The 230,686-nt window shown below is 61.9% G+C and carries 199 protein-coding genes, 1 tRNA gene and 5 pseudogenes (2 of these 205 running past the window's edge); 129 read left to right on the top strand and 76 right to left on the bottom strand.

Annotated features, from left to right (window positions below):
* Both NIBR502773_RS06960 and rmuC read left to right on the top strand, forming a co-directional pair.
* Positions 1–45 carry the end of a hypothetical protein gene (locus tag NIBR502773_RS06960; RefSeq protein WP_043293316.1) on the top strand. 279 nt of this gene lie to the left of the window's left edge, so only the last 45 of its 324 coding nucleotides appear in the window; its start codon lies off the left edge, out of view; the stop codon is at positions 43–45.
* A 175-nt stretch (positions 46–220) separates the two neighbouring features.
* Entirely contained in the window at positions 221–1,585 is a 1,365-nt protein-coding gene (rmuC, locus tag NIBR502773_RS06955; RefSeq protein ID WP_177414168.1) for a DNA recombination protein RmuC, read from the top strand.
* Positions 1,586–1,647: 62 nt separating this feature from the next.
* Here the strand turns inward: rmuC and NIBR502773_RS06950 are convergent, their stop codons facing one another.
* From NIBR502773_RS06950 to NIBR502773_RS06940, 3 genes are all read right to left on the bottom strand, one after another.
* The gene (locus NIBR502773_RS06950) at positions 1,648–5,118 is read right to left on the bottom strand and encodes a PAS domain-containing hybrid sensor histidine kinase/response regulator (protein ID WP_065940583.1); all 3,471 of its coding nucleotides are present in this window, start codon (positions 5,116–5,118) and stop codon (positions 1,648–1,650) included.
* 119 nt (positions 5,119–5,237) lie between these two features.
* Positions 5,238–5,621, bottom strand: coding sequence for a YbaN family protein (locus NIBR502773_RS06945; RefSeq protein ID WP_027603821.1), 384 nt, complete (start codon positions 5,619–5,621; stop codon positions 5,238–5,240).
* Positions 5,622–5,641: 20 nt separating this feature from the next.
* A complete protein-coding gene (locus NIBR502773_RS06940; protein WP_027603822.1) occupies positions 5,642–6,229 on the bottom strand; it encodes a YecA family protein in 588 nt (195 codons plus the stop codon).
* Between the two features lie 279 nt (positions 6,230–6,508).
* On the opposite strand from NIBR502773_RS06940, the gene recQ reads away from it, so the two are divergent.
* Positions 6,509–8,635 (top strand): DNA helicase RecQ, encoded by a 2,127-nt coding sequence (gene recQ / locus NIBR502773_RS06935; RefSeq protein WP_065946836.1) that lies wholly within the window; start codon positions 6,509–6,511, stop codon positions 8,633–8,635.
* A gap of 121 nt (positions 8,636–8,756) precedes the next feature.
* Positions 8,757–9,191: a MarR family transcriptional regulator gene (locus NIBR502773_RS06930; protein ID WP_027603824.1), complete on the top strand. Its 435-nt coding sequence runs from the start codon at positions 8,757–8,759 to the stop codon at positions 9,189–9,191.
* Positions 9,192–9,214: 23 nt separating this feature from the next.
* Here the strand turns inward: NIBR502773_RS06930 and NIBR502773_RS06925 are convergent, their stop codons facing one another.
* Positions 9,215–11,404 carry a patatin-like phospholipase family protein gene (locus NIBR502773_RS06925; protein ID WP_141155708.1) on the bottom strand — a complete coding sequence of 730 codons (2,190 nt, stop codon included), beginning with the start codon at positions 11,402–11,404 and terminating at the stop codon, positions 9,215–9,217.
* 84 nt (positions 11,405–11,488) lie between these two features.
* On the opposite strand from NIBR502773_RS06925, the gene NIBR502773_RS06920 reads away from it, so the two are divergent.
* A complete protein-coding gene (locus NIBR502773_RS06920) occupies positions 11,489–11,776 on the top strand; it encodes a SelT/SelW/SelH family protein (protein ID WP_065940580.1) in 288 nt (95 codons plus the stop codon).
* A 41-nt stretch (positions 11,777–11,817) separates the two neighbouring features.
* Here the strand turns inward: NIBR502773_RS06920 and NIBR502773_RS06915 are convergent, their stop codons facing one another.
* The 3 genes from NIBR502773_RS06915 to NIBR502773_RS06905 all read right to left on the bottom strand — a co-directional run bounded on the left by NIBR502773_RS06915 (position 11,818) and on the right by NIBR502773_RS06905 (position 13,964).
* Positions 11,818–12,099: a hypothetical protein gene (locus tag NIBR502773_RS06915; protein ID WP_115486749.1), complete on the bottom strand. Its 282-nt coding sequence runs from the start codon at positions 12,097–12,099 to the stop codon at positions 11,818–11,820.
* 131 nt (positions 12,100–12,230) lie between these two features.
* On the bottom strand, positions 12,231–13,115 hold the full coding sequence (locus NIBR502773_RS06910) for a DMT family transporter (RefSeq protein ID WP_115486750.1): 885 nt from the start codon (positions 13,113–13,115) through the stop codon (positions 12,231–12,233).
* Between the two features lie 99 nt (positions 13,116–13,214).
* On the bottom strand, positions 13,215–13,964 hold the full coding sequence (locus NIBR502773_RS06905) for an AraC family transcriptional regulator (RefSeq protein WP_141155707.1): 750 nt from the start codon (positions 13,962–13,964) through the stop codon (positions 13,215–13,217).
* 137 nt (positions 13,965–14,101) lie between these two features.
* On the opposite strand from NIBR502773_RS06905, the gene NIBR502773_RS06900 reads away from it, so the two are divergent.
* Complete coding sequence (locus tag NIBR502773_RS06900) at positions 14,102–14,911, top strand: UDP-2,3-diacylglucosamine diphosphatase (protein ID WP_027603830.1); 810 nt, start codon at positions 14,102–14,104, stop codon at positions 14,909–14,911.
* Positions 14,912–14,976: 65 nt separating this feature from the next.
* Here the strand turns inward: NIBR502773_RS06900 and NIBR502773_RS06895 are convergent, their stop codons facing one another.
* From NIBR502773_RS06895 to phhA, 3 genes are all read right to left on the bottom strand, one after another.
* Positions 14,977–16,170 (bottom strand): amino acid aminotransferase, encoded by a 1,194-nt coding sequence (locus tag NIBR502773_RS06895; protein ID WP_141155706.1) that lies wholly within the window; start codon positions 16,168–16,170, stop codon positions 14,977–14,979.
* Positions 16,170–16,526, bottom strand: a complete 357-nt coding sequence (locus NIBR502773_RS06890; protein ID WP_010208721.1) for a 4a-hydroxytetrahydrobiopterin dehydratase — start codon at positions 16,524–16,526, stop codon at positions 16,170–16,172. Before NIBR502773_RS06890 ends, NIBR502773_RS06895 begins: the two co-directional genes overlap by 1 nt.
* A 105-nt stretch (positions 16,527–16,631) precedes the next feature.
* Entirely contained in the window at positions 16,632–17,423 is a 792-nt protein-coding gene (gene phhA, locus NIBR502773_RS06885; protein WP_141155705.1) for a phenylalanine 4-monooxygenase, read from the bottom strand.
* Between the two features lie 257 nt (positions 17,424–17,680).
* Here phhA and NIBR502773_RS06880 point away from each other — a divergent pair, with 257 nt between their 5' ends.
* The 59 genes and pseudogenes from NIBR502773_RS06880 (at position 17,681) to yegS (ending at position 82,247) form a co-directional block, all read left to right on the top strand.
* Positions 17,681–19,243 (top strand): sigma-54-dependent transcriptional regulator, encoded by a 1,563-nt coding sequence (locus NIBR502773_RS06880; protein ID WP_065946832.1) that lies wholly within the window; start codon positions 17,681–17,683, stop codon positions 19,241–19,243.
* A 231-nt stretch (positions 19,244–19,474) separates the two neighbouring features.
* On the top strand, positions 19,475–20,215 hold the full coding sequence (locus NIBR502773_RS06875; protein WP_065940574.1) for a flagellar basal body rod protein FlgF: 741 nt from the start codon (positions 19,475–19,477) through the stop codon (positions 20,213–20,215).
* A 71-nt stretch (positions 20,216–20,286) separates the two neighbouring features.
* The gene (gene flgG / locus NIBR502773_RS06870) at positions 20,287–21,072 is read left to right on the top strand and encodes a flagellar basal-body rod protein FlgG (RefSeq protein ID WP_027603835.1); all 786 of its coding nucleotides are present in this window, start codon (positions 20,287–20,289) and stop codon (positions 21,070–21,072) included.
* A 53-nt stretch (positions 21,073–21,125) separates the two neighbouring features.
* Complete coding sequence (flgH, locus tag NIBR502773_RS06865; RefSeq protein WP_141155704.1) at positions 21,126–21,821, top strand: flagellar basal body L-ring protein FlgH; 696 nt, start codon at positions 21,126–21,128, stop codon at positions 21,819–21,821.
* 27 nt (positions 21,822–21,848) lie between these two features.
* Positions 21,849–22,937, top strand: coding sequence for a flagellar basal body P-ring protein FlgI (locus NIBR502773_RS06860; protein WP_033901075.1), 1,089 nt, complete (start codon positions 21,849–21,851; stop codon positions 22,935–22,937).
* 4 nt (positions 22,938–22,941) lie between these two features.
* On the top strand, positions 22,942–24,210 hold the full coding sequence (gene flgJ / locus NIBR502773_RS06855; protein ID WP_027603838.1) for a flagellar assembly peptidoglycan hydrolase FlgJ: 1,269 nt from the start codon (positions 22,942–22,944) through the stop codon (positions 24,208–24,210).
* Between the two features lie 10 nt (positions 24,211–24,220).
* Positions 24,221–26,269, top strand: a complete 2,049-nt coding sequence (gene flgK / locus NIBR502773_RS06850; RefSeq protein ID WP_141155703.1) for a flagellar hook-associated protein FlgK — start codon at positions 24,221–24,223, stop codon at positions 26,267–26,269.
* Between the two features lie 14 nt (positions 26,270–26,283).
* A complete protein-coding gene (locus NIBR502773_RS06845; protein ID WP_141155702.1) occupies positions 26,284–27,885 on the top strand; it encodes a flagellar hook-associated protein 3 in 1,602 nt (533 codons plus the stop codon).
* A gap of 274 nt (positions 27,886–28,159) precedes the next feature.
* Positions 28,160–29,089 carry a ketoacyl-ACP synthase III gene (locus tag NIBR502773_RS06840; RefSeq protein ID WP_141155701.1) on the top strand — a complete coding sequence of 310 codons (930 nt, stop codon included), beginning with the start codon at positions 28,160–28,162 and terminating at the stop codon, positions 29,087–29,089.
* A gap of 274 nt (positions 29,090–29,363) precedes the next feature.
* Complete coding sequence (locus NIBR502773_RS06835; protein ID WP_027603842.1) at positions 29,364–30,788, top strand: flagellin; 1,425 nt, start codon at positions 29,364–29,366, stop codon at positions 30,786–30,788.
* A 74-nt stretch (positions 30,789–30,862) separates the two neighbouring features.
* Positions 30,863–31,216, top strand: coding sequence for a flagellar protein FlaG (locus tag NIBR502773_RS06830; RefSeq protein ID WP_027603843.1), 354 nt, complete (start codon positions 30,863–30,865; stop codon positions 31,214–31,216).
* Positions 31,217–31,296: 80 nt separating this feature from the next.
* Positions 31,297–32,688, top strand: coding sequence for a flagellar filament capping protein FliD (gene fliD / locus NIBR502773_RS06825; protein WP_141155700.1), 1,392 nt, complete (start codon positions 31,297–31,299; stop codon positions 32,686–32,688).
* A 141-nt stretch (positions 32,689–32,829) separates the two neighbouring features.
* Positions 32,830–33,234: a flagellar export chaperone FliS gene (fliS, locus tag NIBR502773_RS06820; protein WP_065924954.1), complete on the top strand. Its 405-nt coding sequence runs from the start codon at positions 32,830–32,832 to the stop codon at positions 33,232–33,234.
* Between the two features lie 41 nt (positions 33,235–33,275).
* Positions 33,276–33,572, top strand: coding sequence for a flagellar protein FliT (gene fliT / locus NIBR502773_RS06815; protein ID WP_027603846.1), 297 nt, complete (start codon positions 33,276–33,278; stop codon positions 33,570–33,572).
* Positions 33,573–33,740: 168 nt separating this feature from the next.
* Positions 33,741–35,216 carry a sigma-54 dependent transcriptional regulator gene (locus NIBR502773_RS06810; RefSeq protein ID WP_065940566.1) on the top strand — a complete coding sequence of 492 codons (1,476 nt, stop codon included), beginning with the start codon at positions 33,741–33,743 and terminating at the stop codon, positions 35,214–35,216.
* Between the two features lie 110 nt (positions 35,217–35,326).
* A complete protein-coding gene (locus NIBR502773_RS06805; protein ID WP_141155699.1) occupies positions 35,327–36,538 on the top strand; it encodes a PAS domain-containing sensor histidine kinase in 1,212 nt (403 codons plus the stop codon).
* A gap of 4 nt (positions 36,539–36,542) precedes the next feature.
* Positions 36,543–37,919, top strand: coding sequence for a sigma-54 dependent transcriptional regulator (locus NIBR502773_RS06800; protein WP_141155698.1), 1,377 nt, complete (start codon positions 36,543–36,545; stop codon positions 37,917–37,919).
* Between the two features lie 128 nt (positions 37,920–38,047).
* Positions 38,048–38,377 carry a flagellar hook-basal body complex protein FliE gene (gene fliE, locus NIBR502773_RS06795; RefSeq protein ID WP_010208741.1) on the top strand — a complete coding sequence of 110 codons (330 nt, stop codon included), beginning with the start codon at positions 38,048–38,050 and terminating at the stop codon, positions 38,375–38,377.
* A 16-nt stretch (positions 38,378–38,393) separates the two neighbouring features.
* Positions 38,394–40,172, top strand: a complete 1,779-nt coding sequence (gene fliF, locus NIBR502773_RS06790; RefSeq protein WP_027603850.1) for a flagellar basal-body MS-ring/collar protein FliF — start codon at positions 38,394–38,396, stop codon at positions 40,170–40,172.
* Positions 40,165–41,181 carry a flagellar motor switch protein FliG gene (gene fliG, locus NIBR502773_RS06785; protein WP_017527617.1) on the top strand — a complete coding sequence of 339 codons (1,017 nt, stop codon included), beginning with the start codon at positions 40,165–40,167 and terminating at the stop codon, positions 41,179–41,181. Before fliF ends, fliG begins: the two co-directional genes overlap by 8 nt.
* Positions 41,182–41,191: 10 nt before the next feature.
* Positions 41,192–41,956 carry a flagellar assembly protein FliH gene (fliH, locus tag NIBR502773_RS06780; RefSeq protein WP_115486758.1) on the top strand — a complete coding sequence of 255 codons (765 nt, stop codon included), beginning with the start codon at positions 41,192–41,194 and terminating at the stop codon, positions 41,954–41,956.
* Entirely contained in the window at positions 41,946–43,304 is a 1,359-nt protein-coding gene (gene fliI, locus NIBR502773_RS06775) for a flagellar protein export ATPase FliI (RefSeq protein ID WP_027603852.1), read from the top strand. The genes fliH and fliI overlap by 11 nt, the downstream gene beginning before the upstream one ends.
* Positions 43,305–43,307: 3 nt before the next feature.
* Positions 43,308–43,757, top strand: a complete 450-nt coding sequence (gene fliJ / locus NIBR502773_RS06770) for a flagellar export protein FliJ (protein WP_115486759.1) — start codon at positions 43,308–43,310, stop codon at positions 43,755–43,757.
* A 95-nt stretch (positions 43,758–43,852) separates the two neighbouring features.
* Positions 43,853–44,158 (top strand): STAS domain-containing protein, encoded by a 306-nt coding sequence (locus NIBR502773_RS06765; RefSeq protein ID WP_141155697.1) that lies wholly within the window; start codon positions 43,853–43,855, stop codon positions 44,156–44,158.
* Complete coding sequence (locus NIBR502773_RS06760) at positions 44,155–45,873, top strand: fused response regulator/phosphatase (RefSeq protein ID WP_092355184.1); 1,719 nt, start codon at positions 44,155–44,157, stop codon at positions 45,871–45,873. Before NIBR502773_RS06765 ends, NIBR502773_RS06760 begins: the two co-directional genes overlap by 4 nt.
* A 30-nt stretch (positions 45,874–45,903) precedes the next feature.
* Positions 45,904–46,248 carry an Hpt domain-containing protein gene (locus NIBR502773_RS06755; RefSeq protein WP_065940558.1) on the top strand — a complete coding sequence of 115 codons (345 nt, stop codon included), beginning with the start codon at positions 45,904–45,906 and terminating at the stop codon, positions 46,246–46,248.
* 86 nt (positions 46,249–46,334) lie between these two features.
* Positions 46,335–47,671: pseudogene (locus NIBR502773_RS06750) on the top strand (flagellar hook-length control protein FliK).
* Positions 47,672–47,927: 256 nt separating this feature from the next.
* Positions 47,928–48,440, top strand: a complete 513-nt coding sequence (fliL, locus tag NIBR502773_RS06745) for a flagellar basal body-associated protein FliL (RefSeq protein ID WP_141155696.1) — start codon at positions 47,928–47,930, stop codon at positions 48,438–48,440.
* Between the two features lie 9 nt (positions 48,441–48,449).
* Positions 48,450–49,418, top strand: a complete 969-nt coding sequence (gene fliM, locus NIBR502773_RS06740; protein WP_027603859.1) for a flagellar motor switch protein FliM — start codon at positions 48,450–48,452, stop codon at positions 49,416–49,418.
* Between the two features lie 38 nt (positions 49,419–49,456).
* Complete coding sequence (gene fliN, locus NIBR502773_RS06735) at positions 49,457–49,924, top strand: flagellar motor switch protein FliN (RefSeq protein ID WP_098478955.1); 468 nt, start codon at positions 49,457–49,459, stop codon at positions 49,922–49,924.
* 1 nt (position 49,925) lies between these two features.
* Complete coding sequence (gene fliO, locus NIBR502773_RS06730; RefSeq protein WP_141155695.1) at positions 49,926–50,360, top strand: flagellar biosynthetic protein FliO; 435 nt, start codon at positions 49,926–49,928, stop codon at positions 50,358–50,360.
* A complete protein-coding gene (gene fliP / locus NIBR502773_RS06725; protein ID WP_141155694.1) occupies positions 50,360–51,103 on the top strand; it encodes a flagellar type III secretion system pore protein FliP in 744 nt (247 codons plus the stop codon). Before fliO ends, fliP begins: the two co-directional genes overlap by 1 nt.
* A gap of 18 nt (positions 51,104–51,121) precedes the next feature.
* Positions 51,122–51,391: a flagellar biosynthesis protein FliQ gene (fliQ, locus tag NIBR502773_RS06720; protein WP_027603863.1), complete on the top strand. Its 270-nt coding sequence runs from the start codon at positions 51,122–51,124 to the stop codon at positions 51,389–51,391.
* A 4-nt stretch (positions 51,392–51,395) separates the two neighbouring features.
* Complete coding sequence (fliR, locus tag NIBR502773_RS06715; RefSeq protein WP_027603864.1) at positions 51,396–52,181, top strand: flagellar biosynthetic protein FliR; 786 nt, start codon at positions 51,396–51,398, stop codon at positions 52,179–52,181.
* 3 nt (positions 52,182–52,184) lie between these two features.
* Positions 52,185–53,321: a flagellar biosynthesis protein FlhB gene (flhB, locus tag NIBR502773_RS06710; RefSeq protein WP_141155693.1), complete on the top strand. Its 1,137-nt coding sequence runs from the start codon at positions 52,185–52,187 to the stop codon at positions 53,319–53,321.
* Between the two features lie 127 nt (positions 53,322–53,448).
* Positions 53,449–54,765, top strand: a complete 1,317-nt coding sequence (locus NIBR502773_RS06705; protein ID WP_141155692.1) for a YncE family protein — start codon at positions 53,449–53,451, stop codon at positions 54,763–54,765.
* Positions 54,766–54,914: 149 nt separating this feature from the next.
* Positions 54,915–55,118 (top strand): cold-shock protein, encoded by a 204-nt coding sequence (locus tag NIBR502773_RS06700; RefSeq protein WP_227451384.1) that lies wholly within the window; start codon positions 54,915–54,917, stop codon positions 55,116–55,118.
* 42 nt (positions 55,119–55,160) lie between these two features.
* Complete coding sequence (locus NIBR502773_RS06695) at positions 55,161–55,364, top strand: cold-shock protein (RefSeq protein WP_115486762.1); 204 nt, start codon at positions 55,161–55,163, stop codon at positions 55,362–55,364.
* A 224-nt stretch (positions 55,365–55,588) separates the two neighbouring features.
* Complete coding sequence (gene flhA / locus NIBR502773_RS06690; RefSeq protein ID WP_373682386.1) at positions 55,589–57,703, top strand: flagellar biosynthesis protein FlhA; 2,115 nt, start codon at positions 55,589–55,591, stop codon at positions 57,701–57,703.
* A gap of 12 nt (positions 57,704–57,715) precedes the next feature.
* On the top strand, positions 57,716–59,032 hold the full coding sequence (gene flhF / locus NIBR502773_RS06685) for a flagellar biosynthesis protein FlhF (protein ID WP_065940552.1): 1,317 nt from the start codon (positions 57,716–57,718) through the stop codon (positions 59,030–59,032).
* Between the two features lie 105 nt (positions 59,033–59,137).
* Positions 59,138–59,971, top strand: a complete 834-nt coding sequence (gene fleN / locus NIBR502773_RS06680) for a flagellar synthesis regulator FleN (protein ID WP_003192912.1) — start codon at positions 59,138–59,140, stop codon at positions 59,969–59,971.
* Positions 59,968–60,708: an RNA polymerase sigma factor FliA gene (fliA, locus tag NIBR502773_RS06675; protein WP_015885174.1), complete on the top strand. Its 741-nt coding sequence runs from the start codon at positions 59,968–59,970 to the stop codon at positions 60,706–60,708. The genes fleN and fliA overlap by 4 nt, the downstream gene beginning before the upstream one ends.
* Before the next feature lie 170 nt (positions 60,709–60,878).
* A complete protein-coding gene (locus NIBR502773_RS06670; RefSeq protein WP_160385018.1) occupies positions 60,879–61,253 on the top strand; it encodes a chemotaxis response regulator CheY in 375 nt (124 codons plus the stop codon).
* Positions 61,254–61,271: 18 nt separating this feature from the next.
* Positions 61,272–62,060: a protein phosphatase CheZ gene (locus tag NIBR502773_RS06665; RefSeq protein WP_027603869.1), complete on the top strand. Its 789-nt coding sequence runs from the start codon at positions 61,272–61,274 to the stop codon at positions 62,058–62,060.
* A gap of 11 nt (positions 62,061–62,071) precedes the next feature.
* On the top strand, positions 62,072–64,294 hold the full coding sequence (locus tag NIBR502773_RS06660) for a chemotaxis protein CheA (protein WP_141155691.1): 2,223 nt from the start codon (positions 62,072–62,074) through the stop codon (positions 64,292–64,294).
* 48 nt (positions 64,295–64,342) lie between these two features.
* On the top strand, positions 64,343–65,476 hold the full coding sequence (locus NIBR502773_RS06655) for a chemotaxis response regulator protein-glutamate methylesterase (RefSeq protein ID WP_074847404.1): 1,134 nt from the start codon (positions 64,343–64,345) through the stop codon (positions 65,474–65,476).
* Positions 65,476–66,216: a flagellar motor protein gene (locus NIBR502773_RS06650; protein ID WP_027603872.1), complete on the top strand. Its 741-nt coding sequence runs from the start codon at positions 65,476–65,478 to the stop codon at positions 66,214–66,216. Before NIBR502773_RS06655 ends, NIBR502773_RS06650 begins: the two co-directional genes overlap by 1 nt.
* Positions 66,217–66,231: 15 nt before the next feature.
* On the top strand, positions 66,232–67,119 hold the full coding sequence (gene motD / locus NIBR502773_RS06645; RefSeq protein WP_141155690.1) for a flagellar motor protein MotD: 888 nt from the start codon (positions 66,232–66,234) through the stop codon (positions 67,117–67,119).
* A 51-nt stretch (positions 67,120–67,170) separates the two neighbouring features.
* The gene (locus NIBR502773_RS06640) at positions 67,171–67,959 is read left to right on the top strand and encodes a ParA family protein (RefSeq protein ID WP_065924144.1); all 789 of its coding nucleotides are present in this window, start codon (positions 67,171–67,173) and stop codon (positions 67,957–67,959) included.
* Between the two features lie 2 nt (positions 67,960–67,961).
* Positions 67,962–68,756, top strand: a complete 795-nt coding sequence (locus tag NIBR502773_RS06635; RefSeq protein WP_141155689.1) for a CheW domain-containing protein — start codon at positions 67,962–67,964, stop codon at positions 68,754–68,756.
* A gap of 81 nt (positions 68,757–68,837) precedes the next feature.
* Positions 68,838–69,320 (top strand): chemotaxis protein CheW, encoded by a 483-nt coding sequence (locus NIBR502773_RS06630; protein WP_005790025.1) that lies wholly within the window; start codon positions 68,838–68,840, stop codon positions 69,318–69,320.
* Positions 69,321–69,713, top strand: a complete 393-nt coding sequence (locus NIBR502773_RS06625; RefSeq protein ID WP_092355175.1) for a DUF2802 domain-containing protein — start codon at positions 69,321–69,323, stop codon at positions 69,711–69,713. It abuts the gene before it with no gap.
* Positions 69,714–69,901: 188 nt separating this feature from the next.
* Positions 69,902–71,647, top strand: coding sequence for a ShlB/FhaC/HecB family hemolysin secretion/activation protein (locus NIBR502773_RS06620; protein WP_257228207.1), 1,746 nt, complete (start codon positions 69,902–69,904; stop codon positions 71,645–71,647).
* A gap of 11 nt (positions 71,648–71,658) precedes the next feature.
* Complete coding sequence (locus NIBR502773_RS06615) at positions 71,659–72,180, top strand: toxin-activating lysine-acyltransferase (RefSeq protein WP_065940548.1); 522 nt, start codon at positions 71,659–71,661, stop codon at positions 72,178–72,180.
* Between the two features lie 24 nt (positions 72,181–72,204).
* Positions 72,205–79,980: a hemagglutinin repeat-containing protein gene (locus NIBR502773_RS06610; protein ID WP_141155688.1), complete on the top strand. Its 7,776-nt coding sequence runs from the start codon at positions 72,205–72,207 to the stop codon at positions 79,978–79,980.
* Positions 79,981–79,991: 11 nt separating this feature from the next.
* Positions 79,992–80,300 (top strand): hypothetical protein, encoded by a 309-nt coding sequence (locus NIBR502773_RS06605; RefSeq protein WP_053133393.1) that lies wholly within the window; start codon positions 79,992–79,994, stop codon positions 80,298–80,300.
* 24 nt (positions 80,301–80,324) lie between these two features.
* Positions 80,325–80,651, top strand: a complete 327-nt coding sequence (locus tag NIBR502773_RS06600) for a hypothetical protein (protein WP_065940546.1) — start codon at positions 80,325–80,327, stop codon at positions 80,649–80,651.
* Positions 80,652–80,684: 33 nt separating this feature from the next.
* Entirely contained in the window at positions 80,685–81,230 is a 546-nt protein-coding gene (locus NIBR502773_RS06595) for a hypothetical protein (RefSeq protein ID WP_141155687.1), read from the top strand.
* A gap of 96 nt (positions 81,231–81,326) precedes the next feature.
* A complete protein-coding gene (yegS, locus tag NIBR502773_RS06590; protein WP_027603880.1) occupies positions 81,327–82,247 on the top strand; it encodes a lipid kinase YegS in 921 nt (306 codons plus the stop codon).
* On the opposite strand, the gene NIBR502773_RS06585 is transcribed toward yegS, so the two are convergent.
* The 3 genes from NIBR502773_RS06585 to NIBR502773_RS06575 form a co-directional block, all read right to left on the bottom strand.
* Positions 82,206–82,865 (bottom strand): response regulator transcription factor, encoded by a 660-nt coding sequence (locus tag NIBR502773_RS06585; RefSeq protein WP_065940544.1) that lies wholly within the window; start codon positions 82,863–82,865, stop codon positions 82,206–82,208. The genes yegS and NIBR502773_RS06585 overlap by 42 nt on opposite strands.
* A complete protein-coding gene (locus NIBR502773_RS06580) occupies positions 82,862–83,755 on the bottom strand; it encodes a sensor histidine kinase (RefSeq protein WP_141157829.1) in 894 nt (297 codons plus the stop codon). Before NIBR502773_RS06580 ends, NIBR502773_RS06585 begins: the two co-directional genes overlap by 4 nt.
* 354 nt (positions 83,756–84,109) lie before the next feature.
* On the bottom strand, positions 84,110–84,559 hold the full coding sequence (locus tag NIBR502773_RS06575; RefSeq protein ID WP_174557005.1) for a hypothetical protein: 450 nt from the start codon (positions 84,557–84,559) through the stop codon (positions 84,110–84,112).
* 550 nt (positions 84,560–85,109) lie between these two features.
* On the opposite strand from NIBR502773_RS06575, the gene NIBR502773_RS06570 reads away from it, so the two are divergent.
* Positions 85,110–86,045: a chemotaxis protein CheV gene (locus NIBR502773_RS06570; protein ID WP_027603884.1), complete on the top strand. Its 936-nt coding sequence runs from the start codon at positions 85,110–85,112 to the stop codon at positions 86,043–86,045.
* Positions 86,046–86,084: 39 nt separating this feature from the next.
* Entirely contained in the window at positions 86,085–86,891 is an 807-nt protein-coding gene (locus tag NIBR502773_RS06565) for an MOSC domain-containing protein (protein ID WP_141155686.1), read from the top strand.
* A gap of 63 nt (positions 86,892–86,954) precedes the next feature.
* On the opposite strand, the gene NIBR502773_RS06560 is transcribed toward NIBR502773_RS06565, so the two are convergent.
* The 7 genes from NIBR502773_RS06560 to NIBR502773_RS06530 all read right to left on the bottom strand — a co-directional run bounded on the left by NIBR502773_RS06560 (position 86,955) and on the right by NIBR502773_RS06530 (position 95,272).
* Positions 86,955–87,239, bottom strand: a complete 285-nt coding sequence (locus NIBR502773_RS06560; RefSeq protein ID WP_027603886.1) for a pyrimidine/purine nucleoside phosphorylase — start codon at positions 87,237–87,239, stop codon at positions 86,955–86,957.
* A gap of 64 nt (positions 87,240–87,303) precedes the next feature.
* The gene (locus NIBR502773_RS06555) at positions 87,304–87,846 is read right to left on the bottom strand and encodes an exonuclease domain-containing protein (RefSeq protein ID WP_065940541.1); all 543 of its coding nucleotides are present in this window, start codon (positions 87,844–87,846) and stop codon (positions 87,304–87,306) included.
* Positions 87,847–87,920: 74 nt separating this feature from the next.
* Positions 87,921–89,804: an acetyl/propionyl/methylcrotonyl-CoA carboxylase subunit alpha gene (locus NIBR502773_RS06550; protein ID WP_141155685.1), complete on the bottom strand. Its 1,884-nt coding sequence runs from the start codon at positions 89,802–89,804 to the stop codon at positions 87,921–87,923.
* A 39-nt stretch (positions 89,805–89,843) separates the two neighbouring features.
* Positions 89,844–90,605 (bottom strand): enoyl-CoA hydratase/isomerase family protein, encoded by a 762-nt coding sequence (locus tag NIBR502773_RS06545; protein ID WP_092486482.1) that lies wholly within the window; start codon positions 90,603–90,605, stop codon positions 89,844–89,846.
* Positions 90,602–91,759, bottom strand: coding sequence for a citronellyl-CoA dehydrogenase (atuD, locus tag NIBR502773_RS06540; protein ID WP_141155684.1), 1,158 nt, complete (start codon positions 91,757–91,759; stop codon positions 90,602–90,604). Before atuD ends, NIBR502773_RS06545 begins: the two co-directional genes overlap by 4 nt.
* Positions 91,760–91,775: 16 nt before the next feature.
* Positions 91,776–93,392: an acyl-CoA carboxylase subunit beta gene (locus tag NIBR502773_RS06535; protein ID WP_141155683.1), complete on the bottom strand. Its 1,617-nt coding sequence runs from the start codon at positions 93,390–93,392 to the stop codon at positions 91,776–91,778.
* Positions 93,393–93,493: 101 nt separating this feature from the next.
* On the bottom strand, positions 93,494–95,272 hold the full coding sequence (locus tag NIBR502773_RS06530) for an acyclic terpene utilization AtuA family protein (protein ID WP_141155682.1): 1,779 nt from the start codon (positions 95,270–95,272) through the stop codon (positions 93,494–93,496).
* A gap of 153 nt (positions 95,273–95,425) precedes the next feature.
* Between NIBR502773_RS06530 and NIBR502773_RS06525 the strand changes: the two genes are divergently transcribed.
* Both NIBR502773_RS06525 and NIBR502773_RS06520 read left to right on the top strand, forming a co-directional pair.
* A complete protein-coding gene (locus NIBR502773_RS06525; protein WP_027603893.1) occupies positions 95,426–96,049 on the top strand; it encodes a TetR/AcrR family transcriptional regulator in 624 nt (207 codons plus the stop codon).
* 93 nt (positions 96,050–96,142) lie between these two features.
* Positions 96,143–96,931, top strand: coding sequence for an ABC transporter substrate-binding protein (locus NIBR502773_RS06520; RefSeq protein WP_141155681.1), 789 nt, complete (start codon positions 96,143–96,145; stop codon positions 96,929–96,931).
* A 2-nt stretch (positions 96,932–96,933) separates the two neighbouring features.
* On the opposite strand, the gene NIBR502773_RS06515 is transcribed toward NIBR502773_RS06520, so the two are convergent.
* Positions 96,934–97,485: an RNA polymerase factor sigma-70 gene (locus tag NIBR502773_RS06515; RefSeq protein ID WP_027603895.1), complete on the bottom strand. Its 552-nt coding sequence runs from the start codon at positions 97,483–97,485 to the stop codon at positions 96,934–96,936.
* 302 nt (positions 97,486–97,787) lie between these two features.
* On the opposite strand from NIBR502773_RS06515, the gene NIBR502773_RS06510 reads away from it, so the two are divergent.
* Both NIBR502773_RS06510 and NIBR502773_RS06505 read left to right on the top strand, forming a co-directional pair.
* Positions 97,788–98,540 (top strand): thioesterase II family protein, encoded by a 753-nt coding sequence (locus NIBR502773_RS06510; RefSeq protein ID WP_141155680.1) that lies wholly within the window; start codon positions 97,788–97,790, stop codon positions 98,538–98,540.
* Between the two features lie 51 nt (positions 98,541–98,591).
* Complete coding sequence (locus NIBR502773_RS06505) at positions 98,592–111,488, top strand: non-ribosomal peptide synthetase (protein WP_141155679.1); 12,897 nt, start codon at positions 98,592–98,594, stop codon at positions 111,486–111,488.
* 62 nt (positions 111,489–111,550) lie between these two features.
* Here the strand turns inward: NIBR502773_RS06505 and dsbG are convergent, their stop codons facing one another.
* From dsbG to dsbD, 3 genes are read right to left on the bottom strand one after another with little or no spacing between them, the layout of a single operon-like run.
* Entirely contained in the window at positions 111,551–112,312 is a 762-nt protein-coding gene (dsbG, locus tag NIBR502773_RS06500) for a thiol:disulfide interchange protein DsbG (protein ID WP_065940531.1), read from the bottom strand.
* Entirely contained in the window at positions 112,288–113,139 is an 852-nt protein-coding gene (locus NIBR502773_RS06495; RefSeq protein WP_131700349.1) for a TlpA disulfide reductase family protein, read from the bottom strand. Before NIBR502773_RS06495 ends, dsbG begins: the two co-directional genes overlap by 25 nt.
* Complete coding sequence (dsbD, locus tag NIBR502773_RS06490; protein ID WP_141155678.1) at positions 113,139–114,866, bottom strand: protein-disulfide reductase DsbD; 1,728 nt, start codon at positions 114,864–114,866, stop codon at positions 113,139–113,141. The genes NIBR502773_RS06495 and dsbD overlap by 1 nt, the downstream gene beginning before the upstream one ends.
* Before the next feature lie 176 nt (positions 114,867–115,042).
* Between dsbD and NIBR502773_RS06485 the strand changes: the two genes are divergently transcribed.
* From NIBR502773_RS06485 to NIBR502773_RS06465, 5 genes and pseudogenes are all read left to right on the top strand, one after another.
* Positions 115,043–115,723 carry a response regulator gene (locus NIBR502773_RS06485; protein WP_065927228.1) on the top strand — a complete coding sequence of 227 codons (681 nt, stop codon included), beginning with the start codon at positions 115,043–115,045 and terminating at the stop codon, positions 115,721–115,723.
* Positions 115,720–117,042: an ATP-binding protein gene (locus NIBR502773_RS06480; protein WP_065940528.1), complete on the top strand. Its 1,323-nt coding sequence runs from the start codon at positions 115,720–115,722 to the stop codon at positions 117,040–117,042. Before NIBR502773_RS06485 ends, NIBR502773_RS06480 begins: the two co-directional genes overlap by 4 nt.
* A gap of 123 nt (positions 117,043–117,165) precedes the next feature.
* Positions 117,166–117,932 (top strand): annotated as a pseudogene (locus NIBR502773_RS06475) (N-acetylmuramoyl-L-alanine amidase).
* A 149-nt stretch (positions 117,933–118,081) separates the two neighbouring features.
* On the top strand, positions 118,082–119,476 hold the full coding sequence (locus NIBR502773_RS06470) for an aspartate aminotransferase family protein (protein WP_141155677.1): 1,395 nt from the start codon (positions 118,082–118,084) through the stop codon (positions 119,474–119,476).
* An 82-nt stretch (positions 119,477–119,558) separates the two neighbouring features.
* Entirely contained in the window at positions 119,559–119,780 is a 222-nt protein-coding gene (locus NIBR502773_RS06465; protein ID WP_027603905.1) for an MbtH family protein, read from the top strand.
* Positions 119,781–120,057: 277 nt separating this feature from the next.
* Here the strand turns inward: NIBR502773_RS06465 and NIBR502773_RS06460 are convergent, their stop codons facing one another.
* The 7 genes from NIBR502773_RS06460 to minC form a co-directional block, all read right to left on the bottom strand.
* Entirely contained in the window at positions 120,058–122,223 is a 2,166-nt protein-coding gene (locus NIBR502773_RS06460) for a mechanosensitive ion channel family protein (RefSeq protein ID WP_141155676.1), read from the bottom strand.
* Between the two features lie 52 nt (positions 122,224–122,275).
* On the bottom strand, positions 122,276–122,443 hold the full coding sequence (locus NIBR502773_RS30615; protein WP_162494268.1) for a hypothetical protein: 168 nt from the start codon (positions 122,441–122,443) through the stop codon (positions 122,276–122,278).
* A gap of 167 nt (positions 122,444–122,610) precedes the next feature.
* Positions 122,611–123,900 carry a M18 family aminopeptidase gene (locus tag NIBR502773_RS06455; protein ID WP_115486786.1) on the bottom strand — a complete coding sequence of 430 codons (1,290 nt, stop codon included), beginning with the start codon at positions 123,898–123,900 and terminating at the stop codon, positions 122,611–122,613.
* 116 nt (positions 123,901–124,016) lie between these two features.
* The gene (locus NIBR502773_RS06450) at positions 124,017–124,652 is read right to left on the bottom strand and encodes an RluA family pseudouridine synthase (protein WP_065940525.1); all 636 of its coding nucleotides are present in this window, start codon (positions 124,650–124,652) and stop codon (positions 124,017–124,019) included.
* A gap of 96 nt (positions 124,653–124,748) precedes the next feature.
* Entirely contained in the window at positions 124,749–125,003 is a 255-nt protein-coding gene (minE, locus tag NIBR502773_RS06445; protein ID WP_003175252.1) for a cell division topological specificity factor MinE, read from the bottom strand.
* Positions 125,004–125,006: 3 nt separating this feature from the next.
* Positions 125,007–125,819 carry a septum site-determining protein MinD gene (gene minD / locus NIBR502773_RS06440; protein WP_003175251.1) on the bottom strand — a complete coding sequence of 271 codons (813 nt, stop codon included), beginning with the start codon at positions 125,817–125,819 and terminating at the stop codon, positions 125,007–125,009.
* A 201-nt stretch (positions 125,820–126,020) separates the two neighbouring features.
* On the bottom strand, positions 126,021–126,758 hold the full coding sequence (minC, locus tag NIBR502773_RS06435; protein WP_027603909.1) for a septum site-determining protein MinC: 738 nt from the start codon (positions 126,756–126,758) through the stop codon (positions 126,021–126,023).
* 119 nt (positions 126,759–126,877) lie between these two features.
* On the opposite strand from minC, the gene NIBR502773_RS06430 reads away from it, so the two are divergent.
* Together NIBR502773_RS06430 and NIBR502773_RS06425 are read left to right on the top strand one after the other, a co-directional pair.
* Complete coding sequence (locus NIBR502773_RS06430; protein WP_141155675.1) at positions 126,878–127,813, top strand: lipid A biosynthesis lauroyl acyltransferase; 936 nt, start codon at positions 126,878–126,880, stop codon at positions 127,811–127,813.
* Between the two features lie 31 nt (positions 127,814–127,844).
* Positions 127,845–128,993, top strand: coding sequence for a patatin-like phospholipase family protein (locus tag NIBR502773_RS06425; RefSeq protein WP_141155674.1), 1,149 nt, complete (start codon positions 127,845–127,847; stop codon positions 128,991–128,993).
* Between the two features lie 46 nt (positions 128,994–129,039).
* Here NIBR502773_RS06425 and NIBR502773_RS06420 read toward each other — a convergent pair whose 3' ends face one another.
* The 7 genes from NIBR502773_RS06420 to puuE form a co-directional block, all read right to left on the bottom strand.
* Positions 129,040–129,825, bottom strand: a complete 786-nt coding sequence (locus NIBR502773_RS06420) for an outer membrane protein OmpK (protein WP_065940522.1) — start codon at positions 129,823–129,825, stop codon at positions 129,040–129,042.
* A 230-nt stretch (positions 129,826–130,055) separates the two neighbouring features.
* Positions 130,056–131,405, bottom strand: a complete 1,350-nt coding sequence (locus NIBR502773_RS06415) for a nucleobase:cation symporter-2 family protein (protein ID WP_092355131.1) — start codon at positions 131,403–131,405, stop codon at positions 130,056–130,058.
* 115 nt (positions 131,406–131,520) lie between these two features.
* A complete protein-coding gene (locus NIBR502773_RS06410) occupies positions 131,521–132,804 on the bottom strand; it encodes a urate hydroxylase PuuD (RefSeq protein ID WP_141155673.1) in 1,284 nt (427 codons plus the stop codon).
* A 51-nt stretch (positions 132,805–132,855) separates the two neighbouring features.
* Positions 132,856–133,359: an ureidoglycolate lyase gene (locus NIBR502773_RS06405; protein WP_027603915.1), complete on the bottom strand. Its 504-nt coding sequence runs from the start codon at positions 133,357–133,359 to the stop codon at positions 132,856–132,858.
* A gap of 237 nt (positions 133,360–133,596) precedes the next feature.
* Complete coding sequence (gene alc / locus NIBR502773_RS06400) at positions 133,597–134,592, bottom strand: allantoicase (protein WP_115486790.1); 996 nt, start codon at positions 134,590–134,592, stop codon at positions 133,597–133,599.
* Positions 134,593–134,633: 41 nt separating this feature from the next.
* Positions 134,634–135,149: a 2-oxo-4-hydroxy-4-carboxy-5-ureidoimidazoline decarboxylase gene (gene uraD, locus NIBR502773_RS06395; RefSeq protein ID WP_115486791.1), complete on the bottom strand. Its 516-nt coding sequence runs from the start codon at positions 135,147–135,149 to the stop codon at positions 134,634–134,636.
* On the bottom strand, positions 135,146–136,072 hold the full coding sequence (puuE, locus tag NIBR502773_RS06390) for an allantoinase PuuE (RefSeq protein ID WP_141155672.1): 927 nt from the start codon (positions 136,070–136,072) through the stop codon (positions 135,146–135,148). The genes uraD and puuE overlap by 4 nt, the downstream gene beginning before the upstream one ends.
* Before the next feature lie 379 nt (positions 136,073–136,451).
* On the opposite strand from puuE, the gene uraH reads away from it, so the two are divergent.
* Both uraH and NIBR502773_RS06375 read left to right on the top strand, forming a co-directional pair.
* Positions 136,452–136,805, top strand: a complete 354-nt coding sequence (uraH, locus tag NIBR502773_RS06380; protein WP_065927242.1) for a hydroxyisourate hydrolase — start codon at positions 136,452–136,454, stop codon at positions 136,803–136,805.
* A gap of 152 nt (positions 136,806–136,957) precedes the next feature.
* Positions 136,958–142,180: a dermonecrotic toxin domain-containing protein gene (locus NIBR502773_RS06375; protein ID WP_141155671.1), complete on the top strand. Its 5,223-nt coding sequence runs from the start codon at positions 136,958–136,960 to the stop codon at positions 142,178–142,180.
* On the opposite strand, the gene NIBR502773_RS06370 is transcribed toward NIBR502773_RS06375, so the two are convergent.
* From NIBR502773_RS06370 to NIBR502773_RS06360, 3 genes are all read right to left on the bottom strand, one after another.
* Complete coding sequence (locus NIBR502773_RS06370; protein WP_141155670.1) at positions 142,155–142,796, bottom strand: LysE family translocator; 642 nt, start codon at positions 142,794–142,796, stop codon at positions 142,155–142,157. The genes NIBR502773_RS06375 and NIBR502773_RS06370 overlap by 26 nt on opposite strands.
* A gap of 14 nt (positions 142,797–142,810) precedes the next feature.
* A complete protein-coding gene (locus tag NIBR502773_RS06365) occupies positions 142,811–144,157 on the bottom strand; it encodes an NCS2 family permease (RefSeq protein WP_065940515.1) in 1,347 nt (448 codons plus the stop codon).
* A gap of 191 nt (positions 144,158–144,348) precedes the next feature.
* The gene (locus tag NIBR502773_RS06360) at positions 144,349–144,783 is read right to left on the bottom strand and encodes a MarR family winged helix-turn-helix transcriptional regulator (protein ID WP_115486795.1); all 435 of its coding nucleotides are present in this window, start codon (positions 144,781–144,783) and stop codon (positions 144,349–144,351) included.
* A gap of 81 nt (positions 144,784–144,864) precedes the next feature.
* Here NIBR502773_RS06360 and NIBR502773_RS06355 point away from each other — a divergent pair, with 81 nt between their 5' ends.
* Together NIBR502773_RS06355 and NIBR502773_RS06350 are read left to right on the top strand one after the other, a co-directional pair.
* The gene (locus tag NIBR502773_RS06355) at positions 144,865–146,031 is read left to right on the top strand and encodes a PLP-dependent aminotransferase family protein (protein WP_141155669.1); all 1,167 of its coding nucleotides are present in this window, start codon (positions 144,865–144,867) and stop codon (positions 146,029–146,031) included.
* Between the two features lie 10 nt (positions 146,032–146,041).
* Positions 146,042–146,644, top strand: a complete 603-nt coding sequence (locus NIBR502773_RS06350; RefSeq protein ID WP_027603925.1) for a glutathione S-transferase family protein — start codon at positions 146,042–146,044, stop codon at positions 146,642–146,644.
* 59 nt (positions 146,645–146,703) lie between these two features.
* Here the strand turns inward: NIBR502773_RS06350 and NIBR502773_RS06345 are convergent, their stop codons facing one another.
* Complete coding sequence (locus NIBR502773_RS06345) at positions 146,704–147,600, bottom strand: LysR family transcriptional regulator (RefSeq protein ID WP_027603926.1); 897 nt, start codon at positions 147,598–147,600, stop codon at positions 146,704–146,706.
* 130 nt (positions 147,601–147,730) lie between these two features.
* On the opposite strand from NIBR502773_RS06345, the gene NIBR502773_RS06340 reads away from it, so the two are divergent.
* Genes NIBR502773_RS06340 through NIBR502773_RS06330 form a run of 3 tightly spaced genes read left to right on the top strand, consistent with a single transcriptional unit; the run spans position 147,731 to position 150,667 of the window.
* Positions 147,731–149,023, top strand: coding sequence for a CitMHS family transporter (locus tag NIBR502773_RS06340; RefSeq protein ID WP_115486798.1), 1,293 nt, complete (start codon positions 147,731–147,733; stop codon positions 149,021–149,023).
* Position 149,024: 1 nt separating this feature from the next.
* Positions 149,025–150,350 (top strand): acyclic terpene utilization AtuA family protein, encoded by a 1,326-nt coding sequence (locus NIBR502773_RS06335; RefSeq protein ID WP_115486799.1) that lies wholly within the window; start codon positions 149,025–149,027, stop codon positions 150,348–150,350.
* Complete coding sequence (locus NIBR502773_RS06330) at positions 150,347–150,667, top strand: hypothetical protein (RefSeq protein ID WP_115486800.1); 321 nt, start codon at positions 150,347–150,349, stop codon at positions 150,665–150,667. The genes NIBR502773_RS06335 and NIBR502773_RS06330 overlap by 4 nt, the downstream gene beginning before the upstream one ends.
* Positions 150,668–150,713: 46 nt before the next feature.
* Here the strand turns inward: NIBR502773_RS06330 and NIBR502773_RS06325 are convergent, their stop codons facing one another.
* Positions 150,714–151,085 carry a glutathione S-transferase N-terminal domain-containing protein gene (locus NIBR502773_RS06325; RefSeq protein WP_027603930.1) on the bottom strand — a complete coding sequence of 124 codons (372 nt, stop codon included), beginning with the start codon at positions 151,083–151,085 and terminating at the stop codon, positions 150,714–150,716.
* Between the two features lie 101 nt (positions 151,086–151,186).
* Positions 151,187–151,732 (bottom strand): GTP cyclohydrolase I FolE, encoded by a 546-nt coding sequence (gene folE / locus NIBR502773_RS06320; protein WP_019826593.1) that lies wholly within the window; start codon positions 151,730–151,732, stop codon positions 151,187–151,189.
* Between the two features lie 143 nt (positions 151,733–151,875).
* On the opposite strand from folE, the pseudogene NIBR502773_RS31240 reads away from it, so the two are divergent.
* Both NIBR502773_RS31240 and NIBR502773_RS06310 read left to right on the top strand, forming a co-directional pair.
* Positions 151,876–152,639: pseudogene (locus NIBR502773_RS31240) on the top strand (zeta toxin family protein).
* Complete coding sequence (locus tag NIBR502773_RS06310) at positions 152,636–152,824, top strand: hypothetical protein (protein WP_065926615.1); 189 nt, start codon at positions 152,636–152,638, stop codon at positions 152,822–152,824. The pseudogene NIBR502773_RS31240 and the gene NIBR502773_RS06310 overlap by 4 nt, the downstream one beginning before the upstream one ends.
* 52 nt (positions 152,825–152,876) lie before the next feature.
* Here NIBR502773_RS06310 and NIBR502773_RS06305 read toward each other — a convergent pair whose 3' ends face one another.
* From NIBR502773_RS06305 to NIBR502773_RS06295, 3 genes are all read right to left on the bottom strand, one after another.
* Positions 152,877–153,434: a Smr/MutS family protein gene (locus tag NIBR502773_RS06305; RefSeq protein WP_016976371.1), complete on the bottom strand. Its 558-nt coding sequence runs from the start codon at positions 153,432–153,434 to the stop codon at positions 152,877–152,879.
* 75 nt (positions 153,435–153,509) lie between these two features.
* The gene (locus tag NIBR502773_RS06300) at positions 153,510–153,830 is read right to left on the bottom strand and encodes a hypothetical protein (RefSeq protein WP_027603931.1); all 321 of its coding nucleotides are present in this window, start codon (positions 153,828–153,830) and stop codon (positions 153,510–153,512) included.
* Between the two features lie 141 nt (positions 153,831–153,971).
* Positions 153,972–154,562, bottom strand: a complete 591-nt coding sequence (locus NIBR502773_RS06295) for a cysteine hydrolase family protein (RefSeq protein ID WP_115486801.1) — start codon at positions 154,560–154,562, stop codon at positions 153,972–153,974.
* A 241-nt stretch (positions 154,563–154,803) separates the two neighbouring features.
* Between NIBR502773_RS06295 and prmB the strand changes: the two genes are divergently transcribed.
* Positions 154,804–155,712, top strand: coding sequence for a 50S ribosomal protein L3 N(5)-glutamine methyltransferase (gene prmB / locus NIBR502773_RS06290; protein WP_065926617.1), 909 nt, complete (start codon positions 154,804–154,806; stop codon positions 155,710–155,712).
* A 68-nt stretch (positions 155,713–155,780) separates the two neighbouring features.
* Here the strand turns inward: prmB and NIBR502773_RS06285 are convergent, their stop codons facing one another.
* Together NIBR502773_RS06285 and NIBR502773_RS06280 are read right to left on the bottom strand one after the other, a co-directional pair.
* On the bottom strand, positions 155,781–156,590 hold the full coding sequence (locus tag NIBR502773_RS06285) for a hypothetical protein (protein WP_065940505.1): 810 nt from the start codon (positions 156,588–156,590) through the stop codon (positions 155,781–155,783).
* Between the two features lie 99 nt (positions 156,591–156,689).
* Positions 156,690–157,652, bottom strand: a complete 963-nt coding sequence (locus NIBR502773_RS06280) for an alpha/beta hydrolase (protein ID WP_115486803.1) — start codon at positions 157,650–157,652, stop codon at positions 156,690–156,692.
* A gap of 143 nt (positions 157,653–157,795) precedes the next feature.
* On the opposite strand from NIBR502773_RS06280, the gene aroC reads away from it, so the two are divergent.
* The 4 genes from aroC to NIBR502773_RS06260 all read left to right on the top strand — a co-directional run bounded on the left by aroC (position 157,796) and on the right by NIBR502773_RS06260 (position 161,065).
* Entirely contained in the window at positions 157,796–158,887 is a 1,092-nt protein-coding gene (aroC, locus tag NIBR502773_RS06275) for a chorismate synthase (RefSeq protein WP_027603936.1), read from the top strand.
* Between the two features lie 10 nt (positions 158,888–158,897).
* Positions 158,898–160,058 (top strand): MFS transporter, encoded by a 1,161-nt coding sequence (locus NIBR502773_RS06270; RefSeq protein WP_141155668.1) that lies wholly within the window; start codon positions 158,898–158,900, stop codon positions 160,056–160,058.
* Positions 160,055–160,585: an acireductone dioxygenase gene (locus NIBR502773_RS06265; protein ID WP_141155667.1), complete on the top strand. Its 531-nt coding sequence runs from the start codon at positions 160,055–160,057 to the stop codon at positions 160,583–160,585. The genes NIBR502773_RS06270 and NIBR502773_RS06265 overlap by 4 nt, the downstream gene beginning before the upstream one ends.
* A gap of 210 nt (positions 160,586–160,795) precedes the next feature.
* Entirely contained in the window at positions 160,796–161,065 is a 270-nt protein-coding gene (locus tag NIBR502773_RS06260) for a response regulator transcription factor (RefSeq protein ID WP_141155666.1), read from the top strand.
* A gap of 309 nt (positions 161,066–161,374) precedes the next feature.
* Here the strand turns inward: NIBR502773_RS06260 and NIBR502773_RS06255 are convergent, their stop codons facing one another.
* Positions 161,375–162,046 carry a glutathione S-transferase family protein gene (locus tag NIBR502773_RS06255; protein WP_141155665.1) on the bottom strand — a complete coding sequence of 224 codons (672 nt, stop codon included), beginning with the start codon at positions 162,044–162,046 and terminating at the stop codon, positions 161,375–161,377.
* Positions 162,047–162,225: 179 nt separating this feature from the next.
* Positions 162,226–162,978: an SDR family oxidoreductase gene (locus NIBR502773_RS06250; RefSeq protein ID WP_141155664.1), complete on the bottom strand. Its 753-nt coding sequence runs from the start codon at positions 162,976–162,978 to the stop codon at positions 162,226–162,228.
* A gap of 127 nt (positions 162,979–163,105) precedes the next feature.
* On the opposite strand from NIBR502773_RS06250, the gene NIBR502773_RS06245 reads away from it, so the two are divergent.
* Positions 163,106–164,014 carry a LysR family transcriptional regulator gene (locus NIBR502773_RS06245; RefSeq protein ID WP_115486808.1) on the top strand — a complete coding sequence of 303 codons (909 nt, stop codon included), beginning with the start codon at positions 163,106–163,108 and terminating at the stop codon, positions 164,012–164,014.
* Between the two features lie 147 nt (positions 164,015–164,161).
* On the opposite strand, the gene NIBR502773_RS06240 is transcribed toward NIBR502773_RS06245, so the two are convergent.
* On the bottom strand, positions 164,162–164,440 hold the full coding sequence (locus NIBR502773_RS06240; protein WP_027603943.1) for a DUF3509 domain-containing protein: 279 nt from the start codon (positions 164,438–164,440) through the stop codon (positions 164,162–164,164).
* A gap of 394 nt (positions 164,441–164,834) precedes the next feature.
* On the opposite strand from NIBR502773_RS06240, the gene NIBR502773_RS06235 reads away from it, so the two are divergent.
* The 5 genes from NIBR502773_RS06235 to NIBR502773_RS06215 all read left to right on the top strand — a co-directional run bounded on the left by NIBR502773_RS06235 (position 164,835) and on the right by NIBR502773_RS06215 (position 170,494).
* Positions 164,835–166,661: a long-chain-acyl-CoA synthetase gene (locus NIBR502773_RS06235; RefSeq protein WP_141155663.1), complete on the top strand. Its 1,827-nt coding sequence runs from the start codon at positions 164,835–164,837 to the stop codon at positions 166,659–166,661.
* A 96-nt stretch (positions 166,662–166,757) separates the two neighbouring features.
* A complete protein-coding gene (locus NIBR502773_RS06230; RefSeq protein ID WP_141155662.1) occupies positions 166,758–167,273 on the top strand; it encodes an ankyrin repeat domain-containing protein in 516 nt (171 codons plus the stop codon).
* A gap of 41 nt (positions 167,274–167,314) precedes the next feature.
* Complete coding sequence (locus tag NIBR502773_RS06225; protein WP_065948604.1) at positions 167,315–167,845, top strand: hypothetical protein; 531 nt, start codon at positions 167,315–167,317, stop codon at positions 167,843–167,845.
* A gap of 67 nt (positions 167,846–167,912) precedes the next feature.
* A complete protein-coding gene (locus NIBR502773_RS06220; RefSeq protein ID WP_003172956.1) occupies positions 167,913–168,104 on the top strand; it encodes a PLDc N-terminal domain-containing protein in 192 nt (63 codons plus the stop codon).
* Between the two features lie 302 nt (positions 168,105–168,406).
* Positions 168,407–170,494 (top strand): LTA synthase family protein, encoded by a 2,088-nt coding sequence (locus NIBR502773_RS06215; RefSeq protein ID WP_065940494.1) that lies wholly within the window; start codon positions 168,407–168,409, stop codon positions 170,492–170,494.
* Positions 170,495–170,563: 69 nt separating this feature from the next.
* Here NIBR502773_RS06215 and NIBR502773_RS06210 read toward each other — a convergent pair whose 3' ends face one another.
* Entirely contained in the window at positions 170,564–170,716 is a 153-nt protein-coding gene (locus NIBR502773_RS06210) for a DUF3309 family protein (protein WP_015885095.1), read from the bottom strand.
* Positions 170,717–171,045: 329 nt separating this feature from the next.
* Here NIBR502773_RS06210 and NIBR502773_RS06205 point away from each other — a divergent pair, with 329 nt between their 5' ends.
* Both NIBR502773_RS06205 and csrA read left to right on the top strand, forming a co-directional pair.
* Positions 171,046–171,861 carry an SDR family oxidoreductase gene (locus NIBR502773_RS06205; RefSeq protein WP_141155661.1) on the top strand — a complete coding sequence of 272 codons (816 nt, stop codon included), beginning with the start codon at positions 171,046–171,048 and terminating at the stop codon, positions 171,859–171,861.
* 127 nt (positions 171,862–171,988) lie between these two features.
* Positions 171,989–172,186 carry a carbon storage regulator CsrA gene (gene csrA, locus NIBR502773_RS06200; protein WP_141155660.1) on the top strand — a complete coding sequence of 66 codons (198 nt, stop codon included), beginning with the start codon at positions 171,989–171,991 and terminating at the stop codon, positions 172,184–172,186.
* Position 172,187: 1 nt separating this feature from the next.
* On the opposite strand, the gene NIBR502773_RS06195 is transcribed toward csrA, so the two are convergent.
* The 4 genes from NIBR502773_RS06195 to NIBR502773_RS06180 all read right to left on the bottom strand — a co-directional run bounded on the left by NIBR502773_RS06195 (position 172,188) and on the right by NIBR502773_RS06180 (position 177,274).
* Positions 172,188–172,415, bottom strand: coding sequence for a YheU family protein (locus NIBR502773_RS06195; protein ID WP_003236706.1), 228 nt, complete (start codon positions 172,413–172,415; stop codon positions 172,188–172,190).
* A gap of 59 nt (positions 172,416–172,474) precedes the next feature.
* Positions 172,475–173,659, bottom strand: a complete 1,185-nt coding sequence (locus NIBR502773_RS06190; protein WP_027603950.1) for an osmoprotectant NAGGN system M42 family peptidase — start codon at positions 173,657–173,659, stop codon at positions 172,475–172,477.
* A 90-nt stretch (positions 173,660–173,749) separates the two neighbouring features.
* A complete protein-coding gene (ngg, locus tag NIBR502773_RS06185) occupies positions 173,750–175,498 on the bottom strand; it encodes an N-acetylglutaminylglutamine synthetase (protein ID WP_141155659.1) in 1,749 nt (582 codons plus the stop codon).
* A gap of 3 nt (positions 175,499–175,501) precedes the next feature.
* Positions 175,502–177,274, bottom strand: a complete 1,773-nt coding sequence (locus NIBR502773_RS06180; protein WP_141155658.1) for an N-acetylglutaminylglutamine amidotransferase — start codon at positions 177,272–177,274, stop codon at positions 175,502–175,504.
* 310 nt (positions 177,275–177,584) lie between these two features.
* On the opposite strand from NIBR502773_RS06180, the gene NIBR502773_RS31235 reads away from it, so the two are divergent.
* Positions 177,585–178,817: a dermonecrotic toxin domain-containing protein gene (locus NIBR502773_RS31235; RefSeq protein ID WP_257228205.1), complete on the top strand. Its 1,233-nt coding sequence runs from the start codon at positions 177,585–177,587 to the stop codon at positions 178,815–178,817.
* A gap of 47 nt (positions 178,818–178,864) precedes the next feature.
* Entirely contained in the window at positions 178,865–182,404 is a 3,540-nt protein-coding gene (locus NIBR502773_RS31130; RefSeq protein WP_373682385.1) for an NEL-type E3 ubiquitin ligase domain-containing protein, read from the top strand.
* Between the two features lie 8 nt (positions 182,405–182,412).
* On the opposite strand, the gene mnmC is transcribed toward NIBR502773_RS31130, so the two are convergent.
* Positions 182,413–184,407 carry a bifunctional tRNA (5-methylaminomethyl-2-thiouridine)(34)-methyltransferase MnmD/FAD-dependent 5-carboxymethylaminomethyl-2-thiouridine(34) oxidoreductase MnmC gene (mnmC, locus tag NIBR502773_RS06170; RefSeq protein WP_141155657.1) on the bottom strand — a complete coding sequence of 665 codons (1,995 nt, stop codon included), beginning with the start codon at positions 184,405–184,407 and terminating at the stop codon, positions 182,413–182,415.
* Positions 184,408–184,548: 141 nt separating this feature from the next.
* On the opposite strand from mnmC, the gene pap reads away from it, so the two are divergent.
* The 3 genes from pap (at position 184,549) to NIBR502773_RS06155 (ending at position 188,685) form a co-directional block, all read left to right on the top strand.
* Positions 184,549–186,063, top strand: coding sequence for a polyphosphate:AMP phosphotransferase (gene pap, locus NIBR502773_RS06165; protein WP_141155656.1), 1,515 nt, complete (start codon positions 184,549–184,551; stop codon positions 186,061–186,063).
* 356 nt (positions 186,064–186,419) lie between these two features.
* Positions 186,420–187,604 (top strand): thiolase family protein, encoded by a 1,185-nt coding sequence (locus NIBR502773_RS06160; protein WP_141155655.1) that lies wholly within the window; start codon positions 186,420–186,422, stop codon positions 187,602–187,604.
* A gap of 124 nt (positions 187,605–187,728) precedes the next feature.
* Positions 187,729–188,685 carry a DMT family transporter gene (locus NIBR502773_RS06155; protein WP_141155654.1) on the top strand — a complete coding sequence of 319 codons (957 nt, stop codon included), beginning with the start codon at positions 187,729–187,731 and terminating at the stop codon, positions 188,683–188,685.
* Here the strand turns inward: NIBR502773_RS06155 and NIBR502773_RS06150 are convergent.
* Entirely contained in the window at positions 188,682–190,064 is a 1,383-nt protein-coding gene (locus NIBR502773_RS06150; protein ID WP_027603957.1) for a class II fumarate hydratase, read from the bottom strand. The two genes, NIBR502773_RS06155 and NIBR502773_RS06150, sit on opposite strands and share 4 nt — an antisense overlap.
* 192 nt (positions 190,065–190,256) lie before the next feature.
* On the opposite strand from NIBR502773_RS06150, the gene NIBR502773_RS06145 reads away from it, so the two are divergent.
* The 7 genes from NIBR502773_RS06145 to NIBR502773_RS06115 all read left to right on the top strand — a co-directional run bounded on the left by NIBR502773_RS06145 (position 190,257) and on the right by NIBR502773_RS06115 (position 197,955).
* The gene (locus tag NIBR502773_RS06145; RefSeq protein ID WP_003236690.1) at positions 190,257–190,775 is read left to right on the top strand and encodes a DUF2059 domain-containing protein; all 519 of its coding nucleotides are present in this window, start codon (positions 190,257–190,259) and stop codon (positions 190,773–190,775) included.
* Between the two features lie 6 nt (positions 190,776–190,781).
* A complete protein-coding gene (locus tag NIBR502773_RS06140; protein WP_065923917.1) occupies positions 190,782–191,078 on the top strand; it encodes a BolA family transcriptional regulator in 297 nt (98 codons plus the stop codon).
* A gap of 118 nt (positions 191,079–191,196) precedes the next feature.
* Positions 191,197–192,138: a rhodanese-related sulfurtransferase gene (locus NIBR502773_RS06135; protein WP_065923916.1), complete on the top strand. Its 942-nt coding sequence runs from the start codon at positions 191,197–191,199 to the stop codon at positions 192,136–192,138.
* 36 nt (positions 192,139–192,174) lie between these two features.
* Positions 192,175–192,777, top strand: a complete 603-nt coding sequence (locus tag NIBR502773_RS06130; protein WP_177414166.1) for a DsbA family protein — start codon at positions 192,175–192,177, stop codon at positions 192,775–192,777.
* Positions 192,770–194,572 (top strand): ABC transporter ATP-binding protein, encoded by a 1,803-nt coding sequence (locus NIBR502773_RS06125; protein ID WP_141155653.1) that lies wholly within the window; start codon positions 192,770–192,772, stop codon positions 194,570–194,572. Before NIBR502773_RS06130 ends, NIBR502773_RS06125 begins: the two co-directional genes overlap by 8 nt.
* A 71-nt stretch (positions 194,573–194,643) precedes the next feature.
* A complete protein-coding gene (locus tag NIBR502773_RS06120; protein WP_141155652.1) occupies positions 194,644–197,106 on the top strand; it encodes an EAL domain-containing protein in 2,463 nt (820 codons plus the stop codon).
* A gap of 78 nt (positions 197,107–197,184) precedes the next feature.
* Positions 197,185–197,955, top strand: a complete 771-nt coding sequence (locus NIBR502773_RS06115; RefSeq protein WP_301294687.1) for a TenA family transcriptional regulator — start codon at positions 197,185–197,187, stop codon at positions 197,953–197,955.
* A 21-nt stretch (positions 197,956–197,976) separates the two neighbouring features.
* On the opposite strand, the gene NIBR502773_RS06110 is transcribed toward NIBR502773_RS06115, so the two are convergent.
* The gene (locus NIBR502773_RS06110) at positions 197,977–198,903 is read right to left on the bottom strand and encodes a GGDEF domain-containing protein (protein WP_115486824.1); all 927 of its coding nucleotides are present in this window, start codon (positions 198,901–198,903) and stop codon (positions 197,977–197,979) included.
* Between the two features lie 281 nt (positions 198,904–199,184).
* Positions 199,185–200,327: an FMN-dependent L-lactate dehydrogenase LldD gene (gene lldD / locus NIBR502773_RS06105; protein WP_141155651.1), complete on the bottom strand. Its 1,143-nt coding sequence runs from the start codon at positions 200,325–200,327 to the stop codon at positions 199,185–199,187.
* Positions 200,328–200,427: 100 nt separating this feature from the next.
* On the opposite strand from lldD, the gene NIBR502773_RS06100 reads away from it, so the two are divergent.
* From NIBR502773_RS06100 to NIBR502773_RS30850, 5 genes and pseudogenes are all read left to right on the top strand, one after another.
* The gene (locus NIBR502773_RS06100) at positions 200,428–201,324 is read left to right on the top strand and encodes a LysR family transcriptional regulator (RefSeq protein ID WP_141155650.1); all 897 of its coding nucleotides are present in this window, start codon (positions 200,428–200,430) and stop codon (positions 201,322–201,324) included.
* Between the two features lie 60 nt (positions 201,325–201,384).
* Positions 201,385–201,460, top strand: a tRNA-Asn gene (locus NIBR502773_RS06095).
* Positions 201,461–201,582: 122 nt separating this feature from the next.
* Positions 201,583–202,050: pseudogene (locus NIBR502773_RS06090) on the top strand (ParA family protein); the annotation flags it as partial.
* Between the two features lie 386 nt (positions 202,051–202,436).
* Complete coding sequence (locus tag NIBR502773_RS30855) at positions 202,437–202,976, top strand: hypothetical protein (RefSeq protein ID WP_257228201.1); 540 nt, start codon at positions 202,437–202,439, stop codon at positions 202,974–202,976.
* A 6-nt stretch (positions 202,977–202,982) separates the two neighbouring features.
* Positions 202,983–203,657: a colicin-like pore-forming protein gene (locus NIBR502773_RS30850; RefSeq protein WP_257228199.1), complete on the top strand. Its 675-nt coding sequence runs from the start codon at positions 202,983–202,985 to the stop codon at positions 203,655–203,657.
* A gap of 48 nt (positions 203,658–203,705) precedes the next feature.
* Here NIBR502773_RS30850 and NIBR502773_RS31230 read toward each other — a convergent pair whose 3' ends face one another.
* Positions 203,706–203,885: a hypothetical protein gene (locus tag NIBR502773_RS31230; RefSeq protein ID WP_373682384.1), complete on the bottom strand. Its 180-nt coding sequence runs from the start codon at positions 203,883–203,885 to the stop codon at positions 203,706–203,708.
* A gap of 415 nt (positions 203,886–204,300) precedes the next feature.
* Between NIBR502773_RS31230 and NIBR502773_RS30845 the strand changes: the two are divergent.
* A pseudogene (locus NIBR502773_RS30845) lies at positions 204,301–204,605 on the top strand (tyrosine-type recombinase/integrase); the annotation flags it as partial.
* A gap of 131 nt (positions 204,606–204,736) precedes the next feature.
* On the opposite strand, the gene NIBR502773_RS06075 reads toward NIBR502773_RS30845, so the two are convergent.
* Positions 204,737–205,636, bottom strand: coding sequence for an alpha/beta fold hydrolase (locus tag NIBR502773_RS06075; protein ID WP_141155648.1), 900 nt, complete (start codon positions 205,634–205,636; stop codon positions 204,737–204,739).
* Between the two features lie 469 nt (positions 205,637–206,105).
* On the opposite strand from NIBR502773_RS06075, the gene NIBR502773_RS06065 reads away from it, so the two are divergent.
* Positions 206,106–206,345 (top strand): ParA family protein, encoded by a 240-nt coding sequence (locus NIBR502773_RS06065; RefSeq protein ID WP_373682379.1) that lies wholly within the window; start codon positions 206,106–206,108, stop codon positions 206,343–206,345.
* 39 nt (positions 206,346–206,384) lie between these two features.
* Here NIBR502773_RS06065 and NIBR502773_RS06060 read toward each other — a convergent pair whose 3' ends face one another.
* The gene (locus NIBR502773_RS06060; RefSeq protein WP_027603978.1) at positions 206,385–207,278 is read right to left on the bottom strand and encodes a LysR family transcriptional regulator; all 894 of its coding nucleotides are present in this window, start codon (positions 207,276–207,278) and stop codon (positions 206,385–206,387) included.
* Positions 207,279–207,372: 94 nt separating this feature from the next.
* Here NIBR502773_RS06060 and NIBR502773_RS06055 point away from each other — a divergent pair, with 94 nt between their 5' ends.
* Entirely contained in the window at positions 207,373–208,539 is a 1,167-nt protein-coding gene (locus NIBR502773_RS06055; protein WP_141155647.1) for an MFS transporter, read from the top strand.
* Positions 208,540–208,836: 297 nt separating this feature from the next.
* On the opposite strand, the gene NIBR502773_RS06050 is transcribed toward NIBR502773_RS06055, so the two are convergent.
* Positions 208,837–209,769 carry a LysR family transcriptional regulator gene (locus NIBR502773_RS06050; protein ID WP_141155646.1) on the bottom strand — a complete coding sequence of 311 codons (933 nt, stop codon included), beginning with the start codon at positions 209,767–209,769 and terminating at the stop codon, positions 208,837–208,839.
* A gap of 190 nt (positions 209,770–209,959) precedes the next feature.
* Between NIBR502773_RS06050 and NIBR502773_RS06045 the strand changes: the two genes are divergently transcribed.
* The 7 genes from NIBR502773_RS06045 (at position 209,960) to NIBR502773_RS06015 (ending at position 215,855) form a co-directional block, all read left to right on the top strand.
* Positions 209,960–210,964 carry a TauD/TfdA family dioxygenase gene (locus tag NIBR502773_RS06045; protein ID WP_257228198.1) on the top strand — a complete coding sequence of 335 codons (1,005 nt, stop codon included), beginning with the start codon at positions 209,960–209,962 and terminating at the stop codon, positions 210,962–210,964.
* A gap of 4 nt (positions 210,965–210,968) precedes the next feature.
* Positions 210,969–211,724 carry a TSUP family transporter gene (locus tag NIBR502773_RS06040; RefSeq protein ID WP_065940466.1) on the top strand — a complete coding sequence of 252 codons (756 nt, stop codon included), beginning with the start codon at positions 210,969–210,971 and terminating at the stop codon, positions 211,722–211,724.
* A 16-nt stretch (positions 211,725–211,740) separates the two neighbouring features.
* Positions 211,741–212,220 (top strand): YbaK/prolyl-tRNA synthetase associated domain-containing protein, encoded by a 480-nt coding sequence (locus NIBR502773_RS06035; protein WP_027603983.1) that lies wholly within the window; start codon positions 211,741–211,743, stop codon positions 212,218–212,220.
* 463 nt (positions 212,221–212,683) lie between these two features.
* Positions 212,684–213,733, top strand: coding sequence for a non-hydrolyzing UDP-N-acetylglucosamine 2-epimerase (gene wecB / locus NIBR502773_RS06030; RefSeq protein WP_141157828.1), 1,050 nt, complete (start codon positions 212,684–212,686; stop codon positions 213,731–213,733).
* Positions 213,730–214,836 carry a glycosyltransferase family 1 protein gene (locus NIBR502773_RS06025; RefSeq protein ID WP_168208997.1) on the top strand — a complete coding sequence of 369 codons (1,107 nt, stop codon included), beginning with the start codon at positions 213,730–213,732 and terminating at the stop codon, positions 214,834–214,836. The genes wecB and NIBR502773_RS06025 overlap by 4 nt, the downstream gene beginning before the upstream one ends.
* Positions 214,814–214,993 (top strand): glycosyltransferase, encoded by a 180-nt coding sequence (locus NIBR502773_RS06020; RefSeq protein WP_141155644.1) that lies wholly within the window; start codon positions 214,814–214,816, stop codon positions 214,991–214,993. Before NIBR502773_RS06025 ends, NIBR502773_RS06020 begins: the two co-directional genes overlap by 23 nt.
* Entirely contained in the window at positions 214,986–215,855 is an 870-nt protein-coding gene (locus NIBR502773_RS06015) for an SDR family oxidoreductase (RefSeq protein WP_141155643.1), read from the top strand. The genes NIBR502773_RS06020 and NIBR502773_RS06015 overlap by 8 nt, the downstream gene beginning before the upstream one ends.
* On the opposite strand, the gene NIBR502773_RS06010 is transcribed toward NIBR502773_RS06015, so the two are convergent.
* From NIBR502773_RS06010 to NIBR502773_RS05980, 7 genes are read right to left on the bottom strand one after another with little or no spacing between them, the layout of a single operon-like run.
* Positions 215,856–217,913 carry a glycosyltransferase gene (locus NIBR502773_RS06010; protein ID WP_141155642.1) on the bottom strand — a complete coding sequence of 686 codons (2,058 nt, stop codon included), beginning with the start codon at positions 217,911–217,913 and terminating at the stop codon, positions 215,856–215,858.
* 16 nt (positions 217,914–217,929) lie between these two features.
* Positions 217,930–218,904 (bottom strand): class I SAM-dependent methyltransferase, encoded by a 975-nt coding sequence (locus NIBR502773_RS06005; protein WP_257228197.1) that lies wholly within the window; start codon positions 218,902–218,904, stop codon positions 217,930–217,932.
* A 19-nt stretch (positions 218,905–218,923) separates the two neighbouring features.
* A complete protein-coding gene (locus tag NIBR502773_RS06000) occupies positions 218,924–221,059 on the bottom strand; it encodes a glycosyltransferase (protein WP_141155641.1) in 2,136 nt (711 codons plus the stop codon).
* An 11-nt stretch (positions 221,060–221,070) separates the two neighbouring features.
* Positions 221,071–221,775 carry a 2OG-Fe(II) oxygenase family protein gene (locus NIBR502773_RS05995; protein WP_141155640.1) on the bottom strand — a complete coding sequence of 235 codons (705 nt, stop codon included), beginning with the start codon at positions 221,773–221,775 and terminating at the stop codon, positions 221,071–221,073.
* Positions 221,768–223,090, bottom strand: coding sequence for a polysaccharide pyruvyl transferase family protein (locus NIBR502773_RS05990; protein ID WP_141155639.1), 1,323 nt, complete (start codon positions 223,088–223,090; stop codon positions 221,768–221,770). Before NIBR502773_RS05990 ends, NIBR502773_RS05995 begins: the two co-directional genes overlap by 8 nt.
* Entirely contained in the window at positions 223,087–224,355 is a 1,269-nt protein-coding gene (locus NIBR502773_RS05985) for an ABC transporter ATP-binding protein (RefSeq protein WP_141155638.1), read from the bottom strand. Before NIBR502773_RS05985 ends, NIBR502773_RS05990 begins: the two co-directional genes overlap by 4 nt.
* Entirely contained in the window at positions 224,345–225,160 is an 816-nt protein-coding gene (locus NIBR502773_RS05980) for an ABC transporter permease (protein ID WP_141155637.1), read from the bottom strand. Before NIBR502773_RS05980 ends, NIBR502773_RS05985 begins: the two co-directional genes overlap by 11 nt.
* Before the next feature lie 256 nt (positions 225,161–225,416).
* Here NIBR502773_RS05980 and NIBR502773_RS05975 point away from each other — a divergent pair, with 256 nt between their 5' ends.
* A complete protein-coding gene (locus NIBR502773_RS05975) occupies positions 225,417–225,875 on the top strand; it encodes an Hsp20 family protein (RefSeq protein WP_027603994.1) in 459 nt (152 codons plus the stop codon).
* A gap of 53 nt (positions 225,876–225,928) precedes the next feature.
* Here the strand turns inward: NIBR502773_RS05975 and NIBR502773_RS05970 are convergent, their stop codons facing one another.
* The 3 genes from NIBR502773_RS05970 to NIBR502773_RS05960 all read right to left on the bottom strand — a co-directional run bounded on the left by NIBR502773_RS05970 (position 225,929) and on the right by NIBR502773_RS05960 (position 229,184).
* Positions 225,929–227,206, bottom strand: coding sequence for a cation:dicarboxylate symporter family transporter (locus NIBR502773_RS05970; protein WP_115486853.1), 1,278 nt, complete (start codon positions 227,204–227,206; stop codon positions 225,929–225,931).
* A gap of 95 nt (positions 227,207–227,301) precedes the next feature.
* Positions 227,302–228,510 (bottom strand): pyridoxal phosphate-dependent aminotransferase, encoded by a 1,209-nt coding sequence (locus NIBR502773_RS05965; protein WP_141155636.1) that lies wholly within the window; start codon positions 228,508–228,510, stop codon positions 227,302–227,304.
* 11 nt (positions 228,511–228,521) lie between these two features.
* Positions 228,522–229,184, bottom strand: a complete 663-nt coding sequence (locus tag NIBR502773_RS05960) for an RraA family protein (RefSeq protein WP_141155635.1) — start codon at positions 229,182–229,184, stop codon at positions 228,522–228,524.
* 122 nt (positions 229,185–229,306) lie between these two features.
* Between NIBR502773_RS05960 and NIBR502773_RS05955 the strand changes: the two genes are divergently transcribed.
* Positions 229,307–230,203, top strand: coding sequence for a LysR family transcriptional regulator (locus NIBR502773_RS05955; RefSeq protein WP_065940451.1), 897 nt, complete (start codon positions 229,307–229,309; stop codon positions 230,201–230,203).
* A gap of 12 nt (positions 230,204–230,215) precedes the next feature.
* On the opposite strand, the gene NIBR502773_RS05950 is transcribed toward NIBR502773_RS05955, so the two are convergent.
* Positions 230,216–230,686, bottom strand: the 3' portion of a protein-coding gene (locus tag NIBR502773_RS05950) for a TetR/AcrR family transcriptional regulator (protein WP_141155634.1). Its footprint extends 183 nt past the window's final position; only the last 471 of its 654 coding nucleotides appear in the window; its start codon lies beyond the right edge, outside the window — the gene reads right to left on this strand; its stop codon occupies positions 230,216–230,218.

Below are 230,686 nucleotides of genomic sequence, written 5' to 3'. Positions count from 1 at the left end.
GGTGACCGCCGCGCCCAACGGGAACTGGGTCAGGTCGAAGACTGAGCTGTCCTCACGCTCTACGCTTGGTTAACCTTGCTCCTTTTCGGTGATGGCAGAAATGGCTATGGTTTTTGACTGGACCAGTGTTGCCCTGGGCCTGGCTGGCGCCGCAGTGCCTTTATTGGCGGTGTGCTGGCAGCTTCAACGGCGGTTGACCGCGCGGACCACCGGCTGGGAACTGCTCGAAGAGCGCCTGGCCACTGCGCAACTGGCCCAGGAAGGCCTCGTCGCTCAATTGGATTCCAGCCGCGATGAAATCAGCGATCTGAGCCAGGCCAACGCCGCCAAGCAAGCTGACCTGGCTGCAGTGCGCCGCGAGGTCGAGCTGTTGCAGATCGACCGCGACAACGCCCGCGACGCCGCCCACGCCTGGAACCTTGACCGCAGCGCCAAGGAAACCGAATTACGCCGCCTCGACGCATTGTCGGCCGCCTTGCGCGCCGAACTGCGCGAACAGCAGGAAAGCCATCAGCAGCGCCTCGCCGACCTGCAGGGCTCGCGGGACGAGTTGCGTGCGCAGTTTGCTGAGCTGGCCGGCAAGATCTTCGATGAGCGCGAGCAGCGCTTTGCCGAGACCAGCCAGGAACGCCTTGGCCAGTTGCTCGATCCCTTGAAGGAACGCATCCAATCCTTCGAAAAACGCGTGGAAGAAAGCTATCAGAACGAGGCCCGCGAGCGCTTTTCCCTGGCCAAGGAGCTTGAACGCCTGCAGCAGTTGAACCTGCGTCTGTCAGACGAAGCCACCAACCTGACCCGCGCCCTCAAGGGCCAGAAAACCCAGGGCAACTGGGGTGAGTTGATCCTCGAGCGCGTGCTGGAACACGCCGGCCTGGAGAAGGGCCGCGAGTACCAGACCCAGGTCAGCCTCAAGGGGCCGGACGGCGAGCGTTTCCAGCCGGATGTGCTGATCATGTTGCCGGGCGACAAGCAGGTGGTGGTGGACTCCAAGGTCAGCCTGACCGCGTACCAGCAGTATGTCGCAGCGGATGATGAGGTGATCGGCCAGGCAGCCTTGAAGCAGCACGTACTGTCGCTGCGCAATCACGTCAAAGGCTTGGCCGGTAAGGATTACAAACGCCTGGAAGGCCTGCACAGCCTGGATTTCGTGTTGTTGTTCGTGCCGATCGAAGCCGCTTTTTCCGCGGCCTTGCAGGCCGAACCGAATCTGTTCCAAGAAGCTTTCGACCGGCATATCGTGATCGTCAGTCCTACGACGCTGCTCGCCACCCTGCGGGTGATCGACAGCCTCTGGAAGCAAGAGCGTCAAAGCCAGAACGCCCGCGAAATCGCCGAACGCGCCGGGTGGCTGTACGACAAGTTCGTGCTGTTTATCCAGGACCTGGACGAAGTGGGCAATCGTCTACAGCAATTGGACAAGGCTTACAGCGCGGCGCGGAACAAGCTGACGGATGGGCGCGGAAACCTGGTCAGTCGCACCGAGCAATTGAGGTTGCTCGGTGCGCGTGCCAGCAAAAGCCTGCCGGCGGATTTGCTGGAGCGGGCGATGACCGACGCCGACGGCGTCGCGCACCTTCCCGAATAAACACAATCCGAAAGGTGGAAGGGGGTAAGTCCCCTCCCCAATTTTGACTGAGTAGGTCCGGTTTACAGCGGTAAGTGTCGACTCAGCAACGCCCGCAGCGCGGCGGGTTTCACCGGTTTGGCGAGGTAATCCAGCCCTGCCGCGTGCACCTCTGCCACCATCTCCGGGCGGCCGTCGGCACTGATGACCACACCGGGAATCGGCTCCGCCATTTGCGCCCGCAGCCAGCCCATGAGCTCGGTGCCGGTCTCGCCGTGGTCGAGGTGGTAATCCACCAGCGCCAGTTGCGGGCGTACGCCTTGCTCCAGCAGCGCCGCACATTGCGCCTGGTCGGTGGCGGTCCACACTTCACAGCCCCAGCGTGTCAGCAGGCTGCGCATACCGATCAGGATGCTCTCTTCGTTATCTACGCAGAGCACTTGCGCGCCGCTTAACGGCAGGCCGTTCTCCTGAGTAGGCTTGGCCTGTGGGCTGGCCTGGTTGCGTGCCAGCGGCACACGCACGCTGAACACGCTGCCCTTGCCCGGCCAGGAGCGTACGCTCAAGCGATGGCCCAGCACCCGGCACAGGCCGTCGGCAATCGCCAGGCCCAGGCCCAGGCCTTTCTCGGCGCGGGTCTGGTGGCTGTCCAGGCGCTTGAACTCTTCGAAGATCACCTTCTGTTTATCCAGCGGGATACCAGGGCCTCGGTCCCAGACTTCCAGGCACAGCTCGCCCTTGCGCCGGCGTACGCCCAGCAGCACCGGGCCGTCGGCATACCGGAAAGCGTTAGTCAGGAAATTCTGCAGGATCCGCCGCAGCAACTTGATGTCACTGTCCACGCGTAAGCGGCTGCCGCGCAGGCGAAAACGCAGGCCTTGTTCCTGGGCCAGGGCCTTGAATTCCGCGCCGAGGGTGTCGAACAGTTCGTTGAGCACAAAGGGCTGGCGCTGCGGGTTGATCTTGCCGTTTTCCAGGCGCGAGATATCCAGCAGGTCGCTGATCAGGTCTTCGGCCGAACGCAGCGAGCTGTCCAGGTGCTGTACCAGTTGCCGGGCTTCGCTGGACAGGCCGTCGTTCTGGTGGGAAAGGGCGGCGGAGAACAGACGGGCAGCGTTCAGCGGTTGCATCAGGTCATGGCTGACGGCCGCGAGGAAGCGGGTCTTTGACTGGCTGGCGGACTCGGCAACGCCCTTGGCATCGGTGAGCGCCACATTGAGCTGCGACAATTCGTGGGTGCGCTCGGTCACCCGTTGTTCGAGGCCTTCGTTGGCCTCGGTGAGTGCCTGCTCGGCCTCGCGGAACGCGGTAATGTCGGTGAAGCTCATGACGAAGCCGCCGCCGGGCATCGGGTTGCCGATCAGCTCGATCACCCGCCCATTCGGAAACAGCCGCTCTGAGGTATGCGCGCGGCCCTGGCGCATCCAGTGCAGGCGGCGCGCCACGTGCACCTCGGCTTCGCCCGGCCCGCACAGGCCGCGCTCGGCATTGTAGCGAATGATGTCGGCAATCGGTCGGCCTACGCTGATCAGCCCGTCCGGGTAATTGAACAATTCGAGATAGCGCCGGTTCCAGGCCACCAGCTTGAGGGACTGGTCCACCACACTGATGCCCTGGGTGATGTTCTCGATGGCGCCTTGCAGCAAGGCACGATTGAATTGCAGCACTTCGGACGCTTCGTCGGCGATGCGTACCACGTCTTCCAGCTGCATTTCCCGCCCTTCGATCGCCGCTTTCACCACGGCCCGAGTCGAGGATGCGCCGAGCACACCGGCCAGCAATCGCTCGGTGTGGGCGATCCAGTCGTTGTCGGCATTCTGGTTGGGGTTGAAGCCTTTGCCCTGGCGATAGGCAAAGCGGATAAAACTCTGCTGGGCCCGTTCTTCGCCGACAAACCGCGCGGCCAGGCTGAGCAGGTCGCTGATCTGTACCGACAGCATCGAGCGGGCATTGGCGCGCTGGCTGATTTCCTGGCCGATAAAGCGCCCGGCTTGCCAGTGTTCCGACACACGTGTGCGCGACAGCATCGACACCCACACGAACAGCGTGAAGTTACCTGCCAGGGAGAACACGGTGCCCAGGGTCAGTGAGGTGACGGACAAACCGAGCGGGTGCGAATGCATCCACGTCAGCCCCGGGAAAATGGCGAGGGACCAACCCAGGCTTTTCGCGGTAACCGGCAGGACCAAGGTGTAGAACCACAGGAACGTACCCGCCGCCAGCCCCGCAAATACACCGCGTCGGTTGGCTTGCTTCCAATACAGTGCGCCAAGCATGGCCGGGGCCAGTTGAGTCACTGCGGCAAACGCGATCTGGCCGATGGTCGCCAGGCTCGCTGTGGAGCCCAGCAGGCGGTAGCTGACATACGCCAGCAGCAGGATGATCACGATGCTGACCCGGCGCACCGACAGCATCCAGTGGCGGAACACTTCGAACGGCCGCTCGGCGCTGGAACGGCGCAGCAGCCAGGGCAGCAGCATGTCGTTGGAGACCATGGTCGACAAGGCGATGCTCGCCACGATCACCATGCCGGTGGCCGCCGACGCACCGCCGATAAACGCCAGCACGGCGAGGGCCGGATGGGCTTCGGCCATGGGCAGGCTGATCACGTAGGAGTCCGGCAGCACCGAGCCGGGCAGCATCATTTTGCCGCCCAAGGCGATCGGCACGACAAACAGCGCGGCGAGGATCAGGTAGGCCGGGAACACCCACTTGGCCAGGCGCAAATCCTGTGGGTCGATGTTCTCCACGACCGTCACATGGAACTGCCGGGGCAAGCAGATGATCGCCATCATGGCGACGCCGGTCTGCACCACCATCGACGGCCAGTTGATGGTTTCCTTCCAGTATTCCTCCAGGCGTGGCGCGAGCATCGCCTGGCTGAACAGGTCGCCGAAACCGTCGTACAGGCCGTAGGTCACAAACGCCCCGACCGCGAGAAAGGCGAACAGCTTCACCAATGATTCAAACGCAATCGCCAGCACCATGCCGCGGTGGTGTTCGGTGGCGTCGAGGTTGCGGGTACCGAACACAATGGTGAACAACGCCAGCACCAGGGACACGATCAAGGCGGTGTCCTGGGCTCGGGTACCGGTGGTATCGGCACCTGCGCCAATCAGCAAGTTGACCCCCAGCACAATGCCTTTGAGTTGCAGGGCGATATAAGGCAGCACGCCCACCAGGCAGATCAGCGCGACCACCACTGCCAGGGACTGGGATTTGCCATAGCGTGCGGCGATGAAGTCGGCGATGGAGGTGATGTTTTCCTGCTTGCTGATCAGGATCATCTTCTGCAGGACCCAGGGTGCCAACACCAGCAACAGTACCGGTCCCAGGTAGATCGGTAGAAACGCCCACAGCTGTTCGGCGGCCTGGCCTACGGCGCCGAAGAAGGTCCAGCTGGTGCAGTAGACGGCCAGCGACAGGCTATAGACCCAGGCACGCATGCGCGGCGGCAGCGGCGCATGGCGGCGGTCACCGTAGAAGGCGATGGCAAACATAATGGCCATATAGGCCAGGGCAACGGCGGCGATCAGCCCGCTGGACAGCGTCATGGTAACTCCGAGCATGAGAACACCCAGGCATTCCAGGCCCGGTTGGACAGTCTCGCATGATGCCTGGGGTTAGTCAGTGTCGACCAAGGTCGTGTGGGATCTAATGTCGCAGTTGGCGCTCAGCGCGGTGGCAGGGTTTTCTGGCGCAGGATGTAGATTGTCACCAGCACGGCGCTGGTCAACATGAAGCCACGCGCCCATGGCAACGGCACCAGGTAACAGGAAAAACCGATGCTCAGCCACATCAGGCCGATGGCGTAGACCTTGCCCTTGAGCGGGATGCCGTTGCCGTCCAGGTAGTCACGAATCCAGGGGCCCAGGCGCGGGTGTTCCACCAGCCACTGGTAGAAACGCGGGGAGCTTCGAGCGAAGCAGGCGGCGGCGAGCAGGAGGAAGGGGGTGGTCGGCAATACCGGCAGGAAAATACCGATCACTCCCAACGCTACGCTCAGCCAGCCGATGGCCAGCAGCACGTAGCGCAGGAGCAGCGAGCGATTGCCCATGGGTGTCACGGGCAAGCGACTCAGTGGTGGCGTGGCTTGAGGATCGCCGGTTTTTCGTCAGGGGCGTTGCACAGCAGGTACAGGGCGGTCAGGGCTTCCGGGATCTGTACGATCATGTCGTCCATCAGGTTGGCGTCGGCGGCGATGTCGGAAAATTCAGCTTCTTCTTCGAACAACCCCGAACCGACCATGATCGGCAAAAGCATTTCGCTGACTTCTTCCTCGGCGGTTTCGAACCAGGCGGCTTCACGCAGGAACACACCTTCCATGAAGCCGATGCACCAGCCGCGCAGGTCGGAGTCGTCCGGCTCTTCGCCCAGGTCCAGCTCGCACGGCAACTCGAACTCTTCATCGGAGGCCAGTTGGCGCGAGATGTGGGCCTTGAGGGCCAGCAGGGTGGATTCGATTTCTTCGCGCTGGGCGGCGTCGGCGTAGTGCGGCTCTTCGGCGAACAGTGCGTCGATCCATTCACGGTCGGGAACGACCTCGGAGCAGATCGACAGGGCGGTCAGGTAGCCGTGGGCGGCCACGTAGTCCAGCGCCTCGTCATGCAGCTCATCGGCGTCGAGGAAGGCTTGCAGGCGGGTTAGTTGCTCAGCGAAGGACATTGAAGGACTACCTTGGGAATAAACGATGCTGAATTCTAGGCTTTCTTGCGCGCCCAAGCCAGTCGGCATGCATATTTGCCAGGTTTTAGAGACGGGCTGCAATTCGTCAGCGGCACCCTTTGCCGGATGACGCTCGGGTATACTGCCGCGTTTTGTGATGCCCCTGCAGGCCAAGCGCCAGGTCGAGAAAACTTCGCTTACGGATTATTTTCCGTGAGCCCGTATTTTTTCGACCAGCCTGTACAGAGGGATTTCGGCACTATTTTGTTGGAGTTATACATGCTCGATCAGGCTCAACGCGTCCTCAAGGACATCTTCGGCTACGACAGTTTTCGTGGCCGCCAGGGTGCGATCATTGAGCGCGTGGCCAAGGGCGGTGATGCCCTGGTCCTGATGCCTACCGGCGGTGGCAAGTCGTTGTGCTTCCAGGTGCCGGCGTTGTTGCGCAACGGGCTGGCAGTGGTGGTGTCACCCCTGATCGCGTTGATGGACGACCAGGTTGCGACCCTGGAAGAACTTGGCGTCGCTGCCGCCGCCTTGAACTCCACCCTCAGTGCCGAGCAGCAACGCGACCTGGCCGCGCGGATCAAGCGCGGTGAAGTGAAGATGCTTTACCTGGCACCTGAGCGCCTGGTGCAGCCGCGCATGCTGGCGTTTTTGCAGAGCCTGGAAATTGCCCTGTTCGCCATCGACGAAGCCCACTGCGTATCGCAATGGGGGCACGATTTCCGCCGCGAATATTTGCAGCTCGGTCAACTGGCGGAGCTGTTCCCGGACGTCCCACGCATCGCCCTGACCGCCACGGCCGACAAGCGCACCCGTGAAGAAATCGTCGAGCGCCTGCACCTGCAGAACGCCGAGCGGTTCCTGTCGAGTTTCGACCGGCCGAATATTTTCTACCGCATCGTGCCCAAGGAGCAGCCGCGCAAGCAGTTGCTGGCGTTCCTCTCCGAGCGGCGCAGCGATGCGGGCATTGTCTATTGCCTGTCGCGCAAGAAGGTCGATGAAGTGGCCGCGTTCCTCTGCGAGCAGGGCTACCCGGCGCTGCCGTACCACGCCGGCCTGCCCAACGAAACGCGCGCTGCCCACCAGAAGCGCTTCCTCAACGAGGAAGGCCTGATCATGGTGGCCACCATCGCGTTCGGCATGGGCATCGACAAATCCAACGTGCGCTTCGTGGCCCATATGGACCTGCCCAAGTCCCTTGAGGCCTATTACCAGGAGACCGGGCGTGCCGGCCGTGATGGCCTGCCGGCGGATGCCTGGATGGTCTACGGCCTGCAGGACGTGGTGATGCTCAAGCAGATGCTGCAGAACTCCGAAGGCGATGAGCGCCACAAGCGCCTGGAGCAGCACAAGCTCGACGCGATGCTCTCGTTGTGTGAAGAGACCCGCTGCCGCCGCCAGACCTTGCTGGCCTACTTCGACGAGGACATGCCGCAACCGTGCGGCCACTGTGATAACTGCATCGATGGTGTACAGACCTGGGACGCCACCGAGCCCGCGCGCCAGGCGCTGTCGACGATCTACCGTACCGGCCAGCGTTATGGCGTCGGTCATCTGGTGGATGTATTGCTGGGCAAGGACAACGAAAAAGTACGCAGCTTCGGCCACGAGAAACTCTCGGTCTACGGCGTCGGCAAGGCCCGTGCCGAGGGCGAGTGGCGTTCGCTGTTCCGGCAGATGGTCGCGCGCGGCCTGGTGGACATCGACATCGAAGGGTATGGCGGCCTGCGTCTGAACGACAGCTGCCGGCCGCTGCTCAAGGGCGAGGTGAGCCTGGAGCTGCGCCGCGACCTCAAGCCGCAAACCACCGCCAAGACCAGCACCAGCCAGGCCAGCCAGCTTGTACGGGGCGAGGAGCGCGAACAGTGGGAAGCCCTGCGTACCCTGCGACGCAAACTGGCCCAGGAACACAGCGTGCCGCCGTACGTTATTTTCCCCGACTCCACCTTGCTGGAAATGCTGCGCGAGCAGCCCACCACCATGGCCGAAATGGCCCGGGTCAGCGGCGTCGGTGCGCGTAAGCTGGAGCGCTACGGCCAGGCATTCCTCGAAGTGCTCGGTGGCCAGGCCGAAGCGCCGAAGGAAATCGCCGATATTCGCCATGAACTGATCAGCCTGGCGCGCGCCGGCATGACCCCGATCCAGATCGCCGGCCAGTTGCAATGCACGGAGAAAAACGTCTACACCTTGCTGGCCGAAGCCATCGGCAAGCAGCAGTTGTCATTGGAGCAGGCCCTTGATTTGCCGGAAGATTTGCTCGGCGAAATCCAGGATGCATTCCTGGACGGAGAAGGCGAATTGCCACCGGTTGCGGAGATTGCACCGCTGTTTACCGGGCGTGTTCCTGAAGGGGTTTTGTACTGCGTGCGGGCCGCTTTGCAGTCTGAATTCGAAATTTAGTGTGCCAATTACGACAATGTAACGAATCAGTACATAGCAAGTCTTGCCTAGTGACATGGCTCATGCTTAGCTGACTAATAATTAGCCATACTTTATTTTCAGTCTAAACCATGAGTTTTTTATGCCGTTAACCGATCAACACCGTTTTGGCATGCAGCTGGCGCAAATGTCCCGAGGTTGGCGCGCCGAGCTCGACCGCCGTTTGGCCGGGCTGGGCCTGTCCCAGGCGCGCTGGCTGGTGCTGCTGCACCTGGCCCGTTTTGAAGAGGCCCCCACCCAGCGTGAGTTGGCGCAAAGCGTCGGCGTAGAAGGGCCGACCCTGGCCCGGTTGCTCGACAGCCTCGAAGGCCAGGGCCTGGTGCAACGCCAGGCCGTGGTGGAGGACCGTCGCGCCAAGCGCATCCTGCTGTGTGACACCGCCAAGCCGTTGATCGAGCAGATCGAGACGATCGCCACGGCGTTGCGTCACGAGCTGTTTGTGGGCATTGACGAAGAAGATATGCGTGTCTGCATGCGGGTGCATGGGCACATCCTGGCGAACCTGGAAAAGTCCTGATCCGAGCCCCGTAGCAAGGGTTATTAGAAGGTTTGCCCGAGGTTCAGGTACACCGCCTTCTGATTATCATCGTTGAACCCATAGCTGAAATTCAGCGGTCCCAGCGGCGTATCAAACCCGAGGAAAATACTCGCGGCGTTGATATAGCCGCTGTCGAATTCATTGTCGTTGTTCCACGCCCGGCCGCGTTCCAGGGACGCGCCCAGGTACAGCGGGAAATCCAGCGGCAGGTAGGAGCGCGGTGTCAGCCGGCGGTAGTACACCGCGCGCATCAGGCTGATGTTCTGCCCGGAAATCGCATCCTGGCGGAAGCCCGACAACTGCCGCGCACCGCCCAGCAGGAAGCTGGAAATCACCACGTCCGAATCATCCAGGGTACGCCCGTAGCGCCCGCCCAGTACCAGCGTGTCCGGACCGTGGCTCATGGCCTTGTCCAGCTTGAACTCCCATTGTCGATAGCGCTGGTCCGAGCCCAACCCAGGTTCGAATTCGCGAAACGCCAGGCCAATGTCCTCGCCGCTGTGGGGGAAGTACACGTTATCCAGGGAGTCGAAGGAATACTTCAGTTCATAGAAGCCTTCGCTGAAGCTCACACTTGGCAGGTCGCGGTCGCCGATGCGCACATCCGCCTTGCCCCAGGCCTCTCCGACACCGAAGCGGATCTCGCCGCTGTTGCCGATCTGCCGCCCCACGTTGAGGCCGAAGCCGTAGCGTTCCAGGCGGTATTCGGAGATGGGGTCGTTGTCCAGGATCAGCTCGACGTTCTGTGCCTGGGCGCTGATATACGGCGCGACAAAGTAGCGCGAACCGGTATCCATCGGCTGGTAGAACTCGCTGTAAAGCTCCTGCCGATCACCGATCTGCACCCGCGTCAGCCACTCGGCGCCCAGGCGATTGATGCCGTTCATGCGGTAGCTGGCGCCGAGGTTGAAGGCGCTGTCGCCGCGCATATCGTCCGACAGGTTCAGGCCCAGGCGCAGGTAGTCGGTGCCGCTGCGTTTGCCGCGCGCGCTGATCACCAGGGTGTTGTCCTGGCCCTTTTTTACCACGCGGTATTGCACCTGCTCGAAGTAATCCAGGCCATACAGGGTGCCCATGTCGGTCTGCAGGCGGCCAAGTTCCAGCGGTTGGCCCAGCGGTTGGCGGATGTAATAGCGGATCACGTCGTCGCTGACCTTCGAGTCGTTCTCCACCTTGATCGCTGTGATCACCGGGGTGCGTTCGCCCGGAGTGCGCGCGGCCACCAGTTGTGGGTCGATCGGCTCGGCGGGGCGCAAATGGGCCAGGCGAACGTCGAGGGCGCGGGTGGCGCGGTAGCCGGCATCGATCATGTCCTTGGCGCGGCCGAAATCCGTCACGCCATAGGCGGCCAGCGGCGGCTGGATCAGGACGTCCCTGGGCTGCAGGGCCTTGAGTTGTTCTTCGGAGTTGCGCCGGGTCATCAGGGTGATGGACTGGTTGAGCACGTCCACCACCGTTGCCAGTTGCTTGCGTGAACGCAACGGGGTGCCGATGTCGACCACGATGGCGATGTCCACGCCCATCTCACGCGCCACATCCAGTGGGATGTTATCGGTCATGCCGCCATCCACCAGCAGGCGGCCATCCAGTTCCACCGGCGCGAACACGGCCGGGATCGACATGCTGGCGCGGATAACCTGGGGCAGGTGGCCCTTGCTGAACACCACTTTCTCGCCGGTGGTGATGTCGGTGGCCACGGCGCGAAAGGGGATCGGCAGCTTGTCGAAATTACGCGTGTTGCTGGTGTGGGCGAACATGCTTTCCAGCAGCAGCGCCAGGTTCTGGCCCTGGATCACGCCAAGGGGCAGGCCGAGGCTGCCGTCATCGCGGAAGCTGAGTTTCTGCTTGACCAGGAAATCCCGGTCATCCTGCTTGCGTCGAAACGGCACGTCTTCCCGTGGCGGTGCGTCGGACAGCGCCTGTTGCCAGTCGATGCCCAGGGCCAGTTTTTCCAGCTCATCGATCTTGTAGCCCGAGGCATACAGCCCGCCAATCACCGCGCCCATGCTGGTGCCGGCAATCGCGTCGATGTGAATACCCTGCTCCTCGAGGGCCTTGAGCACGCCGATATGGGCCAGGCCTCGGGCGGCACCGCCGGACAGCACCAGGCCGATTTTGAGGCGGGGCGTTTCTACGGCGTCGGCAAGAAGCGGGAGCAGGCACAGGAACAGGCAGGACAACAGGCGGCGCATCATGAATCTCGAGGCTGGGCGATAAAGGCCGGTATTATAGCCATCCGATCCGCCGAGCCCGTTACGCCAGGAGCCTCTCAAATTATGTCGTTGAGCAAACCCGAGATTGTCATCACCTATTGCACCCAGTGCCAGTGGCTGCTGCGCGCCGCGTGGCTGGCGCAGGAGTTGTTGAGTACGTTTGCCGATGACCTCGGCCGGGTGGCGCTGGAGCCGGCCACCGGCGGTGCGTTTCGGATCACCTGCGACGGCGTGCAGATCTGGGAGCGCAAGGTGGACGGCGGCTTCCCCGAAGCCAAGGTGCTCAAGCAACGGGTGCGCGACCAGATCGACCCACAACGGGACCTGGGCCACAACGACCGTACGCCATGAAGGTCACCGCCACAGCCGGGCGGTGACCCCTTGGTGCGCCGCTATTTGGCGGCCATCTTGCTTTTGATGAAGCCCACGACCCAGGTCAGCACCAGGCCGCCGACACCGCCGCCGACGATGTTGCTGCCCACCGCCGCCACATCCAGGGCTTCGCCGCCGGAGGTGCCCGTGAGTGCCGCGACAACCTGGCCCAGCACCAGCCCACCGATACCGCCAAGCATGGTATTGAGGCCGGTCCCCAGGCTCTGTTTGGTCATGCCGGCCAAATTGCCACCGACGGCACCGCTGATGATCTGTACCAACAAGCTGATGAACATTTCCATGATGAAACCCCTGCATCGCGTTGATGGAGTGACCACTCGCGTGCAGCAACTTCAGGAAACGCCATGGCTGTCGTCGAGGAGTCTGTATCCGTTGAACGACGGCTGACTGTTGCGGATGTTTAAAGTATAGATCAGGCCGTTGCAGCGGGCTGCTTGGCCTGGCTGGCGCTGCCCATCAGCCCGGAAAGCACGATGGCGACGATGATCAACGCGCCGCCCAGCAGCATGCGCAGGGTCGGGGTTTCGGCAAACAGCAGCCAGGCCACGGTGATGCCGTAGACCGGCTCCATGGCGAACACCACCGAGGCGGTGCGCGCCTTGATCACCGCGAGGCTGGCGACAAACAGGCTGTGGGCCAGGCCGGTGCAGAACACCCCAAGCAGGCCGATCCACAACCAATCCAGCGCACGCACATCCGCCAAACCCGGCGCAGCCACGGGCAGCAGGCACACCGCGACCACCACGTTCTGGCACAGCGCCGCCTGCACGGCGGGGATGCGTCCGGAGCTGGCGCGGTTATTCAGCGACAACAATGAGAACAGCAAACCCGAGACAATCCCCCACAGCAGGCCGCCCGTGGCTTCGCTGGCGAGATTGAAGTCCGGCGTCACCAGCACCAGGCCAACGGTGACCAGGGCCACCAGCACGATTTCATTGGCGCGGATACGCTCGCGGAAGATCAGCCCTTCGAGGATCACGGTAAACGCCGGGAATGCGGTGAACCCCAACGTGGCGACGGCCACGCCGGCGACTTTGACCGCAATGAAGAACGTCACCCAATGTGCCGCCAGCAACACGCCGCTGACCAGCAGGCGGCGCCAGTCCTGCAGCGCCAGGGTTTTCCAGGGGGCGTTGCTGGCGAAGCGCGCAAACACTGCGAGGGCGATCACGGCAAACGCGGCGCGCCCGAACACGATGATGGCCGGGGAGGCGGCCGCCAGCTTACCGAATACGCCGGTGAGGCCAAACATCAGTGCGCCGATATGCAGGGCGCCGAGGGCTGAGCGGGGAGTCATTGCGATCCTTGAACCAACGGGAGTGACAGGTTCGCAGTCTAGAGGGTACAGGTGTGTGCGTCTGTCGTGGGACTCGCGATTTTTAGCGCAAGGCTCGCCCTATAGGGCGCGCCGCAACGCGCCGGGAGAGGCGCCGAATTCACGCAGCATAGCGGCGGCAAAAGCACTTTGTGAGGTGTAGCCCACCCGTTGGGCGATTTCACCGATGGGCAGCGGCGTCTCGCGCAGCAGGTTCAGGGCCAGTTGCAGGCGCCGACTGCGGATGTAATCCATGGGCGTCTGCCCGCATTCGGCGATAAAGCGCGCATGCAGGCGCGCCACCGACAGGCCGGCGATACGCGCCAGGTCGGCGACCTGCAACGGATGGGCAACGTGTCGCTCGATATGTGCATTGAATGCCGCATACGGCAGGCGGCGGCCCGGCAGCTGCGGGGCCTGCGGATGATTGAGGCTGGCCAGCAACAGCACCGCACCCTGTTGGACGATCAGTGGATCATCCACAGGGCTGTGCGCCAGCCATTGCACCAGTTGGTGCTGCCGGGCATCCAGGGCCAGGCGTGCCGGTTGATCGAGCAGACGGCGGCTGGCGTCGGCGTGTTCGCCCAGGGATTGCAGGAGCCAATGCTCCGTGGGCACATCCAGCACCAGGCAGCGGCTGCCATCGCGACTGCCACAGGCGTGGTGGGCGGAGAAGGGCAGCACCATCACGCTGCTTTCGCGCACCTGGCTGCCACGGCCGTCGACTTCCAGGTCCAGGTGGCCGGACAGGCCGAACACCAACTGCGCATGGTCATGGCTGTGGGCGATGGGCGCTTCGAGGTAGTGGCGTAGCGTGAGCGACGGTCTCATCGCGGTCTCCTGGGCGGCAGGCCGCCAGTCTACAACGCTTCGCGGCCGGCGGGCGCTGTCATCGGACTGACGCACGACTGTCATGGGCTATTAATCGCCAGGGCGCAAGCTCGCGAAAACAGCGTCGAGGGATGCCCATGACCAGTGCCGAGTTCACCAAGCCCAGCCGCAAGCAGCGGGTTCGTACCCTGTGGATTTCCGACGTGCACCTGGGCACCCGGGATTGCCAGGCCGAACACCTGTCGCAGTTCCTCAAGGGCTACCACGCCGATAAGGTCTACCTGGTGGGCGATATCATCGACGGCTGGAAAATGCGCGGCGGCATGTATTGGCCCCAGGCCCACACCAACGTGATCCGTCGCCTGCTGACCATGGCCAAGCGCGGGACCGAAGTGATCTACGTGACCGGCAACCACGACGAGTTCCTGCGCCGCTACTCCAAGCTGATCCTGGGCAATATCCAGTTGGTGGATGAGGCGGTGCATGTGACGGCTGACGGTCGTCATCTGCTGGTGATCCACGGCGATCAGTTCGATGTGATCACTCGCTACCACCGTTGGCTGGCGTTCCTGGGCGACTCGGCCTACGAGTTCACCCTCACCTTGAACCGCTGGTTGAACCACTGGCGCGCCCGCTACGGCTATGGCTACTGGTCTTTGTCGGCGTACCTGAAACACAAGGTCAAAACCGCCGTGAGCTTTATCAGCGATTTTGAAGAGGCCATCGCCCACGAAGTGACCCGGCGCGAGTTGCATGGCGTGGTGTGCGGGCATATCCACCATGCGGAGATTCGCAAGGTGGGCGAGGTGGATTACCTCAACTGCGGGGATTGGGTGGAGTCGTGCACGGCGTTGATCGAGCACTGGGATGGGAGCATCGAGTTGTATCGCTTGGCGGATGCCCAGGCGAAAGAAGCGCTGCTGAAAGCCGAGATGGTCGCCAGCTGAGGGGTGTGCTCGGTCAAAATGTGGGAGGGAGTAAGCCCCCTCCCACATTTTCAGTCCTGGTTTCGTCAGTGGGAGACGTCGGCGATGGCTTCGGCCAGAAGCGTCAGGCGTGTCGCATCGATCCCCGCCACGTTAGCCCGTCCCGAACTGACCATGTACACGCTGTGCTTCTCGCGCAGTTGCTTGACCTGCTCGGCACTCAAGCCGGTGTAGGAAAACATCCCGCGTTGCGCCCCGATGTGCGCAAACTGCTCCGCCAGACCATGGGGCGCCAACGCCTCCACCAGTCCGGAACGCAACTGCGCGATTCGCGCACGCATGGCTTCGACTTCCTCGCTCCACTGCTTTTTCAGTTCGGCATCACCGAGGATAGTCGCGACCACCGCCGCACCATGGTCCGGTGGCGTCGACCACAGGTTGCGCGCAGTGTTCGCCAGCTGGCTGCGTACATCCTTCAGCTTCTCGGCGTCCGCCGCACACACGATCAGCGCGCCGACACGGTCGCGGTACAGGCCGAAGTTCTTCGAGCACGAACTGGTGATCAATACTTCCGGCAGTTCAGCCGCCAACAAGCGCACCGCCCAGGCGTCCTGCTCCAGGCCGTCGCCAAAGCCCTGGTAGGCGAAGTCGATCAGCGGCAGCAACTGGCGCTCACGCACGATGTGCAGCACCTGGCGCCAGTCATCCTGGGACAGGTCGAAGCCGGTCGGGTTATGGCAGCAGGCGTGCAGCAAGACCACGTCGCCCTTGGGCACGGTGGAGAGGGTTGCCAGCATCGCCACCACATCCAGGCGGTTGTCCGCGCCCACGTAGGGGTAATGGCTGACCTTGAGCCCGGCCTTGGCAAAGATGGTTTCGTGAATCGGCCAGGTCGGGTCGCTCAGCCACACGCCACGGCCGGGCAGGTTGTGGGCGATAAAGTCGGCGCTCAGGCGCAGGGCCCCGGTGCCGCCTGGGGTTTGAGTGGCGCCGGCACGGTGTTCGCGCAGCAGGGCGGAGTCGGCGCCCAGCACCAGTTCGCTGATCAGGCTGCCGAACGCTGCATCGCCGTGGCCGCCGATATAGGTCTTGGTGGCCTGGTTGTCGACCAGGCGCTGCTCGGCGCGCTTTACCGACTGGGGAATCGGCGTCAGGCCCTGGTCGTCCTTATAGACGCCCACGCCAAGGTCGAACTTGTTCGGGTTGGCGTCCTGGGCATACAGGTCCATCAAGCCGAGGATCGGGTCGCCGGGCACGCGGCCTATGGCATCGAAATGCATTACTTGCGGCCCTCGGCGTCCTTGGCCACTTCGTCGGTGCGCGCGGCCATGATGAAGTCGTTGCGGTGCAGGCCCTTGATGGAGTGGCTCCACCAGGTCACGGTGACCTTGCCCCATTCAGTGAGCAGGCCTGGGTGATGGCCTTCGGCTTCGGAGATTTCACCCATGGCGTTGGTAAAGGCCAGGGCGAACTTGAAGTTCTTGAACAGGAAAACCTTTTCCAGCTGCATCACGCCATCGCGCACTTCGATGTTCCAGTCGGGGATCTGCTTGAGCAGCACCGGCAGTTCTTCATCGCTGACTTGCGGGGCATCGGCGCGGCAGGCTTCGCAGTGGGCTTGGTTCAAGGTGGTCATGTGATGGTGTCCTGAATTCGAGTGTTTAAAAACGGTCGTCAGTGGCGTCACCCTAAAGCAACGCGGGGCCGGGGAACAGACTCACCTGGCCTTAAAAGCCACGGTTCACGCGGCCTTGGTTTTTGGCGGGAATTTCGGCGCATGCAACCCAAGCTGCATGCCGCGCTCGACCATGCCCATGATGTCTTCCTGCGCCACTTCGAACAGGCGCTTGAGGTTGGGCAGCACGAAATACAGCGGTTGCAGGATGTCGATGCGATACGGCGTGCGCATCGCTTCCAGCGGGTCGAAGGCTTGATGTTCAGGCTGGTCGGACAGGCAGTAAACACTTTCCTTGGGCGACGACAAAATCCCGCCACCGTAGATGCGCCGACCGTCGGGGGTGTCCACCAGGCCGAACTCGATGGTCATCCAGTACAGGCGCGCCAGGTACACCCGTTGCTCCTTGCTGGCCGCCAGGCCGAGCTTGCCGTAGGTGTGGGTGAATTCGGCGAACCAGGGGTTGGTCAGCAGCGGGCAATGGCCAAAGATCTCGTGGAAAATATCCGGTTCCTGCAGGTAGTCCAGTTCTTCGCGGGTACGAATAAAGGTCGCCACCGGAAACTGCTTGTTGGCGAGCAATTCGAAGAAGGTCTGGAAGGGGATCAGCGCCGGCACGCGGGCAACTTGCCAGCCGGTGGTCGCGGCCAGCACCTGGTTGATTTCACCCAGCTGCGGGATGCGATCCAGGGGCAGGCCGAGCTTGTCGATGCCGTCCAGGTATTCCTGGCAGGCGCGGCCCTCGATCACTTTCAATTGGCGGGTGATCAGGGTGTTCCACACCGCGTGCTCTTCCGCCGGGTAGTGGATAAAACCTTGCGCATCGGGCTCGCGGGCCACGTAGTGCGTCTGCTTCATACGGCTCTCCTGCTAGGCATTCGTTCTTGTTATGTCCTCGGATGAGCCTATTGATACTCCGTGCGGGGCAAGATTCCATCGGCTTCAAAAGCGCTCATGTAGGAAAATTTACCGATTTTCGTAAAGTATTCGTTACGCTTGCTTGGCTCAATACGGTATTGGGCTGGGAAAAGCCCCTAAGCTGTCACATAATCTTGACGACTATCTGCGCCCAGCGACAAAAAGACGCGGCGCCTACCCACTTTTCGAGCCTTTTCATGCGTATCAAAGTGCACTGCCAGAACCGCATCGGCATCCTGCGGGACATCCTCAACCTGTTGGTGGAGTACGGCGTCAACGTCGCCAAGGGTGAGGTGGGCGGCGAGCATGGCAACGCCATTTACCTGTTCTGTCCGAACCTGGTGAACATGCAATTCCAGGCGCTGCGCCCGCAGTTCGAGGCGATTGCCGGGGTGTTTGGCGTCAAAAGGGTAGGGCTGATGCCCAGTGAGCGTCGGCATATGGAACTCAATGCGCTGCTCGGTGCGCTTGAGTTTCCGGTGTTGTCCATCGACATGGGCGGCTCCATCGTCGCCGCCAACCGTGCGGCCGCGCAGTTGCTCGGGGTGCGGGTGGACGAGGTGCCGGGCATTCCGCTGTCGCGCTACGCCGAGGATTTCGACTTGCCGGAACTGGTGCGCGCGAGTAAATCGCGGATCAATGGCCTGCGGGTGAAGGTCAAGGGTGACGTGTTCCTGGCGGATATAGCACCGCTGCAATCCTCCGAGCATGACGACAGCGAAGCCATGGCCGGTGCCGTGCTGACCCTGCACCGTGCCGACCGCGTGGGCGAGCGTATCTACAATGTGCGCAAACAGGAACTGCGCGGTTTCGACAGTATTTTCCAAAGCTCCAAGGTCATGGCCGCCGTGGTGCGTGAAGCCCGGCGCATGGCGCCGTTGGATGCGCCTCTATTAATAGAAGGCGAAACCGGCACCGGCAAAGAGTTGTTGGCGCGTGCTTGCCATCTGGCCAGCCCGCGCGGGCAATCGCCGTTGATGGCGCTGAACTGCGCCGGGTTGCCCGAGTCGATGGCCGAGACCGAATTGTTCGGCTACGGCCCCGGCGCGTTTGAAGGCGCGCGGGCCGAGGGCAAGCTCGGGCTGCTGGAGCTGACGGCCGGCGGTACGTTGTTTCTCGATGGCGTCGGGGAAATGAGCGCGCGCTTGCAGGTGAAATTGCTGCGCTTCCTGCAGGACGGCTGCTTTCGGCGCGTGGGCAGTGACGAAGAGGTGTACCTGGATGTGCGGGTGATCTGCGCCACCCAGGTGGACCTCTCCGAACTCTGCGCCCGTGGTGAATTCCGCCAGGACCTCTATCACCGCCTCAACGTGCTGTCCTTGCATATCCCGCCCCTGCGCGAATGCCTCGACGGCCTTGCGCCCCTGGTCGAGCACTTTCTCGACCAGGCCAGCCGGCAGATCGGCTGCCCGCTGCCGAGGCTGGCGCCTGCCGCCATGGACAAGCTCAGCCACTACCACTGGCCGGGGAATGTACGGCAGCTGGAAAACGTGCTGTTCCAGGCGGTATCGCTGTGTGACGGCGGGACGGTCAAGGTCGAACACATCCGCCTGCCGGACTACGGCGTGCGCCAACCCCTTGGCGACTTTTCCTTGGAGGGCGGTTTGGAGGCAATCGTCGGGCGCTTCGAGAAGGCGGTGCTGGAGAGCCTGTATGCCGAGCATCCCAGCAGCCGGCAGTTGGGGAAACGCCTGGGGGTGTCGCACACCACCATTGCCAATAAGTTGCGCGATTACGAAATCCTCAAGGCGGACAAATAACCAACTGCGCCCCCGCATTGGTTCTCTGTCACCCGTAAGACGGGTACTTGCCGTAAGCGGCATAAGTCCGCCGTTTTTTCGACTATCTCCTGTCCTTCAAATCCTGCTGCCTGCCCGCAAACCCCCGCCCCGCCTGGGCTTTCCCCTGTTTTTAAAAGTTGGTTCGCAAATTGCTTAAGCCTCATCAGTACAGCGGTGGGCGGCAAGCCTGCGTCAGAAAGAGGAAAGAGCGTGGACAAGTACCTTTATGTGGCAATGACCGGCGCCAGCCAGAATGCACTGGCGCAGAAGGCCCATGCCAACAACTTGGCGAACATTTCCACCAACGGTTTCCAACGGGACCTGGAACAGGCGCGTTCGATGCCGGTGTTCGGTGACAGCTTTCCGGCGCGTGCGTTTGCCATGACCGAACGTCCCGCGACCGACTTCAGCCCTGGCGCGATGATCGAGACCGGTCGCGACCTGGATGTGGCGGTGAACGGCAATGGCTGGATGGCGGTGCAAACCCCCGATGGCGGTGAAGCCTACGTGCGCAGTGCCAGCATGAACGTCGATGCGCTGGGTGTGCTGCGCGCCGGCAACGGCATGCCGATCATGGGCAACGGTGGCCCGATCGCCGTACCGCCGCAGCAGAAAGTCGAAGTGGGCGCCGACGGCACCATCAGCATCCGCGCCATGGGCGAAGGCCCGCGGGTGATGGCTGAAGTGGACCGCATCAAGCTGGTCCAGCCCGATCTCAAGAATATGAATAAAGGCCTGGATGGCACCATCCATACCAAGGATGGCCAGCCGGCCGTGGCCGATGCGAACGTCACGCTGACCTCGGGTTTCCTGCAGGCGAGCAACGTCAACGCGGTTGAAGAAATGACCGCGGTCCTGGCGCTTTCCAAGCAGTTCGAGTTGCACATCAAGATGATGAACAGCGCCAAGGAAGACGACCAGGCCATGACTCGCGTCATGCAGATGAGCTGATAGCCGCGTCACTGACTGAATACTAATTTTGCAGCGCAGCGCCAACAAACAGGCGCACGAAGGAGAACAGCATGCTTCCGGCTCTATGGGTTGCCAAAACAGGCCTGTCCGCCCAGGACACCAACCTGACCACCATTTCCAACAACTTGGCCAACGTGTCGACCACGGGTTTCAAACGTGACCGCGCCGAGTTCCAGGACTTGCTCTATCAGATCAAGCGCCAGCCAGGCGCCCAGTCGACCCAGGACAGCGAATTGCCGTCGGGTCTGCAACTGGGTACCGGTGTGAAGATCGTCGGCACCCAGAAGAACTTCAACGCCGGTAACCTGCAACAGACCGGGCAGCCGCTGGACATGGCCATCAACGGCAAAGGGTTCTTCCAGATCCTGCAGCCGGATGGGACCACTTCCTACACCCGTGACGGTACCTTCCACCTGGACTCCAATGGCCAGATCGTGACAGCCAACGGTTTTGCCCTGGAACCGGCTATCGTCGTGCCGAACAACGCCCAGACCTTCACCGTCGGCAACGACGGCACCGTGTCGATCACCGTGGCCGGTAACCCGGCGTCGCAAGTGATCGGCAACCTGCAAACCGCCGACTTCATCAACCCGGCCGGCCTGCAGGCGATGGGTAATAACCTGTTCCTGGAAACCGCTTCCAGCGGCGCGCCGCAAATCGGCACCCCTGGCCTGAACGGTTTCGGCACCACGCTGCAAAGCACCCTGGAAACCTCCAACGTCAGCACCGTTGAAGAGATGGTCAACATGATCACCACTCAACGCGCCTACGAGATGAACTCCAAGGTGATTTCCACCGCCGACCAGATGCTTTCGTTCGTAACGCAGAATCTGTAATCAAGTCTATGGGGCGCTCCTGAGAGCGCCTGCAACACCGTGAGGTAAGGGTCATGAATCGCTATGTTTCCGTTCTGGCATTGAGTGGGATTACCGTGCTCGCGGGCTGTGTCGCCCCGACGCCAAAACCCAATGACCCGTACTACGCGCCGGTGTTGCCGCGCACGCCGTTGCCGGCGGCGGCCAACAATGGTTCGATCTACCAGGCCGGTTTCGAACAGAACCTGTACAGCGACCGCAAGGCGTTCCGCGTGGGTGACATCATCACCATCACCCTGAATGAGAGAACGACGGCCAGCAAGAACGCCAACTCCCAGGTGGACAAGACCAGCACCAACAGCATTGGGCTGAGCTCGTTGTTTGGTGCCGTACCGAATACCAACAACCCGCTGGGCAGCGGCGACTTGAGCCTCAACGCAGGGTACAGCGGCAACCGTGCCACCAACGGCAAGAGCGCCGCAGGGCAGGGCAATAGCCTCACCGGCTCGATCACCGTGACTGTCGCGGATGTGTTGCCCAACGGCATCATCGCCGTACGCGGTGAAAAGTGGATGACCCTCAATACCGGTGATGAGTTGGTGCGTATTGCCGGGATGGTGCGGGCCGATGACATTGCGACTGACAACACTGTGCCCTCGACGCGCATTGCCGATGCACGCATTACCTACTCGGGTACGGGTTCGTTCGCTGATGCGAGTCAGCCGGGCTGGTTCGACCGTTTCTTCCTTAGCCCGCTGTTCCCTTTCTAGGTGGCCACTTTGAAACTCAAACAGCTGATGGCGGCGGCACTCCTGCTGAGTCTGAGCGCAGTCGCCCAGGCCGAACGCCTGAAAGACATCGCCAGCATCTCTGGCGTGCGTTCCAACCAGTTGATCGGCTACGGTCTGGTGGTGGGGCTCAACGGTACGGGCGACCAGACCACCCAGACCCCGTTCACCCTGCAGACCTTCAACAATATGCTCTCGCAGTTCGGCATCAAGGTGCCGGCGGGTTCGGGCAACGTGCAGTTGAAGAACGTCGCGGCGGTGTCGATCAGTGCCGACTTGCCGGCGTTTTCCAAGCCGGGCCAGGTGGTCGACATCACCGTGTCGTCCATCGGTAACTCCAAAAGCCTGCGGGGCGGCACCCTGCTGATGACGCCGCTGAAAGGGATCGACGGCAACGTCTACGCCATCGCCCAGGGCAACCTGGTGGTGGGCGGGTTTGACGCCGAAGGTCGCGATGGTTCGAAGATCACCGTCAACGTACCGTCGGCCGGGCGTATCCCGGGTGGCGCTACGGTTGAGCGTACGGTGCCGAGCGGTTTCAACCAGGGCAACAGCCTGACCTTGAACCTCAACCGTTCGGACTTCACCACGGCCAAGCGCGTAGTCGACAAGATCAACGACATGCTCGGCCCTGGCGTGGCCCAGGCTATCGACGGCGGCTCGATTCGCGTCACCGCGCCGCTGGATCCCAGCCAGCGTGTGGACTACCTGTCGATCCTGGAAAACCTCGAAGTCGATCCGGGCCAAGCGGTGGCCAAGGTCATCATCAATTCGCGCACCGGTACCATCGTGATCGGCCAGAACGTCAAGGTCTCGCCGGCGGCGGTGACCCACGGCAGCCTGACCGTGACCATCACCGAAGACCCGATCGTCAGCCAGCCTGGGCCGTTGTCCAATGGCCAGACGGCGGTGGTGCCACGCTCGCGAGTGAATGCCCAGCAAGAAGCCAAGCCGATGTTCAAGTTCGGCCCGGGCACGACCCTGGATGAGATTGTACGTGCGGTGAACCAGGTGGGCGCAGCGCCAGGCGACTTGATGGCGATCCTCGAAGCGTTGAAGCAGGCCGGCGCGTTGCAAGCCGACCTGATCGTGATTTAAGGCCATGGCCATGGACATGCGTAACAGCGGCCTGACCAGCACGGCGGATTCGGGTTCGTATTCCGACTTGAATCGCCTGAACCAACTGAAGGTCGGCGACAAGAACAGCGAAGGCAACATGCGCAAGGTGGCGCAGGAATTCGAGTCGCTGTTCTTGAGCGAGATGCTCAAGTCCATGCGCTCGGCCACCGAGGCCCTGGGCAAGGACAACCCGATGAACACCCCGGCCGCCAAGCAGTACCAGGAAATGTACGACCAGCAACTGGCGGTTTCCATGTCCCGCGAAGGCGGCGGCATCGGCCTGGCCGATGTGCTGATGCGCCAGATGCAGAAGAACAAGCCGGTGGACGCCCAGGCGGCCACCTTGCAGGGCCCGGCGGCGGCCGAGGCGGTCAAGAAAGTCGATGTGCCGACGCAAATTGCCGCCGGCACCCAGGCCGAGGGCCCACTGGGGCGTTCCAATGGCCAGCGTCCACTGTGGGCCTATCGCGTGGCGGAGCCCCAGGCGGGCGCTGCAGCGGCCCACAGCAACGACATCGCACTGATGAACCAGCGCCGTATCGCCTTGCCGAGCAAGCTGACCGATCGCCTGCTCGCCGGTATCGTGCCGAGCACCGACACCACCACCGTTGCCCAGGCGGCGCCGCTGCGTAACAGCGCGGCCGCCGACAATGTGGTCAACAGCACCGCGCGCACGTTTGCCGTGCCGAGCGGGCGCATGCAGGTCTACGGCCGCGCCGTGGCCCAGCCGCCATTGGCACCGGTGAAGAAGGCGTTCAGCTCCCAGGATGAGTTTGTCGCGACCATGTTGCCGATGGCCAAGGCGGCCGCCGCGCGTATCGGTGTCGATCCGAAGTACCTGGTGGCCCAGGCCGCCCTGGAAACCGGTTGGGGCAAGTCGGTGATGCGCGCCGAAGATGGCAGCAGCAGCCATAACCTGTTCGGCATCAAGGCCGGCCAGAGCTGGCAGGGCGGCCAGGCCCGTGCGATCACCAGCGAGTTTCGTGATGGGGCGATGGTCAAGGAAACGGCGCAGTTCCGTTCCTACGCCTCCTATCAGGACAGCTTCCATGATCTCGTGACATTGCTGCAAAGCAATGATCGCTATAAAGAAGTTGTGAAATCGGCCGATAACCCCGAACAGTTTGTACGCGAGTTGCAAAAAGCCGGGTACGCCACGGACCCGGCCTACGCCAGCAAGATTTCGCAGATCGCAAAAACCATGAACAGTTACCAGAATTACGCTGCCGCGGGCGCGACCACTCATTTATAAGGTCTGAACCATGAGTTTGCTCAATATCGGGATGTCGGGGCTTAACGCCGCTCAAGGATCGTTGTCGGTCTTGAGTAACAACATCGCCAACGCCAATACCGCGGGCTATTCGCGTCAGCAGACCACCCAGAGCGCAAATGCGTCGAACCAGTATGGCGGCGTGTTCATCGGCAGCGGTACCACCCTGGCCGACGTGCGTCGGGTGTACAACGAATACCTGGACACCGCCTACCAGAACAGCACCTCGCTCAACAGCGATGCCAAGGCTTACCTGGATCAGGTCAGTGCCGTCGACAAGACCTTGTCGGACAAGACCACTGGCATGTCGGCGGTACTCAGTTCGTTCTTCGCTGCTGTGCAGACCGCCTCGGCGAACCCCAACGATACCTCGGCCCGCCAGATCCTGCTCACGAACGCCCAGACGCTGAGCAACCGGTTCAACTCCATTTCCAGCCAGTTGAGCCAGCAGAAAGAGACCATTAACAGCCAGTTGTCCTCGATGAGCGATCAGGTCAACCAACTGACTTCGTCGATTGCCTCTCTCAACAAGCAGATCGCCCAGGTGCAGGGTTCGTCGAACACCACCCCGGCCAACCTGCTGGACTCGCGCGCCGAAGCCGTGCGCTCGCTCAATGAGCTGATCGGTGTGACCGCCACTGAGAAGAACGGTGTGTTCAGCGTCAGCACCGGTAGCGGCCAATCCCTGGTGCTGGGTGATAAGTCCAATACCATTTCCGCCGTACCGAGCAAGAGCGACACCAGCCAGTACACGATCCAGCTCAATGCGGCCGGCGGTACGACGATGGACCTGGGTAACGTGATCAGCGGCGGCAGCATCGGCGGCCTGTTGCGCTATCGCAGCGATGCGTTGATTCCTGCGATCAATGATCTGGGGCGCATCGCGATTGCCACCGCCGATACGGTCAACAGCCAGTTGGGCCAGGGCCTGGACCTCAATGGCGAGTTCGGCGCCTCGATGTTCACCGACATCAACAACGCAGCCTCGGTTGCCCTGCGTAGCCTGGCTGCCCAAGGCAACCTGGGCGACGGCGCCCTGGGCGTGACGATCAAGGACACCACTCAGCTGACCAACTTCGATTACAAGGTCAGCTTCAACGACGGTACCGACCTCAACAAGGTCACGGTACTGCGTTCCGACGGCAAGGCCATGGGTACCTATGACCTCAGTGCCACGCCGCCTCCGGTCATCGATGGGTTCACCCTGGCGGTCAAGAGCGGTGCGGTGCAGGCCGGTGACAGCTTCAAGGTCAGCCCCACCGCCAACGGCGCCAAGGAAATCGGCACGGTCCTCAGCGACCCCAGCAAGATTGCCTTTGCCGCGCCGTTGCAGGGCGAGGCCAGCAAGACCAACCAGGGCACCGGCACCTTCACGCCGCCGACGCTCACCGTGCCCCTGGACATACAGGGTGGTGCCGATACGGCACAACTGCGTACCGGCATCGAATACTCGATGCCGGTGAAGATGGTTTTCGGTAAACCGGCGGCCGATGGCACCCAGCCTTATACGCTGAGTAACGCCCAGGGCGATCCCATCGGTTCCGGCACCATCATTCCGGGACAGGCCAATAAGATCAGCATCAGCGTGCCGATGCGTGATGCCAGCGGTGCCTTGGTGTCGCCAGCCAAGAGCTTCAGTTTCGACACCACGGTGGGCGGTTCGCCGGCCAACGGCGACGGCACCTCGTTCTCGTTCAATGCCACTGGCAAGTCCGACAATCGCAACGCCCAGGCACTGCTCGACCTGCAGACCAAGGCAACCGTGGGCCTGGCGGCCGATGGCAGCGGCGGCACCAGCCTGGTGGGTGCCAACAGCAAGCTGGTCTCCACCGTCGGCGCCAAGGCCGCTTCGGCCGGCACTGACAACACCGCCACCGGTGCGCTGCTGACCGCCAACAAGAACGCGCGCAACTCCGTATCCCAGGTGAACCTGGATGAAGAGGCGGGCGACATGATCAAGTTCCAGCAGTACTACACGGCGTCGTCGCAGATCATCAAGGCTGCGCAAGAAACCTTCAGCACGCTGATCAATAGTCTTTAAGGGAGTCTGGGACGATGCGCATTTCTACACAGCAGTATTACGACACCAGTGCCGTCAAGTATCAGAACAACTATTCCAGCGTTGTGAAGGCCCAGGAACAGGCGAGCTCCGGCGTGCGTGTACAGACCGCTTCGGATGATCCGGTTGCCGCCCAGCGCCTGCTCATGCTGCAACAGCAAAAAGACATGCTGGCCCAGTACAGCGGCAATATCACTAGCATTCAAAATACCCTGACGAACGAAGAAAGCGTGCTGGAGGCGATCAATACCACCATCCAGGCCGGCAGCCAGTTGGCGCTGCGCGCGGGTGGCGTGACCAGTGATGCTGACCGCAAGTCCATCTCGGTCGAGGTGGGCGCGCTGGAAAACCAGTTGCTGGGTTTGCTCAACAGCAAGGATGCGGCGGGCAACTATCTGTTCTCCGGTTCCAAGACCGACACGCCGCCGTACTCGCGCAACAATGATGGTACTTATAGCTATCAAGGCGACGAAAACGAGCTGAGCCTGCAGGTTTCCGAGACGCTGAAGGTGCGCACCAGCGATACGGGCAAGACCATCCTGGAAGGCGCGGTCAACACCAGCCGCACCCAAGCCACCTACACGACGCCTGCAACGGTGGATGACCACAAGGTCGCGATCTCGGCAGGCCTGGTAACGTCGGACATCGATTACACCAAGCAGTTTGCCGACGGCCAGCCCTATAAGGTGACCTTTACCAGTAGCACGCAGTACGTTGTGACCGACAAGGACAACAACGACATTACTTCGCAGCTTCCAGGTAATGGTACGTTCGACTCCACCAAGGAAGGCAGCGCCAGTATCAATGTACGCGGGGTCAAATTCGATATCACCGCGGACCTCACCGGCGTGGCCACCGGGCCGGATGCCGATGCGTTGGTTGCAGGGCGTGAGTTCACCCTGGCCGCCAAGCCGGACGCGTTCAATGTCTCTCGCACCGCAAGCAACACTTCGGCGGCGCAACTGACCAATGCCCGCGTCAGCAGTGCAGCCGACTACTCCAGTACGTTTCCCAACAGCGGCGTACTGATCAAGTTCGACGATGTCGACCCGACTGCTTATAAGGTGTATGCCCAGCCGTATACCCCCGACAGCAAGCCGATTGTCGATAATGGCGTGATCGTCAGCGGTACGCCGCCAGCCAAGGACACGATCACCGCTGCGGGTGTCACCTTCGAGTTGAGCGGTACGCCGAACACCGGCGATCAGTTTTCGGTCGGCAACACCACCCAGAAAACTCAGAATGCCCTCGACACCCTGAGCCAGCTGCGCCAGGCCCTGGAACAGCCGGCGGATGGTATTCCCGGTGCGCGGGTCAAGCTTCAGGATGCCCTGAACGCCGCGGTCAGTAACCTGACCAACTCGGCCGACCAGGTGGACAACGTGCGTGGCTCCATCGGTGCGCGACAGAATGCACTCACGGTGCAGTCCAGTGAAAACACCAGTGTCGGTCTGGCCAACAAGACCACGATGAGTGACCTGGCCAACATTGACATGGGCGAGGCAGCGATCAACCTGACCCTGCAGCAAACCATGCTGGAAGCCTCGCAGCTGGCTTTCGTGAAAGTCTCGCAGTTGAGCCTGTTCAACAAGATGTAAGTGGCGTCAAGTCAAGCGGCCCGCTCTGGAAACAGGGCGGGCCGCTGCCGTTTCTGGGACTTAATTGTTTGAAGGTTTTGCACAAAGCACACACAATTGAGTGACCTGTGAGTCATAAAGCGCATCTTCACTGTATCGTGTGAAAAGGATAAGTCGTCACAGGGTCCTTGCGGGGCGGCTTTCAGCGAGATTTTTATGGGGTTATCCCCTTTATTGTCAGCACTCCAGGCCACGTCTGGGGTGTTCTCCAGCTATTTAGTATTGGGAAGCCACAATGATTGGCATAAAAAGCATCGCCAGTTACGTGCCGGCAAACGGGATCGATAACTACGCCCAGGGTGCCAAGTTCGCCAAGGATGAAGAATTCATCATCGGCAAGATCGGTTCGGCGTTCCTGCCGCGCAAGGAAGCCGCGCAGGAAACCTCCGACCTGTGTGTCGAGGCGGTCAACGCTTTGTTTGCCAACAACCCGGATTTGAAGCGCGAGTCCATCGATGCCCTGATCGTCGTCACCCAGAACGGCGATGAAGAGGGTTTGCCCCACACGGCTGCGATCGTCCAGGACAAACTCGGCCTGCCCACCCACGTGGCGGCGTTTGATATTTCCCTGGGCTGCTCCGGCTACGTCTACGGCATCTACGCGATGAAGGGCTTCATGGAAGCCACCGGCCTGAAAAACGGCCTGTTGGTCACCGCCGACCCGTATTCGAAGATCGTCGACCCGGAAGACCGCAACACCACCATGCTGTTCGGCGATGCCGCCACCGCCACCTGGATGGGCGAAGACGCGCCGTGGTTGCTGGGCAAGTCCAAGTTCGGCACCGACGGTTCCGGCGCACCGCATCTCAAGGTCAGCGATGGCGTGTTCTTCATGAACGGTCGCCAGGTGTTCAACTTCGCCTTGCTCAAGGTGCCCGCGCATTTGCACGAGCTGCTCGACGAGTCGGACCTTGCGGCCGATGACATCGATGCGTTCTGCATTCACCAGGGCAGTGCGGCGATTGTCGACGCCGTGGCCCGTCGTTTCGAAGACGCGCCGGTGGAGAAGTTCATCAAGGACATGGTCGAGACCGGCAACACCGTGTCGTCGAGCATTCCGTTGCTGCTGGAAAAGCATGTGATGGACGCCACCTGGAAGCGCGTGGCAATCAGCGGTTTTGGCGTGGGCCTGTCGTGGGGATCGGCGATTCTCTATCGTCCGTGACGCTTCGATAGACTGCTTTCTGCGTAAAAGCAAACGCCGATGCTCGAAAGAGTATCGGCGTTTTTTATTTGGCGCCAGAAAACCCAATGAAATATGGGTTTTTGGCCGTCGTAAGCCCTTGAATTACAAGGGGTGGCACGGCGCCATTAAAAAAATCAAAAAAAATCCTCAAGCAACCGGCTACCACGACGATAACTATTACGTAGGTTCTCAGGCCACACCCGGCGGTTGCCAGGGCCGGAAGCCGCAGTATCCATCCAACGAGGATTTCGTCATGGCTTTAACAGTAAACACCAACATTGCTTCGATCACTACTCAGGGCAACCTGAACAAAGCCGGCGGCGCCCTGGCCACCTCCATGCAGCGCCTGTCTTCCGGCCTGCGTATCAACAGCGCTAAAGACGACGCAGCCGGCCTGCAGATCGCTAACCGCCTGACCAGCCAAATCAACGGCCTGGGCCAAGCAGTAAAAAACGTGAACGACGGTATCTCCATCGCTCAGACCGCTGAAGGCGCGATGCAGGCTTCGACCGACATCCTGCAAAAAATGCGTACCCTGGCTCTGTCTTCCGCGACTGGCTCCCTCAGCGCTGACGACCGTAAGTCGAACAACGACGAATACCAGGCCCTGACTTCGGAACTGACCCGTATCTCGCAAACCACTACTTTCGGTGGCCAGAAGCTGCTGGACGGTTCGTACGGTACCAAAGCTATCCAGGTTGGCGCTAACGCTAACGAAACCATCAACCTGAGCCTGGAAAACGTCGCAGCCAACAACATTGGTTCGCAGCAGATCAAAACCAAGGCCATCGTGCCTAGCGCAACTGGCCTGGCTGGCGGCGACATCACTGTTACCGGCAACGGTCAGACCAAAACCGTAACTTACGCTGCAGGCGCTTCGGCTAAAGACATCGCTGCGGGCCTGAACGGTTCGATCGGTGGCCTGACCGCTACCGCCAGCACTGAAGTCAAACTGGAAGTAGGCGCTGCCACTCCGTCGAACTTCAAACTGGCTGTAGGTAGCGGTAATGCTGTTGATTTCGTCGGCGTGAAGGACCTGGCCGGCCTGGCTGACCAGCTGAAATCGAACGCTGCCAAACTGGGCATCAGCGTTAACTACGACGAATCCAACAAAACCCTGTCGGTTAAGTCGGATTCCGGCGAAAACCTGTCGTTCTCTGGTGCTGATGCCAACGCCCAGACCAACATCCTGGTTGGCGCTAAAGACGGCGCTGGCGCATTCGCCACCCCGGCTGCTCTGGGTGCTGCTGCAATCGTTGTGACCGGTCAGGTTTCCCTGGATTCGGCTAAAGGCTACTCCCTGAGCGACGCTGGTACTGGTGTATCGGACTTGTTCTCGGCTGCTACCGTTTCGTCGACCAAGACCACTATCTCTAACACCGACGTGACCGACGCTACCAACGCTCAAAACGCGCTGGCTGTTATCGACAAGGCCATCGGCACCATTGACGGCGTTCGTTCGGGCCTGGGTGCTACTCAGAACCGTCTGACTACCACTGCAGACAACCTGCAGAACATTCAGAAGAACTCCACCGCTGCACGTTCCACCGTTCAGGACGTCGACTTCGCTTCCGAAACCGCCGAACTGACCAAGCAACAAACCCTGCAATCGGCCTCCACCGCGATCCTGTCGCAGGCTAACCAGCTGCCATCCGCTGTACTGAAGCTGCTTCAGTAATTCCAGCGCTTGGTAACTAACGGAAGGGCGCGTCTACGTGCCCTTCCGTTTTTTCGGTTTAGAGGAGATTGGACATGGACATGAGTGTAAAGCTGAACCAGTCTTATCCGCCGGTTGCACCTAAAAGCGCGCCTGCACCGATAGCAGCAACTGACAAAAGCGTCACCAAAGTCCAGGAAACGCCGGCCACAGGCAAAGAGCCTGAGCGTGCCGACCTGGAAAAAGCAGTCACTGATATTCGCGAATTCGTACAAGCGGCCCAGCGCAAACTGGACTTTTCCATTGATGACTCCACCCACCGTGTGGTGGTCAAGGTCATCGCCACCGACAGTGGTGAAGTGATTCGCCAGATCCCGTCGGAAACGGCATTGAAGCTGGCACAGAACCTTTCCAGCGCAAGCAACCTGTTGTTTGACGACAAAGTCTGAGCTGGCATGAAACTTGTTGCTGTCGTGGCTTGAGGCGTAATAAGTCAAGATAACGGCAGCCACCGAACAGGAGATAGATGATGGCGGGTTCAACGGTAAGTGGTATCGGTTCGAATATCGATACGCAAGCGATCGTGACATCCTTGGTTAACGCCGAAAAGGTGCCCAAGCAGACGCAGATCAATACCGCGTCCGCGAAAGCGACCACCACGCTGTCTTCGATCGGCAAGGTTCAAGCTGCACTGGATGCGTTTCGTGGTGCCCTGGACTCCATGACCAAGGACAGCAGCTTCACCGGTTTGACCGGTTCGTCCTCGGATGAAAAGACGGCGACCATGACGGCCAGCAATACGGCCTCGAACGGCAGCTTCCGGCTGATCGTCGACCAACTGGCCCAAGCGTCCAAGCTGTCGAGTAAAAACTTCAGCGGTGGCACCTCGACAGTGGTCAACACCACTGATAAGCCGACGACGCTGACCATCAGTCAGTCCGGCAAGGCTTACGATCTCAGCGTTCCAGCCGGCGCGACCCTGCAGCAGGTACGTGACTCGATCAATACCCAGTTTGGTACTTCGGGGCTCAGTGCCAACATCCAGACCGACTCCAATGGCTCTCGATTGATCCTGACGTCGACCAATATGGGGACGGGCTCGGACCTTACGCTGTCTGGCACCTCGGGGCTGGATGTGGGGGCCACGGTCGTTGATCCGCCCAAGGATGCGCTCTACAGCATCGATGGTGTTTCTTCTGTGTCCAAGTCCAACACCATCACTGGTGCTCTTAGTGGCGTGGATATCAAGCTGGTAGCTGCGTCGACTTACAAAACGGGCAGTACGGTTGAAAAGAACGCCACGCTCATCACCGTCAGCACCAACAACACGGCGCTCAAGTCCGGGGTCAAGGGGTTCATTGATAGCTACAACGCCCTGATCACGGCAATGAACGCTGAAACCAAGGTCACCACGAACCTGGACGGCAGCACCACGGCGGCAGCGTTGACGGGTGACTCGACCATGCGTTCGTTGCAGAGCACGATCCGTAACGAGTTCAACGCGCTGTCGGGCACTGGTGCCTTCAAGTCCCTCGCTCAGTTCGGTGTGACCACCAGTTCGAGTACTGGCCTGCTGGCGATTGATGACAAAAAGTGGGATGCGGCAGTTAAAACCAACGCCGCCGACATCAACAGTATGTTTAGTGGCAAAGACGGCATGCTGGCGCGGATGAAAAGCGCCACGGATGACTTCGCCAAGGCAAGCACCGGGATCCTGGCGACGCGCTCTACCTCCTTGTCGAACACGTTGAAGGATCTGACCAAGGATCAAGCCACGCTCGACGAGCGCATGACCCTGCTCACCAGCAGCCTGTCGGCCAAATACAACGCCATGGACACCCTGGTCGCCCAATTGCGTCAGCAAAGCACCAGTGTCATGACCACACTCAATGCGTTGAACAACGTCAAAACCAATTCTTGATCCCCTGCTGATGCAAAAAGGCCAGGCAAACTGCCTGGCCTTTTTTTATCGAAGCCCGACTGGCCCTAAAGCTTTTCGCGAGCCAGTCGACATATTGGTTACTAGAATCCTTTTCGCTGTCGCCTGTCACGAGGTAGAAACATGAATCCCATGAGAGCCCTTCGCCAATACCAGAAGGTCAATTCCCATGCTCAGATCTCCGAAGCCAGCCCTCATCGCCTGGTGCAGATGCTGATGGAGGGCGGGCTGGACCGCATGGCCCAGGCCAAGGGTGCGCTGGCGCGTGGCGACATCGCCCAGAAGGGCCTGATGCTGGGCAAGGCCATCGATATCGTGATTGGCCTGCGCGACGGCCTGAATGCTGAAAAGAGTGACAACCCGGCTTACGTCCAGCAGTTGGAAAGTCTGTATGCGTACATGACCAACCGTCTGATGGAAGCGAACCTGCATAACGATGCCGACATGATCGACGAAGTCGCCCGTTTGCTGATTACCGTGAAAGAAGGCTGGGATGCCATCGCCGCGCCACAGGCTGCAACCGAGTAAGGCGCAGCAGAGAAGGGCCTGAGGGCCTTGAGGAATACGTCATGAGCCAAGCACTGCAACGCATTGATGAAACCCGTGAAGCGCTGATCGGCGCGCTGGCAGACCGTAACTGGGACGCCATTGGCGAGCTGGACATGGGCTGTCGCAACGTGATCGACGAGGTGCTCAGCGAAGCGCCGGTGGATGAGGATGCGTTGCGTGAAAAGCTTGAGAGCCTGTTGGCGGTATACCAGCAGTTGCTTGAGGTGACGACGGGCGAGCGCCAGGCGATTTTTGAAGAGATGTCGCAGATCAACCAAGCGAAAAATGCGTCAAAGGTTTACCATTTGTTCGGCTGAACAGACGCAGTTAATCCGAACGGCGCGTCATAAATTTGACCGTGCCAGCTTTTTTGACTTAACTAGTGCTGTTTTCAGATTTCAGACGTCTATAAAGTAAGAAGTCTTACGGCCGTCTCGATTGCCCTTACACTGGGCAGAGCGTTTTACTAGGGAAGTTGCTATTGCATGTGGCGTGAAACCAAAATTCTGCTGATTGATGACGATAGCGTCCGCCGCCGCGATTTAGCGGTGATTTTGAATTTTCTTGGCGAAGAAAATCTGCCCTGCGGCAGCCATGACTGGCAGCAGGTAGTCAGCTCATTGTCATCGAGCCGTGAAGTCATCTGTGTGCTGATCGGGACGGTAAACGCTCCTGGCGCTGTTTTGGGCTTGTTAAAGACACTGTCTACCTGGGATGAGTTCCTTCCGGTGTTGCTAATTGGTGATATTTCTTCCATCGAGTTGCCGGAAGACCAGCGCCGCCGCGTGCTTTCCAGTCTGGAAATGCCCCCCAGCTACAGCAAATTGCTTGATTCCCTGCACCGTGCCCAGGTCTATCGCGAGATGTACGACCAGGCCCGCGAACGCGGTCGCCACCGCGAGCCCAACCTGTTCCGCAGCCTGGTCGGCACCAGCCGTGCCATCCAGCACGTGCGCCAGATGATGCAGCAGGTGGCCGATACCGACGCCAGCGTGTTGATCCTCGGCGAATCGGGCACCGGCAAGGAAGTGGTCGCGCGCAACCTGCATTACCACTCCAAGCGCCGCGACGGGCCTTTTGTGCCAGTCAACTGCGGCGCGATCCCGGCAGAGCTGCTCGAAAGCGAACTGTTCGGCCACGAGAAGGGCGCCTTTACCGGGGCGATCACCAGCCGTGCCGGGCGTTTCGAGCTGGCCAACGGCGGCACCCTGTTCCTCGACGAAATCGGCGACATGCCGCTGCCGATGCAGGTCAAGCTGCTGCGCGTCTTGCAGGAACGCACCTTCGAGCGCGTGGGCAGCAACAAGACCCAGAGCGTCGACGTGCGCATCATCGCTGCGACCCACAAGAACCTCGAAAGCATGATCGAGGTCGGCAGCTTCCGCGAAGACCTGTACTACCGCCTCAACGTATTCCCGATCGAGATGGCCCCGTTGCGTGAGCGCGTGGAGGACATCCCGCTGCTGATGAACGAACTGATCTCGCGCATGGAGCACGAAAAGCGCGGCTCGATCCGTTTCAACTCGGCCGCGATCATGTCCCTGTGCCGCCACGGCTGGCCCGGTAACGTCCGTGAGCTGGCCAACCTGGTGGAGCGCATGGCGATCATGCATCCCTACGGCGTGATCGGCGTGGTCGAGCTGCCGAAGAAATTCCGCTACGTCGACGACGAAGACGAGCAACTGGTCGACAGCCTGCGCAGCGACATGGAAGAACGGGTCGCCATCAACGGCCACACCCCGGACTTCGGCTCCACTGCCATGCTGCCGCCTGAAGGCCTGGACTTGAAGGACTACCTCGGCAACCTCGAGCAGGGGTTGATCCAGCAGGCCCTGGACGACGCCAACGGCATCGTCGCCCGTGCCGCCGAGCGCCTGCGCATCCGTCGAACCACCCTGGTGGAGAAGATGCGCAAGTACGGAATGAGCCGCAAAGAAGGTGATGAACAGGCAGATGATTGACGCCTGTTTTCCAAGCCGCTGATATTTCAGCGGTTTTTTTTCGGCACAACTATTGCTACAGCCCTCGCAACGTTCCGTTTAACTGACGGTCAGCCAAGCGAGAGAGCATCATGCCCCACGCCGCCCAACTATCTTCCGCCCCTGCCATCCAGGGGCTGGTTCCGCCTGTCGAGCCGCCGACCCGCCAGGGTCTTGAACAGGCGTTCTCGCAGTTCAGCCAGATGTCGAGCCAGCTGACCGACTCCTACAGCCTGCTGGAAGCCCGGGTTTCCGAGCTGAAAGGCGAACTGGCCGTGGTCAGCGCCCAGCGCATGGAAGAGCTGGCCGAAAAAGAGCGCCTGGCCAACCGTTTGCAAAACCTGCTGTCGCTGTTGCCTGGTGGCGTGATCGTCATCGATGAAGAAGGCCGCGTGCGTGAAGCCAACCCGGCGGCCTGCGACATGCTCGGCCTGCCGCTGGAAGGCGAGCTATGGCGCCATGTCATCACCCGCTGCTTTGCGCCGCGTGAGGACGATGGCCACGAAATCTCCCTGAAGGACGGGCGCCGCCTGTCCATCGCCACCCGCTCCCTGGATGCGGAGCCGGGCCAGTTGGTGTTGCTTAACGACCTGACTGAAACCCGGCACCTGCAAGACCAGTTGGCGCGTCATGAGCGTTTGTCCTCGCTGGGGCGGATGGTCGCTTCGTTGGCGCATCAGATCCGTACGCCGTTGTCGGCTGCGTTGATCTACGCCAGTCATTTGACTGATGAGCAATTGCCCGCCGCCACGCACCAGCGCTTTGCCGGGCGCCTGAAGGAGCGCCTGCATGAATTGGAGCACCAGGTCCGCGACATGCTGGTGTTTGCCCGCGGCGAATTGCCGCTGACCGACCGCATCACCCCGGCCGAGCTGATGCAGGCCCTGCAAGCTGCGGCCGCTACCCATATTCAAGACGTGCAGGTGCGCTGGCAGTGCGACAGCCACCTCGGCGAGCTGCTCTGCAACCGCGACACCCTGGTGGGCTCGCTGCTCAACCTGATCGAAAACGCCACCCAGGCCAGCGGCCCCGGCGCGCGGCTCAAGGTGCACCTGTACAACCGCGAGCAAGCCCTGCGGCTGTGCATCAGCGACAGCGGCAGCGGTATCGACCCGGTGGTGCTCAAGCGCCTGGGTGAACCCTTTTTCACCACCAAGACCAACGGTACGGGCCTTGGCCTGACCGTGGTCAAGGCGGTGGCGCGTGCCCATCAGGGAGAATTGCAGCTGCATTCCCGTGTTGGGCGTGGCACCTGTGCATTGATGACCTTGCCGCTGTTTTCATGCGCGGCAAGCGCGGAGTAAGGATATGGCTATCAAGGTTCTGTTGGTGGAAGACGATCGCGCCCTGCGTGAAGCATTGGCTGACACGCTGTTGTTGGCGGGCCATGACTACCGGGCGGTCGGTTCTGCCGAGGACGCCTTGGACGCGGTGGAGCAGGAAGCCTTCAGCCTGGTGGTCAGCGACGTGAACATGCCCGGCATGGATGGCCACCAGTTGCTCGGACTGCTGCGTGCGCGCCAGCCGCAACTGCCGGTGCTGCTGATGACCGCCCACGGTGCGGTGGAACGTGCCGTGGACGCGATGCGCCAGGGCGCCGCGGATTACCTGGTCAAGCCCTTCGAGCCTAAAGCCCTGATCGAACTGGTGGCGCGTCACGCCCTGGGGGTAATCCCGGCCAACGAAGGCGAGGGCCCGATCGCCTTCGAACCGGCCAGTGCACAATTGCTCGAGTTGGCGGCTCGTGTGGCGCGCAGCGACTCCACCGTGCTGATCTCCGGCGAGTCCGGCACCGGTAAAGAGGTGCTGGCGCGTTATATCCACCAGCAGTCGACCCGCGCCCAGCAACCGTTTATCGCCATCAACTGCGCGGCGATCCCCGACAACATGCTTGAAGCCACCCTGTTCGGTCATGAGAAAGGTTCGTTCACCGGTGCCATCGCGGCCCAGGCGGGCAAGTTCGAACAGGCCGATGGCGGCACCATTTTGCTGGATGAAATCTCGGAAATGCCCCTGGGCCTGCAAGCCAAGTTGCTGCGGGTGCTGCAAGAGCGCGAAGTGGAGCGGGTGGGTGCGCGCAAGCCGATCCAGTTGGACATCCGTGTGGTCGCCACCACCAACCGGGACCTCGCCGGCGAAGTGGCGGCGGGGCGCTTTCGGGAAGACCTGTTCTACCGTCTCTCGGTGTTCCCCCTGGCCTGGCGCCCGTTGCGTGAGCGCCCGGCAGACATCATTCCATTGGCCGAGCGCCTGCTGAACAACCACGTCAAAAAAATGAAGCACGCCCAGGCGCGGCTATCGGCGCAAGCCCAGGCCTGCCTGGTGAGTTATCCATGGCCCGGCAACGTGCGGGAATTGGACAACGCCATCCAGCGCGCGCTGATTCTGCAGCAGGGCGGCCTGATCCAGCCCCAGGATTTCTGCCTGGCCATGGGCAGTGGCGCGGCGCCATTGCCGACGTTGGCGCCCGCGCCGGTGGTTGCAGAGGCTGAGTCTGCCGGTGCCCTGGGCGACGACCTGCGCCGCCGCGAATTCCAGATGATCATCGACACCCTGCGCGCCGAGCGCGGCCGGCGCAAAGAGGCCGCCGAGCGCCTGGGCATCAGCCCGCGCACCCTGCGCTACAAGCTGGCGCAGATGCGTGATGCCGGGATGGACGTGGAAGCGTATCTATTCGCCACGTAACCGGTAAGAAGGTCGACAATGTTTGTCGCCTTTTCTTACGAGCTGATGCGGATCTGGCACCCTTGTTGCTACCTCCCCTAGTAATCGCTGCGTAGTGTCAAAAAATTGCAGGTTGGAGAGAGAAGGTCATGAGCCAGGGTATTGAGTTCAATCGGTTGATGTTGGATATGCGCGCCATGCAGATGGATGCCATGGCTCAACCGAAATCCGTCGCGCCAGCGCCGGAATTGGGCCAAAGCAGCTTCGCCGACATGCTCGGCCAGGCCATCAACAAAGTCAGTGATACCCAGCAAGCTTCCAGCCAATTGGCCAATGCGTTCGAGATCGGCAAAAGCGGCGTGGACCTCACCGATGTGATGGTCGCCTCGCAAAAGGCCAGCGTTTCCTTCCAGGCCCTGACCCAAGTGCGTAACAAGCTGGTTCAGGCCTATCAAGACATCATGCAGATGCCGGTTTAAGGGCGAGATTTAAGTCATGGCAGAAGCAGTCTCCGACAACGTACCCGCCAAGACAGACGGCAAACCGCCGCTGTTTGGCCTGTCGTTCCTGGAAAACCTCTCGGAAATGACCATGCTGCGTCAGGTGGGCCTGATGGTCGGCCTGGCTGCCAGCGTGGCGATTGGTTTTGCCGTGGTGTTGTGGTCGCAGCAACCCGATTACCGGCCGTTGTACGGCAGCCTGGCGGGCATGGATTCCAAGCAGATCATGGAAACCCTCGCCGCCGCCGACATCGCCTACACCGTGGAGCCCAACTCCGGCGCCCTGCTGGTCAAGGCCGACGATGTGGCCCGTGCACGCATGAAGCTGGCCGCCGCCGGCGTGACCCCGTCCGACAGCAATATCGGTTTCGAGATCCTCGACAAGGACCAGGGCCTGGGGACCAGCCAGTTCATGGAAGCCACCCGCTACCGTCGTGGCCTTGAAGGCGAGCTGGCGCGCACCATTTCCAGCCTGAACAACGTCAAGGGTGCCCGCGTGCACCTGGCGATTCCGAAAAGCTCGGTGTTTGTGCGCGACGAGCGCAAGCCAAGTGCGTCGGTGCTGGTCGAACTGTTTTCCGGCCGCTCCCTGGAGCCTGGCCAGGTGATGGCGATCATCAACCTGGTGGCCACCAGCGTTCCCGAACTGAGCAAGTCGCAAATCACCGTGGTCGACCAGAAGGGCAACCTGCTCTCCGACATGGCCGAAAACTCCGCGCTGACCCAGGCCGGCAAGCAGTTCGACTACAGCCGCCGCATGGAAAGCATGCTCACCCAGCGCGTGCACAACATCCTGCAACCGGTGCTGGGCAATGACCGCTACAAGGCGGAAGTGTCTGCCGACGTGGACTTCAGCGCCGTCGAGTCGACCTCCGAGCAGTTCAACCCGGACCAACCGGCCCTGCGCAGTGAGCAATCGACCAGCGAACAACGTACCGCCAGCAATGGCCCGCAAGGTGTGCCGGGTGCCTTGAGCAACCAGCCGCCGGCCCCGGCCTCGGCGCCGCAAACCACCGGTGGCGCCGCAGCCACCGCGGGCGCGATCCAGCCTGGCCAGCCACTGTTGGATGCCAACGGCCAGCAGATCATGGACCCGGCCACCGGCCAGCCGATGCTCGCGCCGTACCCGGCGGACAAGCGTAACCAGTCCACCAAGAACTTCGAACTCGACCGCTCCATCAGCCACACCAAGCAGCAGCAGGGTCGCGTCAATCGCCTGTCGGTGTCGGTGGTGGTGGATGACCAGGTCAAGGTCAACGCCGCTGACGGTGCTGTAACACGTGCGCCGTGGAGCGCCGACGAATTGGCGCGCTTCACACGTCTGGTGCAGGACGCCGTTGGTTTTGACGCCAGTCGGGGTGACAGCGTCAGCGTGATCAACATGCCGTTCTCCGCCGAGCGTGGCGAAGTGATCGCCGAAGCGGCGTTCTACACCCAGCCGTGGTTCTGGGACATCGTCAAGCAAGTGCTGGGTGTGTTGTTCATCCTGGTGCTGGTGTTCGGCGTGCTGCGCCCGGTGCTCAACAACATCACCGGCAACGGCAAGAAACAACTGGCGGCCTTCGGTGGCAGCGATGTCGAGTTGGGTGGCATGGGCGGCCTGGACGGCGAACTGGCCAACGACCGCGTCAGCCTCGGCGGCCCGCAAAGCATCCTGTTGCCGAGCCCGAGCGAAGGCTATGACGCGCAGTTGAACGCAATCAAAAGTCTGGTAGCAGAAGACCCGGGCCGTGTGGCCCAGGTCGTGAAAGAGTGGATTAACGCAGATGAGTGATCGAGCCGCTGTTGCCAAGCTCTCCCGGGTCGACAAAGCCGCAGTCCTGCTGCTGTCGCTGGGGGAAACCGACGCCGCCCAAGTGCTGCGCCATATGGGCCCCAAAGAGGTCCAGCGGGTGGGCGTGGCCATGGCGCAAATGCGCAATGTGCACCGCGAGCAAGTCGAACAGGTGATGAGCGAGTTCGTCGAGATCGTCGGCGACCAGACCAGCCTGGGCGTCGGCTCCGACAGCTACATCCGCAAGATGCTCACCTCGGCCCTGGGCGAAGACAAGGCCAACGGCCTGATCGACCGCATCCTGCTGGGCGGCAACACCAGTGGCCTGGACAGCCTCAAGTGGATGGAACCGCGCGCGGTCGCCGACGTGATCCGCTACGAGCACCCGCAGATCCAGGCAATCGTGGTGGCCTACCTCGACCCGGACCAGGCCGGTGAAGTGCTTGGCCACTTCGACCATAAGGTGCGCCTGGACATCATCCTGCGCGTGTCGTCGCTGAACACCGTGCAGCCGGCGGCCCTGAAGGAACTCAACACGATTCTCGAGAAACAGTTCTCGGGCAACTCGAACGCCTCGCGCACCACCCTGGGTGGTATCAAGCGCGCGGCCGACATCATGAACTTCCTCGACAGCTCGGTCGAAGGCCAGTTGATGGACTCGATCCGCGAGATCGACGACACCCTGTCCGGCCAGATCGAAGACCTCATGTTCGTGTTCAACAACCTCTCCGATGTCGACGACCGTGGCATCCAGGCGTTGCTGCGCGAAGTGTCCTCCGACGTGCTGGTACTGGCTCTCAAGGGCTCGGACGAAGGCGTCAAGGAGAAGATCTTCAAGAACATGTCCAAGCGTGCCTCCGAGCTGTTGCGCGACGACCTGGAAGCCAAGGGTCCGGTGCGCGTCAGCGACGTGGAAACCGCGCAGAAAGAAATCCTCACCATTGCCCGCCGTATGGCCGAAGCCGGAGAAATCGTTCTCGGTGGGAAGGGCGGCGAAGAAATGATCTAAGGCGCTCCCCATGTCGAACAAAGATGAGGCGCCCAGCGATCTGATTCGCGCACGGGACGTCGGTGGGTTCGACATCTGGTCGTTGCCCAGCTTCGATCCGCATGTGCCCGAGCCCGAGCCGGAACCGGTTGAAGAGCCGCCGGTGGAAATGGAAGAAGTGCCGCTGGAGGAAGTCCAGCCACTGACCCTGGAAGAGTTGGAAAGCATCCGTCAGGAGGCCTACAACGAAGGCTTCGCCGCAGGCGAGAAAGACGGTTTTCGCAGCACTACCCTCAAGGTGCGCCAGGAGGCCGAGGCGGCGCTGAGCATCAAGCTGGCCAGCCTGGAGCGCCTGATGGGCAACCTGTTCGCGCCCATCGCCGAGCAGGATTCGCAGATCGAAAAATCCATGGTCGGCCTGGTACAGCACATCACCCGCCAGGTGATCCAGCGCGAACTGGTGCTGGATTCCAGCCAGATCGAAAGCGTGATGCGCGAAGCCCTCAAGTTGCTGCCCCTGGGCGTCGGCAATGTGCGGCTGTACATCAACCCGCAGGACTTCGAACAGGTCAAAGCGATGCGCGAGCGCCATGAAGAAACCTGGCGCATCGTCGAAGATGCGGCGCTGCAGCCCGGCGGTTGCCGGGTCGAGACCGAGCACAGCCGCATCGATGCCACGGTGGAAACCCGCATCAGCCAGATCATGGCCAAGCTGCTTGATCAACAACACGAGCAGGCGCTGAACCCGGCCGAGCCGGACCTGAGCGTGGACCTGGACGCCCCCGATGCGCCTTGATCGCACCAGCTTCGCCAAGCGCCTGGGCGGCTATGCCGAGGCCACCGAATTGCCCGGCCAGCCAATCCTCGAAGGGCGCCTGTTGCGCATGGTCGGCCTGACCCTCGAAGCCGAGGGCCTGCGGGCCGCCATGGGCAGCCGCTGCATGGTGATCAACGACGACAGCTACCATCCGGTGCAGGTCGAAGCCGAAGTGATGGGTTTTTCCGGCAACAAGATTTTCCTGATGCCCGTCGGCAGCCTGGCCGGCATCGCCCCCGGCGCCCGCGTGGTGCCCCTGGCCGACACCGGCCGCCTGCCCATGGGCATGAGCATGCTCGGCCGGGTGCTGGACGGCGCCGGTCGCGCACTGGACGGCAAGGGCGGCATGAAAGCCGAAGACTGGGTGCCGATGGACGGCCCCACCATCAACCCGCTCAACCGCAACCCCATCAGCGTGCCGCTGGACGTGGGGATTCGCAGCATCAACGGTTTATTGACGGTCGGCCGCGGCCAGCGTCTGGGCCTGTTCGCGGGTACGGGGGTGGGTAAGTCGGTATTGCTCGGCATGATGACGCGCTTTACCGAGGCCGACATCATCGTGGTGGGCCTGATCGGCGAACGGGGCCGCGAGGTGAAGGAGTTCATCGAACACAGCCTCGGCGAAGAAGGCCTCAAGCGCTCGGTGGTGGTCGCATCCCCCGCGGACGATGCGCCGCTGATGCGTCTGCGCGCGGCCATGTACTGCACACGCATCGCCGAATATTTTCGCGACAAGGGCAAGAACGTCCTGTTGCTGATGGACTCGCTCACCCGTTTCGCCCAGGCCCAGCGGGAAATCGCCCTGGCCATCGGCGAGCCCCCGGCCACCAAGGGCTACCCGCCGTCGGTGTTCGCCAAGCTGCCCAAACTGGTGGAGCGCGCCGGTAATGCCGAGGCCGGTGGCGGCTCGATCACCGCGTTCTACACCGTATTGTCCGAAGGCGATGACCAGCAGGATCCCATCGCCGACTCGGCGCGGGGTGTGCTCGACGGCCACATCGTGCTGTCGCGGCGTCTGGCGGAGGAGGGGCACTACCCGGCCATCGACATCGAAGCGTCCATCAGCCGGGTCATGCCGGCGGTGGTCACGCCGGAGCATATGGCCCGGGCGCAGCAGTTCAAGCAACTGTGGTCGCGTTATCAACAGAGCCGCGACTTGATCAGCGTCGGCGCCTACGTGGCCGGCGGCGACCGCGACACCGACCTGGCGATCGCCCTGCAACCGCAGTTGGTGACCTACTTGCGCCAGGGTCTCAACGACAAGATCAGCATGGGTGAAAGCGAAGCGCACCTGGGCTCGATCTTCGCTCCTGCGCCGGGCGGCTAAGCCATGGCCAACAGCCGCGCTGCACGCCTGGCCCCGGTGGTGGACATGGCCGAGAAGGCCGAGAAAACTGCGGTCCAACGCCTGGGGTATTTCCAGGGCCAGGTGCGCTTGGCGGAAAGTAAGCTGGGCGACCTGGAGCGCTTCCGTAGCGAGTACCAGCAGCAATGGATCGAGCGCGGCACCCAAGGTGTGTCGGGGCAATGGCTGATGGGTTACCAGGGCTTTCTCAATCAGCTCGAGACGGCCGTCGGCCAGCAGCGCCAAAGCCTGGCCTGGCACCAGAACAACCTCGACAAGGCCCGCGAGAGCTGGCAGCAAGCCTTCGCCCGCGTCGAGGGCCTGCGCAAACTGGTGCAGCGCTACATCGACGAAGCGCGGGCATTGGAAGACAAGCGCGAGCAGAAATTGCTCGACGAATTGTCCCAGCGCCTGCCGCGCCAATCACAATACTGACGGTGGCCCGCCTGCCACATTTGATCTGCCGTGTTGCTGGTATCCCATTCGCCTGCTACACCTTGTGTCTATGCCCATGACAAGGAAGCAGTCGCATGTCAATCGAGTCAGAAGTATCCCTGGACGGGAAGAAGTTGACGATCGCAATCAAGGGTCGGTTCGATTTCAGTAGCCACCAGACATTTCGTGATGCTTACGAGCGTTTCTACAAGGTCCCTGAGTCGTATGTGGTCGACCTGAAAGAAACCACTTATATGGACAGTTCGGCCCTGGGCATGCTCCTGCTGTTGAGGGACCACGCCGGCGGCGAGGAGTCGGAGGTCCAGGTGATCAACACCAACTCCGATGTGCGCAAGATCCTCGCTATCTCCAACTTCGACAAATTGTTCGACATCAATTGAGCGCCCTGGCCCCCGCGGTTGAGCCGCTGACGATCCTGATCGCCGAAGACAGCGCCGCCGACCTGCTGTTGCTGTCGACCATTGTGCGACGCCAGGGGCACCAGGTGCTCACTGCAACCAATGGCGAGGAGGCCGTTGAGCTATTCGCGCGCGAGCGCCCGCAACTGGTGTTGATGGACGCGATCATGCCCGTGATGGATGGCCTGACCGCCGCGCGGTGGATCAAGCAGTTGGCGGGGGAGGAACTGGTGCCGATCATCTTCCTCACGTCCCTGCGCGAGAGTGCCGCCCTGGCCGAGTGCCTGGATGCCGGCGGCGATGATTTCCTGCCCAAGCCCTATAACCAGTTGATCCTGGCGGCCAAGATCAACGCCATGGACCGCCTGCGCCGGCTGCAGGCGACGATGCTGCAGCAGCGCGACCAGATCGCCCGGCACCATGACCACTTGCTGCATGAGCAGCGGGTGGCCAAGGCGGTGTTCGATAAAGTCGCCCATTCCGGCTGCATCAACGCGGCGCCGAATATCCGCTACCTGCAATCGCCCTATGCGCTGTTCAACGGCGACCTGCTGCTGGCGGCGTATACGCCGTCGGGCGACATGCACGTGCTGCTCGGCGATTTCACCGGCCATGGCCTGCCGGCGGCGGTGGGCGCCATGCCCCTGGCGGAAGTGTTCTACGGCATGACTGCCAAGGGCTACGGCCTGGCGCAGATCCTGCGGGAGATGAATGCCAAGCTCAAGCGCATCCTGCCGGTGGACATGTTCTGCTGCGCCACCCTGCTGTGCCTGAGCACGCAGCGGCGGGTGGTGGAGGTGTGGAACGGCGGCATGCCCGAAGGCTATGTGCATGAAGTCGCCAGCGGCAGGCGCACGCCGCTGCAGCCGCGGCATTTGCCGTTGGGGGTGCTGTCGGCTGAGGCGTTTGATGATCGCACCGAGGTCTGGCCCATGGCCCTGGGTGACCGCGTGTTCCTGCTCTCCGATGGTGTGCTGGACACCGCCGACGCCAATGACCAGCTGTTTGGCGTCGAGCGCTTGCAGCAGGTGTTTGCCGCCAACCGTGAGCCCGACCGGCTCTTCGACGACATCGAGCGCGCCCTGGCGGCTTTTCGCGGTGAGGCGCGGGACGATGTCAGTCTGGTGGAAATCATCCTGCAACCCGGGCAGCCGCTGCGTGCGACCGGGCTGCTGTATGCCGACAGCGGCCAGACATGCCCGCTGGATTGGTCGGTGAGTTTCGAATTTCGGGCCGAAACCCTCAAGCGTTACAACCCCTTGCCCTACCTGCTGCAACTGCTGCTGGAGATCCAGGGGCTGCGCGAGCAGAGCGGGGCGCTCTACAGCGTCATGGCCGAGTTGTATTCCAATGCGCTGGAACATGGCGTGCTGGGCCTGGACTCGCGGCTCAAGCGCGATGCCCAGGGTTTTGCCGAGTATTACCGCCAGCGCAATGACCGCCTGGCGCAGTTGAGCAGTGGCTATGTGCGCGTGCATGTGCAGGTGGTGCCCACCGAGGCGGGCGGCAAGATGACCCTGCGCCTTGAAGACAGTGGGCCAGGGTTTGACGTGGAGCAGGTGCTGGCCCGGCCGCTGGACATCGATGGCCTGTCCGGTCGAGGCCTGAGCCTGGTGCGTCAACTGAGCAGCCAGGTGCGCTGGTCCGACGGCGGACGCAGTGTCTGCGTAGAGTTTTGCTGGGGGGCTCTGGCATAATCCGCCGATTCTTGATCAAGGAGCGAGCAAGTGGCTGAGATTCATATGGACCCGGACGTGTTGTCGGGTTTGCAGGAGGTCATGGAAGGCGAGTATCCCAAGTTGCTCGATACCTTCCTCGATGACTCCCAGAAACGCGTCGAAGCGCTGCGCAAGGCGCGGGACGACGCCAAGGCACTGGGGCGTATCGCCCATAGCTTCAAGGGCAGCAGTGGCAATCTCGGCGCAGTGCGGTTGGCGCACCTGTGCCAGCGCTTGGAGGCGGAGTCCGCTGAGGCCGCGGCGGACCTGGGGGCGCTGGTGGACCAGATCGATCATGAGTTTGCCTTGGTGAAGCCGATGTATGAGTCGGAACGGCAGCGGTTCCAGATTTGATTCCATCCTTGTGAAAACCTGGCCCGACTCTTGCTCTACCTCCTGATACTGCATCCCCGATCCCCATGCAGTGGAGACCTTTACCTATGCCAGTCGCCCCGAATTCGCTTCTCCAGGCTGCCCCTGCGGCAAAGCCTCAAGCGCCTGCCGTCAATCCACCGGCAGTGGCTGCGGACCCACGGGACAAGGGCCCTGGCTTCGCTCAGGTGTTCGCCAGCCAGGGTTCCAAACCCACGGTCAAGGCTGATGACAACTCGGCCAAGCCCACGCGGGACAAGCCTGCCGATGCCAGCGCCAAGCCTGCGGCGGGCAACGACAAACCTGCCGCCGCCACGCCAGCGGTTGCCGATAGCGGCAATACCTTGCCTGCCAAGCCTGCGGCATCGTCCGACGACACTGCCAGCAAGGATGACGCTGCACCTGTGGATCCGGCCCTGGCGCAGCAGCCTCCCGTGGATCCGGTGGTCGACCCGGCATTGATTGCCACGGTCACCCCGGTGGTGGTGCCGGTGCCGGTGGAAACCCCGGCCCCCGCAGCCGCTGCCAAGGATGACAAGGCCGCACCCGTGGTTGCAGCGCCAATCGCAGCGACCGAGGACGCCACGCCGGCCTTCGACCCTGAGGCCGATCCCCTGGACGCCATGCCGGCCGTACGCCTGGCAATGGAGCAGGGTGGGCACGTGTCGGCCAGCAGCCAGGCACCGGCCAAAACTGCCCCGCCGACCACCCAGGACCAGCCAACCGCCGCGCAGAACTTTGCCGCCGGCCTGGCCACCATGGTCGACCAGCAAGCCACCAAGGACAGTACGGACCAGGGTGGCGACAAGGCCTTCAGCGGCTTGATCGAAGGCGGCCTCAAGGACTTGAAAGAGGCCGGCAGCGACACCCGCGTCGATGACTTCGCCAACCGCCTGGCCGCATTGACCCAGGCGGCCACGCCGAAAACCGCGAATGCCTTGCCGCCGGTGACGAATGCGCCGCTGGCCATGCATCAGAGCGGCTGGACCGACGAGATCGTCAACCGCGTGATGTATCTCTCCAGCGCCAACCTCAAGTCGGCGGAGATCCAGTTGCAACCGGCCGAACTCGGGCGCCTGGACATCAAGGTCAACATGACCGCCGACCAGCAGGCCCAGGTCAACTTCATGAGCGCCCACCCGGTGGTGCGTGAAGCCCTGGAAAGCCAGTCCGGTCGCTTGCGCGAGATGTTCGCCCAGCAGGGCATGGGCCAGGTGGATGTGAACGTGTCCGACCAGTCCCGTGGCCAGGAGCAGCAGCAACAGCAGGCGCAGACGGGGGCGTTAGTCGCAGCGGACGGGGGGGCGACAGCGGCGACAGCGGCAGCCACATTGAAGTGGCCGAAGCCGTGGCGCCCGTGACTTCGACGGTGATCGGCTCCAGCGCCGTCGACTACTACGCCTGATGTGAGCCTGGCATAGGCCAAAATGTGGGAGCTGGCTTGCTGTGGTGGGTTGGCTTGTTGTGGTGAGCGGGCTTGCCCCGCGCTGGACTGCGCAGCAGTCCCATTGTCGGTGAACAAGCCCACCCACCACAGCCCCCCCTTTCCACATTTTTTTGTGGCGTTCCTCTGTCTGCGTTCAGCCAGACAACTCTGGCATAACACTTGCTCTTGCCTTTCCGTAGATCTATGAATCCCCGAATAGTGACGGATTATTGGCATGGCGAAGAGCGACGACGCAGCAAAAGCACCCGCACCCGCACCCGCAGGCAAAGGCAAGCTCAAGCTTATCCTGATGATTGTCGTAGGCCTGCTCCTGGCCATCGGCGCCTCGGTGGGTGGCACCTGGTACATCATGCACAGCAGTGCCAGCAAGCCGGCACCTGCCGCCGAAACCGCCACTAACGCCAAGCAACCGGCGATCTTCGAGCCGATGCTTCCGGCCTTTGTCGCCAACTTCAACCAGAACGGTCGTCAACGCTACCTGCAGGTGAGCATCACCTTGCTGGCGCGTAACCAGTCGGACCTGGATGCCCTCAAGGTGCATATGCCGGTGATCCGCAACAACCTGGTGATGCTGTTCTCCGGGCAGAGTTTCGACACCCTGGCCACCCCGGTGGGCCAGGAAATGCTGCGCCAGAAGGTCACTGCCAGCGTGCAGGAAGTGGCCCAGAAGGAGCTCGGCAAAGTCGTGATCGAGCAGGCGCTCTTCACTAATTTCGTATTGCAGTAGGATCACCCCATGGCCGTGCAGGACCTACTGTCCCAGGATGAAATCGACGCGCTGTTGCATGGCGTCGACGACGGTCTGGTACAGACTGAAATGGCTGCCGAGCCCGGCAGCGTCAAAAGTTATGACCTGACCAGCCAGGATCGCATCGTCCGTGGACGCATGCCGACCCTTGAGATGATCAACGAACGTTTCGCCCGTTACACCCGGATCAGCATGTTCAACATGCTGCGCCGCTCGGCGGACGTGGCGGTGGGCGGCGTGCAGGTGATGAAGTTCGGCGAGTACGTGCACTCGCTGTACGTGCCCACCAGCCTCAACCTGGTCAAGATCAAGCCATTGCGCGGTACCGCGCTGTTCATCCTCGACGCCAAGCTGGTGTTCAAGCTGGTGGACAACTTCTTCGGCGGTGACGGCCGTCACGCCAAGATCGAAGGCCGTGAATTCACCCCTACCGAATTGCGCGTGGTGCGCATGGTGCTGGAGCAGGCCTTCATTGACTTGAAGGAAGCCTGGCAGGCGATCATGGAAGTCAATTTCGAGTACATCAACTCGGAAGTGAACCCGGCCATGGCCAACATCGTCGGGCCGAGCGAGGCCATTGTCGTGTCCACGTTCCACATCGAGCTCGATGGCGGTGGCGGCGACCTGCACGTGACCATGCCGTATTCGATGATCGAGCCGGTGCGCGAAATGCTCGACGCCGGTTTCCAGTCCGACCTGGACGACCAGGACGAACGCTGGGTCAAGGCCCTGCGCGAAGACCTGCTGGATGTCGACGTGCCGCTGAGCGCTACCGTGGCCCGGCGCCAGTTGCGCCTGCGGGATATTTTGCACATGCAGCCGGGGGACATTATCCCGGTCGAATTGCCGGACGAAATGATCATGCGCGCCAACGGCGTGCCGTCGTTCAAGGTCAAGCTGGGGTCCCACAAGGGCAACCTCGCTTTGCAAGTGGTTGAGCCGATCAACCGTCGCTGATCCCTATTTATGAATGTTTGCTCCGCCGAGGACATGTAATGGCTACCGAACACGAAAACACTTCCGCCGAAGACCAGGCCCTGGCTGACGAGTGGGCTGCGGCCCTGGAAGAGACCGGCGATGTTGGCCAGGACGATATCGACGCACTGCTGGCCGCCGACGCCGCCACTGCGCCGGTGGGTAACCGCTTGCCCATGGAAGAATTCGGCAGCGTGCCGAAGAACAACGATCCGGTGACCCTCGATGGGCCGAACCTGGACGTGATCCTCGACATCCCGGTGTCGATCTCGATGGAAGTGGGCAGCACCGACATCAACATCCGCAACCTGCTGCAACTCAACCAGGGCTCGGTGATCGAGCTGGATCGCCTGGCCGGTGAGCCACTGGACGTGCTGGTCAACGGCACCCTGATCGCCCACGGCGAAGTGGTGGTGGTCAACGAAAAGTTCGGCATCCGCCTGACCGACGTGATCAGCCCAAGCGAACGCATCAAGAAGTTGCGCTGATATGAAACGGCTGATGGTGGGACTGTTAGCCGCGCTGCCATTGGCGGTGTGGGCGGCGGAGCCGGTGGCCCAGGTTGCCGCTGCGCCCGTCGGCGGCAGCGTTGGCGGGCAACTGACGCAGCTGGTGCTGGGCCTGTTGCTGGTGGTCGGCTTGATCTTCGTGTTGGCCTGGCTGATGCGTCGCGTACAGAGCATCGGCCCGGGCAATGCCCAGGTCATCGAAATGATCGGCTCGCGCGCCCTCGGCCCGCGAGACCGGCTGGTGCTGGTGCAAGTGGGCGAGGAACAGATCCTGCTGGGCATTACCCCCGGCCGAATCACGCCGCTGCACGTGCTCAAGACCCCGGTGCCAACCACCCAATCCCAGCCCGCCACGCCAGAATTCGCCCAGCGCCTGATGGAATTGCTGGGCAAGGATCAGAAGGATAAGAAGTAATGCGCGTTTTATTGACGCTCATGCTGTTGCTGGCCACGCCATTGGCGCTGGCCGCCGACCCGTTGTCGATCCCGGCGATTACGCTGGGTACCAACGCGGCGGGGGCCCAGGAGTATTCGGTCAGCCTGCAGATCCTGCTGATCATGACTGCGCTGAGCTTTATCCCGGCGTTTGTCATGCTGATGACCAGCTTTACGCGGATCATCATTGTGTTCTCGATCCTGCGTCAGGCCCTGGGCCTGCAGCAGACGCCGTCGAACCAGATCCTCACCGGCATGGCGTTGTTCTTGACGATGTTCATCATGGCGCCGGTGTTCGACAAGGTGAACCAGCAAGCCCTGCAGCCGTACCTGGCCGAGACCATTACGGCCCAGGTCGCGATTGACCGGGCGCAAGGGCCGATCAAGGATTTCATGCTGTCGCAGACCCGCTCCAGCGACCTTGAGCTGTTCATGCGCCTGTCCAAGCGTACCGACATCGCGACCCCGGACCAGGCGCCGCTGACCATCCTGGTGCCGGCGTTCGTCACCTCGGAACTGAAGACCGCGTTCCAGATCGGCTTCATGATCTTTATCCCGTTCCTGATCATCGACCTGGTGGTGGCGAGCGTGCTGATGGCCATGGGGATGATGATGCTGTCGCCGCTGATTATTTCATTGCCGTTCAAGATCATGCTGTTTGTGCTGGTGGACGGTTGGGCGCTGATTATCGGCACGTTGGCCGGCAGTTTCGGAGGGGTGTGATGTGTTAGGTGAAGCAGCATGACCCCAGAAGTTGCCGTCGACCTGTTCCGTGAAGCACTGTGGCTGACCACCGTGATGGTTGCCGTGCTGGTGGTGCCGAGCCTGTTGGTGGGCCTGCTGGTGGCGATGTTCCAGGCCGCGACCCAGATCAACGAACAGACCTTGAGCTTCCTGCCGCGCCTGCTGGTGATGCTGATCACCCTGATTGTCGCCGGCCCGTGGCTGGTGCAAACCTTCATGGAATACATCCTGCAGCTGTACGGCAGTATTCCGCAGTTGATCGGCTGACCCGATGCAGTCCTTGCTGGCATTGACCGACACCCAGATCAGCACGTGGGTGGCCTCGTTCATCCTGCCGTTGTTCCGGGTGACGGCGGTGCTGATGAGCATGCCGGTGTTCGGTACTACCCTGGTGCCACGCCGCATCCGCCTGTATTTCGCCGTGGCGATCACTGTGGTGCTCGTGCCCGGCCTGCCGCCGATGCCCCCGGTCAACGCACTCGACCTCAGTGCCTTGATGCTGATTGCCGAGCAGATCCTGATCGGCTCGCTGCTGGGTTTTTCGCTGCAACTGTTCTTCCAGGCGTTCGTGATCGCCGGGCAAATCATCTCGATCCAGATGGGCATGGGCTTCGCGTCCATGGTCGACCCCACCAACGGCGTGTCGGCGGCGGTGATCGGGCAGTTCCTGACCATGCTGGTGACCTTGTTGTTCCTGGCCATGAACGGCCATCTGGTGGTGTTCGAGGTGTTGACCGAAAGCTTCACCACTTTGCCGGTAGGCTCCGGGCTGGTGGTCAATCACTTCTGGGAGCTGGTGGGGCGTCTCAGTTGGGTGCTCGGTGCCTCGCTGTTGCTGGTACTGCCGGCGATCACCGCCTTGCTGGTGGTCAACATCGCGTTTGGCGTCATGACCCGCGCGGCGCCACAGCTGAACATTTTCTCCATTGGTTTCCCCTTGACCCTGGTGCTGGGCATGGGGATTTTCTGGGTCGGCCTGGCTGACATTCTCAATCAGTATCAACCGCTGGCGACCGACGCCTTGCAGTTCTTACGTGATCTGGCACGGGCGCGCTGAGCCATGGCCGAGAGCGAGAGTGGTCAGGACAAGACAGAAGACCCCACGGAGAAACGTAAAAAGGACTCCAGGGAAAAGGGCGAGATTGCTCGCTCCAAGGAACTCAACACCGTTGCGACCATGATGGCTGGGTCCGGTGCCTTGCTGATCTATGGCGGTGGCCTGGCGCTGGACTTGATGGAGCTGATGAAGCACAACTTCACCTTGCCCCGCGATGTGCTGCTCAACCCTGGCTCCATGGGTCAATACCTGCTGCACTCGGGCAAGATCGCGATATTGGCGGTGCAGCCGATCCTGATCACCCTGCTGCTGGCCGCGCTGATCGGCCCGGTCGCCCTCGGCGGCTGGCTGTTCGCCGCCGGCAGCATGGCGCCCAAGTTCAGCCGCATGAACCCTGCGGCAGGGCTCAAGCGCATGTTTTCCGCCAAGGCCCTGGTGGAGCTGCTCAAGGCCCTGGCCAAGTTCATCCTGATTCTGTTTGTGGCGCTGATGGTGTTGTCGGCCGACATCGACGACCTGCTGCGCATCGCCCATGAACCCCTGGAGTCGGCGATCATCCACAGTGTGCAGGTGGTGGGTTGGAGTGCGCTGTGGATGGCCGCCGGGCTGATCATCATCGCGGCGGTGGATGCGCCGATCCAGTTGTGGGAAAGCCACAAGAAACTGCTGATGACCAAGCAGGAAGTGCGCGACGAGCACAAGGACCAGGAAGGCCGCCCCGAGGTCAAGCAACGCATCCGCCAACTGCAGCGGGAAATGTCCCAGCGCAAGATGATGGCCTCGGTGCCCGACGCCGATGTGGTCATCACCAACCCGACGCACTACGCCGTGGCCCTCAAGTACGACCCGGAGAAGGGCGGCGCGCCGATGCTGCTGGCCAAGGGCAGCGACTTTACCGCACTGAAAATCCGCGAAATCGCCGTGGCCCACGACATCCTGCTGCTGGAATCGCCTGAGCTGGCGCGGTCGATCTTCTACTCCACCGACCTCGACCAGGAAATCCCGGCAGGGTTGTACCTGGCCGTGGCCCAGGTGTTGGCGTATGTCTATCAGATTCGCCAGTACCGCGCGGGCAAGGGCAAGCGCCCGGATCCGCTCAAGGACCTGCCGATCCCGCCGGAGTTGCGCCGCGATTCCTGAGACAGGGCTGGCGCGCCTGCGGTTTTCCGTTTGTCGGGAAGTGTTCTCTACCTGTCAAGTTTGACAGTTGTGAGTGTGCACCTCTGCGCGTTACATGGGGTTCCCATCCATGCAGAGGGATTTCCCCATGACCGGCTCTTCAACCAAAGCCAATCACCCCCTTGCGATCAACCTTCCTGGCCAGCGGCGGCCTGTCAGTGCTGCCGACAGGCAGGCTGCCCGGCACGGTTTTTACCCGAACAAAGGTCTCGATGTGCATGTGCGCGAAACCTTCAGCCATGCCGACAGCGCCGTTGAACTGACATTGGACGGCCAGGTGATTGCTGCCCATAAGCTCAAAGGCGACGCAACGCAAACCGGGATCAAGTTTTCGGTACCGGCCGAACGGCTCACCCATGGCCGGCATGTGTTGAGCTATCAGGTCAAGCAAGGTCGCTCGGGTCTGCGTCAGGCCACCCGCCAAGCCATCCTCCGCGTGCATGCCCAGCGCCTGTTGTACTTGGGGGTGCCCGTGAAGAAGAGCGATGAACGCGTCTACGTGAACATCGATATCAGGGTCGAACCCTGCATTGCCACCCTCACGACGGCCGCCGAAGTGGTTCATATGATTGAGGGCAACATCGGCAGCTTTCTGTTCAGTCCGGATGGCAGGTATCTGCATGCCGAATGGGTCAACGGCATTGCGAAGATCGATCTTCAGACAATCAGCCTCGTCGATAACTATCCCGTTTTCATTGAAAAGCTGGGAGGGTTCAGTCCCGATGGGCGGTTTCTATATGCGTGCAATTGGTTATATAACAATTTGTTAATCGTTGATGTGCAGGAAAAAGAGCTTTTGCCAGGCGCTGTTATCGATGAGTACGCCACGGGGCTGGTGCTTGGTCGCGATGGCGGCCAGATTTATGTTGGCGTGTGGGGGGGGCCTGGGAACGCTGAAGCCTCGCTGATCATTGTCGACAGGGCATCGCAGGAAGTGATCAAGAAAATACCGGTTGGGGCCATCACGTTCGATACCGTGGGCAATCCGCACGACGGCCATGTCTATGTGGCTTGTCTTGGCGTGCTGGGCGAAGGGGCAGGGGTCTATAGGTTCGATCCTGTCAGTGAGCGCGTCGAAAAAATATCCAAGCACCCGGCCTGGGGGTTGACCTTGAGTGCCAATGGCCAGCGGCTGTATGCATACGGCGGTGACATTATCAGTGTCATCGACACGAAGACGGGCAGAGAGAAGGAGAATCACCGTTTGTCTGTGCGGTCATTGGCCGTGAGTCCGGACGGGAAGTGGGTATACACCGGGTCCTATGAAGAGCACGGACGGATTGACGTGTATGACGCCCAAGGCTGGACGTTGGATCACAGTATTCCTATTTTCAAACCCTTCATTCATCGCATGGAAACCCAGAAGTCCAACGGCGACCTGTGGGTTTGCTTCTCCAATGCGTAATGACGTAACAACCGAGGCAGGCGAGGGGCCAGCCATTCGTCGTCACTCCTTGCCTACCTGTCAAGTTTGACAGTAGCCAACTTGCCATTCTCGCGGTTCCATACCATCAGGTACTGCGCGCACGCTGTTAATAGATGCAGGGAGTGGCGATGGCTGTGGTGACGGGAACGATCAAATCTTATGACCCGAAGACCCGCAAGGGGGTGATTGTGCTGGATGATCACGCAGAGGAGGTGTTGGTGGATTCGCTCGGTTCGCAAGGGGTTCGGCTTTCAGTGGGTTTGAAGGTCAAGCTTCAGATGATCCATCGACCCGATGGTGTGTATGCGTCTAGGGTCAGGCGTATCTTGTGACACCGGTGCAGGTTTCTTGAGTGAAATCTAGGGAGAACGGCAATGGCAACGGGCACGGTGAAGTGGTTTAACGCGGAGAAGGGGTTTGGGTTTATTTTTCCCGACGACGGCAGTGCGGATGTATTCGTCCATTACTCCGCTATAGACAGCGCGGGCTTCAAAAGCCTGGATGAAAAGCAAAAAGTCGAATACGAAGTGACTCCGGGTCAAAAAGGGCCGCAAGCGGCCAATGTGAGGCCGTTATAGAAAGGTCCCGGGCAGTAAATGCAAACGGATCCAACGGTGGGAGGGGGGCAAGCCTTCTCCCACCGTTGGAGTGTTTACATCCGATAGAACTCGGGCGCCTGTAGCGATCCACCTCCTCAAAAGCAAAGTTGGAAGGCTTCTTGCAATACCGCCTCCAGGACGCCTCCCGGCGTCAAAAGTTTGCTTCAAGGAAACGAGGAATACCGGTGGTGGATCGCTCTCAAATGTTCAGCACGGCCCGTGGCACCCTGACTGACCTCTCGCGGGGCAATCTGGGTGTGCCGTTGTTGTTGCTGGTCATGCTGGCAATGATGATGTTGCCGATGCCGCCGTTCCTGCTGGACGTGTTCTTCACCTTCAACATCGCCCTGTCCGTCGTCGTGCTGCTGGTGTGCGTCTACGCCTTGCGGCCGCTGGATTTCGCGGTGTTCCCGACGATCCTGCTGGTGGCAACCCTGTTGCGCCTGGCGCTGAACGTGGCGTCCACCCGTGTGGTCATGCTCCACGGCCAGGACGGTCACGCCGCTGCCGGTAAGGTGATCCAGGCCTTCGGTGAGGTGGTGATCGGCGGTAACTACGTGGTCGGTATCGTGGTGTTCGCGATCCTCATGATCATCAACTTCGTGGTGGTGACCAAGGGCGCCGGGCGGATCTCCGAGGTGAGCGCACGCTTTACCCTCGACGCCATGCCCGGCAAGCAGATGGCTATCGACGCCGACCTCAACGCCGGCCTGATCGACCAGAACCAGGCCAAGACCCGCCGCTTGGAAGTCGCCCAGGAAGCCGAGTTCTACGGTTCCATGGACGGTGCCAGCAAATTCGTGCGCGGTGACGCCATCGCCGGCCTGCTGATCCTGTTCATCAACCTGATCGGCGGCATGGCGGTCGGGATCTTCCAGCACGGCATGACCTTCGGCGATGCGGGCAAGGTGTACGCCCTGCTGACCATCGGTGACGGTTTAGTGGCGCAATTGCCATCACTGTTGTTATCTACAGCTGCCGCCATCATGGTGACCCGTGCTTCGGGCTCCGAAGATATGGGCAAGCAGATCAGTCGCCAGATGTTCGCCTCGCCCAAGGCCCTTGCCGTGGCGGCCGGCATCATGGCGATCATGGGGATCGTGCCGGGCATGCCCCATGTGTCGTTCCTGAGCATGGCAGCCATGGCGGGCGGTGGTGCCTACCTGTTCTGGAAAAAGCAGAATGCGGTCAAGGTCCAGGCCCAGCAAGAGATCGCCCGCCAGCAGGAACTGCTGCCATCCCCGGCCCGCGCCCAGGAAACCAAGGAGTTGGGCTGGGACGACGTGACCCCGATCGACATGATTGGCCTGGAAGTTGGCTACCGCTTGATTCCGCTGGTGGACCGCAACCAGGGCGGCCAGTTGCTCGCGCGGATCAAGGGCGTGCGCAAGAAGCTGTCCCAGGACCTGGGCTTCCTGATGCCCACCGTGCATATCCGTGACAACCTCGACCTGGCACCCAGTGCCTACCGCCTGACCCTGATGGGCGTGATCCTGGCCGAAGCCGAGATCTACCCGGACCGCGAGCTGGCAATCAACCCCGGCCAGGTGTTCGGCACTCTCAACGGCATTACCGCCAAAGATCCGGCTTTTGGCCTGGAGGCGGTGTGGATCGAAATCAGCCAGCGCAGCCAGGCGCAGTCCCTGGGCTACACCGTGGTGGACGCCAGTACCGTGGTCGCCACCCACCTCAACCAGATCCTGTACAAGCACTCCCACGAGCTGATCGGCCACGAAGAAGTCCAGCAATTGATGGGGTTGCTGGGCAAGGCCTCGCCAAAACTGGCAGAAGAGCTGGTGCCAGGCGTGCTGTCGTTGTCGCAATTGCTCAAGGTGCTGCAGGCGCTGCTGGCCGAACAGGTGCCGGTACGCGACATTCGCAGCATTGCCGAGGCTATCGCCAACAACGCCGCCAAGAGTCAAGATACCGCCGCGCTGGTGGCCGCAGTGCGCGTCGGATTGTCCCGCGCCATCGTGCAAAGCATTGTAGGGCTTGACTCCGAGCTGCCTGTGATCACCTTGGAACCAAGGTTGGAACAAATATTGCTCAATAGTATTCAGAAGGCAGGACAAGGCCAGGAAGAGGGCGTTCTGCTGGAGCCAAGCATGGCTGAGAAACTGCAGCGTTCGTTGATCGACGCCGCACAGCGCCAGGAAATGCAGGGCCAACCGGTGATTCTGCTGGTGGCGGGTCCGGTCCGGGCGATGTTGTCGCGGTTTGGACGTCTGGCAGTACCGAATTTGCACGTTTTGGCTTATCAGGAAATTCCTGACAACAAGCAAGTGACTATCGTCGCGACAGTAGGGCCCAACGGCTGAGGGTAGTGGGTTATGCAAGTTAAGCGTTTTTTCGCCGCCGATATGCGTCAGGCCATGAAACTGGTCCGCGATGAGCTGGGCGCCGATGCCGCGATTATCGGTAATCGTCGTATTGCCGGCGGTGTCGAGCTGACGGCTGCCCTGGACTACACCCCCTCGGCATTGGCGCCGCGTGTGCCGAACATGGAGCTCGAAGACGAGCTGCGCAAGACCGCTTCGCGCATCGTCTCGGCCCAGGCTGAGCTGAGCATGCGTGGCGACAGCGATGCCTCCACCAATCGCCAGTTGTTCGCCGGCCTGCCGCTGACCGCCGCCGAGCCGCTGGTTGAGCCAACATTCATCGAACCGCCGCGTCCTGCCGCGCCAGCCCCGGCCGCCGCAGTCGACCAGCGCGTCTTCGACTCGATGCGTTTTGAACTCAACGGCCTGCGCGAACTGCTGGAAGTCCAACTGGGTTCGCTGGCCTGGACCCAACTGCAAGGCAGCAAACCGCACCAGGCCAACCTCTGGCGCCGCCTGCAACGCATCGGCCTGTCCGGCCCGTTGTCCCGCGACCTGCTGGCCCTGACCACCGAAATCGAAGAGCCTCGCCAGGCCTGGCGCATGTTGCTGGCCCACCTGGCGCGGATGATCGCCACCCCGGAAATCGAACCCCTGGAAGAGGGCGGTGTGATCGCCATGGTCGGCCCTGCCGGCATGGGCAAGACCACCACCCTGGCCAAGCTGGCGGCGCGCTATGTGCTCAAGTACGGCGCGAACAACATCGCGCTGGTGAGCATGGACAGCTATCGCATCGGCGCCCAGGAACAGCTCAAGACCCTGGGCCGTATCCTCAATGTGCCGGTCACCCATGTCGATCCGGGCCAGTCCCTGGCCAACGCGCTCGATCCGTTGCTGCGCAAGCGCGTGGTGCTGATCGACACCGCCGGCCTGCAGGCCAGCGATCCGGCGTTGCGCCTGCAACTGGAAAGCCTGGCCGGGCGTGGCATCAAGTCGAAAAATTACCTGGTGCTTGCAACCACCAGCCAGAAACAGGTTCTTACCGCTGCGTACCATAGCTACAAGCGTTGCGGTCTGGCCGGTTGCATCCTGACTAAACTGGATGAAACCGCCAGCCTGGGCGAAGTGTTGAGCCTGGCTATCAGCCATGAACTACCGGTTGCCTACCTGACCGACGGGCCGCGGATCCCGGATGATTTGCATCTGCCGCGCCGTCATCAGCTGGTCAGCCGCGCCGTCAGCGTGCAAATGCAAGAAGAGCCTAGCGAGGAAGCGATGGCCGATATGTTCGCCGACCTTTACCACAACCCGGCAAAACGGGTGGGTTGAGGTGCGATGAACACCGTGAAATGTACCTACATCGATGGTCTGCAAGCGATTCACGCGGCCAAGCCATGTAGCCTGCGTCTAAGCAAGACAAGGTAAAGAAATAAAATGGGCAGCATGCATCCCGTACAGGTGATCGCGGTGACCGGCGGCAAAGGTGGCGTCGGGAAAACTAACGTGTCAGTGAATTTGTCCCTGGCCCTGGCAGAGCTTGGCCGTCGCGTCATGCTGCTGGATGCTGACCTGGGGCTGGCGAACGTCGACGTTCTGCTGGGACTGACGCCCAAACATACCCTGGCCGATGTGATCGAGGGGCGCTGTGAGCTGCGTGACGTGCTGCTCCAGGGCCCTGGCGGGATCCGCATCGTGCCGGCCGCCTCCGGTACCCAGAGCATGGTGCACCTGAGCCCGGCGCAGCATGCCGGCCTGATCCAGGCATTCAGTGACATCGGCGACAACCTCGACGTGCTGGTGATCGACACCGCCGCCGGGATCGGTGAGTCCGTGGTCAGCTTTGTGCGCGCTGCGCAGGAAGTCTTGCTGGTGGTCTGCGATGAACCCACCTCGATCACCGACGCCTACGCCCTGATCAAACTGCTTAACCGTGACTACGGCATGAACCGCTTCCGCGTCCTGGCCAACATGGCCCAGAGCCCGCAGGAAGGCCGCAACCTGTTCGCCAAGTTGACCAAGGTCACGGATCGCTTTCTCGATGTCGCCTTACAATACGTCGGTGCAGTTCCCTACGACGAGTGTGTGCGCAAGGCTGTGCAAAAGCAGCGTGCAGTCTACGAAGCGTTCCCTCGTTCCAAGTGCGCATTGGCGTTCAAGGCTATTGCCCAGAAGGTCGATACCTGGCCGTTGCCTGCCAACCCTCGGGGGCATCTGGAGTTTTTCGTCGAGCGATTGGTGCATCAGACGAGTGCAGGACCGGTGCTATGACAGCGAACGGCTATAACGCTTACAAGAAATCTGCCCGTGACAGCCAAGGCGAGTTGATCGAGCGCTATGCGCCCCTGGTCAAGCGAATTGCCTATCACCTGCTGGCACGCCTGCCCGCCAGCGTCCAGGTCGAAGACCTGATCCAGGCGGGCATGATCGGCCTGCTCGAAGTGTCGACCAAGTACGACGCGAGCAAGGGCGCGAGCTTCGAGACGTATGCGGGTATCCGCATACGTGGCGCGATGCTCGACGAGGTGCGCAAGGGTGACTGGGCGCCGCGTTCGGTGCACCGCAATACACGCATGGTCAGTGACGCAATTCGTGCAATTGAAGCAAAAACCGGTCGCGACGCTAAAGATCACGAAGTTGCGGCCGAACTCCAATTGAGTCTCGACGATTATTACGGGATTTTGAACGATACCTTGGGCAGCCGCCTGTTCAGTTTCGACGACCTGTTACAGGACGGCGAACACGAAGGGCTGCACGAGGACGGCGCGAGCGCGCATATGGAGCCGTCCCGTGATCTGGAAGATGAGCGTTTCCAGGGAGCGTTGGCGGACGCCATTGCCAACTTGCCGGAGCGCGAGCGGTTGGTGTTGGCGCTGTACTACGACGAAGAGCTGAACCTCAAGGAAATCGGTGAGGTCCTGGGGGTCAGCGAATCCCGTGTCAGCCAGTTGCATAGCCAGTGCGCGGCCCGCTTGCGGGGGCGTCTGGGAGAGTGGCGAGCGCGCTGACAGGCAGTGTGGGGAGCATTGCAAAGCGATACCGCGAAGGTGATAGGCCTTCGCGGGCTCGGGCCGTGGTGCCCTTGGCAGTCCTTTTTGTGTAATGCCTGTTGATTGAAATGGCGCGTCCAGGTGCTGGGCGCGTTTAAGACTGCTTGGAGGTCGAATTGGACAAGAACATGAAAATCCTCATCGTTGATGACTTCTCAACGATGCGGCGGATCATAAAAAACCTGTTGCGTGACCTTGGGTTCACAAACACGGTCGAGGCGGATGACGGCCTTACGGCGATTCCGATCCTCAACAGCGGGAGCATCGACTTTCTGGTAACGGACTGGAACATGCCGGGCATGACCGGCATCGACTTGTTGCGCCACGTGCGTGCCGACGAAAAATTGCGCAGCCTTCCCGTGTTGATGGTGACCGCCGAAGCCAAGCGTGAACAGATCATCGAAGCCGCCCAGGCCGGGGTCAACGGTTACGTGGTCAAACCATTCACTGCACAGGCCTTGAAAGAGAAGATCGAAAAGATCTTCGAACGCATCCACGGCTGATGCCATCGCGGGGGAGCTATGGAGCATAAAGAAACGTCACAGGGAGACTTTGAGTCGACCCTGAAAAAGCATGCTCACCAGTTGGTTGACAGCCTTGAAAAAGGCCAGTTCGGCGACGCGGTGCAGTTGATCCATGAGCTCAACCAGACCCGTGACCGAGGCCTGTACCAGGAAGTGGGCAAGCTCACACGCGAGCTGCACAGCGCGATCGTCAATTTCCAGATTGACCCGCACATGCCCCAGGCCGAAGAGATTTCGCAGATCACCGACGCCACCGAACGCCTGTCCTATGTGGTCAGGCTGACCGAGGCGGCGGCTAACCGCACCATGGACCTGGTGGAAAACGCCACGCCCCTGGTCAACGGCATGGCCACGGAAGCCCACGCCCTGAGCGTTGACTGGGGCCGCTTCATGCGCCGTGAAGTCGGTGCGGAAGAGTTTCGTGAGCTGGCCCGTCGGGTCGAAGGGTTCTTGTCACGCAGCGAGCAGGAAAACCGCATGGTTTCCAGCAACCTCAATGACATTCTGCTCGCCCAGGATTACCAGGACCTGACCGGTCAGGTGATCAAGCGTGTGACCCAGTTGGTCACCGAAGTGGAAAGCAACCTGCTCAAATTGGTACTCATGGCCGGCCAGGTCGACCGTTTTGCCGGCATCGAACATGACCGCGAAGCGATCCTCTCTGAAAAAGATCCACAAAAACATCTCGCCAAGGGTGAAGGTCCGCAGATTCATGCCGATAAACGTGAAGACGTTGTGTCAGGTCAGGATGACGTAGATGACCTGTTATCCAGTTTAGGCTTCTAAGGAGCACCCACATGAGCTTCGGCGCCGATGAAGAGATCCTTCAGGATTTCCTTGTAGAGGCCGGCGAAATTTTAGAGCAACTGTCCGAACAACTGGTCGAGCTGGAAAGCCGCCCGGATGATGCGAACCTGCTCAATGCAATTTTTCGCGGTTTTCATACTGTAAAAGGGGGCGCCGGCTTCCTCCAGCTCCATGAGCTGGTGGAGTGCTGCCACATCGCCGAGAACGTGTTCGACATCCTGCGCAAGGGTGAGCGTCACGTTGATTCGGAGTTGATGGACGTGATTCTCGAAGCACTGGATGCGGTCAACGGCATGTTCAGCGAAGTGCGCGAGCGTGCCCCGATTACCGCAGCCACTCCGGAACTGCTGGCCGCCCTGGCGCGCTATGCGGAGCCGGCCGATACCTCGGCAGCGCCGGTGGTCGAAGCCGCGCCCGAGCCGGAACCGGTGGCGGAGCCTGAAGCGGATGTGACGGACAGCGAGTTCGAGCAACTGCTCAACTCCCTCAGTGCCGTCAAGGCCGAGGCCGAAGCGCCGGCGGCGGTTGCCCCGGCTGCCGCGCCGACCAGCGAGGACATTACCGACGCTGAGTTCGAGTCCCTGCTCGATCAATTGCACGGCAAGGGCCAGTTCGCCGCCGACGCCGTGGCGCCTGCCAGTGCCGCCGCCGGTGCTGCGGATGCGCCTGCCGCTTCTGCCAGCACCGACATCACTGACGATGAATTCGAAGCGTTGCTCGACCAGTTGCATGGCAAGGGCACCTTCGCGGCCGATGCCTTGCCGGCCGTCGCTGCGACGGCCGCAGCCCCGGCAGCACCCGTTGCCGACGCCAAGCCTGCGGACGATGGGTTGATCTCCGATCACGAATTCGAAGCACTGCTGGACGATCTGCACGGCAAGGGCAAGTTCACCGAAGTCGCCCCGGCCGCTGCTGCAGCCACGGCGGCACCGGTTGCCGCCAAAGCCGCCGCGCCCGCCGCCAAGCCTGCGCCTGCGCCGACTGCTGCCCCGGCTCCAGCGCGTGCCGCTGCGGCGCCGGTCGCGGAAAAACCGGCCAGTGAAGCCGAAACCACCGTGCGGGTCGATACCGCGCGGCTGGACGACATCATGAACATGGTCGGCGAGCTGGTACTGGTGCGTAACCGCCTGGTGCGCCTGGGCCTGAGCAGTGGCGATGAGGCCATGCAGAAGGCCGTGTCGAACCTCGACGTGGTCACCGCCGACCTGCAGACCGCGGTGATGAAAACGCGCATGCAGCCGATCAAGAAAGTCTTCGGTCGCTTCCCGCGCCTGGTTCGCGACCTCGCGCGCCAGCTGAAGAAAGAGATCAACCTGGAACTGGTGGGTGAAGAAACCGACCTCGACAAGAACCTTGTCGAGGCCCTGGCCGACCCGCTGGTCCACTTGGTGCGCAACGCTGTCGACCACGGTGTCGAAACCCCGGAAGAACGCGAGGCCTCGGGCAAGTCCCGTGGCGGCAAAGTGATCCTGGCGGCCGAGCAGGAAGGCGACCACATCCTGCTGTCGATCACCGATGACGGCAAGGGCATGGACCCGACCATCCTGCGCAATATCGCGGTCAAGCGCGGCGTGATGGACAAGGACGCCGCCGACCGCCTGACCGACACCGAGTGCTACAACCTGATCTTCGCCCCCGGCTTCTCGACCAAGACCGAGATTTCCGACGTGTCGGGCCGTGGCGTGGGCATGGACGTGGTGAAGACCAAGATCAGCCAGCTCAACGGCTCGATCAACATCTACTCGACCAAGGGCCAGGGCTCCAAGATCGTCATCAAGGTGCCGTTGACCCTGGCGATCATGCCGACCCTGATGGTGATGCTGGGCAACCAGGCATTCGCCTTCCCGCTGGTCAACGTCAACGAGATCTTCCACCTCGACCTGTCGCGCACCAACGTGGTCGACGGCCAGGAAGTGGTGATCGTGCGGGACAAGGCGTTGCCTCTGTTCTACCTCAAGCGCTGGCTGGTTGCATCGGCCGCCCATGAAGAGCAGCGCGAAGGCCATGTGGTGATCCTCTCCGTGGGCACCCAGCGTATCGGCTTTGTCGTCGATCAACTGGTGGGCCAGGAAGAAGTGGTCATCAAGCCTTTGGGCAAAATGCTGCAGGGAACCCCGGGCATGTCGGGCGCGACCATCACCGGTGACGGTCGGATCGCGCTGATTCTCGATGTTCCGAGCATGCTCAAGCGTTACGCCGCTCGGCGTATTTGATTCTGGTGGGGCAGGGCGGTATTGCCCGCCCCACCTAACGGAGTGTTTATGGCAGTCAAGGTCCTGGTGGTGGACGATTCGGGTTTCTTCCGCCGCCGCGTCTCGGAAATTCTTTCCGCCGATCCAAGCATCCAGGTGGTCGGCACGGCCACCAACGGCAAAGAGGCGATTGATCAAGCCATTGCGTTGAAGCCGGACGTGATCACCATGGACTACGAGATGCCGATGATGGATGGCATCACGGCAGTCCGGCACATCATGCAACGCTGCCCGACCCCGGTATTGATGTTCTCCTCGCTGACCCACGAAGGCGCCCGAGTGACCCTCGACGCGCTGGATGCGGGGGCGGTGGACTTCCTGCCGAAGAATTTCGAAGACATTTCGCGCAACCCCGAGAAGGTCAAGCAACTGCTGTGCGAGAAAGTCCACAGTATTTCCCGCAGCAACCGCCGCAGCCTGTTCAGCGCGCCAGCCCCTGCGCCGGCACCGGTGGCCGCGCCGGCGGCGCCTGCCGGTTCCACGTTTGGCCGCCCGGCGCCTGCGCCGGTTGCACGGCCTGCCGCGCCGCCGGTACGAACGTCGGCACCGGCGGCTGCCCATTCGCCTGCGCCCAAGCGCAAGGCCTATAAGCTGGTCGCCATCGGCACCTCCACCGGCGGCCCGGTCGCCTTGCAGCGCGTGTTGACCCAATTGCCGGCCAACTTCCCGGCGCCGATCGTGTTGATCCAGCATATGCCCGCCGCGTTCACCAAGGCCTTCGCCGAGCGCCTGGACAAGCTCTGCCGCATCAGCGTCAAGGAAGCCGAGGATGGCGACATCCTGCGTCCTGGCCTGGCGTTGCTGGCTCCGGGCGGCAAGCAGATGATGGTCGACGGCCGTGGCGCGATCAAAATCCTGCCGGGCGATGAGCGCCTCAACTACAAGCCGTGCGTGGACATCACCTTCGGTTCGGCGGCCAAGTCCTACGGCGACAAAGTTCTGGCGGTGGTGCTCACCGGCATGGGCGCCGACGGCCGTGAAGGCGCGCGCCTGCTCAAGCAGGGCGGCAGTGCGATCTGGGCCCAGGACGAGGCCAGCTGCGTGATCTATGGCATGCCCATGGCCATCGTCAAGGCTGACCTGGCCGACGCCGTCTACAGCCTGGACGACATCGGCAGGCATCTGGTGGAGGCCTGCCTCTGATGGATGTATTGAGCCTGATCGGCATCATCCTGGCGTTTGTCGCCATTATTGGCGGCAACTACCTCGAAGGCGGTCACCTGGGCGCCCTGGCCAACGGCCCGGCGGCGCTGATCGTGATTGGCGGCACGGTGGGCGCCGCGTTGCTGCAGTCACCGATGAGTTCGTTCAAGCGCGCGATGCAGATCCTCATCTGGATCATTTTTCCGCCGCGTGTCGACCTGGCCGGTGGCATCGATCGCGTCGTCAACTGGAGCCTCACCGCACGCAAGGAAGGCCTGCTGGGTCTCGAAGGCGTGGCCGATGCCGAACCCGACAGCTATTCGCGCAAAGGCCTGCAATTGCTGGTGGACGGCGCCGAACCGGAAGCGATCCGCAGCATCCTCGAGGTGGATTTCTACACCCAGGAAAGCCGCGACATCAACGCCGCCAAAGTGTTTGAAAGCATGGGCGGCTACGCGCCGACCATCGGCATCATCGGCGCGGTGATGGGCCTGATCCACGTGATGGGCAACCTGGCCGATCCGTCGCAACTGGGCAGCGGTATTGCCGTGGCGTTCGTTGCCACCATTTACGGGGTGGCCAGTGCCAACCTGGTGCTGTTGCCGGTGGCCAGCAAGCTCAAGTCGATTGCCATGCGCCAGTCGCGCTATCGCGAGATGCTGCTCGAAGGCATCCTGTCGATTGCCGAGGGCGAGAACCCGCGCTCCATCGAATTGAAGCTCCAGGGCTTCATGGATTGATGGGGAGTATTGCCAATGAGCCGTCGCCGTCGCGAGCCTGAAGAACACGTCAACCACGAGCGGTGGCTGGTGTCCTATGCGGACTTCATCACCTTGCTGTTCGCCTTTTTCGTGGTGATGTACTCCATCTCGTCGATCAACGAAGGCAAGTACAAAGTCATTTCCCAGGCGTTGATCGGCGTGTTCAACGACGCCGACCGTTCGCTCAAGCCGATCCCGGTTGGCGAAGAGCGGCCCAAGACCGTGACCCCGGCCAAGCCGCTGGTCAACGACAGCGACGAAACCGCTGCCGGCGTGGGCGGCACCAGTGATCCGCTGAAAAGCATCGCCGATGACATCAGTGCCGCGTTTGGCGACCTGATCAGCTCCAACCAGATGACCGTGCGCGGCAATGAGTTGTGGGTGGAGATCGAGCTCAATTCCAGCCTGCTGTTCGCCAGTGCCGATGCATTGCCCAGCGACCAGGCGTTCACCATCATCGACAAGGTGGCGGCGATCCTCAAACCGTTTGAAAACCCGATCCACGTTGAAGGCTTTACCGACAATGTGCCGATCAGTACCGCGCAGTACCCGACCAACTGGGAGCTGTCATCGGCCCGTGCCGCAAGCATCGTGCGCATGCTCGCGATGCAGGGCGTGAACCCTGGACGCCTGGCGTCGGTGGGGTATGGCGAGTTCCAGCCGGTGGCCAATAACGCCACGCTCGAAGGCCGCGCACGCAACCGTCGGGTGGTGCTGGTGGTGTCTCGAAACCTGGAAGTGCGCCGTAGCCTGACCGGCACCGGTACCGCCAATGCAACACCGGATGCGGCCTTGAAGCGCGCTGGCACACAAACTGCACCGGCCCCTGCAAAGCCGCCGGTTCAGCAGAGTGCCGTCAATTCTCCGTCGCCGGCTCAATAACCTTATGCAATGTCTCGGTCGCGCGCGTGCCCACCGGGAGGAACCATCCGAATGAGAGTCTGGGCAGTTGCCAATCAAAAAGGTGGAGTCGGCAAGACCACCACCTCCATCGCTTTAGCCGGCTTGCTGGCCGAGGCGGGCAAGCGTGTGGTCGTGGTCGATCTCGACCCCCACGGCTCGATGACCAGCTATTTCGGCTACGACCCGGATGCGCTGGAGCACAGCAACTACGACCTGTTCCTGCACAAAGGCAACGTACCGGCCGACCTGCCCGGGCAATTGCTGCTGCCCACCAGTAACGAAAGCATTTCCCTGCTGCCGTCGAGTACCGCGCTGGCCACCCTGGAGCGCCAGTCGCCGGGGCAGAGCGGCCTGGGCCTGGTGATCGCCAAGACCCTGGCGCAACTGTGGCAGGACTTCGACTACGCCATCATCGACAGCCCGCCGTTGCTCGGCGTGCTGATGGTCAACGCTTTGGCGGCCAGCCAGCAACTGGTGATCCCGGTGCAGACCGAGCACCTGGCGGTCAAGGGCCTGGAGCGCATGGTCAGCACCCTGGCGATGATCAACCGTTCGCGCAAACAGGCGTTGCCGTACAGCATCGTGCCCACCCTGTTCGACCGCCGCACCCAGGCGTCCCTGGGCACCTTGCGCGTCCTGCGCGATGCCTACCCGGAGACCATCTGGAACGGCTACATCCCGGTGGACACCCGCCTGCGTGATGCCAGCCGTGCCGGGCTCACGCCGTCGCAGTTCGACGGCAAAAGCCGCGGTGTGCTGGCCTACCGGGCGTTGCTCAAGCACCTGCTGTCCCAGCAGCTTGTGGCACAGGTGGCCTGATGATGAACCGTCCCGTCGAACTCAAGGTCAAGACCCGCCCGCAACTGGCACTGGAATCCTACCTGGATGCCTTGCTGCAGGACGCGACCGCAGAAGAATTACAGGAGCCTATCCTGGTGCTGGAGCCGGCGGTCGAAGTGCCGTCGTCGAGCAGCCTGGATGAGTTCCAGTTGGCTGTATTGGAAGAGCAGGCCCGCGATGCACTCGTCGTCCCGGTCAGCGTCCCGGTGGTCGCGCCCGTCGCGCCTGCGGTGGTCGAGCCGGTCGTGGAAGTGCACCTGCCACCGAGCATCACGCCACCGCCGGTGAGTGGCGATGATCGTCCGGCCTGGGCGGCCGAGCCATTTGAATGTTTGCTGTTCGACGTCGCCGGGTTGACCCTGGCGGTGCCGTTGGTGTGCCTGGGCTCGATCTATTCGTTGGAAGGCCAGGAATTGACGCCATTGTTCGGGCAGCCGGAATGGTTCCTGGGCATCCTGCCGAGCCAGGCCGGTAACCTCAAGGTGCTGGACACCGCGCGCTGGGTGATGCCCGACCGCTACCGCGATGACTTCCGCCAAGGCTTGCAATACGTGATCTCGGTGCAGGGCTACGAATGGGGGCTGGCGGTGCATCAAGTCAGCCGCTCGCTGCGCCTGGACCCGAATGAAATCAAATGGCGCAGCCATCGGGGCCAGCGGCCCTGGCTGGCAGGCACCGTGATCGAACACATGTGCGCGTTGCTGGACGTTGCCGAACTGGCCGAGTTGATCGCCAGCGGTGCGGTTAAAGCGATGCCGGTGAACAAACGCAGTTGATGGGACAACAAGGGCCGCACGAGTGTGCGGCCAAAAGAAGTACACACGCCGCCTACATCGGCATTTGAAGGGGTCAGAGATATGAACAAGTCAGCGTCCGCACAAGGTTTGGATGATCCGATCCTGCAATGGGTTACCTTCAAACTGGACAACGAAACCTACGGTATTAACGTGATGCGCGTGCAGGAAGTGCTGCGCTACACCGAGATCGCTCCGGTTCCCGGTGCGCCAAGCTATGTGCTGGGCATCATCAACCTGCGCGGCAACGTGGTGACGGTGATCGACACCCGCCAGCGTTTTGGCCTGGACACGGTCGAAGTCAGCGACAACACGCGTATCGTCATCATCGAGGCCGACAAGCAAGTGGTCGGGATCATGGTCGACAGCGTCGCGGAAGTGGTCTACCTGCGCCAATCGGAAGTGGAAACCGCGCCGAACGTGGGCAACGAGGAATCGGCCAAGTTCATCCAGGGCGTGTGCAACAAGAACAACGAACTGTTGATTCTGGTTGAGCTGGACAAAATGATGAGCGAAGAAGAATGGTCGGAACTGGAGAGCATCTGATTGTTCCTTGAGGTCGCGGTGATTGTCCTGGCCCTGTTGTGGGCCGGGACCCTGGGTTTTCTGCTGCGCTACATACGCCAGCAGCGCGAGTTGGCGATGCAGCAGGCCGAGCGCGATGCGGTGCGTGATCGACGGGTGCTGGAGCTGGTCAAGCGGGTCGATCACTTCCAGCAGAGTGCGGTGAGGGTCGGGGACGAGGTGCATGAACTGCGCGCCATTCTCGCGCCGTTGCCGGACAAGCTGGCGCAGATCGAGCAGCGTGACCCTTCCAGCCTGTCATTTGCCCAGGCGGCGAAGCTGGTGGGCATGGGCGCTACCGTGGATGAACTGACCCAGTCGTGTGGCTTGACCCAGGCTGAGGCGCAGTTGATGAGTAAATTACACAAAAGCTGATTGCGCTGTGTAAACCCTGAAAAACCTCTGTATGCCTTGAGCTAGAGCCTTCAGGCTTGAGGCTCAAGGGTGTCGGCGGTGGCCGATTGTGTCGAATGTGTCACATTGCCATGCTTTTCCATGGCACTTTTACGTCTTTGTGATGACCAACCTGCGCATGTAGGAAGTTTCATTCACAAGGATGCGAAATGTCTGTCGACGCTCTCTCTCGAACAAAACCCTCTGTTTTGCTGCAATCTTGCGTCGCCGCCTGCTCCTTTGTTGGTTTCTTTACCAGTATTGCGGTGCTGGCGGCTGAGCCCCAGGCGCCTGCGCAACAATTGCTGTTGCAGCAACAACGTGAGCGCGCCCAGCGCGAGCAGTTGGAGCCGTCTCCCGACGTACGCCTGCAAGCGCCACAAGACAACGCCGGTGGCCTGCGTTTGCCGCGTAATGAAACGCCCTGCTTCAAGATCGACCGCGTGGTGCTCACTGGCGACCAGTCCGAGGATTTCCAGTGGGCCCTGCGTGCCGCCAACCCGGCCGATGATCCTGTGCAAGGACGTTGCGTCGGTGCCGGCGGCATCAACCTGACGATGAAGCGCATCCAGAACGCGATTATCGCCAAGGGCTTCATCACCACCCGCGTACTCGCCCAAGCCCAGGACCTGAACCAAGGTACCCTGTCGCTGGTGCTGGTGCCGGGCCGGATCAAGCACATCCGTTTTGCCGAAGGCACCTCCGCACGCGCCCACTATTGGAACGCCATGCCCGCGTCCGCCGGCGACGTGCTCAACCTGCGCGATATCGAACAGGCGCTGGAGAACTTCAAGCGCGTGCCCACCGCCGAAGCGGATGTGCAGATCACCCCGGCCGAGGGCAACGACGCGCAGCCTGGAGAAAGCGACGTGGTCATCGCCTGGAAGCAGGCCATACCGGTGCGGGTCAGCTTGTCGGTGGACGACTCCGGCAGCAAGCAGACCGGCAAGTACCAGGGTAACGTCGCCTTGTCACTGGACAACCTCGCCACCCTCAACGACCTGTTCTACATCAGCTTCAACCACGACCTGGGCGGCGGCCAGAGTGGCGACCGCGGTTCCAAGGGCCACACCGTGCATTACTCGGTGCCCTACGACTATTGGCAACTGAGCCTGACCTCCAGCGAGTACGACTACCACCAGACGATTGCCGGGGTTAACCAAGCGTATTCCTACAGTGGCCGCAGCCGTACCAACGAAATCCAGCTGTCGCGGGTGATCTATCGCGATGCGGTGCGCAAGACCACCGTGTCTGTCGGCGGCTGGAGCCGCACCTCCAGTAACTATATCGAAGACACCGAAATTGAACTGCAGCGCCGGCGCATGGCGGGCTGGATGGCCGGGATCAACCACCGTGAGTTCATCGGTGCCAGCACCCTCGACCTCGGCGTCGGCTATCGCCGGGGCACCGGTGCCCGTGACGCGTTGCGCGCGCCCGAGGAAGAGAACGGCGAAGGCACCTCGCGCTCGCAGGTGATTTCCGCCAACGCGCAACTGCAACTGCCGTTCACCCTGGGCGAGCAGCGGCTGCGCTACATCGCCGGCTGGCGCGGACAGTGGAACCGCACGCCGCTGATCCCGCAGGATCGTTTTTCGATTGGCGGGCGCTACACCGTGCGTGGCTTCGACGGCGAGCAGATCCTGTCCGCCGAGCGCGGCTGGACGTTCAGCAACGACCTGGGCCTGAGCCTGGCCAATACCGGTCAGGAGCTGTACCTGGGCGTGGACTACGGCGAAGTCGGCGGCCACTCCACCCAGTACCTCTCGGGGCGACGCCTGGCCGGTGCGGTGGTGGGCCTGCGCGGCGGCTACAAGCAGTTTTCCTACGACCTCTACACCGGCAAACCCCTGGAAAAACCCAAGGGGTTCCAGACCGCCGACGTGACCAGTGGCTTCAGCGCCAACTGGTCATTTTGAAGGAGACCACCATGCGCTACGACACCCTGCACGTGCTGGCCCCCGAACGGGCCGACAGCCCCATCGACGAAGCCCAGGTGCTGGGCTCGGCGGTCTGGCTGTGGATGCACTCCACTGCACACCGGGATGCGCCGTTGCACAGCCTGTCGACCCTGTTGCTGCCCGCCATCAAGCAGCGCCAGTTCATTTTGATCAGCGAAGACGGGCGCCCGGTGTTTTTCCTGTCGTGGCTGAACCTCAGTGCCGAGGCCGAAGCGCGTTACTTGCGCGAGCCGGCGGTGTGCCTGCCGCCGGAGGACTGGAACAGCGGCGAACGCACCTGGGTCAACGACTGGGTCGCGCCGTTTGGTCACACCCCGCGTGTCATGAGCTTGTTACGTCGGCGCCTGTGGCCCAATCGCATCTGCCGTTCGCTTTACCACCGAGGCGATGAGCGCGGTTTACGCGTCATGAATTTCCAGGGGATCGCCGTCCTGGATCTGGAGGCGAAAGCCTGGTTTGCCACTCACCCGTTACCCAGCGACGCGCTCTGATCAGCCTCCGCGCAAAGGACTTGCATGAATAAGCATCTATTTCGAATTGTATTCAACAAGGCTCGCGGCCTGCTGATGGTGGTGGCCGAGAACGTCAAGAGTGCGTGCAAGGCACCCGGCACCACGAGCGCCGTGTCCCGGGCCGGTACCGCCGTGGTGACCCTCACACCGCTGCGGTTTGCGCTGATGGTGGGGATGGGCTGGGTCGCGCTGGTGATGCCGGCGCAGGCCCAGGTGGTGGTCGACGGTTCTGCGCCGGCCGGTCAGCGCCCGACGATTGGCGCCGCCGGCAACGGCGCGCCCGTGGTGGACATCACCACGCCGAGCGGGGCGGGGGTGTCGCGCAATACCTATACGCAGTTCGATGTGGACAAGCGCGGCGTGATCCTCAACAACGGCGTGACCAACAGCCAGACCCAACTGGGCGGTTGGATCGAAGGCAACCGCGCGCTGGCCAACGGCAGTGCACGGGTGATCCTCAACGAGGTCAACTCCAGCAACCCCAGCCAATTGCGCGGGTTTGTCGAAGTGGCAGGCTCCAAGGCCCAGGTGGTCATCGCCAACCCGTCCGGGATTGCCTGCGACGGTTGCGGCTTTATCAACGCCGACCGGGCGACACTGACCACGGGCCGCGCGCAGTTCGAGAACGGCCTGATCAGCGGCTATCAAGTCTCCGGGGGCAAGGTCAGCATCGGCGGCGATGGCATGGACAGTACTCGGGCCGACTACACCGAGATCATCGCGCGCACGGTTGAAGTCAACGCGGGGATCTGGGCGAAGGACTTGAGCATCAAGGCGGGGGCCACGGATAAAACCCAGGCCGACGCCCCCGCAGTCGCCATCGATGTGGCGCAGTTGGGCGGCATGTATGCCGGCAAGATCACCCTGGTGGGCAACGGTGCCGGCGTCGGTGTGCGTAACGCCGGGCAGATCGGTGCCAGCGCCGGTGAGGTGGTGATTGGCAGCGACGGCCGCATCGAGAACAGCGGCCGGGTCAGCAGCGCCACCCAACTGACTGCCCAGGCGGACAAGGGCATCGACAACAGCGGTACGCTGTTTGCCCAGGGCGACCTGGCACTGAGTGCTGCCGGGGATATCGACAACAAGGGTATTGTGTCCGCCCAAGGGAATACGCGCCTGACCACCACCGGCGCGCAGTCGGCGATTCGCAGCCAGGCCGGTTCCGCACTGGCCGCCGGCGTCGACAGCAGCGGCAAGTTGGGCAGCAGCGGCTCGCTGACCCTGACGTCTGCCGGCACCTTGACGGCCAAGGGGCAGAACCTTGCGGCGCAACACTTGAGCGCCACCGCCGCAACGGTCGACCTCAGTGACAGCCAGACCTCGGCCCAGAGCGTGGCGTTGACCAGCACCGCCGGCAACCTCGATGTGCGCCGCAGCCGCGTCACCGCCGGCCAGGGCCTGACCGCCGACGCCAAGCAAACCTTGCTCAGCGATGCCGCGCAGGTGGGCGCGGCGCAGATCACCGCCACGGCGCTGGACCTGTCCAACGTCGGCGGCAAGTGGGTGCAGACCGGCAGTGCGGGCATGCGCATGACCGTCTCGCACAGTCTCGACAACAGCCGTGGCACCCTCGCCAGTGGTGGCCGCCTCGACGTCAGTGCCGACACCCTGGGCAACCAGCATGGCCTGGTGCAATCCGGCGGGCTCGGCGACTTGCACGTCACGGCTCGCGAGCACCTGGACAACCAGCAGGGCAAGCTGGTCACGGCTGCGCAGCTGTTCCTCGACGGCGGCAGCCTCGATAACCGTAACGGCCAGATCACCGCCGGCGGTGCGCTGGACGTCGACGCCGGGCAGTTGAATAACGCCCAGGGCACGGTCGCGGCGACACAGACGCTGACGGTCAATGCCGACAGCATCCTCAACCAGGGCGGCACCCTCGGTTCGGTCGCCGCCGACCTGATCCTCAACAGTCGCGGGCAACAGCTCGACAATCAGGGCGGCCGCCTTGAGGCCGCCAAAGCCTTGACCGTCAACGCCCAGGGTTTGAACAACCAGAGCGGCGTGGTGACCGGCGCGCAGTTGCTGATCGACACCCACGGCCAGCAGTTGGATAACGGCCAGGGCATGCTCAATGCCAGCGATACGCTGACGGTCGACAGTGGCGTGCTGAACAATGACGGCGGCACCGTGCAGGCGAAGTCGGCGCTGACCCTGGACACCCATGGCCAGTTGCTGAGCAATCGTAATTCCGGCACCCGCGGCGGCATTCTTGGCCAGGCTGCGGTGACGGTGCGCGCCGGGCAATTGCTCAACGACCAGGGCTTTATCGGCAGTGCCAAGACCCTGCAAGTCAATGCTCTGCAGGTGAGTAACCAGGCGGGCCTGTTGCGTGCCGACGGCCATCTGGCGCTTACGGCTGCGCGTGTCGATAACAGCTCGACCCAGGGCGCCAACCAAGGCGTCAAGGGGCAGTCGGTGGCCATCGACGCTGATGACGTGACCAACCGCGGCGGCTCGATCGTCTCCGATGCGGAACTGAGCATCACCGGCAGCGGCACCCTGGATAACGAGCAAGGCATTGTTTCCGCCGGCAGTGCGCTGACCGTGGCCGACCGTGACCTGGCCCAGAAACGCCAGGCAGTGAGTAACGTGGCGGGCACGCTGATTGCCGGGCAATCCCTGCTGCTCGACAGTGCCCGTTACAGCGGCAGCGGCAAGGCCTTGAGCCTGGGCGACCTGACGTTTCGGCTGACCAATGACTTCGTCAACAGCGGCCTGTTCCAGGCCAACGGCGGCCTGACGGTAGAGACCGGCGGGCGCTTGACCAACCAAGGCAGCTTCCAGGCCGGTGACCTGCTGCGCCTGAACGTCAACGCCCTCGACAACGCCGCCAGCGGTTTGATCAGCGCGCGTCAGGTCGAGGTCAATGCGGGCAGCCAACTGGATAACCGTGGCTTGATCGACGCTGAGGTCACGCGGATCAACACCGCGACGCTGAACAACCTGGGCACCGGGCGTATTTACGGCGATCACCTGTCCATCGCCGCCGCGACCCTGAACAACACCCTCGAAGGCGGTGTTGCCGCGACGGTTGCAGCGCGCAACCGCCTGGATATTGCCAGCCAGGTAGTGAACAACCGCGAGCACGGTCTGATCTTCAGTGCCGGCGATTTAGCGATTGGGGCGACCCTGGATACCAACGGCAACGCCAGCGGCCAGGCGCAGGAATTGAATAACGCCAGTGCAACCGTCGAGGCGCTGGGCAGCCTGAATGTGAACGCCAGGGTTATCCGCAACACCAACGAGCACTTTGCTACCGAGCAGGTGGTGGCGTCCCGTGATGTGCTGCAGGAGTTCCAGCTGTCTGGCTCCACCAACCGCTATACGCCGGATCAGGTCTCGACCTACAACAATGAGGTTCTGCACCTGGTCACCCCGGAGGGCTATGACGATCGCTGGAACCGCTACGACTACACCCGTGAGGTGACTGAAACGCGGATTACCCAATCCGACCCCGGACAACTACTGGCGGGCGGCAACCTCACCCTGATCGCCGACCAGGTAATCAACGACAAGAGCCGGATCATTGCTGGTCAGGCCCTCAACGCCAATGTCGGCAGCGTGATCAATACCGAGGTGGATGGCCAGCGCATCACTACTGATAAAGGCACGCTGAGTAATTTCTATCGTATCCAGCGCAAGGGCCGCGACCGTCAGGGCCGCAGCGTCACCACCTATACGCCGGCACCGCTGATTCAGCAGATCAAGCTGACACCGACCATGTTTACCGAGTACGCGGCCATCAATGGCACCGGTACGCAGGTCGGCGCGCTGGTGTTGGCCAAGGTCGCGGATAACACCGCCGGCACCGGCGATCTCTCGGGTGTCGGCAGAACCTACGCCGTCAGCCCGATCAGCCAGGTCGAAGCACTGACCAAGCAGAATGCCGCTGGCGCGGTGGAGCAGATCCGGACCGGTGGCTTCAACCCGGACCTGCCCAACAGCAGCCTGTTCCACACCAACCCCGGCAGCACCGCCGGCTACCTGGTGGAGACCGACCCGCGTTTTGCCAACTACCGTCAGTGGTTGTCGTCGGACTATATGCTGCAACGCCTGAACCTTGACCCGGCGGCGACCCAGCAACGTCTGGGTGATGGCTTCTACGAGCAGAAGCTGATCCGCGAGCAGGTGGCACAACTTACCGGGCGGCGGTTTGTCGACGGCTACGCCAGTGACGAAGAGCAGTATCGCGGCATGATCGACAGTGCCGTGACCCTGGCCGATCAGTGGAAGTTGATTCCGGGTGTGGCGCTGACCGCCGAGCAAATGGCGCAGCTGACCAGCGACATCGTCTGGCTGGTGGCCAAGGACGTCACCCTGGCCAGTGGCGAAGTCCGCCAGGTGCTGGTGCCGCAGGTGTATGTGCGGGTCCGTGAGGGCGACATGGATGGCTCCGGTGCCTTGATGGCCGGACGCACGTTGAACCTCGACGTGCGCGGTGACCTGGTCAACGCCGGTAGCCTGTCCGGGCGCGATGGCGTCAACATCAGCGTGCAGAACCTCAATAACCTCGGCGGCCGGATCCAGGGCAACGAGGTGGCGCTCAGTGCCAGCCAGGACATCAACAACATCGGTGGCCTGATCAGCGCCAACAACCGCTTGTCCCTGAGTGCCGGCAATGACCTGAATGTGCGGTCCACCACCACCGACAGCCAGAGCGAGCAGGGCACCCGCACCGGCCTGTCGCGCGTGGCCGGGCTCTATGTCTCGGCCCCTGCGGCCAACCTGATAGCCACCGCCGGCAACAACATCAACCTGCAAGGCGCCGAGGTCAAAAACACCGGTGTGGGCGGTAAGACCGCGTTGGTGGCGGGTAACGACATTACCCTGAGCACCGTGAGTGAATCCTATACCCAGGCCAACCAGTGGGACGGGAGCAATTGGCGCAAGGAAGCCGGGCGCAATGAAGTCGGCAGCGCCGTGCAAGGCGCCGGCGATATTCGCCTGGGGGCCGGGCGTGACGTGAATGTGCGCGGCGCGCAAGTCGGCAGTGATGCCGGCGCCGTGGTCGTCAGCGCCGCGCGGGACATTAACGTAGAGGCCGGCGAGCGCTTCAACAGCGCCGATGAAGCGCACAAGGTTACCGGCAGCAACGGCATGTTCTCTAAAAAGACCATCACCACCCGCGATACGGTGAGCCAGACCAGCGCACAGGCGGCGACACTCAGTGGTGAACAGACGGTGCTGCAAGCCGGCAACAACATTGCGATCACCGGCAGCAATGTGGTCTCGACCTCGGGGACGCTGCTTTCGGCAGGCAATGACATCAAGGTGCAAGCCGCCACCGAGCACCTCAGCGAAGAACATACCAAAGACGTGAAAACCAGCGGCATGTTCAGCGGCGGCGCCATTGCCGTCACCATCGGCTCGCAGCGCCAGACCAATGAGGAGCGTTCGCGCCAGAGCACGGCGGCGGCCAGTAATATCGGCGCCACTGACGGCAATGTGCTGGTCAGTGCGGGCGGCGAGTACCGCCAGGTGGGCAGTAACGTCAATGCGCCCAAGGGGGATGTGTCGATCGACGCGTCCGAGGTCAACATCCTCGAAGCGCGCAACCTCAGCTCGATGCAGACAGAGCAGCGCTTCAAGCAGACGGGCGTCAGCCTGACCCTGACCAACCCGATCGTGAATGCGGTGCAGACCGGCCAGCGCATGAACAAGGCCGCCGAACGTACCGACGACAAACGCATGAAAACCCTGGCGGCGTTGAATACCGCTTGGGCGGCCAGCGATGCCTATACCCAGGTGGCGGCTGATCCGGCCGCCATGGGCGGGATCAACCTGAGTATTTCCCTGGGCACCAACCAGAGTTCGAGCAAGAGCGAACAAAATGGCAGCACCGCGGCCGGCTCGACCGTTGCGGCGGGCGGGGATGTGTCGATTGTGTCCAGCGGCGGCACACGCAACAACGACCTGACGGTGCAGGGCAGCCAGATCACGGCGGGCAACGATGCGTTGTTGAAAGCCGACGGCAATATCCTGCTGGTGGGCGCCCAGAACACCATGGAGCAGCACAGCACCAACAAAAGCATCAGCGGCAGCATTGGCATCGGCATCTCCTTTGGCGGCGAGAAAAATGGCCTGAGCTTCAATGCCTCGGCGTCCCAGAGCCGCGGCAATGCCGATGGCAACGACCTGGTCTGGAGCAACACCCACCTGACGGCGGGTAACCAGGTCAGCCTGATTTCCGGCAAGGACACCACGATTCGCGGCGCCGTGGTGTCGGGTGACAAGGTCAAGGCTGACGTCGGTGGCGACTTGAATATCGAGAGCCTGCAGGACACCAGCACCTTTGCTTCCCAGCAGAAAAGCATGAGCGCCGGTATCAGTATCTGCATCCCGCCGGTCTGCGCCGGCGCCGCTACGGCGAGCTTCAGCTCGACTAACACTAAGCAGAAGTCCAACTTTGCCAGCGTGATCGAGCAATCGGGCATCCGCGCCGGCGACGGTGGTTTCGACATCAACGTGCGCGGCAATACCGACCTCAAGGGCGGTGTGATCGCCAGTTCCGACAAGGCCATCGCTGACGGTAAGAACAGCCTGACCACCGGTACGCTGACCGTGTCCGACATCCACAACTTTTCCGAAGCCAGCGCCAAGACGTCAGGGGTCGACCTGAGTTCGGACATGCTCGACGGCAAACTGGGCACGGCCAAGGCGCTGCTCGCCAACAGCCTCAACAATGGCTCGGATTCCGACTCCGAATCCAGCGACACCCGCAGCGCGATCAGCGCCGGTACCCTGGTGATCACCAACGCCGAGCGCCAGCGCGTGGTCGGCGGCATGACTGTCGACCAGACAATTGCCAACCTGAACCGCAACACCGAAGCCGCCCATGCCGCCGTGGAGCGCCTGGATGTGGCAGAAATGGGGCGCAAGGTCGAGGCCGAGCAGGAGATCAAGCGTGAGTTCTATCATCAGGTCTCGTTGTTGGCGGATGAGGCGTATCGCAAGATCTTTATCGAGAAGGCGCGGGTGTATGAGGTCTTGAAGGACAAGGATGGCAAGGCGTTGATTGATAAAGACGGCAAGGTTGAACGTCGCGAGTTGAGCGACGAAGAGAAACAGCACCTCAAGAAAGGGCCAGACGGCAAGGTGCATATCGCTAACAACGGCATTTTCAACGACATCGATGGTGCCGCTAAATATGCTAACCAGCACAGCACCGCCGATACCGGGCCGCAATATTTGATCCACTTTGAGAAAGCCAACAATTTCACGTCCGAGCTGATGATCGCGGCGTATCAGAAAAACCTTGAAAATGACTTCTGGGGTTTATCCAATGCCACCGTGCAAACCAAGGACTACATGGTCCAGTTCGGTCAGAGCGGGTTGCATATCGACGGGCACAGCCGGGGCACGCTGACCACCGGCAGTGCGATGGAATCATTGGCCCGTGATCCGGCCAACGCTGGCGTTCTGGGTCAGACGTCGATGAACTTCTTTGGTGCAGCCTACGGGGTGCAAAAGGCTGACTCGCTGTTGGGGATATTGCAGAACCGCTCAACGTTCAGTTCTGAGGAGCAACGCGAGGCGATGGCGCTGCAGTACCAGAATCATAATTTCGACCCCGTTGCGCGAACACCCGGCGTAGGGTTTAACGCTGGCACAGGCGGTACGATCCCGGAGGGAAGCGTTCGTGTATGGGAGTGGCTGAAGGTGCTGGGCGGCGAAAACACCGTGCACAACTGTTATGGCGATGGCGGACCAGCCTGCCAGCCTTTCTGGCGGGATTCACCCGACGGTGTCTCACACTTTGTTCGAGTTAAACCATGAGGAAGAACGCCATGTTCAGTCGGTGTCTGCTGTTAAGTTTTTGCGCGGTGTTAACGACCGGCTGCACGGGCAGGGGCTTTCAACCTCCGCCGCCTGATTTTACCTATTGGCAAAAGAGCGGGGTGTCGGTTGAAGGCGTCAAGAGCAGCATGCTCGCGTGCGGGTACGCCAATGTGGCGGGCACGGGCGGCGGCTCAATCGATGAGAAACTGAAGCACTTCTATTGCATGAAGGACGCTGGCTTTACCCGCAAGGATAATCTGGATCTGTGCAAGCTTGGCCGCATTGGCGAATCTCCAGTGTGCGAAGGCCGTCGCTGAACCATCACTAAAAGGAAGCAAGGCATGAACGATCTACGCAATGGACTGTACGGCGTCGCGCTGGCATTGGCGGTGGCAGGGCTGGGCGGTTGCGCCTCGTCGATGACGGTCACCGGCGAGCCGGGGGTGAAGATGGGCCAGAGCTACGCCCAGGTGCTCGCGGTGGTCAGCCGAAACAACGCTGTGACCAAGCAGGTCGATGGCCAAGGCTTCCGGGCTGAAGGTTACTCGCCGATGTTCAAGGACTGCCGGATCAAGTACTTCATCTTCCAGGGCGCTGATGGCTTGCAGCAGGTGAAGTACGAGCCGGCGCCAGAGCTGTCGGTCAACCAGAATTGCCGTCAGCCGTAAGCGGCCCTTTATTCCTCTGCGAGTTGACTGCTGATGAGCCTTTTACGTGTGTTTCCCGTGGCGTTGCTGGTACTGCTGACCGGCTGCGGCCAAGTGGCGAACATCCGCTCCCTGTCCACCGGCTACGTTGCACCGCAGACCGGCGAGACCGCCCGCGTGCGGTTGATCACCGATGGTCTGGTGCGCGCGGTGCCGGGGCGTGATTGCCTGGACTGGAACGTGCCGGGCGCCGGGGTGATGGCGTCGACGAAAGCGGGCTTCCCCGATCACAACGGTGAAAGTCTGGGCATGCCTGGGCCGATTTATTCGTGGGCGGCTGCGGTGTCGTCGGAATTGGTGGTGCCGGCGAACACGCCGATCGCCTTTCATTACCTGGGGCAATTGCAATATTCCCGGCAATGCTCCGCCAGCATGGCCTTCGTGCCTCGGCCCGGGGTGGATTACATGGTGCAGGCGTCCATGTATGCCAATTGTTCGATCCAGTTGCATGAACTGCCGGCGGGCGCCAAGCAATGGGTCGCTGTGGAGCCTGCGTCCAAGGGCAAGCTGTCGATGTGCAACGCGATGGATAACCTCTAATCAGTCGCTGGATTAATTTTCAATATTCATGGCTTTTTTTCGGTTGCCCAAGGTCCACATCCTTCAAGCACCTTTGAATCCAGGAGTAAGCCACCCATGACCACCCCCAAGGCACTGTTGATCCTCCACGGCAAGCAGGCCCTCAACGAGGACGTGCGCAGCGCCGTGCTGGCGCGGCGCGAGCAGGGTTGGGAGCTGGCGGTACGGGTGACCTGGGAGGGCGGTGACGCGAAGCGCCTGGTCAAGGAGGCCTTGGAGGGCGGCTACACCCACATCATTGCCGGCGGCGGCGATGGCACCTTGCGCGACGTGGCCGAGGCCATGGCGCAGGCCAAGGGTGAGGCCAGCCTGGTGCTGATGCCTCTGGGGACCGCCAATGACTTCGCCAAGGCTGCCGGCGTGCCATTGGAGCCCGCCCGGGCCCTGGCGTTGCTGGATGTGCCGCCCCGTGCGATCGACCTCGGCCAGGTCGGCGGGCAAATCTTCCTGAATATGGCCACCGGCGGCTTCGGCAGCCAGGTCACCGCCAATACTTCCGAAGACCTGAAGAAAGTCCTCGGTGGCGCCGCCTACCTGTTCACCGGCCTGACGCGCTTCAGCGAGTTGAAGGCCGCCTATGCGGAGCTGGACGGGCCGGATTTCCACTGGAAGGGCGAGCTGCTCGCCCTGGGCATCGGCAACGGTCGCCAGGCGGGCGGTGGGCATGTGCTGTGCCCTGGCGCATTGGCCGACGATGGCTTGCTCGACATCAGTATCCTGCCGGCGCCCCAGGAAGTGGTGGGCACCTTGCGCGAGCTGATGGGTAACGGTTGGGAGCTGGACGCGATGTTCGTGCGGGCACGCCTGCCGTGGGTCAACATCAAGGTCGCGCAGGGCTTGTACATCAACCTCGATGGCGAGCCGCTGGAAGGTGACGACCTGCACTTCGAGGCCTTGCCCAAGGCCCTGCGCGTGCATCTGCCGGTGGGTTCGCCCCTAGTCGTCCAGGCTGATGATCTGCTCGCGCACGGCAAATAACACCAGGCCCGCCACATCGAATATCTGCAGGCGCTTCATGATTTGCGAGCGGTGGGCTTCTACGGTCTTGATGCTCAGGCCCAGGCCGTGGGCGATCTCGCGGGTGGATTTGCCGCGCACGATCAGGCGCAGGATTTCCAGTTGGCGGGCCGTGAGGTTATGGCTGTGGCGTGCGGGCGTGGCGGGTTCCTGGCTGCGCACCAGCGCCTGGTTGATCACGGTATGGGCGATCGCCGGGCTCAGGTAGCGCTCGTTGTTGCGCAAGGCCAGCAACGCGTGTTCCAGCTCGTTGGCAGTGGTGTCCTTGAGCAGGTAGCCGTGGGCGCCTGCCTCCAGCGCGCACATGATCAGCTCCGGGTCGGTGTGCATCGACAGGATCAGCACCTTGCTCCTGGGGTGCGCACGCTTGAGTTGCTGTAGCGCATCGAGGCCGCTGGTGTGCTTCATGGACAGGTCCAACAGCACGATATCCGGCAGCAAGGTATTGAACTGCTCCAGCAACTGCGCGCCATCGCTGGCTTCGCCGGTCACTGTGTAGCCGGGAATATCCTGGATCAGCGCACGTACGCCGGCCCTGATCAGTGCATGGTCATCCACCAGGAGTAATGTGCAGGTCACTCGATAACCTTAGGGGCGCTGGCCCGTTCGAGAGTGCGGGGTGCCCAGGGGAAAAGCGCGTCGATCCGTGTGCCGTTGCCTGGTTGGCTGCTGACGGACAATGAACCGCCAAGCTGGTCAATGCGCTCGGACATGCCAGCCATGCCCCGTTGACCTTCCAGGCCGGGGTTGATGGCGGGCGAAAAGCCCTGGCCGTCATCACAGATGGTCAACGACAGGCCCTCGGGCAGGCGTTGCAGGCGCACCAGCAGATTGCGCGCCTGGGCGTGGCGCAGCATGTTGGTCACGGCTTCCTGGGTAATGCGAAAGGCCGCCACGGCCATTTCTTCAGGGATGCCGGTCAGTCGTTGCTGGCATTCGAGGCTCCAGTGCACCGGGGTGTTTTCCAGGGTCTTGAGCAGGTGCGCGCGCAGGCTGGCTTCCAGGCCCAGGCTGGCGAGCTGCCGGGGGTTGAGGATGGCGGACACGTCGCGCACCTTGGCCAGGGTCTCGTTCAAGGTGTTGCACAGCACAGTGCACTGGCTTTGCAGCTCCTCCGGCAGGCGGCGCTTGAGCCATTCGCTTTGCAGCTTGGCGGCGGTCAGCAACTGACCGATATCGTCATGCAGTTCACGGCTGAGGCGATGACGTTCGTTTTCCTGCACTTGCAACAGGCGATCGGCCAACTCCTGGGGCTGGAACTTGATGGATTTACGCGAGCGCCACTGTTGCAGGCCAACCACCACCAAGGTGGCCAGGTTGAGCAGCAGCACCAGCAGTGGGAGCGGCGCGGAGCGGCTGTAGGCCCACAGGCTCAGCAGCAGCGAGCCGAGGCACAGGGCGAGGATCAAACGGCGTGCGTTACTGCGGGACGCGGACCTTGCGATGAATGTCTTGAGGCTGGCATGCATAGCGGATGGAGCCAATGAAGGTTCGCTGCGGGAAGACCGGTCGCGGCTGACCGGGCTCTGTTTGGAATACGTTCTTGAATCGTTCTCAAGCAGGCTGAAGTTGAGTCACTTCAAGCGGGGGCATAGTACCACCACTCTTACCGTTGGTCGCCAGGTGCCGTGCCTAGCGGCCTATTTAAACGCGCAAGAACGCGGGGAATGATAATCCCGGCGTTAATGAAGTGAGGTTGTATTATTTCAAAGGGTTTGTATCGTTAATAGCTAATTGATGTTAAATCGCCATTTTGCTCCAGCGAGTTAGTTGGCGCTGTCGTTTTTAGATAACCCCGTGCTTGAATGCGACCTGAGAGCGCCTCAAGACAAATGATGCATACGTTGTTGCGGATTGTAACTGAAACCCTTTTGCGGAATTTGCAGGGTGACGGTGTCAATCAACTTGGTCTGTTCTTCTTTATCCAGGGTCAGTTGGCCTGTTTTTGCATCGATCAATTCCAACTGCCAGGCCAGCAATGTCAGGCAGTCATGCAGGGCCCCCAGGGCTTGATCATGTAACTGCAACGGGTTTTCGGCGTTGGCGATCACGTCCTGGATATGCCGCGAGAACTCGCTGATCGCTTGCAGGGCCAGGCAATCGGCCTTTTCGGCGAGCTTGATCAGGCTGATTTTCATGCAGTCGATGGCGTCACTGTCGTTGCGAATCAGATGCAGATGGCTCAGGCATTCTTCCGACTTGGCGAGCAGCTTTTCAGCCTCGCGCAGGAACTCAGGAAGTGCAAGTTGCCACTCGTTACCGTCGTTCATCATGCAAGTCTCCACAACATAAGGTCGGGTGATGAGAGGTCGCACCGGGTGAATGGCGTAAAACTACCGCTGAAAGATAACGGGAATCTGTAGGTCGCTTCTGAGTTTTCAGTAGGACGTTTATTTGAATGACGGCGACGGCTGCGCGTGGCCCTCGTGAGTGGGCTCGATTGCACACCTTCAGTTGCCGCGACGTGAGCGTCTGGAAAACCCATAAGACGAGGGCTGGGGATGGCAAACAAAAGCCTGACTCCATTCATGCAATGAGAATGGCGTCACATTAATGGCTATTAGATATTGCGAATATCAGGTTGGGCCTGATTGTGTATAGGGGAATCCCTTACATGGCGGAACCTTGCGTCGATTTGAGTGTCGCGCAATGTCTCTGCACCGCCATATGAACAGGCCTCAGCAGTAAAGCATGATGTCAGTGTGACATCAATGAATTTACGTGGCATTTTACCGGGGTCAAGGTCCGGCGTTTGCCGCCGATAACAAGCTAACTGCACAAACACTTCGCGCATTACTTTCCAGCGCACACCAGGAGCTCTTAATGGCCGGCATTCTCGACACGGTAGACCAACGCACGCAACTGGTGGGTGAGAATCGCCTGGAGATCCTCATGTTCCGCCTGGCCGGGCGGCAGCTGTTCGCCATCAACGTGTTCAAGGTGCAGGAAGTCCTGCAACTGCCCAAGCTGACCCTGATGCCCCAGCGCCACCCCTTCGTGTGCGGCGTGGTCAACCTGCGGGGCCAGACCCTGCCGGTGATCGACTTGTCCCAGGCCATCGGCATGCGTCCGCTGGTGCCGGGTCCCAACAGCACCATTATCGTCACCGAGTACAACCGCTCGGTGCAGGCGTTTCTGGTGGGTGGCGTGGACCGCATCGTCAACATGAACTGGGAAGCCATCCTGCCGCCGCCGACCAGCGCCGGGCGCCAGCATTACCTCACCGCCATCAGCAAGGTCGACGACCAGTTGGTGGAGATCATCGACGTGGAAAAAGTCCTCGCCGAGATCGTGCCGTACAACGCCAAGGTCTCCCGCGAAAAACTCGACGACCCGGTGCTGGAACGCGCCCGTGGCCGCGAAGTGCTGCTGGTGGACGATTCCAACGTGGCCCTGTCGCAATTGCGCGACACCCTCGGCCAACTGGGCGTGAAGATGCACATCGCCAGCGACGGTCTCAAGGCGCTGAACATGCTCAAGGCCTGGGCCGACGCCGGCCATGTCATGACCGACAAGCTGCTGATGATCTTCACCGACGCCGAAATGCCCGAGATGGACGGCTACCGCCTCACCACCGAAATCCGCAACGACCCACGCCTGCGCAAGCTCTACGTGGTACTGCACACCTCGCTGTCGGGCAGCTTCAACGACTCGATGGTGAAGAAGGTCGGCTGCGACAACTTCCTGTCCAAGTTCCAGCCGGACAAGCTGGTGGATGTGGTACGTCAGCGCCTGATGCTGGACGAAGCGTCCGCTTGACCTTAGGGTGACGGCTTTGCCCCTCAGGAATGTTGGCCCATGCTTCGTCTCAGCGCGTTGTACCGTTACCCCTTGAAGTCCGGCAAGGCCGAAACCCTGCAACAGGTCGGCCTGGATAAACTGGGGTTGGACGGCGATCGACGCTGGATGCTGGTGGATGAGGCCAGCGGGCGTTTCCTCACCCAGCGCGCCGTGGCGAAGATGAGCCAACTGTCGGCGCTGTGGAACAGCAGCGGTGGCCTGACCCTGAGTTCGCCTGGCTACGCGCCGCTGGACGTGGCGCTGCCCGGCAGTGCGGCCGAGCTACGTGGCGTGACCATCTGGCGCGACACCTTGCGTGTGCCGGACGCCGGCGACGAAGCCGCCGCCTGGGTCAGCGCCTTTATCGGCAAGCCCACGCGGCTGGTGCAGATCCCCCTTGAGCGGGCGCGCAGCACCCAGGCAGGTTACGGCCGCGATGATGACCAGGTCGCGTTCGCCGACGGTTATCCATTGCTGGTGATCGGACAAGCATCCCTCGACGACCTCTCGCAGAAAGTCGGCCGCCCCATGGACATGCTGCGCTTTCGCCCCAACCTGGTGATCGAAGGCAGCGACGCCTTCGCCGAAGACGGCTGGAAGCGCCTGCGCATCGGGGATGTGGAGTTCCGCGCAGTCAAGCCCTGCTCACGCTGCATTCTCACCACCATCGATCCGCACACCGGCGAGCGCAGCCCCGACCGTGAGCCTTTTGTGACGCTGGAGGCCTACCGCAAGACGGAGGACGGCGCGATTTTTGGCCAGAACCTGGTCAATGATGGCGTGGGCCGCCTGGAAGTGGGCATGCCGGTGATCATCCTCGAATAAGCCATGGGCCCATAAAAAATGCCCGTCTCCCAGGAGACGGGCATTTTTTTTGCGGCGCAGCGATCAGCCGCGGTATTCGCACAGATAAGCGGTGTCCACCGCGACCTTCAGCTGGAACTTGCTGTTGGCCGGTACGTTGAACTGGCTGCCGGCGGCGAAGGTTTCCCAGTCGTTGGCGTCGGGCAGCTTGACGCTCAGGGCGCCGGACACCACGTGCATGATTTCGCGCTGGGCGGTGCCGAATTCGTATTCACCCGGGGCCATCACGCCGATGGTCGCCGGACCTTCTGCGGTGCCGAAAGCGATCGACTTGACGGTGCCGTCGAAGTACTCGTTGACTTTGAACATGGGCGAATCCTCGGAAAAAGGGTCTGGAAAGGTCGGCCAGTATGCCCAAGGCCAGGGAAGCTGCCTAGACCGGCAAAATCAACGGTAACAGGCGCGCGGTGTTGCGTGCATCTTCCAGCGCTCGATGTTGCTGGCCCTGGAACTGCATCCCCGCCAATTGCAGGGCGCCATTGAGCCCCAGGGGCTTGTCCAGGCGCCGGGCCTTGGCGAAGCGTTGCTTGAGGTTGACATGGGGCGTGGGGGCCATGGCGCTGGCCAGGCCATGGCGCTGCCATTCGAGCTCCAGCTGCACGCGGTCGTAGTCACCCCAACTGGCCCAGCCTTCCAGGCGCGCCTGATGCTGGCCCAGCCAGCGCTCGAACAGCGGCCACACCTCGGTGAACGGTGCAGCGCCGTCGATGTTTGCCTGGGTGATATGGGTCAGCTGGCGACAAAAGGGCGTGAGCAATGGGCGGCGCAGCGGCCGCACAAAGCGCTGGAAGTGGTCCAGCTCGCGGCCCTGGCGGTTCACCAGGCTCGCGCCGATCTCGATGACTTCCATCTCCGTCACGGGCCAGCCGCCTTCATCCGTTGTGGCTTCAAGGTCAATAATCAGCCAATGAGGCATCGCGCAGGTTCCCGTACTCGTCCTTTCCTGTTGGGGATAGAGCGTAGACCGGCCTTGTAGTTCCGACTAGGGGGTTATTCGATCTCCAGCAGAACCTGGCGATTGCGTACCTGATCGCCTGCTGTGACCTGTACGGCCTTGACCACGCCGTCCCTGTCGGCCTTGAGTGGATGCTCCATTTTCATGGCTTCGAGCACCAGCAGCAGTTGGCCTTTGGTCACCTGTTCACCGGTGCTGACGCGGACGTCGACGATGGCACCGTCCATCGGTGCCTTGACCGTGCCGCTGCCGGCGTCGGCCTGGCGCCCGGCAACTTGCTGGGTGCAGTTGTTGACGATAAGGCCAGGCAACCACAGCCGAGAGCCCTCCAGGTGATAGGCGATACGGCGGCGAATGCCGTTGAGCACCACGGTGGCGTGACGCCCATCGGTGCTGAGTGGCAAGGGGGCGGTGGTGACGGTATGGGTTTCGCCGTCGACCTCCAGGCTAAAGGTGCAGGGAACACGGGCGTTGTTGCGCCATCCCGCGAGGCCGTGGGAATGCTGGTCGGCGCTGTGTTGGTAAAACAGCGCGGCGGCCAGGGCGAGTTGATCACTTGTCGCGGCCTGGCGCGGTATTTCGCTGAAGTGCTCGGCGATAAACCCGGTGCTGAAATCACCGCCGATAAACCCTGGGTGCTTGAGCAGTTCAGCCAATAAGCGCTGATTGGTCGTCACCCCCAGCAACAACGTGTCCTCCACCGCCCGCAGCAGTTTGCGCCGGGCTTCTTCGCGGGTGGCGCCATGGGCGATGAGCTTGCCGAGCATCGGGTCATAGAACGGGCTGATGGTTTCGCCTTCGCACAGCCCATGGTCAACCCGTACGCCCACGGCCGGTTCCCAGCGCAGCACCTCACCGGTTTGCGGCAGGAAGCCCTGGGCCGGGTCTTCAGCATAGAGGCGCACTTCCATGGCGTGGCCGCTCAGGCTCACCTGCGCCTGCTCGAGCGGTAGCGGCTGGCCGGCGGCGATTTGCAGTTGCCAGGCTACCAGGTCGAGGCCGGTGATCAGCTCGGTGACCGGGTGCTCCACTTGCAGGCGGGTGTTCATTTCCAGGAAGTAGAACCGGCCGTTGCGGTCGAGCAGGAACTCCACGGTACCGGCGCCGATGTAATTTACCGCGCGTCCGGCCTTGAGCGCGGCTTCGCCCATGGCCTGGCGCAGTTCGGGCGTCATCACCGGGCAGGGCGCTTCCTCGATGACTTTTTGATGGCGGCGCTGGATCGAGCAGTCGCGTTCGCCGAGGTAAATCAGGTTGCCGTGGCGGTCGCCGAACAGCTGGATCTCGACGTGGCGCGGCTCGATCAGCGCCTGTTCGAGGATCAGTTCGTCACTGCCGAAGGCGTTCCTGGCCTCCGAGCGGGCGCTGTGCAGGTTGTCCAGCAGCGCCTCTGGCCGGTGGACCAGGCGCATGCCACGGCCACCGCCGCCGGCGCTGGCCTTGATCATCAACGGGTAGCCGATGCGCTCGGCTTCACGTTGCAGGCAGGTGTCATCCTGGGCGCTGCCCTGGTAGCCGGCGATGCAAGGCACGCCGGCCTCGAGCATGGCGAGTTTGGACCGGCGCTTGCTGCCCATCAGTTCGATGGCCTCGGCGCTGGGGCCGATGAAGGTCAGGCCGGCGTCCTGGCACGCGCGGGCGAAGCCGGGGTTTTCCGAGAGGAAGCCGTAGCCGGGGTGGATGGCGTCGGCGCCGGTTTTTTCCGCGGCCTCGAGGATGGCCGGGATGTTGAGATAGGACAGTTGTACCGCAGCGGGGCCGATGCGTACGGCTTCGTCGGCCATCTGCACATGCAGGGCCTGGGCGTCGGCGTCGCTGTAGACGGCGACGGTGCGGTAGCCCAAGGCCTGGGCTGTACGCTGGATGCGGCAGGCGATTTCGCCGCGGTTGGCGATGAGGATTTTTGTGAACTGCGGCATTGGGTTATCCCTTGGGTTATGCGGTGGCTATCCCGGACGTCACTTGCACCACCGAGGCTTTCTCTTCTGCACAAACGCCTGCGTCCCCTCGATCCCTTCTGCACTGGTCACTGCTTCGGCAAACCACTGCGCCGCCTGGTCCAGCAGCGGCCCCAGGGGCTGCTCCACGCTGGCCAGCAACAGCGCCTTGGTACGCGCATTGGCGCCTGGGGCGCAGCGCAGCACCTGCCCCAGCACCTCATCCAGACGTTCGGCCAACGCCTGCGGATCGGTCTCGGTGAAGTGCACCAGCCCCAGCCGTTGAGCTTCCAGCCCATCGAACCGCGCCGCCGTCAGCGCCAGTCGCCGCGCCTGGGTCAGGCCGATACGCTTGACCACAAACGGTGCGATCTGTGCCGGCAGCAACCCCAGGCTGGTCTCCGGCAAACCGAACTGCGCCTGGTGATCGGCAATCGCGATGTCACTCACGCAGGCCAGGCCAAACCCGCCGCCCAGCACCGCGCCTTGCAGCACCACGATGACCACTTGCGACACGGCTTCCACCGCTTGCAGCAACGTGCCGAACGCCCGGTTCAGGGCCTGCAATTGATCGCCGGCGCTGACCAGGTCCTTCACATCGGCACCGGCGCAAAAATGCCCGCCTGCGCCGCTGATCACCACGGCGCGCACCTGGCTGTCCAACCCGGCCAGCACCGCGCGCAGTTCGTTGACCATTTCCAGGCTCATGGCATTGCGGCATTCGGGCCGGTTGAGGGTGATGTGCAACACGCCGTTGTGGGGTTCGAGCAGCAGGGTATTCATGGCTTTTTCCCCGGTAAAGTGCCCATCAACTTGCAGATGATGCCCAGCATGATTTCATCGGCACCGCCGCCAATCGACACCAGGCGCACATCGCGATAGGCACGGGCCACCGGGTTGTCCCACATGAAGCCCATGCCGCCCCAGTATTGCAGGCAACTGTCGCTGACTTCGCGGCCAAGGCGCCCGGCCTTGAGCTTGGCCATGGAGGCCAGGCGGGTCACGTCCTGGCCCTTGATGTACTGCTCGGTGGCCTGGTAGACCAGTGCGCGCAGGCATTCGATTTCGGTGGCCAGTTCGGCCAGGCGAAAGTGAATCACCTGGTTGTCGATCAGCGCCTTGCCGAAGGTCTGGCGCTCCTTGCAGTAGTCGATGGTGCTGTCGATGCAGTACTCCAGGCCCTTGATCATATTGGCCGCGCCAAACAGGCGTTCTTCCTGGAACTGCAGCATCTGCATCATGAACCCCGCGCCCTCGTGGCCGATGCGATTGCGCTGGGGCACGCGCACGCCGTCTAAGAACACCTGGGCGGTTTCGGAGCTGTGCATGCCGAGTTTTTCCAGGGGCGGGCTGACGCTGATCCCTGGGGTGTTCATCGGCACCATGATCAGCGACTTGTTGATATGCGGCTTGTCGTCGGAGGTGTTGGCCAACAGGCAGATAAAGTCGGCGCTGGGCGAGTTGGTGATCCACATTTTGCTGCCGTTGATCACATAGTCGCTGCCGTCCTTGCGCGCATGGGTTTTCAACCCGGCCACGTCGGAACCGGCGCCGGTTTCCGAGACGCCGATGCAACCGACCTGCTCGCCGCTGATGGCCGGGCGCAGGAATTCGTCGCGCAATTCATCGGAACCGAAGCGGGCGAGGGCAGGGGTGCACATATCGGTCTGCACGCCGATGGACATGGGGATGCCGCCGCAGCGGATGGTGCCGAACTCTTCGGCGGCGACGATCGAGTAGCTGTAGTCCAGGCCCATGCCGCCGAATTGTTCCGGTTTGGAGATCCCCAGCAAGCCGAGGTCGCCGGCCTTGCGGAAGATGTCGTGGATGGGGAAGCGCCCGGCCTTTTCCCATGCGTCCACATGAGGGTTGATCTCGCGGTCGACGAAGGCACGGACGGTGCGGCGCAGTTCCTGGTGTTCCTGGGTGAAGATCATTGTTCTTGTTCTCCGGTTAGAAGCGCGCGATGCCGAAGCTGTTGGGCTGCAACTCGCGGACGTCGGCCTCGTGACAGATATCCAGCAGAAAGCCGAGTAAGGTACGGGTATCCCGTGGGTCTATCAGCCCGTCATCCCACAGGTTCGCGCTGCCATAGAGTGCGGTGGACTGGCTGTCGAGTTTTTGCGCGGTGACCTGTTCGAGCATGTCCAGCACCTTGGGATCCGGCACCAGGCCGTCTTTCAACTGCTTGGCCTCGGTGACGATCCGCAGCACCTTGCCCGCCTGGGCACCGCCCATCACCGCCGTGCGGCTGTTGGGCCAGGCGAAGATAAAACGCGGGTCCAGGCCGCGACCGCACATTGCATAGTTGCCGGCGCCGTAGGAGCCACCGACCACCACCGTGAGTTTAGGCACCCGTGCGTTGGCCACCGCCTGGATCATCTTCGCGCCATGCTTGATCACCCCTTGCTGCTCCGCTTCGGTACCCACCATGAAGCCGGTGGTGTTGTGCAGGAACAGCAGCGGTGTGCGGCTCTGGTCACACAGCTGGATAAACTGCGCCGCCTTGCTCGCGCCCTTGGGCGTGATCGGGCCGTTGTTGCCGATCACGCCGACCGCGCGGCCCTGGATGTGCAGATGGCCGCAGACGGTATGGGCGTCGAACGCTGCCTTGAACTCGAGGAACTGCGAACCGTCGGCCAGGCGCGCGAGGATCTCGCGCACGTCGTAGGGCTTTTTCGGGTCAGCGGGGATCAGCCCCAGCAGGTCGTCGATGGGGTACAGCGGCTCGGCGTAATTGCGTTTGGGCGCCAGCGGCAGGCGCTCATCCCAGGGCAACAGGCTGACGATTTCACGCACGATGCGCACGCCATCGGCGTCGTTTTCCGCCAGGTATTCGGCGGTGCCGGCGATCTGTGCATGCATTTCGGCGCCGCCCAATTCTTCATCGGTGGCGACTTCACCGGTCGCCGCCTTGAGCAGCGGCGGACCGGCAAGGAACAGCTTGGCCTTGCCGCGCACCACCACCACGTAATCCGACAGTCCTGGCTGGTACGCGCCACCTGCCGTGGCCGAGCCGTGCACCACGGTGATCTGCGGCAAGCCCATGGCCGACATGCGCGCCTGGTTGGCAAAGCTGCGCGCGCCTTCGACGAAAATCTCTGCGGCATAGTTGAGGTTGGCGCCACCGCTTTCGGCGAGGGTCACCACCGGCAGTTTGTTGTCCATGGCGATCTGTTGCAGGCGCAGGGATTTTTTCAGGCCTGAGGGCGAAACGGTGCCGCCCTTGATCGCGCTGTTATTAGCCACCACCAGCATGCGCACGCCGCTGACGTAGCCGATTCCGGCGATCAGCCCACCGCCGGCGGCGCTGCCGTCCTTGTCATCATGCAGCTTGTAGCCGGCCAGGCTCGCCAGTTCCAGGAACGGCGCGCCTGGGTCCAGCAGCAGGTTGAGGCGCTCGCGGGGCAGCAGTTGGCCGCGTTTTTCGAACTTGGGCCTGGCTTCCTCGGCCTTGCCCAGCAGGGTCTGTTCCAACTGGCGCAGGTGTTGGATGCCTTCCAGCATGGCGGCGCGGTTCTGGGCGAACTGCGGGCTGTGGGGATCGATCAGGCTGTCAATCAGCGGCATGGTTTATTGCTCCGCCTTGTGTCGCGGCCGCTGACGATCACGGTGTGACCCTGGAACAGGCCGGCTTTGAAGATCGAGTCGAAGGCCACGGCAACGCTCCTTTATGTGAGTTGATCGGCGATGTGTTGCGGCACGGCGATGGGGATTTCCAACAGCTGCTGGGCGAAGGCCTTGCCCTGGGGGTCGATGCGCAGGCTGGCGATGCCGCCGCCGCCCAGGGCGTTTTCCAGCAGGAAATTGAGGCTGTGGCTGCCGGGCAAATACCAGCGTTCAACGCGGCCGTGCACGGGGTCGAGCACATGGCCCATCCAGTCGACGAGCACCTCTGGCGTCAGCGCTTCGGCAATCCACGGCAGGTACTCGGGGGCGCGGGCGATGACCCCGATATTGCTGTGGTTGCCCTTGTCGCCGGAGCGTGCCACGGCGAGTTTCACCAGCGCCACGCTGGCGTCGGCGCGCCCCTGGGGCTGGGGCGGATCCATCGGGGCGGCAGGCAGGATCGGAGCGTCGGCGATGGGCTGCGTGCAGACGTGGCGTTGACCCTGGAAGTCGACTACCACCTCGCAGGCGGCCTTATCGATCAGGAACGAGAACAAGCGGATCAGCGGGTAGACCGTCGGCCGCCCACCGACAATCCCGGTCAGCCCCGGCGCCATGCCCGTGGCCGCCTGGGCGATCTCGCGGGCGAACAGCACCAGCGCCGGCTTGCTGGGGTGGCGCACCGCCAGCTTGACCACCACTTCGCGGCAGTCGTGGCGCAGGGCGCGGGGGCCATACGTCGCTTCGCTGCCCAGCAGTTCGATATTCACGTCGGTGTAGGGCGCCCAGCCGCGCTGGCTGAACAGTTCCGAGGTCTTGTTGATGATCGCCTGGCTGACCCGCTCGGCCTTGGCCACTGCATCGATCCCGGCGATCAGGCAACTGGCGGTGCAGCGAAAGCCTTCCGGGTACGTGGCGCTGACCTTGTACTGGTGCGTTGGCGGCAACCCCTTGGCGCCGTGCAGGCGTACGCAGTTTTTGCCTTGCTGCTGCAACTTCACCTGGCTGAAATCGCAGATCACATCGGGCAGCAGATACGCGTGTGGGTCGCCGATTTCATACAGCAGCTGTTCGGCCACGCTCAGTTCGCTGATCAGGCCACCGCTGCCCTCGACTTTATTGACCGTGAACTGGCCATCGGCATTGACTTCGACGATGGGAAAGCCGATGTGCTCGTAGTCGGGCACGTCGCGCCAGTCGGTGAAGTTGCCGCCGGTACACTGCGCGCCGCATTCGATGATATGCCCGGCCAACGCGGCCTGGGCCAGGCGGTCGTAGTCCTGCCACGACCAACCGAATTCATGCACCAGCGCTGCGCTGACCACCGCGCTGTCGACCACCCGGCCGGTGATGACAATGTCCGCGCCCAGTTGCAGCGCCTGGGCAATGCCCGGTGCGCCGAGGTAGGCATTGGCGGATACACACAGGGGCGGCAGCGGCGTGCCGTTGAACATGTCGGTGATGCCGTGCAGGTGCTTGAGCTTGGGTTGCAGGTCATCGCCCAGCAGCACGGCGATTTTCAGCGGCACCTGGGCTTTATCGCAGGCAGCTTGCAGGGCGGCGGCGCAGGCTTGGGGGTGGATGCCGCCGGCATTGCTGATCACGCGGATGCCCTGGCGCTGGATCTCGGCCAGCAGCGGTGTGAGCACCTCGACGAAATCCGTGGCGTAGCCGGCCTGGGGATCTTTCATCCGTGCACCGGCGAGGATCGACATCGTGACTTCCGCCAGGTAGTCGAACACCAGGTAGTCCAGCTTGCCGCCGTGCACCAACTGCGCGGCCGCGCTGCAGGTGTCACCCCAGAAGGCGCTGGCGCAGCCGATACGAACCGTCTTGCTCATGAGAAATCCTTCCTCGAATGGCTGGCAACGAGACTACCAAGCAAGCGCTTGGTTTGTAAACTTCGGTCACAAGTTTTGCCCAAGCGCTTGCTTGGGTGACTGGCACGGCCTAAATTGCCGGCCAAGACGTCAGTAGAAGTAGAGGAGAGCAGCATGGATGAGCACAAAGCCCTGCGGGTGATGCGCACCATGGTCGACGGCGGCCAATTGACCGACCCCGACAGTGCCCGGGGCAAGTTGCTGCAAACCGCGGCGCACCTGTTTCGCAACAAGGGCTTTGAACGCACCACCGTCCGCGACCTGGCCAGTGCCGTGGGCATCCAGTCCGGCAGTATCTTTCATCACTTCAAGAGCAAGGACGAGATCCTGCGCGCGGTGATGGAGGAAACCATCCACTACAACACCGCCTTGATGCGTGCCTCGCTCGAGGAGGCGAGCACCGTACGCGAACGTGTGCTGGCGCTGATTCGCTGCGAATTGCAGTCGATCATGGGCGGCAGCGGCGAGGCCATGGCGGTGCTGGTGTATGAATGGCGTTCGCTGTCGACCGACGCCCAGGCCCAGGTGCTGGCGTTGCGCGATGTGTACGAAGACATCTGGCTGCAGGTGTTGGGCGAGGCCAAGGCGGCGGGTTACATCAAGGGCGATGTGTTTATTGCGCGACGCTTCCTCACCGGGGCCTTGTCCTGGACCACCACCTGGTTTCGCGCCGAGGGCAACCTGACCCTGGAGCAATTGGCCGAAGAAGCCTTGTTGATGGTTTTGAAGGCCGATTGAGGCGCAAGCTATTAATTTGCCGATGGAAAGTTGTCTAGCTGGACAAAAACGCCTAGCTTATCGACATCGATGTATTGAACGGTGTGTGCCTTGATGTTATCGCCATGGCGGTTGGCTGCAGGACTTACTTTATGGGCACTCGGCACCGCAGCATGGTTGCCGGCTTCGGCTGCGCAACTGGTGCGTATCGGCGCGGCGCATTTTCCGCCCTACACCGTGCGCCCGGAGCAAGGCGCCGACACCGGTCTGTTGCCTCAATTGGTGGAGGCCCTGAACGCCTCGCAAACCGACTACCAGTTTGTGCTGGTACCCACCTCCATCCCCCGGCGTTTTCGTGATTTCGAACAAGGCCGTATCGACATGGCCATCTTCGAAAATCCCGATTGGGGCTGGCAGAAGGTTGCCCACACCAGCATCGACATGGGCCTGGAAGATGCGGAAATCTTCGTCGCCCAGCGTGAGCCCGGTCGAGGCCAGAACTATTTCGCCGACCTTGCCGGAAAACGCCTGGCGGTGTTCAGCGGCTATCACTACGCCTTTGCCAACTTCAACCCCGACCCCAAGTACTTGGCCGAGCACTTCAACGCCACCTTGACCTATTCCCATGACAGCAACCTGCTGATGGTTGCGCGCGGGCGTGCGGACATCGCCTTGGTAACCCGTTCGTACCTGAGTGACTTCATGGTGCGCAATGCGGATATGGCCGGGCAGTTCCTGGTCTCGGAGCGCATCGACCAGGTCTATCACCACTACGCGTTGCTGCGGCCCAAGGCGCCGATCACGGGCGAGGCGTTTTCGGCGTTGCTCAAGCGCTTGCGCGACAGCGGCGAGATGCTGAAGATTTTCGAGCCGTACCGCATCGATGTGATGGCGGTACCCTGAGGTCACACGCGCCGTGCAAACGTATCGCTATGGTTGCCGGACACCTTGCGGCAGTGCACCAGCGCATCGCGAATCATGAAGTTCACCAACGTCGGTGAAACCCCGAGTTCCTTGGCAATGTCCTTTTGCGGCACACCGTGCAGGCGGTACATCTCGAACGCGTAGCGGGTGCGCTGGGGCAACTCCGTCAGGGCGTCGGCGATGTTTTCCAGGGTGTTGAAATTGATGTGGGAGGTTTCCGGTGAAGCGCCGTGAATGACCACATTCAAGCCTTCCTCTTCCGTCCCGGAATATTTGAGTTCCAGGGCCTGCTTGCGGTAGTGATCGATCGCCAGGTTGCGCACGATCTGGAACAGATAACTCAGTTGGGCCTTGAACGATGACGTGATCGTCGGCGCCGATTGCAGGCGGAAGTAGGCGTCCTGCACTACATCTTCGGCACGGGAGCGGCACCCGGTAATACGTGCCGCAATCTTCACCAGAATCAGTCGATTGTCGACAAATGCCTGGAGAAGCGGTGAGTCGCACCTGCCTGTGGATACTTGTTCCGTCATGGAAATCACCTTGTCGCAAAAGAGGTTAGGGGAGGGCGTCCTTGCTGAGGCCTCCTACACATCGGGCAACAAATTATGCTGAATGATAATGATTGTCAAATGAGAAGGCGAACTAATCTTATGCTTTCTTGTTTGGTGTGAACCACGTCTCGCAGGTACCCGGCGACTAATTATTTGCCGGTGCCGTCCGTTCTTCTGGGTGACAGGGCCGTTAGTAAAGCGGCCAAGGATCAGCACCCGCAGGAGGACGACATGGGTTTTTATCGTGCACACAGCGTGTTTCAGTTTGGAGTCGTCGCGGGATGACTACGCCGACTCGACTGCGCCTGTTCTGCCTGCCCTATTCGGGCGCCAGCGCCATGGTTTACGCGCGTTGGCGCCGCACGTTGCCGGAGTGGTTGCAGGTGTGCCCGCTGGAATTGCCTGGGCGGGGCATGCGCATGGACGAGCCCCTGCAGCGCGATATCAAGGCCTTGGCGGCGCAGCTCGCGGAGGAAATCAGTCGCGACTTGAGCGGCCCTTATGCGTTGTTCGGCCATAGCCTCGGCGGTCTGCTGGCCTTTGAATTGGCCCACGCGTTAAAGGCACGGAATGTCCCTGTGCCGCTGGCGCTGTTCGCCTCCGGCACGGCCGGCCCGGCCCGCCGCGATGTCAGCGAATACGCCATCGAGAAGACCGACGCGCAACTGATCGCCCGTCTGCGCGAACTGCAAGGCACCGCCGAAGAAGCCCTGGCCAATCCCGAGTTGATGCAGTTGATGCTGCCAATCCTGCGCGCCGATTTCCTGCTGTGCGGCAGCTTCACCTACGGCGAGCGCAAGCCGCTGGACCTGCCGATCCATGTGTTCGGCGGCAAGCAGGACAGCGTGCGCGCCGACCAGTTGCTCGACTGGCAGCTCGATGCCGCCAGCGGTTTTTCCCTGGACATGTTCGACGGCCACCACTTCTTCCTTATCCAGCACGAAAGCGCCGTATTGCGCTGCGTGCGGCGCTACGCCGACGAACACCTGGCCCGCTGGCGCAATGGCGCGGCGCGGCAAATGGCCGCCGGCTGATCGCTCTCCCATTCCCGAATTTCCCGTAAGCCGATTTCAGGCAGGAACCCCATGATGGACGCCTTCGAACTTCCCCGCACCCTGGTCGAGTCCCTTCAACGTCGCGCCGCCCAGGCCCCGGACCAGGTCGCCCTGCGCTTCCTCGCCGAGTCGGCCGAGCACAACGTGGTACTCAGTTACCGTGACCTGGACCAACGCGCCCGCACCATCGCCGCCGCCCTCCAGGCCAATGCGGCACAGGGCGACCGTGCGGTGCTGCTGTTCCCCAGTGGCCCGGACTACGTCGCGGCGTTCTTCGGCTGCCTGTACGCCGGGGTGATCGCGGTGCCGGCCTACCCGCCGGAGTCCACCCGCCGTCATCACCAGGAGCGTTTGCTGTCGATTATCGGTGACGCCGAACCGCGTCTGCTGCTGACCATCGCCAGCCTGGCCGAGGGCCTCGCGCAGATCGAAAACGCGCCGCCGGTGCTGAGTGTCGACACCCTCGACGCACAGATCGCCAGCGCCTGGAGCACCCCCGACCTGCAACCCGACGACATCGCCTTCCTGCAATACACCTCAGGCTCCACCGCGTTGCCCAAGGGCGTGCAAGTCAGCCACGGCAACCTGGTGGCCAACGAAGTGCTGATCCGACGCGGCTTTGGCATCGACCTGAACCCTGACGACGTGATCGTCAGCTGGCTGCCGCTGTACCACGACATGGGCCTGATCGGCGGCCTGCTGCAACCGATTTTCAGCGGCGTGCCGTGCGTGTTGATGTCGCCGGCCTATTTCCTCGGCCGGCCATTGCGCTGGCTCGAAGCGATCAGCGAATACCGCGGCACCATCAGCGGCGGGCCGGATTTCGCCTACCGCCTGTGCAGCGAGCGGGTCAGTGAGTCGGCCCTGGAGCGCCTGGACTTGAGCAACTGGCGCGTGGCCTATTCCGGCTCCGAGCCCATCCGCCTCGACACCCTCGAGCGCTTCGCCGAGAAGTTCGCCGCCTGCGGGTTTACCTCGGATAGTTTCTTCGCCTCCTACGGCCTGGCCGAAGCCACCCTGTTCGTCGCCGGCGGCCGGCGTGGCCATGGCATCCCGGCGCTGCGCGTCGACGAGCAGGCCCTGGCCGCCAACCGCGCCGAGCCGGGGCAGGGCAGTGCGATCATGAGTTGCGGCACCTCCCAGCCGGAACACGCGGTGCTGATCGCCGACCCGCACACACTGAGCGAGCTGGCCGACAACTGCGTCGGCGAACTCTGGGCCAGCGGTCCGAGCATCGCCCACGGCTACTGGCGCAACCCAGAGGCCAGCGCCAAGACCTTCGTGCAGCATGCCGGCCGCACCTGGCTGCGCACCGGTGACCTGGGCTTTATCCGCGAGGGCGAGGTGTACATCACCGGTCGCCTGAAAGATCTGCTGATCGTGCGCGGCCATAACCTGTACCCCCAGGACATCGAACAGACCATCGAGCGCGAAATGGAAGTGGTGCGCAAGGGCCGGGTCGCGGCGTTTGCGGTGAATGACAAAGGCCTGGAAGGCATCGGCATCGCCGCGGAAATCAGCCGCAGCGTGCAGAAGATCCTGTCGCCTGAAGCGCTGATCAAAGCCATCCGCCAAGCCGTGGCCGAGGCCTATCAAGAGGCGCCGTGCGTGGTGGTGTTGCTCAACCCCGGCGGCCTGCCCAAGACCTCCAGCGGCAAGGTGCAGCGTGCGGCGTGCGCGCTTCGGCAGGCCGACGGCAGTCTCGACTGCTACGCACAGTTCCCCGATCTGCACGCCCAGGCGAGCGCTGTTGCGCTGGAATCCGAACTGCAAAGCCGGATCGCCGCGATCTGGTGCGAGCAGTTGCAGGTCGCCACGGTGGCGGCCGACGACCACTTCTTCCTGCTCGGCGGCAACTCCATCACCGCCACCCAAGTGGTCGCGCGCCTGCGGGAAACCCTCGGCCTGGAGTTGAACCTGCGCCTGCTGTTCGAGGCGCCGACGTTGTCCGGGTTCGCCGCCGGCGTGGCGCAACTGCAACAGGACGGCGGCATTGCCCAAGGTGCGATCCGCCCGTTGTCGCGCCAGGACGAACTGCCCCAATCCCTGGCCCAGAACCGCCTGTGGATCACCTGGCAACTGGACCCGCAAAGCAGCGCCTACACCATCCCCGGCGCCCTGCGTCTGCGTGGCGAGCTGGATGAAGACGCGCTGCGCTCAAGCTTCCAGTACCTGATCCAGCGCCACGAAGCCTTGCGCACCCGCTTCTATGAGCGCGATGGCCAGGGCTTCCAGCGTGTGGACGCCAATAGCGATTTTGACCTGCAGGTTATCGATCTCAGCGACTTGCCCGTCGCCGAGCGTGAGGCTCGCGCGCAACAGATCCGTGAGGACGAAGCCCGAACCCTGTTCGACCTGGAACAAGGCCCGCTGCTGTGGGTGACCCTGGTGCGCCTGGACGAGGACGATCACCAGTTGCTGGTGACCCTGCACCACATCATCGCCGATGGCTGGTCGTTGAATATCCTCATCGACGAGTTCTCGCGCCTGTACGCCGCCGCAAGCCAGGGCCAGGCCCTGGCGTTGCCGCCACTGGCCTTGCAGTACGCCGACTACGGCAGCTGGCAGCGCCAATGGCTGGCCGACGGTGAAGGCCAGCGCCAACTGGCGTACTGGAAAGCGCAACTGGGGGACGAGCACCCGACCCTGAGCCTGGCCACCGACCACCCGCGTGCGGCCCAGCAACGCCACAGTGCGTCGCGCCATAGTGTGCGCCTGAGTGTCAGCCTCAGCGAGGCGATTCGCCAGACCGCCCAGGCCCACGAGTCCACGCCGTTCATGCTGTTGCTGGCGGCGTTCCAGACCTTGCTCTACCGCTACAGCGGCCAGCGCGATATCCGCATCGGCGTGCCCAACGCCAACCGCCCGCGCCAGGAAACCCAAGGCCTGATCGGCTTCTTTATCAACACCCTGGTGCTGCGTGCCGAGCTGGACGGGCGCCTGCCTTTCAATGAGCTGCTGGCCGCCACCCGCCAGACGGCACTGGGCGCCCAGGCCCATCAGGACCTGCCCTTCGAGCAACTGCTGGAAGCCTTCCCGCAAGCCCGCGAACAAGGCCTGTTCCAGGTCATGTTCAACCACCAGCAACGCGACCTCAGCGCCTTGCGCCGCCTGCCGGGCATGCTCGCCGATGAGCTGCCCTGGCACAGCCGCGAAGCCAAGTTCGACCTGCAGCTGCACAGCGAAGAAGACCGCAACGGGCGCCTGAGCCTGTCCTTCGACTACGCCGACGAACTGTTCGACAGCGCGACCATCCAGCGCCTGGCCGCGCACTTCATCCACCTGCTGCAGGCCGTGTGCGAACAACCGCAACAGGCCATCGGTGACCTCCAGCTGATGCCGCAGGACGAACAGCAAGCGTGGAGCCAGGCGCCGTGCGCACCGGCTCAACAATGGCTGCCCGAACTGCTCAATCAACACACCTCGGACAACACCGCGCTGGTCTGGCAGGACGGCAGCCTGACCTTCGCCCAACTGCACACCCAGGCCAACCGCCTGGCCCATTACCTGCGCGACAAAGGCGTCGGCCCGGACGTGTGCGTAGCCATCGCCGCCGAGCGTTCGCCGCAGTTGCTGGTGGGCCTGCTGGCGATCATCAAGGCCGGTGGCGCCTATGTGCCGCTGGACCCGGATTACCCCGCCGAGCGCCTGGCCTACATGCTCAAGGACAGCGGCGTGCACCTGCTGTTGACCCAGACCGCATTGTTGGACCGTGTGCCGAGTGCCGAAGGCGTGTGCGTGATTGCCATGGACAGCCTGCACCTCGACAGCTGGCCGACCCAACCGCCCGGCCTGCACCTCGATGGCGACAACCTCGCCTATGTGATCTACACCTCCGGCTCCACCGGGCAGCCCAAGGGCGTGGGCAATACCCATGCGGCCCTGGCCGAGCGCTTGCAGTGGATGCAGGTCACCTATCAACTCAATGACAGCGACGTGCTGATGCAAAAGGCACCGATCAGTTTCGACGTGTCGGTGTGGGAATGCTTCTGGCCGCTGATCACCGGCTGCCGCCTGGTGCTGGCCGGCCCTGGCGAGCACCGCGATCCGCACCGCATCGCGCAGTTGGTGCAGGCGCACGGCGTGACCACGCTGCACTTCGTGCCGCCGCTGTTGCAGCTGTTTATCGACGAACCGCTGGTGCCCGAGTGCACCAGCCTGCGTCGCCTGTTCTCCGGTGGCGAAGCCTTGCCCGCCGAGTTGCGCAATCGCGTATTGGCGCAGTTGCCGGCGGTGCAATTGCACAACCGTTATGGCCCGACCGAGACGGCGATCAACGTCACCCACTGGCATTGCACTGCTGACGATGGCGAGCGTTCGCCGATTGGCCGACCACTGGGCAATGTGATCTGCCGCGTGCTGGACGAGCAGCTCAACCCCTTGCCGGCCGGTGTGCCGGGTGAACTGTGCATCGGCGGTATCGGCCTGGCCCGTGGCTACCTTGGGCGTGCCGGCTTGACCGCCGAGCGCTTTGTCGCCGACCCGCTGGGCGAGGCGGGCGCACGCCTGTATCGCAGCGGTGACCGTGCACGCTGGAGTGCGGATGGCGTGCTCGAATACCTCGGCCGTCTCGACCAGCAGGTCAAGCTGCGCGGCTTCCGGGTGGAACCGGAAGAAATCGAAGCGCGCCTGCTGGCCCTGGACGGCATCGCCCAGGCCGTGGTGCTGGTGCGCGATGCGCAGTTGATCGGTTACTACACCGCCCATGTCGCCTTGGACGAACAGGACGTCAAAGCCGCCCTGGCCGCCGAGCTGCCGGAGTACATGGTGCCCGCGCAACTGATGCGCCTGGACGCGATGCCCTTGAGCCCCAGCGGCAAGCTCGACCGTCGGGCATTGCCGGCGCCGGTGTGGCAAACCCGCGAACACATCGAGCCCGAAACACCGTTGCAGCAGCAGATTGCAGCGATCTGGCGCGAAGTGCTCGGCTTGGCAACAATCGGCCTGCGCGATGACTTTTTCGTCCTCGGCGGTCACTCGCTGCTGGCCACACAAATCATCTCCCGCACCCGCCAGGCGTGCGACGTCGAGTTGCCGTTGCGCACCTTGTTCGAGGCCAGCGAGCTGGGGGCTTATGCCGAGCAAGTCGGCCTGATCCAGGCCAGCGGCCAACGCAACCAGCAAACCGCAATCGCCACCGTCGACCGCAGCCTGCCGGTGCCGTTATCGTATTCCCAGCAGCGCATGTGGTTCCTCTGGCAGATGGAACCGGACAGCCCGGCCTACAACGTCGGCGGCATGGCACGCCTGCGTGGCGTGCTGGATGTGGGGCGTTTCGAGGCGGCGTTGCAGGCCTTGGTCATGCGCCACGAAACCCTGCGCACTACATTCCCGAGCGTCGACGGCGTGGCCTATCAAAAGGTGTCGGCGCAGACCGGCCTGCGCATGGACTGGCAGGATATGTCGGCGTTGAACGAAGGCGAGCGCGAGCAGCGTTTGCAGCGACTGGCCGACCACGAGGCGCACACCCCGTTCAACCTGGAAACCGGGCCACTGCTGCGCGCGTGCCTGGTCAAGGCCGGTGAGCGGGAGCACTACCTGGTGCTGACCCTGCACCATATCGTCACCGAAGGCTGGGCCATGGACATCTTTGCCCGTGAACTCAGCGCGCTGTACGAAGCCTTTATCGATGAGCGCCTGTCGCCGCTGGCACCGTTGCCGGTGCAGTACCTGGACTACAGCGTGTGGCAACGTCAGTGGCTGGAGTCTGGCGAGCGCCAACGCCAACTGGACTACTGGACCGCGCAACTGGGCAACGAACATCCACTGCTCGAATTGCCCGGTGACCGCCCACGACCACCGGTGCAAAGTCACCGGGGCGAGTTGTACCGCTTCGACCTCAGCGACGATCTGGCCGCCCGTGTGCGTGCCTTCAACGCCGAACGTGGCTTGACCCTGTTCATGACCATGACCGCCACCCTGGCCGTGTTGCTCTATCGCTACAGCGGCCAGACCGACCTGCGTATCGGCGCGCCGGTGGCCAACCGCATTCGCCCGGAAAGCGAAGGGCTGATCGGCGCGTTCCTCAACACCCAGGTGCTGCGTTGCCAGCTCACGGGGCAGATGAGTGTCGCCGAGCTGTTCGAGCAGGTCCGTCACACCGTGATCGAAGGCCAGTCCCATCAGGACCTGCCGTTCGACCACCTGGTGGAAGCCCTGCAACCGCCGCGCAGCGCGGCGTACAACCCGTTGTTCCAGGTGATGTGCAACGTGCAGCGCTGGGAATTCCAGCAGAGCCGCCAACTGGCCGGCATGACCGTCGAATACCTGGCCAACGATGCCCGCGCGACCAAGTTCGACCTCAACCTGGAAGTCACCGACCTCGACCACCGCCTGGGTTGCTGCCTGACCTACAGCACCGATTTGTTCGATGAACCGCGCATCGCGCGCATGGCCGAGCATTGGCGCAACCTGCTCGAAGCGTTGATCGCCAACCCGCAACAACGCCTCAGCGAACTGCCGTTGCTGAGCGCCACCGAGCAACGCGCGTTGCAGGACAGCCTGGGCGTGGAGGCGGGCGAGCATCGCCTCGACCAGTGCCTCCAGCAACTGTTCAGCTGGCAGGCGCTCAAGCGTGGCGATGCCCCGGCGCTGACCTTTGCCGGTGTGACCCTCACCTACGCTGAACTCGACGCCCGCGCCAACCGCCTGGCGTGGATGCTGCGCGAGCGCGGCGTTGGCCCGCAGGTGCGGGTCGGCCTGGCGCTGCCGCGCTCGCTGGAAATGGTCATCGGCCTGCTGGCGATCCTCAAGGCGGGTGGCGCCTATGTGCCGCTGGACCCGGAATACCCGCTGGACCGCCTGCATTACATGATCGAAGACAGCGGCATCGGCCTGTTGCTCAGCGATGCGGCGATGTTCGACGCCCTCGGCGAGTTGCCGGCGAGCGTGGCCTGCTGGTGCCTGGAAGATGACTTGCCGGTGCTGGCCAATTACCCGGCCGGCGAGCTGCCGTTTATCAGTTTGCCGCAACATCAGGCCTACCTGATCTACACCTCCGGCTCCACCGGTAAACCCAAGGGCGTGGTGGTGTCCCACGGTGAAATCGCCATGCATTGCCAGGCCGTGATCGAGCGCTTCGGCATGCGCCCGGACGATTGCGAACTGCATTTCTATTCGATCAACTTCGACGCCGCCACCGAGCGTCTGCTGGTGCCGCTGCTCAGCGGTGCCCAGGTGGTCCTGCGCGCCCAGGGCCAGTGGGATGCCGAGGAAATCTGCGGGCTGATCCGTACCCATCGCATCAACATCCTCGGTTTTACCCCGAGCTACGGCAGCCAGTTGGCGCAGTGGCTGGCAACCCAGCACCAGACCTTGCCGGTGCGCATGTGTATTACCGGCGGCGAAGCGCTGACCGGCGAACACCTGCAGCGTATCCGTGCGGCGTTCCAGCCCGAGGTGTTTTTCAATGCCTATGGGCCCACCGAAACCGTGGTGATGCCCCTGGCCAGCCTGGCGCCGCAGCAGTTGGAAGAGGGCGCCGCCAGCGTGGCGATCGGCAGCATCATCGGCGACCGCGTGGCCTATATTCTCGACGCCGACCTGGCCTTGGTGCCGCAAGGCGCGACCGGCGAGTTGTATGTCGGCGGCGCCGGTTTGGCCCAGGGTTACCACGAACGTCCGGGGATGACGGCCGAACGGTTTGTCGCCGACCCGTTTGCCCGCCAGGGCGGTCGCCTGTATCGCACCGGCGACCTGGTGCGCCAGCGCGCCGATGGCCTGGTGGAGTACCTGGGGCGTATCGACCACCAGGTGAAGATTCGCGGTTTCCGGATCGAACTGGGCGAGATCGAAACCCGCCTGCTGGAACATGCTGCCGTGCGCGAAGCGGTGGTGCTGGCGCTGGATTCGCCGAGTGGCAGGCAACTGGTGGCGTACCTGGTCAGCGACGCCGACCACGGCACCTTGCGTGAGGCGCTCAAGGCCCATCTCAAGGCGCAACTGCCGGACTACATGGTACCCGCGCACCTGATCGTACTCGACAGCATGCCGCTGACCGCCAACGGCAAGCTCGACCGCCGCGCCCTGCCGCAACCCGATCCCGAGGCCAATCGGCAACAGTACGTGGCGCCGCGCAACGAGCTGGAAAGCACCTTGGCGGCGATCTGGTGCGCGGTGTTGAACGTGCAGCAGGTCGGCCTCGACGATAACTTCTTTGAACTGGGCGGCGATTCGATCCTGTCGATCCAGGTGGTCAGCCGTGCGCGGCAGGCGGGGATTCACTTCAGCCCCCGCGACCTGTTCCAGCACCAGACCGTGCAAACCCTGGCCGGGGTGGCCACGCGCTCCGAGCAGGTCAGCGCCGAGCAAGGCGTGCTTACCGGCGCTTCGGGCCTTACACCGATCCAGCACTGGTTCTTCGACACCGATATTCCCGCGCGCCAGCACTGGAATCAGGCGCTGGTGCTCAAGCCGCTGCAACTGCTCGAGCCTCATCGCCTGGAGCAAGCGCTGCTGGCGGTACTCGAGCACCACGACGCCCTGCGCCTGAGCTTTACCCGGCGCGATGCGCAATGGCATGCCGAACACCTGGCCGTGCCCAAAGGCGGCGTGCTGATGCAGGCGCAAGTGCGCGACATGCAACAGTGCACCGCGCTGTTCACCGACACCCAGCGCAGCCTCGACCTGGAGCACGGCCCGCTGGTGCGCGCCTTGCTGGTGGATGGCCCCCAAGGCCAGCAACGCTTGCTGATCGCGATCCATCACCTGGTGGTGGACGGTGTGTCGTGGCGCGTGTTGCTCGAAGACCTGCAAAACGTTTACCGCCAGCTCAGCGACGGCCAGTCCGTCAGCCTGCCGGCCAAGACCAGCGCCCTGCGCGATTGGGCCGCGCGCTTGCAGGCGTACGCCGGCAGCGAATCCCTGCGTGAAGAGTTGAGCCTGTGGCAGGACCGGTTGGCCGGCCCTGACGCGGCATTGCCCGTGGCCCACCCGCACGGTTCGCGGCGCAACCGCGATGCCGACACCGTCAGCGTGCGCCTGGATGCCGAACACACGCGCCAGTTGCTGCAACAGGCGCCGAGCGCCTACCGCACCCAGGTCAACGACCTGCTGCTGACCGCCCTGGCCCGTGTGCTGTGCCGCTGGAGCGGGCACGGGTCGGCGCTGATCCAGCTCGAAGGCCATGGCCGCGAAAGCCTGTTCGACGACATCGACCTGACCCGCAGCGTCGGCTGGTTCACCAGCGCTTACCCGCTGCGCCTGACCCCGCAAACCGGGCAGGGCGACTCGATCAAGGCGATCAAGGAACAGCTGCGTGCGGTGCCCCATAAAGGTTTGGGCTATGGCGTGCTGCGTTACCTCGCCGATGACCTGTGCAAACAGAGTATGGCCGCCTTGCCGAGTGCGCAGATCACCTTTAACTACCTCGGCCAGTTCGACCAGAGCTTCGGCGCCGATGCACTGTTCCACCCACTGGACGAATCGGCGGGCCTGGCCCATGACCCGGATGCGCCGCTGCCCAACGAACTGAGTGTGGACAGCCAGGTGTACGGCGGCGAACTGGTGCTGCGCTGGACCTTCAGCCGCGAACGCCACGACCCACAGACCATCCAGGACCTGGCACAGGCCTACCTGGCCGAACTGCAAGCGTTGGTCGCCCATTGCCTGGAGGACAACGCCGGCGGCCTCACGCCGTCCGACTTCCCCCAGGCGCACTTGAGCCAGTCGCAACTCGACAGCTTGCCGGTACCGGCCAGCGCCATCGAAGACGTGTACCCGCTGACCCCGATGCAAGAGGGCCTGCTGCTGCACACCCTGCTCGAGCCGGGCACCGGCCTCTACTACATGCAGGACCGCTACCGCATCAACAGCGCTCTGGACCCCGAGCGTTTCGCCCAGGCCTGGCAAGCGGTGATCGCCCGCCACGAAGCCTTGCGCGCCTCGTTCTGCTGGAACGTCGGCGAAGACATGCTGCAAGTGATCCACAAGCCCGGCAGCACGCCGATCGAGTACCTGGATTGGAGTGCCGACCAGGAAAGTGAACAGGAACCGCGCCTGCAAGCGCTGCTCAAGGCCGAGCGCGAAGCCGGTTTCGATCTGCTCAACCAGGCGCCGTTCCACCTGCGCCTGATCCGCGTCGGTGAAGCGCGCTACTGGTTCATGATGAGCAACCACCACATCCTGATCGATGCCTGGTGCCGTTCGCTGCTGATGAATGACTTCTTCGATATCTACATGGCCCTCGGCGAAGGCCGCGAGGCGCAGTTGGCCACGCCGCCGCGCTACCGCGACTACATCGCCTGGCTGCAACGCCAGAACCTGGCCGAAGCACGCCAGTGGTGGCAGCAGAACCTGCAAGGGTTCGAGCGCACCACGCCGATCCCCAGCGACCGGCCGTTCCTGCGCGAACATGCCGGCCACAGTGGCGGCATGGTGGTGGGTGACTGCTACACCCGCCTCGACGCCCGTGACGGTGCGCAACTGCGCGAACTGGCCCAGGCCCATCAACTTACCGTCAACACCTTTGCCCAGGCGGCCTGGGCCTTGGTGCTGCGACGCTTGAGCGGCGAGCGTGACGTGCTGTTCGGCGTCACCGTGGCCGGGCGCCCGGTGGAAATGCCCGAGATGCAACGCACCGTCGGCCTGTTTATCAACAGCATCGCGCTGCGGGTGAAGCTGCCCGAAGACGACCAGCGTTGCAGCGTACGCCAGTGGTTGAACGCGTTGCTCGACAGCAATATGCAACTGCGCGAGTACGAATACCTGCCGCTGGTGACGATCCAGGAACACAGCGAACTGCCCAAGGGCCAGCCGCTGTTCGACAGCCTGTTCGTGTTCGAAAACGCCCCGGTGGAAGTCTCGGTGCTGGACCGCGCCCACAGCCTGAATGCCACCTCGGACTCCGGCCGCACCCACACCAATTTCCCGCTGACCGCCGTGTGCTACCCGGGGGATGACCTCGGCCTGCACCTGTCCTACGACCAGCGTTACTTCGACGAAACCACCGTGCAAGGCATGCTCGGTGAATTCAAGCGCCTGCTGCTGGCGCTGGTGCAGGGCTTCCATGGCGACATGGCCGACCTGCCACTGATGGGCGAACAGGAACGCGCGTTCCTGTTGGACGGCTGCAACCAGAGCGAACACGCCTACCCGCTGGAACGCAGCTATGTCGAGTTGTTAGAAGCCCAGGTGAGCGCGCATCCGCAGCGCATCGCCGCCCGTTGCCTGGACCGGCAATGGACCTATGACGAGCTGAACCGGCGCAGTAACGGCCTGGGTCATGCATTGATTGCGGCGGGCGTCGGCCTGGACCAACCGGTGGCGTTGCTGGCCGAGCGCAGCCTTGACCTGCTGGGCATGATCATCGGCAGCTTCAAGGCCGGTGCCGGTTACCTGCCGTTGGACCCGGGCCTGCCGAGCCAGCGCCTGAGCCGCATCATCGACCTGAGTCGCACACCGTTGCTGGTCTGCACCGAAGCGTGCCGCGAGCAGGCCATCGAGCTGCTGGACGGCGTCGATTGCCAGTTGCTGGTCTGGGAAGACGTGCCTGCCCGTGGGGAAAATCCGGGCATCTACAGCGGCCCGGACAACCTTGCCTACGTGATCTACACCTCGGGCTCCACCGGCCTGCCCAAAGGCGTGATGGTCGAACAGCGCGGCATGCTCAATAACCAATTGAGCAAGGTGCCGTATATGGACCTGACGCCAGCGGATGTGATCGCCCAGACCGCCTCGCAAAGCTTCGATATTTCCGTGTGGCAATTCCTCGCCGCGCCGCTGTTCGGCGCACGGGTGGATATCGTGCCGAACAGCATCGCCCACGATCCGCAGGGCTTGCTGGCCCATGTGCAAGCACATGGCATCACTGTATTGGAAAGCGTGCCGTCGCTGATCCAGGGCATGCTTGCCCAGGATCGCGTCAGCCTGGACGGTTTGCGCTGGATGCTGCCGACCGGTGAAGCGATGCCGCCGGAGCTGGCGCACCAGTGGTTGTTGCGTTACCCGGACATCGGCCTGGTCAACGCCTACGGCCCGGCGGAATGTTCGGACGATGTGGCGTTCTTCCGCGTCGACCTGGCGTCCACCCGTGGCACTTACCTGCCGATTGGTACGCCGACGGACAATAACCGTTTGTACGTGGTGGATGGTGCGCTGGAATTGGTGCCCCAGGGGGCGGTCGGTGAGCTGTGCGTGGCCGGCACCGGGGTGGGCCGCGGATATGTCAGCGATCCGCTGCGCACCGCCCAGGTGTTTGTGCCGAACCCTTTCGGCGCACCGGGCGAGCGCCTGTACCGCACCGGCGACCTGGCACGGCGGCGCAGCGATGGTGTGCTGGAGTACGTCGGGCGTATCGACCATCAGGTGAAGATTCGCGGCTACCGCATCGAGCTGGGTGAAATCGAAGCGCGCCTGCACGAACAACCGCTAGTGCGCGACGCGGCAGTGGGCGTGCAGGAAGGCGTCAACGGCAAGCATCTGGTGGGTTACCTGGTGGCCGTCGATGAAAGGCTGAGTCCGGGCGAACGCCTGGACCGCATCAAGCAACGCCTGCGCGCCGAACTGCCGGAGTACATGGTGCCGCTGCACTGGCTCTGGCTCGAGCGCCTGCCGCTCAACGCCAACGGCAAACTCGACCGCAAGGCCCTGCCGGAACTGGAGATCGGCCAGTTGCACAGCCAGGACTACCTGGCGCCACGCAACGAACTGGAAAACACCTTGGCCGCGATCTGGGCCGAGGTGCTGAAAGTCGACAGGGTCGGCGTGCAGGACAACTTCTTCGAACTGGGCGGCCACTCGTTGCTGGCCACGCAGATTGCCTCGCGCGTGCAGAAGACCCTGCAGCGGGATGTGCCGCTGCGGGCGATGTTCGAATGCAGTACGGTGGCGGAGTTGGCCGAGTACATCGAGGGGCTGGCGGCCAATGAGATCAGTGCAGAGAAGGTGGATCGGTTGAGTGATTTGATGGCGGAGTTGGAGGGGCTCTGATCTTCGCTGTCTGTCAGGACGCCATCGGGGCTTGCCCCCGATGGCGTCAGACCAGGCGCCGCTTACTTCGGCCCCATAATCTTCGCCAACTTCTCCGGCGACGGCGCCCCTTGCTGTTGCTGCAAGCCACCCTTGTCATCCAGGTAGAAAATCGCCGGCGTCGCCGACAGTTCCAGCTCATCCATCAACTTCATATTGGCATCGAGCTTGGCTTCGATATCCGCCGGGATCTTGGCCAGCGCCTGCAATTTGCTGCCCTTGCCGGCGGCTTCATGTTCTTCCAGGGCCTTTTGCGGGTCCTTGGCGGCGAACAGGGCGGCCGACTTGGCGGCGCTGTCTTCGCGGATGATGCCGACCATGATGTGGCGCAACTGCACCTTGCCGGCTTTTACCCATGGCCGCGCCTGTTCCCAGAACATGTTGCAGTACGGGCAGTTGGGGTCGCTGAACAGGTAGACGATGCGCGGGGCGTTTTTGTCGCCGTCCTGGATCCAGCTGCTTTTTTCCATTTTGGCCCAGACTTCCTTGGCCATCGGCGCGTACACCAGTTTTTCGAGGGGCGCGCTGCTCAGGTCATTGCCCTGGGCGTCGTACAGGTTGCCGGCGATCACGCTCTTGCCGTCGGCGGTCAGGTACAGCGCCATGCCGCGGTTCTGGTATTGCGCGGCGTAGCCGGTGAGGCCGCTGGGGGCGTCGAACTTGCCGAGGATTTTGGCGCCTTTGGCTTCGATCTGTTTGATCGGTGCCGGCCAGTCTTCGGCCTGGGCCAGGGTAGCCGCCAGTGTCAGCGGCAGCAGGGTCAGCAGGTGGCGGAGGCGAGGCATGTCGGTTTCCTTGTGGCGGCAGGGGCGGTGTCGAAGGGTTCCATGGCACGGGCCAGGCTGGCCTGGGACAACTCGCCCAGGTGGCTGTTGATCAGGCGCCCGTCGGCTTGGTAGAACAGCGTGGTGGGCAGGGCCATGGAGCCCACGGCCTGGCCGAGGCGGCCGCTGGCATCGAACAACACGTTGTCCAGGTTCAGGCCCTGGGTGGCTAGGTAGGTGCTGACGCTTTGCATGCTTTCGGCCTGGTTGACGAACAGGAAGGTCACGTCGGGGCGCATGCGCTGGGCGCTTTCCAGCACCGGCATTTCACGGCGGCACGGCGGGCACCAGGTGGCCCACAGGTTGATCACCAGCGGACCGCCCTGGTAATCCGCCAGTTGCACGACCTCGCCATTGGCGTTGCGCAAGGTGATGTCCGGCAGGCGTGTGCCTTTTTCATACACGCTCAAGGACAGGCTGGTCATGCCCCAGAACACCAGCCCGGTGATGACCCCGGCGCTCAGGGGCTTGCGCAGCGCCGGGCGACGCCAGCCATAGAGCAGTGCACCGAGGATCAGGGCGACGATACCGGGCCAGGCGAGAAAACCGCCGTCGCGCAGGTCGACCATCTGCAGCCAGTCGTTGCTGTAGTAACTCCAGTACATCAGCACGAAGCTGACGCGGGCCGCCAGCATGCCCAGCAGGAACAGGCTGAACAGCACCGATTCCGGATTTTCACCGCCACGCTTGGCCACGCGCCAACCCACCAGGGTGGCGAGAATCAACGCGCTGATCAGCAGGATGTGATTCAGGGCGATGGCGAAGGTGCCGATGGTCAGGGTCAGCATCAGAGGGCGTCCCGGGCGTGAGTCCAGCGTTGCAGGAAGGCGGCGGCATCCACTTCGCCGGTGATGCGCTGGGCGCGGCGTTCCTCACCGTCAGGGCCGATCCACACGAAGCTGGGCGGCCCCGGCACCTGGTAACGGCCCAGCAGTGCGCGGCTGGCGGCATTGTCGGCGGTGACGTCGAGGCGCAGCAGGCGGACATCCTTCAATGCATCGAGCACTTCGGGTTTGCCGAACACCTGTTTTTCCATGATCTTGCACGACACGCACCAGTCGGCGTAGTAGTCCACCAGCACCCATTGGCCCTGGGCCTTGGCGCTGTCGAGCTGGCTTTGCAGCACGGCGGGGTCATTGATGGTCATGAAGGCTTCGTGGGCGCTGGGTGCGGCAGTGCTTCGCGAGCCGCTGTAGACCTTCAACGGTTGCCACAGGTCATCGCTGCCACCCGCGGCACCCACCAGCAGCAGGCCGCCCCACACCCCCATGACCACGGAACCGGCGCCGAACAGCATGGCGACCCGCCCGAAATCCTGGGCCAGGCGCCAGCCGCAATAGGCCATGGACATGGCCAGCACGCCCCACAGGCCGAGCCACAGGCTTTCGTCGATCACCGGGCGAATCATCAGCACGGCGGTGGCCAGGAACAGGAAGCCGAAGATGCCCTTGAGCACATTCATCCAGGTGCCCGGCTTGGGCAGGAAACGGTTGCCCACGGTCACCAGCAGCAGCAGCGGCACGCCAATGCCGATGCCCATGGCGAACAGGATCAGGCCGCCGTGCAGGGCATTGCCGCTCTGGGCGATATACAGCAATGCACCGGCCAGGGGCGCGGTCATGCACGGCCCCACCAGCAGGCCGGACAGCGCGCCGAGCACTCCGGCGCCGACCAGGCTGCCGCCGCTCTGGTTGCGGCTGACGTTATCCAGGCGATCGCGCAAGGCCACGGGCAGTTGCAGTTCGAAGAAGCCGAACATCGGCAGGGCGAGGATCACGAACAAGGCGGCGAAGCTGCCGAGGATCCACGGGGTTTGCAACAGCGCCGCGAGGTTGGCGCCGAGCAGGGCGGCGAGTACGCCGAGCGCCGCGTACACCAGCGCCATGCACACCACGTAGCTGCCGGCCAGGGCAAAGCCGCGACGCGGGCTCGCGCCACTGCCCACCACCAGGCCGGCGAGGATCGGCAACATCGGCAACGAACACGGGGCAAACGCCAGCAGCAGCCCCAGGCCGAAGAACACCAGCAGGCTCCAGCCCAGGCTGCGTTGTTGCAGGCCGCTGGCCAGGCTCTGGTCCTGGGCTTCGGCGGTGGCCGCAACGGCGGGGTTGCCGCCCAGGTCCACGCTGATCGACTGCGGCGGATAGCACAGCCCTGCATCGGCGCAGCCCTGCCAGCCGAGCTTGACCTGGCCGGTGACACCGGCGGGAATCTTCACTTCCAGGCCCTGGCGATACACTTCCTGCTCGCCAAAGAACTCGTCGCTATGGGCTTCGCCTTGCGGCAGCACGGGCTTTTCGGCCAGGCCATCGAACTTCATGCGCTGCTTGTACAGGTAATAACCGTCGGCAATCTGCCAATACAGCTGGGTCTCGCCACTTTCAAGACGTTCGGAGGTAAAGGTGAAAGCCTTGCCCACCGGAAGGAAATCAGGTTTGGTCTCAAACGGATTGCCCGGCGCGGCCTGGGCCAGCCCCGCGAATAACACCAGCAGAAAGGTAAACAGATGCCGCATGGTCAAGCCTTAGTTCGATGCAAGTGAGGCACACAATGTGTGGCGTTGATTAACCGATGATTAACCGGGCGCTATTCTAAAGTGTAGGGATTATCTGAGCTTGCATCTTTTCACGGCATAATCTGCGCTTAATCCGCTGCACTTTTAATCCCCCCATCTTTCATGAAGGGTTCAGCATGCACGTACTGGTCTGTGAAGACGACGAACTGATCGCCAGCGGCATCGTGGCCGGCCTCGGTGCCCAGGGCTTTACAGTCGAGCGCGTGGCCACGGCCGCCGCTGCGCGCGCGATGCTCAAGGCGGCGACCTTCGACATCATGGTGCTCGACCTCGGCCTGCCCGACGAAGACGGCCTCAAGCTGCTGCAACAGCTGCGCAGCCAGGGCCTGGAGATTCCGGTGCTGATCCTCACCGCGCGGGATTCGGTGACCAACCGCGTCGACGGCCTGCAAGCCGGTGCCGATGACTACCTGCTCAAACCCTTCGACCTGCGCGAATTGGCCGCACGCCTGCAAACCCTGCTGCGCCGGATGGCGGGGCGCAGCGTCAACCTGATCGAGCACGGCCGGCTGACCTACGACCCGAGCAGCCGCGAAACCCTGTTGGGCGGCCAGCCCGTGGACCTGTCCCGACGTGAACAGGCGCTGTTGCAGGCCTTGCTGCACAACAAAGGCCGGGTGCTGTCCAGCGAGCAACTCAAGGACAGCGTCTACGGCTTCAACGATGAACTGGAAAGCAACGCCCTCAACGTGCATATCCATCACCTGCGACGCAAGTTGGGCAATGGCATCGTCGAGACCGTGCGCGGCCTGGGTTATCGCCTCGGCCCGGCAGATGATGGAGAGAACGCTTCGTGAAAAGCCTGCGCCTGCGCCTGACGTTCAAGCTCGGCGCCGCGTTTGTGCTGATCTGGGCCCTGGCGGCGGCCTGGATGCTCAACGACCTGCGCAACCAGATGATGTTCTCCCTCGACCAGCGCCTGGTGGCGTCGGCGCGCATGGTGGCGGGCCTGACCGAGCAGATGCCGGGCCTGGCCAGTGTCAGCGGCGGCGCGCATTTCAGCGCCGAGCAACTGAATGTGCCGGGGGGCATGGCGTGCCAGGTCAGCTCCTTGCGCGGGGAAATCCTCGCCCGCAGCCATACCACGCCGGATGAAGGCCTGGAGTCGCGCAAGAGCGGCTTTCGTGACCAGGTCATCGATGGCGTGGGCTGGCGCAGTTTTACCCTGTCCCGTGGCGACCTGTTGATCACTACCGCCGACCGCCAGGTGGAGCGCGAGGCGCTGAACCTGTCGATCCTGCTCGCCGCCTCGGTGCCGGTGGGCGTGGCGATGCTCGGTTGCCTGTGCCTGTTGTGGCTGGGCATCGGTCAGAGCCTGCTGCCGCTCAACCGCATGCGTGACGCGCTGATGCGCCGCAGTGCCGATTCCCTCGAACCGTTGCAGATCCACCCGCTGCCCAGCGAGCTCAAGCCGCTGCTCGACACCCAGAACCAACTGCTGCAACGCATCGCCAAGACCATCGAACGTGAACGCCGCCTCACCGGCGACGCCGCCCACGAGCTGCGCAGCCCGCTGACGGCGATCAAGACCCACCTGCAAGTGGCGCGCATGACCGAAGGCGCGGCCCGCGACCAGTCCCTGGCCCATGCCGAGGAGGGCGCCGACCGCTTGCATCGCACCCTGGAGCAGTTGCTGCTGTTGGCGCGGGTGGAAGGCAGCCTGTCATTCGACGATGGCGTGCAGTCCAGCGCCGAGGAAGTCGCACGGCTGGCGATCCAGGATGCGAATGCCGGCGATAATGGGCGTATCGACCTGAACCTGGCGGATAACCTCAGCGAAACCCCGGTGGACATGCCGGTGGGCCTGGCGGTCGCCGCCCTGCGCAACCTGCTGGACAACGCCCTGCGCCATACACCCGCAGACACACGGGTGGAGCTCAGCGTGTTCACCGCCGCCGACCACGTGATCTTCCGCGTGCGCGACCACGGCAAGCAGATCTCCCCCGAAGACCTGCAATACCTCACCCAACGCTTCTGGCGCAACGGCAACAGCGAGGGCTGTGGCCTGGGCCTGGCGATCGTGCAGGCGATCGTGCAGCGCTGTGCCTGCTCATTGACGTTCGACAGCCAGGCGGATGGCCTGCGTGTTGACCTGGGCATGCCGTTGCGGCGCTGACCGCGTTCTTTCACGTGCCAAATAGTTACCGCCCGCTTGAAGTGCAAGCCTTCAGGATGGCGGTAATTTTTTTGCGCTTGAACGGGCCGAAAGACTCGGCCTGTATTGAAAAGGACGGTTCTTATGTTGGTCATCGATACCAGTTTCCCCGCCAGGGATTTCAACGAGCGTCACGGCGAACCCGTGCGGCAGGTGATCCTGCATTACACCGCGGCGCCGTTCGCCTCCTCCTTGCGTACTCTGACCCGAAATGGGGTCAGCGCGCATTACCTGCTGCCGGATCCCCATGAGCCCGGCTACCGCGCCGCCGGGTATGACGAGTTGCGCGTGTTTCGCCTGGTGCACGAAAACCAGCGCGCCTGGCATGCCGGGGCGAGCCACTGGGGGGGCGCGATAACCTCAACAGTCGGGCGATCGGCATCGAAATCGTCAACCTGGCTCGGGATGACGGTGGCGTCTTCACCTTTCCCGCGTACGGCCAGGAGCAGGTGGCGGTGTTGATTGCATTGCTTCGCGACATCCTTGGGCGTTACCCGCAGATCGGACCGGCCGACATCCTCGGGCACTCGGACGTGGCGTACTGGCGCAAGAGCGATCCGGGACCGCGCCTGCCGTGGCGCGGTTTGTTCGAGGCGGGAGTCGGGGCATGGTTCGACGAGTCGACGCGGGCCATGTACCAGCGCCGGTTTTGTGTCGGGCTGCCGCCTGAAGTGGAGGTGGAGCGCGCATTTCAGCGCTATGGCTATAAGCCGGCGCAGAATCGCCAGGCGTTCGAGCAGCGCACCCGGGCGTTTCAGATGCACTTTCGGGCGCGGGATTATTGTGGTGTGTTGGATGCCGAGACCTGCGCGATCCTGTATGCCTTGAATGAAAAATACCGCGGACTTTGATCTCATCCATCAGTCAACCATCACTGCCCCCTAAATCCTTTTCTCGCTGGTGCGTTTCCAGAACAGGAAATCCGTGCGCATGCCCTTGGGCCAGATGCCAACGGATCGGCAGTTTGGTCACCATCATCCGCGTATTGAGGGATCGAGAGATGTCAGTCGCTACCAGCCGTATCGAAGATACCCAGGTGCATGAAACGCTTTATCAGTTCGACGAAAGCCCGCTGCTGGCCCGCCAGCGCCAGCAGGAATCCAACGCCCGCAGTTATCCACGGCGCATTCCCCTGGCGCTCAAGCGCGCCAAGGGGATCTACGTGGAAGACGTGGAGGGTCGCAGTTTCATCGATTGCCTGGCCGGCGCGGGCACCCTGGCGTTGGGGCACAACCACCCGGTGGTGATCCAGGCCATCCAGCAAGTGCTGAGCGACGAACTGCCGTTGCACACCCTGGACCTGACCACGCCGGTCAAGGACCAGTTCGTGCAGGACCTGTTCGGCCTGCTGCCGGCGGAGCTGGCGCGGGAAGCCAAGATCCAGTTCTGCGGCCCCACCGGTACCGATGCCGTGGAAGCGGCGTTGAAATTGGTACGCACTGCCACGGGGCGCAGCACGGTGCTGTCGTTCCAGGGCGGTTATCACGGCATGAGCCAGGGCGCGTTGAGCCTGATGGGCAGCCTGGGGCCGAAAAAACCCTTGGGTGCCTTGCTCGGTAATGGCGTGCAGTTTTTGCCATTCCCTTACGACTACCGTTGCCCGTTCGGTCTCGGCGGCGCAGAAGGCGTGCGGGTCAACCTGCATTACCTGGAAAACCTGCTCAACGACCCGGAAGCCGGGGTGTTGCTGCCGGCGGCGGTGATTGTCGAAGTGGTGCAGGGCGAGGGCGGGGTGATCCCGGCCGATCTCGACTGGCTGCGCGGCCTGCGGCGTATCACCGAACAGGCCGGCGTGGCGTTGATCGTCGATGAAATCCAGAGCGGTTTCGGCCGTACCGGCAAGATGTTTGCCTTCGAACACGCCGGCATCATCCCGGATGTGGTGGTGATGTCCAAGGCCATCGGCGGCAGCCTGCCGTTGGCGGTGGTGGTGTATCGCGACTGGCTAGACACCTGGCTGCCGGGTGCGCATGCCGGGACATTCCGTGGCAATCAAATGGCCATGGCGGCCGGTTCGGCGGTGATGCGCTACCTCAAGGAGCACGACCTGGCCGGCCATGCGACCGCCATGGGCGAGCGCCTCGGCGAACACCTGCGCATCCTGCAGCGTGACTACCCGCACCTGGGGGATATTCGCGGGCGTGGGCTGATGCTCGGCGTTGAACTGGTGGACCCGGACGGCGCCCTGGATATCCAGGGCCACCCGCCGGTGCATCGCCAACTGGCACCGCTGGTACAGCGTGAATGCCTCAAGCGCGGCCTGATCCTCGAGCTGGGCGGCCGGCATGGCAGCGTAGTGCGCTTCCTGCCGCCCCTGGTGATAACCGCCGCCGAGATCGACCGCGTGGCCGAGATCTTCGGGCGCGCCCTGGCGGCAGCCGTCGCCAGCCTCTAATTTTTTGGCGTGTTGGTACGTTTCTACAGATATCAGCGCTGCGCGTGGTGCGCAGCCAGCCTTTGAGCGATGGAGAACAGCAATGACCTCAGTATTTGACCGCGACGACATCCTGTTTCAGGTAGTGGTCAACCATGAAGAACAGTATTCCATCTGGCCCGACTACAAGGCCGTGCCGGAAGGCTGGCGTACCGTTGGCAAGAGCGGCCTGAAGAAAGAGTGCCTGGCCTACATCGAAGAAACCTGGACCGATATGCGTCCGTTGAGCCTGCGCCAGAAGATGGACGGTGCAACGCTGGCCTGACGCAAAACCTTCAGTAGGCCGGCCTGTTGTGGTGGGTGGGCCTGTTGTGGCAAGCGGGCTTTTTGTGGCAGGCGGGCTTTTTGTGGTGAGCGGGCTTGCCCCGCGCTGGGCTGCGAAGCAGCCCCACTCAAGAAGCACTCGGTGTATCAGGCATAACTCAGCGGCTGGTTTTGGGGCTGCTTCGCAGCCCAGCGCGGGGCAAGCCCGCTCACCACAAAAAGCGCATCACAAAAAGCTCACCACAAACCACAACAAGCTCATCACATTCGCCATGACCTTACGCGTTCTTGTCCTTCTCCAACCCCCCCGCAGCCCCCGTCACCACCTGCACACTCAAGCGCGGCGTGGCCAGGTCCAGACCGGCTTCATCCAGATGCCGCTTCAGCGACAGGTTGAACGCCCGCGACACTTCCCACTGCTTGATCGGCGCCGTCTTGAACCGCGCGCGCAGGATCGCACTGCCTGACTCGAAGCTTTCCACCCCCTGGATCTCCAGCGGCGACCAGATATTGCGGCGTTGCAGCGGATCGTTGCGCATTTTCTGGCCGACATCGCGCATCAGCTTGATCGCATCGTCGATTTCCATGTTGTAGGGGATCGCCACTCGGAAGATCGCGTAGCCGAACTCCCGCGAGTAGTTCTTGATGCTCTTGATCTCGCTGAACGGGATGGTGTGCACGATGCCGTCAATGTCGCGCAGGCGCACGGTACGGATGGTCAGGCCTTCGACGGTGCCGAGGTGGCCGCCGACGTCCACGTAGTCATCGATGGCCAGGGAGTCTTCGATGATGATGAACAGGCCGGTGATCAAGTCGGCCACCAGTGACTGCGCACCAAAACCGATGGCCAGGCCGATCACACCGGCACCGGCCAGCAGTGGCGTGACGTTCATGCCCATGTTTGCCAGGGCGACGATGGCGGCGATGATGAAGATGGTCACGAACAGCACGTTGCGGATCAGCGGCATCATGGTCTGCGCGCGGGCATTGGCCAGGCCTTTGCGCGAGCGGGTGAGGGCGTGATGGATGGCGGTGTCGCTGAGGATCCAGATCAACCAGGCAAATAGCAGCGTGCCGCCCAGGCCGAACAGCTTGACGCTGATTTCATGGCCGTCGCCTTCGGTAAAGCGAATCAGCGACAGGCCCCAGACCCGCAGCCCCAGTTCGATAAACACCAGCCACACCACCAGGTGGGCGAGGGTGTAGACGAAGCTTTTCAGGCGTTCGGAGTACAGCGCATGGCGCTTGTGCCCCCGTTGCGGCTTGAGCGCATGGCGCCGCACCAGGCCGTTGATCACCATGCACAACACCAGCAACACCGTGCACAACAGCGACTGGCGCAGGGCGGTGCTGGTGTCGCCGGCGGAGACGAATGTGGCGAACAGCGAGATGCCCACCAACAACAAGGCGGGGATGTACCAGAAGGTGCCGACGATCTCGATGGTGTCGCTGAGGGCGCGGCGGGTCAGGCGGCGCGACAGCGGCTGGTTGCGGATCAGGTGGGCGATCGGCCGCCGGAAGCGCAGGATGAACACGCCGGTGGACAGCGCGGCCATCACATTGGCGACCGTGGCCGCCGTATGGGCCAGGTGCTGGCCGAGCGCAGCCACCAGCCGCGGGTCGCTCAAGGCTTCACCAAAGGCGGCAAAGCTGCCGATCCACCACAACGGGCGGAACGCCTGGTGGCGCAGGATATATAGCGCGCGGTGGCGGTGCGGGCCGTCGAGCAGGGAGAAGGCAATCACGCAGATCGCCGAGAAGCAGGTGCCGACCACCAGCGCATACGCCAGCACCATTGCCAGGGATTTGCCCAGGGACGAGGGCAGGGCGTAGCTCAGGTACACGGTGATCACCAGTGCGATCAGCCAGGGCCCCAGCTTGCGCAGGGCGAAGCGCAGCATGTCCCAGGTACGCGGGTGTTGCGGCAACTCCTCGGGCAGGCCGAAGCGCTCGCGTACCCGGTGGCTGAGCCAGATCAACGCGGCTGCCAGCAGGCTCCACACGGCAAGGATCACTGCAAAGCCGAAAATGATCGGCAGCCATTCGCTGGCTGGCAGCATCAGGGCGCTGAGTTCATCCTTGGCCAGGTCGATTTCATTCGACCAGCGCCCCAGCGGGCTGTCGGCACCGGAGAACTGCTGCTCCAGGCCCGACAGCGTACTGCCGATCAGCCCGAGCACGCCTTGCTCGGCGGCGGGCTGGGCCTTCTGGGTCGCGGCGCGCAGCTTCTTCAAGTCGTTCAGCAACTGGGTGCGTTGCTGGTCGTTTTCCAGGGTCTTGATCACCTCGTCCAGCGACTGCCCCAACGGCACTTCGGCCTGGGGTTGGGCCTTGGTGGTGCCGAGCAGCCCGGGCAGGCCCACCGCTTGGGCGGACGAGAGCGGCAGCAGCGTGAGCAGGGCGATCAGGAAACAGCAGGGCAGGGCAAACAGACGGGAAAGCACGAGGCGGTCAACCTTGGAAACGACGGGTTGAGCGAGTGTACGAGTGCAAGCGTCATTCGGCCAGTTTGGCGAGGATCTTGTACACCACGGTGCCCAGGATCAGCAGCATGCCGACCCACATGCCGAACACGCCGAGGGGCTTGTCGCGGAAGTTGAAGCCGACGGCGAGCATGATCATGCCGATCAGGATAGGGATGAGCATGGCGTGGAAAGAGGACATGGAGATCATGGGGCGACGGCCTTGTCGGAGTGGGAATACTGACAAGTCTAGGTCGGATTGCAGGAAATGCAGGTGATGCAGATCAGGTGGACGTAAACCAAATGTGGGGGGGCAAGTCGAATCGTTGCACCGCCCCTCCCACATGTTGACGGCATCCAGTCCTGGTCTTAGGGCAGGTCGTGGCTGGCGTAGAACGCGCCCAACACCTTCACCAGATGCGCCAGGTCATGGCTGCCGCACAGTTCACGAATGGAGTGCATGGCAAACGTCGGCAAACCGATATCCACCGTACGCACTCCCAGGTGGCTGGCGGTAATCGGGCCGATGGTCGAGCCGCAGCCCATGTCGCTGCGCACCACGAAGCTCTGCACCGGCACTTCCTGGGCCATGCACAGGTGACGGAAGAACCCGGCGGTTTCGCTGTTGGTGGCGTAGCGCTGGTTGCTGTTGACCTTGATCACCGGGCCGGCATTGAGCTTGGGGCCGTGGTTGGCGTCGTGCTTGTCGGCGTAGTTGGGGTGTACGCCGTGGGCATTGTCGGCCGACACCAGCAGGGATTTCTGAATGGTGCGTACGAATTCATCACCTTCAGGCAACAGGCGACGCAGGGTCTGTTCCAGCATCGGGCCGTCGGCACCGCAGGCCGAGCAGGAACCGACTTCCTCGTGGTCGTTGCACACCAGCACGCAGGTTTCGTCGCTCTCGCTGGTGAGCAAGGCTTGCAGGCCGGCGTAGCACGACAGCAGGTTATCGAGGCGTGCGCCGGCGATGAAGTCGCCGTTGAGGCCGATGACGGCGGCGCTCTGGGTGTCGTAGAAGCTCAACTCGTAGTCGAGTACCACATCGGCGTTCAGCCCATGCTCCCGTGCCAGCTGCTCGGTGAGCACGGCACGGAAGTCCACGCGTTCATCACCGGCAAATTGCGCGAGGATCGGCGGCAATTCGGTCTGGGCATTGATCGCCCAGCCCTGGTTGGCTTCACGGTTCAGGTGAATGGCCAGGTTGGGGATGATGGCGATGGGCAGCTTGAAGTCGATCAGCTGGCTTTCGACCTTGCCGTCGCGACGGAAGGTGACGCGGCCGGCCAGGGACAGGTCGCGGTCGAACCACGGCGCCAGCAGCGCGCCGCCGTAGACTTCCACGCCGAGTTGCCAGAAACCCTGGCGTTGCAGCTCAGGCTGGGGCTTGACCCGCAGGCACGGGCTGTCGGTATGGGCGCCGACCAGGCGAATCCCGCCTTGCAACGGCGAATGGCGGCCGAGCTTGAAGGCGATGATCGAGGAATCGTTGCGGGTCACGTAGTAGCGACCGTTGGCTTCGGTGGTCCAGGTCTCGCGCTCGTCGAGGCGCTGGAAACCGGCCGCTTCCAGGCGCTGGGCCAGGGCGGCGGTGGCATGAAAAGGAGTAGGGGAGGCCTTGAGGAAGTCGATCAGGCCTTGATTCAACGCTTCGCGCATAAATAGCTCCAGACAGCAATGCGCGGAGTTTACCGTTCGAGGGCGGGAAGTGCACAGAACAAATGTGGGAGGAGGCAAGTCGCACCGCCCCTCCCACATGCACTGTATTTACAGCTTTAGAAGGGCGCCGGGCACTCAAAGCGCAAGCGCTCACCGCTTTGCGGGTGAGTGAAGCTCAGCATGCTCGCGTGCAGGCACAGGCGCGGCCAGGCAGCCAGGGCCTGTTCATGGGCATACAGGCCGTCACCGAGCAACGGATGCCCGATGGACAGCATATGCACGCGTAACTGGTGCGAGCGTCCGGTAATCGGCGTCAGCTCGACCCGGCACCAGTCGCCACAGCGTTCCAGCACTTTCCAGAACGTCAGCGCGTGCTTGCCGAACTCGTGGTCCACCACATGGCGCGGTTTGGTCGGCGGGTCGTAGCGCAGGGGCAGGTCGATGCTGCCGCTGTCCAGTGCCGGTTGGCCCCAGGCCAGCGCGGTGTAGGCCTTTTCGGTTTCGCGGTCGTGAAACTGGCGGGACAGTTCGCGATGGGTATCGGCATCCCGGGCCAGCAGGATGATCCCCGAGGTTTCCCAGTCTAGGCGATGGACGATGCGGGCTTCGGGGTAGCCGTTTTCCTGCAGGCGGGTGATCAGGCAGTCCTTGTTGTCATCGGCGCGGCCGGGCACCGAGAGCAACAGGGTCGGCTTGTTCACCACCAGGACAGCGTCGTCCTGATGCAGGATATGAATAGTGGACAGCGGCATTAAACAGCCTCGCAACAAACGCCAACGGCGGCTCGACCACCCGGTTCCCGCGAAGGGATCAAGGTGACCGAGCCGCCGTGGCGGCCGCCTGTTCGATCAACGATCAGGCAGGGTGATATTGAGTTCCAGAATCGAGCAGCTGCCGTCATTTTCCAGGGCGACATGCACGTCATCGTTGCCGATATTGACGTACTTGCGGATCACCTCCACCAGTTCCTTCTGCAAGGCGGGCAGGTAATCCGGGGTGCTGCGTTGGCCGCGTTCGTGCGCCACGATGATCTGTAGACGCTCTTTCGCGACCGACGCGGTGCTTGGCTTTTTGTTGGCGCGAAAGAAGTCGAGAAATTTCATTGTTTAGTTGCCTCCAAAGATACGCTCGAAGAATCCCTTCTTCTTAACATCGAGGAAGCGATGTTCCACGGTCTTGCCCAGCAAGCGATCAACCGCATCGCTGTACGCCTGGCCGGCGTCGCTCTGGTCGTCGAGAATCACCGGGACGCCCTGGTTGGACGCCTTCAGCACCGCCTGGGATTCCGGGATCACACCCAGCAGGGTCACGGCGAGGATTTCCTTGACGTCTTCAACACCGAGCATTTCGCCGTTGCTGACGCGCTCAGGGTTGTAGCGGGTGAGCAGCAGGTGTTCCTTGATCGGGTCCTGGCCTTCCTCGGCGCGCTTGGACTTGCTGGCCAACAGGCCGAGCATGCGGTCCGAGTCACGTACCGAAGACACTTCCGGGTTGGTCACCACGATGGCTTCATCGGCGAAGTACATCGCCAGGTGAGCACCGGTTTCGATACCGGCCGGAGAGTCGCAGACCACGTACTCGAAGGTTTCCTTCAGTTCAGCGAGAACCTTGCCTACGCCTTCCTTGGTCAGCGCATCTTTGTCGCGGGTCTGGCTGGCGGCCAGTACGTACAGGTTCTCAAGGCGCTTGTCCTTGATCAGGGCCTGCTGCAGGTTGGCTTCGCCGTTCACCACGTTGACGAAGTCGTACACCACGCGGCGTTCGCAGCCCATGATCAGGTCGAGGTTACGCAAACCGACGTCGAAGTCGACGATGACTGTCTTGTGGCCGCGCAGAGCGAGGCCGGTACCGATAGCGGCGCTGGTGGTGGTCTTACCCACACCACCCTTGCCGGATGTAACCACGAGAATCTTGGCCAAGGTGTTTCACCCCTAAGGAAAAAGGACTTTTCAGCCCCTGAAAAACATCTCTTGGAACTCGCCGCAGGCGGACAGCCTTTGTAGGAAAAAAGACGGGTTTTCGCAGGAAAAACGCCAACCTTCAAATGTTCCTACGCAAGTAATGCCAGTTTCGCTGTGCTATCAGAGTCTAGAGATGCTTGGAAAATGCGGCAGTATCCGTTAAAGACGGATGATGTTCAACACATCGCCCGACAGGCTGACCTGCACCGCGGCTCCCCACAGCGGATCGCGGCGCAAATCTTCCGAAACCTTGTACTGGCCCGCGATGGACACCAGCTCAGCGGTCAATTGCTGGCAAAAAATGCGCGCCTTGGTATCCCCCTTGATGCCGGCGAGGGCACGTCCGCGCATCGGGCCGTATACATGGATATTGCCATCGGCGAGAAGTTCCGCGCCGGGACTGACCGAAGAGATCACCACCAGGTCGCCGCCCTGGGCGTAAATCTGCTGTCCGCCGCGTACGGGCGTGGTGATTATCTTTGTAGGCTTGATCGTAGGTTCCGCTGGTTTTTCCGGTTTTTTCTGCACTTCGCCGACCAAAGGTTCCAGTGGACGCTCACGCGCGCCGGAGGGTGGCAGTACTGGCAGTTCAATGGCGATGGCGGCGGCAATGTCTTCGATGCGGCTGGCACGAATCGCCAGGGTTCGCAGGCCGTGGGAGCGGCACACGCGCATCAGGCCGGGCAGGTCGATGCTGCCCTGGCCGGCCGGCAGTTTGTCCAGGGCCAGTACCAGCGGGGCGTTGTTGAAGAAGTTCGGCGCCAGGGCGACCTTGGCGGCGAGCTGGCGGTCCAGGGCGTCGAGGTCGTTGCGGGCCAGTTCCAGCACGGTGATGGCGAGCATGCTGCCTTTCAGCTGGAACACGGGATCTTGGTCTAGCGGTTCGGTTTGGCTCATGGTCGGCAAAAAGCGGCTTGTCACGAAAAGTGTCGAGACTTATAACGAGAACACTCACTGGCCGCAAGCCGAGTCGAACCGTTGTAGAATGCGCGGCCCTGTCTTTCCCGGAATCTGTAATGGATCGCCCGCGTTTTCGAGCTGTATTTTTTCACCCGCGCTTTTGGCTGTTATGGCTGGGACTCGGCCTGCTGTGGCTGGTGACCCAACTGCCGTACCGTGCGCTGCTGACCATTGGTCGCCTGCTGGGTGCAGGCATGTACCGTGTGGCCGGCGAACGTCGCCGCATCGCCGCCCGCAACCTGGAACTGTGCTTCCCGGAAAAAACCGCCGCAGAGCGCAAGAAGCTGCTCAAGGAAAACTTCGCCTCCACCGGCATCGCCTTCTTCGAAATGGCCATGAGCTGGTGGTGGTCGCGCCAGCGCCTGGCGCGCCTGGCCCATGTCGAAGGCCTGGAACACCTCAAGCAGGCCCAACTGGATGGCAAGGGCGTGATCCTCATGGCCCTGCACTTCACCACCCTGGAAATCGGCGCGGCCCTGCTGGGGCAGAAGCACACCATCGACGGCATGTACCGCGAGCACGGCAACCCGCTGTTCGACTATATCCAGCGCCGTGGCCGCGAGCGGCATAACCTCGACTCCCTGGCGGTCGAGCGCGAAGACGTGCGCGGCATGCTCAAGCTGCTGCGTGCCGGCCGCGCCATCTGGTACGCACCCGACCAGGACTACGGCGCCAAGCAAAGTATCTTCGTGCCGCTGTTCGGCATTCAGGCCGCCACCGTGCCTGCCACCAGCAAGTTCGCCAAGCTGGGCAAGGCGCTGGTGGTGCCGTTCACCCAGCAGCGCCTGGCGGACGGCAGCGGTTATCGCCTGGTGATCCACCCGCCGTTGACCGACTTCCCCGGCGAAAGCGATGAAGTCGACTGCCTGCGCATCAACCAGTGGGTCGAAGCCTCGGTGCGTGAATGTCCCGAGCAATACCTGTGGACCCACCGCCGCTTCAAGAGCCGGCCACCGGGCGAACCCAAGCTGTACGAAAAACGCCGTCGCTAAGACCGACTTTCCCCCCACATGGAGTGATGCAATGCGCCCAGCTGAACCGGTTACAGGCTTGATTCTTTCCGGCGGCGGGGCGCGAGCGGCGTATCAGGTGGGGGTATTGGCGGCGATTGCCGAGCTGTTGCCGCCGGGGGCTCCCAACCCTTTTCCGGTGATCGTCGGCACGTCGGCCGGTGCGATCAATGCGGTGAGCCTGGCCAGCGGTGCGATGGATTTCACGGCGGCGATCCAGCGCCTGACCGCGTTCTGGCAGGGGTTTCGCAGTCATCTGGTATTGCGCAGCGATTGGCCGGGGGTGGTGCGCCAGGCGAGTCGCTTCTTTACCCACAGCTTGCTGGGGCTGGGCCGGCAGTTGCCGGTGGCGCTGCTCAACAGCTCGCCGCTGCGGGACTTGTTGCAGGACAAACTGCATTTGGCAGGTATCGACGAGGCCATCCGCCAACAGCACCTGCATGCGGTCGCCGTCACGGCCTTCGGCTATGAATCCGGGCAGGCGGTGACTTTCTATCAGGGCGGCGGCACCATCGACGCCTGGTTGCGCCATCGGCGTATCGGAGTGCCGACGCAACTGACCGTTGAACACCTGCTGGCCAGTTCGGCGATCCCCTTGCTGTTTGCCCCGGTGAAGCTCGACCAGGAATACTTCGGCGACGGCGCGGTGCGCCAGTCGGCGCCCATCAGCCCGGCGCTGCACCTGGGGGCGACCCGGGTGCTGGTGGTGGGTGTCAGCGGTAACCCGCGGGGCAATGAACCGATGGCGCAACGCACCTATACCGGCCAGGAGCCGACGTTGGCCCAGATCGGTGGGCATATGCTCAACAGCACGTTCATTGACAGCCTGGAAAGCGATATCGAACTGCTGGAGCGTCTGAACCAGTTCAGCCATCACCAGCCAGCCGACAGTGCTGCCCGTGGCCTGGCGCCGGTGGAAGTGCTGGTGATTGCGCCAAGCCAGCCGATCGACGAAATCGCCGCAAGGCATCGGCAGGAATTGCCGGCGGCATTGCGTCTGTTCCTGCGTGGGCCGGGGGCGACCAAGACGAGCGGGGCAGGGGTGCTGAGTTACTTGCTGTTCGAGGCGGGGTATTGCAGCGAGTTGATTGAGTTGGGCAGGAAGGATGCGCTGGCCAAGCGTGAAGAGATCATGCGGTTCCTGGGCCTGCCGCCTATCTGAATGTGGGAGGGAGCAAGTCCCTCCCACATGTGTCTTGCAGTGGCTTTTAGAAGTGATACTTGACCAGGAAGCTCGCCGTGTCCTGGGTCGTCTTGAACGCGCCGGAATCCTCGATCCCGTACTTGTTCTTCCAGTAGTCGTATTCAAAGCCCACGTACAACTGCTTGTCGCCCCAATGCAGCGCCTTGCCCAAGTCGTATTTGACCTGCGGGTTGAAGTGCAGGTTGGCGTGGTAAGTGCCACGGGCGTTCTTGTCGTTGTCCACCACCCAATCCATGAAGCCGTCGATCAGGATATTCGAGTTGCCCACCGGCAGGGTGTACGACCATACCGGGGTGATCTGCCATACACCGTCGCCTGGGCGATTGCCTTCGGTCTGGCGCTGGTAGAAGTTCAGCTGGAAGTAGTCGAAGCCCGGAATGTTCAGGTCGAAGCCAGGACCGAGCAGGTACGACTCGTTGTCGCCTTCGCCGAACTCATACGTGAAGGCCAGCAACACATCCTTGATCGGTCCGAAGGACAGGTCCTTGTCGAGAATCTTGCCGAACGACAACCGTGGGCTGAACTCGCCGTAATACGTATTCGGGCCGACATTGCCGTCTTCCTTGCCGTTGTAAAAGATGCGGTCGAGGAAGAAGAAGTTGTCGCCGTACTTCCAGGCGTCGGCATGTTCGAACGTGACGGTTTGCTGGATCTGTGGGTTGACGGTAAAGCTCTTGCCCCACAGATACGTCAGGCTGTTGTTCTGCCACTGCAACAAGTCACCGGCCACGGCCTGGCCGCCGGCCAGCAGGGATCCCGCCAGCATCAGGCCTTTGAACATAGGTTTCATTCGGTTGCTCCCGAGTTAAAGTTTTATGGTTTTTCTTCTACACAAGCGCTCTGGTGCGGCGCCTTTAGTGGTTACAAAAGTGGTCTGAATGGTCAGCTTTATTGCTACAGCAAGACCCGCGCCAAGGCGGTAAACAACCGTCGATTCAAGCGGGCGCGGAGAATACTGGCTCCCACGTCAGGGCTCAAGTGCGCCGTTACAGCGCGCACAGGGCGACAATGGGGCATGTGTCAGGTGTGGGCGGGGTCGACTACGGGGCGTTCGGCCCCGCCGAGAATGTTGAACAGGATATTCAGCGACAGTGCGCTGAGGGTCGCCATGGCGATGCCGCTGTGGGTGATCGGGCTCATCCACACGGGCAACTGTGCGAAGAACTCCGGGCGCACCACGGGGATCAGGCCCATACCGATGCTCACCGCCACCAGCAACTGGTTGCGACGGTCGGCGATATCGGCCTCCTGGAGGATCTTGATGCCGGTGGCCGCCACCATGCCGAACATGGCGATCGCCGCCCCACCGAGCACTGCCGGGGGAATCGACGCCACCAGGTACGCGGCCTTGGGCAACAGGCTGAGCACAATCAGGAAGGCACCGGCCATCATCGTCACCGAGCGGCAGCGCACGCCGGTCATCTGCACCAGGCCGATGTTCTGCGCGAAGGAGGAATGGGTGAAGGTGTTGAAGAAACCGGCGAAGAACGACGCACCGGCATCACACAGCAAGCCACGGCGCAGCATTTTCGGCGTGACGTCCTGGCCGGTGATCTTGCCCAGCGCCAGGAACATTCCGGTGGATTCGACGAAGATGATCACCACCACCAGGCACATCGACAGGATCGGCGCCAGCTCGAACCTGGGCATGCCGAAGTGCAGCGGTGTCACCACTTGCACCCACGGCGCCTGGGCCAGGCCGCTGAGGTCAACCATGCCGATGGCCCCGCACAGGGCGTAACCCAGGCCCATTCCGATCAGCACCGAGATATTCACCCAGAAGCCGCGCATGAAGCGGTTGATCAGCAGGATGGTCGCCAGTACCAGGGCGGCAATCGCCAGGTAAATCGGTGAGCCGAAGGTGGCCGCTGCGCTGCCGCCACCGGCCCAGTTCACGGCCACGGGGAACAGCGACAGGCCGATGGCCGTGATCACGGTGCCGGTTACCAGCGGCGGAAAAAAGCGTACGACCTTGGACATGAACGGTGCGATCAGCATGCCGAAGAACCCGGCGGCGATGGTGGCGCCGAAGATGCCCTGCAAGCCGATACCGGGCATGCCGGCCATGGCGACCATGCTGCCCACAGCGGCGAAACTGGCGCCCATCATCACCGGCATACGGATGCCCACCGGGCCGATGCCGAATGACTGCACCAGGGTGGCAATGCCGGCTACCAGCAGGTCGGCGTTGATCAGAAAGGCGATTTCTTCACGGCTCAGGCCGGCGGCCTGGCCAATGATCAGGGGGACGGCGACGGCGCCGCCGTACATCAGCAAGACGTGTTGCAGGCCTACCAGAATCAGTTGCAAGAGGGGCAGCCGCACCATGGCGGGTGCGGCAGGAATCTGCGGTTCGACTAACTCGGTCATGCAACACCTCGGATCTTTTTTATTTTTGTGTTGTGTGAAACGCAATCTTCAAAACACTGCAGGTCCAAATGTGGGAGGGGGCAAGCCCCTCCCACATTGGAACTATGTGAATCTGTCAGTTGGTACGCGCCCCCTGATTGATCCAGGTGCCAATCAAATCCCGCTCCTGCTGGGTCATCTGGGTGATGTTGCCCAACGGCATGATCTGGCTCGCCACGGCCTGCGCCTGGATGCGCGCCGCCTGTTGCTGGATCTGCGCCGGGGTATCGAACATCACCCCGGCCGGTGCGGTGCTGAACAGCGGGCTGGTGGGCTTGGCCGAATGGCACACGGCGCAACGCTCCTGGATCACCCCGTGGACCTTGTCGAAATCAATCGTCGCCTGGGCAGGCGCAGGTGCGGCGGCCGGAGCTGCCGGCGCGGCGGGTTTCAAGCCACCGCCCAATGCGGTTTCCGGCAACGGTTGGTACTCGATGGCCGCCGGTGCCTTGGCAATCGGTTCGGCCGGCTTGGGCCCGGTCACATACGCCAGGCAAATCATGGCCAACGCACCCACGGGCAAGGTCCACGCATACTTCTGGCTGTTATGCCGCGTGTTGAAGTAGTGCCGCACCAACACCGCCGCCACCGCGATCCCGGCGAGGATCAACCAGTTGTATTGGCTGCCGTAGGTGCTCGGGAAGTGGTTGCTGATCATGATGAACAGCACCGGCAGGGTGAAGTAGTTGTTGTGCCGTGAGCGCAGCAGACCCTTGGCCGGCAGGGCAGGATCGGGCGTGCGGTGCTCGGCGATCGCCGCCACCAACGCGCGCTGCGCCGGCATGATGATGCGGAACACGTTACCGACCATGATGGTGCCGATCACCGCGCCCACGTGCAGGTACGCACCACGGCCGCTGAACACTTTGCTGAAGCCGTACGCGGCGGCAATCAACAGCACGAACAGGATCAAGCCGAGCAGGGCAGGGCGTTTGCCCAGGGCCGAGTCGCAGAGGAAGGAGTAGATGAACCAGCCGGCGAACAGTGAGCCGATGCCCAGCAAGACGCCTTCGCCGCCACTGAGGCTGCTGCCGGGGGCGAGCAGGTACAGCGTCGGGTTGAGGTAGAACACCACGCACAGCAGCGCGACGCCCGACATCCAGGTGAAATAGGCTTCCCATTTGAACCAGTGCAGGTTGTCCGGCATGGTTGGCGGGGCCAGTTTGTATTTTTCCAGGTGGTAGATACCGCCACCGTGGATCGCCCACAAGTCACCGGACAGGCCGTCCTTGGGGTTGACGCGGTTGAGGTTGTTTTCCAGCCAGACGAAGTAGAACGAAGCGCCGATCCAGGCGACGCCAGTGATCATGTGAACCCAGCGCACGCTGAGGTTCAGCCATTCCAACAGATGTGCTTCCACAGTCTTTACCTCTCGCCTGTCACCCTTGTTGTCGGGTGATCCGGCCTTCTCTTATTGGTGGGGGGCGAGGATCAACCGCTCATCCTCTTTGAAAAAATGCTCATCGCAGTTATTGCCTGTGCCACTGCGATCAACCACCAGGAAGTCATCCCGCTTTTCGATCGTCAGCACCGGGTGGTGCCAGACGCCGCGATGGTAATTGATGCCCTGCCTGCCGTTGGTGACGAAGGCGCGGACCAAGCCTGATACAGGTGCATCGCCAAGTGGCGCGACCACGATCAGAAAGGGGTTGCCGAGCAGCGGAATGAAGGCCTGGCTGCCCAGCGGGTGTCTCTCCAGCATGCACACGGTCAGCGGCATATCCAGCGCGTCGGCGCGGAAGATGCTGATGATCGCGTTGTCTTCAGGCTGTGCGGTTTCTACCGTTGCCAGCTTGTGAAAGCGCATGGTCGACCCGTTGTTGATCATGAAGTGATCGCTGCCGTCGGTTTCGATAACGTCTCCGAAAGGGGCGAAGGCTTCTTTGGTCAGGGGTTCGATCATCAGTGTGCGCATGGCTGTCTCTTATCCGAATTCTGTGTTGTTAAAACTATTTTGTGTGTGGCAATGAGCTTATGTGGTGAGCGGGCTTGCCCGCGCTGGGCTGCGAAGCGGCCCCAACAAGATCACTGCGTTTCTTCTGTGAAAACGCGGTGTCTGCTTCCAGGGTCGCTTCGCGCCCCAACGCGGGCGGTGCGACGATTCGACAAGCCCACTCACCACAACAAGCTCTTTTGCCACAGGATTCAGCGTTTACCTGGAGACTTTACCCAGCACGCGCAGGCGACTCACACCGCCATCCGGGAACACGTTCAGGCGGATATGGGTGATCGGCCCCAGCGCCTTGATCTGCTCGGCGAAGGTGTGTTCGGCGTGCATTTCCAGTTTCTGTGCCGGCAGCAGTTCGCGCCAGAACAGCGACTGGGTTTCGATCTGGCTGTCGGTGCCGCCCTTCACGAAGGCGCCCTGGATCGAGCAGGTGTCCGGGTAGTTGCCCTTGAAGTGCAGGGTGTCGACGATGATCTTCTCGATTTCGCCGGGATGCCCCAGGGCTACGATCACCCAGTCATTGCCGGGTGTGCGACGACGGGCAGTTTCCCAGCCATCGCCCATGTTGATGCCACGGCCCGGGTTGAGGATGTTGCTCATGCGGCCGAAGTGCTCGTCGGAACACGCCAGTGCGCGACCACCGTTTAATGCAGCAGCCAGGTCGATCTGTTCGTTGTCGCCCACTGCCGACCAGTCGCGGAACGGCACGCCGTACACACGCAGACGGGCCACGCCGCCATCCGGGTAGATGTTGAAACGCAGGTGGCTGAACGCCTGGTCGTTGCTGATCTCGTGGTAGTGGTGGCTGTTGCCTTGCAGCTCGACGGCCGACAGGACTTCTACCCACTGGGTGTTGTCGTCAGGCTCGCCCGAGGCCAGGAAGCAGGCTTCCAGGGAGGCCGACGGCGGATAGTTGCCGGTGAAGAATGAAGTGTCGATGTCCACGCCCTTGATCGAGCCCGGTACGCCCAGGCGGATCACTGCGCTGTCGTAGCCTTCGAAGCGCTTGCGGCGTGACTCCCAGCCGTCCATCCACTTGCCGTTGTCATCGAAAACGCCCTCCTTCCACACGGCCGGGGTCGGCTGGAACAGGCGGTTGGCGTCGGCGAACCAGTCATCTGTCACGGAGATGATCTTGGTACCCAGGCGGGCGTCGGCCAGGTTGACGAACTTTTCGAAAGGTACGGCGTAAGCTTTCATTCTTCTTGTCTGCCTTAAATAGAGTGGCTGGGGATGGTCGTTTAGAGGGTCAGTAAACGGAACAACGCGATCTTGTTGATCTCGGCCAGTGCGCATTTGAACTCAGCGTCTACCGAGTTGTGAATGCGGGTTTCGAACGCGGCCAGGATCTGATGCCGGTTGCTGCCTTTTACCGCCATGATGAAGGGAAACTTGAACTTGGCCTTGTAGGCATCGTTCAGCTCGGTGAAGCGTGAGAACTCTTCGGCCGTGCAGTGGTGAATCCCCGCGCCAGCTTGCTCATCGGTGCTGGCTTGGGTGAGTTGGCCCTGGACGGCCGCTTTGCCGGCCAGGTCCGGGTGAGCGTTGATCAACGCCAGTTGACTGGCGTGATCGGCGCTCAACAGGATGTCGCTCATGCGCTGGTGCAGGGTTTCGATCTGGTCGATCGAGGCGTCCTGGCCCAGGTCGAAGGCCTTTTCGGCCACCCATGGCGAATGTTCGTAGATGTCGGCGAAGGCCTGGACGAAGGCGTCGCGGCTCAAGGTCGAGGGTTTCAAGGTCTGGAAAGCAGTCATTTGGCCGCTCCCTGAAAAGGGTGTACGTCATGCCAGTGGCGGGCGATGTCGACGCGGCGGGTGAACCACACCTGGTCATGGCCCTTGGCGTATTCGATAAAGCGCTTCAACGAGGCCAGGCGCGCCGGGCGGCCGATCAGGCGGCAGTGCAGGCCGATGGACAGCATCTTCGGTGCCTCGGCGCCTTCGGCATACAGCACATCGAATGCGTCTTTCAGGTACTCGAAAAAGTCATCGCCCTTGTTGAAACCCTGCACCTGGGTGAAGCGCATATCGTTGGTGTCCAGGGTGTAGGGGATCACCAGGTGCGGCTTGCCGTTGGGAGTGTTGGGTTCCCAGTAGGGCAGGTCGTCGTCGTAGGTGTCGCAGTCGTAGAGGAAGCCGCCTTCCTCCATCACCAGCCGCCGCGTGTTGGGGCCGGTGCGCCCGGTGTACCAGCCCAACGGGCGTTCGCCGGTGAGTTCGGTGAGGATGCGGATGGCTTCGAGCATATGCTCGCGCTCCTGGGCCTCGTCCATGTATTGGTAGTCGATCCAGCGGTAGCCGTGGCTGCAGATCTCGTGGCCGGCGTCGACCATGGCGCGGATCACATCCGGGTGACGCTGGGCAGCCATGGCCACGGCGAAGATGGTCAAAGGAATGTCGAATTCCTTGAACAACTTGAGGATGCGCCACACGCCGGCCCGGCTGCCGTATTCGTACAGCGACTCCATGCTCATGTTGCGCTCGCCCTGCAGCGGCTGGGCCGAGACCATTTCCGAAAGGAAGGCTTCGGACTCTTTGTCACCGTGCAGAATGTTGCGCTCGCCGCCTTCTTCGTAGTTGAGTACGAACGACAAGGCGATGCGTGCCTTGCCCGGCCAGTGGGGGTGAGGAGGGTTACTGCCGTAACCGATCAGGTCGCGTGGGTAGTCAGCGCTCACTGCAGTCTTCCTTCTTGTTCGTGGTAGCAAGTGTGTGGCGGCCAGCGGAAAGACTGGGTGGCGTCACAGCGATGGGCTGATTGTATACAACTTAATGGTCACTTTGTAAGCCTGTATTTCCGCATTTTTTCCGTGGAGTTGCCGCCGTTCAGCACTGCAAGAAACTTGCCCGATTGGTCAGTAAACGGACAAAAGGTCTTTTAAAAGCAAGGCTTGCTGGGAATTCCCGCCGAGGATCGAGGCATCGGAGCATGTACGAAACTTTGTAATTTTTATTGTGTACAATTTTTATTAAAAGTGTCTTAATCGGCCCATCAGCGGCTTTTTGATGCCCCGTAAAGGTGCAGCCTATTTCACTTCATGCAAGGGAGCCCGCCCCATGGGACGACTGACGACACACGTACTCGACGCAGCCCACGGCTGCCCCGGCAGCGCCATCCAGGTTGAGCTGTACCGCGTCGACGGCGCGCAGCTGGAACTGGTCGCCACTGCGCTGACCAACAGCGATGGCCGCTGCGACGCGCCGTTACTGCAAGGTGATGACTACCGCAGCGGTGTCTACCAATTGCAATTCAGCGCCGGCGATTACTACCGCGCCCGCGGTGTGCAATTACCGGAGCCGGCCTTCCTGGATGTGGTGGTATTGCGCTTCGGCATCAGCGCCGAACAGGATCACTACCATGTGCCCCTGCTGATTTCGCCCTACAGCTACTCCACCTATCGCGGTAGCTGAGTCGTCACCTGGTTACACCCCCAAGCTCTTCGTTGGTTTTTCGCCCGCCCACACTGCGGGCTTTTTTTTGTGCGCGGCACCCGTCAATTATCTAGCGCCCCCTGGGCGTTTGCGCTGCATAGGCTAGGGTTTTCCTCGACGAAGATACCGCCGTGACTTCACCTACCGATCCCGATATGGCCGACGACGATGCGTTGCAGGCCATGCGTCGCCAACTGACCCGGTCCATCAACCGCAGCCCCCATCCCAGCCTGTTGATCAATTGGCTGGCCATTGCCGACCTGCGCTGCGCCCAGTCGGCCAAACACCAGTCCCGCCTGATCCTGCATGCGCCCAAGGTGCTGCGGGTGATTCGCGCCGAGCTGCGCAAGGCCTTTGACCTGGACCCGGACGGCCTGCTCTTCACCGAACCCAAGCCGCCGGCAGCCGCGCAGCAGGTCGACAGTCTGACCGATCGCGCGCTACGGCTGATGGTGCTGCCTGCGGTGCCGATCAACCTCAATCAGTTCACCGCTGTGAGCCTCAAGGCCGAGCCGGCACGCCAGCTGCCGTTTACGCCGCTGGAGGCGTTGCGCCGGGTGATTGCGCTCAACCTTTCGGCTCGGCTTGCCCAGGTGCACAGCGCCTATTGGCAGGCGCTGGTGCCGGGTTCCTGGCTGACGCGCCAGGAGTGCTGGGCGGCTTTGCACAAGCAGCAGTTCGCCGACCAGGCTTTTGTGGCGCGGCAGTTGGACGAGCTGTCGGAGGAGGCGATGGGCATGGTCCAGGCGCTGGTGGACGCTCCGACGGCCGAAGCGCGCCGACGCGCCGGTGAGCTGTGGGCCAGCGTCCAGGCCAGTGAGTTGATGTGGCCGGGCGTGGGGCCGCGGCTGATGCCGATCCCCGGCGCCCTGCATATTTATCGCGAGGGCGACCCGGCGGGCGGGCCGCACGTGATGTACCTGCCGGGCGCCCGCCGCAACTACTACGAATATCCGTCGTTCGCCCACTTGCAGTGTGGCCTGGTGGCATTGATCAATGGCGCCTCGTTCGACGACCTCTGGCAGTGCCTGCCGCTGCGGCGCCGGCATGAGGTATGCCGGCCCGAAGACGCGGCGGCGGCGCCCGGACGCGGTGTGGCATTGAGGGGCGATGCGCTGGCATACAGCGCGCAGGCGGTGCTGGAGGGGCAATGGGAAAACGAGTTGGCCTGTGGGATGTCGATCAACCTTGCGCAGGTGTTTTCCGCCACGCGCGAGCCGCTGGAGATGAATGCCGCGCGGTTGCTCGCCTATATCGAACGCGCGCGCCGACACTGGGTGGGCAAGGCGCGCCTGGGCAGCCTTCGCCGGACGTTGCAGGGCTGGGATCAGCATCGGCGGCGCAAGGACATCCTGTTCGCCAGCACCGCCGCGCACCTGCCCGTTAACACGGCGCTGCAACAGCTCAAACGGTATGAAAAAGGCCTGATGGGATTGCTCGACCCGCAGGACGTCAGGGCGGATACCCAGGCCTTTGACGATTTCGTCGTGTTGGAGCAGCGGCGCAAGGTGCACGCGGACACCCTGCACACGCTGCTGCACGGCGCGCAATTGCAACTGTTCGACCCCGCCTTCTGGAAGGCGCGCCCCGTCGGTCAAGCCAGGCGCCTGAACGCGCTCATCGACGGGTGGACTGCTGTGCTGCGCGCCGACATCCTCTTGCTGCATCGGCTCCAATTGATCCGCGCAGTCCATCGCGACCTGCTGGTGGATGTGCTGGATACGCCGCTGGCCAGCAAGCGCGCCGGCAGCGATACCCGCGTGCTGTCCGTGCTGGTGGGCAGCGCCGACGCCTTTGAGCCTCTGCACAGCGTATTTGCGGTGACCCGCAGCACGGCGCTCAACGATCCGCAACGACGGGTGCCGGTGGTGCTGTGCGCGTTGGGGCGCGAGGGTGGCGTGGCGACGTTTGCCAGCCTCGAAGCCTTGTCACTGGGCATCGAGGCCAGCCTCAACAGCCGTGACGGGTCTGTGCTGTGGCGCTACATCGAGCGGCCGCAGCGCAATGCCATACGTGAACAGGTGGCCAATCAAACCCTGGCGGTGCGCTATGAGGTCATCGAGGGTAATCCTGTCTTGCTTGCGCTCAAAAGGCTGATGAAGGGGTACCTGCGCCTGCAGCGCGGGTTTGATGGCAGCGCGAATATTTTCAGTGAAACCCGGGATGTCCAATTGACTCGCGCGCTGTTGGCCGTCGAGTTGGAGAAGCACCTCGACGCGCCGGTCAGCGATGCCCTCATTCAAGCACGGGCCCAGGTCGATCTGGTGCGCAAGGCGGCAGCAGCCAAACACAGATTGCCGGGCTGGCTGGCCGAGGCGACGGTGGCGCAACGCAACCGTTTCAAGTACCTGCAAAGCCGCTACCTGGGCAGCGTCCTGGCCTATGAAGAGCGCCTCGGGCAGCGTTTGCCGGATCTGCACAGCTTCGCCCGCCGCCTTTTGATCGCGCGCTTGCGTGAGGACGGCCTGCCGCCGCAGCTGGACATCGACACTCCGTTTATCGAAATGCCCGACCGGGTCGATGGCCGCTTCTGCGGTTGGGAAAGCAGCTGTACGGTCGGCGATCGCAAGGAAGTCCTGGCGCCCAGTGCTGAGCGTTCGCGCTTGAGCCTGCTGCAACTGGCACTGCACAACCTCGACCCGCAGATGATGTCCACCTGGTGGCGCTTCCGTTATGCCCAGTACCTGCAACCGGCCTGGCGGCAGCAACTGAGCCCGCGTTACCTGATCGGCATGGTGTCCTCGCTGGATATAGGCGGGCGCTACGAAGCCTTGATCAATCGTGCGTTTTATCCCCCCGATGCCGCTGCGCACCGGCTGAGCGACGCACGTGTCCAGGAGCTGCTCAGGCGGGCCTTGCAGGCGGGTATCGAGGCGGATCTCCATTCGGCGATTCAGCAGGGGCTGACTGCGAGTGCCCAACGTTTTTTCAACACGGCAATGGCTGCCCGTGTGCCCGCGGATTTGCTTGCACACGGCGATCAGTTGCAACTGCACGTGGTGCATCTGGTGGGCCATACCCTGCAGCACGATCGCTATATCGCCGGCATCCTGCTGATTCACGACCTTCTGTCGCAACGCTGCGTGGTCTACTGGCCCACTGCGCCGGATGTGCAGCACATCACTGAGTACGCCAGCCTGCAAGAGGCCCATGAGCACCTCAATCGTGTCGGGACGTTGCCCGATTACGTCAGCGCCCTGGCCCGGCATGTTGCGCCGGGCTGGGCGTTTGAAGCCATCGCCCATCACCCGGGCGCGGTGCACGAGCAAGCTGGTTTTTTTCAGCCGAGTAATCTGCTGCCGGGTGCGATCATGCTGCAGGGGCTCTGGCGCGCGGCTGATTTCGTTCGCTCATTCAAAATCAAGCACCTGGTGCCCGCGGCGCGTGTCGAGGAGATTGAACAGCAACTGCTTGAGCAAATCGCCAGCGACCCGCTGAACTGGCTGGCCTGGGTCCCGACGTCCCACGCCGATGCCCAGGCCCTGTTGTACCGGGCGCGGGTGCTTGAGTTGCACCGCCAGGCCCAGGCGTACAGTCATTCGGGCCAGGCGTTGCAGCGCTACCGCGAACAGCACCTGGAGGCGCAACGTGACACGCGTCGGCGGGCGTTGTTGTCGGTGGTGGTGCCGTTTTTCAGCCTGGGTAACCAGCTGTACGAGTTGCTGCTCACCTCGCGGCGTTATCACCGCTATGGTGAGGCGCGGGATGCGGTGGATGTGGCGTTTGGCACGGTGTTTTTGACGATAGACCTGTTACTGACGTTTTTCCCCGGCCCCAAGCTGAAGCCGGGAGCCGTGGCGAGCCCGGCAGTCCGTTCCATGGGCGCCGGCTTGAATCGTATCCACCGCGCGAGCGTCTCGACGTTGGGCCGGGTCGCCCCATTGGAGCCGTCGCCATCGAGGGTCGCGCGGCTCAAGCCCCTGGAGCGCTTCAAAGCCCAGGGTACGCCGCAGGAGGCCGTGGCGTTGAAGGGACCGGGCGAAAAGGGCATCTACGTCAAACATGGCGAGTACTTCATGGTGGACGACACGCACCACTACCCGGTTTACCGACGTGGCGACGAAGCGTATTTCCGCCTGAAGAACCGGCAGGCGCCGGGCGTCGATGAGTTGATCCTGACGGTCCATGAGCCCCGGGAGTGGCTGCTGGGGGCGGATGCACCCGTGGCCGGGCCGAGTTCGGCGACGCTCACCCCGTGGCCGGCAACTGCCCGAGCGCCAGGCTGGCGACCGCCCACGGCACCGATGGCCACCCACAACCGTATTCTTCAGTCCGCCGCGCCGGCGGACTACTGGTTCAGTTGGCGTACCCAGGTGCCTGAGGCCCAGGCGACGAGTCCGCCGGCTTCCGGGGTGTTTCATGTGCATCTGGAACCGCCCGGTTTTCCCTACGACGCTATCTACATCGGTTCCAGGTATGACACCGCGACGCAATCGGGCGTTGGTTATTACCGGTTGCTTCACCAGGGGGATCACGCGCCGTTAAGCACGCTCGGCTTTATTGCCAGGAACGAGCCGCTGGTTTCAAAGGCCCAGGTGGATATCGAGCGCTGGACCGGCAGCGCGCTGCAGGAGCAGCCGATTCCGGTGTCGCGCCTGCCATCGGGGGAGTGGCAATTGCACGCGCCGTTGTTCGACGGGCCGCTGGAGCCACAGGTGGGCAGGGCGTTTCCGGGGATTACGCGGCAAAGCCAGGCGTCTGCGATTGCCAGGGTGATTGAGTTGGCCGACTCCTCGCGCTCGGTCACAGCCAGCCATTTGCTCAACCTGCGGGCCACCCTGGACAACTGGTTGACCCCCAACCCTGTGAGGCTGGGCCAGACCGATGATTTGCTGAACCTGCTGCGGCCCACGCAAACGCGGGGCGCCAATCTGTTCATTGGCTATGAAGGTAAGGCGCCGGGTTTCACCCGCGTCGATTTCAGTTCGCCGGTGGCGCTCGCGCCGGCACTCAAAGCCGGTGGTGCGCAGGTCTCCGAAGCGCGCAAGACGCTGCAGCGGGAGGCCGTCAGGACCGTGCTGGAGCAGCAGGGCTTCAGCCTTCACGAATGGCGTGTGCGGCGCGGCAAGATCCTCGTGCCTGAACTGGTTGCCACCCATCCCCATTCGAACAACCTGTACTACGTGACCTATCAGTGGTTCGAGCGCGGTTCGGTGGCGTTGAACAAGCGGCTCACTGACCGGTGGCTCCAGGCCGCCATCCGTTCGCACCGGGATTCCGTCCTGGCCGCCACGGTCAGCGGGGCGATGGAGGAACAGCGCCTGGTTCGGATCGTCGCAGGCATCCAGTGGCCGGTGCTGGGGGACCTGGCACCCAGCGTTTACTTCGTCAAACTGAGCCCGCACGTGCCTTGAGCAGCGAGGCGACGCCGGCGCAGCCGAACAGCGCGGCACTGACGCGGTTGAACCAGTTTTGGCCGCTGCCGCTGCGCAGGTAGCGCGCAGCGCCATGGGCGCCGAGACCGTAGGCGAGTTTGCACAGCAGGTCGAGGAGCGTCCAGGTGGCGATCATGATCAGCAATTGCGGCAGGAACGGCTGCTGGCTGCTGAGGAACTGCGGCAGGAAGGCGGCGAAAAACAGGATGTCCTTGGGGTTGCTGGCCCCCAGCACAAAGGCGCGGCCGAACAGCGCGCGAAAACGCGGCACCGGCGCCGCCTCCGGGACGGTCGCGCCGTGGGACGGCTGGCGCGATTGCTGCCAGCTCTGCCAGGCGAGGTAGAACAAATAGAGCGCGCCGACGATCTTCAACGCGCTGAAGAGTTGTTCCGAAGCCAGCAGCAAGGCGCCCAGGCCCAGGGCCGACGCGCTCAACAGGCAGATCGAGGCAATCACCCCACCGAGAAATGCCGGGTACGAGCGGCGCAGGCCGTAGTTCAGGCTGTTGCTGATCATCAGCAACGACAGCGGCCCTGGGATCAGGATCACCACCAGCGCAGCGCCGCTGAACAGCAGCCAGGTTTCCAGACTCATTGCATGCTCCTTTTCTATAGAAAGACGAACTTGGCGATAAAGATCGCGCACAGCACCCACAGGCTTACGGAAATCTCGCGGTACTTACCGGTGCCGGCCTTGAGCGCCACATAGGTGATAAAGCCCAGGGCGATCCCGTCGGCGACCGAGAAGGTCAACGGCATCATGATCGCAGTCACGATGGCCGGGATGCTGTCGGTGGCCTCATCCCAATTGATATGGGCCATGCTCGCCATCATCAGCATCGCCACATAGATCAGCGCGCCGGCGGTGGCATACGCCGGGATCATGCCCGCCAGCGGTGCGAAGAACATGGCCGCCACAAACAACACGCCGACCGTCACCGCTGTCAACCCGGTACGACCGCCTGCGGCCACCCCGGCAGCGCTTTCCACGTAGCTGGTCACCGGCGGCACGCCCACCATGGCACCGAACACACTCGAAGCGCTGTCAGCCTTGAGGGCGCGGGACAGGTTATCGATCCTGCCGTCGGCGTTGACCAGCCCGGCGCGTTGCGCAACGCCCATCAGTGTACCCGCAGTGTCAAACATGTGCACAAACAGGAAAGCAAATACCACGCTGATCATGCTGACATTGAATACACCTTTTATGTCCATGGCCATCCAGGTCGGCGCCAGGCTCGGTGGCGTGGAGAGAATGCCGTTGTAGTGCACCAGGTCGAGGGACCAGCCGGCCAGGGTCACGGCGATGATGCTGATGAGGATCGCGCCGAACACCCGGTGGTAGCTGAGGATTGCGATCAGCAGGAAACACACCGCCGCCAGCAGTGGCGCCGGCTCGTGCAGCGAACCGAGCTTGATCAGCGTGGCCGGGCTGTCGACGATAATGCCGGCGGTTTTCAGGCCGATCACCCCGAGGAACAGCCCGACGCCGGCGCCCATGGCGTGGCGCAGGCTGACCGGAATGCTGTTGAGCAGCCATTCACGCACCCGCGAGAGCGTCAGGCCCATGAACAGCACCCCGGAAATAAACACCGCACCCAGCGCGGTTTCCCAGTGGTAGCCCATGGTGCCGACCACGGTGTAGGTGAAAAACGCATTCAGGCCCATGCCCGGCGCCAGGCCCACCGGCCAGTTGGCGTACAGCCCCATCAGCAGGCAGCCCAGGGCGGCGGCGATGCAGGTGGCGACGAACGCCGCGCCGTGATCGATACCGGCGTCGGCCATGATGTTGGGGTTGACGAAGATGATGTAGGCCATGGTGATGAAGGTGGTGAGCCCGGCGATCAGCTCGGTCTTCACTGTGGTGCCATGCAGGCGCAGTTTGAACAGGCGTTCGAGCCAGCCGTTCTGTGAGGGGGCAAGGTCCAGCGGCGAGGCTTCGGATTTGCGGCTATCCACAGCGAGTACTCCTCAAGCATTTTATTGTTATGTCCAGCGCGGGGCGCTGTGAGGTACCGGCGGGTTTTGTTGACCAATGGGTCAGGAACTCGCACGAAGCGAATTATGCTTTTGTATACAAAGAAAGCAAATAATGTTTTCTATTTTCTGCATGAAAAGGATGAAAGGCAAAGCGAGGGCGCCACCGAGGATCAAGGCTGGCCTGCAAGCGCCTGGTTGACTGCGAGCCAACCGTTTACCGCTTCTTCGCCCGCTTCGGCGAAGGCGCGCTGCAACAACTTCACCTGTTCGCGGCGCAGCGATTGCTCGAAACGCAGGCCTTCCTCGGTCAATTCCAGCAGGCGTTTGCGCTTGTCGGTCTCCGACGCAACGCTGTCCACCAGGTGCATTTCCTGCAATTGGCGCAGGGGCATGTTCAGCGCCTGCTTGCTCACACCGAGCAATTCCAGCAGTTCCTTGACGCTCAACGCCGGGTAGCGCGCGATAAAAAACACGATGCGCTGGTGCACGCGGCTCAGCCCACGGCGCTCAAGCATTTCATCGGCCTTGGCAGTGAACGCCTGGTAACCGAAGAAGAACGCTTCCATGGCTTGTTGCTGGCTGCTTTGGCTTTTAAGGTCAAGCATGTTGACGTATCCACTCAAGCTGTCGTAATTTCGGTCAACCAGTTTGACGTATTTCCCACAGGCTTCGCTAGCGGTGACCTTATGGCCTTCTCTGAACGTGTTACGCGCCTCAAAAGCTCCTTGATCCGTGAAATCCTCGCGGCCGCCCAGCGCCCGGAAGTGATGTCGTTCGCCGGTGGCCTGCCGGCCGAAGCCATGCTGCCGGCGCTGGACTGGGATGATATGCCGCTCAACATCGGCCAATACGGCATGAGCGAAGGCGAGCCGCAGTTACGTGAACTGCTCGCCGCCGAGGCGCGTGGGTGGGGTGTGCCGTGCCAGGCCAGCCAGGTGCTGGTGGTCAGCGGTTCCCAGCAAACCCTGGACCTGGCGGCCAAGCTGTATATCGACAAAGGCACCAGGATCCTGCTGGAAGGCCCGACCTACCTGGCCGCCCTGCAGATCTTCCAGCTGTTCGGCGCTGACTGCCTCAGCGTGCAACTGGAAGCCGATGGCCCCGACCTGGCCAGCCTGCGCACCAATCTCGAACGCCATCGCCCGGCGTTCGTCTACCTGATCCCGACGTTCCAGAACCCTTCGGCCGTGCGTTACAGCGAAGCCAAGCGCGAGGCCGTCGCCGCCTTGCTCGATGAGTTCGGCGTGACCCTGATCGAAGACGAACCCTACCGTGAGCTGACCTTCGACGGCGGCAGTGCGCAACCCATCGTCGGCCGCTTGAAAAAAGCCAGCTGGATCTACACCGGCACGGTCTCCAAGACGTTGCTGCCCGGCCTGCGCGTGGGGTACCTGATCGCCAGCCCGGACCTGTTCCCGCACCTGCTCAAGCTCAAGCAATCGGCGGACCTGCACACCAATCGCGTCGGCCAGTGGCAGGCCATGCAGTGGATCGGCACGCAGAAATACCAGCAACACCTGGTGGAACTGCGCAGTTTCTACCGCGAGCGCCGCGACGCATTCCAGGCTGCATTACAACGCCACTTCAGCGAACTGGCCGACTGGCAAGTGCCCCAGGGCGGATTATTCTTCTGGCTGACCTTGAAACAGCCGCTCGATACCCGCACTTTGTTGGCACCTGCGCTCGATCAGGACGTCGCGTTCATGCCCGGTGAACCGTTCTTTTCCGAGCCGGACCAGCATTTAGGCTCACTGCGACTCAATTTCAGCCATATCGACCCGGCCCGCCTGGACGAAGGGCTCAAACGCCTGGCCGCGGTGGTCCGTCAAGCACAGCACGCGCAAGCGGCATAAGGGGAGCCCCATGTACAAGGTTTATGGCGATTACAAGTCGGGCAACTGCTACAAGGTCAAATTGATGCTCAACCTGCTGGGCATCCCGTATCAATGGGTGGATATCGACATCCTCAACGGCGATACCGAGACCCCTGAATTCCTGGCCAAGAACCCCAACGGCAAGATCCCGGTGCTGGAACTGGAAGATGGCACCTGCCTGTGGGAGTCCAACGCGATCCTCAACTTCCTTGCCGATGGCAGCGAATTCCTGCCCACCGAACCGCGCCTGCGCACGCAAGTGCTGCAATGGCAGTTCTTCGAGCAGTACAGCCATGAGCCGTACATTGCGGTGGCGCGGTTTATCCAGTTCTACCTGAACATGCCGGAAGATCGCCTGGAGGAATACAAGACCACCCACAAGCGCGGTTACAAGGCTCTGAAGGTCATGGAGCGTCAGCTGCAAACCACGCCATATCTGGTGGGCGAGCAGTATTCGATTGCCGATATTGCGCTGTATGCCTACACCCATGTGGCCCATGAAGGTGGGTTTGACCTGACGCCTTACCCGGCGGTGCAGGCCTGGTTGAAGCGCGTGGCCAGCCATCCCAGGCATGTGGCCATGCTCGACTGATCACCACGGCCAAAAACGGTGGGAGGGCGGTGCGACGATTCGACTTGCCCCTCCCACATTCAGCTCGATGCCGTGCCAGATAATTCATCGTTCAGCAGGTCGAAACAGCGCTGCGCCGCCGGGCTCAATCCCATCCCGCTACGACTGATCAAGCCGATCTCGCGGTTCACCCCGGGATGATCGATGTGGATGCGCTTCAACCCCTCCAGGCTGTCCGCCGCCGACTCCGGCAGTACGCTGATCCCCAGCCCCTGACGCACCAGCGCCAGTACCGTCGACATGTAGTTGGCCTCCATCCCGGCGTTCATCGTCAACCGCGTCTCATCGAACAGCCCATCGACTTGCTCGCGTACGCTGCTGTCGCGGCCGGTGAGGATGATCGGCTGGTCCGCCAGCTGCTCCAGGGTCAATTGGCGATGGTGGGCGAGGGGGTGATCCAGCGGTACGAACGCACACAATCGATCATTCAGCACCGGGGTGAACTCCAGGCCATGGCTTAGCCGCGCCCGTACGCCAATACCGAAATCCACTTCGCCTGCACGCACCTGAGCATGAATGCGATGGGCCACCAGGTCCTGCAGGCGTACTTCGATCCCGGCAAAACGCTCGCGAAACAGACGCAGGGCCGGCGGCAGGGCGCCGGCGCAGACCGACGGCAGGGCCGCGAGGGTGACCACGCCACGGCGCAAGGCCGCGAGGTCGCGGGAGCCGGTGACGATGTTGTCCAGGTCCAGCAGCAGTTTTTCCATCGGCCCGCGCGCGTCCTGGCCGGCAGCGGTGATGCTCACATGCCGGGGGCTGCGGTCGAGCAGGGCGACGCCGAGCCAGTCTTCCAGTTGTTGCACCTGCACGGTGAGTGCCGAAGGCGAAAGATGCAGCTCATGGGCGGCCTTGATAAAGCTGCCGGTGCGGGCCACCGCAAGGAACGCCTGAATGTGCTGGATCGAATTTTTCATTGTTGTTGTTCTCGAGCGTTTTGTTTTTACGAATATGACTGGCTGAACATTCCAATTTACAAAGAGTAACGCGCTTCCAATACTCCAGGGAAAACAATAACCGGCCACCAAGGCCGCTCTGGAGTAACCCATGCTCGCAACCCTGGGTGTCATTACCATCCTGTGCCTGCTCGCTGCCGTCATGAGCAAACGCCTTTCGCCACTGGTGGCCCTGATCGCCTTGCCGATCATTGCCGCGCTGCTCGGTGGGTTCGGCCTGCAAACCAGTGCCTTCATCATTACCGGCATCAAGAACGTCGCCCCCGTGGTGGGCATGTTTGTGTTCGCGATCCTGTTTTTCGGGATCATGACCGATGCCGGCATGCTCGACCCCATCATTGATCGCATCCTGCGTACTGTAGGGACACGTCCTACACGGATTGTCGTTGGGACTGCGACCCTTGCCCTGTTGGTGCACCTGGACGGTTCCGGTGCCGTGACCTTTCTGGTGACGGTGCCGGCGATGCTGCCGTTGTATACGCGGCTGGGCATCGACAAACGCATCCTCGCCTGTGTCTGCGCGATGGCGGCCGGAGTCAATTTCCTGCCGTGGACCGGCCCGGTGCTACGCTCTTCGGCGGCCTTGCACGTGCCGGTGGCGGACCTGTTCCAGCCGCTGATCCCGGTGCAGATCGTCGGCCTGATCTTCGTCTTCGCCTGCGCCTGGTGGCTGGGCCGGCGAGAAGAAAAACGCCTGGGCCTGGGCGCCGGCTCCAGCGTGGACGCCGTGCCGCAACGGGTGCTCAGCGACGACGACATCAAGCTGCGCCGCCCACGCCTGTTCTGGGTCAACCTGATCCTGACCGTGCTGGTCATGGTGGTAATGATCGCCGGCTGGGTCGACCCGGTGGTGATGTTCATGCTCGGCACCGTGGCAGCGCTGTGCATCAACTACCCGAACGTGGACGCCCAGCGCGCCCGCATCGATGCCCATGCTAAAACCGCCCTGACCATGGCCAGTATCCTGCTCGCCGCCGGGGTGTTCACCGGCATCATGCAAGGCACCGGCATGCTCAAGGCCATCGCCGAAGTGGCGGTGGCGCAGATTCCGGCCGGCCACGGCAAGCTGATTCCGGCAGTGGTGGGCTTTATTTCCATGCCGCTGAGCATGCTGTTCGACCCCGATTCCTATTATTTCGGCGTAATGCCGGTGATCGCCGAAGTCGGCAAGGCCCTGGGCGTCGACCCGTTGCAAGTGGCCCAGGCGTCGTTACTGGGCGTGCACACCACCGGTTTTCCGGTCAGCCCGCTGACCCCGGCGACCTTCCTGTTGGTGGGCCTGTGTAAGATCGAATTGGCCGATCACCAGCGCTTCACCATCCCTTTTCTGTTTGCCGCGTCGGTGTTGATGACCCTGACCGCGTTGCTCCTGGGAGTGATTTGAGATGAAAACCTTGCGCATCGGTTCCGGTGCCGGCTATTCCGGCGACCGTATCGAACCTGCCGTGGAACTGGCCGAGCTGGGCGACCTGGATTACCTGGTGTTCGAGTGCCTGGCCGAACGCACCATCGCCTTGGCACAACAGGCACGAATCAGCGATCCACAGGGGGGTTATGACCCGCTGCTCAGTGAGCGCATGCGCCGGGTGTTGCCCTTTGTCGGCCAGCATGAAGGGCGCCGCCGCCTGCGGGTGATCACCAATATGGGCGCGGCCAACCCGGTGTCGGCGGCGCTTGAAGTGCGGCGGATTGCCCATGAGCTGGGCCTGGCCCTCAAGGTGGTGGCGGTGGTCGGCGATGACGTGCTGGACGTCTTGCGCCCCGAGCAAGTACTGGATAACGGCCGGACCGTGGGTTCACTCGGCAAGCGACTGATTTCCGCGAATGCCTACCTGGGCGTCGACGGCATTCTTGATGCCTTGCGCGCCGACGCCGATGTGGTGATCACCGGGCGGGTGGCCGACCCGTCGCTGTTCCTGGCGCCGCAGATGTTTGCGTTCGGCTGGGCAGCGGATGATTGGCAGCGCCTGGGGCGCGGCACGTTGGTCGGGCATCTGCTGGAGTGTGCCGGGCAGGTCAGCGGCGGCTATTTTGCCGATCCCGGTTTCAAGGATGTGGATGACCTCGCACGCCTGGGCTTTCCGTTGGCTGAAATCGATGCCGAGGGTGAGGCCGTGATCACCAAGGTGGCAGGCTCCGGTGGGCGGGTCAGTCGTGCCACCTGCACCGAGCAGTTGATCTACGAAGTGCATGATCCTGCGGCGTATCTCACCCCGGACGTGACTGCCGATTTTTCCCAGGTGGGGTTTGATGAGGAGGGCGTTGATCGGGTACGTGCCCACGGTGCTGCTGGCCGCGCACGGCCCGAGCAGTTGAAGGTGAGCGTCGGTTACCTGGATGGCTGGATTGGCGAAGGGCAAATGTCCTACGGCGGTCCCGGCGCGGTCGCACGGGCGCAGCTGGCGCGGGATGTCGTACTCAAGCGTTTGCAACTGATGGGTGTGAAGATGCAGGACGTACGCGCCGAACTGATCGGCATGGACTCGCTGCACGGTCCGCGCAGCAGCGTAGAGCCCTGGGAAGTGCGCCTGCGCGTGGCGGCCCGCTGTGAAGAACGCAGCGAAGCGGTGCGGGTTGGCAATGAAGTGGAAACCCTCTACACCAACGGCCCGTCCGGCGGCGGCGGTGCCAGCAAGAGCGTACGGCAGGTGGTGGCGGTGGCGTCATTGCTGCTGCCCCGTGACGCGGTCAACCCGAGGATCGAAGCATGAAACTGCACACGCTGGCCCATTCCCGTACCGGCGATAAGGGCGATACCTCGAACATTTCGATCATTGCTTACCGGGCCGAGGATTATCTGCTGTTGTGTGAACAGCTTACCGCCGAGCGCGTGGCCGACTTTTTTGCCGGCCTGCTGGAGCCGGACGCGGCCCCGGTGCGGCGCCATGAACTGCCGAATGTGCAGGCGCTGAACTTCGTACTGCCGGGGATATTGCGCGGCGGCGTAACCCGCTCGCTGGCACTGGATGCCCATGGCAAGTGCCTCGGCTCGGCGCTGCTCGATCTCGATTTGGCACTACTGGACTAACTCTGGGAGGGACTTGCCCCTCCCACAGTGAATCTGCCCAGGTCGGTCAGATCGCGGCGAAACGCTTGTCCAGGTAATCGATGATTACCTTGGAGTCATACATCCAGGTGGTCTGGCCATTCTCTTCGATACGCAGGCACGGCACCTTGATCTTGCCGCCTTGCTCCAGCAGGGTCTGGCGGTCCTGCTCGTTGTTCTTCGCATCCTTCAGCGCCACCGGCACATTCAGGCGGTGCAGGGTGCGGCGGGTCTTCACGCAGAACGGGCAGGCGTGGAATTGATACAGGGTCAGGTCCTTGGCCGCTGCGTTCACCTGCGCCTGTTGTTCGGCAGGGCGCTGCTTTTTGCGCGGGCGGGTAAGGAAGTCGCCGGCGATGATGACGTGGCCGAGGCCCACTCGAAGTGCTTTGACGAACATGGCTGAAACCTCTTGCCCATGAAGAAGGGGCCGCAGCTTACCTCAATTTTGCAGGCGAAAAAAAACCGGCGATGAACGCCGGTTTTTCCCTACCCAGCCTGTTACTTGATCAGGCTGAGGAATTCACTGCGGGTGGCCGCGTTTTCGCGGAACTCACCCAGCATCACCGAAGTGATCATCGACGAATTCTGTTTCTCCACACCGCGCATCATCATGCACATGTGCTTGGCTTCGATCACCACGGCCACGCCCAGGGCACCGGTCACTTGCATCACCGCATCGGCGATCTGGCGGCTGAGGTTTTCCTGGATCTGCAGGCGGCGCGCATACATGTCGACAATCCGCGCGACCTTCGACAGGCCCAGCACCTTGCCGCTCGGGATATACGCCACATGCGCCTTGCCGATAAACGGCAGCAGGTGGTGTTCGCACAGCGAGTACAACTCGATGTCCTTGACCAGCACCATTTCGCTGTTGTCGGAGCTGAACAAGGCACCGTTGGTGACTTCTTCGAGTGTCTGCTCATAGCCGCGGCAAAGGTACTGCATCGCCTTGGCGGCACGCTTGGGCGTGTCGAGCAGGCCCTCGCGGGAGACGTCCTCGCCGAGTTGGCCGAGGATCGCGGTGTAGTTTTGTTCCAATGTCACAGGACTGTTTCCGTATGGGTTTCAGAACGGTACGGTGTATGCCTGTACCAATGTGAAGCGCTGCCCGGCGCGCGACAGCGGCGGGTGATGTGGCGCACATAGTAGCGTAGGTGCGCCGACAGTTGTATTCCCGGACGATACCGATGTTAGAGTCGGCCTCCGTTGAGGAGGACGTGATGACCCCGCTGGAGCGAAGTATTTCTGAGCGCGCCCTGATCTTTGCCAAAGCAAATCGGACCCGCATTGCCCGTGAACTTGCCTGCCTGACTAAGTACCCAGGTGAAAATTATCCGGTTTCAGTGTTTATGGCGGGCTCGCCTGGTGCCGGCAAGACAGAAGTGTCCAAATCATTTATTCGCTTGATGGAGGAGGGGGGATCCAGTGCATTGCGAATCGACCCAGATGACTTCAGGGAATACTTTCCTGACTACACAGGCGCAAACTCCAGTCTTTTTCAACGTGGCGTAACTGCTATGTGGAGAGGACCGTCGACCTGGTTTATCAGCAGCGTCAGTCTTTCCTGTTGGACGGAACGCTGGCCAACTTTGCCGTGGCTCGGAAAAATATCCAGCGCGCCCTTGATAAGGAAAACCGGTCTGCACAGGTTATCTACGTCTACCAGAAGCCTGAGCTGGCGTGGGAATTTGTGTTGGCACGGGAGACTGTTGAGGGGCGAAACATTCCTTGCAAAGAGTTCATTCGCCAGTTTTATGCATCAAAAACGACGGTGTGCGGATTGAAACGTGAGTTTCTGGGGCGTCTTCAAGTCGATGTTCTCATCAAGGACACTGATGGCGGGGCGTCGTACATCGGCATCGACCTATCGGCTGAGGAAATTGACGAACTCGTTATACAGCCCTACCATCCTGATCAACTTGAGCAAATTTTGACCGGAGTAGCCTTATGAAAGGCGAAATTACGGAAGTCGTAGAAAAATATTCATCCACCACCATGTCAGATTTTTTTCGAAGTGGTTCGGTAGAAGAAAAACGTGCTGTTTACAGAAGCGCAGCCGATACTGCGATCACCATGCAAAAGGCAGTGATCTCGCTGGCGAAAGAGAAAAAAGCGAAAGAACTTTTCGACAACTGACGTTACTGGCAATACCACAATAGCCCAGCTCAATTGCTGGGCTTTTTATTCCTTATTCGTCGCGCCCTTCCATCATCGTGCGCTTGAGCATCACATACACCGCACCCGCGCCCCCATGACGGGCCTGGCACGAGGTAAACCCGAGCACCTGGGCATGCTGGCGCAGCCAGGTGTTGACGTGGCTCTTGATCATCGGCCGCTTGCCGTCCAAGCGCACCGCCTTGCCATGGGTGACGCGCACGCAGCGGATTTCGAACTTGGTGGCTTCGGCGAGGAAGGCCCACAGGGTTTCCCGGGCTTTCTCCACGTTCATGCCGTGCAGGTCGAGGCTGCCTTCGAACGGGATCTGACCGGCCTTGAGCTTGCGCATCTGGCTTTCCTGTACGCCGTCGCGGGCCCACATCAGCTCGTCTTCGGGGCCGACATCGATCACGAACTGGTCTGACAGGCCATCTACGGTGGTGGCATCGGTGCGCACGGTAGCAGCCTGGCGCAGCTTGGCGATCTGCGCGCGGTCGGCCTTGGGTTTGCCGGTGTCGGCGCGGTCGTGCTTGATCGGCTTGACGCCGCGCAGCTCGTTTTTGAACAGGGAAAAATCGTCGTCTTGCATGTCAGCCTCCGCGAAGGGCGGGCAGTTTACCTAAATCGCGGCGGCCGGGGCGCAGGAAACGCTATCCAAGCGCCATCAGTCGTGCTTTTTCATCAGGTGCGAGGCGATGTTCAGTGACAACGGCTGGCGCATCTTCCGACGGCTGCGGCGCCACAGCCACACGCCCAGCCACAGCACCAGCAGCCCGATCCCCAACAGAATCGCCGAGCCGCCAGGGCTGGCATTCAGTTCGCCAAGGGCCGGCGAGTGGCCAAACAAACCGGCGCCACCAGCGCCGGTCAACAGCAAACCTACTACCGCCAGCAGCGCGGCAATGCCGGCCACCAGGCGCAGACGCCAGTTGCTCGGGCCCTTGGGGCGCAAGCGACGAGCGTCAAAACCATCGGATATCTTCATTCCGACCTTTCCTCCAGGGTATCGGCCCTTCGACCGGAAGATACACAGGTTGTTCCTGTACCCGAGGTAAATGCGCCAAATGAGAGGGCTTTGCGGATGAGCGGGACCTGCAATAGGCCGCGCCGCTCACCCGAAGGGCGATCAGATCAGGTCTTTAGTCAGTGCGAGAGTGGCAAAGTTGTCAGCCATGATGGCCATCTCGGTCTGCTGCACATGCTCGGCGCTCAGGATGCCACCTTTGTAAGGCAGGTCGCGGGTGGCACAGGCGTCTTCCACCAGGGTGCAGCGAAACCCCAGGTTCTTCGCGGCACGCACGGTGGTGCTGACGCTGGAGTGGCTCATGAAGCCGCAGACGATCAGGTCCAGGGAACCGAGGTCCTGCAGGTGTTTTTCCAGGCCGGTGCCGTGGAAGGCGCTGGGCAGCAGCTTGCCGATGATGGTTTCGTCACCTTGAGGTTCGAGGCCGGAGATGAACTCACCACGCTCGCCCTGGGGGTCAAACAGGCCGCCCACGGTACCCAAATGGCGCACGTGCACGATCGGGCGCCCGGCGTTGCGCGCGGCGGCGACCAGTTGCTTGATATTGCCGACCGCCGCGTCCATGCCGGAGAGGGCGAGCGGGCCACTGAGGTATTCCTTTTGAGCGTCGATGATCACGAGGGTCGCATGGGCAAGGTTGGCAGCTGCGTAACCACGACCGCTGAGTTGAAACATCGTCTTTGGAACGGACATTCTGGGGCTCCTGTGAGGGGGGCTTTTGCGTCATTGTCCACTGGCTGAGCGGTTCTGTGAATCGCTACTATCGTAAGGTACGCCGTTGCTGGCGTGCAGCCATGTCAAGTGGGCAGCTTGTTTAACCGAATGATGGCGATTTGGATGAAATCCGACGTACGGCAACAGGTTTTCGTACATCGTCGGTACAGGTGAAGGCTGTTAGAATCGCCAGTCGTTTTTTCCAGGAGTCTGCCCCCCCGTGATCACATCCCGCCTGCGCACCTTGCGCGACCACATCCGTTGGGCCGTCAGCCGTTTCCATGGGGAAGACCTGTTTTTTGGCCATGGCACCGACAATGCCTGGGACGAAGCCCGGCAGTTGGTGCTCGGCGCCTTGCACCTGCCATGGGAAATTGCCGACAGCTACCTCGATTGCAACCTGGAAGAAGAGGAAATCTCTCACGTACAGCGTTTGTTGCATCGCCGTATCCATGAGCGGGTGCCCACGGCCTACCTGTTGAAAGAGGCGTGGTTCTGCGGCATGTCGTTTATCGTTGACGAGCGCGTGCTGATCCCGCGCTCACCCATCGGCGAACTGATCGAAAACCGCTTCGAACCTTGGCTGGCCCAACCGCCGGCGCGCATCCTCGACCTGTGCACCGGCTCCGGTTGCATCGGCATTGCCTGCGCCTACGAGTTCCAGGACGCCGAAGTGGTACTCGGCGACCTGTCCTTCGAAGCCTTGGAAGTGGCCAATCAGAATATCGAGCGCCATGGTGTCGACGAGCGCGTGTACACCGTGCAGGGCGATGGCTTCGACGGCCTGCCGGGCCAGCGCTTTGATCTGATTGTGTCCAACCCACCGTATGTGGATGCCGAAGACTTTGCCGACATGCCGGACGAATACCAGCACGAGCCGGAACTGGGCCTGGCCTGTGGCGACGATGGTTTGAACCTGGTGCGGCGCATGTTGGCCGAGGCGGCGGACCACTTGACCGAGAAGGGTTTGCTGATTGTCGAGGTGGGCAACAGCCAGGTGCATGTTGACGCGCTGTACCCGGAAGTGGACTTCGCCTGGCTGGACTTCCAGCGGGGTGGGCATGGGGTGTTCATGCTCACGGCCGAACAGTGCCGGGAGCACCAGGCAATCTTCGCCGCTCGGGTTTAACCAAGCTTAGGGTAGGAAATGTAGGAGGGGCCACGCCCCCTCCCACCTTTCGATGGCTTTCCAGCCGGCTAGCGGTGCGTGGCAATCCAGATCAACAGCCCCGCTTGAAACACGGTGAACGCCACCAGGCAGGTGATGGTAAACCGCAACCCGCTGTCCTCACGCTTGAACTTGGTGACCTTTTCTTCTTCCTTGCGCAGCTTCACTTCCTGCTCCAACAGGTTGTGCTCGGCCTGTTGCAGCATCTGCGCGGCTTCGAGGATCTCCACGAACTGCACCTTCTCGGTGTTCCAACTATCCAGCACGTCGCTGACCTTGCCCGGCTGCACGTTACCTTTGAGGTGCTGCACATCGGCGTAGGCCACATCGAAACCCTGGACGCGCAGGAAGTGATCGCGGCGCAGGCGTGTGGCTTCGTTGAGTGCGTCCTTGTTGGCCAGGTCCACGCCGTCGACGCGGTAGTGCGACCATTTCTTCTTCGCCCACGCGGCGCCTTGGGCCACCAGGAAACGACCGATGCCGCGGTTGGCCGGTTCGATTTCCAGGCTGTTGCCCGGGCCGAAGTGCACGCGGTGTTTATCGTGATCCACCCAGATATCCAGATGGTTCTGCTCACGGCGCACCCGCTGCCCCGGCAATTGGATCACCATGCGCAACAGGCTGTGGTGTTTGTCATGGCGCTCGGCATAGCCGAACTGTACGAACCGCAGCGGCCGCAGGCCGGTGGCGCGGTCGGTGGCCAGCGGGGCCAGGCGCAGCATCTTGAAATGCTCGGCCTGAACATCCGCCCACGGCAGGGGAGCCGCCGTGTCGATGGCCTCGGTTTTTTCAGCCGGGGTGTCGGCGGTCGGTTCCGGTGTTGCTTCAGTGGTTGTCATGCGGTGCGATCCTGTCCAAGCCCTGCAAGTCGAGCGTCTTTTTGCTGTCGACCCTGGGCTTATCGGCCGATTTCTGCAGGACTGGAGGCAAATTGTCGCTTAACGGGGTTGAAGTCCGTCGATAAAGCGCACCAAACGGTTGCCCAACTCGGCGGCGAGGGGTAATTGCGGGTCATTGTAGGAGGCCAATTGTTGCTTTACGTCGTTGGGCACGATGCGCATCACGTGGTTCATGCCTTCGATCACCGTCAGTTCGGCATCGGGCTTCGCCCTTTTGAGTTGCTGGGCGTCGCCGACACCTACCTGAATATCGTTGGTGCCCTGGATGATCAACGCCGGCATGCGCAGTTTCGCAAAGGCCGCCGAAGGGTCGGCGCGAAACAGGCTGATCAGATATGGCTGTACGCTGGGTCGGAAAATGCCCTGCAACGGGCCAGGCACATCGGCGTCCACCTGACCGGCCTTGAGGTGATCAAGGATTTCATTGCTGCGCAGCAGCAGGGCAGGGGGCAGGTGATCGGCCAGTTGCTGGCGGATGACCTGGTCGACCGGGCGGGCGCTGCCGGACAGGGAAATCACCCCGGCCGGGTCGAGTTGCGGTGCGGCCAGTGCAGCCACCAGCGCGCCTTCGCTGTGGCCCAGCACAATCAGCGGGCCCATGCGTGTGTCGGCCTTGAGCAATTTACCCCAGGCCACCGCGTCGGCCACATAGGCGTCGAGGGTCAGGTTGCGTTCGTCGGGCGTGGCGGCGAGGCTGGCGGCCACACCGCGCTTGTCGTAGCGCACGCTGGCGATGTTGTGCCGGGCCAGCACCCAGGCCAGGCGCTTGAGGCTGTCATTGCGTGCGCCGTCGGCGCTGTTGCCGTTGCGGTCGGTGGGGCCGGAGCCGGCGATGATCAACACCACCGGCACCGGTTTGTCGGACTGCGGCAGCAGCAGCGAGCCAAACAGTTCGCCGCTGCCGGTGTCCAGGCTGATCGGGCGTTGCAGTACGACAGGGGAGGCGGCGTGGGCCACGGCGGTAAACAGGGTCAAGGTAAACAGAAGAACTCGCAGCATCATCGCGCCATCATGAGGAAGGTGCCGGTTGGACCAAGGTCTACCGGTAAGGTTTCGAGGATGAACTAGTCGGTTAGCCTGCGTATACTGGCCGCCTTAAGTTATTACGGTTGACTTGATTCAACTGATTTCACGGAGCGCCCTGCATGTCCGGCAATACCTTCGGCAAGCTGTTCACTGTCACCACCGCGGGCGAAAGCCATGGCCCGGCGTTGGTCGCCATTGTCGACGGCTGCCCGCCCGGCCTCGAGCTGTCCCTGGAAGACCTGCAGCGTGACCTCGACCGTCGCAAGCCCGGCACCAGCCGCCACACCACCCAGCGCCAGGAGCCCGACGAAGTCGAGATCCTCTCCGGGGTGTTCGAAGGCCGCACCACCGGGTGCGCCATCGGCCTGCTGATTCGCAACACCGACCAGAAGTCCAAGGACTACTCGGCGATCAAGGATCTGTTCCGCCCGGCCCACGCCGACTACACCTACCATCATAAATACGGCGAACGCGACTACCGTGGCGGCGGCCGCAGCTCGGCCCGTGAAACCGCGATGCGGGTGGCAGCCGGCGCCATCGCCAAGAAATACCTGGCGACCCAGGGCATCGTCATCCGTGGCTACATGAGCCAGTTGGGCCCGATTGAAATCCCGTTCAAGACCTGGGACAGCGTGGAAGACAACGCCTTTTTCTGCCCTGACCCGGACAAAGTGCCGGAGCTGGAAGCCTACATGGACCAGCTGCGCCGCGACCAGGATTCGGTCGGCGCCAAGATCACCGTGGTCGCCGAAGGCGTCAAGCCGGGCCTGGGCGAGCCGATTTTCGACCGCCTCGACGCCGAGCTGGCCCATGCGCTGATGAGCATCAATGCGGTGAAAGGCGTGGAAATCGGCGCCGGTTTCGCCTGCGTGTCCCAGCGTGGCACCGAGCACCGCGATGAACTGACGCCGGAAGGTTTCCTCAGCAACAACGCGGGCGGCATCCTCGGCGGTATTTCCTCCGGCCAGCCGATTGTCGCGCACCTGGCACTCAAGGCTACCTCGAGCATCACCACCCCCGGCCGTTCCATCGATGTGCACGGCAACCCGGTGGACGTGATCACCAAGGGCCGTCACGACCCGTGCGTGGGCATCCGGGCCACGCCGATTGCCGAAGCGATGATGGCCATCGTGTTGATGGACCACCTGCTGCGCAATCGCGGGCAAAACGCCGATGTGCGCGTGAGTACCCCGGTGCTGGGCCAGCTGTGACGGCGCGGCGGTGACAGCCCTCCCGTACTGGCGCCTCTCCAGCTTCTACCTGTTCTACTTCGCTCTGCTTGGGGCGACGGCGCCTTTCCTGGCGCTGTACTTCGACCACCTGGGGTTCTCCAGCGCGCGCATCGGCGAGCTGGTGGCCATCCCCATGCTGATGCGCTGCGTGGCCCCCAACCTGTGGGGCTGGCTGGGCGACTACAGCGGCCGACGCCTCGCCATCGTGCGCTTCGGCGCGGTGTGCACCCTGCTGAGTTTTTCCCTGATCTTCGTCAGCCACACCTACGCCTGGCTGGCCCTGGTGATGGCCCTGCATGCGTTCTTCTGGCACGCGGTGCTGCCGCAGTTTGAAGTGATCACCCTGGCCCACCTGCAAAAACAGACCGCGCGCTATAGCCAGGTGCGCCTGTGGGGCTCCATCGGTTTTATCCTCACCGTGGTGATCATGGGCCGCCTGTTCGACTGGCTGAGCCTGGACATCTACCCAGTGGTGGTCGTGGTGATCATGGCCGGCATCATCGGTGCCAGCCTGTGGGTACCGAATGCGCAGCCCGCCAGCCACGGCAATCGCCTGGCCGGTGATGGTTTCCTCAAACAGCTGCGCAGTCCCGGCGTACTGGCGTTTTACGCCTGCGTGGCGCTGATGCAAATGAGCCATGGCCCGTATTACACCTTCCTGACCTTGCACCTGGAACACCTTGGCTACAGCCGTGGCATGATCGGCATGCTGTGGGCCCTGGGGGTGGTGGCGGAAGTACTGATGTTCCTGGGCATGAGCCGCATCCTCACACGTTTTTCGGTACGCCGGGTGCTGCTGGCCAGTTTCCTGCTGGCGGCCCTGCGCTGGCTGCTGCTGGGCTCATTTGCCGAACTCCTGTGGGTGCTGTTGCTGGCGCAGGTCATGCACGCTGCCACGTTCGGCAGTTTTCACGCCGCAGCGATTGCCTTTGTGCAGCGCAGCTTTGGCGATAAGCAACAAGGCCAGGGCCAGGCGCTGTACGCCGCCCTGGCCGGCACCGGCGGTGCGCTGGGTGCGCTGTATTCCGGCTACAGCTGGAATCTGCTGGGGCCGACCTTCACCTTTAGTATTGCCAGCGTCGCCGCCCTGGCCGCCGCCGCTATCATCGGTTTTCGATTGCAAGAGCAGAACCAAGGAACCCTTCAATGAGTTATGTCGCCGTCTACCCCGTCGCTTCACCGGATACCCCGAACAAGGTCCTGACCCATGTCGACGACATCGCCGCTACCCTGGCCGAGCACGGTGTGCGGTTCGAGCGCTGGCAGCCTGCCCTGATCGAGAGGGGCGCCAGCGACGCTGACATGATTGCCGCCTATCAGCCGCAGATCGATGCCCTCGGCTACGGTGCGGTGGCGGTGCTCAGTGTCACCAGCGACCACCCACAGAAAGCCGAATGGCGTGCCCGGTTCCTGGATGAACGCCGCTACAGCGAAGACGAAGTGCGTTTTTTCATCGCCGGCCAGGGCTTGTTCAACCTGCATGTGGGCGACTACGTGTATGCCGTGCGTTGTGAGAAAAACGACCTGCTGGTGGTGCCGGCCGGTATGCCGCACTGGTTTGATATGGGTGAGAACCCGCACTGTATAACGCTGCGACTCTTCGATCAGGCGCAAAACCCGGTGCCGGAGTTGACGGGTGACGATATCGCCCGACGCTTTCCTGGGCTGGATGACTGATTACGACATATCGAAAACTTCAACCCCCGCATGTTGGAAGTTGTTGTGGGAATAAACTCTTATTCTTGTAAGGCCCGGCTGTTTATCGCGGGGCCTGCGCCTTAGTGCCATTGGTTATGTAACTCTTTGCGGCATCAACGTTTATATCACCTGTCAATAGGAGGAATCCGAAGGTGATAGGGCGATAGCCAATAAAAGGGAGTGAAACTAATGATAGGCCCAAGGGAATTGTCTCCAGCGCCACATTCGGTGCCCAACGCCGTCAGGAGGCGTTTGAGCTTGTCCGGAAAACCACTGACGCCTACGGAACTGGAAATCCTGCGTTGGGCCTCCGAAGGCAAGACCGTCTGGGAAATCAGCCAGATTCGCGCCACCTCCGAAGCCACGGTGAAATTCCACCTGCGCAATATCTACGGCAAATTTGGCGTGACCAATCGAGTGCAGGCGATGAATGAGGCGGCACGCCAAGGTTTATGCTGACCCAAGCTGTCGGCCACCAAAGCAATCGGTTTGAAGCGTCATCGTCCAGCCATAACCAAGCCGTGCTTACGTAGATGCACCTTCAGAATGTCCTAGGCGACCGACTCGATTCCAGTTCCGGAGGGTGTCAATGAACGCGCGTAGCGGAGGCGGTACCTGACGCGGAATAACGGTAATGCCATGACCTCGACCTTGCACCTAATTGACCTCATCATCGTGTCGCCCATTCACATTCGGGGGGCGGGGCGGTGTCTAACGTCGCATTGGTGGCGCTAGGCTCGACGTCAGTCTTTTGATTGATCGCGTCGGCTACGCGGCAGCGATCAGCGCTCCTTGTTGGCGCAGATGCGTCTGGAAACGCGCGGCATAGTCTTCGACAACGGCATCCCTTACGCTGGAGCGCGCCTCAAGCGCCTTACGCCAAGCCGAAATGCGCGGAAGGCCGTCGAAAATCTGGTCTGCGACAGTTGCGTCGATACTCTCGAAGTAACGGAAAAGCGGGGCATAAACCGCATCAACCATTCCAAAGGCCGAGCCATTGAAGAACGGCCCCACGCCTATTTCTGACTCCAGTTTGCCGAGCCGTTCGCGAAATGCGGTGCGCTTGGCATCTGCGGTCGCAGAGTCACGAGCGTGGAGAAACTGCCAGGCTTCAGCTTGCGCCTGCGACGCGAACTCGATCCACGCGCGATTCCGTGCGCGAGCTAACGCATCGACAGGGTGCATCGACGCGCCGCCTTCGGTTTCGTCGAGGTACTCGCAGATGACCATGCTTTCGAATAGGATCGCGTCTTCCGCATTGTCCCGGCGCACCTTGAGCACCGGGACCTTGCCGGTTGGCGAAACTGCCAGGAACCAGTCTGGCTTGGCTGATAAGTCGACATTTATCCGATCGAATTGGATGCCCTTTTCAAGAAGTACAATCGCGGCGCGCTGTACGAATGGGCATAGTGGGTGGCTTATCAGCGTAAGAGCGTTCATTGCTTTTAGTGGCCCTGGATGGTTTATCAAGCGCAAACAACGGCAGAGGTTTCCCGCGTACCTCTGTGTGCGCAGTCTGGATTGGACTGGTTCGTCCCTAAGTGCTGGGGCCGGCGTTCAGTACCTGATTAACTCAGCCCAGGCGATAGTGCATTCGCCGCAATTCTTGAGCTGCGCGCTTAGCCATTCAGCAGGCGGCCGCCGTCAAGGACGATTTCAGAGCCGACCGTCCAGCGCGACTCGTCGGATGCCAGATACAGCACTGCCTTGGCCACCTCGTCAGAGGTACCGAAGCGCCCAAGCGGAATGGTTGCCGCGATCTCTTTGTTAAGCTGCGCGCGATAAGCTTCTGGAATACCCAGCTTGTCGTAAAGCGGAGTCTCGACGGGGCCAGGGCTCACTGCGTTGACACGGATGCCACGGCCCAGCAATTCGGTCGAGAGCGTCTTCGACATGTTCAGCAATGCGGCCTTCGTTGCGGCATACACGGACGAGCGATCTGCGCCTGCATGGGCGCTTACGGAAGTCGTCAACACGACCGAAGCAGGATTGGCGAAGACCGGCAACAGCGCCTGCATCAGGAAGTACGGCCCTTTGACGTTGATGTCGAAAGAGCGGTCGAACATATCTTCCGTCCATTCCTCAATGGGCTGCCAGACGGATACGCCGGCATTGAGGAAGGCAACGTCGAGTTGGCCGTAGTGTTCCTTGATGACGTGTGCCAGTTCCTTTTGTGCCGCAACGCTGGCCGAGTCGGCGCGCAGCACCGGCACTTCCGGGCCCAATTCGGCCTGGGCTTTTGCAATCGAATCGGGGTTGACACCCGTTACGATCACGCGAGCACCCTCCGCCAGGAACTGCTTTGCCGTTTCCAGCCCGATGCCACTGGTGCCGCCAGTAATGAGCGTACGTTTACCTTGCAAGCGCGACATTTGAATTCTCCGGTGAATGACGACCACCGCGGTCGACAGGGAGAAATATGCGCTCATGCCCCATGGTATATAAGACGGCTTATTCGCATATAATTCATGCAAATTGAGCATGAATTGAGGTGGAGAAGTGGACCGATTTCTGTTGATGACATGCTTCGCGCGTGCTGTAGAAACCGGGAGCTTTTCGGCGGCAGGGCGTGATCTAGGGCTGGGGCAACCGAATGTAAGCCGCTATGTAGCGGCTCTGGAGGATCATTTGCAGACGCGTTTGCTCCACCGGTCTACGCGCAAGCTGTCGTTGACACCGGAGGGCGAACGCTACTATGCGGACATCCGGCGCATCCTGGATGCGGTGGATGAATCCGAATCGTCCTTCAGAAACAACGTCGATCCATCGGGACTCTTGCGCGTAGCCTGTCCGACAGCTCTCGCACACGCGTTTGTGCTGCCGCATGTGCCGGCCTTTCTGGAGCGCTACCCTCAATTGATCTTGGATCTCCAACTCAACGATCGATACGTAGACCTGGTCAATGAAGGCACCGAACTCGCCATTCGCATAGGACAGCTGGAGGACAGCACCTTGCGCGCGCGGCCTCTTGGATGGTACGACCGGGTCTTCGTCGCCAGTAAGGACTACCTGGCTAAACGCGGCGTTCCGCAGACCCCGGAGGATCTACGCGACCACGATTGCATCGTCTACACCTTACTGTCGTCCGGGGCGACCTGGCGATTCCGGGACGCGGAGATTCCGATTACCGGCAGGCTCAGGGTCAACTCGCCCGACGCTGTGAGCGCGGCAGTCGTGGCGGGCCTGGGTGTGGCGCATGGACCTGCGTGGCTGTTTGAGGGCGGGCTGAACAGCGGGAGATTACAGTTCATTCTCACCAACCATGGGGCTCCCCCTGTCCCCGTGCAGATGGTTTATGTCGCCAACAGACTGCTCCCCACGCGGGCTATCGTGTTCATGGATTTTATGGCTGAGGTGTTTTCAAAGATTCCAGCCTTGAACGGCGGCACCCCTGTGCCGACTCTATAGGAGACGGCACCGGCAGATGTTGAACTCGCCTATAAACAGCTTTATCGGGCTCAGGCGCAGTTCAGCGAAGTGCCGGGCTGGAATCATCGTCAAACAAAAAAGGCCGCGATGCTCAAAAGCGTCGCGGCCTTGTTATGTCTGCGGTATTTAAGCCGAATGGTAGGTCGGCAGGGCAAAGCGGTTCTGGCTTTGCAACATCGAAATTTGCGGCAGTTCACTGGCTTGTTCGGCCAGGTCGCGACGAATCGCGCTGATCACCCAGGTCAATTGATCGGCGGTGTGCAACTGCTGGTAAGAGATCGAACGCTTGACCTGCTTGCCGTCACTGTTGCGCAGGGTCAACAGAATGCCGCCGTCGGGACGTGGCTGGGTGGTGACATCGTAATTGGAGAATACTGAAGCGAATTTATCTTGGATCAGGCTCATGTCTATCAGCTCCGTTGGCTCAAGTTGGCAAGCATGGAGTGATAGGTGCAGTGATTGTGCCAGCTTATGATTTAAAAAATATCCTTATAAATCAATAGCTTGAAAATTAAGTGAATTTTCGCTTTCGTGCAATTTGCATGAATGGCCATCATGCATCCTGCATTTTGCGTTACTCGATGGCATGGGGTTGGCTCCCCTGTACCGATAAAGACTACCCGCGGGCAGCTAAATTCCCTTTTTGAGCGCTCACCCGACGGGATACAAAACTTTTCAAATCCTGCGTGTACAGCCGAAGAACGGCTGACGTATTTTCCTGCAATGCATTCGGCCTTCCTCTTACAGAGGTGTCGGTGCTTCGGGATCAGACGAAGAATAAGAAAAAGGACGTTTCTCCATGAGCCACCCGCACAATGACATGATCACCTGGGGCAAGCTGCTGAGTAAGGTGCCGGCCATCGTTCGCGCCCTGCCGCGCGTAGTGCGCGGCATGCGTGCGGCCAATGTCACCGACCCCGCGCAGCCTTGCGGGCTGGGCTGGCACTTTGAGCAAGCCACCCTGCGCAACCCCGACGGCAACGCGTTGCTGTACGGTGACTGTGTGCTCAGCTACACCGACGCCAACCAGCGCGCCAACCGTATTGCCCACCACCTGCAAGCCGAGGGCATCGGCAAGGGTGACGTGGTGGCGCTGTTTATCGAAAACCGCCCCGAATTGCTCTTGAACGTGCTGGCCGTGGCCAAGCTGGGTGGCATCTGCGCGATGCTCAATACCGCGCAAACCCAGGCGGCGCTGGTGCACAGCCTGAACCTGGTGAGCCCGGCAGCCATTATTGTTGGCGCGGAACTGGTGGCCCCCTATGACGCGGTGCGCGATCAGGTGGCCATCGCGGCTGATCGAACCTGGTTCGTCGCCGATCAGCCATCCAGCCTGGTGCCGCAGGGGTATATCGACCTGTTGGCGGCGAGCGCCGCGTGCCCGGTGGACAACCCGGCCAGCACTGCGCAGATCTTCTTCAACGACCCCTGCTTCTATATCTACACCTCCGGCACCACCGGCCTGCCCAAGGCCGGCATCATGAAACATGGCCGCTGGACCAAGACTGCCGTCAGCTTCGGCAGCATCGCGCTGGACATGGGGCCGGACGACGTCTTGTATTGCACCTTGCCGCTGTACCACGCCACCGGGCTGTGTGTGTGCTGGGGATCGGCGATTGTCGGGGCATCGGGCTTCGCCATTCGCCGCAAGTTCAGCGCCAGCCAGTTCTGGGACGATGCGCGCCGATTCAAGGCGACCACCCTCGGCTATGTCGGTGAGTTGTGTCGTTACCTGCTCGACCAGCCACCCGGCGAAAACGACCGTGATAACTGCGTGACCAAGATGGTTGGCAATGGCTTGCGCCCCGGTGTGTGGGCGCAGTTCAAGGCACGCTATGGCGTGGAGCATATCTGCGAGCTGTACGCGGCCAGTGACGGCAATATCGGTTTTACCAACGTGCTGAATTTCGACAACACCATCGGTTTCTGCCTCCAACACTGGGCGCTGGTGGACTACGCCCATGACAACGGCGAGCCGCTGCGTGGCAGCGATGGTTTTATGCGCAAAGTCCCCACGGGCGGGCAGGGCCTGTTACTGGCCAGGATCGATGAAAAATCCCCCTTCGACGGCTACACCGACCCGGAAAAGAATCGCCGGGTGGTACTCACCGACGTGTTTGAAAAAGGTGATCGCTACTTCAATACCGGCGATTTGTTGCGCAGCATCGGCTTTGGCCATGCGCAATTTGTGGATCGCCTGGGGGACACCTATCGCTGGAAAGGTGAAAACGTGTCCACCACCGAGGTCGAGAACGTCCTGCTGCAACACCCGCAGATCGCCGAAGTAGTGGCTTATGGCGTCGAGATCGAAAACACCAATGGCCGCGCGGGCATGGTCGCCATCACCCCGAGTGAATCCCTGGCCGCGCTGGACATGCGCGAGCTGCTGCAATTCGCCCACGGCCAGTTGCCCCACTATGCGGTGCCGCTCTTCCTGCGGATCAAGGTCAAGATGGAAACCACCGGTACCTTCAAGTACCAGAAGGTCAAGCTCAAGGAAGAAGCCTTTGATCCGGACAAGGCCGGCAATGACCCGGTGTATGCCTGGCTGCCGGGGTCGGACTGCTATGTGCCGGTCACCGGGCAACTGTTGGCGCAGATCCAGGGCGGCCAGTTCCGCTATTGATTCTGTCTATGGCCGCTTTTGCTAAAAAGGGCATGACAGTGGGGAACTCCCTCGCGACACTGGCGGCCTATAAAGCACCAGACAAGGAGCCCCCACATGTCAGACCAAGCCAAACAAATGACTGAAGACGAAGCCGCCGAATTTGCCGAGCAGGTCTTCGACGTCGCCCGCAAAGGCGACGCCGCCATGCTCGCCGCGCTCCTGGCCAAAGGCTTGCCGGCCAACTTTCGCAACCACAACGGCGATACCTTGCTGATGCTGTCTGCCTACCACGGCCATGCCGAAGCGGTAAAAGTGCTGCTGGAGTTCAAGGCCGACCCGCTGATCGCCAATGACAAGAACCAGTTGCCCATCGCTGGCGCTGCCTTCAAGGGCCACTTGCCGGTGGTCAAGGCGCTGATTGAAGGGGGCACGCCAATCGAGGCCGCCTCGTCCGACGGGCGTACCGCCCTGATGATGGCCGCCATGTTCAACCGCGTCGAGATGCTCGACTACCTGCTCAGCCAAGGCGCCAACCCCAAGGCCACCGATGCCCAGGGCGCGACTGCGCTGGCGGCGGCGCAGACCATGGGGGCGAAGGACACGGCGGCGCAGTTGGAGAAACTGGTGTAGGCTGTGCGCCCTCAAAAACCAGCCCGCTACAGGATCACCCCATGAAAACCGCCCTCGTCGAACTTATCAGTAAAATCAGCGCCGGGGTCATGGGCGAGGACGAGGTGGCGCGCATTGCCGAAGAGGCCGCCCAGGCCTACGCCGACCCGGCGGCCTTCCTGGCGGCCAACCCGGATATCAACTACGACGACAGCTTTCCGATCCCGCTGGGGGAGTGGGTAGTGGTCGGCAGCCTGCCGGATACCGTGCTGTTCCAGGCCGATACCTATGGCGATCTGTTTGCGCAGATCGTCGCGTCGTTCGGCCCGGGTGTGGCGTTCAACCTCAAGCCCAAGCAATTGGCCAAGACTGACGGCCTTACCGCCCTGAACCGTATCCAGATCCAGATGAGCGCCCTGAGCCCGGAAGACGGCGGTTATGTGCTGCTCAACTTCAGCCAGTTGCTGGACGACGAGATCCAGGCGGTGTTGGTGTTCGGCAATGACCTGCCGCGCGTGCTGGCGTTGTGTGCCGAAGTCGGCATCCAGGCCGAGCCATCCCTGGAAGCGCTGAAGGTCGCCGTGCACGTCTGAAATAAAACGGAACCCCGGCCAGGGCTGGCTATCCTACAAGGGCATGCCCTCACTTAGGAGCGACACCATGGGTTCCACTTTCAACGGTCTGATCGGGCTGATCATCCTGGCGCTGGATATCTGGGCGATCATCAATGTGTTCAAAAGCGGCGCAAGCACCGGGGCCAAGGTGTTGTGGATCCTGTTGATCCTGCTGCTGCCGGTACTGGGCCTGATCATCTGGGCTATCGCCGGGCCGCGCGGCAACGTGCGGATCTGACCCCCCCCGCACTCAATTTGGAGTGGGCACAGTAAATGTGGGAGGGAGCAAGCCCCTCCCACATTGGTTTTCAGCGCGCTCCAGAGATTTGTGTGTCGAAATATTCGCTGCACACAATTTTCACATCTTATCCAAGACAATCCGCCGGCTCTATCTCCCTGCCAAGGCCCTGCCTCAGGTGCTTTTAAAGGCGGCGCAGCGGTGCTCGTTCAGTAATTAATAGCCTTGATGGCATTGATCGGGCACCATTCGCGCCACTGCATTACTTCGTCACTTAAACTTCCAATGGGTCCTGAAACGACATGGCAAACCCGGACGCCCTGAGTCAGCAGCGAGCTTCTAATCGCCTGCTGCAACCGACCGTCAAATCCCATCTGGCGTACACGCTGCTCTGCGCACTGGTCATGATGGTGATGTTCTCCCTGCTGCGCCTGGCGCTGCTGGTCTACAACCGCGAGATGATCCTCGACACGCCGGCCTCGACCTTCCTTGAAGCGTTCGCCAACGGTCTGCGTTTTGACATCCGCCTGGTGGTCTACCTGCTGATCCCGCTGCTGCTGGCACTGTTCAGCGTACGGGCCATGGCTGCGCGTGGGTTATTTCGCTTCTGGCTGACCCTTGCGTCCAGCATCGCCCTGTTCCTGGGCTTGATGGAGATGGACTTCTACCGCGAGTTCCACCAGCGCCTCAACGGCCTGGTCTTCCAGTATGTGAAGGAAGACCCGAAAACCGTGATGAGCATGCTCTGGTACGGTTTCCCGGTGGTGCGCTACCTGCTGGCCTGGGCCGTGGGCACGCTGATCCTGAGCATCGCGTTCAAAGGCGCCGACCGCGCCACGCGCCCACGTGGCCCGTTCAGTGGTGGCAGCATCGGCACGCGCCAGGTGGCGCCGTGGTACAGCCGCATCGCGGTGTTCGTCGTGTGCCTGCTGATCGCCGTGGTTGCCGCCCGTGGCACCCTGCGCCAGGGCCCGCCGCTGCGTTGGGGCGATGTGTACACCACCGATTCGAACTTCGCCAACCAGTTGGGCCTCAATGGCACCTTGTCGCTGATCGCGGCGGCCAAGGCCCGGTTCGGTGAGGACCGCTCCAACATCTGGAAGGCGACCCTGGACCAGCCGCTGGCCACCCAGACCGTGCGGGACATGCTGGTGCTGCCACAGGAAAAACTGGTCGATACCGACATCGCCGCCGTGCGCCGCGACTACACACCGCCGGCCGAGAAGACCCTGCCGATCAAGAACGTGGTCGTGATCCTGATGGAAAGCTTCGCCGGTCACTCGGTCGGCGCCTTGGGGCGTCCCGGTAACATCACGCCATCCTTCGACAAACTGTCCAAGGAAGGCCTGCTGTTCGACCGTTTCTTCTCCAACGGCACCCATACCCACCAGGGCATGTTCGCCACCATGGCCTGCTTCCCGAACCTGCCAGGCTTTGAATACCTGATGCAGACCCCGGAAGGCAGCCATAAGCTGTCGGGCCTGCCGCAGTTGCTCAGCGCCCGTGATTTCAACGACGTGTATGTCTACAACGGCGACTTCGCCTGGGACAACCAGTCGGGCTTCTTTAGCAACCAGGGCATGACCAACTTCATCGGCCGCAACGACTTCGTCGACCCGGTGTTCTCCGACCCGACGTGGGGCGTGTCCGACCAGGACATGTTCAACCGTGGCCTGGAAGAGTTGAAGGCCCGTGAAGGCGGCAAGCCGTTCTACGCACTCCTGCAAACCCTGTCCAACCACACGCCATACGCGTTGCCGACGCCATTGCCGGTGGAGAAAGTCACCGACCGTGGCAGCCTCAACGAGCATTTGACGGCCATGCGTTACTCCGACTGGGCCCTGGGCCAGTTCTTTGAAAAGGCCCGCAAGGAGCCGTACTTCAAGGAAACCCTGTTCGTGATCGTGGGCGACCACGGCTTCGGCAACGAACAGCAGATCACCGAGATGGACCTGGGCCGCTTCAACGTACCCATGCTGATGATTGCACCGGGCATGCAGGAGAAATTCGGCGAGCGTGACCACACCGTGGGCACCCAGATCGACATCGTGCCGACCATCATGGGCCGCCTGGGTGGCGACACCCTGCACCAATGCTGGGGCCGCGACCTGCTGAACCTGCCGGAAGGCGACAAGGGCTTTGGCGTGATCAAGCCATCGGGCAGCGACCAGACCGTGGCCTTGGTCACCGCAGACCGCATTCTGGTACTGCCCAAGGAAATGCCACCGAAGCTATGGCAATACGAACTGGGCGCCAACCCGAGCGGTAAAGTGATTGCCGAATCGCCGGACGAGGCTGCACTCAAGCAGAAACTCGAAGCGTTCCTGCAAACCGCGACCAAGAGTTTGCTGGATAACACCGCAGGCGTTGTAAACGGTAAGCCGGACTAATTAACCGGCAATAAAAAAGAGGCCTTTTTCAAGGCCTCTTTTTTTTGCTTCGTTATTACCGCGGGGCGGTTATATCCGGCCCAGCAACAACAGGACCAGCAGCACCACCAGCACCACACCGAGGATACCCGACGGGCCATAACCCCAATTACGCGAGTGCGGGAATACCGGCAGGCCGCCGACCAGCAGGAGGATCAAGATAATGATCAGAATGAGGCTCATGGTTTTTTTCCTTATTGTCTTTCTGCAAAGACCGGTTGTTTAACGATAGGCCTGCAGAGTTAATTACAGACGCCTTAACTACTCCGACTCTGGCGCTTCGCAGAAAATTCCATGTTTTTTTAAAGCATTTCGATCAGTCGCTTATTTCTTTTAATTCGCGCTCATCCAGCACTTATTAGTTGAAAAACATTGAACTTAGGCGGACGGCAGGTATCCGACCCGGTCCACGGTTTGCCTGGGGCATTCATCACTCTGATGGTGCGTGGGTGCAGGAAAAACCTTCGCTACACTGCCGATCACTTCTTCTGTGAACCACAAGGCTACTTCCTATGCAAAATCGCATGATGATCACTGGCGCCGGGTCCGGCCTGGGTCGTGAAATCGCTCTGCGCTGGGCCCGTGAGGGTTGGCAGTTGGCCTTGTCGGACGTCAGCGAGCCAGGCTTGCAGGACACCCTGAAGCGCGTGCGTGAAGCCGGTGGCGATGGCTTTATCCAGCGCTGCGACGTGCGCGACTACAGCCAGCTCACGGCGTTTGCCCAGGCCTGCGAAGTGAAGCTGGGCGGCATCGATGTGATCGTCAACAACGCCGGTGTAGCCTCGGGCGGCTTCTTTGCCGAACTGTCCCTGGAGGACTGGGACTGGCAGATCGCAATCAACCTGATGGGCGTGGTCAAGGGCTGCAAGGCGTTCCTGCCGCTGCTGGAAAAGAGCAAGGGCCGCATCATCAACATCGCCTCGATGGCGGCCCTGATGCAGGGGCCGGCCATGAGCAACTACAACGTGGCCAAGGCCGGTGTGGTGGCGCTGTCGGAGAGTTTGCTGGTGGAGCTCAAGCAGCAGGAAGTCGGCGTACACGTGGTGTGCCCGTCGTTCTTCCAGACCAACCTGTTGGATTCGTTTCGTGGGCCCACACCGGCGATGAAGGCGCAGGTCGGCAAGTTGTTGGAGAGTTCGCCGATCTCGGCGGCGGACATTGCCGACTACATCTTCCAGCGTGTGGCGCAGGGCGAATTCATGATCCTGCCCCATGAGCAGGGGCGGATGGCCTGGGCCTTGAAGCAGAAGAACCCGCAGTTGCTCTATGACGAAATGACCACCATGGCCGACAAGATGCGCGCCAAGGCACAGGCTGTTAAGGGCTGATCAGGCAGTAGTCTGTCAGGCAATTTACCTGCATATGTAGGTGTTGCCTGATTTTGCCGCGAGGCATTGCTGCGCCCACACCCAGCGCGCATGGTCGGGGTCCTGTCATTCAATAAGGACAACCGCCATGCTGGTCTTAAGCCGCGCCGTAGGCGAAATCATCGCCATCGGTGATGACATCACCGTGCGCATTCTCGAGCTGAACGGTAATCAGGTGAAATTTGGTGTTGTTGCGCCCGTCGGGGTGCATGTCCATCGCGCCGAGGTCTACCAAAAGATCCTCAAGCGTCAAATCTCCCCATCCCAGCCCACCACCAACCCCTGAGTCAGTCGAACAGATGCTTGGGCACATCGTGCTTGAGCATCAACTGGCATTGCTCGCTGTCCGGGTCGAACACAATCAGCGCCTGGCCCTTGGTCAGCGCCTGGCGCACCCGCAGCACGCGGGTTTCCAGGGGCGTGTCGTCACCATTGTCGGTGCCGTCGCGGGTCACGAAGTCTTCGATAAGGCGGGTCAGGGTGTCGACTTCAAGTGCGTCGTAGGGAATCAGCATACAAGCCTCAGATGATGGATCCCGGCGATCCTACTGCGCCGGGACCGCAGTTGCCAGCGTCAGGACTTCTGGCCGACCAGGCTGTCCACCGATGGCACACGCGTGTCGCTCTCCATCTGCGTTTCGTGCTCGATCTGATGGCTGAACCGATCCAGTGAGCCCTGGGCCGGTTGTGCGTCACTGGCGAACACCGGCGGGCTGAGGATATACGCGCCCAACAGCCGGCTCAGCGCCGCCAGGCTGTCGATATGGGTGCGCTCATAACCATGTGTCGCATCGCAACCGAACGCCAGCAGCGCGGTGCGGATGTCGTGGCCGGCCGTCACCGCCGAGTGGGCATCGCTGAAGTAATAGCGGAACAGGTCGCGGCGCACGGGCAAGTCGTTATCCGAGGCCAGGCGCAGCAAGTGGCGGGAGAGGTGATAGTCATACGGCCCGCCGGAATCCTGCATGGCCACACTGACCGCGTGCTCGCTGGAGTGCTGGCCGGGGGCGACCGGGGCGATATCGATACCGACAAATTCACTCACATCCCAGGGCAGGGCCGCCGCGGCGCCGCTGCCGGTTTCCTCGGTGATGGTGAACAGCGGGTGGCAGTCGATCAGCAACGGTTCGCCGCTGTCGACGATGGCCTTGAGTGCAGCCAACAGCGCGGCGACGCCGGCTTTGTCGTCCAGGTGGCGGGCACTGATATGCCCGCTCTCGGTGAACTCGGGCAATGGGTCGAACGCCACGTAGTCGCCGATGCCGATCCCCAGGGAATCGCAATCGGCGCGGGTGGCGCAGTAGGCATCCAGGCGCAATTCCACATGGTCCCAGCTCACTGGCATTTCATCCACGGCGGTGTTGAACGCGTGCCCGGAGGCCATCAACGGCAACACGCTGCCACGGATCACTCCGTTGTCGGTAAACAGGCTGACGCGGCTGCCTTCGGCAAAGCGGCTCGACCAGCAGCCGACGGGCGCGAGGGTCAGGCGGCCGTTGTCCTTGATCGCGCGCACGGCGGCGCCGATGGTGTCCAGGTGCGCCGACACCGCACGGTCGGGGCTGTTTTTCTGGCCCTTGAGGGTGGCGCGAATGGTCCCGCGGCGGGTCATTTCAAACGGGATGCCCAGTTCTTCCAGGCGTTCGGCGACGTAGCGCACGATGGTGTCGGTAAACCCGGTAGGGCTGGGAATGGCGAGCATTTCCAGCAGGACTTTTTGCAGGTAGTTGAGATCCGGTTCGGGGATGGTTCGGCTCATGAAGACTCCTGATGAAATAAGTGAAATTCTTTGGCCAGTAGGGCTGTTGTGGCCAAGGGGCTTGTTGTGGCAAGCCCGCTCACCACAGGGTTATTGAGCTGTCGGCTGGCTATGGGGGAATAGCAGGTCCACAAACTTCTCCGCCGTCGGCTGCGGTTCATGGTTGGCCAGGCCGGCCCGTTCGTTGGCTTCGATAAAGGCGTACTCGGGTTGATCGGCCGCGGCCACCATCAGGTCCAGGCCCACCATGGGGATATCCAGGGCGCGGGCGGCGCGCACGGCGGCGTCCACCAGGGTGGGATGGAGGATCGCGGTGACGTCCTCCAGGCAGCCGCCGGTGTGCAGGTTGGCGGTGCGGCGCACGGCCAGGGTCTGGCCACGGGGCAGGATGCTGCTGTAGTCGTAGCCGGCGGCGTGCAGGGTGCGTTCGGTTTCTGCATCCACGGGGATTTTGCTTTCGCCGTCGGTGGCCGCCTGCCGCCGTCGGCTCTGGGCTTCGATCAGCGCGCCAATGGAATGCTGGCCGTCACCGGTCACTTCGGCGGGGCGGCGAATCGCAGCGGCGACCACCTCGAAGCCGATCACCAAAATGCGCAGGTCCAGGCCTTGGTGGAAGCTCTCCAGCAACACGCGGCTGTCGAACTGGCGCGCGGCTTCGATTGCCTGCTGCACCTCTTCAATGCTCTGCAGGTCCACCGCCACGCCCTGGCCTTGCTCGCCATCTAGCGGCTTGACCACGACGCGCTGGTGTTCGTCGAGGAACTCCAGATTGTCATCGGCGCTGCCTGCCAGTTGTTGCGCAGGCAGTTTCAAGCCCGCCGCTTTCAACACCTTGTGGGTGAGACTCTTGTCCTGGCACAGGGTCATGCTGATCGCGCTGGTCAGGTCGCTCAGCGACTCGCGGCAGCGCACGCGGCGGCCACCATGGCTGAGGGTGAACAAACCGGCATCGGCGTCATCCACCTGCACATCGATGCCGCGTCGATGGGCCTCTTCGACAATGATCCGCGCATACGGGTTGAACCCCGCCTGGGGGCCGGGACCGAGGAACAGCGGTTGGTTGATACCGTTCTTGCGCTTGATCGCAAAGGTGGTCAGCGCACGGAAGCCGAGCTTGGCGTAGAGGTTCTTGGCCTGGCGGTTATCGTGCAGCACCGACAGGTCCAGATAGCTCAGGCCACGGCTCATAAAGTGCTCCACCAGGTGGCGCACCAACACTTCGCCCACGCCGGGGCGTGTGCACAGCGGGTCGACCGCCAGGCACCACAGGCTGCAGCCGTTTTCCGGGTCGTGGAAAGCTTTCTGGTGATTGAGGCCCATCACGCTGCCGATCACCGCGCCACTGTCTTCGTCCTCGGCCAGCCGATACACCGGGCCGCCTTCGTGGCGCGGTGTCAGGCGTTCGGCGTCGACCGGCAACATGCCGCGGCCTTGATACAACTGGTTGACCGCCAGCCAATCGGCCTCGCTCTGCACCCGGCGAATGCGGAAACCGCGAAACACGCGGGTGGACGGGCGATAGTCGCTGAACCACAGGCGCAGGGTGTCGGATGGGTCGAGGAACAACTGCTGCGGATCAATCCCGAGGATCTGCTGGGGCGCGGCCACATACAGCGCGATATCGCGCTCGCCAGGCTGTTCGTTGAGCAGTTCCTGGGCCAGGCTCGCCGGGTCCGGGAAGGTATGGCCGATCAACAACCGGCCCCAGCCGCAATGCACGGCGATCGGCTCGGCGGCCAGCGGGCTGCCATCTTCGGCCAGACGCGCTTGCAGGCGCTCGTAGGTCGGCGCCTGGCCCTTCAACAAGCGTTGGCTGTAAGCCGCTGCATGGGGTTTCATCAATCAGATTCCTTGTTCGCTGAGCCACAGGTTCAGCGCGGCCAGTTGCCACAGCTTCGAGCCGCGCAACGGGGTCAATTGACCCTGCGGGTCAGTGAGCAGGCGGTCGAGCATGGCCGGGTTGAACAGGCCGCGATCCTGGCTTGGGTCCAGCAGCAGTTCGCGCACCCAATTCAGGGTGTCGCCCTGCAAATGCTTGAGGCCCGGCACCGGGAAGTAGCCTTTCTTGCGGTCGATGACTTCGCTCGGAATCACCCGGCGCGCGGCTTCCTTCAGCACTTGCTTGCCACCGTTGGGCAATTTGAATTTGCCCGGTACACGGGCCGACAGTTCCACCAGGCGGTAGTCGAGGAACGGCGTGCGCGCTTCCAGGCCCCAGGCCATGGTCATGTTGTCGACACGTTTGACTGGGTCATCCACCAGCATCACCGTGCTGTCCAGGCGCAGGGCCTTGTCCACGGCGGCGTCCGCGCCGGGAATCGCAAAATGCTCGCGTACGAAGTCGCCGGCGGCGTCGTTGGCGGTCAGCCATTTCGGCGCGACGGTGGCGGCGTAGTCATCGTAGCTGCGGTCGAAGAACGCCTCGCGGTAGGCGGCATACGGGTCGCTGGCGCCATCCACCTGCGGGTACCAGTGGTAACCGGCGAACAACTCATCGGCGCCCTGGCCGCTCTGCACCACCTTGCAATGCTTGGCCACTTCCCGCGACAGCAGGTAGAAGGCGATGCAGTCATGGCTGACCATCGGCTCGCTCATGGCGCGGAACGCCGCCGGCAGTTGTTCGATGATCTCGCTTTCGGCAATGCGCAGCTGGTGGTGACGGGTGCCGTAGTGCTTGGCGATCAGGTCCGAATACTGGAACTCGTCGCCACGCTCGCCACCGGCGTCTTCAAAGCCGATGGAGAAGGTCGACAGGTCCTGTACGCCGACTTCACGCAGCAGGCCGACGAGCATGCTCGAGTCGACGCCGCCGGAGAGCAGTACGCCGACATCCACCGCGGCCCGTTGACGAATGGCCACCGCTTCGCGGGTGCTGTCCAACACGCGATCGGTCCAGTCTTCCAGGCTCAGATTTTTTTCATCTTCATGGGGGCCGTAGGGCAGGGTCCACCAGGTTTTCTGCTCGGTGTTGCCTTCGGCATCGATGCGCATCCAGGAGGCCGGCGGCAGTTTTTCAATGCCCGCCAGCAGCGTGCGCGGAGCAGGCACGACGGCATGGAAATTCAAGTAGTGATTGAGCGCCACCGGATCGAGGATCGGGTTGATATCACCGCCCTTGAGCAGCGCCGGCAAGGCCGAGGCAAAGCGCAGGCGCTGACCGGTGCGCGACAGGTACAACGGCTTCACGCCGAGGCGGTCACGGGCGATGAACAGGCGCTGGGCATCGCGCTCCCAGACGGCAAAGGCAAACATGCCGTTGAGCTTGGGCAGCAGTGCTTCGCCCCAGGCGTGGTAGCCCTTGAGCAGCACTTCGGTGTCGCCGCCGGAATAGAACGCGTAACCCAGGGCTTCAAGCTCCTGGCGCAATTCCGGAAAGTTATAGATCGCGCCGTTGAACGCCAGGGACAGGCCCAGCTGGGCGTCGACCATCGGTTGGGCGGAGCCGTCCGACAGGTCCATGATTTTCAGGCGTCGATGGCCCAGGGCAATCGGCCCTTGGGCATGGAAACCCCACGCGTCAGGGCCGCGTGGGGCCAAATGATGGGTGATTCGCTCCACCGCTGCGAGGTCCGCAGGTTGGTGATCGAAACGTAACTCGCCAGCTAATCCGCACATAGGTTCCTTACCGGTTTTTCCGTTGGGGAGGGATAGAAAGACCCGCACCAAAATGGCGGGTACCTAGGGACTGACCCGAGGCTATACGCGGAGTTTTAGATCAATAAGTTATATGGCAAACCGCCGCCCCCCATTCGGAACATCCCAGCAGGCTGTGCGGCGTGGGTGAAAGGGGCGGTACTTAAGTCGAGGTGAGATGCAAAAAATCGACGGTTACGAGGGCTGATCCTGCAGCTATTTGAACCCTTTTGCGCGGTCGCAGCCCTTATCGTCTGGCGTCATTGTTCAACGCGATAAAGGAACATTGCGAATGACGCAAACCACTGATTTGACCCAGGCGCTCGCGCCTGTGGCCGGGGACCAATTGATGGCGGCGCTGCTGAATATCACCGGTGACCTGGATAAAGCGCAGGTCTTGCACGACACGCTGCCGGCCTGGTTGGTCAAGGCCGACTCTCACGTACTGCAGGCCATCGAGCAGGCGTACGCCGACAGCGAGCGCCCCCGTGAAACCCTGCATCGGGTGCTGAACCGTCTGCAACCGCTGGATAAATTCTGTGCCGAACGGCTCAGGGCATTCCTGGACGACAAGGGCCATGGGGGCCTGGACATCGAAAACGACACCCTGGAAATCCCCCGGCGCTCGTTCAGCGGTGTCAGCCAGGACCTGGGCGGCCAGATGATCGAGACCGTCAACCTGGAGAAGCACAGCCTGCTGCAAGCGGCCATGCAGAATTTCTCCCAGGCGGCTGCCGAGCCAGGCGGCTCGCCGACCACTGCCGTGGTGCGCATCGGCCCCACGCGCCGCATTGCGCAAACCCTCAGCGCCCAGGCCTTTATCGGCTACTGCCGCGAGCTGAACCTGGGAGAGGCCTATCAGACCCATGTGCGCGAAGTGTTCAACCTGGTAGCGCCCGACCAGGACTTCAACCCTTCGGTGACGCAGGTCGGCCAATCCCGTTGCGTGGACATGCAGATCGACCTGCATCTGGCCCATGCCAAGGGCGATATCGATGCATCGACCCGCGCGTTGCTGCTTGGGCTGGTCAAGGCGGATATGCCCGCCAGGGACATCCGGCAACTGTGGTTCAACCAGCAGCCGCTGACCTGGCAAGGCCTGAACATCGACGGCGCCTGCCTGTGGGGGTACTGGTGTTTTCCAGTGCGTCGGCCGAAGGGTTCTCCAGCGGCCCGATCGTGGTGTATATGCCCAACGAACCCGTGCGGCCGTGGTACCGCTATGAATCACTGGAGCATTTCAAGCTCTACCTCACCCTCAAGCTTCACGTCAGCACTTATCGCGATTTCTTCAAGGGTTACCTGGATGAGTCCGAGCGGTTCGGTTTTTTCGAGCGTTTTGACCAGGAGAAAATCCTCGTGCGGGTGGCGCCGCTCCCGGTCACGGGTAAGCTGTCGACGTTCTTTTTCAATGCCTGCGTCGGCAAGATCCAGCTGGATGCGCGGGTATTGGCGGTTCCCAATGCCCAGGCCGATGACGACGCGCGTCGCAAGCGTATCCAGGATTACCTGGATGTCGGCTTGACGGTGCTCAACGTCGCCGGGTTCGTGGTGCCGGTGGTGGGCCAGTTGATGACCGGCGTGGCCGTTGGGCAGTTGCTTGGCGAGGTGTTCGAGGGGGTGGATGACTGGCTGCACCATGACAAGCTCGGCGCCCTCAGGCACTTGACGAACATCGCGGAAAACCTCGCTGCCATGGCGTTGTTCGCCGCGGGTACGAAAGTGGTGGGTCGGCTGTGGCGAACTACGCCGTCGGCGGCGGGGTTCTACGACAGCCTCGAAGCCGTGCGGCTGCCCGACAAGTCGACGCGCTTATGGCGCAGTCGTACCGAGCCGTATCGCCACACCGTCTCGCTCGAAGGCACAGTGGCCAGCCCCCGTGGGGTCTACCAGCTCAATGGCCAGTCCTATGTGAATGTCGACGGGGCGCTGTATTCGATTGTCTTTGACGCCCGCACCGGGCGCTGGCGAGCCCGGCATCCGCAGCGGGATTCGGTCTATCGGCCGCCCTTGACCCACAACTATCAGGGCGGCTGGCAGTTCTCGTTCGAGCAGGCGGATGAGTGGCGCAGCCCTGACTATATCCTGGGGCGGCTGGACCCCAGTCTCAGCGCGTTCCCGGCCGGACACCTGAAGGATATCGCCGCTATCACCGGCTCGACCCTGCCGCGTTTGCAGCAACTGGCCAGGCAGAATCTGCCGCTGCCGGAGCGGCTGCGCGATTGTGCGCTGCGGTTCAAGCTGAACCAGGGGGTTCGCGACCTGATCTGGCAAATGGAGCATCAAGCCCCGCTCGATGCAGCCACCACCCGTGTACAGATGCTGGCCCTGCCGCTGATGGACGGATGGCCCCGTGGGCGTTTTTTCGAACTGCTTGACGACGAGGGCTACCTGCTTGAGCGCCATCCAGACACCGCGCCGTTCGATTACGAGGACTTGAGCATCCACCTCACCACGCAACAACTGCGGAACGGACAGATCCTGCCTACCCTGCTGGCCGCCCTCGACCCCGAGGAAACCGCGCAATTGCTCGGCGGCACCTTCCACGCCGATGAAGCGCAAGCGGCCCTGGCGCGGCGTCTCACAGCCTCGCTCAAGACCACCCATCAGGCGGTCTATGAGCGGCTGCGCATGGATGCCGATTTCATCGATCAGACCGATCACGGCCAGCTCAAGCAGCGCTTGCCGCAATTGCCGATCCGGGTGGCCTGGGAGGTCATGACCCAGGCCTCCACGGCGGAGCGCTGGCACTTGCGCCATACCGGGCGTGTGCCGCTGCGGGTCAGCCAATGGGCCCGGGAAGCCCTGGAAGCGTTGGAGGAAGACGATGCCCTGGCCGGCCTGTACTTGCCGGAGCTGGCCACCGATGCGACACGGCGCGTGGCCACCGGGTTGTTGCAACGGGTTCCGGGCTGGCCCGAGGATCTGTTCTTGCAGGTACGCCGCGAAAGCGTACAGGGCACTGTCCTGGGCCAGGTGGGCCACGCAGACGCTGATATGAGGCGCATCGTGGTGCAGTCGGCCAAGGGCTTTCGCGCCCACGATGGGCAAGGTATGGCGTTGGGCGCGCTGGCCGGCGGGTCGGAAGGTTTCTACGAGGCGTTGCTCAACAGTTTGTCTGCCGCCCAACTCGACGCGCTGCGCCTGACCGCGAGCGGCAGGGCCAGCCAGTTGCGGCATGCATTGATTGGCAAGGCGCAGGACGAACGCAATCGCATCGGCCGTTATTTGTGGCCCGAGCGCGCGATACCCGAGGAGCCGGCCCTGTCGTGTGTGCAAGGCTCGCCGCCTGCGCTGCTTCCACAGCCTGCGGGCCTGATGCGCAAGGCTCGCAAACTCTTCCCGTTATTCGATGACCGGCGCCTGTCGACCTTCCTGCAGGACTTGGGCACCGATCACCTGTCCCGGGCCAAAGCCGTGCGCACCCTTGAGCAGCACTATGAGGCACTGCAGCGGGCGTTGAGGCTGTGGGTCAAGGAGAAACCGGCGCAGCCCTACTCGGACATCGCGCTGCAAGACTACCGTCTGGCTCGACACCAGGCCGCACGGGCCATCGAGCATTGTTGGCAATATGCGTCGCTGGCGCCGGATGAATACCATCAGCAAGTGCCGAGCCTGTCCCTGGACGGCATGGCCATCGGGGCATTGCCGACCTTGCCGGCGCACGTGCAGTTCGAGCATGTCCGGCAATTGTCATTGAAACGCATGGGACTCAACGATGACGTTGCGTATTTCCTCAAGCACTTCAAGGGGCTGCGCAGCCTGGCGTTGAACGGTAACCGGCTGACGCGGCTGCCGGAAGTGCTCCAGCACATGCCGTGGCTCAGGCAGCTGTACATGGCCGATAACCAACTGCAACTGACCGAGTACACCCGCACCAAACTTGCGGACCTGAAGAGCCTGGTCGTGCTCGACCTGAGCAACAATCCCCTGGTGGACCCGCCCGTCGTCAATAAGATGTTCGAGTTGCGCAACCTGATGCTGCGCAACTGCCGGCTGACCAGTCTGCCCACCGGCTTTACCCGCGTTCCGTACCTGGAGCAACTCGACCTGCGGGACAATGACATCGCCAGTTTGCCGGCTTGGTTGTTCAATGCGCCGCGCGAGCACACCGAAGTCATCAACGTACGGCATAACCCTCTGGACGCCAGCACTCGTCAGGCCTTGAACCGTTACCGGGACACCACCGGCGTAGGCATGGGCTTCGTGGAGGATGACATTGCGCGACTCAACGAGCAGACCGCACGTGAGCTGTGGCTGGGCGATGAACACGCGACACACTTCGCCGAAAAGGCCGAGACCTGGCTGGGGCTCAAGGACGAACCCGGCTCCGACGGCCTGTTCAAATTATTGGCCGGCCTGGGTGGCGCCGCCGATACCACCCACGTGCGCGAGGACATGAACCGCCGCATCTGGCGCGTGCTGGAGGCGGCCGCTGCCGATACCCGACTGCGTGCCGAGGTCTTCGAGCGCGCGGCCACGCCGTTGAACTGTGATGACGCCGCTGCCGTGAGCTTCAGCGACCTGGAGGTGCTGGTTGAAATCCACGAGGCCGCCCAGCGGGTGGAGGGCGGCAGGGTCACGGCCAAGCCGCTGCTCAGGTTGGCGAGGGGCTTGTTTCGTCTCGACCGCCTGGAGTCCATGGCCAGCCGACACAGCGCCGAGCATCCGATGCTCGATCCGCTGGAGGTCAGCCTGGCTTATCGCACCGGGCTGGTGGAGCGCTTTCATTTGCCCGGGCAGCCCCGGCATATGCGCTTTGCCAGCCTGGCCGGGGTGACCGAGCACATGCTGGAGGTTGCCGAAGCGCAGTTGAAAGAGGCCGAGCTTTCCCCGCAACTGCTGAACTATATGGTGAAGCTGCCATTCTGGAGCAGTTACCTGAGGCGCACCCATGGCGGTTCGTTCAACACCCTGACCCAGCCTTTTGGCGAGCGCATGGAAGCGGTGTGGGCGCAAAGGGAAACCTTGGGTGACGCTGACTATCACACCCAGATGGGCGCGATCCAGCGCGCGCGGGAAAGCGCCGAACTCGTCGAACTCAAACGCCTCACCCAGGAGGCGTTGAGGCTCGATGAGCTGGGCACCTGCCAATTGCCACCGGCAGGTTGAAGCGCGGCCTACGGGGCCGTTTTTACAGCGTTGCTGCGAATCAACCCGCGCACTGCAAAGCGATTCGGGTGACAGGCCTCGGCCACGCTGCGGGGCAGGGGTAGCGGTTCGTTGTCCAGCCATGCCGCCAGCAACTCGCCGGACAGCGGCGCGGTGATCAGGCCCCGGGAACCGTGGCCGCTGTTGATGTACAGGCCGTCCAGCCACGGGCAGGCGGCCTGCGGCGTGTGGCGGGCGTCTTTGCGCAGCGCGTCGTAGGCCTGGGCGAACGCCAGGCTGTCGGCCAGCGGCCCGACAATCGGCAAGTAGTCCGGGCTGGTGCAGCGGAAGGCGGCGCGGCCTTCCAGGGTCTCTGCGGCAAGGTCGGCGGCCTGCAGGCGCTGGGCCAGGTCCGGGGAAATATCCTGCAGCAGCTCAAGGTTACCGGCGTGCTCGGCGGCGGTAGGGGTGAGGTCATCGTTGTTGAAATCAAAGCTGGCCCCCAGGGTGTGTTCGCCCAGGCGAGCCGGCGCCACATAGCCCTCGGCACACACCACGGTGGCCAGGGCCTGGCTGGCGGCGGTCTGGGGCAGGCGGGTGATCTGCCCGCGAATCCGCTTGAGGGGCAACTCGGCGCTGGCGACAAACCGTTTGACCTCAGCCGCCCCGGCCAGCACCACTACGGGCGCGCTGGCCAGCAGCCGATTACCGTCCCAGGCCTGCCAGTGGTCGTCGACTTTGCGCAGGTCCAGCACCTCATGATGGGCCAGCACCTCGATACCTGGCTGGCGCGCCTGCCATTGGCACAGCGCGGGGGGATGCACCCAGCCGCCTTCGGGGAAAAACAACCCGCCCTGTTCCAGGCCCACCCCGGCGCGAGCCTGGGCTTGAGCCTTGTCCAGCAGATGCAGCAGCTGCGGGGCGAATGCCTGGGCCAGTTGCGCCTGGCGTTCGGCCTCCTTGGCATTGAAGGCCAGTTGCAGCACACCGCAGCCGTCCCAATCCACGCCGCGTTGCAGGTGCTCCAGCAGGCGCCGGGTGTACCCGAACCCGCTGACGATCATCTGCGACAACGCCGTGCCGTGTGCCGACAGCTTGAGATAAAGCACCCCTTGCGGGTTGCCGGAGGCCTCCTGGGCGAGACCGCCATGGCGCTCCAACAGGCTGACCTGCCAGCCCCGCGCCGCCAGGCTGGCCGCACTGGCGCAGCCGGCCAGGCCGCCGCCGATCACCAGGGCGCGGCGCTCGCCAGTGGGCATGGTCGGGCGGGCGAACCAGGGTTTGGCGCTGGCCGGTGCCGGCGTGTCGGCCGGCCAGCCGAGAAACTCCCCGCGCAGGATTTCCCACTTGTGGCCGATGCCCGGCGTACGCTTCATCTTGAAGCCGGCGGCGTTGATCAGCCGGCGCACCCAGCCGGTGCTGGTGAAGGTGCTGATGGTCGAGCCCGGGGCCGCCAGGCGTGCCAGCTCGGCAAACAGTTCGGCGCTCCACATCTCGGGGTTTTTCGCCGGGGCGAAGCCGTCGAGAAACCACGCGTCGATCTGCGCATCCAGTTGCGGCAACTGTTCCAGGGCATCGCCGATCAGCAGCGTGAGGGTGACGCGGCCGTTGTCCAGCACCAGACGCTGGAAGCCTTGGTGGATGGCGACGTAGTGCGCCAGCAATTGCTCGGCGAACGGCGCCAGCTCGGGCCACAGGGCGAGGGCGCGTTGCAGGTCGGCGTGGCTCAGGGGGTACTTTTCCACGCTGACAAAATGCAGGCGCGCACCGGCCACGGCGTGTTGCTCGAACAACTGCCAGGCACAGAGGAAATTCAGGCCGGTGCCGAAGCCGGTTTCGCCAATCACCAACCGCCCGCCCACCGGCAGTGCGGCGAAGCGCTCCTGCAAGCGGTTCTGTTGCAGGAACACATAGCGGGTTTCGTCCAGGCCCGATTGGTCGGAGAAATACACGTCGTCGAACACCCGCGAGTGCGGGCGACCTTGATCATCCCAGTCGAGCTGGGCGTGGGTTACGGGGTTCATGGGCGGCTCGGTAAAGGCAAGGCGGCCATTCTAGCCGATCAACAGGCTTTGAATTGACCCACGGCAAGCCCAGGTGGAATTTCCTCCCGCGCGTTGTTGCCCAATCCGCTAGTCTTGCTCACTTCTGGAACGGAGCCGCCCATGTTCGAATCTGCCGAAATCGGTCACGCCATCGACAAAGACACCTTTGAGGCCGAAGTGCCCGCCCTGCGCGAGGCTTTGCTGGAGGTGCAGTACGAGTTGCAACAGCAAAAGCGCTTCCCGGTGATCATCCTGATCAACGGCATCGAAGGCGCCGGTAAAGGTGAGACGGTCAAACTGCTGAATGAATGGATGGACCCGCGCCTGATCGAGGTGCGCACCTTCGACCAGCAGACCGACGAAGAACTGGCCCGCCCCCCGGCCTGGCGCTACTGGCGCCAGCTGCCTGCCAAAGGCCGCATGGGCATCTTTTTTGGCAACTGGTACAGCCAGATGCTGCAGGGCCGGGTGCACGGCGAGATCAAGGATGCGCGGCTCGACCAGGCCATCGCCGGCGCCGAGCGCCTGGAGAAGATGCTCTGCGATGAAGGCGCGCTGATCTTCAAGTTCTGGTTCCACCTGTCCAAGAAGCAAATGAAGGCACGGCTCAAGGCCCTGGCCGACGACCCGTTGCACAGTTGGCGCATCAGCCCGCTGGACTGGCAGCAGTCCGAGACCTACGACAAGTTCGTGCATTTCGGCGAGCGCATCCTGCGCCGTACCAGCCGCGATTACGCGCCCTGGCATGTGATTGAAGGCGTCGACGCCAACTACCGCAGCCTCACCGTGGGCAAGATCCTGCTCGAAGGCCTGCAGAACGCCCTGAAGCTGCCCAAGGGCAAGGCCAGCGGCATGAACCCGGCACCCTTGCCCTCGGCCATCGACCAGATGAGCCTGCTCAACAGCCTCGACATGACCTTGAGCCTGGACAAGGACGATTACGAAGAACAGCTGATTACCGAGCAGGCGCGCTTCTCCGGCCTGATGCGCGACAAACGCATGCGCAAGCACGCGCTGGTGACGGTCTTCGAAGGTAACGACGCGGCGGGCAAGGGCGGGGCGATCCGGCGGGTGGCGGCCGCGCTCGACCCGCGCCAGTACCACATCGTGCCGATTGCCGCGCCCACCGAGGATGAACGGGCCCAGCCGTACCTGTGGCGGTTCTGGCAGAAGATCCCGGCGCGGGGCAAGTTCACCGTGTTCGACCGCTCGTGGTACGGCCGCGTGCTGGTGGAGCGTATCGAGGGCTTCTGTACCACGGCCGACTGGATGCGCGCCTATGGCGAGATCAATGACTTCGAAGAGCAACTGCGCGACGCCGGTGTGATCGTGGTCAAGTTCTGGCTGGCCATCGACAAGCAGACCCAACTGGAACGCTTCCAGGCCCGTGAGGAAATCCCCTTCAAGCGCTTCAAGATCACCGAAGACGACTGGCGCAACCGCGAAAAATGGGACGACTACCGCGCCGCCGTGGGCGATATGGTCGACCGCACCAGCACCGAGGTCTCGCCGTGGACGCTGGTGGAGGCCAATGACAAACGCTGGGCGCGGGTCAAGGTGTTGCGCACCCTCAACCTGGCCTTGGAGGAAGCGTTCGCCAAGTCCAACAAGCACGACAAGAAGAAAAAGAAATAACCACTGGCCTGGTGTTGTTCAGGATGCAGTCCTCTGTGGCGAGCGGGCCTGTTGTGGCAAACGGGCCTGTTGTGGTGAGCAGGGTTTGTTGTGGTGAGCGGGCTTGCCCCGCGCTGGGGCGCGAAGCGGCCCTGACCAAGGCGCCGCGTTCTTTCAGGCAGACCTCATTGGCTGGTTTTGGGGCCGCTTCGCAGCCCAGCGCGGGGCAAGCCCGCTCACCACAACAGGCCGGCCCAGCCACAGGTTTATGTCCGTCACCATGCTTTTGTATACGCCGGATGAATGATCATCGCGATGGGGCAGGCCTGGATCTATCCTCGATCCATCTCCCCACAACGACAAGATCGAGGTAGCCCATGCGTGAAGTAGTGATCGTCGACAGCGTGCGAACCGGCCTGGCCAAATCCTTTCGCGGCAAGTTCAACCAGACCCGCCCGGATGACATGGCGGCCCATTGCGTCAACGCACTGCTGACCCGCAACGGCATCGACCCGGCCAGCGTCGAGGATTGCATCGTCGGCGCCGGTTCCAACGAAGGCGCCCAGGGCTACAACATCGGGCGCAACGTGGCCGTGCTGTCGCAATTGGGCACCGGTACGGCGGGCATGACCCTCAACCGGTTCTGCTCGTCGGGCTTGCAGGCGATTGCGATTGCGGCCAACCAGATCGCTTCGGGTTGCAGCGAGATCATCGTTGCCGGGGGCGTCGAGTCCATCAGCCTGACCATGAAAAGCGTCAACACCGATAACCTGATCAACCCGCTGCTCAAGGAGCAGGTGCCGGGCATCTACTTTCCCATGGGCCAGACCGCCGAAATCGTCGCCCGCCGCTACAACGTGAGCCGCGAAGAGCAGGACCTCTACGCCCTGCAAAGCCAGCAGCGCACCGCCCAGGCCCAGGCGGAGGGCTTGTTTGATGATGAAATCGTGCCGATGGCGGTCAAGTACAAGGTCGAGGACAAGAACACTGGCGCCGTACAAATCCTCGACGGCGTGGTTGATCGCGACGACTGCAACCGTCCGGACACCACGTTGGCCAGCCTGTCCGGTTTGAAACCGGTGTTCGCCGAAGACGGCTCGGTGACGGCGGGTAACTCCTCGCAGCTCTCCGACGGTGCTTCGATGACCCTGGTGATGAGCCTGGAAAAAGCCCTGGCACTGGGGCTCAAGCCCAAGGCGTTTTTTCGCGGTTTCACCGTGGCCGGTTGCGAGCCGGATGAGATGGGTATCGGCCCGGTGTTCTCGGTGCCCAAGCTGCTCAAGGCGCGGGGCTTGCAGGTGGCGGACATCGACCTGTGGGAACTCAACGAGGCCTTTGCGTCGCAGTGCCTGTATGCGCGCAATCGCCTGGGCATCGATAACGCCAGGTACAACGTCAACGGCGGCTCGATTTCCATCGGCCACCCGTTCGGCATGACCGGCTCGCGGCAAGTGGGACACCTGGTGCGTGAGCTGCAACGACGCAATGTGCGTTATGGCATCGTCACCATGTGCGTGGGCGGCGGCATGGGCGCCACGGGACTGTTCGAAGCCGTGCGCTGATAAGTGTGGGAGGGGCAGTGCGACGATTCGACTTGCCCCTCCCACATTTGAACGGCGGCGTATCCCAATTCGCTCACTTCCCCCTAGAATGCCCGCTCCACTTCCTCTGGCTTCTGGGGCACTCATGCACATCTCTTCCGGCCGCTGGGTCTACGGTTTTCTCCTGACCCTGCTGACCGCGCTGCTCTGGGGCATTCTGCCGATCAAGCTCAAGCAAGTGTTGCAGGTGATGGACCCGATCACGGTCACCTGGTTTCGCCTGGTGGTGGCCGGCAGTTGCCTGTTCGTGTACCTCGCCGCGACCAGGCGCCTGCCCAGTCGTAAGGTACTCGGCCCCAGGGGCGGCTGGCTGGTGGCGATGGCGGTGTGCGGGCTGGTGGGTAACTACGTGTTGTACCTGGTGGGCCTGAAACTGCTCAGCCCCGGCACCGCGCAACTGGTGGTGCAGATGGGCCCGATCTTCCTGATGATCGCCAGCGTGTTTGTGTTCAAGGAACGTTTCAGCGTCGGGCAGTGCGTGGGCCTGGTGGTGTTGATCATCGGCTTCGGGCTGTTCTTCAACCAACGCCTGGAAGAGTTGCTGACGTCCCTTGGCGCCTACACCGCCGGCGTGCTGACCATCCTGCTGGCGACTTCGGTCTGGGTGTTCTATGCCCTGGGCCAGAAGCAGTTGCTGACCGTGTGGAATTCGCTGCAAGTGATGATGGTGATCTACCTGTCGTGCGCCGTGCTGCTGACGCCGTGGGCGCATCCGCTGGAAGCCCTGCAACTGAGCCCGCTGCAAGGCTGGCTGTTGCTGGCGTGCTGCATGAACACCTTGGTGGCCTATGGCGCATTTGCCGAAGCCCTGGCCCACTGGGAAGCCTCGCGGGTGAGTGCGACCCTGGCCCTGACGCCGTTGGTGACCTTTGTCGCGGTGGCGTTGGCGTCGTGGCTGTGGCCGGCCTATGTGCAGGCCGAAGAGATCAATGCCTTGGGCTATTTCGGCGCGCTGGTGGTGGTGCTGGGGTCGGCGGCGGTCGCGCTGGCGCCGTCGTTGCTCGCCGGGCTCAAGGCCCGGCGGCTACGCATGGCGTCTTAGGCGCCCAGCATGTTTTCCGGGCGTACCCACTGGTCGAACTCTGCGTCGGTGAGGTAGCCCAGGTCCAACGCCGCTTCCCGAAGGGTCAAGCCTTCGGCGTAGGCCTTCTTGGCGATCTCTGCCGACTTGTCATAGCCGATGTGCGGGTTGAGCGCCGTGACCAGCATCAGTCCGCGCTCCAGGTGCTCGGCCATTTTCCCGGCATCGGGTTCGAGGCCGGCGATGCAGTGCTCCTGGAAGTTATTGCAGCCATCGGCCAGCAGGCGGATCGATTCCAGCAGGTTGTGGATGATCACCGGCTTGTACACGTTCAACTGCAAATGCCCCTGGCTCGCCGCGATGCCGATGGTCACGTCATTGCCCAGCACCTGGCAGGCCAGCATCGACAGCGCCTCGCACTGGGTCGGGTTGACCTTGCCTGGCATGATCGAGCTGCCGGGCTCGTTGGCCGGCAGTTTCACCTCGGCAAGGCCGGCACGCGGGCCGGAGCCCAGCAGGCGCAGGTCGTTGGCGATTTTCATCAGGGCCACGGCCAGGGTTTTCAGGGCGCCGTGCAAGGTCACGATCGGTTCATGGCCAGCCAATGCGGCGAATTTGTTCGGCGCGGTGACGAAGGGCAGGCCCGACAAGGCCGCCAATTCCGAAGCAATTGCCTCGCTGAAGCCATGGGGCGCATTGAGCCCGGTGCCCACTGCCGTGCCACCCTGGGCCAGCTCGCATACCTGGGGCAGGGCGCTGCGGATCGCCCGTTCGGCGTAGTCGAGTTGGGCGATAAACGCCGAGAGTTCCTGGCCGAAGGTGATCGGCGTGGCGTCCATCATGTGGGTGCGGCCCGTCTTCACCAGCTTTGCATGCCGCGCCGACAGTTCCGCGAGGCCGCCGGACAGCGTATTGATCGCCGGCAACAATTGCTGGTGCACCGCTTGCACCGCCGCAATGCTCATGGCGGTAGGGAAGCAGTCGTTGGAGCTTTGGGAGCGGTTCACATGATCGTTGGGGTGCACCGGGCTCTTGCCGCCACGGGGCTTGCCCGACAGCTCGTTGGCGCGGCCGGCGATGACCTCGTTGGCGTTCATGTTGCTCTGGGTGCCGCTGCCGGTTTGCCAGACGACCAGGGGGAACTGGTCATCATGTTGGCCATCGAGCACTTCGTCGGCGGCCTGTTCGATCAGGCGGGCAATGTCGGCGGGCAGGTCGCCGTTGCGGTCGTTGACCCGGGCGGCGGCCTTCTTGATCAGGGCCAGTGCGTGCAGTACCGCGAGGGGCATGCGCTGTTCGCCGATGGCGAAATTCACCAGCGAACGTTGGGTCTGGGCGCCCCAGTAAGCGTCATCCGGGACTTCCACGTCTCCCAGGCTGTCGGTTTCGATACGGCTCATCGGGCACTCTCCTTCAGGTTCGTTTGCGCAGTTTAGGCCCTGATCGGCCTGGGGGGTTCCCTAAAAGACTTTTCATCGGATTCATTCACCGCAATCCGCGCCCGGTAAGGCCCGGGGTTGAGCCGCAGCGTTTTTTAGGCGCAGAATGGGCGCCCTTGGGGTCTTACCTCGCCTGCTAGAAAAGGAAACTCGATGACTCGTCTTCGTGCCATCTGTACCGCGGTTGCTCTGGTTTGCGCCAGCGGCCAGGTTTTTGCCGATACCGCCAGCCACAACGCCAGTGCCGAAGCCTTCCTTACCCTGGCCCATGCCGACAAGCTGGGTACCCCGGTGTACATGCAAGTGCAGCAAATGTTCGCCCAGCGTTTCGAACAGACCAAGGCGCCTGCCGCCAAGCAGTCCGTACTGGACAGCTACCAGGCCAAGGCCAACGCCGCCCTGGACCAGGCCATCGGCTGGCCGAAGCTGAAACCGGACATGGTCAAGCTCTACACCACCAACTTCAGTGAATCCGAGCTCAAGGACCTGGTTGCTTTCTACCAGTCGCCACTGGGCAAGAAAGTCCTGGAAAAAATGCCGCAGCTGACCCAGCAATCGGCCCAGATGACCCAGGCCAAGCTGGAAAGCGCCGTGCCGGTGGTGAACAAGCTGTTGGAAGACATGACCAACGAGCTGACGCCAAAAGCCGCTGCACCGGCCAAGAAGAAGTAAGCAGGAATGACCATGCAACAGCGTATCGAAACGGCGCTCGCCGCCCTGGCCCCGGAGCACTTGAGCGTGCTGGATGAAAGCCATATGCACAGCCGTGGGTTGCAGACCCACTTCAAGGCCGTGCTGGTCAGCCAGCAGTTCGAGGGGCTTAACCGCGTCAAGCGCCACCAGAAGGTCTACGCCACCCTGGGGGATCTGATGAGCGAATTTCATGCGCTGGCGCTGCATACCTACACGCCCGAAGAATGGGCGAAAATCGACGCAGCCCCGGCCTCGCCGACCTGCGCCGGCGGGCATAGCTGATACGCGGGTGTCTCTGACACCCTGCATTTGCTAGAATCCGCAGCGCGCCGCTCAGCCGGCGCGTTTTTTTTGCATCCGGTTCACCCCTTACGAGGGTAGCCACCTGGAGAGAACACCCATGACTCAACCGATTGTCGTGGCGGCACTGTATAAGTTCGTCACCCTCGAAGATTACGTCGCCCTGCGCGAGCCACTGCTGCAGGCGATGGTCGACAACGGCATCAAAGGCACCTTGCTGATCGCCGAAGAAGGCATCAACGGCACCGTTTCCGGCAGCCGCGAAGGCATTGATGGCCTGATGGCCTGGCTGAAGAACGACCCGCGCATGGACGACATCGACCATAAAGAGTCGTACTGCGATGAGCAGCCGTTCTACCGCACCAAGGTCAAGCTCAAGAAAGAGATCGTGACCCTGGGCGTCGAAGGCGTCGACCCGAACAAGAAAGTCGGCACCTATGTCGACCCGCAGGACTGGAATGCGCTGATCAGCGACCCCGAAGTGCTGTTGATCGACACCCGCAACGACTACGAAGTGTCGATCGGCACCTTCGAAGGCGCAATCGACCCGAAAACCACCAGTTTTCGCGAATTTCCCGACTATATCAAAGCCAACTTCGACCCGGCCAAGCACAAGAAGGTCGCCATGTTCTGCACCGGCGGCATTCGTTGCGAGAAGGCGTCGAGCTACATGCTCAGCGAAGGTTTCGATGAGGTCTACCACCTCAAGGGCGGCATTCTGAAGTACCTCGAAGAGGTGCCGCAGGCAGAAACCAAATGGCAGGGCGACTGCTTTGTGTTCGACAATCGTGTCACTGTGCGCCACGACCTGAGCGAAGGCGACTACGATCAATGTCATGCCTGCCGCACACCGGTGAGCGCCTCCGACCGCGCATCCGAACACTATGTGGCTGGCATCAGCTGCCCCCATTGCTGGGATAAGCTGCCGGAGAAAACCCGTCGCAGCGCGATCGACCGGCAAAAGCAGATTGAGCTGGCCAAGGCCCGCAATATGCCGCACCCGATTGGCTTCAACTACAAGCAAACCCCTTCCGAGGCCTGACCCATGCCCGCGCGCCTGCTCTATGTGATGGACCCGATGTGTTCCTGGTGCTGGGGCTTTGCCCCGGTGGCGCAGGCGCTGGTCGAGCAGGCCCAGGCGGCCGGCGTGGACGTGCACCTGGTGGTGGGCGGCTTGCGCACCGGCAGCGGCGCGGCACTGGAACCGACCACGCGGCGCTACATCCTCGAGCACTGGCAGGCCGTCACCGACGCCACCGGCCAGCCGTTCAAGCGCGATGGCGCGTTGCCTGATGGCTTTGTCTATGACACCGAGCCTGCCTGCCGTGCCATCGTCACCGCGCGCAGCCTGGCGCCGGATTGCGCGTGGAAGCTGTTGGGGCTGATCCAGCACGCGTTTTATGTCGAAGGCCGCGACGTGACCCTCGCCAGCGTGCTGGTGGAACTGGCTGAAAAGGCAGGCATCCCGCGCATCGAGTTTGCCGGCGCATTCGACCGTGCCGAGCAGCATGCCGCGACCGCCGCTGACTTCACCTGGGTCCAGGACCTGGGGATCGCCGGCTTTCCGACCTTGCTCGCCGAGCGTAACGGCCAGTTGGCGTTGCTGACCAACGGCTACCAGCCGCTGTCCGAGCTGTCACCGTTGTTGGGGCGATGGCTGGAGCGAGCGACCTGTGCATGACCAGTCACCCCGTACCGACCGACTGACCTGGGCGGAAATTCGCCGCCTGGCCCTGCGGCACAAGAAGTCCCTGTGGATCGCCAATGGCGTCGCCGTGCTGGCGACCCTGTGCAGTGTGCCGATTCCCCTGCTGTTGCCGTTGCTGGTAGACGAAGTACTGCTGGGCCATGGCGACGCCGCGCTCAAGGTGATGAACCACCTATTGCCCCTGGGTTGGCAGAAGGCGGCCGGCTATATCGGCCTGATGCTGCTGGTGACGCTGTTTCTGCGTTGTGGCGCGCTGCTGTTCAACGTGGTGCAGGCGCGGTTGTTTGCGCGCTTGGCCAAGGACATCGTGTACCGCATCCGCGTGCGCCTGATCGAGCGGCTCAAGCGCATCTCCCTGGGCGAGTACGAAAGCCTGGGCAGTGGGACCGTCACCACCCACTTGGTCACCGACCTGGATACGCTGGACAAGTTTGTCGGTGAAACCCTCAGCCGTTTCCTGGTGGCCATGCTGACCCTGGTGGGTACCTCGGCGATCCTGGTGTGGATGCATTGGCAACTGGCGCTGCTGATCCTGCTGTTCAATCCGTTGGTGATCTACGCCACGGTGCAGTTGGGTAAGCGCGTCAAGCACCTGAAGAAGCTGGAAAACGACAGCACCTCGCGTTTTACCCAGGCCCTGACCGAAACCCTGGATGCCATCCAGGAAGTGCGCGCCGGCAACCGCCAGGGCTTTTTCCTCGGGCGCCTCGGCCAGCGGGCCCAGGAAGTGCGTGACTACGCCATTCATTCGCAATGGAAAACCGACGCTTCGAGCCGCGCCAGTGGGTTGCTGTTCCAGTTCGGTATCGACATCTTCCGTGCGGCGGCGATGCTCACCGTGCTGTTTTCCGACCTGTCCATCGGCCAGATGCTCGCGGTGTTCAGCTACCTCTGGTTCATGATCGGCCCGGTGGAGCAACTGCTCAACCTGCAATACGCCTACTACGCGGCAGGCGGGGCGCTGACGCGGATCAACGAGCTGCTGGCGCGTGCCGATGAGCCGCAATATGCCGGCGGTGCTGATCCGTTCACCGGGCACGACACCGTGGGCATCGAAGTGCGCGGCCTGGACTTCGGCTACGGCGAAGAGCTGGTACTCGACCAGTTGAATCTGGCCATCGAGCCCGGTGAGAAGGTGGCAATCGTCGGCGCCAGCGGCGGTGGCAAAAGCACCCTGGTGCAATTGTTGCTCGGGCTCTACACACCCCAGGCGGGCAGTATCCGGTTTGGCGGTGCCACCCAGCAGGAGATTGGCCTGGAGACCCTTCGCGAGCATGTTGCGGTGGTGCTGCAACACCCGGCGCTGTTCAACGACACCGTGCGCGCCAACTTGACCATGGGCCGTGAGCGCAGTGACCAGGCGTGCTGGCAGGCGCTGGAAATTGCCCAGCTGGAGGCGACGGTCAAGGCCTTGCCCCAGGGCCTGGACAGTGTGCTCGGGCGTTCCGGCGTACGCTTTTCCGGGGGCCAGCGCCAGCGCCTGGCGATTGCGCGCATGGTTCTGGCCGAACCCAAGGTGGTGATACTCGACGAAGCAACCTCGGCCCTGGACGCCGCCACCGAGTACAACCTGCACCAGGCGCTGGCGCGGTTCCTCAGTGGCCGTACTACACTGATCATCGCCCACCGTCTGTCGGCGGTGAAACAAGCTGATCGAGTGTTAGTGTTTGACGGTGGTCATATTGCTGAGGATGGCGATCATCAGCAATTGATCGCCGATGGCGGTCTTTACGCCAAACTCTATGGGCACTTGCAGCAAATACGTTGATTTAGCCTAGGCTGTGCTATCGGAAGTGGGTGTTTGCGTGCGTTTCCAGCAGTGCATATGCAAGGGACTTCATGAAGCAAAAGCGGACTTTCGGAACGCCTCGGCTATTGGGCATTGTCTGGCCCTTTATCGCCGTCGTGCTGTTCCAGGCATTGTTGGGTTGCGTCAGTCTCTACGTGCTTTCAGCGGTGCGTGGTTATGTGGGCGGCGAGAGCCTGTGGTCCAAGGGCCAGAAGGACGCGATCTATTACCTGACGCTGTATGCCGATAACCGCGCCGAAACCACCTATCTCAAATATCAGCAGGCCATTGCCGTGCCTCAGGGCGGCCATGAGTTGCGCATTGCCCTGGACCGTCCCAGTCCTGACCTGGCCGCAGCGCGCCTGGGCATCCTCAAGGGCGGCAACCACCCGGACGATGTGTCCAGCCTGATCTGGCTGTACCTGAATTTTCGGCATTTCAGCTACCTGGAAAAAGCCATTGAGCTGTGGACCGTAGGCGATGGCTACCTGGTTGAGTTGGACGAGCTGGCCCGCGAGATGCACCGAGCGATCAATGCCGACCAGCAGGTCAATCCCAATGAAGTCCGGCAGTGGAAAGCCCGTATCACCGCGATCAATGAGGGCGTGACCCCCGCCGCCAAAGCCTTCAGCGACGCCTTGGGCGAAGGCTCGCGGATGATTTTGCGGTTGTTGCTGATCACCAACCTGGCGACGGCCCTGGGCCTGATTGTGCTGGCGCTGTTGCGTACCCATAAGCTACTGGCCCAGCGTCATGCGTTCGCCAATGCCCTGCAGGCCGAGAAGGAGCGTGCGCAGATCACCCTGGAGTCGATTGGCGACGGGGTAATCACCACCACTGTGGACGGGACCATTACCTATATGAACCCGGCAGCCGAGGCGATGACTCACTGGAACTCGGCGCAGGCCCAAGGCCTGCCCCTGGCGGCACTGTTCAACCTGCTCGATGACAATGCGCAGCCGGATGGTTTTACCCTGATCGAACACATCGTCAAGGGCCGGTTCAAGGGCGGCAGCGAGCATTCGAAAACCATCCAGCGCCTGGACGGCAGCACGGTCTCCGTCACCCTGGTGGGAGCGCCGATCCTCAGCGGCGGCCAGATCAGCGGTGCCGTGCTGGTCCTGCACGACATGACCCAGGAGCGTCAGTACATCGCCAACCTGTCGTGGCAGGCCACGCACGACGCCTTGACCGGCCTGGCCAACCGTCGCGAGTTCGAGTACCGCCTTGAGCAGGTGCTCCACAAGGCAGGGCAGCCCCAGGGCGGGCGACATGCATTGATGTTCCTCGACCTCGACCAGTTCAAGCTGGTCAACGACACCTGCGGCCATGCGGCGGGCGACGAGTTGCTACGGCATATCTGCGCGCTGCTGCAATCGGATTTACGCGAAGGTGACACCCTGGCGCGCCTGGGGGGCGATGAATTCGGCATCCTGCTGGAGAACTGCCCGGCGGCGGTGGCGGAAAAAGTCGCCGAGAGCCTGCGCCACACCGTGCAGAGCCTGCATTTTGTGTGGAAGGGGCGGCCGTTCATGACCACTGTGAGCATCGGCCTGGTGCAGATCTCCCAAACCCCGACCACCCTGGAAACCTCGTTGCGCGCCGCCGACATGGCCTGCTACATGGCCAAGGAAAAAGGCCGCAACCGAGTGCAGGTGTACCACGCCGATGACTCGGAGCTGTCCCTGCGCTTTGGCGAGATGGCCTGGGTGCAGCGTTTGCACATGGCGCTGGAGGAGAACCGGTTTTGCCTGTACGCCCAGGAAATCTCGCCCTTGGGAAGTGCCGACGGCGGCAGTGGGCATATTGAAATCCTGCTGCGCCTGCACGACGAGGCGGGTCGGATCATCCTGCCGGACAGTTTTATCCCGGCAGCCGAGCGTTACGGCTTGATAACCTCCCTGGACCGTTGGGTGGTGGAGAACGTATTCAGGATCATTGCCCGTTGCATGCACGAGCACCCGGGCCGGCCTATGGCGATGTGTGCGATCAATCTGTCAGGCATTACGATTGGCGACGATGATTTCCTCGGTTTTTTACGTGAGAAATTCGAGGCTTACCACATTCCGCCAGAAATGATTTGTTTTGAAATAACTGAAACAAGCGCTATTGCGAACCTGGGCAGTGCCATTCGCTTTATTAACGAACTCAAAGCCTTAGGTTGCTTCTTTTCCCTTGATGACTTCTGCGCCGGAATGTCCTCATTCGCGTATCTGAAACATTTACCTGTAGACTTCCTGAAGATCGATGGAAGTTTCGTAAAGGATATGCTGGACGACCCGATTAACCGCGCGATGGTCGAAGTGATCAACCACATCGGCCATGTCATGGGAAAGCGCACAATTGCCGAATTTGTTGAAACACCGCAGATCGAACAGGCTTTGCTCGACATCGGTGTGGATTACGCTCAGGGCTACCTGATTGAACGACCGCAATTGTTTACCTTTGATAGCTTGCGTCGACCCGTGCGGCCGCAGCCTCTGTTATTCAGGGCGCCCGGCACATTCCGCTGAAACATTTGCCGGTCTGTAAATCACACTTAAAAAGGAGCCTTAATAGTGATCGACACATTCAGCAGAACCGGCCCGCTTATGGAAGCCTCAAGTTACCCCGCCTGGGCTCAGCAATTGATCCAGGACTGCAGCGAGAGCAAGCGCCGGGTTGTCGAACACGAACTGTACCAACGCATGCGTGACAACACGCTCAGCGCCAAGACCATGCGTCACTACCTGATCGGTGGCTGGCCCGTGGTGGAACAGTTTGCCTTGTACATGGCACAGAACCTCACCAAGACCAAGTTTGCCCGCCATCCAGGAGAAGACATGGCGCGCCGTTGGCTGATGCGCAATATCCGTGTGGAGCTGAACCACGCGGACTATTGGGTGCATTGGGCGCGCGCCCATGGCGTCAGCCTTGAAGAGCTGCAGGCCCAGAACGTTCCGCCGGAGTTGCATGCGCTGAGCCACTGGTGCTGGCACACCAGCTCGTCCGATTCGTTGATCGTGGCCGTTGCCGCGACCAACTATGCGATCGAGGGCGCGACGGGGGAGTGGTCGGCGGTGGTATGTTCCACCGGTGTGTATGCGGCAGCCTTTCCCGAGGAAGACCGCAAGCGTGCGATGAAGTGGCTGAAGATGCACGCCCAGTACGACGACGCCCATCCTTGGGAAGCCCTGGAAATCATCTGCACCCTGGCCGGGATGAACCCGACCAGGGAACTGCAGGCAGAGCTGCGCCAGGCCGTGTGCAAGAGCTACGATTACATGTACCTGTTCCTGGAAAGTTGCATGCGCCTGGAGAAAGACAAACCGGCGAGCGCTGCCGTGCGCGAGCGCCCGTTGCGCGTCGCCAGCGAAGCGTGATGTAACGGGGATGGCGGGGGTTTACCCCGCCATTGCCAGGCGATTGCGGCCTTCGCGCTTGGCCACGTACAAGGCGCTGTCGGCGCGACGCAACAGGCTCTCGGCCGACTCGGCGGCCAGCAAGGTCGAACAACCGAGGCTCACCGTCAATTCGATCCGTGTCCCGTCCGCCCAATAATCCTGGGCCTGTGCCGCCTGGCGCAGGCGTTCACCGACCATGGCCGCTGCATCCCGACTGGTATTGGACAGCAGGATCAGAAACTCTTCCCCGCCAAACCGAAACACCATGTCCACGTTACGCAACTGGCTCTTGATCGCCCCGGCGACGGCGCGCAATACGTTATCGCCGGCTGCATGGCCGTGGGTGTCGTTGATGATCTTGAAGTGGTCGATGTCCAGCATCAGCAAGGACAGCGGGTTCAAGTGCCGGCGCGCCATGTCGATTTCCCGTTGCAGGGTCTGGTCCATGGCAATGCGGTTGCCCGTTTCGGTCAACGGGTCGCGCAGGGCGCTGCGGGTGGCGGCGCGGTAGAGCAGGGCGTTGCGCATCGGGTAGAGCAGGGTCGACAGCAGTGATTCGAGCTGGCCCAGTTCCTCTTCCAGCAGGCGCTGGTTGCGGCGAAAGATCAGCTCGCCGAGGTGCTCGCCTTCGTGGCTCAGGCTGTAGCTCACCGAGTGATGGCCGCGGTGGCCGAACTCCAGGCGCAGGTCGCTGGTTTCGTGGCGATATTGCAGGGCGTCCAGGGGGACCAGGCGTTGGATTTCACGGAAAAACACCGCGAGGATACGCTGCGGTTCCAGGCTGGTCTGCAATTGCATCCCCAGCTGCTGGCGAAGTTGTGCGACGGTCGTCGGGCGTCGAGGTACGAGTGATGGCTGACCAAACCCCAGGCGTTGCAATTTGGCACTGTCGAAGTCAACTGCGTTGGTCTGGGTTGGTGTTTTCATAAGCAAACGGCCTCTAAGCACTTAGCTGTCTTACAGGCTGGATGAGAGTGGCGAATGCCAGGCGTCTTACCGTTCCTTCAGTTCCGTAAAACATTGGAAACAGTTTAGACCGCTTTACCAGGGGTTATAACCCCTGGGCACTGCCGCACGTCTTGTCATCGCTTGACCTGCTTGGAAGGTGTTAGAGCGAGATTCGTGCCATTTCGTTTAAATAAATAAAAGTCCTTACAAATCAAAGACCGTTTTTAAAGTAAAAAACGGTCGATCAGGACTGACGTCAGTTATTTGGCTGATTGCACCAGCGTGTTGTGGTCAATCTGGTCGATGGACGTGACACCCGTCAGCGTCATGGCCACGCGCATCTCCTTGGCGAAGATCTCCAGCAGGTTCACTACCCCGTGCTGCCCATCGGCGGCCAGTGCATAGGCGGTGGCGCGTCCGAGCAGGCACGCCTTGGCGCCCAGGGCGAGCATGCGCACCACGTCCAGCCCGGAACGAATGCCGGAGTCCACCAGCACCGTCAGGTCATCGCCCACGACATCGGCAATCGGTGGCAGGGCCTTGGCGGTGGACAGCACACCGTCCAACTGACGGCCGCCATGGTTGGAAACCACGATGCCATCGGCGCCGAAACTCACTGCGTCCCTGGCGTCCTGAGGATCGAGGATGCCCTTGATAATCATCGGGCCTTTCCAGAAGTCGCGGATCCACTCCAGGTCTTTCCAACTGATGGAGGGGTCGAAGTTATTGGCCAGCCAGCCGATGTAATCTTCCAGGTGAGTGGGTTTGCCGAGGTACCTGGAGATATTGCCCAGGTCGTGGGGGCGGCCCATGAGCCCTACGTCGAACGCCCATTGCGGCTTGGTGACGGCCTGCAACATGCGCCGCTGCGCCGCGAACGGCCCGGACATGCCCGAGTGGGCATCGCGGTAGCGCGCGCCCGGTGTGGGCATGTCCACGGTGAACACCAGGGTGGTGACTCCCGCCGCCTGGGCCCGCTCCAGGGCATTGCGCATAAAGCCCCGGTCCTTGAGCACATACAGCTGGAACCAGATTGACTGCGGGCTCTGCGACGCCACTTCTTCAATCGAACACACCGACACCGTCGACAGGCAGAAGGGGATGCCCTTGTTCGCCGCCGCCTTTGCCGCCTGGACTTCGCCGCGCCGCGCATACATGCCGGTCAAGCCGACTGGGCTGAGGATGACCGGCATGTCCAGGGTCTGGCCGAACAGCGTGGTCTTGAGGCTCAGGTTATCGACATTGCGCAGCACGCGTTGGCGCAGGCTGATCTCGGCCAGGTCCGAACTGTTCGCGCGCATCGTGTGCTCGGCGTAGGCACCGCCGTCGATGTAGTCGAACAGGAAGCGCGGCAGCTTGCGTTTGGCCGCTGCGCGGTAGTCGGAGGCGGACGAGATGATCATTAAGCGTGTCTCCACAAGGCTGGGCGGGTCAGGATAGGCAAATATCTGTCATGATAAAAACAACTTTTATCGCTAGATACCAGTCGCTAAAGGAATACCCATGAACTTGAGAACGTTGCGCACGTTCGTCGAAGTGGTACGCCAGGGCGGATTCTCCCAGGCCGCCGACGTGGTGGCCTTGACCCAATCCACGGTGAGCAAGGCGGTCAAGACTCTGGAGGAAGAACTCGGCATGCCGCTGCTCGACCGCCTCGGCCACCGCAATGAACTCACCGCCGCGGGTGAAATCACCTACCGTCGCGCCCTGGTGCTGCTCGCCGAACACCATGACCTGGTCGCCGAGATCAACGACCTGCGCGGCCTCAAGCGCGGCGTATTGCGCATCGGCCTGCCACCGGTGGGGTGTGGGGTGTTGTTCGCGACGATGTTTGCCACCTATCGCAGTCGTTACCCGGACATCGACATCGAACTCACCGAATACGGCAGCAAAAGATTGCGCGAGTGCCTGGAAGCGGGGGAGGTTGACCTCGCTGCGTTGCTGCTGCCGGTGGATGCGGGCTTCGATTATCAGCCCGTGCGCAACGAACCGCTGATGGCCGTGCTACCCAGGAGCCATGCCCTGGCCCAGCGTCAACGCATCGACTTCGCCGACCTGGCGGATTCGCCGTTCATCCTGTTCGAAGCCGGCTTCGCCCTGAACGCCAAGATCCTCGCCGCCTGCGAGCGCAAAGGCGTGATACCCCGCGTGGCGGCGCGCAGCGGGCAGATCGACTTCATCGTCGACCTGGTCGCCGCCGGCCTCGGCGTCGCCTTCCTGCCCCGCATGCTGGCGCACAAGCATCAACACGCAGGCATCGCCCTGATCCCCCTCGACGAACCCCACACCGACTGGCACATCGCCCTGGCCTGGCGCGCCAGCGCCCACCTGCCCCCCGCCGTGCGCGCCTGGCTGGACCTGGCCAAGGAGCAGCAGCTTTCAACCGGTCATCCGGATTAATCGTCCAGGCACTCAGGGAAAGCTTGACTTCTCCTTTTCAATCAGTAACATACGGCGCATTCCGCGATAGCTCAGTTGGTAGAGCAAATGACTGTTAATCATTGGGTCCCTGGTTCGAGTCCAGGTCGTGGAGCCAGATAGGGAAAAGCCTGCAGCGATGCAGGCTTTTTTTTGCCTTGGATTTTTCCGGGGTGATCAAAGCGCACAGCGTGGCCAGCATGAATGCATCTCAAATCCTACGATTCAGAGGTAAATATCATGAAAGTCACTGCGGTCGTTTCAACCAAAGGCGGGCCGGGTAAAACCACGGTTGGCGTCAATCTGGGCGCGTTCTGCGCCGATGCAGGGATCCGTACCCTGCTCATCGATCTGGATAATCAGCCGTCGCTGTCGTCGTTCTATGCGCTATCGCACGAGGCGCCCGGTGGAACCTATCAACTGATCGCGAACAACGAGACCCGGGCCGACCAGGTCATTTCGCACACCTGCATTCCTAATCTCTCACTGATCCATTCCAATGATTCGTTCGATCAGCTGGGAAATTTGTTGCTCCATGCTGCTGACGGGCGCCTTCGTCTCAAGAATCTGTTGCCGGCTTTCGAGCAGGACTTTGATCTGATTCTGATCGATACCCAAGGCGCTCGCTCCATCGTGCTGGAGATGGCCTTGCTTGGGACACACATGGCTATTTCGCCCATCACTCCGGATATGCTGACTGCAAGAGAGCCGATGCTACGCTGACCCACCACCGATGGCAAAATCCAGCGTTGGTAGTGGTTCACATTGTAAGAGCCTGGGTCAGTGAAATTTCGGTAACTGGGTCAATCCTGCGTTGGCAATAACAGTGTTGGCCTTCCTGATGAGCCAGAGCCACGTCAAGGCGCAGAAAAATGCATTGGAGCATGCCTTTTAGATCATAAGCTTATGATTTAAAACGATTTATAGGTCATAATATGCGTAAATGCATTTTTATCGTTGTGCGATTTACTGGCTTTATGTACAGCGTATGTGCCTGGTGTCTATGAAGACAAACAGGACACGGCCTGCTTTTGGTCTGCTGAAATTTACGATTTGTGCATTTCTAAATAATGCCAGGTCGCATGGAGATTTTAATGTCTACAACAAATGGAATTGAGCTCCCCCCTATCATCGTCACACCAGATCCGCTTCCACCTCCTGTGGTGCCGCCGATTGTGCCCGGCGGAGGGTATGTACCGAGACCAGGCACATGGAATAAAGATTATGTACCGGGCACTAAATTGACCGACCTCGGTATTAATCTTTATCAAGATAGCTCTGTAGTTCCTATTATTATAGCGACGGAGTCGGAACAAAGAATCAAAGATGCATACACAGCGTACATGCCTAATTTACCCGCTCAACTTGATGCTGAAATAAACGAGTCCATTGCACAGGGAGGTGATTTGTCTCTGGGAGGATTGAATGCTGAAAAGGCTCTAATAGATAACCTTCTTCAGATTAAAATGGTAGAGCTTGAAAAAGACACTAATAAGGCAAATGCCTTTTTTGGGCGAGGTTTCTTGGATAAGAAGCCAGTAGCTAATGGTGTAGATTTTGGGGGCAGGCTAAGAAAAGCCGGAGATCCCGATGTATATTTCGATTCTTTTAACGCGGCTGCAACCGCTGCGTAGAACTCTTTGATTGTTGCTGAAGAAATTCGAATTCTCACTGATAAATCTAGCGCACTTACTGCCCTTATTGGTGTTGCTAAAGCTGAAGAAGATGCACGTATCGCTGCTGAAGCTGAAGCGAAGCTATTGGAGGAAGAAAAAGCGAAAGAAGAAGAGGAGTTAAAGGGGGTTATCAAATTCACAGCTGATTTCTACAAAGAAATCAGTGCTAAATACGGCACCCTGATGTCAACGTTAGCTACAGATTTGGCTGAAAACGCCAAGGGTAAAACACTCCGAAGCGCTGACGAAGCTTTGAAAGCTTTCGAGCAATACAAGGATCATCTGGATAAGAAATTCAGTGCTGCAGATCGTGCAGCCATCGTGAATGCTCTGGATTCACTTGACAGTGCTGAGCTGGCAAAAAATCTCAACCTTTTCACCAAAAGGTTTGGTGCAGTAGGAAAGGCATTGGATGTATATGATTTGGTTAATGAGGTGAAGAAAAGCTACGCATCGGGTGATTGGAATAATACTACACTAAAAGTGGAAACACTTTTTGCTGGCAGTGCAGCTACACGTCTAATTGCTTTTGCTTTCGGAGTGACCGTCTCCACACCAGTTGGTATCGTAGCTTTTGCGCTAATCATGGCACGTGTCAGTGCTTATATTGATGACGCGCACGTGAAGCACGTTCAATGATGCATTTGATGCAATTCTTCCTTAAAAGATAAGGGGAAAGTGGCCTTTTTAGGCCACTTTTTTTAATGCCATATAAATTAGATAAATCCCAAAAATTGGAACAGCTAAGATCGTACAGGCTACATAAAAGATCGCATACAGGCCATTTTTTCCAGGTGACTCAGCAAATAATCCGGTGCTCCAGAACTCTCGCGTTGTGAAGCGAAGCGCCGTTTTTTCGATTATCATCCGCGAAAAAGGGAATAAAAAAGCACTGCATACACCCAGCGTTAAAAAAATGGGGTTTGTTCTTTCTACGAATGCTTCCCCTCCAAACCAATTGGTAAAGAATAAAATGAAAACTCCTACCGAAATTATCAAGTTCTGGAAGTAATATTTTATATACAAAGCCTGCTCGTGCCTAAAGTCAATTTAGTTTAATAGCTGCCATGCTCGTTTCTAAAATAGCAAATATGGTGACTGGCGATGGGCCATTATCAAAGCCCGATTTTAAATACATTCAGATAACCATCCGCAAGGGCCCCCTAATGTATCGCCATCTATTGCTCGCATCGAGCTCGACTTCTTCACGCAGACACTGAGCTAACGCCAAGAGCATCCTTACAGGGCGAGTCAGCCGGCTGTGAGGTTCCTATGACTGAGTACCGCGTGGAGTACCTGGATACACCAGGCATAACTACGCAGCGAGGACTGCCTTTTTCCTAGTCGGCTACATACCTCAGACCATCTATCCACTCGTCAGTACGCTCGTATCGTCAAAGGCTGGGTGAAAGGCGTGGGCCTTGATCCAGACATGTATGGCACTCACACAATGAGACGTACGAAGGCATCACTAATCCTAAGGGTGGTTTAGTTGCTGCTCGGCCATACGAAGCTGGAGGCACTGTTCGATATCTGGGGATTGAGGTCGATGACGCCCTGGAGATGGCGGAACAGACTGAGGTTTGATCATGCATAGCGACGGTCGAAGTCAGGCCGCCGCTAACCAGCCAACAGCAGACGGTCGGTGACCTGCAAGCACGGCAACGAATCCTGTGCCCTTTTACGGCGACTCATCACTCAAGCAACTCCGTCGCCGTTTACTGGTTCAAGAACCTGGTGACAGCACTGGCGAACAGTTCTGGCTGATCAAGCATGATGAAGTGAAAACTGCCGTCAATGCGCCTGAACCTGATGTGTGGGGTAGAGGCATAGGCGTTACGGAACATTGCATCGACGTGGGCCGCTTCTACGCCGAAAAGCAGATCGTACGCATAGACGACTTCAACGGGCACCTTGATGCGTCCAAGCTCAGGCCGGAGATCTGAGACCATCAATTCATACATGGCATCGGCCATAGTCTTTCGGTCCGAGTTTATCCCCGCCGCGACTAGGCCTGGTCTGACCGCTTCAGTTTTAGCGAGACGGGCGATGGAGGCATGTTGCATGGCTTCCGCCTGCTCAGGCGTTGCCGCCAACATTGCATCACGCATCGCAGCAGCATACGGGGCCGCCGTTTCACTGGTCGCGAAGGGATCAAACAGCAAAGTATAAAAGGGCATCGCATCGACAATCATCAGGCGTCCCACTTGATCGGGATGACGAGCACCTAACATCAGTGCCACCTCGCCACCCAACGAATGACCGATGATGACCGGCGACTCGATGCGCTGGCTGCGGATGTATTCAGCGATCGCCTCGACCGTGGACGCGACTACTCTCCCGTCCGGGTCGGATACAGCAGGCGAGCCAGCAAACCCAGCTACCTGTATAAGATGGAGACGGTGGCTGAGGCGTAATCTGGAGGCCAAATCTGCCCATACTTCGTAGGACGACGCAAATCCTGGAATTAAGATGATATCTGCACCCGATCCTTGTACCAGCACGGAGATACCACCCTGGTTCACAGTTCCTGACGGCAGGGGCGCAGGCTGGGCTGGCGATGCAGACAACAGCGCCAGCATGGTGCCGATCCCAGCAAGGATCATTCCTGTACGCATTGAGCTCCCCTTTTCGCACAATGCGTAGTGACATTTACATTGACAGGTAGGCCGCTTAACGGGTCCATAGCCACTCCTTTGACCAAAAAAGTATTGCCACTATACGAAGCCCAACGGCACCAGAAAACTATCCCAGCCCGCAATTTTTGGCGTCCGCTTTGGGTCGATTGTGTTGGAAAAGTCGGTACTTCCAGACTGCCCGCGTACTGACTGCTTAAAATGCATTTTTTGCGCGCAGCTACGCGAAATCTGAGCCCGAAATCCTCTGCACAAAGTAAAGATTTCAATCTCAAGCGCTTACTTTTCTGCCGCGGAAACCATGGCCGACTTTTTCAACAGAATCGGCCGGATGCCGCCGCTCGCCTTGTCAACGGATTTTCGGACGATTGGATTTTTCCGGGGGGGATCAAAGCGCACAGCCTGACCCGCAGGGATGCATCTCAAATCCTACGATTCCGAGGTCAATATCATGAAAGTCACTGCGGTCGTTTCAACCAAAGGCGGGCCGGGTAAAACTGCGGTTGGCGTCAATCTGGGCGCGTTCTGCGCCGATGCAGGGATCCGTACCCTGCTCATCGATCTGGATAATCAGCCGTCGCTGTCGTCGTTCTATGCGCTATCGCATGAGGCGCGCGGTGGAACCTGGCGAACAACGAGACCCGGGCCGCCCAGGTCATTTTGCACACCAGCATTCCTAATCTCTCACTGATCCATTCCAATGGTCCGTTCAATCAGCTGACGCCACCGCTTACATCCGGTGATGCTCCAGCAAGAAGTCTACGAACAATCGCACCCGCGCCGGCATTGCCGAGCCGCCTACGAACACCGCATGAATCGGTTCCCGGTCGCCGGGGTTCCAGGCTTCCAGCAGCGGTATCAGGTCACCGCGCTGCAGATCCTCGCTCACGCTGAACTCGCCGATACGCGCAATGCCCGCACCTACTCGCGCAAGTTGTGCCAGCGCTTCACCACTGCTGCATTCGATGTTGCCGCAGACCTTCAGGGAGAACTCTCTTGCGTCGCGGATGAACGGCCAGTTGGGTTCGGCACGCCGGAAGTTGAAGCGCAGGCAGTTATGCCGTAGCAGGTCTTCCGGTTCGCGAGGGATGCCGTGGCGTTGCAGATACTCGGGCGATGCCACCACTACCTGGCCGGTGTCGCCGATCCTGCGCGCGGTCAGCGGGCTGTCGGGCAGATGGCCAAAACGTACCGCCACATCGGCCTGGCCGCCGAGAATATCGACCACTTCGTCGCCGAGGGTGAGGTCGACCAAGATGTTCGGATGGCGGGCGCTGAATGCCGCCACCAAGGGGACGATGGCCAGCCGCCCGTGGCCAAGGGCGGCACTGACCCGCAATCGGCCCCTGGGTACGCCCTGGTCGGCGATGGCTTCTTCCACCTCGGCCATGTCGGCCAGGATACGCCGGGCGCCGCGCAGGAAAGCCTCGCCCTCGGCAGTGAAGCTGATCGCTCGGGTGGTGCGCAACAGCAGTCGGGTGCCAAGGCGCTGTTCGGTACGCGCGATGATCCGACTGACCGCCGAGGGTGTGAGCCCTAATGCACGCGCGGCAGCCGATAGGCTGCCTTCCTGCGCCACGGTGGCGAACACGAGCATGTCACCGGATCTGCCGTTGAAGTCCATTTGTGCCCCTTACGCATAGGTGATTGCCAGAAATGCTATCTACCGCCTTAAAACGCTGGATCGTAGCATTGGCGGCATAGATAAGGAGCCTTCCATGCGTATCAATCCACCACTTGTCGCACTTGCCATAGGTGCCTTTGGCATCGGTGTTACCGAGTTCGCCCCCATGGGCATGTTGCCGGGCATCGCTGCGGATCTCGGCGTTTCTATTCCCGCCGCGGGCCTGTTGGTCAGTGCTTACGCCCTGGGTGTACTGCTCGGCGCGCCGCTGATGACCCTGACTACCGGCAGGATTCCCCGGCGCTCTCTGCTGATCGGACTCATGGCGATTTTCACCCTGGGTAATCTGATGTCAGCCCTGGCGACCGATTACTACAGCCTCATGATCGCCAGGGTGGTGACCTCACTGAACCACGGTGCGTTCTTTGGCGTTGGCTCTATCGTTGCTGCCAGCGTGGTCGCCCCTGAGAAACGTGCCGGAGCGGTCGCGGCAATGTTTATGGGCCTCACCCTGGCGACCATTGGCGGTGTGCCGCTGGCCGCCTGGTTTGGCGAAATGTTCGGTTGGCGCACTGCATTCTGGGGCATTACCGGCCTCGGCGTGGTCGCCATGGCCGCGTTATGGTTCGCCCTGCCCAACCTGAAGGCGCCGCCAGGCGTCGGTGTAATGGCCGAAATTCGGGTACTGGGCCGTGGCCCGGTGCTGGGCGCGTTGGCCCTCACGGTAGTCGGCTCGGGCGCAATGTTTACCGTCTTCACCTACATCGCGCCGATCCTTAGCAGCGAGACCCACGCGTCCACCGCCTACATAACCGCCATGCTGGTTCTGTTCGGTGTGGGCCTGACACTGGGCAACATGTGGGGCGGCAAGGCCGCCGACCGCTCGATAGATCGCACACTGATCGTTTCGCTGAGCGTGCTGATTCTCGTGTTGCTGGCGTTTACGGTACTGATGCGTTGGCCGCTGCCGGCGGCCGTTGCCATCCTGATATGGGGTATCGCCAGTTTCGCCCTGGTGCCGCCGCTACAGATGCGCGTCATGGAAGCTGCCAAGGACGCGCCTAATCTGGCCTCGGCGGTGAACATCGGTGCGTTTAACTTCGGCAATGCGATTGGTGCGGCACTGGGCGGTGCGGTGATCAATGCAGGGCTAGGTTATCCGGCGATTTCCCTGGCTGGAGCGGCAGTGGCGGGGCTAGGGCTGCTGATGGTGCTGGGATTTGCCTGGCGTTCCAGAAAGATTGCAACTGCATTGGTGTGAGCTTGATGGGAGAGCCAGTCACTCAGTTGCTCCGTGACTTACATTGTGATTTTGGCATGACCAAGTTGGATGGCTGAATCGCCGAGTAACACACGCTTTGCTTGCCCGCGTGAGCACTTAGAGTGGAGCCCAATATAGCGTTTGAACAAGGAGTCTAAGGTCAGCGCTTACACCCTTTACCTTCCTCCCATGACGCCTCATTAATGAACGTAGCCTTGCAGGCTGGAGATGTCTACGGTGCCGGGGCGATTCAGAATGCTTGAATGAATTCCCCTCACAGCGACTCGAGGGCCGACTTCATAGAGGTGCTGAGCCGCGTTTACATTCGAGGCGTTCACCTAAGCCACGGATCATCTCCATCAATGCCTTCACCCGCAGCGGCAAGTTTCCGGCCGGGTATACCGCGTGCATCTGTGGGCTCTCACCGCTGCTGGAAGTGAGCTTGTACTCAGGACACACCCGGAGCAGACGCCCCGCTTCAACTTCGGGTTCCGCCATCCAATCGGCCAGGCGGGCGATCCCGACGCCCGCCAGGGCTGCCTGGAATACCGCCAGGCCGGAGCTGAAGCGAAATTTTGGATGAACCCGAAAGCTGATGGCCTGCTCCTCACTGCGAAAATTCCACTCCTTGAGAATCCGCGGCGCCGTATGCAGGATCAGCGAATGCGCCTCCAGTGCCTCGATGGAGTCGGGCATGCCGTTGCGCTCCAGGTAGCCGGGGCTGGCATACAGGTGACGTGAGTAACTCCACAGCGCAAAGCCGATCAAGTCGCTGGATTGTGGAAACGCGCCGCGAAGCGAGAAGTCCAGCTTGCTCTTGGCCGGGTCGATGATCTCATCGGTGAAAATTACATCGATGTTAACGTCTGGATAACGCTCGCAGTATTGCGCGATCAACCGGGGCAATACCCCGTGTCCGAGCACCTCGGGGGCGGAAAAACGGATCCAGCCGGAGGCCAGGCCGCTGAGGCCGGCCAGGTCTTCATCCACCTCACGTTGCAGATCGAGCATTTTGTACGCGTGGGGCAATAAGCATTCGCCCGCTTCGGTCAAGCTCACGGCATTGGACGAGCGATTGAACAACTTGAGCCCCACACTTTCCTCCAGGGCTTGAACGGCACGGGTCAGTGCGCTGGGGGAGCGCCCCAGCGTCCGTGCCGCGGCGACGAAGCTGCGCTTGCGAGCCACGGTCGCGAAGGCTTCAAGTTCCCCCAACATATTCAATGCCACTTTCCACCTCATTGCATTTTTCACAACGCGGCATTGCAACACAAAAAAGGCCCTTCCGTTAACCTTCCCGTTCAACCCACAAGGATGGTGCAAACAGGAGCGCAAGGACGTGTCGAAGTTGGATGAAGTAATCGGGAAAGCCGCAGCGTGTATTGATGAAGTCATTCATGAAAGGCTGGAAAAAAAAGCAGTGACTTCGACCCGACGGGAGATACCGCAAATTCATCTGTCGCTGGAAGAACAACGCACACTTCAGGCCGGGCTGGCGTCGCTGAACGTGACCGATAGCGCCTCGGGGATCCGCCAGATGCCGGTCCTGGGGCGGTTGCTGGAAAGTGTCCTGGGCACCGAGAAAATCCAGCAGCTGCGCAATTTTCCACAGGCCCGTGACGTGGCGATGATCGTCAGGGGGCTGCCGCTGGACCCGCAACTGCCCGCCACGCCCTATGACCTGGAGCCGGGTATCGAGAACCTGTCGATTCTGGCCGGGGCTATTTTGTCCGTGCTGCACACTCTGCAAACCCGTCCGCTGGCGTACGAGGGTGAAAGCACCGACTCCGTGTTCCGTCACGTATCGCCCAAGCGCAAGCGGGAGACCGAAAAGAGCTCCTATGGCTCGCGGGCGGATCTGGACATGCATGTCGACAACCCTCACCTGCCTTTGACCTGCGAACCTATCTCGCAGTTGTCGGCCTGTCCGGAGTTCCTGTCCCTGACCGGCCTGCGCTGCGAGCTCGACGTGCCGACGCGGATCGTCGCCATTGACGAGGTGCTGGCCATTCTGCCGGCCTACGTCGAAGAAGAACTGTCACGACCGAACTTTACCGTTCGCCGACCGGCCTCCTTCGGCAAACAGGGGAATGTGCTGGAAAACGTCCCCTTGCTCTACAGAAGCGCAACCGATGGCCTGTATTGCCGCTACAACAAAGCGAGTGTCGAAGCGACCTGCGCCCCTGCGCAGTTTGCTCTCCAGCTGTTTGCCGCCGCCGCCAACCATCCCGATGTCGTGCACCACATCATGCTGCAACCGGGGGACATGCTGATCTTCAAGAACCAGCAAACCCTGCATGCCCGGGATGGTTTTACCCCCCGCTACGACGGCCGTGATCGCTGGATGTTGCGTGTCTTCGGGGTCAATGATCCGGCACGCGTGGTGCCGCTGGACCCTCATCAACCCTACATAGTCAGAGCCTGATTTCATGGTCGATATTGTCATCCTTTGCGTGTTCGCCTTCGCCGCCGGCCTGATCGATGCGGCGGTGGGCGGCGGCGGACTGATCCAGATTCCCGCGCTATTCAACGTGCTACCCACCGCTCAACCGGCGGCGCTGCTGGGGACCAATAAGGTCGCGGCCGCCTGCGGCACCGCATTCGCGGCCCGGTCCTTCGTGCGCAAGGTGGTGATCGACTGGGGGCTTGTGATCCCCGCCGCCTGCGCGGCCTTTGTCATGGCCTTCTTCGGAGCCGCCACCGTGTCGTTCGTGCCCCAGTCGATGATCCGGCCGGCGGTGCTGGTGTTGATTGTGCTGATGGCGATCTACACCTTCTGGAAAAAAGACTTCGGCGCCCTGCACAAACCCATGCGCATCGGTACCAAGGAAAAACTGCTGGCGATCGTCATCGGCGGCGCCATCGGTTTCTACGATGGTCTGTTCGGTCCCGGCACTGGCAGCTTCCTGATCTTCCTGTTTATCCGCTGCTTCGCCTTCGACTTTCTTCATGCCTCGGCATCGGCCAAGCTAGTGAACATCGCGACCAACGTAGCGGCACTGATATTCTTCATTCCGACGGGTAACGTGCTTTACCTGATCGCAATCCCCATGGCGGCATTCAACATCCTGGGCGCGCTCACCGGCACCTGGCTGGCGGTTCACAAAGGCGTGCCCTTTGTCCGGGCTCTATTCCTGGTGTTGCTGGTGATTCTGATCAGCAAGCTGTCCTACGACCTCCTGTAAACCAGAGGAAAACTACATGCATCCCATGTTCGATCGCCTCGTGGCATTACTCGATGCCCGCTCAGCCTCTTACCGGGTGTTGATGCATGATGCCGAGGGCCAGTCGGCGCGCGTCGCCGAAATCCGTGGCACCGAGCCCGGCCAAGGCGCGAAGGCCATGCTTTGCGCCCTCAAGGGCCAGGCCGGCCCCTATGCTCTGGTGATACTGCCGGGCGACCAGAAGCTGGACATGAAGAAAGTCGGAGCGGCCCTGGGCGGGAAAAAAGCCGAGCTGGTGAAGGCCGAAACCGCCATGGAACTGACCGGGTGCCGGATCGGCGCCATCCCTCCGTTTGTTTTCGATGAGCGGATTCAATTGATCGTCGATCCGGCCTTGACCACAGGCTACGCCGAAATAGCCTTCAACGCGGGGCGGCTGGATGCGTCGATGGTGCTCGATACGCAGGACTATCTGGCGATTGCCATGCCTCGATTGCTGGATATCAGCCAGGCCTGAGCAGACGTTTTCACATACGCGGCCAAAAAAACCGATAGCCGCGCTGGCCTGCTATGCACTGTATCTGGCCGGTCTTCAGGCTCGAACGACAGGTCGGTCACGTCATTTCCAGAGCAACCGCATCAGGCATGAACCGGTGCGCTCATTCTCTCGCGTAGATTTGCGGGAATTCCTCAGGACCAGATCGTCCTTTAGTCCATCCACCGTGCAGGTATTGCAGTCTGTGTCTATGCTGCGGTATCGGTGTTGAAAGCCGGAACGAACCTGTCTCGGCATGGCACATCTCGATGTCCGGCAGTCCGCATTTAAACCACCACAGCACCAAAACAGCACAGCGGAATGTGCGTGAGCGTGGGCATTGAACGCCTGAGCGTTTCAGCCATTTATCGGATAGGGAAATAGGCTTGATGTGTCGGTAAAAAAAATTCTTTGCGTGGTCGGGACACGTCCCGAAGCTATCAAAATGGCCCCAGTCATTCTGGCCTTGAAACAACAACGTTGGGCCGATGTGCGCGTCGTCGCCACGGCACAACATCGCGGTATGCTGGATCAGGTCCTGGCGTTTTTCGGCATCGAGCCCGACATCGACCTGGACGTCATGCGACCCAATCAGGCCTTGGCCACTCTGACCGGGCAGTTATTGCTCAAGTTGGATGTTGTCCTGCTCGAAGAGCGGCCCGATGCTGTTCTGGTGCAAGGCGATACCACGACCGTAATGGCCAGTGCCCTGGCCTGCTTTTACCGGCGCATACCGGTGGGGCATATTGAAGCCGGCCTGCGCACGTGGGATCTGCAGCATCCATTCCCCGAGGAAGCCAACCGGGTCCTTACCAGTAAATTAGTGCGCTGGCACTTCGCGCCGACGCAAAGCGCTAGGCAAAACCTGCTCAAAGAGGATGTAGCCAGTGCGGATGTTTTCGTCACGGGCAACACGGTGATCGATGCCCTGCTCATGACAGCCGCCAGTGAGGTGGAAATCGGCCTTGATCTGGATCCGAGCAAGCGCCTGGTGCTGGTGACGGTCCATCGTAGGGAGCATTTTGGCGCGCCGTTTCTCGACATCTGCCGAGCGTTGCGCACCCTTGCCGAGAACAATCCTGAGGTTCAGTTTCTTTACCCTGTGCACCCGAACCCGAAGATCCAGGACGTCGCCCAGGCGTGCCTGGCAGGCATGCCGAATTTCAGGCTGTGCGCGCCGCTGGGTTACGCGGCGTTCATTGCCGCCATGAAAGCTGCGTATTTCATCCTGACCGACTCAGGAGGTGTCCAGGAAGAGGCGCCGGCGCTGGGTAAGCCGGTGCTGGTCATGCGTGATGAAACCGAGCGCCCTGAGGCGGTGGAGCAGGGCAGCGTCAAGCTGGTGGGCGCCAACTATGAACGCATCATCGAGCAGGCACAGCGCCTGCTTGACGATGAATCGGCCTACTGTGGCATGGTGCGAGGTGTTTCGCCCTACGGCGATGGGCAGGCTGCCGGGCGTATCGTGAAGGTCCTGCACGAGCACTTTTCTTGACGCGCCTGGTATTTCTCTCGCCGTTGCCCTGGCACAGCTTCGCCCAGCGGCCGCACAAGTTTGTCGATTGGGTGCACAGCCGCACAGGGGCGTCGGTGCTCTGGGTTGATCCTTATCCCACGCGGCTGCCCAGGTGGAGCGATCTCAAGGCGGCTGCGCCCTGCGCGCAAACCAGTCCATCCAGTGGCACGCCGCCATGGCTCACGCTGATCAAGCCTGGCGGTCTACCGATAGAACCTCTACCGGGCTCGGGCTGGGTGAACCGCTTTTGCTGGCGGCATGCATTGAGCAGGATCGATCAATTCACCCACGCCTCCCCAGCCTTGCTCGTGGTCGGCAAGCCCTCGGTCCTGGCACATCTGTTGTTGCAGCGGCTTCGTCACTGCGCGTCCTTGTATGACGCAATGGACGATTTCCCGGCGTTTTATACCGGCCTCTCGCGATCGGCCCTGGCGCGCCGTGAGCGGCTGATCGCCCAGCACGTGGACGTCATCTGGACGTCGAGTTCCGTGCTCGACGCACAGTGGCGGCGTTATCGCAACGAGGTGTGCCTGGTGCTGAACGGCCTGGACTTGGCGGCGATCTCTGCCGTAAAGCCGGCGCCGATGTCATCGAGTGGAAAGGTTTTTGGTTACGTGGGCACCCTGGCCGCCTGGTTTGACTGGGCCTGGGTGGCGGCTTTGGCTGAAGCCAGGCCCAACGATGAGATTCGTTTGATGGGGCCGATCTTCGGCGCCGCGCCCGGGCACTTGCCGAGCAATGTGGCGGTGTTGCCCGCCGGTAATCATGGCGCCGCGTTGGCCGCCATGGCCGAGTTCGACGTTGGGTTGATTCCTTTCAAAAAGACCCGGCTCACCGCGTCGGTCGATCCAATCAAGTACTACGAATACCGTGGCCTGGCATTGCCGGTGATCTCGACTGACTTCGGCGAGATGCATGGCCGTTCAGGGCTGCCGGGTGTTTTTATCAGTCACTCGCACAGCGATATTGCCGGGCTGGCCGAGGCCGCCTTGCAGTGTGAGCGCAATGCGGACGAAGCCCGTGCATTTGCATTGCAACACTCATGGGAGGCGCGTTTTGATGCTGCCACGCTTCATCCATAGCTGCGACGTAAGCGTCGTTAAGTACAACGTCGGCAAGCTGATCGGCGAGTGCGTGGCGTCGGCCCTCGGGGAAGGCGTTCTACACGTGATTGTGGTGGACAGCGGCTCGTGCGCCGGCAGCCTGGTGTACCAGAATGAGATCCGTGGGTATGTCTGAGGTCACGGTCGGTGTGCTGGGGGCCAGCAGCCTGGTAGGCCACTGCCTGCTTGCGGTGCTTGCGCGCGAACAGTTTAAGGTCGTCGCTTTTTCCCGGCAGCCACAGTACGGGCGTGACAGTGACACGGCCAGTTGGCAACAGCTTCCTGAACCGGGTGTAAGCGAGTATGCCGAGCCCATACCCTACTGGATCTGCGTGGCACCGATTTGGGCGCTGCAGCAGCATTTTGGGTTGTTGCAGGCCTGTGGCGCGCGCAAAGTCGTGGTCCTGTCTTCGACCAGTCGGTGGAGCAAAAGCCAGTCGTTCGACCCCGCAGAGCGGCGTCTCGCCAGCCTGCTGGGCGACGCCGAAGCACGTGTTGAGCAATGGGCGCAGGACCATGGGGTGCACTGGTGCATCCTGCGCCCGACCTTGATCTACGGCCAGGGCCGCGACAAAAACATCACCGAGATCGCACGCTTTATTCGCCGCTTCGGCTTTTTTCCGCTGTTGGGCGGCGCGATGGGACTGCGTCAACCCGTGCATGCCGAGGATGTGGCGAGCGCCTGCGTGCATGCGTTGCAGGCACCCCAGGTGTGCCGTCATGCCTACAACCTCAGCGGCGCAGAAACGCTGCCCTATCGGGAGATGGTCACCCGCGTATTCACGGCGCAGAACCGCTGCCCGCGTTTACTCACGGTGCCGCTCTGGGGGTTCCGGATGACCCTGTTGCTGTTGCGAATGCTGCCGCGCTACCGCCATTGGTCGGCGGCGATGGCGCAGCGTATGAACCAGGACCTGGTGTTCGAGCATACCAAGGCTGCCCGGGATCTTGGCTTCGCGCCCAGGGGGTTTTTATTGTCACAAGACGACCTGCTTTAGTTACTCATGTTCATGGGGCACCCACGGGCCCCACTTGGCTTCATAGATCGCCTTGTTGCGCTCGAACAGTGCTTGGCGTTCATCCCGGTTCATGAGCGCGAACGATGCCGAAAGCTGGTGATGGATAAACACATCGCGGGCGCAGGCGTTCACCAGGACCGCGTGTTCGACCCGTCGGCAGTAGTCGTCATCCTCGAAGAAACCACGGCCGTAGACTTCGTCGAGCGGGCCGATTCGCGTGTAGGTGCTGCGCGGCATCATCACGCAGAAGAACGCCAGGGTCGGCAGCCGGACCACCTCGCCAAGGTGGCGGCAGGTAAAGCGCCGAGCCGCTTGTGGCATGCCTGCGAGGTCGGCGTAGTCGATGTCGATCCTGGCCTGGTTACCGATGTTGTTGGTCACCGGGCCAATCAGGCCAAGCTCGGGATTGCGTTGTAGATGCCGGCGCAAGGTACTCGCCCAGCCGCTGGTGACCTGCGTGTCGTTATTGAGCAGCACCAGGTACTCACCGTTGGCGATCGCCAGGCCCTGATTGTTCGCGGCGGCGAAACCGCGATTGTCGGTGTTGAGTACGATCGTCTGGCCGCTGCCGGCCGCCCATTGCGAGAGAAATTCAGCGGTGCCGTCACTGGATGCGTTGTCCACCACGATGATTTCCAGTTCAGGCCCCTCGCTGTCGTGCTCGAGGCTGTCCAGGCACGCCCGCGTCAGCGCCAGGTTGTTGTAGGTCACGACGATCACGCTGATGCGTGCCGCGTGGTCGCGGCGTTCGGCCAGAGTGATGAGCGCATCGGCGCGGTGTGTCCAGGTTTGTCGGGCAGCGAACGCCTGACGCTGGGCAATCTGTTCGGCCGTCGATGTCAGCAGTGCTCGCGTGATTGCGGCAATGAACGCCGGACCGTCGCGGCCAACCTGAACCTGCGAGCCGAATTGCTGCATCTCCGGCAAGTCGACCGAGACCACCGGTTTTCCGGCACTCAGGTATTCGTAGACCTTGACCGGGTTGGTGGCGAGCGTCAGTGCCGTGATATGAAACGGCACAATGCACACGTCGAAGCCATGCAGGTAGTAGGGCAGGGTGGCATAGGGCACTTCGCCGATGAATTCTATGTTCGCATAGCCACGCAATTGCGCCTGCGCGCCCACCGTATCGGCGCCGATCAGCAGCACCACATGCTGTGGAAACGCCTCGGCGATGCGGGCCACGAGCGCCTGGTCGAACCAGTGTGCAATGGCGCCATAGTAGCCAATCACCATGCGTTGCAAGCGATCCCGGTAGATCGAGGCAGGTGGGGTGCAGAACCGGGTGAAGTCGGCGGCATTGCGCAGGATGGCGCGGGTTTCATTGGCCTGGGCCGGCCATTGCTCGGCCAGCCAGTCGGAGGTGAACAGCCGAACGTCGGCGTTGCGCACCAGCCGTTGCTCCAGGTGCAGGATACCCGCGGCGTTGTCGCCGAAGCCTTGATGATGGTCCATGCAATCGTAGATCAATCGACTGTTGGGTAATTCACCGGCAATGTCACACCAGAAAGGGTGCTGCACCAGTGAAATCAACCGGGCGGAGCCGGCCCACAGGAGTACCTCGCCAATACTGCGGCACAGCTGCCGAACCTGTGCGGCGTCAGGCGCTGCGGCGTAGATAAGCGGTGCACCCCAGGCAAACAGCTTGACCTGGAACAACCGCTGGGTCTGGTCCAGCGACTCGAGTTCAAAGCCGGCCTGGGGGGCGTGTATCAATGAGGCCGAGACGTAGATGACTCGCCGCCCGGTGGCGCTCAGCGCCTGGGCCAGTTGTTGCGGGCGCTGGTGGCGCAAATCCCAATCGATAGCCCCCCAGATAATGTAATCCGCCAGACCGGCCTGTTGTGGCTGAGGCGCCGACGATGGGCTGGCGAAGGTTTCCATCGGTTGCAGGACGCCGCGCAGTGCGCGCACAGCGGGCAGCAGTGCACGTCGGTAGATGACTGCCAGGAGTTTTTTCGCGCTGGCCGGCAACGGCAACTGGTGATACACCGCGCGCCAGCGCTGCCGGCCAGACGGGCGCCGCTCGATCAGCATGGGCGGGGCGACCTCATCAGGACGTTCTCGGCGATGCGGCGACCACCACAAAGTCGCTTTTCAACGTGCCCGACTCGATCAGCCCGTCTTCGATGTCGAACAACATCTGCAGTACCCTGAGGGACTGCGGGTTGTCCGCGGTGAAGTTGCCGGCGATACCGTGCAGCAGAAACTGCAGCAGCGAACCGCCGCAGAGGTTCAGCGCACGCACATCAAAGTGCTCCTGTACCACCTGCAGGATATCTGCCGAACGCACGGCTTCCGACGGGTCGACTTTCACCACCTCGGCGGGGTCGGGCAGTGGCACGACCTGTTGAACCTGGCCGTATGAACCCTTCACGAATGAGCGGCGCAAATGCTCGGGAATCAAGCCGAACGCATGGCTGATGGCCGCGCGTTGCTGGGCATCAAAGGCAAAGTGATTGGCCCCGACATATTCATTGAAAAACAGCCAGCCCCCAGGCTTAAGGCTATGGCGAACCCGCTGGCAGACCACTTCCAGCTCGCGGATATGGTGCAGTGAGCCATTGAACCAGACCGCGTCGTAGTGATTGCCCGGCAGGTCAGTGCGTTCGATATCACACAGGGCGTAATGGATCGTCGACGCGCCCATCGCCAGCGCTTCGGCTCTGGCCACCTCGAGGGCGGCAGGCGCTATATCCACGCCGTCACAGTGCTCGAACGCCTTGAGCCTGTAGAGTTCGCGCTCCAGGGTGCCGGTGCCGCAGCCGATGCTCAGCATCCGTGTGCCTGGCGCCGGGTTGCCGAGAAACTCCTTCAGGCAGTACTGCACCCAGCCCGGATGGCCGCTGCCCGCCGTTGCCTTATGCTGATGACGGCGTTGCACGGTCGGTACCGCCAGCCAATAGACATCCGCAGAAAAGGCGTCGGAGCCGGCCATGTTTTCTGACCAGTGATCCGCCGTGACTTGCTTGTCGGCGCCGATCCCTTCGCGCTTACCGTTGAGTTTGTTCATGATTCGCTTGAGCACGGTGTCTTCCTTTGGTTGGTCAAGGGCTACCCGATTTGCGCTGCGGTTCAGGGCGCGTCCATGTGCCCCATTTGCTTTCAAAGTACGCCTGGTTCTTGTCCCACAGCGCTTGATACTCGCCGCTGGCGATCAGCTTCTTGAAGGACGCCTGCCCGTAGTGGTGGATGAAGGCATCCTCGGCGCACACGGTCCTCAGGCCGGCCGCCTGGATGCGCCGGCTATAGTCATCGTCTTCGAACATGCCGATGCCGAACGCCTCATCCAGCCAACCGATGCGTTCCAGCACCTCGCGGCGCATGGCCACGCAGAACATGGCGAGCATGCTGATATCGAAGCTGCGCCCACGATGCCGCGCGACGTGCTGATCGGCGAAGGCTTCCATGTGTTCGAGGCCGACGTAGTCGACGAGCACTTTCGCTTCGTTGCCTACCGAGTTGGTCATCGGGCCGACCAGGCCAATCTGTGGGTCTTGCAGGTGGCGCAGCAACGGATCGACCCAGCCCTTGGGCACCACGGTATCGTTGTTGAGCAGCACCAGGTATTCCCCGGTCGCCAGGCGCAGCCCCTGGTTATTCGCGGCGGCGAAGCCCAGGTTGCGGTCATTGAGCACCAGGGTGACGTTTGCTTGGGTGCGGCCCAGGTAACGCAGGTAATTGCGCGTGTCGTCCGAGGACGCATTGTCGACAATGATCAGCTCGTAATCGGGGTACGTGGTGTTGCGCAACAGACTTTGGATACAGCCCTGGGTCAGTTCGACGTTGTTGTAGGTAACGATCACGATCGACACTTTCGGGTGCAAGGACTTCAGCGCACTGAGGTTGGCGTCGAAGCGGTGGCGCCAGTCATTGGCGCTGGCGAGTGCCACGCGCCGGGTAGCGGCCTGGGTATCGGTTTCGTTCAGGGCGCGCTCGATCTGCTCGATAAAGGCCTGCGGTTCGCTGGCGAAATACACGAAATCCGCATAGATCTGCATTTCTTCCAGCGGCACCGACACCACCGGTTTACCTGCGCTGATGAATTCGTAGAACTTCACCGGGTCGACCGCATGGGTCACGTTATACAGGCGAAACGGGATCAGGCAGACATTGAAGTGGTAGAGGTACAACGGCATCTGTGCATAGGGCTTCCTGCCAAGTAAATGCACATTGGGCAGGCGGTCCAGACCGGCCAGGTCCTTGACGAAAATGTCGCCGATCAACACAAAGTTCCAGTCCGGCCGCAGCCGGGCGATGCTCGCGATCAAGGGCAAATCGACCCATTCGGCCAGGGCTCCATAGAAGCCGATCAGCGGCCGCTCGATCTCCGCCATCAAGGGGTTGGGCACACAATTTTGCTCGAAGAACTCGACATCCACGCCATTGCGCAGCAAGCGACAATCGCGGCTCATCGCGGCCCATTTCTCCTGCAGCAGCGCAGCGGTGACTGTCACCAGGTCGGCGTCTCGGACCAGGGTGTGTTCTTCCTCCAGCAACGTCTCGCCGATCCCCGGAAAGCCCACCCAGTCATCCATGCAGTCGTATTGGATTTTCCAGCCGTGGGCGTCGCGCAAGCGATGCGCGAGCGCAGCCCAGAACGCCAGGTGCACCACACTGACTGCGGTTTTTATGCGCCAGTCCTTGGCCAGCGCTTCAATTGCCTTGGCGTAGGTTTGCAGGTGTTTTTCCGACATGCGCTGGGTGTAGCAGTCCACGAACTCGTCGCGCTGCAATGTCACCTCGAATACCCCGGGCGCCACTTCCAAGGTGCTGTAAGCCAGGCCAGGCTCGGCGCTGCGGGAAGGCACGATGTAGAACACGCGGTAGCCGTGACGGGCGAACTGGCTCATCAACTGCTGGGGGCGCTGGAAGCGGGCGGCCCAGTCGATATTGGCGAAGCAGAGAATGTCGAAGCGCGCCTCTGGTGGCGATAAATCCGCCGATGGCGACAGCGGGTTTTTCAACGCCGTGCGCACCGGCAGATATTGCCCGTGCAGAAAGTCGGGGATGTCGGCGTCGGTGTGGGATGACCGATACCTCAACCAATGCAGCAGCGCCCGTAAGGGCTTGGTGATCCGCCACGAACGGGTATTTTTCAACATGGCGATGTAAGCCAGCGCCGCGTCTCGTTCCCTGATGGCCGCATCGCGTTCCAGCGTGGCCGGATTGTCCTTGTCCATGGTGCGGTCCTTCACGAAAACGTGGTGTTGTGCTGTTCGCCGTAAGTGTGCAGAGGTGTCGGGTCGTTGGGCGGCCACATCGAGCTGGTAGCGCCGGGGCGGTAGAACGTCACTGTCACGCTGCGCCTGGAAGAACGGCAACCCTCCACCACCCGTGAAACCGCATGCCAGGAAGTGTCGGCGCGCACGAGAATCGCCGAGTTGCCGACCTCGGGCGTCACTTGCGCAACGATATCGGTGGGCCTGGCAGAACCGAGGATCTGCAGGCAGCCGCCGTCGGCAGGGTCCCAAGTCTGATTGAAGTACAAAATGTGCGTGACCAGTTTGTCATCCAGGTCCGGGTGCGGCCCGAGGTTGGCCCCGGGGCCGTAGTGGAACAGGTTGGCTTCCATGGGAACCTTGGTTACGTCCACCCCGGTCAGCGCGGAGATGGCCTGGCGGTACTGCGGCGAACAGAGGCTATGGGCCAGTGCCAGCCATTGCGGGCTCAAGGCCTGTGGATTGACCACTTCGTGGCTGCCCATGGCGATCAATTGCCGCGCCTCGTATTCGTAGTCCTTGGCCCCGCCGTAGCCGGAGACCGTCTTGAAGTGGTCGTGCGGGTAGGTTTCGGCCAGCGCCTTGGCATCGTCGGGGGTGTAGAGCGCACCGATTTGCGCCCAGGAAAAAGGCACGGTCTGCAGGCGGTGGGCCGTCAGTTTGTTCAGGTCAATCATGTCGAAGGGCTCCCAGCCATTTGTTCAGGGTTCGGCGCAGATGGCGCAACGGCGCCGTCAGCTTGAACGAGTTGGAGCGGTACAGCGTTTCCAGTGCCTGTTGATGTTGCTCGCGTTCGTGTTGCCGCTCAGCGACCTGGCTTTCGAGGTGTGAGTGCAGGTCTTCGAAAACACCCGGCAAGGCTTGCCAGTAGCGATTGAGCGCGGGCTGCGTGGGCCTGCGACCTTCGCGGATCAACTCGGCCACGCGGTCCCAGTGTGCGTCGATCTGTACCATCGCGTCGGCGGTCACCTGGGACACCGGCTGCTTGCCCAACTGTGCGCGAAACCACTGCGGATCAATCGGCTGGTCCCGGCGTAATTGGAATATTCGCCCATGGCTCGGCAGCGCGGTGTATTTGCCGGTGCCCAGGTCCGCCGAGCAGAAGATCGGCACACCAAAGGCCAGTGCACTGATCGCCAGGTGGTAGCTGTGCCCGATCACCCCTTCGGCATGGGCGAGCAGTTCTGCCAGCAGCAGGGGCTCTGGCCAGAAGGGCAGGCAACGCGCGCGCGCAAGGCCGTCGCCCAGTACGGATTCGTGATCGCCCAGTACCGGCCCTATGGGCAGCAGCAGCAGTTGCACGTCCTCGAACTGCCCGGCGTGGGTTCGCCACAGTTGCAGGAAGCTGTCCAACCCCCACATTGCATGCACCACCAGATAGGGTTGGGTCAGGCCGGCGCTGCTGCACAGCTCCAGGAACGGGGCAGAAGGCGATTGAGGGTCGAGCAGGCGTGGCAGGCCGAAGGCCGTGTCGGGAAGCACCTCGACCTGGGCCGTCGGCGACAGTTGGGCCAGGGCCGATTGGGACAGCGCATCGCGTACCCTGATGTGCGGGCTGTGTTCGAGGGTCAGTTGCACCAGCGGTGCGGCCCACGGCGGGATGTCATTGCAATGCATGCCCGGTGCATTCCAGATCAATGGGATGCCGTGTTGCAGCGCAATCAGCGCGGGCGTCAGCCAGTAGCCGGTAGGGTGGTGAATGGCGGCATCCGGGGGGTAATAACCGCTGGCCACCAGCTTGTCGAAACGCACAATGAAACCACCGCCGATCAACACCCCATCCAACTGATCGGCGACGTCCGGCAAACGGGTCAGCGAGGTGACCTCGTACGGCCATTCGGGCGGCGTTTTCCCGTGATAGGAAAACCGGTGCAGCGTTATCGCCCCCAGGCGCCGGGTCAACTCCGCCTCAGCGAGGATGGGAAACAGCAAGTCGCCATAGTTGGCGACATCGAATGTGCCGAAGATCCCGACCTGCCACTTTCGGCTCATTGCGGTACCCCCGGTTCACTCGTGTGAGGGGCAGGACCGGCCTCTATTCCCAGATCGACGAACCCAAGGAACTCCCGGGTACCTGGCAAGGTGTCGAACGCCAGCAGCGCGACCTGCTTCTCGATGAGCTGCGCGGTCTCTTCGAGGTGGCCGTTCATCAGTTTCAGCGTGATGTGGTACTTGCCCGCCGCAAGGTTGGCGGGGAATCGGACGTTGAGCGTCGCCTTGCGCCAGCCGTCGTGCGTTGCCTCCAGGTGCAGCGGCAGGTTGGCACCGCCGATCACCAGCAGGCGGGCCTCCTGGATCGTCACGCTGAGAGTCGGCAGCTCGATGCTGTCGCGTACCCGGGTTTCGATGCGCAGCTGGATGGTCTCGCCATACACAAAGCTTGAATACAGGCTGTCCGTGTTGGTAAAGCAGGCCGCAACGATATGCCCCTCATCGGTGCCAAAGGCGATGCCAGCCTGTTGGGCAAGGAAGGCCTTGGGGGCGACCGCCACCGCGCCGCCGCTGGCCCAGCGACGCTGTTCGTCACGCATCTCCAGCAGGTAGAGTTCGGCCATTTCTTCGGGAGAGCCACTGGCGCGCACCTGGCCTTCGCGCAGGTAAATCACCCGATTGCAAAAGCGTTTGACCATGCCCATGTCATGGGACACGAACAGCAGCGTCGTGCCTTGCTGGGTGAGTGCTTCCAGCCGATTGAGGCACTTGAACTGGAAGGACGCGTCGCCCACTGCCAGGGCTTCATCGACGATCAGGATGTCGGGGTCCACGCACACCGCGACGGCAAAGGCCAGGCGTACCAGCATCCCGCTCGAATAGGTCTTGGTGGGCTGGTCGATAAAGTCGCCGATATTGGCGAAGTCAGTGATCTGGGAAAAACGGGCATCGATTTCCGCGCGACTGAGCCCCAATACCGCACCGTTCATATAGACGTTTTCACGCCCGGTGAAATCGTGATTGAAGCCCGAGCCCAGCTCGAGCAACGCCGCCACGCGGCCATGGCTGTGAATGCTGCCGGAGGTGGCACTGAGCGTGCCGCAGATCAGTTGCAGCAGCGTCGATTTGCCGCTGCCGTTGCGCCCGATGATCCCTACCGTTTCACCTTTGCACAGTTGCAGCGACACGTCACGCAGTGCCCAGAACTCGCGATAGAACTGCTTTTTGCCGCGAGAAAACAGCTGCCACAGGCGATCCCTGGGCGTGTCATAGATGTGATAGCTCTTACTCAGGTGGGCCGTTTGTACGGCGATGTCAGAGCACATCGGCAAATCCTTTGCGGGTTTTCTGGAACCAGCTGAACCCCAGCCAGGCGATGCCCCCGGCCACCAGCAGGCCGCAGGCCCAGGTGAAAAGGTCCGGTAGCACACCCCAGAACAGTACGTCACGGGCCTGTTCGACCACCAGGGTGAGCGGGTTCAGGTGAAGGATGCCCTGGTAGGCTGGCGGAAATGCGCTGGTCGGGTAAAAAATCGCCGAGACAAACATCAATGCCGTGGTCAGCACGCCCACCACCTGGCCGACATCACGCAGGTAAACCCCCAGCGCTGCCAATAGCCAGGTGACTCCCAGTGTGAAGAGCGCCAGCGGCAATAACACCAGGGGCAGCAACACACTGGTCAGGGGCGGCCAGCCGAAAAATACCAGGTGGAAGACCAGCCAGATCACCAGGCTGGCCAGGGTGTGGAACAACACGGCGCCCAGCACCACCCACGGCAGGACTTCGAGGGGGAACACGACTTTCTTGACGTAGTTGGCATTGGCGATGATCAGGCCCGGCGCACGCCCCACGCATTCGGCGAACACGTTGAACACCAGCAGGCCGGCAAACACCAGCAGCGCGAACTCGGTGCGCGAACCGTCGCCCGCGGGCCAGCGCAGCTTGAACATCACGCTGAACACAAAGGTGTAGACCAGCAACATGAATAGCGGGTTAAGGAACGACCACAACAGCCCCATGATGGAGCCTCGATAACGCCCAATCACTTCCCGCTGGACCATGGAAAACAACAACTCTCTATGTCGCCACGGGCTGGAAAACATCCCCGCTCGTGCGTTTGTTTCACTCATGCAGCGATTCCCATAGCCAGTGCGGTGCGCCCATGAGTCTAGTCAACAATTGTCGTTTCGCTATGTGGCGTTGAGTGATTGTTCGACCTGGGGGGATGCTCATTGCGTCAGCCTGTCTGCACGCGATCACAGCAGCGGATAAATTTTTTTGCTGGGGCTGCTTGAAATTTTTTTCCCTGAACCTACTTAGGTTTTACGCGATGCCGAATACGGGTCGCGTGTCAAATCACTTGGAGAAAACTCAGGAGATTTTGCAATGGCTACTACTCTTTCGTTGGCCCCACTGTTCCGTCATTCCGTCGGCTTTGACCGCTTCAATGACCTTTTTGAATCGGCGCTTCGCAGCGAGGCCGGTACCACCTACCCACCTCACAACGTCGAAAAGCACGGTGAAGATCACTACCGGATCGTCATCGCGGCGGCAGGCCTGGTGGAGGATGACCTGGAAATCCAGGTGGAAAAAGGCGTGTTGACCGTCGCCGGCGGCAAGCGCGAACACGATGAGGGCATCACCTACCTGCATCAGGGCATCGCCCAGCGCGCGTTCCGTTTGTCGTTCCGCCTGGTCGACCACATTGAAGTGCAGGGCGCACAACTCGCCAACGGGTTGCTGAGCATCGACCTGCTCAGGGTGGTACCGGAGGAAGCCAAGCCTAAGCGCATTGCGATTGGCGGTGCAGCCAAGGCCGAGGTGAAATCCATCAGCGAGCAGTAAGGCTGGAATGAATAAAGGCGCTCTTCGGAGCGCCTTTATTCGTAGCGTTCACATTACAGCGTGGGAACATTTCTCCCTCTAGACTCATGCCCCGCCCGCACCTCACGCCCCTCCCACTTGGCAATCACCAACGGCGCCAACGCATTGCCCAGCACATTCAGCGCTGTGGTCGGCATCTCCATCAAGCGATACACCCCGGCGATAAACGCGATGCCTTCCAACGGCAAACCCGCGCTGGCCAGGGTGGCCGAGAGGATCACGAACATGAATCCCGGTACTCCGGCTGCCCCCTTGGAGGTGAGCACCATGGTCACCACCAGCAAGGCCTGATCGCCCAGGCTCAGGTCGATGCCGTACAACTGCGCGACGAACAGGGTGCCGATGCCGAGGAACAGGGAAGCGCCGTCAAGGTTGAACGAGTAACCCACCGGCACCACAAAGCTCACCAGCGAAGGGGGTACGCCGTAGGTTTCGAGTTTTTTCATCAGTTGCGGCATCACCGCCGCCGAGCTGGCGGTGGAGAAGGCCAGCACCAGTTCATCCTTGATATGGCGCATCAGGGCGAACAGGTTGATCCCGCATACACGCGCCACCAGGTTGAGCACCACCAGTACGAAGAAGGCGATGGCCACATAGCTGACCATGATCAGCTTGGCCAGCGGCAGCAATGAGCTGAAGCCGAAGTTGGCCACGGTCACGGCGATCATGCCGAACACGCCGATGGGCGAGTAGGCCATGATCATCGAGGTGACCTTGAACATGGCATCGCTGACGCCGCGCAACAGCGCGATGACCGGGTCTTTGCGTTCGGCGGGCAGGCGCGCCACGCCCAGGCCGAACATCACCGCAAAAAACAGCACCGACAACAGGCTGCCCTGGGCCATGGCGTTGACCACGTTATCGGGGATGATGCCGACAATGATTTGCCCCAGGCTATGACCGGCGCCGTTGCTGGTGGGCAGGGTGATATTCGCCGCGTGCAGGCTGGACAGTTCAGTGCCGGTGCCGGGCTTGAGCAGGTTGCCCATGACCAGGCCGATGATGATCGCCAGGGTGGTGATACAGAAAAAATAGCTAAGGGATTTGACCCCGATACGGCCCAGGGATTTGCCGTCACCGTGGCCGGCAATGCCCACCACCATGCAGGCAAACACGATAGGCACCACGATCATCTTCATCAGCTTGATAAAGATATCGCCCGCCGGTTGCAGGAGATTGTCCACCAGCCACGGCCGGGATTCGGGAAAGCGGTGCAGCAGGGCACCAATGGCGATGCCGGCGAGCAAGCCGATCATGATTTGCCAGACCAGCGCGATACGGGGCGTGTGCATGGGAATGCCTCATTTGAGATCAATGATTTTTAAGTTGTTGTTCTAGGCAGTCAAAAGGCGGCCGTCCGCTGGTCGCCGGGTGTTGCGGGTGGCCGTCAGCGCAGGTCGTGGCATGCGTCTTTGAGGCGACGGCACCCTTCTTCGATCACGTCCAGGGCGCTTGCGAACGACAGGCGCACATACGGCGACATGCCGTAGGCCGCGCCGCTGACCGTGGCCAGGCCGTAGTCGCGCAGCAGGTAGTCCACCAGTTGGGTGTCGCTGTCGAGGCGATCACCCTGGGGGGTGAGCTTGCCCATCAGGCCGCTGACGTTGGCGAACACATAGAACGCGCCATCGGGCGGGATGAGGCCCAGGCCGGGAATGCCCGCCAGTCGCTCCAGCATCAGGGCGCGACGCTGCCGGTATTCCCCGCGCATGGCGGCGATAGGTGCCTGATCACCCGCAAACGCGGCCACCGCTGCCGCCTGGCTCAACGAGCTGGGGCAGGTGGTGGTCTGTGACAGCAACTTGGCGATGGCCGCGATCAACCACACCGGCCCGGCACCAAAACCCAGGCGCCAACCGGTCATCGCATAGCCCTTGGACGCGCCGTTGACGATCAGCGTGCGTGGCTTGAGGTCGGGCGCCAGGCGTGTCAACGGCACATGCCGGGCGTCGCCGTAGACGAAGTGCTCGTAGATCTCATCGGCCATGACCAGCACGTGGGGATGGCCCCGCAACACCTGCGCCAGGGCCAGCAGCTCGGCTTCGCTGTAGACCGCGCCGCTGGGGTTGTTCGGGCTGTTGAGGATCACCCATTTGGTGCGTGGGGTGATCGCCTCTTCGAGGGCGGCGGGCGACAGCTTGAAACCCAGGCGTTCATCGCCCGGGATGATCACCGGCGTGGCATCGTTGAGCCGTGCGATGTCCGGGTACGAGACCCAATACGGCGTGTGCACGATGACTTCATCATCGCGATTCAAGGTGGCGGCCAACGCGTGATAAATGATGTGCTTGCCGCCGCAACCGGCGACGACTTCATCGAGGCCATACACCAGATCATTGTCGCGCTGCAGTTTCAGGCAGATGGCCTGGCGCAGCGCGAGGGTGCCGGTGGTGGCCGTGTAATGGGTGTCACCGCTGTGCATCGCCAGGCTGGCGGCCTCGAGAATGTGCGCCGGGGTGTCGAAGTCCGGCTCGCCCACGGTGAAGTTGACGATGTCACGGCCCTGGGCGCGCAACTCGGTGACCAGGGCGTTGGCGGCGATGCTGGGGGAGGGTGCGATGCCCAGGACGCGGTCCGACAAAAATGCAGTGCTCATCTCGGACTCCTTCACGCCAGGCCGGCGTTGTTGAGGGCCTTGTCGATCCAGCTCTGGCGCACCGCACCGCTGGCGATCTCTGCCTTGACCGCTTCTTCATGTTCGGCATGTTGTGCGGCACGGCGTAGCACTTCGGCGGCGTCGGCCTGGGAGAACGCGACCAGGCCGTCTTCATCGCCCACCAGCAGGTCGCCGGGGTTGACCACCATGCCGCCGATGGACACCGGCACGTTCACTTCGCCGGGGCCGGTCTTGTACGGGCCGGTATGCACCACGGCGCGGGCGTAGCACGGGGTGTCCTCGAAGCTGGCGACATCGCGAATCGCGCCGTCGATCACAAACCCCACGCAACCGCGCTGTTGGGCATACAGCTTGATCAGCTCGCCGATCACCGCGTTGTTGGTGTCGCCCTGGCCGTCCACCACCAGCACATGGCCGGGTTGCAGCAGGCTCATGGCCTTGTAGATCAGCAGGTTGTCACCGGGGCGGGTCTTGACTGTGATCGCCGTGCCCACCAGCTTGCCGCTGCGGTTGTAGCGCGTGAGTCCACGGGCGCCGATATGACGGCCGAGGTTGTCGCTGATATGCGGGGTGACCACCTGGGCAAACGCCTCGACCAGTTCGGCCGGCGCCATGGGCGCGTTGGGAAGGATGCGTGAACCGGGCAAGGACATGGCAAATCTCCAGAATTGTTGGATAGCGATGGGCTATGGCCGGATCTTAGGAGTGATGACGGGAGAGTTTTAGCGATATTTTATGATGTGATAGCATCGCTTTTTTTCATGAGTTGGTCGCCATGATCACCTTCAAGCAAATCGATGCGCTGTACTGGATCGCCGAACTCGGCAGCTTCGAAGCAGCGGCGAACAAGCTGAACATGTCTCAGTCGGCCATCTCCAAGCGCATCCAGGAACTGGAAGACACCTTCGACGTCGAGATTTTCGACCGCAGCAAGCGCAACGCCCGGCTGACGGAGAAGGGCGGTGAGCTGCTCGACTATGCCCGCGACCTGCTCAACAGCCGCGACCAACTGCTCGAACGGGTCAGCGCCCGCGAGGTGCTGGTGCGCCGTTTTCGCCTCGGCGTCACCGAACTCACCGCCTTGACCTGGCTGCCGGCGCTGGTGGAAGCGTTGCGCCAGGCCTACCCCAAGGTGCAGATCGAACCGTCAGTGGAACTGAGCAGCGAACTGTTCCGCAAGCTGGAAAGCGACCAACTCGACCTGGTGATTGTGCCGGACGTCTATAGCGACCCGCGCTTCCACAGCACCGTCCTGCAAAGCGTGGAAAACGCCTGGATCTGCGCGCCTGGCCTGATCCCACACCCCGACCCCGTCAGCCTGGAAGTGCTGGCCGACTACACCGTACTGACCCAGGGTTCGCAGTCGGGCACCGGCCTGATCTACGAGCGTTGGCTGGCCGCGCACAATGTGCAGATGCCGCGCACCCTCACCAGCCATAACCTGCTGGTGCAGGTAGGGTTGGCGTTGTCGGGGATTGGCGTGAGTTATTTGCCCAAGGCGTGTTTGTCGCACTTGATCGAGCAGGGGGCGTTGCGTGCGCTGATTACGCAGCCGCAGTTGCCGAGTATCCAGTATGTGGCATTGCACCGGCTGGACCGGCAATTCGGCCTGAACCAGGACGTGGCGCGGATGGCGCAGGCGTGCTGCGATTTTTCGCGGTTGCTGTTCTAGTCGGCTCGTAGGTTATGGTTTTTTTGCTGCAGGGCTGTGAGGACTGGGCGGTGCGATAGACGCGGCAACATCCCAGCTCATCAGCAACTGGCTGATCGCCGCGTCGAGGGTGGCATGGGGCACGTTGTCCCGCGCCAAGATCGACACCCCCTGCAAAAAACTGTCAAACACACTCGCCATCACCGCTGGCTGGGTCTGCTGCGGCAACTGGCCCAGGCGAATCGCGCGCTCCACACACGCCACAATCCCCGCCCGGGTGCGCAGGCGCGATTGGGTCAATGCATCGGCCACCCGCGCATTCTCCGGGCTGGGCGCACTCATCACGCCCAGCGCGACCATGCAGCCTTTGGGGTGCCCGTCTTCGCATTGCATGCGCGCCGACTGGCGCAACGCGGTTTCGACGGCCTGGCGCGGGGGCAGGGTGTCGTCCCACAGGCATTCGGTGACCTGGGCATAGGTCGCCAGGTAGCGCTGCACGCACTC

Origin of the sequence: Pseudomonas sp. NIBRBAC000502773, assembly GCF_006517195.1 — a bacterium.
In the GTDB taxonomy this organism is placed as follows: domain Bacteria; phylum Pseudomonadota; class Gammaproteobacteria; order Pseudomonadales; family Pseudomonadaceae; genus Aquipseudomonas; species Aquipseudomonas marginalis.
This window is presented reverse-complemented; position numbering and strand designations above follow the sequence as displayed.

Excerpts from the sequence above, each read along its gene's own strand:
- NIBR502773_RS06950 (WP_065940583.1), bottom strand. The coding sequence starts at position 5,118 with ATGACGCTGTCCAGCGGGCTGATCGCCGCCGTTGCCCTGGCCTATATG.
- NIBR502773_RS06945 (WP_027603821.1), bottom strand. The coding sequence starts at position 5,621 with ATGGGCAATCGCTCGCTGCTCCTGCGCTACGTGCTGCTGGCCATCGGC.
- NIBR502773_RS06940 (WP_027603822.1), bottom strand. The coding sequence starts at position 6,229 with ATGTCCTTCGCTGAGCAACTAACCCGCCTGCAAGCCTTCCTCGACGCC.
- recQ (WP_065946836.1), top strand. The coding sequence starts at position 6,509 with ATGCTCGATCAGGCTCAACGCGTCCTCAAGGACATCTTCGGCTACGAC.
- NIBR502773_RS06930 (WP_027603824.1), top strand. The coding sequence starts at position 8,757 with ATGCCGTTAACCGATCAACACCGTTTTGGCATGCAGCTGGCGCAAATG.
- NIBR502773_RS06925 (WP_141155708.1), bottom strand. The coding sequence starts at position 11,404 with ATGCGCCGCCTGTTGTCCTGCCTGTTCCTGTGCCTGCTCCCGCTTCTT.
- NIBR502773_RS06920 (WP_065940580.1), top strand. The coding sequence starts at position 11,489 with ATGTCGTTGAGCAAACCCGAGATTGTCATCACCTATTGCACCCAGTGC.
- NIBR502773_RS06915 (WP_115486749.1), bottom strand. The coding sequence starts at position 12,099 with ATGGAAATGTTCATCAGCTTGTTGGTACAGATCATCAGCGGTGCCGTC.
- NIBR502773_RS06910 (WP_115486750.1), bottom strand. The coding sequence starts at position 13,115 with ATGACTCCCCGCTCAGCCCTCGGCGCCCTGCATATCGGCGCACTGATG.
- NIBR502773_RS06905 (WP_141155707.1), bottom strand. The coding sequence starts at position 13,964 with ATGAGACCGTCGCTCACGCTACGCCACTACCTCGAAGCGCCCATCGCC.
- NIBR502773_RS06900 (WP_027603830.1), top strand. The coding sequence starts at position 14,102 with ATGACCAGTGCCGAGTTCACCAAGCCCAGCCGCAAGCAGCGGGTTCGT.
- NIBR502773_RS06895 (WP_141155706.1), bottom strand. The coding sequence starts at position 16,170 with ATGCATTTCGATGCCATAGGCCGCGTGCCCGGCGACCCGATCCTCGGC.
- NIBR502773_RS06890 (WP_010208721.1), bottom strand. The coding sequence starts at position 16,526 with ATGACCACCTTGAACCAAGCCCACTGCGAAGCCTGCCGCGCCGATGCC.
- phhA (WP_141155705.1), bottom strand. The coding sequence starts at position 17,423 with ATGAAGCAGACGCACTACGTGGCCCGCGAGCCCGATGCGCAAGGTTTT.
- NIBR502773_RS06880 (WP_065946832.1), top strand. The coding sequence starts at position 17,681 with ATGCGTATCAAAGTGCACTGCCAGAACCGCATCGGCATCCTGCGGGAC.
- flgG (WP_027603835.1), top strand. The coding sequence starts at position 20,287 with ATGCTTCCGGCTCTATGGGTTGCCAAAACAGGCCTGTCCGCCCAGGAC.
- flgH (WP_141155704.1), top strand. The coding sequence starts at position 21,126 with ATGAATCGCTATGTTTCCGTTCTGGCATTGAGTGGGATTACCGTGCTC.
- NIBR502773_RS06860 (WP_033901075.1), top strand. The coding sequence starts at position 21,849 with ATGGCGGCGGCACTCCTGCTGAGTCTGAGCGCAGTCGCCCAGGCCGAA.
- flgJ (WP_027603838.1), top strand. The coding sequence starts at position 22,942 with ATGGCCATGGACATGCGTAACAGCGGCCTGACCAGCACGGCGGATTCG.
- flgK (WP_141155703.1), top strand. The coding sequence starts at position 24,221 with ATGAGTTTGCTCAATATCGGGATGTCGGGGCTTAACGCCGCTCAAGGA.
- NIBR502773_RS06845 (WP_141155702.1), top strand. The coding sequence starts at position 26,284 with ATGCGCATTTCTACACAGCAGTATTACGACACCAGTGCCGTCAAGTAT.
- NIBR502773_RS06840 (WP_141155701.1), top strand. The coding sequence starts at position 28,160 with ATGATTGGCATAAAAAGCATCGCCAGTTACGTGCCGGCAAACGGGATC.
- NIBR502773_RS06835 (WP_027603842.1), top strand. The coding sequence starts at position 29,364 with ATGGCTTTAACAGTAAACACCAACATTGCTTCGATCACTACTCAGGGC.
- NIBR502773_RS06830 (WP_027603843.1), top strand. The coding sequence starts at position 30,863 with ATGGACATGAGTGTAAAGCTGAACCAGTCTTATCCGCCGGTTGCACCT.
- fliD (WP_141155700.1), top strand. The coding sequence starts at position 31,297 with ATGGCGGGTTCAACGGTAAGTGGTATCGGTTCGAATATCGATACGCAA.
- fliS (WP_065924954.1), top strand. The coding sequence starts at position 32,830 with ATGAATCCCATGAGAGCCCTTCGCCAATACCAGAAGGTCAATTCCCAT.
- fliT (WP_027603846.1), top strand. The coding sequence starts at position 33,276 with ATGAGCCAAGCACTGCAACGCATTGATGAAACCCGTGAAGCGCTGATC.
- NIBR502773_RS06810 (WP_065940566.1), top strand. The coding sequence starts at position 33,741 with ATGTGGCGTGAAACCAAAATTCTGCTGATTGATGACGATAGCGTCCGC.
- NIBR502773_RS06805 (WP_141155699.1), top strand. The coding sequence starts at position 35,327 with ATGCCCCACGCCGCCCAACTATCTTCCGCCCCTGCCATCCAGGGGCTG.
- NIBR502773_RS06800 (WP_141155698.1), top strand. The coding sequence starts at position 36,543 with ATGGCTATCAAGGTTCTGTTGGTGGAAGACGATCGCGCCCTGCGTGAA.
- fliE (WP_010208741.1), top strand. The coding sequence starts at position 38,048 with ATGAGCCAGGGTATTGAGTTCAATCGGTTGATGTTGGATATGCGCGCC.
- fliF (WP_027603850.1), top strand. The coding sequence starts at position 38,394 with ATGGCAGAAGCAGTCTCCGACAACGTACCCGCCAAGACAGACGGCAAA.
- fliG (WP_017527617.1), top strand. The coding sequence starts at position 40,165 with ATGAGTGATCGAGCCGCTGTTGCCAAGCTCTCCCGGGTCGACAAAGCC.
- fliH (WP_115486758.1), top strand. The coding sequence starts at position 41,192 with ATGTCGAACAAAGATGAGGCGCCCAGCGATCTGATTCGCGCACGGGAC.
- fliI (WP_027603852.1), top strand. The coding sequence starts at position 41,946 with ATGCGCCTTGATCGCACCAGCTTCGCCAAGCGCCTGGGCGGCTATGCC.
- fliJ (WP_115486759.1), top strand. The coding sequence starts at position 43,308 with ATGGCCAACAGCCGCGCTGCACGCCTGGCCCCGGTGGTGGACATGGCC.
- NIBR502773_RS06765 (WP_141155697.1), top strand. The coding sequence starts at position 43,853 with ATGTCAATCGAGTCAGAAGTATCCCTGGACGGGAAGAAGTTGACGATC.
- fliL (WP_141155696.1), top strand. The coding sequence starts at position 47,928 with ATGGCGAAGAGCGACGACGCAGCAAAAGCACCCGCACCCGCACCCGCA.
- fliM (WP_027603859.1), top strand. The coding sequence starts at position 48,450 with ATGGCCGTGCAGGACCTACTGTCCCAGGATGAAATCGACGCGCTGTTG.
- fliN (WP_098478955.1), top strand. The coding sequence starts at position 49,457 with ATGGCTACCGAACACGAAAACACTTCCGCCGAAGACCAGGCCCTGGCT.
- fliO (WP_141155695.1), top strand. The coding sequence starts at position 49,926 with ATGAAACGGCTGATGGTGGGACTGTTAGCCGCGCTGCCATTGGCGGTG.
- fliP (WP_141155694.1), top strand. The coding sequence starts at position 50,360 with ATGCGCGTTTTATTGACGCTCATGCTGTTGCTGGCCACGCCATTGGCG.
- fliQ (WP_027603863.1), top strand. The coding sequence starts at position 51,122 with ATGACCCCAGAAGTTGCCGTCGACCTGTTCCGTGAAGCACTGTGGCTG.
- fliR (WP_027603864.1), top strand. The coding sequence starts at position 51,396 with ATGCAGTCCTTGCTGGCATTGACCGACACCCAGATCAGCACGTGGGTG.
- flhB (WP_141155693.1), top strand. The coding sequence starts at position 52,185 with ATGGCCGAGAGCGAGAGTGGTCAGGACAAGACAGAAGACCCCACGGAG.
- NIBR502773_RS06705 (WP_141155692.1), top strand. The coding sequence starts at position 53,449 with ATGACCGGCTCTTCAACCAAAGCCAATCACCCCCTTGCGATCAACCTT.
- NIBR502773_RS06700 (WP_227451384.1), top strand. The coding sequence starts at position 54,915 with ATGGCTGTGGTGACGGGAACGATCAAATCTTATGACCCGAAGACCCGC.
- NIBR502773_RS06695 (WP_115486762.1), top strand. The coding sequence starts at position 55,161 with ATGGCAACGGGCACGGTGAAGTGGTTTAACGCGGAGAAGGGGTTTGGG.
- flhA (WP_373682386.1), top strand. The coding sequence starts at position 55,589 with ATGTTCAGCACGGCCCGTGGCACCCTGACTGACCTCTCGCGGGGCAAT.
- flhF (WP_065940552.1), top strand. The coding sequence starts at position 57,716 with ATGCAAGTTAAGCGTTTTTTCGCCGCCGATATGCGTCAGGCCATGAAA.
- fleN (WP_003192912.1), top strand. The coding sequence starts at position 59,138 with ATGGGCAGCATGCATCCCGTACAGGTGATCGCGGTGACCGGCGGCAAA.
- fliA (WP_015885174.1), top strand. The coding sequence starts at position 59,968 with ATGACAGCGAACGGCTATAACGCTTACAAGAAATCTGCCCGTGACAGC.
- NIBR502773_RS06670 (WP_160385018.1), top strand. The coding sequence starts at position 60,879 with ATGAAAATCCTCATCGTTGATGACTTCTCAACGATGCGGCGGATCATA.
- NIBR502773_RS06665 (WP_027603869.1), top strand. The coding sequence starts at position 61,272 with ATGGAGCATAAAGAAACGTCACAGGGAGACTTTGAGTCGACCCTGAAA.
- NIBR502773_RS06660 (WP_141155691.1), top strand. The coding sequence starts at position 62,072 with ATGAGCTTCGGCGCCGATGAAGAGATCCTTCAGGATTTCCTTGTAGAG.
- NIBR502773_RS06655 (WP_074847404.1), top strand. The coding sequence starts at position 64,343 with ATGGCAGTCAAGGTCCTGGTGGTGGACGATTCGGGTTTCTTCCGCCGC.
- NIBR502773_RS06650 (WP_027603872.1), top strand. The coding sequence starts at position 65,476 with ATGGATGTATTGAGCCTGATCGGCATCATCCTGGCGTTTGTCGCCATT.
- motD (WP_141155690.1), top strand. The coding sequence starts at position 66,232 with ATGAGCCGTCGCCGTCGCGAGCCTGAAGAACACGTCAACCACGAGCGG.
- NIBR502773_RS06640 (WP_065924144.1), top strand. The coding sequence starts at position 67,171 with ATGAGAGTCTGGGCAGTTGCCAATCAAAAAGGTGGAGTCGGCAAGACC.
- NIBR502773_RS06635 (WP_141155689.1), top strand. The coding sequence starts at position 67,962 with ATGAACCGTCCCGTCGAACTCAAGGTCAAGACCCGCCCGCAACTGGCA.
- NIBR502773_RS06630 (WP_005790025.1), top strand. The coding sequence starts at position 68,838 with ATGAACAAGTCAGCGTCCGCACAAGGTTTGGATGATCCGATCCTGCAA.
- NIBR502773_RS06620 (WP_257228207.1), top strand. The coding sequence starts at position 69,902 with ATGTCTGTCGACGCTCTCTCTCGAACAAAACCCTCTGTTTTGCTGCAA.
- NIBR502773_RS06615 (WP_065940548.1), top strand. The coding sequence starts at position 71,659 with ATGCGCTACGACACCCTGCACGTGCTGGCCCCCGAACGGGCCGACAGC.
- NIBR502773_RS06610 (WP_141155688.1), top strand. The coding sequence starts at position 72,205 with ATGAATAAGCATCTATTTCGAATTGTATTCAACAAGGCTCGCGGCCTG.
- NIBR502773_RS06605 (WP_053133393.1), top strand. The coding sequence starts at position 79,992 with ATGTTCAGTCGGTGTCTGCTGTTAAGTTTTTGCGCGGTGTTAACGACC.
- NIBR502773_RS06600 (WP_065940546.1), top strand. The coding sequence starts at position 80,325 with ATGAACGATCTACGCAATGGACTGTACGGCGTCGCGCTGGCATTGGCG.
- NIBR502773_RS06595 (WP_141155687.1), top strand. The coding sequence starts at position 80,685 with ATGAGCCTTTTACGTGTGTTTCCCGTGGCGTTGCTGGTACTGCTGACC.
- yegS (WP_027603880.1), top strand. The coding sequence starts at position 81,327 with ATGACCACCCCCAAGGCACTGTTGATCCTCCACGGCAAGCAGGCCCTC.
- NIBR502773_RS06580 (WP_141157829.1), bottom strand. The coding sequence starts at position 83,755 with ATGCATGCCAGCCTCAAGACATTCATCGCAAGGTCCGCGTCCCGCAGT.
- NIBR502773_RS06575 (WP_174557005.1), bottom strand. The coding sequence starts at position 84,559 with ATGATGAACGACGGTAACGAGTGGCAACTTGCACTTCCTGAGTTCCTG.
- NIBR502773_RS06570 (WP_027603884.1), top strand. The coding sequence starts at position 85,110 with ATGGCCGGCATTCTCGACACGGTAGACCAACGCACGCAACTGGTGGGT.
- NIBR502773_RS06565 (WP_141155686.1), top strand. The coding sequence starts at position 86,085 with ATGCTTCGTCTCAGCGCGTTGTACCGTTACCCCTTGAAGTCCGGCAAG.
- NIBR502773_RS06560 (WP_027603886.1), bottom strand. The coding sequence starts at position 87,239 with ATGTTCAAAGTCAACGAGTACTTCGACGGCACCGTCAAGTCGATCGCT.
- NIBR502773_RS06555 (WP_065940541.1), bottom strand. The coding sequence starts at position 87,846 with ATGCCTCATTGGCTGATTATTGACCTTGAAGCCACAACGGATGAAGGC.
- NIBR502773_RS06550 (WP_141155685.1), bottom strand. The coding sequence starts at position 89,804 with ATGCCGCAGTTCACAAAAATCCTCATCGCCAACCGCGGCGAAATCGCC.
- NIBR502773_RS06545 (WP_092486482.1), bottom strand. The coding sequence starts at position 90,605 with ATGAATACCCTGCTGCTCGAACCCCACAACGGCGTGTTGCACATCACC.
- atuD (WP_141155684.1), bottom strand. The coding sequence starts at position 91,759 with ATGATCTTCACCCAGGAACACCAGGAACTGCGCCGCACCGTCCGTGCC.
- NIBR502773_RS06535 (WP_141155683.1), bottom strand. The coding sequence starts at position 93,392 with ATGCCGCTGATTGACAGCCTGATCGATCCCCACAGCCCGCAGTTCGCC.
- NIBR502773_RS06530 (WP_141155682.1), bottom strand. The coding sequence starts at position 95,272 with ATGAGCAAGACGGTTCGTATCGGCTGCGCCAGCGCCTTCTGGGGTGAC.
- NIBR502773_RS06525 (WP_027603893.1), top strand. The coding sequence starts at position 95,426 with ATGGATGAGCACAAAGCCCTGCGGGTGATGCGCACCATGGTCGACGGC.
- NIBR502773_RS06520 (WP_141155681.1), top strand. The coding sequence starts at position 96,143 with ATGTTATCGCCATGGCGGTTGGCTGCAGGACTTACTTTATGGGCACTC.
- NIBR502773_RS06515 (WP_027603895.1), bottom strand. The coding sequence starts at position 97,485 with ATGACGGAACAAGTATCCACAGGCAGGTGCGACTCACCGCTTCTCCAG.
- NIBR502773_RS06510 (WP_141155680.1), top strand. The coding sequence starts at position 97,788 with ATGACTACGCCGACTCGACTGCGCCTGTTCTGCCTGCCCTATTCGGGC.
- NIBR502773_RS06505 (WP_141155679.1), top strand. The coding sequence starts at position 98,592 with ATGATGGACGCCTTCGAACTTCCCCGCACCCTGGTCGAGTCCCTTCAA.
- dsbG (WP_065940531.1), bottom strand. The coding sequence starts at position 112,312 with ATGCCTCGCCTCCGCCACCTGCTGACCCTGCTGCCGCTGACACTGGCG.
- NIBR502773_RS06495 (WP_131700349.1), bottom strand. The coding sequence starts at position 113,139 with ATGCTGACCCTGACCATCGGCACCTTCGCCATCGCCCTGAATCACATC.
- dsbD (WP_141155678.1), bottom strand. The coding sequence starts at position 114,866 with ATGCGGCATCTGTTTACCTTTCTGCTGGTGTTATTCGCGGGGCTGGCC.
- NIBR502773_RS06485 (WP_065927228.1), top strand. The coding sequence starts at position 115,043 with ATGCACGTACTGGTCTGTGAAGACGACGAACTGATCGCCAGCGGCATC.
- NIBR502773_RS06470 (WP_141155677.1), top strand. The coding sequence starts at position 118,082 with ATGTCAGTCGCTACCAGCCGTATCGAAGATACCCAGGTGCATGAAACG.
- NIBR502773_RS06465 (WP_027603905.1), top strand. The coding sequence starts at position 119,559 with ATGACCTCAGTATTTGACCGCGACGACATCCTGTTTCAGGTAGTGGTC.
- NIBR502773_RS30615 (WP_162494268.1), bottom strand. The coding sequence starts at position 122,443 with ATGTCCTCTTTCCACGCCATGCTCATCCCTATCCTGATCGGCATGATC.
- NIBR502773_RS06455 (WP_115486786.1), bottom strand. The coding sequence starts at position 123,900 with ATGCGCGAAGCGTTGAATCAAGGCCTGATCGACTTCCTCAAGGCCTCC.
- NIBR502773_RS06450 (WP_065940525.1), bottom strand. The coding sequence starts at position 124,652 with ATGCCGCTGTCCACTATTCATATCCTGCATCAGGACGACGCTGTCCTG.
- minE (WP_003175252.1), bottom strand. The coding sequence starts at position 125,003 with ATGAAATTTCTCGACTTCTTTCGCGCCAACAAAAAGCCAAGCACCGCG.
- minC (WP_027603909.1), bottom strand. The coding sequence starts at position 126,758 with ATGAGCCAAACCGAACCGCTAGACCAAGATCCCGTGTTCCAGCTGAAA.
- NIBR502773_RS06430 (WP_141155675.1), top strand. The coding sequence starts at position 126,878 with ATGGATCGCCCGCGTTTTCGAGCTGTATTTTTTCACCCGCGCTTTTGG.
- NIBR502773_RS06425 (WP_141155674.1), top strand. The coding sequence starts at position 127,845 with ATGCGCCCAGCTGAACCGGTTACAGGCTTGATTCTTTCCGGCGGCGGG.
- NIBR502773_RS06420 (WP_065940522.1), bottom strand. The coding sequence starts at position 129,825 with ATGAAACCTATGTTCAAAGGCCTGATGCTGGCGGGATCCCTGCTGGCC.
- NIBR502773_RS06415 (WP_092355131.1), bottom strand. The coding sequence starts at position 131,405 with ATGACCGAGTTAGTCGAACCGCAGATTCCTGCCGCACCCGCCATGGTG.
- NIBR502773_RS06405 (WP_027603915.1), bottom strand. The coding sequence starts at position 133,359 with ATGCGCACACTGATGATCGAACCCCTGACCAAAGAAGCCTTCGCCCCT.
- alc (WP_115486790.1), bottom strand. The coding sequence starts at position 134,592 with ATGAAAGCTTACGCCGTACCTTTCGAAAAGTTCGTCAACCTGGCCGAC.
- uraD (WP_115486791.1), bottom strand. The coding sequence starts at position 135,149 with ATGACTGCTTTCCAGACCTTGAAACCCTCGACCTTGAGCCGCGACGCC.
- uraH (WP_065927242.1), top strand. The coding sequence starts at position 136,452 with ATGGGACGACTGACGACACACGTACTCGACGCAGCCCACGGCTGCCCC.
- NIBR502773_RS06370 (WP_141155670.1), bottom strand. The coding sequence starts at position 142,796 with ATGAGTCTGGAAACCTGGCTGCTGTTCAGCGGCGCTGCGCTGGTGGTG.
- NIBR502773_RS06360 (WP_115486795.1), bottom strand. The coding sequence starts at position 144,783 with ATGCTTGACCTTAAAAGCCAAAGCAGCCAGCAACAAGCCATGGAAGCG.
- NIBR502773_RS06355 (WP_141155669.1), top strand. The coding sequence starts at position 144,865 with ATGGCCTTCTCTGAACGTGTTACGCGCCTCAAAAGCTCCTTGATCCGT.
- NIBR502773_RS06350 (WP_027603925.1), top strand. The coding sequence starts at position 146,042 with ATGTACAAGGTTTATGGCGATTACAAGTCGGGCAACTGCTACAAGGTC.
- NIBR502773_RS06345 (WP_027603926.1), bottom strand. The coding sequence starts at position 147,600 with ATGAAAAATTCGATCCAGCACATTCAGGCGTTCCTTGCGGTGGCCCGC.
- NIBR502773_RS06340 (WP_115486798.1), top strand. The coding sequence starts at position 147,731 with ATGCTCGCAACCCTGGGTGTCATTACCATCCTGTGCCTGCTCGCTGCC.
- NIBR502773_RS06335 (WP_115486799.1), top strand. The coding sequence starts at position 149,025 with ATGAAAACCTTGCGCATCGGTTCCGGTGCCGGCTATTCCGGCGACCGT.
- NIBR502773_RS06330 (WP_115486800.1), top strand. The coding sequence starts at position 150,347 with ATGAAACTGCACACGCTGGCCCATTCCCGTACCGGCGATAAGGGCGAT.
- NIBR502773_RS06325 (WP_027603930.1), bottom strand. The coding sequence starts at position 151,085 with ATGTTCGTCAAAGCACTTCGAGTGGGCCTCGGCCACGTCATCATCGCC.
- NIBR502773_RS06310 (WP_065926615.1), top strand. The coding sequence starts at position 152,636 with ATGAAAGGCGAAATTACGGAAGTCGTAGAAAAATATTCATCCACCACC.
- NIBR502773_RS06305 (WP_016976371.1), bottom strand. The coding sequence starts at position 153,434 with ATGCAAGACGACGATTTTTCCCTGTTCAAAAACGAGCTGCGCGGCGTC.
- NIBR502773_RS06300 (WP_027603931.1), bottom strand. The coding sequence starts at position 153,830 with ATGAAGATATCCGATGGTTTTGACGCTCGTCGCTTGCGCCCCAAGGGC.
- NIBR502773_RS06295 (WP_115486801.1), bottom strand. The coding sequence starts at position 154,562 with ATGTCCGTTCCAAAGACGATGTTTCAACTCAGCGGTCGTGGTTACGCA.
- NIBR502773_RS06285 (WP_065940505.1), bottom strand. The coding sequence starts at position 156,590 with ATGACAACCACTGAAGCAACACCGGAACCGACCGCCGACACCCCGGCT.
- NIBR502773_RS06280 (WP_115486803.1), bottom strand. The coding sequence starts at position 157,652 with ATGATGCTGCGAGTTCTTCTGTTTACCTTGACCCTGTTTACCGCCGTG.
- aroC (WP_027603936.1), top strand. The coding sequence starts at position 157,796 with ATGTCCGGCAATACCTTCGGCAAGCTGTTCACTGTCACCACCGCGGGC.
- NIBR502773_RS06265 (WP_141155667.1), top strand. The coding sequence starts at position 160,055 with ATGAGTTATGTCGCCGTCTACCCCGTCGCTTCACCGGATACCCCGAAC.
- NIBR502773_RS06260 (WP_141155666.1), top strand. The coding sequence starts at position 160,796 with ATGATAGGCCCAAGGGAATTGTCTCCAGCGCCACATTCGGTGCCCAAC.
- NIBR502773_RS06255 (WP_141155665.1), bottom strand. The coding sequence starts at position 162,046 with ATGAACGCTCTTACGCTGATAAGCCACCCACTATGCCCATTCGTACAG.
- NIBR502773_RS06250 (WP_141155664.1), bottom strand. The coding sequence starts at position 162,978 with ATGTCGCGCTTGCAAGGTAAACGTACGCTCATTACTGGCGGCACCAGT.
- NIBR502773_RS06240 (WP_027603943.1), bottom strand. The coding sequence starts at position 164,440 with ATGAGCCTGATCCAAGATAAATTCGCTTCAGTATTCTCCAATTACGAT.
- NIBR502773_RS06235 (WP_141155663.1), top strand. The coding sequence starts at position 164,835 with ATGAGCCACCCGCACAATGACATGATCACCTGGGGCAAGCTGCTGAGT.
- NIBR502773_RS06230 (WP_141155662.1), top strand. The coding sequence starts at position 166,758 with ATGTCAGACCAAGCCAAACAAATGACTGAAGACGAAGCCGCCGAATTT.
- NIBR502773_RS06225 (WP_065948604.1), top strand. The coding sequence starts at position 167,315 with ATGAAAACCGCCCTCGTCGAACTTATCAGTAAAATCAGCGCCGGGGTC.
- NIBR502773_RS06220 (WP_003172956.1), top strand. The coding sequence starts at position 167,913 with ATGGGTTCCACTTTCAACGGTCTGATCGGGCTGATCATCCTGGCGCTG.
- NIBR502773_RS06215 (WP_065940494.1), top strand. The coding sequence starts at position 168,407 with ATGGCAAACCCGGACGCCCTGAGTCAGCAGCGAGCTTCTAATCGCCTG.
- NIBR502773_RS06210 (WP_015885095.1), bottom strand. The coding sequence starts at position 170,716 with ATGAGCCTCATTCTGATCATTATCTTGATCCTCCTGCTGGTCGGCGGC.
- NIBR502773_RS06205 (WP_141155661.1), top strand. The coding sequence starts at position 171,046 with ATGCAAAATCGCATGATGATCACTGGCGCCGGGTCCGGCCTGGGTCGT.
- csrA (WP_141155660.1), top strand. The coding sequence starts at position 171,989 with ATGCTGGTCTTAAGCCGCGCCGTAGGCGAAATCATCGCCATCGGTGAT.
- NIBR502773_RS06195 (WP_003236706.1), bottom strand. The coding sequence starts at position 172,415 with ATGCTGATTCCCTACGACGCACTTGAAGTCGACACCCTGACCCGCCTT.
- NIBR502773_RS06190 (WP_027603950.1), bottom strand. The coding sequence starts at position 173,659 with ATGAGCCGAACCATCCCCGAACCGGATCTCAACTACCTGCAAAAAGTC.
- ngg (WP_141155659.1), bottom strand. The coding sequence starts at position 175,498 with ATGAAACCCCATGCAGCGGCTTACAGCCAACGCTTGTTGAAGGGCCAG.
- NIBR502773_RS06180 (WP_141155658.1), bottom strand. The coding sequence starts at position 177,274 with ATGTGCGGATTAGCTGGCGAGTTACGTTTCGATCACCAACCTGCGGAC.
- NIBR502773_RS31235 (WP_257228205.1), top strand. The coding sequence starts at position 177,585 with ATGACGCAAACCACTGATTTGACCCAGGCGCTCGCGCCTGTGGCCGGG.
- NIBR502773_RS31130 (WP_373682385.1), top strand. The coding sequence starts at position 178,865 with ATGACCGGCGTGGCCGTTGGGCAGTTGCTTGGCGAGGTGTTCGAGGGG.
- mnmC (WP_141155657.1), bottom strand. The coding sequence starts at position 184,407 with ATGAACCCCGTAACCCACGCCCAGCTCGACTGGGATGATCAAGGTCGC.
- pap (WP_141155656.1), top strand. The coding sequence starts at position 184,549 with ATGTTCGAATCTGCCGAAATCGGTCACGCCATCGACAAAGACACCTTT.
- NIBR502773_RS06160 (WP_141155655.1), top strand. The coding sequence starts at position 186,420 with ATGCGTGAAGTAGTGATCGTCGACAGCGTGCGAACCGGCCTGGCCAAA.
- NIBR502773_RS06155 (WP_141155654.1), top strand. The coding sequence starts at position 187,729 with ATGCACATCTCTTCCGGCCGCTGGGTCTACGGTTTTCTCCTGACCCTG.
- NIBR502773_RS06150 (WP_027603957.1), bottom strand. The coding sequence starts at position 190,064 with ATGAGCCGTATCGAAACCGACAGCCTGGGAGACGTGGAAGTCCCGGAT.
- NIBR502773_RS06145 (WP_003236690.1), top strand. The coding sequence starts at position 190,257 with ATGACTCGTCTTCGTGCCATCTGTACCGCGGTTGCTCTGGTTTGCGCC.
- NIBR502773_RS06140 (WP_065923917.1), top strand. The coding sequence starts at position 190,782 with ATGACCATGCAACAGCGTATCGAAACGGCGCTCGCCGCCCTGGCCCCG.
- NIBR502773_RS06135 (WP_065923916.1), top strand. The coding sequence starts at position 191,197 with ATGACTCAACCGATTGTCGTGGCGGCACTGTATAAGTTCGTCACCCTC.
- NIBR502773_RS06130 (WP_177414166.1), top strand. The coding sequence starts at position 192,175 with ATGTGTTCCTGGTGCTGGGGCTTTGCCCCGGTGGCGCAGGCGCTGGTC.
- NIBR502773_RS06120 (WP_141155652.1), top strand. The coding sequence starts at position 194,644 with ATGAAGCAAAAGCGGACTTTCGGAACGCCTCGGCTATTGGGCATTGTC.
- NIBR502773_RS06115 (WP_301294687.1), top strand. The coding sequence starts at position 197,185 with ATGGAAGCCTCAAGTTACCCCGCCTGGGCTCAGCAATTGATCCAGGAC.
- NIBR502773_RS06110 (WP_115486824.1), bottom strand. The coding sequence starts at position 198,903 with ATGAAAACACCAACCCAGACCAACGCAGTTGACTTCGACAGTGCCAAA.
- lldD (WP_141155651.1), bottom strand. The coding sequence starts at position 200,327 with ATGATCATCTCGTCCGCCTCCGACTACCGCGCAGCGGCCAAACGCAAG.
- NIBR502773_RS06100 (WP_141155650.1), top strand. The coding sequence starts at position 200,428 with ATGAACTTGAGAACGTTGCGCACGTTCGTCGAAGTGGTACGCCAGGGC.
- NIBR502773_RS30855 (WP_257228201.1), top strand. The coding sequence starts at position 202,437 with ATGTCTACAACAAATGGAATTGAGCTCCCCCCTATCATCGTCACACCA.
- NIBR502773_RS31230 (WP_373682384.1), bottom strand. The coding sequence starts at position 203,885 with ATGATAATCGAAAAAACGGCGCTTCGCTTCACAACGCGAGAGTTCTGG.
- NIBR502773_RS06075 (WP_141155648.1), bottom strand. The coding sequence starts at position 205,636 with ATGCGTACAGGAATGATCCTTGCTGGGATCGGCACCATGCTGGCGCTG.
- NIBR502773_RS06065 (WP_373682379.1), top strand. The coding sequence starts at position 206,106 with ATGAAAGTCACTGCGGTCGTTTCAACCAAAGGCGGGCCGGGTAAAACT.
- NIBR502773_RS06060 (WP_027603978.1), bottom strand. The coding sequence starts at position 207,278 with ATGGACTTCAACGGCAGATCCGGTGACATGCTCGTGTTCGCCACCGTG.
- NIBR502773_RS06055 (WP_141155647.1), top strand. The coding sequence starts at position 207,373 with ATGCGTATCAATCCACCACTTGTCGCACTTGCCATAGGTGCCTTTGGC.
- NIBR502773_RS06040 (WP_065940466.1), top strand. The coding sequence starts at position 210,969 with ATGGTCGATATTGTCATCCTTTGCGTGTTCGCCTTCGCCGCCGGCCTG.
- NIBR502773_RS06035 (WP_027603983.1), top strand. The coding sequence starts at position 211,741 with ATGCATCCCATGTTCGATCGCCTCGTGGCATTACTCGATGCCCGCTCA.
- wecB (WP_141157828.1), top strand. The coding sequence starts at position 212,684 with ATGGCCCCAGTCATTCTGGCCTTGAAACAACAACGTTGGGCCGATGTG.
- NIBR502773_RS06020 (WP_141155644.1), top strand. The coding sequence starts at position 214,814 with ATGCTGCCACGCTTCATCCATAGCTGCGACGTAAGCGTCGTTAAGTAC.
- NIBR502773_RS06015 (WP_141155643.1), top strand. The coding sequence starts at position 214,986 with ATGTCTGAGGTCACGGTCGGTGTGCTGGGGGCCAGCAGCCTGGTAGGC.
- NIBR502773_RS06010 (WP_141155642.1), bottom strand. The coding sequence starts at position 217,913 with ATGCTGATCGAGCGGCGCCCGTCTGGCCGGCAGCGCTGGCGCGCGGTG.
- NIBR502773_RS06000 (WP_141155641.1), bottom strand. The coding sequence starts at position 221,059 with ATGGACAAGGACAATCCGGCCACGCTGGAACGCGATGCGGCCATCAGG.
- NIBR502773_RS05995 (WP_141155640.1), bottom strand. The coding sequence starts at position 221,775 with ATGATTGACCTGAACAAACTGACGGCCCACCGCCTGCAGACCGTGCCT.
- NIBR502773_RS05990 (WP_141155639.1), bottom strand. The coding sequence starts at position 223,090 with ATGAGCCGAAAGTGGCAGGTCGGGATCTTCGGCACATTCGATGTCGCC.
- NIBR502773_RS05985 (WP_141155638.1), bottom strand. The coding sequence starts at position 224,355 with ATGTGCTCTGACATCGCCGTACAAACGGCCCACCTGAGTAAGAGCTAT.
- NIBR502773_RS05980 (WP_141155637.1), bottom strand. The coding sequence starts at position 225,160 with ATGAGTGAAACAAACGCACGAGCGGGGATGTTTTCCAGCCCGTGGCGA.
- NIBR502773_RS05975 (WP_027603994.1), top strand. The coding sequence starts at position 225,417 with ATGGCTACTACTCTTTCGTTGGCCCCACTGTTCCGTCATTCCGTCGGC.
- NIBR502773_RS05970 (WP_115486853.1), bottom strand. The coding sequence starts at position 227,206 with ATGCACACGCCCCGTATCGCGCTGGTCTGGCAAATCATGATCGGCTTG.
- NIBR502773_RS05965 (WP_141155636.1), bottom strand. The coding sequence starts at position 228,510 with ATGAGCACTGCATTTTTGTCGGACCGCGTCCTGGGCATCGCACCCTCC.
- NIBR502773_RS05960 (WP_141155635.1), bottom strand. The coding sequence starts at position 229,184 with ATGTCCTTGCCCGGTTCACGCATCCTTCCCAACGCGCCCATGGCGCCG.
- NIBR502773_RS05955 (WP_065940451.1), top strand. The coding sequence starts at position 229,307 with ATGATCACCTTCAAGCAAATCGATGCGCTGTACTGGATCGCCGAACTC.